This window comes from Streptomyces hebeiensis (assembly GCF_052983195.1).
Genome location: NZ_CM129812.1, coordinates 4,306,950 through 4,537,635 on the forward strand (window position 1 = coordinate 4,306,950; position 230,686 = coordinate 4,537,635).

General features: G+C 72.3%; 174 protein-coding genes, 10 pseudogenes and 1 riboswitch (1 of these 185 running past the window's edge). Of the genes and pseudogenes, 91 read left to right on the forward strand and 93 right to left on the reverse strand.

The window, feature by feature from the left end; genetic code table 11:
* The 8 genes from ACU6P3_RS18675 to ACU6P3_RS18710 all read left to right on the forward strand — a co-directional run.
* A protein-coding gene (locus tag ACU6P3_RS18675) for a lonely Cys domain-containing protein (RefSeq protein ID WP_447193295.1) crosses the window boundary here: on the forward strand, positions 1–22,598 show its 3' end. It extends 38,839 nt beyond the left edge of the window; the window shows 22,598 of its 61,437 coding nt (coding positions 38,840–61,437); the start codon falls outside the window, past its left edge; the stop codon is at positions 22,596–22,598.
* A gap of 18 nt (positions 22,599–22,616) precedes the next feature.
* On the forward strand, positions 22,617–23,399 hold the full coding sequence (locus ACU6P3_RS18680) for a type VII secretion system-associated protein (RefSeq protein ID WP_447193296.1): 783 nt from the start codon (positions 22,617–22,619) through the stop codon (positions 23,397–23,399).
* 63 nt (positions 23,400–23,462) lie between these two features.
* Positions 23,463–24,416, forward strand: coding sequence for a type VII secretion system-associated protein (locus ACU6P3_RS18685; protein ID WP_447193297.1), 954 nt, complete (start codon positions 23,463–23,465; stop codon positions 24,414–24,416).
* A 477-nt stretch (positions 24,417–24,893) separates the two neighbouring features.
* Positions 24,894–25,949 carry a type VII secretion system-associated protein gene (locus ACU6P3_RS18690; protein ID WP_447193298.1) on the forward strand — a complete coding sequence of 352 codons (1,056 nt, stop codon included), beginning with the start codon at positions 24,894–24,896 and terminating at the stop codon, positions 25,947–25,949.
* 113 nt (positions 25,950–26,062) lie between these two features.
* A complete protein-coding gene (locus ACU6P3_RS18695) occupies positions 26,063–30,472 on the forward strand; it encodes a hypothetical protein (protein ID WP_447193299.1) in 4,410 nt (1,469 codons plus the stop codon).
* Positions 30,473–30,508: 36 nt separating this feature from the next.
* Positions 30,509–32,101: an RICIN domain-containing protein gene (locus ACU6P3_RS18700; RefSeq protein ID WP_447193300.1), complete on the forward strand. Its 1,593-nt coding sequence runs from the start codon at positions 30,509–30,511 to the stop codon at positions 32,099–32,101.
* A 339-nt stretch (positions 32,102–32,440) separates the two neighbouring features.
* On the forward strand, positions 32,441–33,355 hold the full coding sequence (locus tag ACU6P3_RS18705) for an ABC transporter ATP-binding protein (protein ID WP_447197951.1): 915 nt from the start codon (positions 32,441–32,443) through the stop codon (positions 33,353–33,355).
* On the forward strand, positions 33,352–36,210 hold the full coding sequence (locus ACU6P3_RS18710; RefSeq protein WP_447193301.1) for an ABC transporter permease: 2,859 nt from the start codon (positions 33,352–33,354) through the stop codon (positions 36,208–36,210). Before ACU6P3_RS18705 ends, ACU6P3_RS18710 begins: the two co-directional genes overlap by 4 nt.
* A 104-nt stretch (positions 36,211–36,314) precedes the next feature.
* Here the strand turns inward: ACU6P3_RS18710 and ACU6P3_RS18715 are convergent, their stop codons facing one another.
* Complete coding sequence (locus ACU6P3_RS18715; protein ID WP_447193302.1) at positions 36,315–37,736, reverse strand: ATP-binding protein; 1,422 nt, start codon at positions 37,734–37,736, stop codon at positions 36,315–36,317.
* Positions 37,737–37,953: 217 nt separating this feature from the next.
* On the opposite strand from ACU6P3_RS18715, the gene ACU6P3_RS18720 reads away from it, so the two are divergent.
* From ACU6P3_RS18720 to ACU6P3_RS18735, 4 genes are all read left to right on the forward strand, one after another.
* The gene (locus ACU6P3_RS18720) at positions 37,954–39,165 is read left to right on the forward strand and encodes a helix-turn-helix domain-containing protein (protein ID WP_447193303.1); all 1,212 of its coding nucleotides are present in this window, start codon (positions 37,954–37,956) and stop codon (positions 39,163–39,165) included.
* Positions 39,166–39,277: 112 nt separating this feature from the next.
* Complete coding sequence (locus tag ACU6P3_RS18725) at positions 39,278–39,712, forward strand: DUF6415 family natural product biosynthesis protein (protein ID WP_447193304.1); 435 nt, start codon at positions 39,278–39,280, stop codon at positions 39,710–39,712.
* Positions 39,709–39,957 carry a hypothetical protein gene (locus ACU6P3_RS18730; RefSeq protein ID WP_447193305.1) on the forward strand — a complete coding sequence of 83 codons (249 nt, stop codon included), beginning with the start codon at positions 39,709–39,711 and terminating at the stop codon, positions 39,955–39,957. Before ACU6P3_RS18725 ends, ACU6P3_RS18730 begins: the two co-directional genes overlap by 4 nt.
* Before the next feature lie 30 nt (positions 39,958–39,987).
* Positions 39,988–40,152, forward strand: a complete 165-nt coding sequence (locus ACU6P3_RS18735; RefSeq protein WP_447193306.1) for a hypothetical protein — start codon at positions 39,988–39,990, stop codon at positions 40,150–40,152.
* A 15-nt stretch (positions 40,153–40,167) separates the two neighbouring features.
* On the opposite strand, the gene ACU6P3_RS18740 is transcribed toward ACU6P3_RS18735, so the two are convergent.
* From ACU6P3_RS18740 to ACU6P3_RS18755, 4 genes are all read right to left on the reverse strand, one after another.
* On the reverse strand, positions 40,168–40,536 hold the full coding sequence (locus ACU6P3_RS18740; protein ID WP_447197952.1) for a PIN domain-containing protein: 369 nt from the start codon (positions 40,534–40,536) through the stop codon (positions 40,168–40,170).
* An 8-nt stretch (positions 40,537–40,544) separates the two neighbouring features.
* The gene (locus tag ACU6P3_RS18745) at positions 40,545–40,802 is read right to left on the reverse strand and encodes a hypothetical protein (RefSeq protein ID WP_447193307.1); all 258 of its coding nucleotides are present in this window, start codon (positions 40,800–40,802) and stop codon (positions 40,545–40,547) included.
* A gap of 96 nt (positions 40,803–40,898) precedes the next feature.
* Complete coding sequence (locus ACU6P3_RS18750) at positions 40,899–41,543, reverse strand: response regulator transcription factor (protein ID WP_447193308.1); 645 nt, start codon at positions 41,541–41,543, stop codon at positions 40,899–40,901.
* The gene (locus ACU6P3_RS18755) at positions 41,531–42,859 is read right to left on the reverse strand and encodes a sensor histidine kinase (RefSeq protein WP_447197953.1); all 1,329 of its coding nucleotides are present in this window, start codon (positions 42,857–42,859) and stop codon (positions 41,531–41,533) included. The genes ACU6P3_RS18750 and ACU6P3_RS18755 overlap by 13 nt, the downstream gene beginning before the upstream one ends.
* Before the next feature lie 230 nt (positions 42,860–43,089).
* Here ACU6P3_RS18755 and ACU6P3_RS18760 point away from each other — a divergent pair, with 230 nt between their 5' ends.
* Together ACU6P3_RS18760 and ACU6P3_RS18765 are read left to right on the forward strand one after the other, a co-directional pair.
* A complete protein-coding gene (locus tag ACU6P3_RS18760; protein ID WP_447193309.1) occupies positions 43,090–43,260 on the forward strand; it encodes a hypothetical protein in 171 nt (56 codons plus the stop codon).
* A gap of 72 nt (positions 43,261–43,332) precedes the next feature.
* Positions 43,333–43,887, forward strand: coding sequence for a GNAT family N-acetyltransferase (locus ACU6P3_RS18765; protein ID WP_447193310.1), 555 nt, complete (start codon positions 43,333–43,335; stop codon positions 43,885–43,887).
* 220 nt (positions 43,888–44,107) lie between these two features.
* On the opposite strand, the gene ACU6P3_RS18770 is transcribed toward ACU6P3_RS18765, so the two are convergent.
* The gene (locus ACU6P3_RS18770; protein WP_447193311.1) at positions 44,108–45,106 is read right to left on the reverse strand and encodes a zinc-binding dehydrogenase; all 999 of its coding nucleotides are present in this window, start codon (positions 45,104–45,106) and stop codon (positions 44,108–44,110) included.
* Between the two features lie 262 nt (positions 45,107–45,368).
* Entirely contained in the window at positions 45,369–46,574 is a 1,206-nt protein-coding gene (locus ACU6P3_RS18775; protein WP_447197954.1) for an FAD-dependent oxidoreductase, read from the reverse strand.
* Between the two features lie 200 nt (positions 46,575–46,774).
* Between ACU6P3_RS18775 and ACU6P3_RS18780 the strand changes: the two genes are divergently transcribed.
* Entirely contained in the window at positions 46,775–47,530 is a 756-nt protein-coding gene (locus ACU6P3_RS18780; RefSeq protein ID WP_447197955.1) for a pentapeptide repeat-containing protein, read from the forward strand.
* A 267-nt stretch (positions 47,531–47,797) separates the two neighbouring features.
* On the opposite strand, the gene ACU6P3_RS18785 is transcribed toward ACU6P3_RS18780, so the two are convergent.
* Positions 47,798–48,295, reverse strand: coding sequence for a hypothetical protein (locus ACU6P3_RS18785; RefSeq protein ID WP_344272443.1), 498 nt, complete (start codon positions 48,293–48,295; stop codon positions 47,798–47,800).
* Between the two features lie 296 nt (positions 48,296–48,591).
* Between ACU6P3_RS18785 and ACU6P3_RS18790 the strand changes: the two genes are divergently transcribed.
* Positions 48,592–49,161 carry a hypothetical protein gene (locus ACU6P3_RS18790; protein ID WP_447193312.1) on the forward strand — a complete coding sequence of 190 codons (570 nt, stop codon included), beginning with the start codon at positions 48,592–48,594 and terminating at the stop codon, positions 49,159–49,161.
* Here the strand turns inward: ACU6P3_RS18790 and ACU6P3_RS18795 are convergent.
* The gene (locus tag ACU6P3_RS18795; protein WP_447193313.1) at positions 49,110–49,685 is read right to left on the reverse strand and encodes a TerD family protein; all 576 of its coding nucleotides are present in this window, start codon (positions 49,683–49,685) and stop codon (positions 49,110–49,112) included. The genes ACU6P3_RS18790 and ACU6P3_RS18795 overlap by 52 nt on opposite strands.
* Before the next feature lie 190 nt (positions 49,686–49,875).
* On the opposite strand from ACU6P3_RS18795, the gene arfB reads away from it, so the two are divergent.
* Entirely contained in the window at positions 49,876–50,307 is a 432-nt protein-coding gene (arfB, locus tag ACU6P3_RS18800; protein WP_344272434.1) for an alternative ribosome rescue aminoacyl-tRNA hydrolase ArfB, read from the forward strand.
* Between the two features lie 165 nt (positions 50,308–50,472).
* Here the strand turns inward: arfB and ACU6P3_RS18805 are convergent, their stop codons facing one another.
* Positions 50,473–51,123: a flavin reductase family protein gene (locus ACU6P3_RS18805; RefSeq protein ID WP_447193314.1), complete on the reverse strand. Its 651-nt coding sequence runs from the start codon at positions 51,121–51,123 to the stop codon at positions 50,473–50,475.
* 662 nt (positions 51,124–51,785) lie between these two features.
* Between ACU6P3_RS18805 and cdgB the strand changes: the two genes are divergently transcribed.
* Together cdgB and ACU6P3_RS18815 are read left to right on the forward strand one after the other, a co-directional pair.
* Positions 51,786–53,663, forward strand: coding sequence for a diguanylate cyclase CdgB (gene cdgB, locus ACU6P3_RS18810; protein ID WP_447193315.1), 1,878 nt, complete (start codon positions 51,786–51,788; stop codon positions 53,661–53,663).
* A 262-nt stretch (positions 53,664–53,925) separates the two neighbouring features.
* Positions 53,926–54,942 carry a carbohydrate-binding protein gene (locus ACU6P3_RS18815; RefSeq protein ID WP_447193316.1) on the forward strand — a complete coding sequence of 339 codons (1,017 nt, stop codon included), beginning with the start codon at positions 53,926–53,928 and terminating at the stop codon, positions 54,940–54,942.
* A gap of 224 nt (positions 54,943–55,166) precedes the next feature.
* On the opposite strand, the gene ACU6P3_RS18820 is transcribed toward ACU6P3_RS18815, so the two are convergent.
* From ACU6P3_RS18820 to ACU6P3_RS18830, 3 genes are all read right to left on the reverse strand, one after another.
* On the reverse strand, positions 55,167–56,219 hold the full coding sequence (locus ACU6P3_RS18820) for a 1-phosphofructokinase family hexose kinase (protein ID WP_447193317.1): 1,053 nt from the start codon (positions 56,217–56,219) through the stop codon (positions 55,167–55,169).
* Positions 56,220–56,432: 213 nt separating this feature from the next.
* Positions 56,433–57,593 (reverse strand): N-acetylglucosamine-6-phosphate deacetylase, encoded by a 1,161-nt coding sequence (gene nagA / locus ACU6P3_RS18825; protein ID WP_447193318.1) that lies wholly within the window; start codon positions 57,591–57,593, stop codon positions 56,433–56,435.
* Positions 57,593–58,669 carry an ROK family protein gene (locus ACU6P3_RS18830; RefSeq protein WP_447193319.1) on the reverse strand — a complete coding sequence of 359 codons (1,077 nt, stop codon included), beginning with the start codon at positions 58,667–58,669 and terminating at the stop codon, positions 57,593–57,595. The genes nagA and ACU6P3_RS18830 overlap by 1 nt, the downstream gene beginning before the upstream one ends.
* Before the next feature lie 401 nt (positions 58,670–59,070).
* Between ACU6P3_RS18830 and ACU6P3_RS18835 the strand changes: the two genes are divergently transcribed.
* The 3 genes from ACU6P3_RS18835 (at position 59,071) to otsB (ending at position 61,629) form a co-directional block, all read left to right on the forward strand.
* Positions 59,071–60,288, forward strand: a complete 1,218-nt coding sequence (locus tag ACU6P3_RS18835; RefSeq protein ID WP_447193320.1) for an ABC transporter substrate-binding protein — start codon at positions 59,071–59,073, stop codon at positions 60,286–60,288.
* Between the two features lie 58 nt (positions 60,289–60,346).
* Positions 60,347–60,607 carry a DUF3263 domain-containing protein gene (locus tag ACU6P3_RS18840; RefSeq protein WP_447193321.1) on the forward strand — a complete coding sequence of 87 codons (261 nt, stop codon included), beginning with the start codon at positions 60,347–60,349 and terminating at the stop codon, positions 60,605–60,607.
* 179 nt (positions 60,608–60,786) lie between these two features.
* Complete coding sequence (gene otsB / locus ACU6P3_RS18845) at positions 60,787–61,629, forward strand: trehalose-phosphatase (protein ID WP_447193322.1); 843 nt, start codon at positions 60,787–60,789, stop codon at positions 61,627–61,629.
* Between the two features lie 265 nt (positions 61,630–61,894).
* Here the strand turns inward: otsB and ACU6P3_RS18850 are convergent, their stop codons facing one another.
* Positions 61,895–63,334 carry an alpha,alpha-trehalose-phosphate synthase (UDP-forming) gene (locus tag ACU6P3_RS18850; protein WP_447193323.1) on the reverse strand — a complete coding sequence of 480 codons (1,440 nt, stop codon included), beginning with the start codon at positions 63,332–63,334 and terminating at the stop codon, positions 61,895–61,897.
* Positions 63,335–63,573: 239 nt separating this feature from the next.
* Positions 63,574–64,611: a glucosyl-3-phosphoglycerate synthase gene (locus ACU6P3_RS18855; RefSeq protein ID WP_447197956.1), complete on the reverse strand. Its 1,038-nt coding sequence runs from the start codon at positions 64,609–64,611 to the stop codon at positions 63,574–63,576.
* A gap of 136 nt (positions 64,612–64,747) precedes the next feature.
* A riboswitch (SAM riboswitch) is annotated at positions 64,748–64,877 on the forward strand.
* 17 nt (positions 64,878–64,894) lie between these two features.
* Here ACU6P3_RS18855 and thrC point away from each other — a divergent pair.
* The 4 genes from thrC to groL all read left to right on the forward strand — a co-directional run bounded on the left by thrC (position 64,895) and on the right by groL (position 69,376).
* Positions 64,895–66,226 (forward strand): threonine synthase, encoded by a 1,332-nt coding sequence (thrC, locus tag ACU6P3_RS18860; RefSeq protein WP_447193324.1) that lies wholly within the window; start codon positions 64,895–64,897, stop codon positions 66,224–66,226.
* Between the two features lie 211 nt (positions 66,227–66,437).
* Positions 66,438–66,713 (forward strand): ubiquitin-like small modifier protein 1, encoded by a 276-nt coding sequence (locus ACU6P3_RS18865; RefSeq protein WP_030750404.1) that lies wholly within the window; start codon positions 66,438–66,440, stop codon positions 66,711–66,713.
* Between the two features lie 392 nt (positions 66,714–67,105).
* Positions 67,106–67,309 (forward strand): cold-shock protein, encoded by a 204-nt coding sequence (locus ACU6P3_RS18870; protein WP_005315736.1) that lies wholly within the window; start codon positions 67,106–67,108, stop codon positions 67,307–67,309.
* A gap of 444 nt (positions 67,310–67,753) precedes the next feature.
* Positions 67,754–69,376 (forward strand): chaperonin GroEL, encoded by a 1,623-nt coding sequence (groL, locus tag ACU6P3_RS18875; protein ID WP_030750408.1) that lies wholly within the window; start codon positions 67,754–67,756, stop codon positions 69,374–69,376.
* Between the two features lie 172 nt (positions 69,377–69,548).
* Here groL and ACU6P3_RS18880 read toward each other — a convergent pair whose 3' ends face one another.
* Entirely contained in the window at positions 69,549–70,712 is a 1,164-nt protein-coding gene (locus tag ACU6P3_RS18880) for a hypothetical protein (RefSeq protein WP_447193325.1), read from the reverse strand.
* Positions 70,713–70,867: 155 nt separating this feature from the next.
* Positions 70,868–72,661, reverse strand: coding sequence for a lysyl oxidase family protein (locus ACU6P3_RS18885; RefSeq protein ID WP_447193326.1), 1,794 nt, complete (start codon positions 72,659–72,661; stop codon positions 70,868–70,870).
* A gap of 383 nt (positions 72,662–73,044) precedes the next feature.
* Here ACU6P3_RS18885 and ACU6P3_RS18890 point away from each other — a divergent pair, with 383 nt between their 5' ends.
* A complete protein-coding gene (locus ACU6P3_RS18890) occupies positions 73,045–73,647 on the forward strand; it encodes a Uma2 family endonuclease (protein ID WP_447193327.1) in 603 nt (200 codons plus the stop codon).
* 17 nt (positions 73,648–73,664) lie between these two features.
* On the opposite strand, the gene murQ is transcribed toward ACU6P3_RS18890, so the two are convergent.
* A complete protein-coding gene (murQ, locus tag ACU6P3_RS18895) occupies positions 73,665–74,639 on the reverse strand; it encodes an N-acetylmuramic acid 6-phosphate etherase (RefSeq protein WP_447193328.1) in 975 nt (324 codons plus the stop codon).
* Positions 74,640–74,933: 294 nt separating this feature from the next.
* Positions 74,934–75,857, reverse strand: a complete 924-nt coding sequence (locus ACU6P3_RS18900; RefSeq protein WP_352086355.1) for a MurR/RpiR family transcriptional regulator — start codon at positions 75,855–75,857, stop codon at positions 74,934–74,936.
* 56 nt (positions 75,858–75,913) lie between these two features.
* Between ACU6P3_RS18900 and ACU6P3_RS18905 the strand changes: the two genes are divergently transcribed.
* Positions 75,914–76,381, forward strand: coding sequence for a DUF8819 family protein (locus tag ACU6P3_RS18905; protein ID WP_447193329.1), 468 nt, complete (start codon positions 75,914–75,916; stop codon positions 76,379–76,381).
* Positions 76,378–76,647 carry a DUF4031 domain-containing protein gene (locus ACU6P3_RS18910; RefSeq protein WP_030750428.1) on the forward strand — a complete coding sequence of 90 codons (270 nt, stop codon included), beginning with the start codon at positions 76,378–76,380 and terminating at the stop codon, positions 76,645–76,647. The genes ACU6P3_RS18905 and ACU6P3_RS18910 overlap by 4 nt, the downstream gene beginning before the upstream one ends.
* A gap of 154 nt (positions 76,648–76,801) precedes the next feature.
* Here ACU6P3_RS18910 and ACU6P3_RS18915 read toward each other — a convergent pair whose 3' ends face one another.
* The 3 genes from ACU6P3_RS18915 to ACU6P3_RS18925 form a co-directional block, all read right to left on the reverse strand.
* Positions 76,802–78,070 (reverse strand): Cmx/CmrA family chloramphenicol efflux MFS transporter, encoded by a 1,269-nt coding sequence (locus ACU6P3_RS18915; RefSeq protein ID WP_447197957.1) that lies wholly within the window; start codon positions 78,068–78,070, stop codon positions 76,802–76,804.
* A gap of 403 nt (positions 78,071–78,473) precedes the next feature.
* Positions 78,474–79,193: an HD domain-containing protein gene (locus ACU6P3_RS18920; protein WP_447193330.1), complete on the reverse strand. Its 720-nt coding sequence runs from the start codon at positions 79,191–79,193 to the stop codon at positions 78,474–78,476.
* Positions 79,194–79,397: 204 nt separating this feature from the next.
* Complete coding sequence (locus ACU6P3_RS18925; RefSeq protein WP_447197958.1) at positions 79,398–81,776, reverse strand: heavy metal translocating P-type ATPase; 2,379 nt, start codon at positions 81,774–81,776, stop codon at positions 79,398–79,400.
* A gap of 235 nt (positions 81,777–82,011) precedes the next feature.
* Between ACU6P3_RS18925 and ACU6P3_RS18930 the strand changes: the two genes are divergently transcribed.
* Positions 82,012–82,776, forward strand: a complete 765-nt coding sequence (locus ACU6P3_RS18930; protein WP_447193331.1) for a copper homeostasis protein CutC — start codon at positions 82,012–82,014, stop codon at positions 82,774–82,776.
* A 200-nt stretch (positions 82,777–82,976) separates the two neighbouring features.
* Here ACU6P3_RS18930 and ACU6P3_RS18935 read toward each other — a convergent pair whose 3' ends face one another.
* Entirely contained in the window at positions 82,977–85,184 is a 2,208-nt protein-coding gene (locus ACU6P3_RS18935) for a HelD family protein (RefSeq protein ID WP_447193332.1), read from the reverse strand.
* Positions 85,185–85,645: 461 nt separating this feature from the next.
* Here ACU6P3_RS18935 and ACU6P3_RS18940 point away from each other — a divergent pair, with 461 nt between their 5' ends.
* On the forward strand, positions 85,646–85,843 hold the full coding sequence (locus tag ACU6P3_RS18940; protein ID WP_447193333.1) for a hypothetical protein: 198 nt from the start codon (positions 85,646–85,648) through the stop codon (positions 85,841–85,843).
* A gap of 39 nt (positions 85,844–85,882) precedes the next feature.
* Complete coding sequence (locus tag ACU6P3_RS18945; RefSeq protein ID WP_447193334.1) at positions 85,883–87,118, forward strand: glycosyltransferase 87 family protein; 1,236 nt, start codon at positions 85,883–85,885, stop codon at positions 87,116–87,118.
* Between the two features lie 34 nt (positions 87,119–87,152).
* Here the strand turns inward: ACU6P3_RS18945 and ACU6P3_RS18950 are convergent, their stop codons facing one another.
* The gene (locus ACU6P3_RS18950; RefSeq protein WP_447193335.1) at positions 87,153–88,886 is read right to left on the reverse strand and encodes a DNA repair helicase XPB; all 1,734 of its coding nucleotides are present in this window, start codon (positions 88,884–88,886) and stop codon (positions 87,153–87,155) included.
* A 107-nt stretch (positions 88,887–88,993) separates the two neighbouring features.
* On the opposite strand from ACU6P3_RS18950, the pseudogene ACU6P3_RS18955 reads away from it, so the two are divergent.
* The 3 genes and pseudogenes from ACU6P3_RS18955 to ACU6P3_RS18965 all read left to right on the forward strand — a co-directional run.
* A pseudogene (locus ACU6P3_RS18955) lies at positions 88,994–89,200 on the forward strand (recombinase family protein); the annotation flags it as partial.
* Between the two features lie 158 nt (positions 89,201–89,358).
* Positions 89,359–89,607: a recombinase family protein gene (locus ACU6P3_RS18960; RefSeq protein ID WP_447197959.1), complete on the forward strand. Its 249-nt coding sequence runs from the start codon at positions 89,359–89,361 to the stop codon at positions 89,605–89,607.
* The gene (locus ACU6P3_RS18965) at positions 89,582–90,277 is read left to right on the forward strand and encodes a recombinase zinc ribbon domain-containing protein (RefSeq protein ID WP_447197960.1); all 696 of its coding nucleotides are present in this window, start codon (positions 89,582–89,584) and stop codon (positions 90,275–90,277) included. Before ACU6P3_RS18960 ends, ACU6P3_RS18965 begins: the two co-directional genes overlap by 26 nt.
* Positions 90,278–90,555: 278 nt before the next feature.
* Here the strand turns inward: ACU6P3_RS18965 and ACU6P3_RS18970 are convergent, their stop codons facing one another.
* The 3 genes from ACU6P3_RS18970 to ACU6P3_RS18980 are packed head-to-tail and all read right to left on the reverse strand — an operon-like array spanning position 90,556 to position 92,112.
* The gene (locus ACU6P3_RS18970) at positions 90,556–90,978 is read right to left on the reverse strand and encodes an arsenate reductase ArsC (protein WP_447193336.1); all 423 of its coding nucleotides are present in this window, start codon (positions 90,976–90,978) and stop codon (positions 90,556–90,558) included.
* A 31-nt stretch (positions 90,979–91,009) separates the two neighbouring features.
* Positions 91,010–91,744 carry an aquaporin gene (locus tag ACU6P3_RS18975; protein ID WP_447193337.1) on the reverse strand — a complete coding sequence of 245 codons (735 nt, stop codon included), beginning with the start codon at positions 91,742–91,744 and terminating at the stop codon, positions 91,010–91,012.
* A complete protein-coding gene (locus ACU6P3_RS18980) occupies positions 91,741–92,112 on the reverse strand; it encodes an ArsR/SmtB family transcription factor (protein WP_447193338.1) in 372 nt (123 codons plus the stop codon). Before ACU6P3_RS18980 ends, ACU6P3_RS18975 begins: the two co-directional genes overlap by 4 nt.
* 105 nt (positions 92,113–92,217) lie before the next feature.
* Between ACU6P3_RS18980 and arsM the strand changes: the two are divergent.
* Positions 92,218–92,964, forward strand: a pseudogene (gene arsM / locus ACU6P3_RS18985) (arsenite methyltransferase); the annotation flags it as partial.
* Between the two features lie 448 nt (positions 92,965–93,412).
* Entirely contained in the window at positions 93,413–93,922 is a 510-nt protein-coding gene (locus ACU6P3_RS18990; protein WP_447193339.1) for a VanZ family protein, read from the forward strand.
* A 117-nt stretch (positions 93,923–94,039) separates the two neighbouring features.
* Here ACU6P3_RS18990 and ACU6P3_RS18995 read toward each other — a convergent pair whose 3' ends face one another.
* Positions 94,040–96,862, reverse strand: a complete 2,823-nt coding sequence (locus tag ACU6P3_RS18995; RefSeq protein ID WP_447193340.1) for a helicase-associated domain-containing protein — start codon at positions 96,860–96,862, stop codon at positions 94,040–94,042.
* Between the two features lie 307 nt (positions 96,863–97,169).
* Between ACU6P3_RS18995 and ACU6P3_RS19000 the strand changes: the two genes are divergently transcribed.
* Positions 97,170–98,318, forward strand: a complete 1,149-nt coding sequence (locus tag ACU6P3_RS19000; RefSeq protein ID WP_447193341.1) for a hypothetical protein — start codon at positions 97,170–97,172, stop codon at positions 98,316–98,318.
* Positions 98,319–98,578: 260 nt separating this feature from the next.
* Here the strand turns inward: ACU6P3_RS19000 and ACU6P3_RS19005 are convergent, their stop codons facing one another.
* The 4 genes from ACU6P3_RS19005 to ACU6P3_RS19020 all read right to left on the reverse strand — a co-directional run bounded on the left by ACU6P3_RS19005 (position 98,579) and on the right by ACU6P3_RS19020 (position 102,314).
* Positions 98,579–98,953, reverse strand: a complete 375-nt coding sequence (locus tag ACU6P3_RS19005) for a peptidase inhibitor family I36 protein (protein ID WP_447193342.1) — start codon at positions 98,951–98,953, stop codon at positions 98,579–98,581.
* A 111-nt stretch (positions 98,954–99,064) separates the two neighbouring features.
* Positions 99,065–99,916 carry an ABC transporter ATP-binding protein gene (locus ACU6P3_RS19010; protein WP_447193343.1) on the reverse strand — a complete coding sequence of 284 codons (852 nt, stop codon included), beginning with the start codon at positions 99,914–99,916 and terminating at the stop codon, positions 99,065–99,067.
* Positions 99,913–101,118 carry a FecCD family ABC transporter permease gene (locus tag ACU6P3_RS19015; protein ID WP_447197961.1) on the reverse strand — a complete coding sequence of 402 codons (1,206 nt, stop codon included), beginning with the start codon at positions 101,116–101,118 and terminating at the stop codon, positions 99,913–99,915. The genes ACU6P3_RS19010 and ACU6P3_RS19015 overlap by 4 nt, the downstream gene beginning before the upstream one ends.
* A 116-nt stretch (positions 101,119–101,234) precedes the next feature.
* On the reverse strand, positions 101,235–102,314 hold the full coding sequence (locus ACU6P3_RS19020) for a FecCD family ABC transporter permease (protein ID WP_447193344.1): 1,080 nt from the start codon (positions 102,312–102,314) through the stop codon (positions 101,235–101,237).
* A 209-nt stretch (positions 102,315–102,523) separates the two neighbouring features.
* Between ACU6P3_RS19020 and ACU6P3_RS19025 the strand changes: the two genes are divergently transcribed.
* The gene (locus ACU6P3_RS19025; protein ID WP_447193345.1) at positions 102,524–103,249 is read left to right on the forward strand and encodes an HAD family hydrolase; all 726 of its coding nucleotides are present in this window, start codon (positions 102,524–102,526) and stop codon (positions 103,247–103,249) included.
* Here ACU6P3_RS19025 and ACU6P3_RS19030 read toward each other — a convergent pair.
* Positions 103,234–103,563 (reverse strand): hypothetical protein, encoded by a 330-nt coding sequence (locus ACU6P3_RS19030; protein WP_447193346.1) that lies wholly within the window; start codon positions 103,561–103,563, stop codon positions 103,234–103,236. The genes ACU6P3_RS19025 and ACU6P3_RS19030 overlap by 16 nt on opposite strands.
* A 176-nt stretch (positions 103,564–103,739) precedes the next feature.
* Between ACU6P3_RS19030 and ACU6P3_RS19035 the strand changes: the two genes are divergently transcribed.
* Positions 103,740–104,123 (forward strand): cold-shock protein, encoded by a 384-nt coding sequence (locus ACU6P3_RS19035; protein WP_030750475.1) that lies wholly within the window; start codon positions 103,740–103,742, stop codon positions 104,121–104,123.
* Between the two features lie 145 nt (positions 104,124–104,268).
* Here ACU6P3_RS19035 and ACU6P3_RS19040 read toward each other — a convergent pair whose 3' ends face one another.
* The 4 genes from ACU6P3_RS19040 to ACU6P3_RS19055 form a co-directional block, all read right to left on the reverse strand.
* Positions 104,269–105,138, reverse strand: a complete 870-nt coding sequence (locus tag ACU6P3_RS19040) for a 1,4-dihydroxy-6-naphtoate synthase (protein ID WP_447193347.1) — start codon at positions 105,136–105,138, stop codon at positions 104,269–104,271.
* The gene (locus tag ACU6P3_RS19045) at positions 105,135–105,887 is read right to left on the reverse strand and encodes a futalosine hydrolase (protein WP_447193348.1); all 753 of its coding nucleotides are present in this window, start codon (positions 105,885–105,887) and stop codon (positions 105,135–105,137) included. Before ACU6P3_RS19045 ends, ACU6P3_RS19040 begins: the two co-directional genes overlap by 4 nt.
* Before the next feature lie 175 nt (positions 105,888–106,062).
* Positions 106,063–106,542, reverse strand: a complete 480-nt coding sequence (locus ACU6P3_RS19050; protein ID WP_030750483.1) for a hypothetical protein — start codon at positions 106,540–106,542, stop codon at positions 106,063–106,065.
* Between the two features lie 102 nt (positions 106,543–106,644).
* Positions 106,645–108,111, reverse strand: coding sequence for an MFS transporter (locus ACU6P3_RS19055; RefSeq protein ID WP_447193349.1), 1,467 nt, complete (start codon positions 108,109–108,111; stop codon positions 106,645–106,647).
* A gap of 484 nt (positions 108,112–108,595) precedes the next feature.
* Here ACU6P3_RS19055 and ACU6P3_RS19060 point away from each other — a divergent pair, with 484 nt between their 5' ends.
* The 3 genes from ACU6P3_RS19060 (at position 108,596) to ACU6P3_RS19070 (ending at position 112,204) form a co-directional block, all read left to right on the forward strand.
* A complete protein-coding gene (locus tag ACU6P3_RS19060; RefSeq protein ID WP_447193350.1) occupies positions 108,596–109,567 on the forward strand; it encodes a DUF3027 domain-containing protein in 972 nt (323 codons plus the stop codon).
* A 760-nt stretch (positions 109,568–110,327) separates the two neighbouring features.
* On the forward strand, positions 110,328–111,548 hold the full coding sequence (locus tag ACU6P3_RS19065) for a helix-turn-helix domain-containing protein (protein ID WP_447193351.1): 1,221 nt from the start codon (positions 110,328–110,330) through the stop codon (positions 111,546–111,548).
* 287 nt (positions 111,549–111,835) lie between these two features.
* Positions 111,836–112,204: an ATP-binding protein gene (locus tag ACU6P3_RS19070; RefSeq protein WP_447193352.1), complete on the forward strand. Its 369-nt coding sequence runs from the start codon at positions 111,836–111,838 to the stop codon at positions 112,202–112,204.
* Between the two features lie 404 nt (positions 112,205–112,608).
* Here the strand turns inward: ACU6P3_RS19070 and nshR are convergent, their stop codons facing one another.
* Positions 112,609–113,412, reverse strand: a complete 804-nt coding sequence (gene nshR / locus ACU6P3_RS19075; RefSeq protein ID WP_447193353.1) for an NshR/TsnR family 23S rRNA methyltransferase — start codon at positions 113,410–113,412, stop codon at positions 112,609–112,611.
* A 218-nt stretch (positions 113,413–113,630) separates the two neighbouring features.
* Here nshR and ACU6P3_RS19080 point away from each other — a divergent pair, with 218 nt between their 5' ends.
* Together ACU6P3_RS19080 and ACU6P3_RS19085 are read left to right on the forward strand one after the other, a co-directional pair.
* Positions 113,631–116,759, forward strand: a complete 3,129-nt coding sequence (locus ACU6P3_RS19080) for a sacsin N-terminal ATP-binding-like domain-containing protein (protein WP_447193354.1) — start codon at positions 113,631–113,633, stop codon at positions 116,757–116,759.
* A gap of 310 nt (positions 116,760–117,069) precedes the next feature.
* Positions 117,070–117,951 carry a DUF5707 domain-containing protein gene (locus tag ACU6P3_RS19085; RefSeq protein ID WP_447193355.1) on the forward strand — a complete coding sequence of 294 codons (882 nt, stop codon included), beginning with the start codon at positions 117,070–117,072 and terminating at the stop codon, positions 117,949–117,951.
* A gap of 634 nt (positions 117,952–118,585) precedes the next feature.
* Here ACU6P3_RS19085 and ACU6P3_RS19090 read toward each other — a convergent pair.
* Positions 118,586–118,831, reverse strand: a pseudogene (locus ACU6P3_RS19090) (RidA family protein); the annotation flags it as partial.
* A gap of 115 nt (positions 118,832–118,946) precedes the next feature.
* Between ACU6P3_RS19090 and ACU6P3_RS19095 the strand changes: the two are divergent.
* Complete coding sequence (locus tag ACU6P3_RS19095) at positions 118,947–119,330, forward strand: winged helix-turn-helix transcriptional regulator (RefSeq protein WP_344279442.1); 384 nt, start codon at positions 118,947–118,949, stop codon at positions 119,328–119,330.
* A 91-nt stretch (positions 119,331–119,421) separates the two neighbouring features.
* Here ACU6P3_RS19095 and ACU6P3_RS19100 read toward each other — a convergent pair whose 3' ends face one another.
* Complete coding sequence (locus ACU6P3_RS19100) at positions 119,422–122,043, reverse strand: HAD-IC family P-type ATPase (RefSeq protein WP_447193356.1); 2,622 nt, start codon at positions 122,041–122,043, stop codon at positions 119,422–119,424.
* A 173-nt stretch (positions 122,044–122,216) separates the two neighbouring features.
* Positions 122,217–122,552, reverse strand: coding sequence for a DUF2530 domain-containing protein (locus ACU6P3_RS19105; protein WP_447193357.1), 336 nt, complete (start codon positions 122,550–122,552; stop codon positions 122,217–122,219).
* 387 nt (positions 122,553–122,939) lie between these two features.
* Between ACU6P3_RS19105 and ACU6P3_RS19110 the strand changes: the two genes are divergently transcribed.
* The 3 genes from ACU6P3_RS19110 to ACU6P3_RS19120 all read left to right on the forward strand — a co-directional run bounded on the left by ACU6P3_RS19110 (position 122,940) and on the right by ACU6P3_RS19120 (position 126,738).
* The gene (locus ACU6P3_RS19110; RefSeq protein ID WP_344279433.1) at positions 122,940–124,394 is read left to right on the forward strand and encodes an NCS2 family permease; all 1,455 of its coding nucleotides are present in this window, start codon (positions 122,940–122,942) and stop codon (positions 124,392–124,394) included.
* Between the two features lie 299 nt (positions 124,395–124,693).
* Positions 124,694–125,140 (forward strand): MarR family winged helix-turn-helix transcriptional regulator, encoded by a 447-nt coding sequence (locus ACU6P3_RS19115; protein ID WP_030750521.1) that lies wholly within the window; start codon positions 124,694–124,696, stop codon positions 125,138–125,140.
* Between the two features lie 29 nt (positions 125,141–125,169).
* Positions 125,170–126,738 (forward strand): MFS transporter, encoded by a 1,569-nt coding sequence (locus tag ACU6P3_RS19120; RefSeq protein WP_447193358.1) that lies wholly within the window; start codon positions 125,170–125,172, stop codon positions 126,736–126,738.
* Positions 126,739–126,839: 101 nt separating this feature from the next.
* Here the strand turns inward: ACU6P3_RS19120 and ACU6P3_RS19125 are convergent, their stop codons facing one another.
* Positions 126,840–127,436 carry a Uma2 family endonuclease gene (locus ACU6P3_RS19125; RefSeq protein ID WP_447193359.1) on the reverse strand — a complete coding sequence of 199 codons (597 nt, stop codon included), beginning with the start codon at positions 127,434–127,436 and terminating at the stop codon, positions 126,840–126,842.
* A gap of 136 nt (positions 127,437–127,572) precedes the next feature.
* Between ACU6P3_RS19125 and thpR the strand changes: the two are divergent.
* Positions 127,573–128,145 (forward strand): annotated as a pseudogene (gene thpR / locus ACU6P3_RS19130) (RNA 2',3'-cyclic phosphodiesterase); the annotation flags it as partial.
* 354 nt (positions 128,146–128,499) lie between these two features.
* Here the strand turns inward: thpR and ACU6P3_RS19135 are convergent.
* Together ACU6P3_RS19135 and pip are read right to left on the reverse strand one after the other, a co-directional pair.
* Positions 128,500–129,498 (reverse strand): aldo/keto reductase, encoded by a 999-nt coding sequence (locus tag ACU6P3_RS19135; protein WP_447193360.1) that lies wholly within the window; start codon positions 129,496–129,498, stop codon positions 128,500–128,502.
* Between the two features lie 58 nt (positions 129,499–129,556).
* Positions 129,557–130,618, reverse strand: a complete 1,062-nt coding sequence (pip, locus tag ACU6P3_RS19140) for a prolyl aminopeptidase (RefSeq protein WP_447193361.1) — start codon at positions 130,616–130,618, stop codon at positions 129,557–129,559.
* A gap of 43 nt (positions 130,619–130,661) precedes the next feature.
* On the opposite strand from pip, the gene ACU6P3_RS19145 reads away from it, so the two are divergent.
* Both ACU6P3_RS19145 and ACU6P3_RS19150 read left to right on the forward strand, forming a co-directional pair.
* Positions 130,662–131,378 (forward strand): MarR family winged helix-turn-helix transcriptional regulator, encoded by a 717-nt coding sequence (locus ACU6P3_RS19145; RefSeq protein ID WP_447193362.1) that lies wholly within the window; start codon positions 130,662–130,664, stop codon positions 131,376–131,378.
* A 76-nt stretch (positions 131,379–131,454) separates the two neighbouring features.
* Complete coding sequence (locus ACU6P3_RS19150; protein ID WP_447193363.1) at positions 131,455–132,468, forward strand: WD40 repeat domain-containing protein; 1,014 nt, start codon at positions 131,455–131,457, stop codon at positions 132,466–132,468.
* A gap of 154 nt (positions 132,469–132,622) precedes the next feature.
* Here the strand turns inward: ACU6P3_RS19150 and serC are convergent, their stop codons facing one another.
* A complete protein-coding gene (gene serC / locus ACU6P3_RS19155) occupies positions 132,623–133,741 on the reverse strand; it encodes a phosphoserine transaminase (RefSeq protein ID WP_447193364.1) in 1,119 nt (372 codons plus the stop codon).
* A gap of 252 nt (positions 133,742–133,993) precedes the next feature.
* Here serC and ACU6P3_RS19160 point away from each other — a divergent pair, with 252 nt between their 5' ends.
* Positions 133,994–134,569, forward strand: a complete 576-nt coding sequence (locus ACU6P3_RS19160; RefSeq protein WP_447193365.1) for an IS607 family transposase — start codon at positions 133,994–133,996, stop codon at positions 134,567–134,569.
* On the forward strand, positions 134,566–136,020 hold the full coding sequence (tnpB, locus tag ACU6P3_RS19165) for an IS607 family element RNA-guided endonuclease TnpB (protein ID WP_447193366.1): 1,455 nt from the start codon (positions 134,566–134,568) through the stop codon (positions 136,018–136,020). The genes ACU6P3_RS19160 and tnpB overlap by 4 nt, the downstream gene beginning before the upstream one ends.
* A 69-nt stretch (positions 136,021–136,089) precedes the next feature.
* On the opposite strand, the gene ACU6P3_RS19170 is transcribed toward tnpB, so the two are convergent.
* The 5 genes from ACU6P3_RS19170 to ACU6P3_RS19190 all read right to left on the reverse strand — a co-directional run bounded on the left by ACU6P3_RS19170 (position 136,090) and on the right by ACU6P3_RS19190 (position 140,785).
* Positions 136,090–137,298: a cytochrome P450 gene (locus tag ACU6P3_RS19170; protein ID WP_447197962.1), complete on the reverse strand. Its 1,209-nt coding sequence runs from the start codon at positions 137,296–137,298 to the stop codon at positions 136,090–136,092.
* A 206-nt stretch (positions 137,299–137,504) separates the two neighbouring features.
* Positions 137,505–138,179: a GTP-binding protein gene (locus ACU6P3_RS19175; RefSeq protein ID WP_447193367.1), complete on the reverse strand. Its 675-nt coding sequence runs from the start codon at positions 138,177–138,179 to the stop codon at positions 137,505–137,507.
* Positions 138,160–138,516, reverse strand: a complete 357-nt coding sequence (locus ACU6P3_RS19180) for a DUF742 domain-containing protein (RefSeq protein ID WP_030750557.1) — start codon at positions 138,514–138,516, stop codon at positions 138,160–138,162. Before ACU6P3_RS19180 ends, ACU6P3_RS19175 begins: the two co-directional genes overlap by 20 nt.
* Entirely contained in the window at positions 138,513–139,031 is a 519-nt protein-coding gene (locus ACU6P3_RS19185) for a roadblock/LC7 domain-containing protein (RefSeq protein ID WP_447193368.1), read from the reverse strand. The genes ACU6P3_RS19180 and ACU6P3_RS19185 overlap by 4 nt, the downstream gene beginning before the upstream one ends.
* Positions 139,028–140,785 (reverse strand): sensor histidine kinase, encoded by a 1,758-nt coding sequence (locus ACU6P3_RS19190; RefSeq protein ID WP_447193369.1) that lies wholly within the window; start codon positions 140,783–140,785, stop codon positions 139,028–139,030. Before ACU6P3_RS19190 ends, ACU6P3_RS19185 begins: the two co-directional genes overlap by 4 nt.
* A 231-nt stretch (positions 140,786–141,016) precedes the next feature.
* Here ACU6P3_RS19190 and ACU6P3_RS19195 point away from each other — a divergent pair, with 231 nt between their 5' ends.
* Entirely contained in the window at positions 141,017–144,130 is a 3,114-nt protein-coding gene (locus tag ACU6P3_RS19195) for an FAD-binding and (Fe-S)-binding domain-containing protein (protein WP_447193370.1), read from the forward strand.
* 108 nt (positions 144,131–144,238) lie between these two features.
* On the opposite strand, the gene ACU6P3_RS19200 is transcribed toward ACU6P3_RS19195, so the two are convergent.
* Positions 144,239–144,910 carry a TetR/AcrR family transcriptional regulator gene (locus tag ACU6P3_RS19200; RefSeq protein WP_447193371.1) on the reverse strand — a complete coding sequence of 224 codons (672 nt, stop codon included), beginning with the start codon at positions 144,908–144,910 and terminating at the stop codon, positions 144,239–144,241.
* A gap of 80 nt (positions 144,911–144,990) precedes the next feature.
* Between ACU6P3_RS19200 and ACU6P3_RS19205 the strand changes: the two genes are divergently transcribed.
* Complete coding sequence (locus tag ACU6P3_RS19205; RefSeq protein WP_447193372.1) at positions 144,991–145,911, forward strand: alpha/beta fold hydrolase; 921 nt, start codon at positions 144,991–144,993, stop codon at positions 145,909–145,911.
* Positions 145,912–145,916: 5 nt separating this feature from the next.
* Here the strand turns inward: ACU6P3_RS19205 and ACU6P3_RS19210 are convergent, their stop codons facing one another.
* Together ACU6P3_RS19210 and ACU6P3_RS19215 are read right to left on the reverse strand one after the other, a co-directional pair.
* Entirely contained in the window at positions 145,917–146,867 is a 951-nt protein-coding gene (locus tag ACU6P3_RS19210; protein ID WP_447193373.1) for a hypothetical protein, read from the reverse strand.
* 196 nt (positions 146,868–147,063) lie between these two features.
* Positions 147,064–147,657: a DinB family protein gene (locus tag ACU6P3_RS19215; RefSeq protein WP_447193374.1), complete on the reverse strand. Its 594-nt coding sequence runs from the start codon at positions 147,655–147,657 to the stop codon at positions 147,064–147,066.
* 334 nt (positions 147,658–147,991) lie between these two features.
* On the opposite strand from ACU6P3_RS19215, the gene ACU6P3_RS19220 reads away from it, so the two are divergent.
* Entirely contained in the window at positions 147,992–148,594 is a 603-nt protein-coding gene (locus ACU6P3_RS19220; protein ID WP_447193375.1) for a hypothetical protein, read from the forward strand.
* The gene (locus ACU6P3_RS19225) at positions 148,578–149,156 is read left to right on the forward strand and encodes a signal peptidase I (RefSeq protein WP_447193376.1); all 579 of its coding nucleotides are present in this window, start codon (positions 148,578–148,580) and stop codon (positions 149,154–149,156) included. The genes ACU6P3_RS19220 and ACU6P3_RS19225 overlap by 17 nt, the downstream gene beginning before the upstream one ends.
* A gap of 63 nt (positions 149,157–149,219) precedes the next feature.
* Here the strand turns inward: ACU6P3_RS19225 and ACU6P3_RS19230 are convergent, their stop codons facing one another.
* From ACU6P3_RS19230 to ACU6P3_RS19250, 5 genes are all read right to left on the reverse strand, one after another.
* Complete coding sequence (locus ACU6P3_RS19230) at positions 149,220–150,872, reverse strand: alpha/beta hydrolase (protein WP_447193377.1); 1,653 nt, start codon at positions 150,870–150,872, stop codon at positions 149,220–149,222.
* 193 nt (positions 150,873–151,065) lie between these two features.
* Entirely contained in the window at positions 151,066–151,281 is a 216-nt protein-coding gene (locus ACU6P3_RS19235) for a hypothetical protein (RefSeq protein ID WP_447193378.1), read from the reverse strand.
* A complete protein-coding gene (locus ACU6P3_RS19240; RefSeq protein ID WP_447193379.1) occupies positions 151,278–151,484 on the reverse strand; it encodes a hypothetical protein in 207 nt (68 codons plus the stop codon). The genes ACU6P3_RS19235 and ACU6P3_RS19240 overlap by 4 nt, the downstream gene beginning before the upstream one ends.
* A 317-nt stretch (positions 151,485–151,801) precedes the next feature.
* Entirely contained in the window at positions 151,802–151,999 is a 198-nt protein-coding gene (locus ACU6P3_RS19245) for a DUF397 domain-containing protein (protein ID WP_447193380.1), read from the reverse strand.
* 11 nt (positions 152,000–152,010) lie between these two features.
* The gene (locus tag ACU6P3_RS19250; protein ID WP_447193381.1) at positions 152,011–152,865 is read right to left on the reverse strand and encodes a helix-turn-helix domain-containing protein; all 855 of its coding nucleotides are present in this window, start codon (positions 152,863–152,865) and stop codon (positions 152,011–152,013) included.
* Positions 152,866–153,209: 344 nt separating this feature from the next.
* On the opposite strand from ACU6P3_RS19250, the gene ACU6P3_RS19255 reads away from it, so the two are divergent.
* Positions 153,210–154,373 (forward strand): EamA family transporter, encoded by a 1,164-nt coding sequence (locus ACU6P3_RS19255; protein ID WP_447193382.1) that lies wholly within the window; start codon positions 153,210–153,212, stop codon positions 154,371–154,373.
* Positions 154,374–154,558: 185 nt separating this feature from the next.
* Here the strand turns inward: ACU6P3_RS19255 and ACU6P3_RS19260 are convergent, their stop codons facing one another.
* Complete coding sequence (locus ACU6P3_RS19260) at positions 154,559–155,671, reverse strand: citrate synthase 2 (RefSeq protein ID WP_447193383.1); 1,113 nt, start codon at positions 155,669–155,671, stop codon at positions 154,559–154,561.
* 346 nt (positions 155,672–156,017) lie between these two features.
* Between ACU6P3_RS19260 and pdxH the strand changes: the two genes are divergently transcribed.
* On the forward strand, positions 156,018–156,647 hold the full coding sequence (pdxH, locus tag ACU6P3_RS19265) for a pyridoxamine 5'-phosphate oxidase (protein ID WP_030750599.1): 630 nt from the start codon (positions 156,018–156,020) through the stop codon (positions 156,645–156,647).
* Positions 156,648–157,160: 513 nt separating this feature from the next.
* Entirely contained in the window at positions 157,161–158,747 is a 1,587-nt protein-coding gene (locus ACU6P3_RS19270) for a PAS domain-containing protein (RefSeq protein WP_447193384.1), read from the forward strand.
* A 154-nt stretch (positions 158,748–158,901) separates the two neighbouring features.
* Here the strand turns inward: ACU6P3_RS19270 and ACU6P3_RS19275 are convergent, their stop codons facing one another.
* The 3 genes from ACU6P3_RS19275 to ACU6P3_RS19285 form a co-directional block, all read right to left on the reverse strand.
* Entirely contained in the window at positions 158,902–160,449 is a 1,548-nt protein-coding gene (locus ACU6P3_RS19275) for a SulP family inorganic anion transporter (protein ID WP_447193385.1), read from the reverse strand.
* A gap of 79 nt (positions 160,450–160,528) precedes the next feature.
* Positions 160,529–161,113, reverse strand: a complete 585-nt coding sequence (locus ACU6P3_RS19280; RefSeq protein ID WP_344279348.1) for a carbonic anhydrase — start codon at positions 161,111–161,113, stop codon at positions 160,529–160,531.
* A gap of 738 nt (positions 161,114–161,851) precedes the next feature.
* The gene (locus tag ACU6P3_RS19285) at positions 161,852–162,607 is read right to left on the reverse strand and encodes an SIS domain-containing protein (protein ID WP_344279505.1); all 756 of its coding nucleotides are present in this window, start codon (positions 162,605–162,607) and stop codon (positions 161,852–161,854) included.
* A 405-nt stretch (positions 162,608–163,012) separates the two neighbouring features.
* On the opposite strand from ACU6P3_RS19285, the gene ACU6P3_RS19290 reads away from it, so the two are divergent.
* Positions 163,013–163,705 (forward strand): iron-dependent transcriptional repressor DtxR, encoded by a 693-nt coding sequence (locus tag ACU6P3_RS19290; protein ID WP_447193386.1) that lies wholly within the window; start codon positions 163,013–163,015, stop codon positions 163,703–163,705.
* Positions 163,706–164,470: 765 nt separating this feature from the next.
* Entirely contained in the window at positions 164,471–165,352 is an 882-nt protein-coding gene (locus ACU6P3_RS19295) for an alpha/beta fold hydrolase (RefSeq protein WP_447193387.1), read from the forward strand.
* Between the two features lie 121 nt (positions 165,353–165,473).
* Here the strand turns inward: ACU6P3_RS19295 and ACU6P3_RS19300 are convergent, their stop codons facing one another.
* From ACU6P3_RS19300 to ACU6P3_RS19310, 3 genes are all read right to left on the reverse strand, one after another.
* Complete coding sequence (locus tag ACU6P3_RS19300; protein WP_447193388.1) at positions 165,474–167,060, reverse strand: transporter; 1,587 nt, start codon at positions 167,058–167,060, stop codon at positions 165,474–165,476.
* A gap of 281 nt (positions 167,061–167,341) precedes the next feature.
* Entirely contained in the window at positions 167,342–168,160 is an 819-nt protein-coding gene (locus ACU6P3_RS19305; RefSeq protein ID WP_447197963.1) for an ABC transporter ATP-binding protein, read from the reverse strand.
* A gap of 233 nt (positions 168,161–168,393) precedes the next feature.
* Positions 168,394–169,125, reverse strand: coding sequence for a bifunctional DNA primase/polymerase (locus ACU6P3_RS19310; RefSeq protein ID WP_447193389.1), 732 nt, complete (start codon positions 169,123–169,125; stop codon positions 168,394–168,396).
* 344 nt (positions 169,126–169,469) lie between these two features.
* Between ACU6P3_RS19310 and ACU6P3_RS19315 the strand changes: the two genes are divergently transcribed.
* Both ACU6P3_RS19315 and ACU6P3_RS19320 read left to right on the forward strand, forming a co-directional pair.
* Positions 169,470–170,948, forward strand: a complete 1,479-nt coding sequence (locus ACU6P3_RS19315) for an NsdA family TPR-like regulatory protein (RefSeq protein ID WP_447193390.1) — start codon at positions 169,470–169,472, stop codon at positions 170,946–170,948.
* A gap of 323 nt (positions 170,949–171,271) precedes the next feature.
* Positions 171,272–173,071 (forward strand): hypothetical protein, encoded by a 1,800-nt coding sequence (locus ACU6P3_RS19320; protein ID WP_447193391.1) that lies wholly within the window; start codon positions 171,272–171,274, stop codon positions 173,069–173,071.
* Positions 173,072–173,119: 48 nt separating this feature from the next.
* On the opposite strand, the gene ACU6P3_RS19325 is transcribed toward ACU6P3_RS19320, so the two are convergent.
* Positions 173,120–174,382: an ABC transporter substrate-binding protein gene (locus ACU6P3_RS19325; protein ID WP_447197964.1), complete on the reverse strand. Its 1,263-nt coding sequence runs from the start codon at positions 174,380–174,382 to the stop codon at positions 173,120–173,122.
* A 174-nt stretch (positions 174,383–174,556) separates the two neighbouring features.
* Between ACU6P3_RS19325 and ACU6P3_RS19330 the strand changes: the two genes are divergently transcribed.
* A complete protein-coding gene (locus ACU6P3_RS19330; protein WP_030750638.1) occupies positions 174,557–175,003 on the forward strand; it encodes an SCO4402 family protein in 447 nt (148 codons plus the stop codon).
* Between the two features lie 126 nt (positions 175,004–175,129).
* Complete coding sequence (purU, locus tag ACU6P3_RS19335; protein ID WP_447193392.1) at positions 175,130–176,026, forward strand: formyltetrahydrofolate deformylase; 897 nt, start codon at positions 175,130–175,132, stop codon at positions 176,024–176,026.
* 167 nt (positions 176,027–176,193) lie between these two features.
* Here the strand turns inward: purU and ACU6P3_RS19340 are convergent, their stop codons facing one another.
* Positions 176,194–177,429 carry a zf-HC2 domain-containing protein gene (locus ACU6P3_RS19340; RefSeq protein ID WP_447193393.1) on the reverse strand — a complete coding sequence of 412 codons (1,236 nt, stop codon included), beginning with the start codon at positions 177,427–177,429 and terminating at the stop codon, positions 176,194–176,196.
* A complete protein-coding gene (locus tag ACU6P3_RS19345; protein WP_447193394.1) occupies positions 177,426–178,007 on the reverse strand; it encodes an RNA polymerase sigma factor in 582 nt (193 codons plus the stop codon). Before ACU6P3_RS19345 ends, ACU6P3_RS19340 begins: the two co-directional genes overlap by 4 nt.
* Positions 178,008–178,266: 259 nt before the next feature.
* Between ACU6P3_RS19345 and ACU6P3_RS19350 the strand changes: the two genes are divergently transcribed.
* The 3 genes from ACU6P3_RS19350 (at position 178,267) to ACU6P3_RS19360 (ending at position 180,295) form a co-directional block, all read left to right on the forward strand.
* Positions 178,267–178,641, forward strand: a complete 375-nt coding sequence (locus ACU6P3_RS19350; protein WP_030750646.1) for an STAS domain-containing protein — start codon at positions 178,267–178,269, stop codon at positions 178,639–178,641.
* Positions 178,642–178,681: 40 nt separating this feature from the next.
* On the forward strand, positions 178,682–179,194 hold the full coding sequence (locus ACU6P3_RS19355; protein WP_447193395.1) for an EF-hand domain-containing protein: 513 nt from the start codon (positions 178,682–178,684) through the stop codon (positions 179,192–179,194).
* A 618-nt stretch (positions 179,195–179,812) separates the two neighbouring features.
* Positions 179,813–180,295 (forward strand): ATP-binding protein, encoded by a 483-nt coding sequence (locus tag ACU6P3_RS19360; RefSeq protein WP_447193396.1) that lies wholly within the window; start codon positions 179,813–179,815, stop codon positions 180,293–180,295.
* Between the two features lie 245 nt (positions 180,296–180,540).
* Here ACU6P3_RS19360 and ACU6P3_RS19365 read toward each other — a convergent pair.
* Positions 180,541–180,906 (reverse strand): annotated as a pseudogene (locus ACU6P3_RS19365) (helix-turn-helix domain-containing protein); the annotation flags it as partial.
* A 340-nt stretch (positions 180,907–181,246) separates the two neighbouring features.
* On the opposite strand from ACU6P3_RS19365, the gene ACU6P3_RS19370 reads away from it, so the two are divergent.
* The 6 genes from ACU6P3_RS19370 (at position 181,247) to ACU6P3_RS19395 (ending at position 186,214) form a co-directional block, all read left to right on the forward strand.
* Entirely contained in the window at positions 181,247–181,771 is a 525-nt protein-coding gene (locus ACU6P3_RS19370) for a DUF6879 family protein (protein WP_447193397.1), read from the forward strand.
* 18 nt (positions 181,772–181,789) lie between these two features.
* Entirely contained in the window at positions 181,790–182,638 is an 849-nt protein-coding gene (locus tag ACU6P3_RS19375) for a helix-turn-helix domain-containing protein (protein WP_447193398.1), read from the forward strand.
* 596 nt (positions 182,639–183,234) lie between these two features.
* Positions 183,235–183,459, forward strand: coding sequence for a DUF397 domain-containing protein (locus ACU6P3_RS19380; protein ID WP_447193399.1), 225 nt, complete (start codon positions 183,235–183,237; stop codon positions 183,457–183,459).
* Between the two features lie 80 nt (positions 183,460–183,539).
* Positions 183,540–184,004, forward strand: coding sequence for a hypothetical protein (locus ACU6P3_RS19385; protein ID WP_447193400.1), 465 nt, complete (start codon positions 183,540–183,542; stop codon positions 184,002–184,004).
* A gap of 90 nt (positions 184,005–184,094) precedes the next feature.
* The gene (locus tag ACU6P3_RS19390) at positions 184,095–184,727 is read left to right on the forward strand and encodes a hypothetical protein (RefSeq protein ID WP_447193401.1); all 633 of its coding nucleotides are present in this window, start codon (positions 184,095–184,097) and stop codon (positions 184,725–184,727) included.
* A gap of 254 nt (positions 184,728–184,981) precedes the next feature.
* Positions 184,982–186,214: a sensor histidine kinase gene (locus ACU6P3_RS19395; protein ID WP_447193402.1), complete on the forward strand. Its 1,233-nt coding sequence runs from the start codon at positions 184,982–184,984 to the stop codon at positions 186,212–186,214.
* 77 nt (positions 186,215–186,291) lie between these two features.
* Here the strand turns inward: ACU6P3_RS19395 and ACU6P3_RS19400 are convergent, their stop codons facing one another.
* The 3 genes from ACU6P3_RS19400 to ACU6P3_RS19410 form a co-directional block, all read right to left on the reverse strand.
* Entirely contained in the window at positions 186,292–187,452 is a 1,161-nt protein-coding gene (locus ACU6P3_RS19400) for a flavin-containing monooxygenase (RefSeq protein ID WP_447193403.1), read from the reverse strand.
* Positions 187,453–187,527: 75 nt separating this feature from the next.
* Positions 187,528–188,232, reverse strand: a complete 705-nt coding sequence (locus ACU6P3_RS19405) for a pyridoxine/pyridoxamine 5'-phosphate oxidase (protein WP_447193404.1) — start codon at positions 188,230–188,232, stop codon at positions 187,528–187,530.
* Between the two features lie 183 nt (positions 188,233–188,415).
* The gene (locus tag ACU6P3_RS19410; RefSeq protein ID WP_078854686.1) at positions 188,416–189,063 is read right to left on the reverse strand and encodes a TetR/AcrR family transcriptional regulator; all 648 of its coding nucleotides are present in this window, start codon (positions 189,061–189,063) and stop codon (positions 188,416–188,418) included.
* A 438-nt stretch (positions 189,064–189,501) separates the two neighbouring features.
* Here ACU6P3_RS19410 and ACU6P3_RS19415 point away from each other — a divergent pair, with 438 nt between their 5' ends.
* The 3 genes and pseudogenes from ACU6P3_RS19415 (at position 189,502) to ACU6P3_RS19425 (ending at position 193,761) form a co-directional block, all read left to right on the forward strand.
* Entirely contained in the window at positions 189,502–190,365 is an 864-nt protein-coding gene (locus ACU6P3_RS19415) for a VOC family protein (protein ID WP_447193405.1), read from the forward strand.
* Between the two features lie 142 nt (positions 190,366–190,507).
* Positions 190,508–193,059, forward strand: a pseudogene (afsK, locus tag ACU6P3_RS19420) (protein serine/threonine kinase AfsK).
* A 147-nt stretch (positions 193,060–193,206) separates the two neighbouring features.
* Positions 193,207–193,761 carry a hypothetical protein gene (locus ACU6P3_RS19425; RefSeq protein WP_447193406.1) on the forward strand — a complete coding sequence of 185 codons (555 nt, stop codon included), beginning with the start codon at positions 193,207–193,209 and terminating at the stop codon, positions 193,759–193,761.
* A 156-nt stretch (positions 193,762–193,917) separates the two neighbouring features.
* Here ACU6P3_RS19425 and afsS read toward each other — a convergent pair whose 3' ends face one another.
* From afsS to ACU6P3_RS19440, 3 genes are all read right to left on the reverse strand, one after another.
* Positions 193,918–194,232 (reverse strand): regulatory protein AfsS, encoded by a 315-nt coding sequence (gene afsS, locus ACU6P3_RS19430; RefSeq protein ID WP_447193407.1) that lies wholly within the window; start codon positions 194,230–194,232, stop codon positions 193,918–193,920.
* Between the two features lie 208 nt (positions 194,233–194,440).
* Complete coding sequence (gene afsR, locus ACU6P3_RS19435) at positions 194,441–197,428, reverse strand: SARP-family global regulator AfsR (protein ID WP_447193408.1); 2,988 nt, start codon at positions 197,426–197,428, stop codon at positions 194,441–194,443.
* A 300-nt stretch (positions 197,429–197,728) separates the two neighbouring features.
* Positions 197,729–199,669, reverse strand: a complete 1,941-nt coding sequence (locus ACU6P3_RS19440) for a fibronectin type III domain-containing protein (RefSeq protein ID WP_447193409.1) — start codon at positions 199,667–199,669, stop codon at positions 197,729–197,731.
* Positions 199,670–199,841: 172 nt separating this feature from the next.
* Here ACU6P3_RS19440 and ACU6P3_RS19445 point away from each other — a divergent pair, with 172 nt between their 5' ends.
* Positions 199,842–200,333 (forward strand): DUF4158 domain-containing protein, encoded by a 492-nt coding sequence (locus ACU6P3_RS19445; RefSeq protein ID WP_447193410.1) that lies wholly within the window; start codon positions 199,842–199,844, stop codon positions 200,331–200,333.
* Entirely contained in the window at positions 200,333–201,022 is a 690-nt protein-coding gene (locus ACU6P3_RS19450) for a Tn3 family transposase (protein ID WP_447193411.1), read from the forward strand. The genes ACU6P3_RS19445 and ACU6P3_RS19450 overlap by 1 nt, the downstream gene beginning before the upstream one ends.
* A gap of 366 nt (positions 201,023–201,388) precedes the next feature.
* On the opposite strand, the pseudogene ACU6P3_RS19455 reads toward ACU6P3_RS19450, so the two are convergent.
* From ACU6P3_RS19455 to ACU6P3_RS19475, 5 genes and pseudogenes are all read right to left on the reverse strand, one after another.
* Positions 201,389–201,532: pseudogene (locus tag ACU6P3_RS19455) on the reverse strand (nuclear transport factor 2 family protein); the annotation flags it as partial.
* A gap of 30 nt (positions 201,533–201,562) precedes the next feature.
* Positions 201,563–202,432 carry an alpha/beta fold hydrolase gene (locus tag ACU6P3_RS19460; protein ID WP_447193412.1) on the reverse strand — a complete coding sequence of 290 codons (870 nt, stop codon included), beginning with the start codon at positions 202,430–202,432 and terminating at the stop codon, positions 201,563–201,565.
* A gap of 96 nt (positions 202,433–202,528) precedes the next feature.
* Positions 202,529–203,533, reverse strand: a complete 1,005-nt coding sequence (locus ACU6P3_RS19465) for an NADP-dependent oxidoreductase (protein ID WP_447193413.1) — start codon at positions 203,531–203,533, stop codon at positions 202,529–202,531.
* A 136-nt stretch (positions 203,534–203,669) separates the two neighbouring features.
* Entirely contained in the window at positions 203,670–204,725 is a 1,056-nt protein-coding gene (locus ACU6P3_RS19470; protein WP_447193414.1) for an aldo/keto reductase, read from the reverse strand.
* A gap of 57 nt (positions 204,726–204,782) precedes the next feature.
* Positions 204,783–205,475: an SDR family oxidoreductase gene (locus ACU6P3_RS19475; RefSeq protein WP_447193415.1), complete on the reverse strand. Its 693-nt coding sequence runs from the start codon at positions 205,473–205,475 to the stop codon at positions 204,783–204,785.
* Positions 205,476–205,590: 115 nt separating this feature from the next.
* On the opposite strand from ACU6P3_RS19475, the gene ACU6P3_RS19480 reads away from it, so the two are divergent.
* A complete protein-coding gene (locus tag ACU6P3_RS19480; RefSeq protein WP_447193416.1) occupies positions 205,591–206,151 on the forward strand; it encodes a TetR/AcrR family transcriptional regulator in 561 nt (186 codons plus the stop codon).
* A gap of 174 nt (positions 206,152–206,325) precedes the next feature.
* Here ACU6P3_RS19480 and ACU6P3_RS19485 read toward each other — a convergent pair whose 3' ends face one another.
* Positions 206,326–206,928, reverse strand: a complete 603-nt coding sequence (locus ACU6P3_RS19485; RefSeq protein WP_447193417.1) for a TetR/AcrR family transcriptional regulator — start codon at positions 206,926–206,928, stop codon at positions 206,326–206,328.
* Positions 206,929–207,109: 181 nt separating this feature from the next.
* On the opposite strand from ACU6P3_RS19485, the gene ACU6P3_RS19490 reads away from it, so the two are divergent.
* The 3 genes from ACU6P3_RS19490 (at position 207,110) to ACU6P3_RS19500 (ending at position 210,685) form a co-directional block, all read left to right on the forward strand.
* A complete protein-coding gene (locus tag ACU6P3_RS19490) occupies positions 207,110–208,189 on the forward strand; it encodes an alkene reductase (protein ID WP_447193418.1) in 1,080 nt (359 codons plus the stop codon).
* Between the two features lie 123 nt (positions 208,190–208,312).
* Positions 208,313–209,716: a dihydrolipoyl dehydrogenase gene (gene lpdA / locus ACU6P3_RS19495; RefSeq protein ID WP_447193419.1), complete on the forward strand. Its 1,404-nt coding sequence runs from the start codon at positions 208,313–208,315 to the stop codon at positions 209,714–209,716.
* A 57-nt stretch (positions 209,717–209,773) separates the two neighbouring features.
* A complete protein-coding gene (locus tag ACU6P3_RS19500; RefSeq protein WP_447193420.1) occupies positions 209,774–210,685 on the forward strand; it encodes an alpha/beta hydrolase in 912 nt (303 codons plus the stop codon).
* Positions 210,686–210,806: 121 nt separating this feature from the next.
* On the opposite strand, the pseudogene ACU6P3_RS19505 reads toward ACU6P3_RS19500, so the two are convergent.
* From ACU6P3_RS19505 to ACU6P3_RS19525, 5 genes and pseudogenes are all read right to left on the reverse strand, one after another.
* Positions 210,807–210,915: pseudogene (locus ACU6P3_RS19505) on the reverse strand (aromatic compound degradation protein PaaI); the annotation flags it as partial.
* Positions 210,916–211,104: 189 nt separating this feature from the next.
* Complete coding sequence (locus ACU6P3_RS19510; RefSeq protein WP_358702971.1) at positions 211,105–211,626, reverse strand: MarR family winged helix-turn-helix transcriptional regulator; 522 nt, start codon at positions 211,624–211,626, stop codon at positions 211,105–211,107.
* Positions 211,627–211,716: 90 nt separating this feature from the next.
* Complete coding sequence (locus tag ACU6P3_RS19515; protein WP_447193421.1) at positions 211,717–212,190, reverse strand: nuclear transport factor 2 family protein; 474 nt, start codon at positions 212,188–212,190, stop codon at positions 211,717–211,719.
* A 124-nt stretch (positions 212,191–212,314) separates the two neighbouring features.
* Positions 212,315–212,713: a tautomerase family protein gene (locus ACU6P3_RS19520; RefSeq protein WP_358702969.1), complete on the reverse strand. Its 399-nt coding sequence runs from the start codon at positions 212,711–212,713 to the stop codon at positions 212,315–212,317.
* 214 nt (positions 212,714–212,927) lie between these two features.
* A pseudogene (locus ACU6P3_RS19525) lies at positions 212,928–213,257 on the reverse strand (PaaI family thioesterase); the annotation flags it as partial.
* A gap of 169 nt (positions 213,258–213,426) precedes the next feature.
* Between ACU6P3_RS19525 and ACU6P3_RS19530 the strand changes: the two are divergent.
* On the forward strand, positions 213,427–214,419 hold the full coding sequence (locus ACU6P3_RS19530) for a recombinase family protein (RefSeq protein ID WP_447193422.1): 993 nt from the start codon (positions 213,427–213,429) through the stop codon (positions 214,417–214,419).
* Between the two features lie 247 nt (positions 214,420–214,666).
* On the opposite strand, the gene ACU6P3_RS19535 is transcribed toward ACU6P3_RS19530, so the two are convergent.
* The 3 genes from ACU6P3_RS19535 to ACU6P3_RS19545 all read right to left on the reverse strand — a co-directional run bounded on the left by ACU6P3_RS19535 (position 214,667) and on the right by ACU6P3_RS19545 (position 218,240).
* Entirely contained in the window at positions 214,667–215,185 is a 519-nt protein-coding gene (locus ACU6P3_RS19535) for a hypothetical protein (RefSeq protein WP_447193423.1), read from the reverse strand.
* A 185-nt stretch (positions 215,186–215,370) separates the two neighbouring features.
* Entirely contained in the window at positions 215,371–216,939 is a 1,569-nt protein-coding gene (locus tag ACU6P3_RS19540) for a CehA/McbA family metallohydrolase (RefSeq protein WP_447193424.1), read from the reverse strand.
* 83 nt (positions 216,940–217,022) lie between these two features.
* Positions 217,023–218,240 carry an RNA-guided endonuclease InsQ/TnpB family protein gene (locus ACU6P3_RS19545; protein WP_447193425.1) on the reverse strand — a complete coding sequence of 406 codons (1,218 nt, stop codon included), beginning with the start codon at positions 218,238–218,240 and terminating at the stop codon, positions 217,023–217,025.
* Positions 218,241–218,266: 26 nt separating this feature from the next.
* On the opposite strand from ACU6P3_RS19545, the gene tnpA reads away from it, so the two are divergent.
* Positions 218,267–218,683, forward strand: a complete 417-nt coding sequence (gene tnpA / locus ACU6P3_RS19550; protein WP_447193426.1) for an IS200/IS605 family transposase — start codon at positions 218,267–218,269, stop codon at positions 218,681–218,683.
* 217 nt (positions 218,684–218,900) lie between these two features.
* Here the strand turns inward: tnpA and ACU6P3_RS19555 are convergent, their stop codons facing one another.
* The gene (locus tag ACU6P3_RS19555; RefSeq protein WP_447193427.1) at positions 218,901–219,428 is read right to left on the reverse strand and encodes a GNAT family N-acetyltransferase; all 528 of its coding nucleotides are present in this window, start codon (positions 219,426–219,428) and stop codon (positions 218,901–218,903) included.
* 140 nt (positions 219,429–219,568) lie between these two features.
* On the opposite strand from ACU6P3_RS19555, the gene ACU6P3_RS19560 reads away from it, so the two are divergent.
* On the forward strand, positions 219,569–220,357 hold the full coding sequence (locus ACU6P3_RS19560) for a DUF6461 domain-containing protein (protein WP_447193428.1): 789 nt from the start codon (positions 219,569–219,571) through the stop codon (positions 220,355–220,357).
* 17 nt (positions 220,358–220,374) lie between these two features.
* Here ACU6P3_RS19560 and ACU6P3_RS19565 read toward each other — a convergent pair whose 3' ends face one another.
* Both ACU6P3_RS19565 and ACU6P3_RS19570 read right to left on the reverse strand, forming a co-directional pair.
* Positions 220,375–220,818: a DUF397 domain-containing protein gene (locus tag ACU6P3_RS19565; RefSeq protein WP_447193429.1), complete on the reverse strand. Its 444-nt coding sequence runs from the start codon at positions 220,816–220,818 to the stop codon at positions 220,375–220,377.
* Positions 220,819–220,942: 124 nt separating this feature from the next.
* Positions 220,943–221,035, reverse strand: a pseudogene (locus ACU6P3_RS19570) (transcriptional regulator); the annotation flags it as partial.
* Positions 221,036–221,536: 501 nt separating this feature from the next.
* Between ACU6P3_RS19570 and ACU6P3_RS19575 the strand changes: the two are divergent.
* From ACU6P3_RS19575 to ACU6P3_RS19585, 3 genes are all read left to right on the forward strand, one after another.
* Entirely contained in the window at positions 221,537–224,131 is a 2,595-nt protein-coding gene (locus tag ACU6P3_RS19575; RefSeq protein WP_447193430.1) for a bifunctional FO biosynthesis protein CofGH, read from the forward strand.
* Between the two features lie 172 nt (positions 224,132–224,303).
* On the forward strand, positions 224,304–227,165 hold the full coding sequence (locus tag ACU6P3_RS19580) for a tetratricopeptide repeat protein (RefSeq protein ID WP_447193431.1): 2,862 nt from the start codon (positions 224,304–224,306) through the stop codon (positions 227,163–227,165).
* A gap of 160 nt (positions 227,166–227,325) precedes the next feature.
* Positions 227,326–228,441 carry an ADP-ribosylglycohydrolase family protein gene (locus ACU6P3_RS19585; protein WP_447193432.1) on the forward strand — a complete coding sequence of 372 codons (1,116 nt, stop codon included), beginning with the start codon at positions 227,326–227,328 and terminating at the stop codon, positions 228,439–228,441.
* A 172-nt stretch (positions 228,442–228,613) separates the two neighbouring features.
* On the opposite strand, the gene ACU6P3_RS19590 is transcribed toward ACU6P3_RS19585, so the two are convergent.
* Positions 228,614–230,212 carry a sodium:solute symporter family protein gene (locus ACU6P3_RS19590; protein WP_447193433.1) on the reverse strand — a complete coding sequence of 533 codons (1,599 nt, stop codon included), beginning with the start codon at positions 230,210–230,212 and terminating at the stop codon, positions 228,614–228,616.
* Positions 230,213–230,686: the final 474 nt, after the last annotated feature.

The following is a 230,686-nucleotide window of genomic DNA, read 5'->3' on the forward strand; positions in this document are numbered from 1 at the left end:
TGATTGAGACCCGGCCCGGGCAGTCGCCGGTGATCGTGTCGGAGGGCGATGCGCCGTGGCCGGATGGCGCGTATGTCGTCTGGGCCGAGGGTGAGAACGGGCGGGTGCGTCTGCCGGACGGGCGGGTGCTGGGCGCGGAGGGGATCGCTGACGCGTTGGCGGCGGATCCCGAGTTGGCGAAGCTGCCGAGGGATGTGCCGGTGGTGCTGGTGCTGTCGGACGCGGGGGACCAGCAGCAGGCCATCTTGCGGGCGGTGGAGGAGCGGACGGGCCGGAAGGCGTGGGGTCCCAGTGGCCGGGCCCGTCTGGTGGCCGACTCGGACGCGGGCGGGCACCGTCCCGTGATCGTCGACCCTGATGCGAATCTGCCGTTCGGTGGCTGGGTGCCGTTCGAGACGCCGGCGAGGAGGGTGGCGTTCGAGGACCGTGTGTGGACGGCGCTGGACGGGACGACGTTCCGTGACAGTGACGTGTACAGCCGGCCGCTGGTGGATGAGGGCCATGAGCGGTTCGGCCGGATATCTGTGCAGGCCCGGGACAATCTGCGGGGGCGTGAGCGTCAGTTGAAGGCGTTCCGCACGATGCGGCGCCTTGTGCACAAGATCGCGGCCGGCAGTGGTCACCAGGCGGTGGGTTCCGAGGAGGTCACTCCGGATCCGGCGGTCTATGTTTTCGCGGCTCATGGGAAGCCGGGGCGGCTGCAGCTCGCGCTGCGTGACGGCCGGACGGTGTGGCTGGGCAAGCGGGATGCCGCGCGGTACATCGCGGGGCTGCCCGAGGTGCGTGAGCTGCCGCCGGGGCACCGGCCGCATCTGGAGGTGTGCTGGGGTGCGTCGGACGGCGACCCGTATCAGCAGCTCCTTTCGCACAACCCGTCGCCGCATATTGATGATCCGCTGGATGATGTTCCGCTCGGTCAGCATTTCTCGAACGAGATGCGGAGTGAGGCGACGTCGGTCACCAGGCCGACGGGTGTGGACAATCACGGCCGTGTGGTGATCGACGCGCCTGGCGAGGCGGGGCGTGTGGTCAACCACCGTCCTGAGCCGCTGGACCACGAGCTGGACCAGTTGGCGCGGGATGCGGGGTTGCATCAGGGTCCGGGTGCGGTGTCGGCGGAGACGCGGGCGACGATGCTGCGGCTGGTGCGGGCGCTGCGGTCGGTGTTCGGCAACGAGATCGAGGATCACCGTGGGCCGGGTGGCCGGTATGAGCGGGTGTTCAACGGCATCGTGGCGCTGGAGCGGATGCGGGCGAACGATACGGCGATCAGCGGGTTCACACCGCTCCGGCTGGACATGCTGGCGTTCTTCGTCCAGGAACACACGGGTCGGGCCCCCGACCTGGCCGGGTATGTGGCGCTGCTCGACTTCGCGGCGGCCCGGATCGCGGCCGATCCGAATGCGAAGCTGACGGAAGCGGTGCCGGCACCGGCTGTCCAGATCACCCTCAATCAACTGGCGGACAACGGTGAGCGGATAACCCGTTACGTGCAGTCGCTGCCCGCCCCCGCGCCGTTCACCCCCCGGCACATGGCGTCCACGCTCTGGGCCATGACCCGTACCGCCCAGACCTTCCGGTCGATGACGCCCGCGGAGCGGGAGGCGATGGGCCGCCAGGTGCTGCACCTTGGCGCGGCTGCCGCGTGGGACCGGTCGCAGCAGGAAGCCTTGTGGGTGCTGATGGCCAAGGCGACCGCGGAGGGCATGGATGCCTCCGACCGTGATCTGCTGGCGGCATATCACCTGAAGGAGAGCGGAGCCTTCGGTCCGGCGGCCCTCCTGCGGCACGGGCCGAACGTCCAGGGCGTGAACTGGTCCGGCATCGCCGCACCGGCCGGGATCAACTGGACCAACGTGCGGCAGATGACGCTCGGGCCCAACGGGACCGCGACGCAGCCGGTTCAGCCGGACTGGGTCGGCCCGGGCAAGCCGATGCCGATGCTGAACGTGGTGGAGGTCGACCGGGCCGGGAACATCGTGCTGCACCTGCCCGGCCGCGCCCCGCTCCCCGTCTCCGAGAACGAGTTCCTGGCCCTGCTCACACTGGATCCCGCGTACCGCGCGACGCCCATCGGTAATCCGGTGCTGTTCCTGACCACCGGCGACGGGGCACTGAGCCCGCAGGTGATCCAGCGGTTCTCCCAGAACACCGGACGCCCGGGCTTCGCCTACGGCGCACCCATGACGCTGACCAGTCCCAGCCCCTCGATCCCCCTCGGCATCCTCGCCCGCCTCGACCCGGCCACCCAGGCCCCGGCCCGCTGGACCGCGGCCACTCGGCAGTCCACCGTCCCCGGAACCTCCGACACCGATGACGGCCTGATCGTCTTCGACGCGGGGAATGCCTTCGGCGGCGGGACCGTGCGGGACGCGGAGATGTCCCTCTTCGCGCCGCCGGGGTCCGCCGCGCCGCCGGCGTCCGCCGCGTCGGCATGGGCGCTGGCCGCGTCGGCCTGGGGGCCGGCCGCGTCGGCGTCGGGGCCGGCGGCGTCGATCTGGGGGCCTCCCGCGCCGAAGCCCGCGGTGAACCTCCCCGCGCCTCCGGCGGTGTCCGGGCGTTTCACGGGACCGAACGATCCGCTGCTGTCGCCGCAGACGGTGATGGCGGGTTTCTTCGTGCGTTCGCAGGGCCGTAACTGGACGGGCAAGCCGGTGGATCGGGTGCTGCTCGGGAGGGCGCGGGTCGTCGAGATCCGGCCCGGTGCCGCGCCGAAGGACGTCTCGAACGATCCGGCGCCGTGGCCGGACGATGCGTATGTCGTGGCGGCCGAGGGTGAGAACGGGCGGGTGCGGCTGCCGGACGGCCGGGTGCTGGGCGCCGAGGGGGTCGCCGACGTGCTGGCGGCGGATCCGGAGCTGGCGAAGCTGCCGAAGGACGTCCCTGTCGTGCTGGCCATTCCGTTCGCGGGGCAGCAGTACCAGGAGATGCTGGAGGTCGTGGCCGACCGGCTGGGCCGGACGGTGTGGGGCCCGAGCGGCGAGGGGCGGGTGTTTCAGGGTTCTGGGACCACGTATGTTCTGGCGTTGATCGACCGTGACCCGGACGCCCCGGTCGGGGCGTGGATGTCGACTCCTCCGTCGGCCACGACCACGTCGTACACGGATCGTGAGTGGACGGCGCTGGACGGGACGAAGTTCCGCGACAGCGATGTGTACAGCCGGCCGTTGGTGGATGAGAACAGTGAGCGGTTCGGCCGGTTGGCTGTCCCGCTGCGGGACGGGTTGCGTCGGCGGGAGCAGCGTTTCCGGATCTTCCGTCAGATGCGTCGGCTGGTGTTCTGGACGCCCGCCGGCACCGGTTATCAGGATGCCGGATCGGAAGAGATCACTCCGGATCCTGCGGTGTATGTCTATGCCGCCCATGGCAAGCCCGGCCGGATGCAGCTTCCGCTCCGTGACGGCCGGACGGTGTGGCTGGACAAGCGGGACGCTGCCGCGTACATCGCCGGGTTGCGTGAGGTGCGGGACCTGCCGCCGGGGCACCGGGTGCATCTGGAGGTCTGCTGGAGTGATTCGGACGGCGATCCCCGGCAGGAGCAGCCTTCGGCCAGTCCGGCGCCGCATGTCGACGATCCGCTGGACGACGTTCCGCTCGACCAGCTGGTGTCGAACCTGAGCCGGCTGGAGACGGACGGGGCCACCAGGCAGACGGGTATGGACAGCAGCCGGCGCGCGGTTGTGGGTGCGGCGAACGGTGTGTTCGGGCGCCGGGTCCGGCGCCGTCCCGAGCCGCTGGATCACGAGCTGGACCGGCTGGCGCGGGACGCGGGGGTGCACCGTGGTCCGGGTGCGGTGTCGCCGGAGACGCGGAAGACGACGCTGCGGCTCGTGCGTGCACTCCGGTCGGCGTTCGGCAACGAGATCGAGGACGACCGTGGTGTGCCGGGTGGCCGGTACGAGCGGGTGCTGAGGGGGATCGGCGCGCTGGAGCGGATGCGGGCGAACGATCCGGCGATCAGCCAGTTCACTCCGTTCCGCCTGGACATGTTCAACTTCTTCGTCCAGGAGCACACCGGTCGGGCCCCGGACCTCGCCGGGTATATGGCGCTGCTCGACTTCGCGGCGGCCCGGGTCGCGGCCGACCCGGGTGCCCGGCTCACCGATGCGGTGCCGGCGCCGGCTCTGCAGGTCACCCTCAAGCAGCTGGCGGACAAGGGCGTGCACGTAATCGGTTACGTGCAGTCGCTGTCGTCTTCCGCCGCGTTCTCGGCGCGGCATGTGGCGTCGACCCTTTGGGCCATGTCCCGTGTCGCCCAGACCTTCGGGTCGATGACGACCGCGGAGCAGGAGGCGGTGGGCCGCAAGGTCCTGCATGTGAACGCTGCCGCGGTGTGGGACCAGTCGCAGGAGGTGGGCCTGTGGGTGTTGGCGTCCAAGGCGATCGCGGAGGGCCTGGACATCTCCGACCGTGATCTGCTGGCGGCGTATCACCTGAAGGAGAGTGGTGCTTTCGGTCCGGCGGCTCTGCTGCGCAAGGGGCCGGACGTCCAGGGCGTCAACTGGAGCGGGACTCCGGCATCTGCCGGGATCGACGGGGGCAACGTGCGTCAGATGACGTATGGCCCCCACGGGACGTCCATGCAGCTGGTTCAGCCGGACTGGGTGGGTTCGGGCAAGCCGCCGCCGGTGCTGAGCGTCGTGGAGGTCGACCAGGCCGGGAACATCGTGCTGCATCTGCCCGGCTATGCTCCCCTCCGGGTCTCGGAAGACGAGTTCCTGGCACTGATGGACCTGAATCCGGCCTTGCGCTCGGCCGGGTTGGGTACTCCGGTGCTGTTCCTGACCACCGGTCCCGGGGCGCTGAGCCCGCAGCTGGTGGAGCGGTACTCCCAGCGCACCGGACGCCCGGCCTTCGGCTACGGCGCCCCGATGATGCTCACCAGCGCCGACCCCTCCATTCCGCTCAGGATCCTCGCCCTCCCCGACCCGGCCACCATGACCCCGGGCCCGTGGACCGCCGCCACCCGGCAGCTCACCACCCCCCAGACCACCACCACTGACAACAATCTGATCGTCTTTGGCTCGACAGCCCCCACCGCGCTCGCACGGCCGGAGGGTTCCACGCGGTCGGTGCTGAGCCGTGATGAGCTGACGCGCCGGGTACACCTGGTGGCGGGCCGGGGGCCGGCGCGGGGGTTGTCGGTCGAGCGGTGCCTGGTACTGCTGCGGGGGTTGCGGGACGAGCTGTACGGGGGCGGCGTACGTCCGGCGGTGGCGCTGGACGATTGGGCGGTCGGCGATACCTCGGCGGCGTCGTCGCTGGTGATGGGTCCCGGTTGGCGCGGGGTGCGGTCGTGGCAGTCGGTCGCGGACGCGGTCACGGCGGCGGGTCCGGGCGCGGCGGCGTTCATCCTGGCGCAGCGTCAGGGCGAGGCGCCGGGACACGCCTGGGCGGCGTACAACCTCGGCGGGACCGACGGTGTGGTGTGGGTCGACGTCTCGGCCGGTGCCGAAGGCCGGGTATCCGAGGTTCCGCCGGAGGTGGCGGCGTCCGACGCACAGGCCGTGGTGATCGACTCCGCCGGGCAGGCGATCGACCCCGACGGGCGGGACGTCGTGGACGGCGCGTTGCCCGCGTTCGCGCAGTCGTCCTCCACGACACACGCGGTACTCGACGCACCGACCGGGGACGATTACGACGGCGTCGGCCTCGAGGCCGAGGAGCGCCGCGACCTCTTCCTCAGTGTTCCGGGCAATGTCAAACAAACGCTGGTACTGGGCCACGGCCCCGGGCTCAAGCTCGTCACGGACTCCTATTCCTTCTGGGAGACAGAAGACGGGCTGCTCCACGTCTGGCGACCGCAGGTGGCAGCGGGTGAGCGTCAGCCCGTCCGGAGGAAGTACGTCATCGGGGAGTTCGTCGTCGACCCGATGGCCGCGATCCCCGGCGAGCGGAAGCAGTCCCGCCGGGAAGTGATGGCTCAGCTCCGGCGGGCTCGGGCCGCGGCGAGGCTCGCGGACGAGCGGCGGCAGGCGATCCCGCTCCCCGAGCTGCTGGGGCCGCTCGGCTGGACGTTCACCGAGGTGGGCAAGGGCGCGAAGGTCAATCCGGCCCCCGAGGGCTTCGACTGGTCCGCCTACGTCCAGCTCACCGCGGGGTACGCCACCGACCGTCTCAGGGAGCTCCAGGACCTCGCTTTCGAGCGGTTCACCCGGCCGGACCTCGGGCAGCTGATGGCCGGGGGACGGTCCTTCGGGCAGACGGTCACCACGGTGTTCGTGAACCGTGCCCTCGGCCAGGGCTCTGTGGAGAACCACCTCGTGCAGTTCCTGGCGGCCATCCCGGACGTCGACGAGGTGTGGGGCTACGGGTGGCTCGGATACCAGAACGTCGCGGCCGCTCCGGCCAGCACCATCTTCGACAACTCCCTGCCCGAGGGCGCGGATCCGAGCCTCATCAAGAACTTCCTGCTCGTTGCCTCGCGGAACGCGCTGGACCGCGTTCTGCGGGCGCTGCGGCCGCGCACCCGGGAGTTCCTCAACGAGCGCCATGACGAGCTGACAGGGCGGCTCCTCCCGCATCTCTCCAATGTGATGGAGCTCTACCGGCGGTTGGTGAGGCCGGAGGGGCCCTTCGACGCCGGGTTCTTCGACGCCGTCGGCAACGACGTGCCGACACCGCGGGAGCACTGGACGGCCGTGCTCACCGGCCGCACCTCCGAGGGCGCCGTCATCAGCCAGCGCTACGCGGTCGGCATGGACGACGACGACTATCCGACCCTGGACACCGACGAGGGCCGGCTGGCGGTCGCGCTGGTCCTGATGGAGCTGCGGCACTTCGGGTACACGGGCCGGCACATGACGCCCGACGAGATCGAGCGCGCCGTCGAAGAGATCTCCAAGTTCAGCCGGAGCGCCTACGAACGCTCGGTGACGCTTCGCGCCCCGCTGCCCGAGGACGTCCTGCGCGAATCCATCCTGCGGATCGTGAACAACCCGGTGGTGCGTGCCGTCGCGGCCTTCCTCGCGGTGACCGTCGGTGAGGGCGTACCGCAGGTCGACGGTTCCACCAAGAAGCTGATGGCCGAATGGGACAGCAGGAATATCGCGCTCACGCTGGGCGAATACGCCCTGGGGAGCCGGCTGCCCGCCGACGACCCCGCCGTTCCGCGTCTGCGGGCGGCCATCGCGGAGGCGTTCGACCTGCTGCCCCAGGTTCCCCCAGGAGCGCAGGCGAGGGTCCGGGCCGTTTTCGAGGCGGCGCGGAATGCCCTCGGCATCCTGGCCGATCCCGCGCAGACGCCGCCGATCATGCCGTGGGCGGCGGAGATCGTGGCGCTGGACGGGTCGCGGGTTCTGCTGGACCGGGTGCAGGTGGCCAAGCACCGGGATGCGGACGGGAAGCCGGTGGGGGTGTCGTCGCGTCCGGTTCAGGACTGGCAGGACGCGTGGCGGCAGAGCTATGGCTTGTTGCCCGAGGTGTCCGGGTTCACGCATGTGCGGCGGGGGCCGGTGCCGTTGGAGAGCCCGGTGCAGGCGCTGCCGTTCGACGAGGCGCATCTGGTCGGTCTTCGTGGTGATGCGAGTGCCGCCGCGCTGGCTCTGTCGGACGGCACTGATGCGGTGTTCGACTACGCCCGGATCGTGGATTTCCTGTTCGCGGTGGACGGTCATCTGACGGCGGCGTCTCCGGAGACGGCCGCGGTGGTGACGGGTGCTGATCTGGCGGGTCCGCCGATCGGTGATCCGTTGGAGAATCCGTTGGCGGGGGAGGTGCTGGCTGACGGTCTGGACCGGTGGGTGTGGACGACGGGCAGTGGGCTGGAGCCGGTGCTGGTTCCTGGTGACGGTGATGTGCCGGCGCGGTGGCAGTTGGCGGAGGGGGACTGGTGGGCCGGTTTCCGTCCCAAGCCGTCGACCGCCGAGTTGGGCCGGCTGGCCGAGCGGGTGACGGGTGACCGGGGCCGTGGTCCGGATGTGCTGCGGTGGGTGCGGGCGGTCCGGCTGGTCTACGGTCCGATGCTGGAGAACGACACGGCGGCGTTCGAGGCGTTGTTGCAGGGTTTCTGGGCGTTGGAGCAGACCCGGATGGCCAATGGTGTCCGGTCCTCGCTGACCTGGAGCGACCTGCGGTTCGCGATCGGTTCGTACTTCGCCGCCAACGGCCAGCCGGAGCCTCCGCTGCCGGTGGCCCTGCAGTTCCTGCTGGTTTCTGCGGCGGGTTCGGTGGGTGTGGACCTGGAGCTGTCCCGGTTCTCGCTCCTCCCGAGCCATCAGAGCGTGCGGGCCTGGGACGGGCCTGCCACCGGGGATGCGTTCGGCAGCGGGACCGCGCTGGACGAGGAGATGACCGACTTCGCGCCGCCGCCGGGGACGTCCGCGCCCACGTCCGCGCCCGCGTCTGCGGCGAACCCCTCCGCGCCTCCGGCTGTGACGGGGAGGTTCCTGGGGCCGAATGATCCGATGCTGTCGCCGAACGGTCTGATCACGGGGCCGTCGGGGCGTTCGCAGGGCCGTAATTGGACGGGCAGGCCCGTGGTGGGCCGGGTCCTGCCCGGGAGGGTGCGGGTCATGGAGACCCGGCCGGGTGCCGCGCCGACGGAGGTGTCGAACGAGCCCGCGCCGTGGCCGGACACGGCGTATGTCGTGGCGGCCGAGGGCGAGAACGGGCGGGTGCGGCTGCCGGACGGCCGGGTGCTGGACGGTGAGGCGGTCGCCGACGCGCTGGCGGCCGACCCGGAGCTGGCGAAGCTGCCGAAGGACGTCCCCGTCGTGCTGGCCGTTCCGTTCGCGGGGGAGCAGTACCAGGCGATGCTGCGGGCGGTGGCCGACCGGCTGGGCCGGACGGTGTGGGGTCCGAGCGGTGAGGGGCGGCTGGTTCCCGACGGGTCCGGTGGGCATGTTCTGGTGTTGATGGACCGTGATCCGGACGCGGCGGTCGGTGCGTGGGTGCCGGTGCCTCCGTCGTCGGCGGCGACCGGGCCGTATGTGGACCGTGCGTGGACGGCGCTGGACGGGACGACGTTCCGTGACAGCGATGTGCTCACCCGTCCGCTGGTGGACGACGACCATGAGTGGCTCGGCCGGCTGGCTGTCGCGCAGGAGGACGGGCTGCGCCGGCGGGAGCGGCGTTTCCGGAAGTACCGTCAGATGAGCCGGCTCCTGCACAGGCTGCCGGCCGGTGACGAGCGCTATACGGCGAGTACCGAGGAGATCACTCCGGATCCGGCGGTGTACGTCTTCGCCGCCCATGGAGAGCCGGGCAGGATGCACCTTCCCCTCCGCGACGGCCGGACGGTGACGCTGGGCAAGGAGGACGCCGCGCGCTACATCGCGGGGCTGCCCGAGGTGCGGGAGCTGCCGCCGGGGTACCGGTTGAATCTGGAGGTCTGCTGGAGCGATTCGGACGGCGATCCGCGGCAGGTGCAGCCTGTGTACGCTCCGGCGCCGCATGTCGACGATCCGCTGGGCGATGTTCCGCTCGATCAGCTCGTGTTCAACTACAGTCGGCGGGAAGGGGAAGGCAGTACCCGGCACACCGGTCTGAACGACACCGAGCGTGTGGTCGTGGGCGCGGCGAACGGCGTGTTCGGGCGCCGGGTCCGGCGCCGTCCCGAGCCGCTGGATCACGAGCTGGACCAGCTGGCGCGGGACGCGGGGGTGCACCGTGGTCCGGGTGCGGTGTCCCCGGAGACGCGGGAGACCATGCTGCGGCTCGTGCGCGGGTTGCGGTCGGCGTTCGGTCTTCAGATCGAGGACGACCGCGGTGTGCCGGGGGGCCGGTACGAGCGGGTGCTGAAGGGCATCGGCGCGCTGGAGCGGATGCGGGCGAACGACACGTCGATCAGCCAGTTCACCCCGTTCCGCCTGGACATGTTCGACTTCTTCGTGCAGGAGTACACCGGTCGGGCCCCGGACCTGGCCGGGTATCTGTCCCTGCTCGACTTCGCGGCGGCTGAGGTGAAGGCCGATCCGGGTGCGAAGCTGACGGAGGGGTTGCCGACACCGGCTGTCAGGCTCACCGTCGCCCAGCTGGCCAGGACGGGTGAGCAGATGACCCGTTACACGCAGTCGCTGCCCGCCCCGGCGACGTTCACCCCCCGGCACGTGGCGTCCACCCTCTGGGCCACGGCCCGTGCCGCGCAGCTCTTCGGCTCACTGCAGCCCGCGGACCGGGAAGCGATGGGCCGCCAGGTCCTTCACCTCGACGCCACGGTCCGCTGGGACCGGTCGCAGCAACAAGCCTTGTGGGCGCTGACGGCCAAGGCGATCGCGGAGGGCCTGGACGTCACCGACCGGGATCTGCTGGCCGCGTATCACCTGAAGGAGAGCGGCGCTTTCGAACAGGCGGCGATGCTGACGCAGGGGTCGAACATCCAGGGCGTCAACTGGTCCGGGACGGCCGCACCGGCCGGGGTCGACTGGGCCAAGGTGCGGCAGATGGCGGTCGGGCCCAACGGGATGGCCATGCGTCCGGTCCAGCCGGACTGGATGGGCCCGGGCAAGCCGATGCCGTTGCTGAACGTGGTGGAGGTGGACAAGGCCGGGAACATCGTGCTGCACCTGCCCGGCCGTCCCCCCGTCCGCGTCTCCGAGGGCGAGTACCTGGCGTTGCTGGACATGTCTCCCGGGCTGCGCACGTCCCCCCTGGGCATACCGGTGCTGTTCCTGACCACCGGTGACGGGTCGCTGAGCCCGGAGCTGGTGCAGCGGTTCTCCCAGAACACCGGACGCCCGGGCTTCGGCTACGGCGCGCCGATGATGCTGACCGGCGCCGACCCCTCGGCCCCCCTCGGCATCCTCGCCCGCGTCGACCCGGCCACCAACACCCCGGGCCCGTGGATCACCGCCACCCGGCAGCTCACCACCGCCCGGACCACCGCCTCCGGGACCACCACCTTCGGGGCCACCACCCAGGACGACTCGATCGTCTTCGGCCCCACGGCTCCCACCACGCAGGCGACGGACCCGTTCGCGAACCCGAACGCCCTGGTGCGGGACGCCTCCGGCACGGTGCGCGGACGCGACCTGACGGGGGCCGTGACCGCCCTGGTGCGGATCGACCGGGTGCGGGTGGTCCTGGGCGGGCTGGGCGAGCCGGAGGTGGAGGAGCCGGACGAGTCCGCGCCGTGGGGCGGCGAGGCGTACGTGATCGGGGACCGGGCCTTCGACGGGCAGCAGCTGAGCGCCGAGGCGTTCGCGAAGAAGCTGGCCCACGACCCGGAGCTGGCGAAGCTGCCGCCGCACGTGCCGGTGGTGCTGGCGATTCCGTATGCGGGGTCGCAGAACATGGAGCTGATGCGCGCGGTCGCCATCCGGCTGGGCCGGCGGGTGTGGGCGCCCAGCGGTGACGGGCGGCTGCGGCACGACAACGACCTGGGCGCCCATGTGCCGACGATGGTGGTCCGGGACACCGAGGGCTGGCACGGCGACTGGGTGCCGTTCGACGCGCCCGCGGTGCCCGCGCCGTTCGAGGACCGCGAGTGGACCGCGCTCGACGGCAGGCGGTTCCGCGACAGCGATGTGGACACCCGGCCCCTGGTCTTCGACCGCCGCGAGCGGTTCGGCCGCATCTCGATGGACGACGACATGGCGACGCGGGAGGAGCGGCTGCGGACCTTCTTCCACAAGAAGCGGCTCATCCACTACGTGGCCACCGGCGAGGGCGACAAGCACGTCAGCTCCGAGACGCTCACCCCGGACCGCGCGGTCTACGCGTACTACGCCCATGGGACTCCGGGCGCGATGGCACTCGTCCTGCGCGACGGCAAAACGGTGTGGCTGTCCGCGGCCGACGGCGGGCGGTACATCGGCGGGCTGCGCGAGGTCAGGGAGCTGCCCCCCGGCCACCGGATCGGGCTGGAGGCGTGCTACGGCCTGTCGGCCGGTGACCCCGACCGCGATCAGTGGGAGGGCCGGCCGGTACCCCGCGTGGAGGACCCCCTGGACGACGAGGGGCTGTCGCTCGCGCAGCACACGGCCAACGCCGGCCGACTGGACGTCGACGCGAAGTCCACGATCGCCGGGGTGGACGACGACTTCTTCGTCGTGGAGGACACTCCGGGAGGTGTGGTCGGTCGCGTGGACCGCGCCCGTCCCGAGCCGCTGGATCACGAGCTGGACCAGCTGGCGCGGGACGCGGAGCTGCACCGCGTCCCGGGTGCCGTGCCGCCGGAGGTCCGCGCGGCCACGCTGCGGCTGGTGCGTGCGCTGCGGGAGGCGTTCGGCGTCGCCGTCGAGGACGACCGAGGTGTGCCGGGGGGCCGGTACGAGCGGGTGCTGAAGGGCATCGGCGCGCTGGAGACCCTGCGCGTCAACGACCCGGTCCTGCGGGCGGCCACGCCGTTCCGGATGGAGATGTGGACGTTCCTCGCGCGGCGGATCGGCGGGGACACCCCGGACCAGTCCGCCTACCTGGGGGTCCTGGACGCGGCCCGGGGCCAGGTGACCTCGCGGCCGGACGCCCGGCTCGGCGAGATGGTCCAGGACACCGCCCTGGGGTACGCCCTCGACGAGTTCTCGGGCGCCAACGGACTGACTCTCGTACAGGGCACGCTGGGCCTGCCCGATGTCACGCAGGCGGGCCCGAAGGACATCACACGGGCTTTCTGGGCCACGGTGGCCGCGGCCGACCTGGTCCTGTTCCGGATGTCGGACGCGGACCAGGAGAGCCTGGGCCGCGGCGTTCTCCACCTGGCGGCCACGGACCCGTGGGGCGATGACCAGATCATGGAGCTGACGCTCCTGGCGGCACGGGCCCACGTGAGCGGCCTGGACGTCACCGACCGGCACGCGCTGGCCGCCCACCACCTCAAGGAACTGGGCGCCTTCAAGGAGATCCTCACCGACGGTACGGAGGCGACCGGCTACAACTGGAGCGGCCGCCCGGCCCCGAACGGTGTGGACGTGGACCACTGGTACGCGCGGGTGCGGAAGGGCAACGGCACCCACACCTTCACCAACCCGGCGCGGTGGAAGCCCAAGAAGCAGCCCAGGAAGACCAGGGTGATCTGGACCGGGACCGACCAGGGCACCGTGGTGATCCACCTGCCCGGGCACCCTCCGATGCCCATCCCCGACGAGGAGCTCTGGGCCCTTCTGGACCTCGCCCCGCTGGTGACCGAGGTGAGCGTCGGTATTCCCGTCGTCTTCCCGATGTCCGAGTTCGCGGCCGACGGAGGGAAGCGGCCGCAGGCGTTCTCCGACCGCACCGGCCGGAACGCCTATGCCTACAGCGGACCGCTCGACGTGCTTGAGGACGACCCGTTCGACCCGTTGCGCATCACCGCCCTCCGCGAGAAGAAGCTGGGGCAGTGGAAGAAGACCGTCTGGCAGGCCCGGCCGGTTCTGCCGTCCTCCTCCGGGACGGTCACCACGGCCACGGCGGCCGGTCCAGGGGCCCTCGCCGGGAAGACCTCGCCCTGGCCGACACCGCTGACCCGGCACGACTCGGGCGTCGGGATGTTCCACTTCGCGCCCGGAACCCTTCCCGAGGCCGGCCCGGACGACAGCGGCCGCGACGGCACCGGTTCCGTCGAGCGGGACGAGCGCTCCGCCATCGCCTATCCGGCCCCCGTCCAGATCAACGCCACTCCCGTGTCCCCGGCAGGTCAGACGAACACCCCGCAGGCGGACACCGCGGACGCCACCGCGGACAGCGCGGAGACCACAGGCACGGCGGAGATCACGGGCACCGGGACCGCCTCCGACGACACTCCCGGCTGGGCGGTGCCGTCCTGGCGGCCCGCCGGATCGCCTGGCGCGGTGCGGTTCGCGAGCATGTACCGCGACCGTGAATGGCGGCGTCGCAGTGCGGACCTGGAGCTCGCGTTCGCCGAGCACACGGGCCGGACCGACGGGCTCACCGAAACCGTTCGCGACGCGGTGTCCCGTATGTACGACGAACTCGCCGCGCGCCACGGCGAGGACGCGGCCCGGCGCGCCTTCTTCGCCCCGGACGCGGTTCCGGCGGACCCGGCCGCGGAGCTGGAGCGGCTGCGTACGCTGCCCCCGGGACCGCTCGCCGTCGACGAGCTGATGACCGCGCTCACGTACGCCTCGTACGCGGGTCCGGGGCTGCCGCGCGAGGCGGCCGAGGCCCTGGCCCGTCCGGCCGGCCGCCGTGGGCGGTACACGCCGGGCAGCGCGTACCGCGACGTGCACGACAGCCGGGGACTGCGCCGGGTGGGCGGCGAGCACGGCCCCGCGTTCCGGCTGTTGCGCACCTACGCGGCGCTCGGCGCGTCGCCCGCCGAACTGCTCACGCTGCGCGACGCGCTCATCGCCTGGGCGATCCCGGCCGACCTGCAGTCGCTCCACGAGATCCTGCGCGCCTCCCACCGACTCGGCCTGGGAACCGACGCGGAACGCGACCTCGCGCTGCGCGACGGCGCCGGACTCCACACCTGGGTGGCGGACTCGGTCAGGACGTCCGGCACGCCCCGGACAGCCCCGGGCGACCCCTCCGCCGGGCGGTTCGTCCCGCCGCACCGGGCGCTGTACGCCGAGCGGATGACGTTCGGCCGGGACATCACCCGCAGCAAGCTCGATCTGCCCGATGGCCTCGTGACCCTGGTCGACGCCGCGCTCGCCGGAACCCTGCCGGCCGACACGGACCGCAGCCGGGCGCTCCACGCGTGGCTGGACCGCTACGGCGACGCGGGCAGGCAGGCCCTGGAGCGGCTGGACCCGGCCCACCTGACGGCCGTACACCTCTACAGCGGTCCCGACTACCGGCTGATGAAGGCGTTCCTCAACGGGGAGCGGTTCGGGGCGGGGCTCGGGCGTCGCCTGGTGCGCCTCAACGCCTGGGCGATGGTCCGGCGGATGGCCGAGGTCGGCGCCGCGGATCTCGTACCGATGACGCTCCGTAAGCAGCCCGGCTTCGCCGCGTTGTTCGACGCGATGTGGGACGTGGACGACCTCCAGGAATCGACCCCCGAGGTGGCCGGCCTGCGGCGCCGCCTGGACGCGATGGCCGACGCGGTCTACGAGGAGCTGGCGCTGCACGTCGACATGACGATCGAGGCGCTGGAGATCCTGCCCCCGGTGAACGAGGACGTCTGGTGGGGCGACCGCGGGATGCCCGGTGCGCTGGGCGAGCCGCCGGCGGACGGCCCGGTGTACGGCCGGGACCGGATCACGACGCCGTTCTTCCGGAGCACGGCGCTGGTGCGGGAAGAAGCCCTCGGCTTCATGCACCGGAGCAAGGGCGCTCCCAGCGACGCGCACCGCGGGCTGGTGCACGTGGCGCGCTCGACGGCGCGCGAGGTCAACCCGTTCGCGGCCCTGCCGCTGGAGACGGAGGCCCTGTATCCGCCGGGCGCCTCCTTCGACATCTCCACCCGGACGATCGTTCCGGCCGACGCCCGGACGACGCCGTACGAGTCCATCGACGTCCGGGAGGCGACGCCGCGTCATGAGGCGTCCGGCGCCGCCCGTCGGGCCCCCGGACTCGTCTCCCCGGACGGCCTGTTCGGCATCGGTCCGGCGACCGCCGGCGCCGAGGGCGGGGAGCGGCCCGAGCCGGTGCTGCGGCCGATCCACGGGAAGGACGGCGAGCTCATCGGCGTGGCGTCGTTCGACGACGCGGACTGGGCGGCGCGACAGGAGGGGTACGGCCGGCTGGACCGTGCGACGGGCTTCGTGTCGTGGGAGCGGGACGGCGCGGGCCGGCCGGTCGCGACGGAGCAGGCGCTGCCGGGCGGCGGCACGGCCGACGGCACGTTCTTCTTCGCGTCGCACGGTGGCGCCGAAGGGCTCGCGCTGGTCACCGAGGACGGTGGCGTGCGGCGGGACGACGGCTCGTACGCCGGGCGGCTGCTGCGGTCGGTGCGAGGGCGCGGCTTCCGCAGTGTCACGGTGCTCGCGTGCGGTCCCGGCGATGTGGCGGGCAGCGAGGCGGAGGCCCGGGCGCGGGCCAGGCGGATGGCGAACGGCGCGGGGCTGCCGGTCCATCTGCCGGTGGGGCGCTCGGCGGTGTCCGAGGTGTCGCCGCACCTGCTGGAGTATGCCGACGGGCGGGCCACCGGCTGGGTGACGGAGTATCCGGACAACTGGTCGGGCCCCCGGGTACCGGCCCGGGCTTCGCGCGCGGGAACCGGGCGGCGCACCGCGTTCGGCTATCCGTCCGCCGAGCAGTTCAACGTCAGGGGGACTGTGCGGGACGCCACCCCGGAGCAGCTCGAGGCCATCGACGCGGCCGAGGGAGCGCCCTGGTCGGTGTCCTCCTGGCGGCCGGCCGGGGCCCCGGACACGCCGCGCTTCACCGGCCTCTACCGGTCGCGTGTGTGGCGGCAGACCGCCGTCGACTGGGAGGACAACCTCGCCGAGGCGCTGAGCTACGCACCCGAACCCACCGAGGCCGTCGGACTGGTGGTGCGCGGGGTGTACGAGCAGCTCGCCGGGCGCAACGGGGAAGAGCGGGCGGTGCGCGCGTTCTTCGACCCGGACGCGATGCCGGAGGACCCGGCCGCCGCGTTGGCGGAGCTGCTCGACGCGCCCCCCGAGCCGGAGGCGCTGGACGGGCTGATGCGGGCCCTCCTCCGCGCCGCGTACGCCGGCCCGGGACTGCCCCGCCAGATCGAGGAGGCCCTCTCCGGCGACGAGCGGGTCGACGCGGACAGCGCCTACCGCGCCGTCTTCGACAGCCGGGGCTTCCGCCGGGTGGGCGGTGAGCGCGGCCCCGCGCTGCGCCTGCTGCGGATGGCCGCCGCGCTCGGCCTGCCGGCCACCTCGCTGCCGCAGTTCCGGGCCGCTCTGGTCACCTGGCTGGTTCCGTACGATCTGCAGTCGCTGCACGAGATCCTGCGCGCCTCCCACCTGATCGGGATGGGCGCCGCGGACGAGCGCGCCGCCGTCACCCGGGACGGTGCCTCGATGCACGCCTGGGCGGTGCGCCACTTCATCGAGAGCGGGCTGATCAGCCCCGAAACCGACCGGGACACGCTCGACGCCCTGCTCCCCCCGCACCAGGACCTCTACCAGCGGCGCATGACGTTCCCGTTCGAGCTCACCGGGACGATGGACGTGCCGGACGCCCTCGTCACGATGGCCGACGCGGTGCTGAGCGGCGAACTGCCGCCGGCCTCGTCCCGCAGGCTCCAGGTCATGGCCGAGTGGATGGAGAAGTACGGCGACCGGGGCGCCGACGCGCTCAGCCGGCTCACCCCGGCCCACATCACGGCCCTGTACCTCTACAGCTCGTACGACTACCGGCTGATGAAGGCGGTGCTCAACGGCGAACGGCTGGGCCAGGGCCTCAGCCGCCACCTGGTGCGCTTCCACGCCTGGCGTTACATCCTCGAGTCGGCGCGCGAGGAGGAGCTGGACATGCCGCCGCTCACCCTGGTCAGCCAGCCCGAGTTCATGGATCTGTACGAGGAACTGTCCGAACTGCCCGATCTCGACACTCCGAGCCCGGAGCTGGCCCGGCTGCGGCGCCGCGTGGACATGATGGCCGACCGGCTGCACGGCGAGCTGAAGCTGCACATCGACATGGCCATCGAGGCGCTGGAGATCCTGCCGCCCGTCGGGCGGACCGCCTGGTGGGGCGAGCGGGGGGCGCCCGGGCCCCTGGACGCGCCGGCCGAGAACGGGCCCATGTACGGCGCCGGGACGATCGACGTACCGTTCTTCCGCAGCACGTCGCTGAAGGTCGAGGAGGCGACCGAATTCGCCCTGGGAGACAAGGCCGTTCCCGCGCGTACGCACCGCAAGCTGATCGAGGTCAGGAACTCGACGGCGCGTGACGGCACGCCCTTCCTCAAGCACCTGTCGGAAGGCGAGGCGCTGTATCCGCCGGGCATGAGGTTCGACGTCGTCAGCCGGCGGCTCGTCGAAACCCACCGGCGGCCTCCGATGCTGAGCGAGGTGGCCGAAGAGGCGACCCCGCTGCCCGACGGCCTCCCCACGGCGTCCCAGGCCGACCCGCTGCCTTACGCCCCGGCCGCGTTCGAGGACTCGGTGGACGACCTGTTCGACCTCGGCCCCTCCGACTCCGACCTGTCCGATGCCGGTGCCTCGGACAGCGACGCGTACTCCGACGCCGACTCCGACGCACCCTCGGACGCCGATTCCCGCCTCGGTGACGACGACCGCATCGACGCACCGGCCCCCGCGTATCCGAGGTCCGACTACTGGAACACCCCGTGGGCGGGCCACGAGACCGCGCCTTCCGCGGAAGCGATCGCCGTCCAGGAGATCAGTGGGGACGGCCGGACGGTCGGCAAGGCGTCCTTCACCCGGCGCGACTGGGCGCTGCGCGAGCCCTTCTACGGCCACCTGCCCAAGGCCACGCACTACACCGAGTGGAGCCGCGGCCCCGCCGGGGAACGCGTGGCCGTGCGGCGTCCGCTGCCCGCCACGGGTGACTCCGGCACGTTCTTCTGGACGTCCCACGGCGCGGAGGGCGGCTACGCCGTCGCCGGTCAGAACGACATGCCCGTCGGCGCCGACAGTGAGATGGTGGGGCGCGTCCTCGGCCAGGACCTGGCCGCGGCGGGCTTCACCAGCATCACGGTCCTCGCGTGCGACACCGAGACCCGCCCCGCCACCGGTCCCCGCGCCGCCACCGAGGCCGGCACCGCGCCCCAGGGACAGGGCGACAGCCTGCGGCGCGCCGTCGAACGGGCCCAGGGAATCGCCGACTTCACCGGCCTGGACGTGTATCTCAACACCGGCCGGACGGCGGTCACGCCCGGTGAGGACGAGGAGGGCGATCCGACGGCCGAGATCCACCTCCTGGAGTCCGCCGACGGGGGCCCCACGGGCTGGCTGCGCGTTCCCCCGAGGTTCCGGGCCGGCGCGGACCGGAGCCTGGCCGAGCCCGCGCCCGCCCCCTCCCTCGTGGCGGCGGGACCGCCCGCGCGTACCGGCCCGCCCTGGTCGGTGCCCGGATGGCGGGTCGTCGGCTCGCCCGACGCCGTACGCTTCGCCCCGCTGTACCAGGAACGGGAGTGGCGACAGCTCAGCTTCCAGTTCGAGCAGACCCTGGCGCGGAAGCTGGCCGCCGACCCCGAGGCCGTCCAGGGCCTCATGAGGGCCGTCGCCCGGCTCCACCACGTACTGGCGCAGCGGCACGGCGCGTCCGCCGCGGACGGTGCCTTCTTCCAGGGGCCGGAGGCCGAGCGGTGGCTCGGACAGCCGGACGCGGTGCGCCGGTTCCTGGAATCCGGGCCGTCCGTGCTCGACCTGATGCAGGCGTTCGCCCGCGCGGCGTACGGCGGCCAGGGCCCCGTCACCCTGCGGCACACCCTGCCCGGCTGGCTCCGCTCGCCGCGCGCGCCCAGGCCGCCGGGTCCCCGGCAGGGGGCGTACCGGACCGCGCACGACATGCGTGGGTTCCGCTACGTCGGCGGGACGGTGGGCCCGGCGCTGTGGCTGTTGCAGGCGTACGGGGCGATCGGGGCGAGCGGGCCCGAGCTGATGGCCTTCCGCAAGGCGCTGCTGTCCTGGTCGATCCTGACGGACACCCATTCCCTGCACGAGGTGCTGCGCGTCTCGCACCTGGCGGGCCTGGGCACCGGGGCGGAGCGCGCCGCGGTCGCCCGCGACGGTGCGCGGCTGCACCAGTGGGCCGGGCGCGCCTTCGGCATCGGCCCGTCCCTGCCGCACCACCACGCCTACGACAGCACGACGCGCTTCGTCTCCAAGTACGACGTCGCCGTTCCCCAGGACATCGGCGCGGCGCTGAGGGCGGCACTGACCGGAGCCTCGCTGGACGACGAGGACCAGCAGGAACGGGTCGAGGCGGCCACCGCGTGGCTTCAGCGGTTCGGGGACCGGGGCCTGGCGGCCCTGCGCGCCCTGACGCCGGGCCATCTGACCGCGCTGTTCCTCTACACCGGCGATGATCACGCGCTCTTCAAGACCTATGTCACCGGTGGCCGCTTCGGCGAGGCCGTCGGCCGCTGGATGATCAGGCAGCAGGTGTGGCGGTACGCGCGGGAGGACGCCACGAACGACGACACGCTCCTGCCGGAGCTGTTGATCTCCGACCACGACCTCCTCGACGCGATCGAGGCGTTGCGGAACCTGGGCCCGGAGGCGACCGGCCCGGCCGTCGCCGAGGTGCGCCGCCGGGTGTACCGGGTCGCCGACGGGGTGTACGACGACCTGGCCGCGCACGTCGACATGGCGGCCGAGGCACTGGAGATCCTGCCGCCGCTGAACGGACAGGTGTGGTGGGGCGGCTGGCTGCCGGGACGTCTGGACGAGTTCCCGGGGAACTCGCCGCTCCTCACCGCGGACACGCTGTACATGCCGCGGTTCCGCAGCACCACCGAGGAGTCGGCGACGGCGATCGGCTACACGCGGGGCGACGCCAAGCAGATCGGCGACGCTCAGGACCGGCACCCGATGCGGGGGTACGTGGAGAACTCCACCGCCCGCGTGGTGACGCCGTTCTCGGCGTGGCTCGAAGAGGACGAGGTGCTCTACGCGCCGGGCATGGCCCTGAACGTCGTCGTCCGCGAGATCGAGACCGAGCCCAGTACCGGGCGGCCGTTCGCCGACTACGAGTTCCGGGAGGCGCCCGCCTACCCGCACCCGGCCTACCACAACGCCGAGGGCGAGCCGCAGCCGCGGATCGTGGAACTCACCGACGCCGACGCCGACGCGAACGACGACGCGAACGACGACGCGGACACGGATCCGACACCGGCGAACGACGAGAACACCGTCGTGGCCCCGGAGGTTCCCGCGCCCGTCGACGGCTACCGGCGCACCGGCCCGCACGCCGCCGAGCTCGACGGCACCGTCTTCGCCCTCCACGAGTCGCCGGGTGAGGGCGACCGGAGCGCCGACACCCTGCTGTTCGCCCTCCGGTACGTGGCGGCCGACGCCCTGGAGGAGGCGGGCATCGAGACGGCCGACGACTTCCGCGGCTGGCTGGACGGTTCCCTCACCGACGACGACGTGTCCGACGTGCCGGTGGAGCCGCTCGACGGGAGCCGGAACATTCCGCTGCGGCTCCTGGACAGGATCGGGGTACGGCTCGGGACCGCCCAGCGCGCGGAGGCGATGCTTCTCGGCGACCGGTTCCCGGCCTCGCGGGTCTCCCTGAGCCCGGCCCAGCATCTCCGGGTGCTGATCGCCGACTCCTCCTACGGGGCCGAGGGCGCGGACCTGCCGATGGGACCGCTCGTGGCGGCGGTGGTCCGCGGGCTCGGCGTGACGGTGGCCGTGGCCGACCCGGACGGCGAGGTGACGTTCCACGGTGACCGCCCGGAGAGCACACCGCCCGCCCTCCTGGTCCGGGACGGGGACCGCCACCTCGCCGGACTTCCGGACGGACCGGGCGACACCACCGCCGAGAGCGAGGCACGGCTGCGCCGGGTGGCGGACGCCCTGTCCTCCGCGCCGGTGTCCGTCCTGCGCACGGCGACGGCCCGGCAGGCGCCGGAGTGGGTCCGGGCCCGCATCCGCTACATGGAGGAGGCGGTGCGCTTCGAGGAGCGGCTGGGCCGGTACCTCGGCGGTCACGAAGAGGCCAACGCCCAGCTCGGCGTGATGGTGCGCGAGCTGTGGGAGCGGGCCGTGCGGGCGGGCCGCTGGTCGGAACTGGGCTCCGACGACCGCACCGTCGACGGCGCCGTGGGCACCGACCGGGACCGGCTCCTGGCGGTGGTGGAGTCGGGCAACCTGCGGGAACGCATGGCCATGCTGTGGATCGGCGCCCAGTCACCGGACCGGCGGGGCGGCCTGATCTCCGACCTGCTCGGCAGCCCCGACCCCATGCCCGAGGTGATCGCCGCCGAGTACGTGGCGTCGAGGCCGCCGTCGCAGGAGATGACGGCCTACGAGGAGCTGACCGGACGGCCGGACAGGACGCCCGGGGAGCAGGCGCGGATGGCCGAGGCCGAACACACGCTGCGGACACCGGTGCGCCCCGAGGACCTGTCGCCGCCGCTGAGCGAGGCCGAGCGGGCCCTGATGCCGGACGACGGCGTCCCGTGGATCCCGGGAACGAACCGCTTCGACATCGCCATGGACACCCGTCCGCAGTCCGAGGCCGAGATGAACGGCGGCCTGGTCCTGGCCGGCACCTCGGGCTCGTCCCACCGGCTGATGTCGCAGGCCGCGAAGATGCGCGACGCATGGGGCCTGGACGTCGACCTGGGCCTGGTGCGCCTCGCGCTGCTGGCCGAGATGCTGCAGGCGAGGCACCACTCCCTGGACGAGATCATGCGGGGCGCCCAGATGGTCTTCGACCGGCTGAGGCAGAGCGGTGAGGCGGTGCCGGCCGACCTCGACTACGTCAACAACTGGGGCCGTTACTGGAGTATCGCCCCGTTGACCGAGGCGGAGCTGCGGGAGCACGTGGCCGTCGACGGCAAGTTCCCCGACGAGCACGCGTCGGAGACGGCGGGCCGGCCGGCCGGCGGGGAGCGGGACGAACCGGCCGACCCGGCCGATCCGGCGGTGGCCGAGTGGTCGGCGGACCACCGGGACGTCCTGGAGGATGTCCTGGACGTGCTGACGGCCCTGGGCCCGCTGGATCCGCCGGGTCCCGACGGTCCGCCCGGCTCGGACGACGGTGTCCTGACCGCCGACCGGCTGGAGCGCCTGGTCGACGCCTGGTTCCGTGCGCGGGGCCTGGACCCGTCCGGTTCCCTGGCCGACAAACTCCGCCACATACTGAACGACCGTGCGTAACACCGCAGCGAGGAGATCATGAACGACAACACCGCCGCCGGGGCGCCCACCGCCGGGGCCGGGGCCGCCGACGACACCGCGCCGCCGGTTCCCGACGACATCAAGGAAGCCGCCCGGCTCGCTCCCGACCACTGGCTGGGCATGGTCGACCCCGCGTGGTCGGGGGAGGGCGAACCGCCCGACTGGGCGGTGGTGGGCCAGTGGAGGTCCGGCCTGGACGGCGATATCGAGGAGTGGCGCCCCAACGAGGAGTACCGCCCCTCGCCCCAGGCGCTCGGCTGGTCCGCGCCGACCGATCCGGTGGACGAGGCGGTCCAGCTCGCCGCCACCGGTTACGGCCCGGGTGAGGCGGTGCCGCGGACGCTGGCCGTGGCGGAGGTCGCCGTCCTGCTCGGCCCCGGCGGCGTCCCGTTGTCGGCCACCTCGCCCGACGGGGCCTGGGTGGTGCCCGTCTTCACGTCCCCCACGTACCTGCACGCGGCCGGGCGCTTCGGCTACGAACTGATGCCGGTTCCCGACGTGGTGGACCGGATACCGGCAGGCCATGTGCTCTACCTCAACCCCTCCGGACCGGTCGGCATGACCGTGGAGACCGACGCCCTGCGCCGGGCGGTCGAAGCGGCGGTCCAGGAAGCCGCGGAGACGCCGGACGGGGAGGAAACCGAAAGCCGGTCGGCCCCCGCGCCCTCCTCGACGGCCGGTGGCGCGGACGTACCGAAGCGCCCGGCCGGCGAGACCCCCGCCGGCGCCCGTGCCGGGGGAGGGGCCGGCCAGGAGCCGACCCCCGGCCTCGGCGACTGACCGCGGCGTACCGCACACTGCGTACCGCTGACCGCTGACCGCACACCGATGGAGTTGCCTCCCATGACGAGCCCTTCCGGTACTCCGGAGCAGGAGCCTGAGAACACCGCCGAGGCGGACACCGCGGACGAGCCCGTCGGCGCGGGCCCGGGCGGCCCGCCCCCGGCCGTCCCGGGCGGTCCCGTCCAGGGCGGTCCGTCCGCCGTGCTGAAGGGCCAACCGGGGTTCCGGGAGCCGCCCGAGGACTACATCAAGGCCGCCAAGGCGGCCCCCAACCACTGGCTGTCCGTGATCGACCGGCACTGGAACGGTGACGAGGGCGAGCCCACTCCCTCCTGGGCGAGCCTCGGGCGCTGGCGCAGCGACGAGAACGGGGAGATCGTCGAGTGGGAGGTGAACACCGACTACCGTCCCTCACCCGACGCGCACGGCTGGGCCCCGCCGGTCAGTCCCGTGGACGCCGCCGTGCAGCTGGTCGCCACCGGATACGCCTCGGAGGATCTGTTCGCCCTGATGCTCGCCGACGCCGAGGTGGCCGTGTGTCTCGACGAGAACGGCGGCCTGGCGGTGACGGACGCGGAGGACGGTACCGAGGCCGTGCCCGTCTTCTCGCCGTCACCGGAGCTGGAGGACGACAAACTGCCTCCGCACGAGGTGATGTTCGTACCCGATCTCCTGGACCGGTTGCCGGAAGGGAAGGAGGTGCTGTTCCTCAGCTCCTCCGCCCCGGTGGGACAGCTCGTCACGGCGAGCTCGCTGCGGGAGGCCAAGTCCGACCTTGAGCGGTACGAGGCGGAGGAGGCCGCCGACGTGTGGTCGACCCCTCCCGCACCGGCCGGCGGCTCGCCCGAGGGCATCGCGGATCTGCCGGACCTCGGGTCGGTCGAGGGATGGCCCGACTTCCCCACGGACGCGCAGTGGCCGACGGACGAGAGCGCGGAGGACGGGCCGGGCAGCGGCGACGGGCCGGCCGGGAAGCCGGAGCGGCCCGGGCCCGGAGCGGCGGAAGAGAACTGATACGCGGGTGGCCCCGGCGGAGACCGCCGGGGCCACCGGCGAACCGGAGCGGGGACGGCGAGCGCGGCCGTCGAACTCGAAACTGTGATCCTACGGTTGACCTTTGAACGGTATCCTCGGGCGGTACTCCAAGGTGGTCTCCGGCCCGTAACCGACGGCGTTCCCACGCGCGGTCGGCGATTCCGCTTTCTGCCCGCGCGGTGGAACGCGGAGGCGACGGGCGGCGTCTTCCTCGAAGCACGGCACCTCTCGTGGCGTACGAACGGGGCGTCAGGAGCGCGCTGCCGGACGCGGCCGGGAACAGAGTCGTCCTCGGACCGGACCACGATCCTGTCGTGTCACACGACGTTCACGTTCCACGCCCCGGCACGTCATGGAAGGGAACCCCGACTTAGAGGTCTGCGCCACCAGACTGTTAACTGATGAGGGTGAGTTCGAAAGGATGGACCGTGTCTTCTGTTTCTGGAGTGCCCGCCGGTGAGTGAGTACGACGACAGGGCCGTCCCGGAGAAACCTGTTCTGCCCGCACCAGAGCCCGAGCCCGAACCAGAGTCCTTCCCCGCTGCCGAAGACGCCGGGGTGATACCGGTGTTCGGGCAGATCGCCACTGAGTCCGCCGCCGTCGAGTCCGCCGCCACCGTCGGGCCGACGGCCGTGGCCGACGAGGACCGGACCGACGAGGACCGGACCGACGGAGCGGACGGCCCGGCCGCGTCCCTGCCCGAACCGCCCCCGGAAGTGGTCGAGGCCGCCCGCGGCCTGCCCGACCGGTGGCTGAGCGTTCCCGATCCCGCGTGGTCGGGCGAGGGCGAGCCGCCCGACTGGGCGATCCCCGGCCGGTGGCGTACGGACTCCTCGGGCACTGTCGTGGCGTGGGAGGACAACGAGGAGTACCGCCCCTCCCCGGACGCGCTCGGCTGGCCCAGGGCCACCGACCCGGTCGAGTCCGCGATCCAGCGCGCCGTGACCGGCTACGGACCCGCCGGGGAGGTCCTCCGTACGCTGGCCGCCGCGAAGGTCGCGGTGCTCGTCGGCCCCGACGGCGAGCCGGTGGCCGTGCGGTCGGCGCAGGGCGAGCCGGTGATCCCCGTCTTCACCAGCCCCGCGTACTACCGCGTCGTCGGGACGTTCGCCGCCCGGCTGGTGCCGGTGCCCGACGTGGTCGAGGGGCTGCCCGAGGGGCACTCCCTCTACGTCAACCCGACCGGACCGGCAGGGATGATCATGGAGACCGAGGCGCTGGCCGAGGAGATCGCGGCCCAGGAGCGCGGCGAGGCCCGCCCGGTGAGCGTGGACGGGACGGGAGAGCCGAGGACTCCGCGCATCCACGCGGTACGGGTGGCGGATCCGGCGGTCCGGGCGATGGACGACGAGGCGGACGACAAGGCGGCCGCGGACATCGCCACGGCTGACGCGGAGGACGGTGCGGGCCGGGCCGACGCGTCCGGCGTGCCCGACGCGTCGGACGTGCCCGACGCACCCGCCGCCACCGAGGCGGGCGAGGCTCCGGTCGGCGGGAGGCCGGAGGAGTGACACCCTGGGGTGGTCCTTTCGCGCGGCGCCGCGGCGACCGTTCCGCGGCTGTCGCGAAGCGCCTGCGGGACGACGGTGTGCCCTCGGCCGGTGGAGTACCGGCCGAGGAGGAGATGTTGGACGCGCCGGAAGGGCTCCTGGTCGAGGACCACGACGGCCTGCTGTTGCTCCGGACCCCCTCGGACGACACGCTCACCCCCGCCGACGTCGCCGACCTGGCGCGCAGCATGCGCAACGACGACGGGACCGTGACCGTCATCGCGGGCGCCGAGGGGATGGAGGCCGCCGCCTTCTGGCCGAGGCTGAGCGAACTGCTGGACTCCCTGAGCGAGTCGGGCACCGAGACGGTACGGCTGGTCATGGCCGGTGCCGGGCACGACATCAAGGACCGGCCCGCCACGGCGCGCCGGATCGCCGACGCCTGGGGGTTCGAGGTGAAGGCCCCGGACGGGCCGCCCCTCGTCGTACCGGGCGGCTCGCTCTTCGTCCCGCCCGCACCGGAGGCCGGCGGGAAGCCGTCGGCGGGCGGCTGGTGGCGGTTCGCTCCGGGCGTGAACCCGGAACCCCTGGGCCCGCGCAGCCCGGAGCCGTCCTGGCAGCCCGCGCTGCGCGGCGTGCCGTCGGGTACGGCCGGCGGGAGCGTGGTGGAACAGATCCCGGCCGGGCTGCTGGTACGCCCCGCCGAGGCCACTCCGGCCCAGCCCGGCGACCTCTACCACGCCGTGCCGGTCGACCCCCGGCGCCCGGCCGTGGTCATTGGCGTGCCCTACGGCGAGGACGTGTCGGCCGAGGAGGTCGCCGAGGTGCTCGAGGCCCTGCCGGAGGAGGTCAGGTCCGGCGTACGGCTCGCGCCCGGCGGGCGGCGTGACGTGCTGCCGCTGGCGCAGTCGGTGTCCGACCGGCTGGCCGCCGACGTGGAGGTGATGACCGGTCTGCCGCTCGTCGCGGCGGGCGGTCCGCTGGGGGCGTACACCGTGCGGTCGGTGCTGGCCGCACCGGACGGCACGCCGAAGTGGATGCCGTTCGTGGACGCCGTCGTGTGCCGGCCGCCGGACGGGGAAGGCCGTGCCCGGCCGCCCCGGCTGCTGCGCTGGACCCCGCCGCTGCCGGGCCCCGCGCGCCCGGAGGAGGGCGTGGTCGGCCTGACCGACCGCTGGCAGGTCACGGTCACCAGGGCGGGCCTGTGGCTCGGTCCTCGGAACGGCCCGAGGCTGTCCCCCACGGCACGTCAGGTCGACGCGGCCGGCCCGGTGATCGAGCTGGGCATGCCGGGCGAACTCATGGACGCGTCCCTGTGGCCGGTCCTGTCGAACCTGCTGGGAGCCCTGACACCGGCCCTGCGTGAGCGCGCGACGCTGCATGTGCACGGCGTGTCCCAGGACGGCGGGCGCGAACTGCGCCGACTGGCCGCCCAGTACCGCCTGCGCACCCTCCGCTACGCCGCTCCCGCCCCGGCACCGGCCCGCCCGAGGCCGACGGCTCAGACCCTGGCCCCGGCCCAGCCCCAGGTCCAGGTTCGGCCCGGCCAGGCCGCGACGGCCGCCACGGGCGGGGCGCCGCCCGCGCCCGCACCCGGGCCTGCGCACGCACCGGTGTCCACACCGGTGCCGCCGTCACCGTCGGCGGTGCCGGTGCCGACCGGGGGAACCCGGCCGGCGACGGCGCCCGTACGGGGGACCGGACAGCCGGAGCGGGCCGCCGCGGCGGAGGCCGGTTCGGCCGGGGCCGTGGCACCGGCGGGGCGCCCGGGGACGGGTACGGGCCCCGAACAGCCGGGACAGCCGGGACAGCCGGGCCTGCCGTCGCGACCGGGACAGCCGGATCAGCCAGGTCAGGCAGGTCAGGCACGCCGGCCGGGACCGTCGGGGAAGCCGGACCTGCCGTTGCGGCCGCTGCAGCCGGGCCGGACCGCCGGATCCGGGCCCGCCCGGCTGGCGGAAGGCGCCGGCCGGGCCGCCCGGGCCGAACGTGCCCGGCAGCTCAGGGAGGCCATGGCCGCGGCGGCGAGCGCGAACAGAACGACAGATGGACGCGCCGAACGTGCCCGGCAGTTGAGGGAGGCCATGGCCGCGGGCGCGACGGCGGGGACGGACGCGAGTGTGTCGGCGGGCGCCGGGGCGCCCGTACGGACCCCCGGCGCGGGCACGGGCACGGCCGGAGTCCCCGGAGGCGCTGGGGCACTTGGGGCGCCCGGAACGCCACGTACGCCAAGTACGCCAAGTACGCCTGGCAAGCCGGGGACGCCCCCGGACCTCGGCGCACAGCCCGAGTTGGACGACTGGTCCGACGACCGCGTACCGATCGGTTCGCTGGGACGCCCCAGGAGGCCGGGCGCGGCCGGGGGACCGGCGTCCGGCACCGCGGCCGGCCCCACCGTTCCGGCACCGGCGGAACAGCGGGAACCCGCCGAGCGCCACGGGGCGCCGGAGCGTGCCGAGGAGAAGGACGCCCGGACGCCGACTCCGGACGCCGAGCGGAGCGCGGCCCCCGTGCGGGCCGCGCGGCCGGGTGCGGGCGAAGACGCCGGGACCGAGCCCGGGGCCGGCACCGAGCCGGACCCGGCCGGGCCCGACGCCCCGGCAGGGACCGCCGACCCCCGCCGAGCGGACGGCCCGCGGCGGCCGGACGAACCGAGCCGGCCTGGGGCGGCGGGGTCCGGCCGTGCTGGGGATTCCGAGCGGGACAGTGATCCTTGTGCGGTCGGCGGTCCTGTGCCGGCGGATGGCCCCGTGGCGGCGGACGGTCCCGTGCGGGCCGACGGCGCGGAGACGGCCGACGGCGTCGGCACGGGCCACGGTCCGGTGCGGGTCGGCGGTCCGGAGCGCGTTGATGGTCCTGCCCGGGCCGATGTCCCCACGACGGACGACGGCTCCGATGCGGCCGGTGGCCCCGCGCAAGCCGATGACGCGGTGCGAACCGGTGCTTCCGCGCGCACGGGGGGCACCGAGGCGACCGACGAGCCGGGGCCGAACGGAGAGCCGTTCCGCGCCCCGGACCCCGGGGCGCACGAGAGGGCCGTAGAGGACGATCGGCCCGCTCCGTCCGGTCCGGCCGAGACACAAGGAAACGGGCGCGACGGTCAGGACGGGCGCGACGGACGAGACGGGCGCGATGCCCAGGCCGACCTCCCCGGGGCGTCCGGCCCTCGCGCCGCCGGTCCTCGTACCGCCGGCCCTGACGCCTCCGGCCCCGCCGAGGAGGAGAACCCGGCGTCGGCGGACGGCCCGGAGCCGCCCGCGACGCGAGGCCCTGCCGAAGAGCCCGCGAGCGATCCCCGGTCGAGCTGGACCGAGGCCCCGGGCCGGCCCGACGACGTACCCCCGCCGAAATCGGTGCGCGCGGAATCCGGCACGCCGGCCGATCCGGCGCCCGCCACGCCCCCCACGTCTCCGGGGGCCATGGCATCCCGCGACATGACGGCCGGGAGGCCGGCCGACGGCCCGGACGGTTCTTCCCCGGCCGGACCGACGCCCGCGCCGGACGAGCCGGGCCGCGGTCGCGGAACCGCACGCCCCGACGTGTCGGACGCGTCGGACGTGTCGACGGAACCGGGCGGTGCGAGGACGGTACGGGACGAAGCAGGTGAAGAGGGCGAGTCGGCGCAGATCCCCGACGCCTCGGAGACCCCCGGCACCCCGGGGACCCCTGACGCACCTGACGTACCTGATGCCCCGGGCACACCCGAGGTCCCGGACGCCGGCACCGACGCCCACACCGAGGCCGACGACGCCGATGTCGCCCAGGACCCCCTGCCCCCCGTCCCGTTGGACCCCGGACACCGCAGCAGCGAAGTGGAACGCACCGCCTTCCGCGCGCTCGCGGAGGGTATGTGGGACCGGCACGGCGCCGCCGTCGCCCGCTCCCTCGCCCGGATGCCCGCGCTGCGCGGCAAGGAACAGGAGGCGGCCCGCGCCGATCTGATCGCGTTGCGCATGTACCTGCACATCTCCGAGGGCCCGTTGAGCCATGGCGCGGTGACCCGCGCCCTGCGCGACTACGAGCCCGACATGCTGCCGTACGGCGCCTGCGTGGCCTCGGCGCTGAACCGGCTGCCGTCCTACCGGGGCGCTGTGCTGCGCGGCACGGGCAGTGACCCCACCGCCGACGGCTCCGGCGTCCCCGCCCTCCCCCGTCGCGGGACACTGCTGCGCGACGCGGCCCTGCTGAGCACCACGCCGCTCGATCCCACCCGTACGTCCATGATGCCGGGCGGGAGCTATGTCATCTGGTCGGCGACCGGCCGTCGCGTACGGCAGTTGTCCGACCACAGCCGTGGGCCCGAGGAGGTGGTGTTCGCCCCGGGGACCCTCTTCCGGGTGCTGGACGTCCGCCGCGACGGTCCGTCCGTACAGATTTTCCTGCGTGAACTGACCGGTCCCGCCGCGGCGGCCACGCCCGATCCCGAAACGGATCGGGCCGTACTCGCCCGGTTGGACGATGTCGTGCGCGGGCGCTCGGCGGCACCGGAGGGCACCGGCCACTGGCCGGAGCGCTGCGTCGGCGCCGTGGGCGCCGGGCCGTGACGCGACACCGAACCCAGACATGAGTAAGGAAGTTGCATGGCACGTGAGCATGATCCTTCCAACCGCATACCGCCGCGGTCCGGCACGTCCGCCGACGCAGGCGCCTCCGGGAAGTCCGGGAAGCCCGGAAGCTCGCCGGTGTCGGTCCGCAGGGCGGTGACGATGCGGGGAGCGGCCGGGGACCCGGGCGGTGCTCTGGCCCCCGGCGGCGCTCTGACGCCGGGCGGCGGACAGCGCGGCCGTACGAACGCGTCGCCCACCGCGGCCACCACGGACGCGCATGCCCGTACGGAGCGCAACGGACCGACGAGCGACGGGCCGAAGGGCGACGGGCCGGGGAACAAGGGGCCTGAGCGCGACGACCCGAAGAACAAGAGCCCGAAAGGCGACGACCCGGAGAACAAGGGTCCGGAGAACAAGGACGCCCGGAAGAAGTCCACGGAGCGTACGGACGCCGACGGGGCCACCGGCACCGCGAGAGGCATCGGCGCCCCGAAGTCGTCGGCCGCCGCCCCGGCCGGGGCCAAGGCGGCTGACAGGGCGGCGACCCAGGCGGCGGTCAAGGCGGCGGCCAAGGGCAATGCCGAATCGGCCGCGTCCGCGCCCGACTCCTCGGCGTCCTCCGCGTCCTCCGCGTCTGCTTCCTCCGCGTCCTCCTCGGCTCCGACCACCGTGCTGGCGACCGTCAGCACCGCCGGCGGCGCGGCGCCGGACGCCGCCGTGGCGGCGGCAGCGGCGGGCAGCGGTGGCGCGGGCACGGGTTCGCGCGCGGGCGACGAGCCGCCCGGGAGCCGCCCCAAGAAGCCGATGCTGGCGGCGGCGGCGATCGTCGGCGCGATACTGATCGCGGTCCCGTTCCTCGTGGCCGGGCAGGACGAGCGCGAGCCCGAACGGACCCGCACGCAGAACGCGGCCGGCACGGTCTTGGACGCCGAGCGCTCCGCCGTTCCGGACACCTACACGAGCGAGTCACCGGCTCCCTCCCCCAAGCCGAGCAAGGAGAAGGAGGAGAAGAAGGAGAAGCCGCCCGCGCCGGTGGTCCACAAGCAGCCGCCCGCGCCGTCGCCGAGCGCGTCCGAGAAGCCCGAAGCGGACAAGCCCAAGGACCAGCCCAAGCCCAAGGTCAAGGAGCTGACCGCGGCCGAGAAGCTGCGCCAGTGGGCCAACGGCCGCTCCGGCGTGCAGAACACCGTGATCAAGAACGCGGTGACCGGCCAGTGCATCGACATCGGGTACTACGACAAGGGCAAGATCAACGAGCCGGTCAACCAGTACCCGTGCAACGACACGACCGGCGACAACCAGCTGTGGAACCTGGACATCGTGGACAAGGACGGTGGCCCCCAGAACGCCCCCCTCTTCCTGATCCGCAACAGCAAGGACGGGCTGTGCCTGGACCTGGGCTACTACAAGGCGAGGTCGGCGGGCACGAAGGTCAGCGAGTTCCACTGCAACGCGACCGGTGACAACCAGCTCTGGTGGCTCGACCCCCGCGGGGACGGGACCAACTGGATCCGTAACGCCGTCAGCAACGACCTGTGCCTGCGCCCGACCGGCGGAGCCACGGCGGGCAACGACGCCCGGCTCGAAATCGCCGCGTGCGGTTTCGGCGACCGCTGGATCGTCTGAGGACGGACCCGCTCAGGCGGACCCGACGTCCCCGTTTCCGAGGTGTACTCAGCTACACCACGGAAACGGGGATGTTCTCTCTCCCGGCCCTCCCGGCCGCTCTCGTAGCGTTCTGCACGGCACGGCGGGGACAGCAGCGCGCCGTGCCATCCACCTCAACTGCGAGAGGGCACAAGCATGTTCTGGCGGCGTGGCGGTCACCCCCGTACGGAAGCCGAAGAGGCAGCGACGGCGACGGCCGGACGGGCGGGAGCCGGGCCCGCGTCCGGGACCGGTTACCCGGCCGGCGCACTCGTGCTCGAAGGGGTCCACCGGGAGTACGAGCGCGGGGTCCCCGCACTGCACCCCCTCGACCTCACCGTCCCGTCCGGGCGGTTCCTCGCCGTCATGGGCCCCTCGGGGTGCGGCAAGTCCACGCTGTTGCAGTGCGCGGCGGGACTCGACCGGCCGACGGGCGGGACCGTGCGCATCGGCGGTACGGACCTGTCCTCGCTCTCGGAGACCCGGCTGACCCGGCTGCGGCGCGAGCGCCTCGGGTTCGTGTTCCAGGCCCACAATCTCGTCCCGTCGCTGAGCGTCCTGGAGAACGTCGCGCTGCCGCTCATGCTGGGCCGCGCCCGGTCGATGTTCGCGGGCCCGCGACGCCTGGCACGCACGCTCGCCGCGTTGTCGGAGTCACCCGAGTACGTCCATTACACGGGCGATCCTCCGCCTTGCGATCGCACGCACCAGACGCCGCGGGCTGATCCGCGAACATCGACCGGGCGCGGCCCAAGCGGCACAACCGCGGGCGACGAACTCCGCGCCCGGGACGCCCTCGCCGCCGTGGGCCTCGCCGAGCGGGCCGACGCGTCACCGGCGGAGCTGTCCGGCGGCCAGAGCCAGCGCGTGGCGATCGCCCGCGCGCTCGTCACCCGTCCGGACATCGTCTTCGCCGACGAACCGACGGGAGCCCTCGACCCCGCCACCGCCCAGGAGGTGCTCGCGCTGCTGCGCCGGGCCGTCGACCGGGACGGTCACACGGTCGTCATGGTCACGCACGACCCGGTGGCCGCGGCCCGCGCGGACGAGATCCTCTTTCTGGGACAGGGGCGGGTCGTGGACTGTTTGGAGGGAGCGGACCCCGACCAGGTGCGCCGGTTCATGGGCGCACTGGGCCGTGACGCGGAGCGACGGCGGGCCGGACCGGTGAAGGCACCGGCGGACACGCGGACGCCGGTCCTCTCGACGGCGCACGAGGGAGCGGCGCGATGAGCGAGGACGCCGTCGACAACTCGGGCGCGGGCGCCGACACGGGCATACGCGCGGGCGCGGACATACGCACGGGCGCGGGCGCACGGGGAGCGGTGGGCGCCGTCTCCGGCTCCCGACCCGCCGACGGGCCCGGCGGTATCGGCCCCGGCGGTACAGGCCCCGGCACCATCGGCCCCGGTACCGTCGGCCCCGGTACCGTCGGCCCCGGTGTGAAGGTGACGCGGCTGCTGGCCGCCCGCTCGGCCCGTACGCACCGCAAGGCCTGGGCCGCCGTGTTCGCCGCGCTGGCACTCACCTCCCTCCTGCTCGGCTCGTTCGGGCTCGCCCTCGGTTCCGCCGCGCTCGGGCACGCGCGCGTCGAGCGGTACGCCGCTGCCGACCTCGTCGTCGCCGGGAACCAGAACACCGCGCACACCGCGAAGGAGCTGGGCGGAACCACGACCGTACGGGCCGGGCTCACCGAGCGGGTACGGATCCCGGACGCGGCCCTCGACGTCGTACGGAACGTCCCCGGGGTCGGGGCGGCCGTCGCCGACCGGGTCTTCCAGGTGGGCGTCGGCGGGGCGGCCGCGGTCGGACGGCCGTGGCCCGCCGCCCGGCTCGCGCCGTACGCGCTCCGGGACGGACGCGCGCCGCGCGGGGCGGACGAGGTCGTCGTGGAGCGCGGAGTCGCCCGGGTCGGCGAGCGCGTCGTCCTGCGGGTGGCGGGCGCGGACACGCCGTACACCGTCGTGGGCGTCACGGACGGGCCGGGCACGGCGACCGGCACGCCGGCGGGTACGGAGCCAGGTGCGGCGGCGGGCCCGTCTGACAGGGACGGTGCCACGGCCGGAGCGGCGGCCGGCACGGCGGCGAGCCCGGTGATCCACTTCTCCCAGGAGACCGCGCGCAGGCTGTCCGGGCACCGGGACTCGCTGGACGCCGTCGGCGTCGTCGCCGAGCCGGGCGTGTCCACCGACGCGCTGGCCGAGGACGTACGGCAGGCCCTGGCGAAGGCCGGCCTCCAGGACACCGGCCGGCGTGCCGACGGCGACCCGTCCGGCCTGCGGGTCCTGACCGGGGACGAGCGGGGCGCGGCCGAGTACCTGGGCGTCGCTCCCGCCCGTTCGACCCTGCTGGCCCTGTTCGCGTCCGTGGCCGGCACGGTCGTCCTCGTCTCGCTGCTCGTGGTCGCCTCGACCACCGTCCAGGCGCTGCGGCAACGCTCGTACGAGCTGGGGCTGTTGCGCGCGGTGGGCGCGACACCGGGGCAGGTGCGCGGCGCGGTGGGCCGGGAGGTGGGCCGGATCGCGACCGTCGCCGCGGGGTGCGGCGCGCTGGTGGCGGTGCCCGGGTACCTCGGTCTGCGTGCCCTGCCGGTCGTCCAGGACGCCCTGCCCGCCGGACTCGTCCTGCCCGCGCCGGCCTGGCTGTGGGCCGCCCCGCTGGTCACGGCGGGGATCACGGTGCTGATGGCGTGGCTCGCCGCGCTGATCGCCTGCGCCGGAACGGTGAAGGCGCGGCCCGCCGAGGCGCTGCGCGAGACGGGACCCGGCCAGGGGCGGCGGATCAGTGGACTGGTGCTGCTGGGACTGGGCGTGATGGCGGCGGGTACGGCCACGACCCAGGGCGGTCAGGCGGCGGGCGCCGCGGCCGGTGGGGCGGCCATCATGATGGTGATCGGGTGCGCGCTGCTCGGACCGTGGATCGCCGCGGGCGCGATGCGGGTGCTCGGGGTGCCGCTGCGGCGGCTCGGCGGCACCGGCGGACGGCTGGCCGCCGCCGGCTCCGCGGCCTCGGCGGTCCGTCTCGGGGCGGCCATCACGCCGATCGTGCTGGTCACGGCGTTCGTCTGCGTGCAGCTCGCGAGCGGTGCGACCGTCGCCCGCCAGGCGGACGAGCAGGCACGGGCGGCGCTGCGCGCCGGCCTGACGGTCGGTGCGGAGGGCGGGCTGCCGGGCGGCGCGCTGGACCGGATCCGGCGGACCGCGGGCGTGAGCGCGGCGACGGACGTCGTACGGAGCTCGGTGGTACTGGCGGGGAAGACCCTCGGCGCGCCCGAGCTGGAACCGCTGCCGGTGCTGGGCGTGACGGCGGAGGGCCTGGAGCGGACGCTGGATCCGGAGGTGACGGAGGGGAGCGTGGCGGACCTCGCCCCCGGCACGGTCGCGGTCGGCGCGGACCGGGCCCGGTCGCTCGGCGTACGGCCGGGGACGTCCGGCGACACCGTCACACTGCGGTTCGGGGACGGGCAGGAGGCGCGGCTGCGGGTGGTGGCGACGTACGAACGCTCCCTGGCCTTCGGCGATTTCCTCCTCTCCCGCGACGAACTGCTGCGGCACATGTCCGTCCCCGGCCCGGCCCGGGTCCTGGTCGCGCTCGCCCCGGACGCCGACCCCGCGCGGACGGGCGGGGAACTGGCGGCGGCGCTGCCGGGCGCCCGGGTGGACCTGTCGCCCGGACCCGTGCGGGTGACGACGGACGACGCGGAACTGGTCTCGCTGGTCACGGTGGCGGTAGTGGGCGCGATCGCCGGCCTCACGATGATCGCCGTCCTGAGCACCCTGTCGCTCATCGCGGTGGGCCGCCGCCCGGAGCTGCGCCTCCTCCGCCTGGCGGGCGCCGGCCGCCGCCCCCTGCGGTCCATGCTCACCCTGGAAGCGGCGGCCGTGGCGCTGACGGGCCTGGTGGTGGGAGGGACGGTGGCGTCGGTCCCGCTGCTCGCGTTCGCCCTGGCCCTGGCGGGCTCGCTGCCGTACCTGCCGCCGGTGGTGGGCGGCCTGGTCGTGGCGGTGGTGGCGGTGACGGCCGTGGCGGGCACGCTGCTCCCGCTCCGCCCGACGCTGAGGGGCACGTACCCCCTGGAGTGCCGCTGAGCCCCGGAGCGCCGCTGCTCCCGCCACCCGCTCACGCCGACGGCCCGTGCCCGGCGGGAGCGGGCGGTGGCGGGCCGGGTACGCGGCCGAGGTGTCCCGTGGTGTCAGGACCACGCTTCGAGGAGGTCGCCGGGCGCCAGGCCGAGGACACCTTCGGCGGTGCACCCGCCGCGGGCGACGGCCAGGAGCGGGGTGTTCTCATCCGCTCCGGGGAGCCGGGAGCGGTGACCGACGAGCCGGGCGAGGTCGCGGTGGTCGAACGGCTTGTTCTCCAGCCACTTGACGGAGCCGACGAACGTGACCTTCTTGGCGATGGGGGAGCGGTCGGCGCCGACGAGGTCGATCTCCGGGTCGTTGGTACGGGTCCAGTAGCCGCCGACGGCGTTGGTGCCCGCGGGGAGGCCGTTGTCGGCGAGACGCCAGAGGGCTTCGCGGACGACGGGTTCGACGGCCCGGCCACGCCAGGACGTCCAACTGGAACGGATGGCGTCGAGGACGCGGTCGCCCCGGCCTCGTTCGACGGACGGGATGCCGGGGCCGACGAAGGACAGCCAGAAGCGCAGGTACGGATCGTCGACGCGGTAGCGGGTCTCGCGGCTGGGCCGGGTGGACAGGGGCAGTTCGGCGGCGACCATGCGACGGCCGGTGAGGAACTCCAGGGAACGTTTGACGGAGCCGGGGTTTATGCCGCCCGCGGCCCGGCCGATGAGGGTGAACGTGCGCTCGCCGTGGCCGATGGCGCCGAGGACGGTCCGGGCCTGCGCCTCGGTGGGGAATTCGGCGGCGAGGGCGCGCTCGCCGCTGACGAGCAGAGCGGACGTCGGCGTGGACAGGGCCTGCCGCAGATAGTCCCAGAGGCCCCCGCCGTGCGGCCATTCCTCCAGGATCAGCGGGAGCCCGCCGGAGACGAGATAGGCGTCGAAGGCCTCGGCCGGGGGCAGGTCGAGCATCGTGGCGACGTCGTGCGGGCTCAGCGGGGGGACGACCATTTCGGTGCCGCGCTGGTAGAAGGGGCGCCCGTAGGTGTTGAGCTGTTCCATCATGGCGATGTCGGAGCCGACGAGGACGAGCAGGACGGGCAGCCTGGACAGGGTGCGGTCGAAGACCTTCTGCAGAGTGCCCTCGAAGCTGGGGTCCGCACGTACGAGGTAGGGCATCTCGTCGAGGACGACGACACTGGGCGCGTCGGTGGGCAGCACCGTGGCGAGCAGGCTCAGGGCCGTGTCCCAGGAGTGGGGGACGGGCAGATCCGAGAAGCGGTCGGCGCCGGGCAGGCCGGAGGCGGCGACCTCGGCGCGGAAGCCCGACAGGTCCTCCGCACGGGAGCCGCCGACAGCCGTGAAGAACACATGCGGCAGCCCGGCCCGCTCCAGGAACTCCTCCACCAGCCGGGACTTGCCCACGCGACGCCGCCCGCGGATCAGCACCGCCCGCCCGGGCCGCCCGCCACGTCCACCGGTCTTCACGGTGCGCAGCAGGTCGTCCAGCCGGTCCAGCTCGGTCCGGCGTCCGATGAATCCGTCCATGCCGCCACCATCCCTGTTGCTTTCGTGTAAGAAAGTTTCTTCAATGAAACTTTCTTTCATGAAAGCATCGTATCCGCGATGGCCGAGCGGGCGCGGGGGAGACGCGTCGCGCGGGGGGCCGGACCGGGTCCCGGGAGGGCGGCGGCGCTCGCCATGTACGCCCGGCGCACGGGTCGGGCGTACCGTTCTGGGTGTCACCGTCAGAACTGGAGCCACCGTGCCATCTTTCACTGACGACCACATCGGCGGAGTCGGCGCCCGTATCGCCGACTTGCGACAGATCCGCGGCTACTCCCTACGGCAGCTCGGGCAGCGTGCTCATATCTCGCACGGCATGCTCTCGATGATCGAGAAGGGCGACCGGAACGCGTCGGAGTCCGTGGTCGCTGCGATCGCCCGCGCGTTGGGCGTGGGGGTCTCCGTGCTCCGCGGCCAGCCGTATCGGGAACAGCTCCAACAAGACCGGATCGACCAGATGCTGGAGCCCATGGGCAGCGCGCTCGACAACTGGGACGTGCCACCGGACGACACGGCTCCGGCACCTCGGTCGCCGGCCGAGCTGCGTCAGGCCGCCATGGCAACCAGGAAGATGCGAGAACGGGCCGAACTCGGCCGCTTGGCCGCGACGTTGCCCGGCCTGCTCGAGGAACTGGCGCACGCCGTCCACGTCCATGACCGTCCGGGCCGGGACCGCGAGCAACTCAACTGGTGCCAGGCCGAGGCAGCGCGCGGAGTGTGGCGCGTGGCGTACCGGATCGGGGAGATGCACCTCGCACGGCTGGCGCTGTCCCGCATGGCCTCGGCCGCCGCGCAGTCCGGAGACCCGCGTCAGGTGGCCGTCGAGCGGTGGATGCGCGCGCAGACCTCGTTCGAGGGCGGCAGGCCCGGCCTGGACATAGGGCTCCGCCTCCTGCGTCAGGCGCTGCGGGATCTGGACGACGACGGAGATCTTCACACCAGGGCGGTGCGCGGTTCCCTGTACCTGAAGGGCTCGATCCTGGCGTCCCGGAAGAGCGACGCCGACGCGGCGAACGGATGGCTGAACGAGGCGCGGGAGCTGGCCGGGCGTACGGGCGAGACCACGTCCTACGAGCTGACGTTCGGCCCCACCAACGTGGCGCAGCACGCGGTGGCCGCCGCAGCCGACCGCGACGAGCACGGCGAGGCGCTGGAGTTGGCTCGGGAGGTTCACCTCCCCGAGGGGTACCCGCCCAGCCGCGCAGGCCACTACTTCATCGACCTGGCCCGCGCGCAGGTGTGGACGGCCCAGCACGACGCCGCGTTCGCCTCGCTGCTGAAGGCCAAAGAGCTGGCGCCACAGCAGACCCGTCACCATCCGCAGGTGCACGAGACGGCTGCCGCCCTGCGCCGCGCGCGGGCCAAAGTGCCGGACCCGTTGCGAGAGTTCTCCCTTTGGTGCGGCGTGTAGCGCTTAGGTGACTGTGTGTCAATTGCCTGGGTGTTCACACTTTGTGGACACCAGGGTCTTGTCGAGTGACCACCATGTGACGTGAGATAAAGCCCGTCACGTGGAGCCGACCATGAGCGCTGCACCCGCACCCGTCACCGCCGAGGCCGTCCGGGCCGCCATCGACCGCGCCGAACAACTCGGCCGTGCCGACGGGACGATAGAGCAGCTGCACGCGGTCGCCGGTGAGCTGCGCGGTCACATCCGGGTCCTGCTGCCGGTGGCCCAGGCGGAGGCGGACGGCCTGTGGAAGGGCGGCGTCGAGTGGTACACGCTCGCCTCGCGGCTCGGAGGTGTCAGGCGCGCGGTCGACACCGACCAGGAACCGAGCGGCCTGCTGGCCGCACACGTGCGGGTCCAACTGCTCAGCAGGGACTGCCGCTGGCTTCTTGACGAATTCGGCACGGCGCTCGTGGCCGGGGACACGGGCCGGGAGGCGGACCGGGGCGCGGGCCGAGGTGCGGACGGGAGCGGGCAACGGGGCGCGGACAGGGGCGCGGGCCGGTGATCTCCCTGCGGCTCGCCGTCCCGGGGCCGGCCCTCTTCCACCTCGGTCCCTGCTTCTTGTGCCGCCGCTCCGGGGCGGAGACCGTCCGTATCGGCACGATGGCCAGCCCCGGCGGCCCAGGGCACCGGGCGTACGAGACGCCGCTGTGCGCGTGCCGCGACTGCCTCGGGTACCTGCTGGCCATGCATCACGCCGCCCACGCGGATCCCGCCCGCCGCTGCCTGGCGCCCGGCCACCCCTGCTGATTCTTGTCGTTCCGATCCTCTGGAGCCGCCATGTCCTGCGCCCGCTGCGGCCGGCCGATCCTGCCCGGCCAGACGTACACGACCCACTCGGTCGAGACCGGCACCGGCGCCGCCCCGCCCGTTCACCTGCACAAGACCCCGTGCGGCCAGGAGCGGGGTACCGCCCCCGACCGCACATCCCGGCCGCGCCGCTGACGCGGCCGGGGCGGATCAGGGAGTGAGGTCCAGTACGCGCACGGGTTCGCCCGTCCAGCGCTTCGGGGCGGTGGTCGCGATGACCGCTCCGTCGGGACGGTCCGGGGTGGGCTGCGCCGCGTACTGGCTGTGGGCCGCCGCCCAGGTCTCCTGTCGTGCCAGGGCCAGGGCGGCGGACAGGTCCAGATCCAGGACGGTGATACCCGGCAGAGCCGCCAGGTGCTCGGCCGTTCCCGGCCGGGCGCGGTCGGCTTCCACCAGCGCGCACGCCGGGGCGTACAGGAACCAGCCGGATTCGGCGTGCGCCCGGTGGATGAGGCGTGAGGCGAGAACGTTGCCCTGTCCGGCCGCGGCCATCGCCGTATCGTCCAGGACGATGTGCATGCTGTCGCTCACCGGCCGGCTGCCTGTCCCAGACGCCGGTCCAGCTCGCGGTCCAGCTCCTGTCGTTCGGCTGCGGTCGGGGCATACCCGGTCCACGCCTCCAGTGCCGCCCGCGCCGCCTCGGCACGCTCCGCCCGCTCGGCCGGAGTGAGCAGATTCTCGGCGAGTCGGGCGAGATAGGCGCGCAGGGACAGGCCCTCGGCGGCCGCTATGGCGGCGAGCCGGTCCTTGGCCTCTTCGGGGATACGGACATTGGCATCAGCCATCATCGTGCTCCTTCCCGCGCTCACAGGGTACGTACCCGTACCCGTACCCGTACAATCGGCGGCCGGCGGCCGGCGGTCAGTAGTCGCCGCGTGGGCTCAGTCCTTCTTCAGGTAGGCCAGCACCGCCAGCACCCGGCGGTGTCCGCTGTCGCTCGGCGGCAGGCCCAGCTTCGCGAAGACGTTGCCGATGTGTTTGCTGACCGCGCGGTCCGAGACCACCAGGGTCTTCGCGATCGTCGCGTTGTCCCGGCCCTCCGCCATCAAGTGCAGTACCTCGCGCTCGCGCGGGGTCAGCGACTCCAGCGGGTCGTCACGGCGGCGGGTCAGGAGTTCCGTCACCACCTCCGGGTCCAGCGCCGTGCCGCCCGAGGCGACCCGGTCCAGCGCGTCCAGGAACTCGTCGACCCGCCCCACCCGGTCCTTCAGCAGGTAGCCGACGCCGCTCGCGCCGCCGCCCAGCAGCTCCGCCGCGTACGCCTCCTCCACGTACTGCGACAGCACGAGCACCGGCAGGGCCGGGATCTCGCGCCGGGCCGCGAGCGCCGCGCGCAGGCCCTCGTCGCGGAAGCCCGGTGGCATGCGCACGTCGAGCACCGCCACGTCCGGGCGGTGCTCGAGGAGGGTCGGCAGCACCTCGGGGCCGGTGGCCGCGACCGCCACGACCTCGTGCCCGGCGGAGGAGAGCAGCAGGACCATGCCCTCCCTCAGCAGGGCGTTGTCCTCGGCGATCACCACACGCACGGCAGCTCCACTTCGATCACGGTCGGGCCCCCGACGGGGCTGCTCATGTCCACGGTTCCGTCGAGCGCCGCGACCCGGCGCCGCATCCCCAGCAGCCCGGAGCCGCCGCGGCCCGAGTCGTCGGCGCCGCCGCGGCCCTCGTCGCGCACGGTGAGCCGCAGCCGGTCCGCCGCACGCTCCAGCCGCACCGAGGCGCGGTCCGCCCCGCTGTGCTTGGCGGCGTTGGTCAGAGCCTCGGCGACGACGAAGTACGCGGCGGCCTCGACCGCCGCGGGTGCGCGTGGAGCGCCCACGGGGACGGCGGCGGAGCCCGCGCCGCCGGCGGGGCCGGGGTCGCCGGGGGAGCCCGTGCCGTCGGCGGGGCCCGTGCCGTCGGCGGGGCCCGTGCCCTCGGCGGGGCCCGTGCCCTCGGCGGGGCCCGTGCCCTCGGCCGGCGCGGGCTCCCCGTCCAGCCCCACCACGTCCACCCGTACGTCGAGCCCGCTGCCCGCCGCCAGCGCCCGCACCGCGCCCACGAGACCCCGGTCGGTGAGGATCGGCGGGTGGATGCCGCGCACGACGTGCCGCAGCTCGGTCAGCGCCTCCTCGGCCTGGTCCTGCGCGTCGTCCAGGAGCTTGCGGGTCATGTCGGGGTCGTTCTCGTACGCCCGCTTCGCCAGCCCCACCCGCATCGACAGCGCGACCAGGCGCGCCTGCGCGCCGTCGTGCAGGTCGCGTTCGATACGCCGCAGCTCCGCGCCGTGCGCGGCGACCGCGCCCGCCCGGGTCACGGTCAACTCCTCGACACGCTCTGCCAGCTCGGCGGTACGCCGCGCCTCCGGCGACGGCATCAGCAGCGCCCGCGACCAGGCCGCGTCGAGATCGGCGAGGCGCTCGATCAGCGGCAGGACCACCGCCCGGCGGTGCAACGCCCCGCACCACACACCGTCGACGACCAGGCCGGCGAACCAGACGGGCAGCGCGAGGAACGGCAGCAGCATGCCGTAGACGCAGTGCAGGGCGTACCACCGCAGGTCCTGCCGCGTTCCCGGGTCCTTGACCGCCGTACGCACCCGCTCCGACAGCGTGCCGGTGAGCTGCGCGTACGCCTCGGGCAGCGGCTCGCCCGTCCAGGCGGCCACCTTGCGGCGCTTGTACCCGGTGAGCCGGTGGAGCAGCAGCGCGGTCTCGGGCACCATTCCGGCACCGATGACGAGCAGCGCCGTGCCGGCCGTGAACACCAGGAGGGCGAGGAAGAAGTACGAGACCACCGCCAGCCCGAAGGCCGTCAGGAGCTGCGCCGATGCCCGGGCCGCCCGGCCCACCGTCCTCTCCATCTCGTCCAAGTCGTCGGTCATGCGGTCAGATTAGGCGACCGGGGGACGGGGACACGGGCGGGCGTTCTCCCCGATCGGGGGTGGAGCGGGCTACACCTCCGGTTCGGGAGAGCGCTCCATGGAAACGGGAGTTCACGGAGCGGCATGCTGGTCACAGACGTTCGGCGGCGAGGCCTACGAGCCCCGAGGCCGTCCGAACCCCTTACGCCGCTTACGGAAGGAACCCACTCATGAAGTCTCTGCTCTGGCTGGTGCTCGCGACCGCCCTCGTCGCCAACGTCGCGACGAGCGTCTTCATGACCGGCGTCCCGCAGCTCGTGGCCAACCTGGTCTCCGGCCTCGTCACCATCGGCGCGGGGGTGGGCCTGTACCTGACGCGCGGCACGCGGGCGGCTTCCTGAACCGTACGTGTCCGCTCGAAAGCCCGTACACCTCTGCCCGTGCTTGCGCCGCGTTCTGGCACGCTGGACGGCATGATCCGCACCGCGACAGCCGCCGACGTCCCCGTGATCCACGCGATGATCCGCGAGCTGGCCACCTACGAGAAGGTCCCGGACGAGGCGCGGGCCACGGAGGAGCAGCTGCGCGAGGCCCTGTTCGGCGAGCGCCCCGCCGCGTTCGCGCACGTCGCCGTCTCGGACGCGCCGGACGCCTCGGACGCGCCGGACGCCTCGGACGCCTCGGACGCCTCGGACGGCCGGGACGACCCCACCGGTGCGCCCGGCGAGGTGGTGGGCTTCGCGCTGTGGTTCCTGAACTTCTCGACCTGGCGCGGGGTGCACGGCATCTACCTGGAGGACCTGTACGTACGCCCCGAGAAGCGGGGCGGCGGCCACGGGAAGGCGCTGCTCGCGGAGCTGGCGCGGATCTGTGTCGAGCGTGGCTACGAGCGGCTGGAGTGGTCGGTCCTGAACTGGAACGAGCCCTCGATCGGCTTCTACCGGTCCCTGGGCGCGCTGCCGCAGGACGAGTGGACGGTCTACCGCCTGACGGACTCCGCGCTGACCAGGCTCGGAGCCGGCCGATAGGGCGACAGGGCCCTGAGGGGGCCGAGGAGTCCGGGCGACTCGCGGGGCGGTTCGCCCCTGGGCCCGATCCCGTACCGGCCCCCCCCCCGTACCGGCCCGGACCCCCGTACCGGCCCGGCCCCCCCGTACCGGCCCGGACCCCCGTACCGGCGCGGATCCCGTACCAGCCCCGGACCCCCGTACCGGAGCCGTACGGGATCCGCGCCCATCCCGGCGCCGGTCACGGCTCCAGGACGACTTTGCCGACCGTGCCGCGCGTCTCCAGCGCGCGGTGTGCCTCGGCCGCACGGGCGAGCGGGAAGCGTTGCACGGCCGGGCGCAGCCGCCCCGCCGCCGCCTCGGCGAGGGACCGTTCCTCCAGTACGCGCACGTCACCGCCCGCCTTCTGGATCATCACCGGGCCGAGGACGGACGTGGAGGTGATGCCGCGCTCCGCCAGCTCCTCCTCGGTGAACGTCAGCGGCGACCCGTCGTGCGGTCCCTCGCCCGACCAGCCGAAGACGAGGTGCTTGCCGCCCTTGGCCAGGAGGCCGACGGCGGCGAGTCCGGTGGCGCCGCCGACGGAGTCGAAGAGGACGGTGGCCCGCCGGTCCCCGAGAAAGGCCGTGACGCGTGCGGCCCAGTCGGGTGCCGTGTAGTCGACGGCGAGATCGGCGCCGTTCGCGGCGGTCCTGGCGACCTTGGCGGGGCCGCCGGCGAGGCCGATGACAGTGGCGCCGGCGTTCTTCGCGTACTGGACGAGGAGGGTGCCGATGCCGCCCGCCGCGGCCGGCACCAGCGCGATGTCGTCGGGGCCGAGCTCGGCGAACTGGAGGATGCCCATGGTCGTACGACCCGTGCCGATCATGGCGACGGCCGCCGCCTCGTCCAGCCCCGGCGGGATCTCGTGCAGGCGGGCCGTGTCGGTCACGGCGAGTTCCGCGTAACCGCCCGGGACCATGCCGAGGTGGGCGACGACCCGCTTGCCGAGCCAGCCGGCGTCCACGCCCGCGCCGAGTGAGGTGACCGTTCCCGCCACCTCGCGGCCGGGGATCGTGGGCAGTTCGACGGGCGCGGGGTACGGGCCGGTCATGCCCTCGCGCAGGGCGGTGTCGAGGAGGTGGCACCCGGCGGCGGCGACGGTGATCAGGACCTGACCGGGGCCGGGCCCGGGGTCCTCGACGGTCTCGTAGGTCAGGTTCTCGGCGGGTCCGAAGGCGTGGAGTCGGATGGCGTGCACGGGCGGGTCTCCCTGGTGTCGTCCTGGTCGTTTTCCGGCATGGTTCGGGTGGTGTCCCGGTGGTGTCCGGTCTGACGGGAGCCAGCCAATGACCTCATGTGCGCTTGAGGTCAAGGGGGGCAAGGGGGCAAGTGGGCGAGGAGGTCAAGGGGGTCAATGGGGCCGAGGAGGTCGGGGGAGGGAGGCAGGGCGGGGCGGTCGGGTGAGGCGGGCGGGTCGAGCGGTCGAGCGTAAGGAGGAAGGGGGTCGGCGGCCTGGCCGGTCACGCGGCCGACGGCCCTTCCCGCGGCGTGGGCCTCGGTGCGGCCGGCCGGCGTCCCGTCCTCCCCGGTGCCCGGCGGAGCGCCAGCATGGCCGCCTCGATTCCGCTGTTGAACGCCACCTCCACCAGCACCCCCGGCGCCGCGACCTGGTCCCCCGCGAGGAACACCCCGCCGCCGCGGTCGATCCTGGGCCGGTCGCGCCAGGTGGTGCCGGGCAGGTCGACCGCGCCGGTGCGGTCCGTCGCGACGGCCTCGCGCCGCCGGACCACCCGCTCGCGCCAGCCGGGAAAGCCGAGGTCGAGCAGGTGTTCGGCCCGGGCGACGCCGTCCCCCTTGCTGTCGCCCGGGCCGACGGGGAACTGTCCCTGGAGCAGTTGCTCGCCGGCCGGCGCGAGGGACGGGTCCGTGGCGGTGAACCGTTCCAGCCAGCCCGGGGCCTCCAGGTCGGAGACGATGTACGGATCGCGGCCGGCGGTACGCAGCGCCAGGTCGAGCAGTACGGTCCGGCCGCCGGTCCAGCGCGGTGTCCCGTCGCCGAGGAGGCGGCGGGCGGCCGCCAGGGACGTCGCGACGATCACCGGTGTGTTCTCGGGCAGGGCGTCGACCCGGCTCCCCGTCTCCAGCCGTACGCCCAGGTTCCGGGCGTGCGCGGCCATCCGGCCGATCAGCTGCCCCCAGCCGCCGCGCGGGAAGTGCGCCTCGGGAGGCAGGGCCGTCAGCCGCCGCAATCGTTCCTGGACGAACGCGGCGGAGAGCGCGCCGGGGTCGTGGTGGAAGAGGGCGACGGCGGAGAAGTGCGCGGCGGCACGCGCGGCGGCGGGGCCGGCCACCGCCGTGGCCCAGGTCGCGAAATCGGTGTCCACGGGGGCACGGACGGGGTCGCGCAGGCCGAGCCCGACCATCCCGAGGGGCGGGATCCTGCGCAGCGCTCCGTCGCGGTGGAAGAACACGCGCGAGCCGGCGGCCATCGGAACCCTCGCCATCGGGCCCAGCAGACCGCGGTGGCGCAGCCAGGCCCAGTGCGGGCCGCGGTGGTAGAGGGCGTGCGGGCCCTCGTTGGTCAGGTAGGGCCCGTCGGCCGTGCGGGCCCGGCCGCCGAGGGTGTGGTGGGCCTCGTGGAGGGTGACCGCGGCGCTGGCCTCGGCCGCGGTGATCGCGGCGGTGAGCCCGGCGAAGCCACCTCCGACGACGGTGATGTGATCCATGGTCTTCATGTCCCCACCCGTGCCTTCATCGACGTCGTGTCCGTGCGTGCTGCGTGCTGCGTGCTGCGTGCCTGCTGCGAGCGTGTGCGTGTGCGTGTGCGTGGGCCTGCCTGTGCCGTGTTCGTGCCCGCGTCTCCTGACGTGACGAATGCAGGACAACTGGATGTGACATCGGGGCGTTGTCAGTGGTGTACGTCACCATGGGGGGCATGGCAGGCAGGACGATGAGGGACGGCGGAACGGGGTCCGGCGCGGCGGCGGGCGCGGCGGGCGCGGGACGGGCGAGGAGGAGGCCGGCGGCCGCCGCGGTGGCGAAGCGGGCGGAGGTGCGGCTGCCGCCGCTGAGTCCGTACGGCGGCGGGCTCGACCCGGACGGGGACTATGACGGGCTGGAGTTCACGAACCTCGATCTGAGAGGTGAGGAGGGCCCCGGCGCGCGGTTCATCGACTGCGCCCTGCGTGGGTGCGGTCTGGACGAGACGGTGCTGCGGCGGGCGCGCTTCGTCGACTGCGTCCTGAGCGGTGTGCGGGGCGTGGGGACGGACCTGTCGGAGGCGTCGCTGCGGGATGTGGAGATGGTGGACGCGCGTCTCGGCGGGACGCAGCTGCACGGCGCGGCGTTGGAGAGAGTGCTGGTCAAGGGCGGGAAGATCGATTACCTGAACCTGCGGAAATCGCGGCTGAAGGATGTGGTGTTCGAGGGCTGCGTCCTGTCGGAGGCGGATTTCGGTGGTGCGGAGCTCGTACGGGTGGAGTTCCGGGACTGCGTGCTCAGGAGGGCGGATCTGAGCGGGGTGCGGATGAAGGACGTCGACCTGCGGACGGTGGCCGAGCTGGACATCGCCCGTGGCCTGGACCGGCTCGCGGGCGCGGTGATCAGCTCGGCGCAACTGCTGCAACTGGCCCCGGCGTTCGCGGCGCAGATAGGAGTGAGGGTGGAGGACGCGTTGGACTGAGCCGCATGGCCGGGTGTGAACGGTGGCGCCACCCCGCGCGGGGCCGGTGCGGCCCAGGGGGCCCTTGGCGGCGCCCGGGCCTTGGTCCGGCCCGCCGCCCGGAGCGTCGGCCGCGGACGGACTGTCCCCGGGTCCCCGGTCCGGGCCCGGTCCGGGACCGTGGACGGGGCGACCGCAGGCTCCGGGGGCCCGGGGGCTCGGTGCCCGCGGCCTCGGACCGGCCTCGCGCCGCGACGGGGCGAGGGGCGAGGGGCGTCGGGCCGTCGGTCAGGCGCGGGGGAAGCGGGCTTGCAGGTCCCAGACCACCGGGTTGTCGGCCAGGTCCTCGTGCAGGTCGGTCAGATCGGCCGTCAGGTCGTGCAGGAAGTCCCGCGCCTCACGCCGCAGCAGCCGGTGGCTGAAGGTCAGCGGTGGCTCGTCGCGCGGCATCCAGTCGGCCGTGACGTCCACCCAGCCGAACCGCCGCTGGAAGAGCATGCGGTCCGAGGACTCCGTGAAGTCCAGCTCGGCGTACTGCGGACGGGACGCGCGGCTGCCGCGCGGATCGCGGTCCAGTTGCTCGACGATGTCGCACAGTGCCCACGCGAAGTCGAGTACCGGCACCCATCCCCAGGCTGTGGACACCTCGCGGTCCGTGTGCGTGTCCGCCAGATAGATGTCACCGCAGAAGAGGTCGTGGCGCAGCGTTCGGACGTCCACGCGGCGGTAGTCGGTCTGCGGGGGATCCGGGAAACGGGTGGACAAGGAGTAGCCGATGTCGAGCACTGCCCGATGGTGTCACAGGTGTCACAGCCGGTCGCCCGCCCGGTTCCGCCGCCCGCCCCCGACACGGACACGGGGACGAGCACGCGGTGGTCCTGCCGCGTCTCACCGGAGTCGGGCGGGTCAGGCGGAGCTCGTTCGCTCCTCGGCGAGCGGCTGCCCGGGGGAGGGGGCCAGTTGGCGGGTGAGCCAGGTGGTGACGAGGGCGAGGACGCCGGGGTCCACCGGGCCGGCCTGCGCGGCCCCCTGGGCGCCCTGGGCAACCGGGCTCTCGCCCGGGTCAGGACAACCCGTACGGAGTGGCCCGTATCGCCGGACTCCCGGTCAACGCCCGCTGGATGCGCGAGAACCTCGTCCACGACACCCGTGACGACCTCGTCGTCATCCACGCGCTGGACGAGATCCACCGGCTGGTGCCGGGCAGCACCGAGGTCCATCGCCTCCCCGACCTCACCCACGTGCCCGTCCTGGCCGTCACCGGGGCCAAGGACATCCAGGTCGACCCCGCCGGGGCGTACGGGCGCGGGCAGGCCCCGGGCGATCGAGCGGGCCTGCCGGCGGAGGGCTTCCTCGCCCGTGCGTGCGTAGCCGGCCAGCAGCACCGCCGCCCGCACCTCGTGGCGCGCGGCCAGCGGGTGGGGGTGGGGCCCAAGACCCGACAGGCCCTGCCGAAGCCGAGCCCGGAGCTGGGGCCGGAACCGAAGCCGGGGTCCGGCCGGGCCGGGGCCCCACCCGTCACGTCAGTCGCCTGCCGCCCGTTGTGCGCGGCGGCGACGGACCGGTGTCACAACCGGTCGACTGACCTGTGCGGTCACCGTCAGAGGTTCACACCGAAGTCCGTGGCGATGCCGACCAGGCCCGAGGCGTAACCCTGGCCGACCGCGCGGAACTTCCAGTCCGCTCCGTTGCGGTACAGCTCGCCGAAGACCATCGCGGTCTCCGTGGCGGCGTCCTCGCTCAGGTCGTAACGCGCGATCTCCGTGCCACCGGCCTGGTTGACGATGCGGATGTAGGCGTTGCGCACCTGGCCGAAGTTCTGGCTGCGGCTCTCGGCGTCGTAGATGGAGACCGGGAAGACGATCTTGTCGACATCGGCGGGCAGGCCCGCCAGGTTGACGTTGATGGCCTCGTCGTCGCCGTCGCCCTCGCCGGTGCGGTTGTCACCGGTGTGGACGATCGTCTGGTCCGGCGTGGACTTGTTGTTGAAGAAGACGAAGTGGCCGTCGGAGACGACCTTCCCCGCCGAGTTCACCGCGATCGCGGAGGCGTCGAGGTCGAAGTCGGTGCCGGTGGTGGTGCGGACGTCCCAGCCGAGGCCGACCGTGACGGCGGTCAGGCCCGGTGCCTCCTTGGTGAGCGATACGTTGCCGCCCTTGGACAGGCTTACAGCCATGGGGATGTCCCTTTCGTCGTGTGTCCGGGCTCCGGGTGGTCCGGAGCAGCCGTCACCCCACATAACGCGGTCGGCCGTCGGCGGGTTCCAGCTCCTTTACTTTCTTTGCCCTGAGAGAAACTCGCCCGCCTGATGGGGCCGCGCCCAAAAGGATGTGACGCGGACGGTCCCGACGCGCGACCATGAGGACATGTCCGGGCCCGCTCATGTCATCAGAGGTTCGGTCTCCCTGCCGGAGGCCGAGCTCATGTGGCGTTTCTCGCGGTCCTCGGGCCCCGGCGGCCAGCATGTCAACACCAGTGACTCGCAGGTGGAGTTGCGCTTCGACCTCGCCAAGTCCCAGGCGCTGCCCCCGGTCTGGAAGCAGCGGGCGCTGGAGCGTCTCGCGAACCGACTGGTGGACGGCGTGATCACCGTACGGGCATCGGAACACCGGTCCCAGTGGCGCAACCGCGAGACGGCGGCGGTACGGCTGGCCTCCCTCCTGGCGGAGGCCACGGCCCCGCCGCCGCGGCCGCGGCGCAAGACGAAGATCCCGCGGGGTATCAACGAGCGCAGGCTGCGCGAGAAGAAGCAGCGCGCCGAGACCAAACGCGGCCGCTCGGGCCGGGACTGGGCGTAACGCGCCCGGCCGCGCGCCGTCCCGGCGAAGCCGACCCGGCCGGGGCCCGTGGCCGACGACGCACGGCCCCGGGCCAGGGCCTGTCGGCGTCGGTCCGGAACCGCCCTCGGCCAAGGCCCGGCCCCGTCAGCCCGGCCGCCGGCCCTTCGGTGTCGCCCCGGAGCCCTAACCGCGGTCCAGTTGCCGGTAGCGGCCCTTGTAATACGTCAGCGGGCCGCCTTCCGCCGCCGGCAGCCATGCCGTCAGGACGCGGCCGATGACCAGGGTGTGGTCGCCCGCGACGACGCGCTGCTCCGTGCGGCACTCGAGGGCCGCCAGCGAACCCTCGACCAGCGGCGCTCCCGTCACTTCCCCCCGTCGGCAGGGCAGGTCCTGGAAGAGCAACCGGTCGCTGAGGCGGCCCTTCATCGCGAACCGCCCCGCGATGTGCCGCTGGTTCTCGGCGAGCAGTGAGGCCGCCCACAGCGGCTGCTCGAGGAGCAGGTCGTCCATGCGGGAGCCGTTGCGCACGCTGACCAGGACCAGGGGCGGGTCCAGGGAGACCGACATGAAGGCGGTCGCGGTCATGCCCGCGTCCTCGCCGCGCGGGCCGTCCGGGCTCAGGGGCGGTTCGTACGCCGTCACGAGCACCACCCCTGCGGCCAGCCTGGCCAGGGCGGCGCGGAACTCGTCGTCGCTCACCCCTTCAGCATGGGGGACGGCGTCGGCGCGGGGCGTGGCGCCCGCCGCGACGACGGGTGCGAGGAGGGGACCGGGGCCGCTTTCGCCGCCGGGTCCCGTCTCCAGGGCCCCGGCCGCCACGGCTTCGGACTTCATGGTGTCGGTGTTCGCGATGTCGGGCCTCGTGGTGTGGGGCGCCGCGGATGACGCGGAGCGGTTCGCGGCGTCTGGGGTCGTCTGGGGCACCTGTCGACGCTAACCGCGGTTCTCCCGCCACCGCATCGGGCCACAGGACCAGCCGGGTCCTAGGACCACCGCACCCGGCCCTTCCGGGAGCACCTAGTGCCCCTCCCGGCAACGTTCGCCCCGTCGCGGCGTCCGGCATGCGCGCTCGCCGCGTTGGCCACAAGCCCAGGTAGCTCCGCTACATGGACTTCTGGCCGCCTTGCGATCACACGCACCGGACGCCGCTCCTTGACGGGCAAACCTTGCCGGTCGCGGCACTAGGATGCACCCGCCGCGGACTCTGAAGCGGGTTTCCCGGTACGCGCTTCCTGGCTACACGCCTGGTATTTGCGTTTGAAAGCTGTCGGAATCGATCGGAGGCTGTCAAAGGCGCTCGATGGAACCGCTCCCATCAGGCGTTCCCGTGCTCACATCCCACTCTCGTACGATTGTGTGACTTGAGTCACAGGGTGGGGTAATTGTTGACCCTGTGTACCGAGCGCACAGCTCGCTGTGATTCAGTGGCGGGGAGTGCGACACGAGAGTCGATGAGAATCCTGGAGTTGCTGTCGAGGTCCCGGGGAGAGCGAGCGATGGAGACCGAGTCGGAGCCGTACGTCCGCCTTGCGACCTTGCGGCAGTTGCATGACGCCGTCGCCGAACTCTTCACCGCCCGTAGCCTGGCGGACACGCTCCAGACCGTCGCGGACGGCGTCACCAGAGGGCTCGGCTACGAACTCGCCTGCGTCAACATCGTCCAGGCCGACGGCGATCTGGTCGTCGCCGCCTTCGCCGGCAGTCCCGCCGCCGAGGCGTTGATCACCGGCCGGGTGGGCTCGCGCGAGTCCTGGGAGCGGCGGCTGAGCATGGGCCAGAGCTGGGGCGATCTGCGTTTCATACCCCATACCGAGGGCTGGGTGCTGCTGGAGGACGACGTCCCGCAGTGGTACACGGAGGGGCCCGAACCGCGCTTCGAGGACGAGTGGCACCCCCAGGACCGGCTCTACGCGCCGATGTACGCACCGGCACGCCGGGACGGCCGTCCGGCCCGTTCGGAGGGGCGGGAGGGCCGGCCGGACGGCCGCCGGGAGGGCCGGGAGGTCCGCTGGGACTGTCCCGAGGGCGCCGAGCGCTCCGCGGACGGCGGTGGTCGCTCCCCGGGCGGCGGCGGGCGCGAACTGCTCGGCGTGATCTCCGTCGACCGGCCGCGCGGCGGCCGGCGTCCCGGACCCTGGGGGCAGGAGGCGCTTCAGATGTATGCCTCCCAAGCGGCCATTGCGATCAGTAACGCTCGGCTTCGAGCAAACATGCAACGCGCCCTGGTCCGTCTCGAGCGCGAACAGCAGGCGCTGCGGGCCAGTGAGGAATCCTTCCGGCAGGCTTTCGAATACGCGCCGAGCGGCATGGCCGTCGCCGACATGGGCGGCGACCAGCACGGCCGGCTGCTGCGCACCAATGACGCGCTCTGCCGCCTGCTGGGCCGTCCCGCCGCCACGCTGCGCCGCTACTCGTTCTCCGAGCTGGTCCATCCCGAGGACATCAGGACACTGCTCCGCACCTCCGCCGAGGGCGGCCGGGCCGAGCTGCGGCTGGAGCGCCGGGACGGTTCGTACGTCTGGGTCTCGCTGCGCAACTCCGTCGTCGCCGACACCGCCGACGGACCCCGTTTCCTGCTCACCCATGTCGAAGACATAGAGGAGCGCAAGAGCCGCGAGATCCAGCTGGCCCACCGCGCCTCGCACGACTCGCTCACCGGCCTGCCCAACAGCGCCGAGCTGCGCGCTCGGCTCAGCGCCAGGCTCTGCTCCCGCCCGGACGCCGTACGGGAGGCCCGGGGGGCGCGGGGCACGCGGGACGCCGCGGTGCAGGCCGTGGACGCCGCGTACGGCGGTTACGAGGGATACGAGAACCACGAGGGGTACGAGGGACGCGCGGACTATGAGGGACGCGGGGGCTACGACGGCCGCGACGGTTACGAGGGCTACGAAGACTTCGGTCCGTTCTCCGGCGACCCCTTCGACCACCACGAGCACCTGGTCGCCCCGAACGACGACCCCGAGGCCGACGACGGCACGAAGGGCCTCGCTGTCCTTTTCTGCGACCTGGACGGCTTCAAATCGATCAATGACCGTTTCGGGCACAACACAGGCGATGAGGTTCTGATCGAGGTCGCTCGCAGGCTGACCGCCGGTGTTCGGGACGGCGATACCGTCGCGCGCCTCGGAGGTGACGAATTCGTCGTCCTCGCCGACGGTCTCGGTGCGGCGGACGCCGCCGATCTCGCCGTGCGCCTGCGGAACGCGATCATCCCGCCGATCCGGGTGGACGGCCGGGCGGTCCGCGTCGGGGCGAGCTTCGGCATCGGCTGGGCGAGTTGCGGGATGTCGGTGGAGGAGGTCCTGCAATCGGCTGACCAGCGGATGTACGTGGAGAAACGCTCGCGGAAACAGGTGCACCGGCGAGCCGGGTAGTCGCCTCCTCCGGGTAGCCTCACCCCTGGGGGTGGCCACGAGGCTGCCGGGTCGTCCGCGTCGTGTGTGCGCGGTGGGGCATCGGGAATCCAGGAAGACGCACGCCGGCATTCGGGACAGGGCTGGGACACAGCCGCGATCGGTTGTTCATCCGAGGGCCGCAGAATGGCTGCCACCCGTCAAGGCCCGTCCATGCGCTTACCCGTTCGAGGTAGGCTCGGCCGGTCGGCGACGCTGGCGATATGGTAAGGAGTGACCAGGGATGACGGCCGGGAACAACGGCGCGAGCACGCCCGAGGACGACGACCCGTTCGGCTATCTGTACGAGGACGGCCAAGCGGGCGCGGGCGCGGGCCAGCGACGCCAAGGCGGTTACGGCTACCCCGGTCCCACGTCACCAGGTGTGCCGAGGACCTCGTACAACCAGGTCAGGGCGGTCGGCGAGCGCCAGTACGGGCAGCAGCAGTACCAGGCTCCGCCGCAGCAGGCGCCGTACGGCCAGCAGCAGGCGTACGGCCAGGCGCCCTACGGGCAGCAGCCGAACCCGCACTACGCGGCGCCCGAGACGCAGCCCGGCGGGGTCCCCGGCGGTGGCATGCCCGCCGCCTCCCACGGCCATGGCGGTGGCCGTGGCGGCTCCCGGGGCGGTCCCAACACCAAGGTGCTGCTGATCTCCGCGATCGCGGTGGTGGCGGTGGTCGTGGTGGGCATCACCGCGGCACTGCTGTCGAACAGCGACGACCAGAAGGACGAGGCGACGGGCGGAGGTTCCGTCCCGTCCGCCTCGGCCGGGACGACCGGGGAGCCCAGCTCCGAGCCGTCCGACGACGGCGGCAAGGACGAGAAGCCCGCGAACGAACTCCCGAAGCAGGACGCGGCGACCCTGAAGCTGAACCCGCCGGCCGCCCTCGGCACGGACATCAAGGGTGCGAAGGGCACCGGCGGCGCCTATGTCGCCTTCAACGGGGTCGGCGGAGCCGCCAGTTGGCAGGTGGACGTGGACAAGGCGGGCGCGTACACGATGTTCATCACGTACAGCGTGCCGGGCAAGGACGCGGAGACGTCGCTGACGCTCAACGACCAGGAGCCTCGCAAGATAAACATGTCGAACTTCGCGAAGGCGTCGGAGGGCGACTGGGAGAAGGGCTGGACGCGCACCTACGTCTACGTCAACCTCCAGGAGGGCAAGAACGACCTCAAGATCTCCTGCGAGGACGGCAACCGGTGCGAGGCGCTCCTCGACCAGGTGTCGTTGAAGGAGGGCGAGGTCAAGGGCTGAGGGCCGTGCCCCCACGCCACCTCGCCCCGTCCGCCGCTCGACCCCGCCGGACACCTCCGGCCCCACCGGCGCCTCGTGCCGCCCCGCCCGTCGCCCCGTGTCGCCTCGCCGACCGGGGCGCGGTCGTTCCCGCTCGGCGCCGAAGGGCCGGCACCGGAGGGCCGGCACCGGAGGGACGGAGGGACGGAGGGGCGGCCCGGCGACGCGGAGGCCGCCGCCGGAGGTCAGGCAGGCAGGTGTTCCGTCACGGCGACGCGCGCGAGCAGGTCCTCGTACGCGCCGGCGTCGAACTCACCCGCCGTCGGGGCCAGTACCGTCGCGGCCGACAGGGCCACCGCCCGGGTCAGCCGGTCGGGCCAGGGGAGCCCTTCGACCAGCGCGGAGAGCAGGCCGGCCACGGCCGAGTCGCCGGCACCCGTCGGGTTGCCCCGGGCCGGGGCGGGCGGGGACGCCTGCCAGGTGCCCTCCGGGGTGGCCGCGAGGACCCCGTCCGGGCCGAGCGAGGCGACGACCGCGTGCGCGCCCCGGCGACGCGCGTCGCGGGCGGCGCGCAGGGGCTCCCGGGCCCCGGTGAGCTGGGCGAGCTCGTCGGCGTTGGGCTTGACCAGGTCGGGGCGGGCGCCGATGCCCCGGCGCAGCGGCTCGCCGCTGGTGTCGAGGAGGACGGTGACGCCCGCGGCGCGGGCCCGGCGGATCAGTTCCCCGTACGCGCCGACGTGGATCCCGGGCGGCAGGCTGCCGCACAGCGCCACCGCCTCGGCATCGCCGAGCAGACGGTCGTAGGAGGCGAGGAACGCGGCCCATTCGGCGGCCGAGATCGTCGGTCCGGGCTCGTTGAGCTGGGTGGTGTCGCCGGACGCCGCGTCGACGACGGCGATCGTACGGCGGGTGGACCCGGCGATCGGCACGAGCGCGTCGACCGGCGGCTTGAAGACCGCACCAGGGCCGGTGCCCGTTCCGTCTCCCGTACCCGTGCCCCCGCCGCTGCCCGTGCCCACGCCCCCGCCGGCGCCCCTGCCCGGCCCCGTGCCGGGTGCCGTGCCGCCGGTTCCCGTGCCGCCGTCGAGCAGTTCCCGTACGACATCGCCCGTCCGGCCGCCCGCGAAGCCGGTGACCACGGTCTCGTGTCCCAGCGCCGCCAGCACCCGCGCGACGTTCAGACCCTTGCCGCCGGGACGCTCGCTGACCTCGGTCACGTGGTGCGAGCCGTGCGGCACCAGCGTGGGCGTCCGGTAGGTGATGTCCAGGGCGGCGTTGAGCGTGACTGTCAAGATCATTACGTCACACCCCTGTGTGAAGCGTGGAGCGGCCCTCGTTCGGCCGGCTGTCGACGTAAAGATCATGTCAAAGGCGGGGCGGTTGGCCCAGACGTGGGGCCGACCGCCTTTGTCCTGCCCTGAGCGGGGCGTTCGTTCGCGCCGGTACGTCCTGCTTGTCCCCCGTCTTCGGGTCGGCCGAGCGGACCGAGCGGACCGAGCGGACCGGGCCGATCACCCGGTCGCCCCGATCGGACCGATCACCCAGTCGCCCTTGTGGAGCACGCCCTTGAGCGAGAAGTCCGCGTCCAGCACCACCGCGTCCGCGTCCTTGCCCGGCTCCAGCGAGCCGACCCGGTCGTACAGGCCCAGCAGTTTCGCGGGGTTCGCCGAGATCGCCCGGACGATGTCCTCGACCGGCAGCCGGTCCACCGTCGCGGCCCGCCGGAACGCGACGTCCTGGGTCAGCGTGGACCCGGCGATCGTGCCGTCCCCGGCCAGTCTGGCCACCCCGCCCCGGACCTCCACGGCGAGCGGCCCGAGCTGGTAGCGCCCGTCGCCGAAGCCGGCCGCGTCCATGGCGTCCGTGACGAACGCGACGCGGGCCGCGCCCGCGCGGTGGAAGGCCAGCTCCAGGGCCGCCGGGTGCAGATGCGTACCGTCGTTGATCAGCTCGACCGTGACCCGCTCGTCCTCCAGCAGGGCGGCGACCGGCCCCGGCGCCCGGTGTCCGAGCGGCGGCATCGCGTTGAACAGGTGCGTTGCGACGGTCGCGCCCGCGTCGACCGCCTCGACGGTCTGCTCGTACGTCGCGTCCGTATGTCCGACGGCGGCGATCACGCCGTGCTCCGCCAGGAGCCGTACGGACTCGATGCCGCCGGGCAGTTCGGGGGCGAGCGTGACCATCCGGGCCGTACCGCGCGCCGCGTCGAGCAGCTTGCGCACCTCGGCGGGGTCGGGGTGGCGCAGCAGGGCCTCGCTGTGCGCGCCCTTGCGGCAGGGGGAGATGAACGGTCCCTCGAAGTGGATGCCGGCCAGCTCGCCCTGCTCGACCAGTTCGGAGAGGAGGCCGGCGCGTTGCGCGAGGAAGCCGGTGTCGCCGGTGACCGTGGAGGCGACGAGCGTGGTGGTGCCGTGGGCGCGGTGCGTACGGATGCCGGTGAGGACCTCGTCCACCGGCCCCGAGGCGAACGAGCCGCCGCCCCCGCCGTGGTTGTGCAGGTCCACGAAGCCGGGGACGAGCCAGTGCCCGGTGAGGTCCAGCGTGGTGGCGTCGTCCGGGGCGGCGCCCACGATCCTGCCGCCCTCGACGATCACCCGCCCGCCGTCGACGATGCCGGTGGGCAGCACCACCCGGGCCCCGGCGAGAACGGTGCATGCGGCGCGAGCGGCCATCAGGGGTTTACCTCCGTGGGTGCCGGGGCGAGTCGGGCCGCCGGGGTGGAAGACGCCGGGGTGGACGCCGGGGTGGAAGGTGCCGGGGTGGCAGGGGGCGAGGCGGTCGACCGGGACGACGGGGCGGAGCTGGACATGTCGGCGCCGGCGGCGAACAGGTCCCAGGCCAGCAGCCCCGCGCCCAGACAGCCGGCCGTGTCCCCCAGGGCCGCCGGGACGATCCGGGGGACCCGCTGGAACGTGACCCGCCGCTCGATCGCCGCCCGCAGGGGCGTGAACAACGTTTCCCCGGCCTCGGCCAGTCCGCCACCGATGATCAGCGTGCGCGGGTCCAGCAGGGTGAGCGCGGTGACCAGACCCGCCGCGAGCGCGTCGACCGCGTCGTCCCAGACCCGTGCGGCCCTGGGGTCACCGGAGTCCACGGCCTCGGCGCAGTCCGCCGCGTCCGCTCCGGGATCGCCGCTCGCCGCAGCCCAGGCGCGGGTGACGGCCCCGGCGGAGGCCAGGGTCTCCAGGCAGCCGCGCTGGCCGCAGCGGCACTCGGGGCCGTCGGGCCGTACCACGACGTGCCCGATCTCCCCCGCGGAACCATGGGCTCCGGCCTCTATCGCACCACCGACGCCGATGGCCCCGGCGATGCCGGTGCCCAGCGCGACGAACAGGAACCGGTCGGTGCCCCGGCCCGCGCCGAGCCGCCCCTCGGCGAGGCCGCCGGCGCGCACGTCGTGGCCGAGCGCGGCCGGTACGCCGCCGAGCCGCGCGCGCAGCAGGTCGCGCAGGGGGACGTCGCGCCAGCCGAGGTTGGCGGCGTAGAGCGCGATGCCGCGCTCGGCGTCGACCAGGCCGGGAACCGCCACGCCGACAGCGGCGGCCCCTTCACCGTCCTCCCCGCCGAAGTGCTCCACGCCGTACGCGTGCAGCTCGGCGGCGAAACCGAGGACGGTCTCCAGGACGGCCTCGGGCCCGCGCTCCCGGCGGGTCGCCCGCCGCGCCCGACGCAGCAGCGCGCCGTCCGCGCCGACCAGGGCGGCTTTGATGCCGGTGCCGCCCACATCCAGGGCAATGACATGTCTCACGGTGACAGTCTGGCGCGTAGATCGTAAGAGGTCTAGTCCACTACCGCGACGAGCGGGCCGAAGGGGCGCGGCCGCGCGTCGGCGGGGCCGGGTTTCATGGGTCCGGGGGTTTCGATGCCCGGACGCGTCCCAGGCGCCCCTGTGTGTCGGGTTTTCCGTGACGTCCGAGGTGGGCACGTATGGCGGCGGGTGGGTCGACAGGGCTCGGAGTGCCCCCGGAGGCGAACCGGGCCCTCAAAGAAAGGGGGAGGCTGTTGCGAAAGCGAAATGATCGTCGCCTGGACCCCTCCCTTCCTGGCGGGGGAAAATCGCATGTCCTTGGGAAAAAAGGATCAAGAACGGGGGATTGGGGCGTGCGACAGCGCTGCGTGGGCGTGACGGCGGCAATTGCCGCTCTGGGCATGACAATTGCACTTTCCGGTTGCGGTAGCACAGGGACCCCTCGGAGCGTCACGCTCCGGCTCGTCGCCGCGGAGTACGGCACGAACTCGGACACCACGACACAGAAGTTCTGGTCGGCGCTGGCCCTGGCCTTCGAGTCCGAGCACCCCGACATCAAGGTCGACGTGCGGGTCCGGCCCTGGAAGACCATCGACAGCGACATCGCGGAGATGGTGGAGGAGGGCAAGGCGCCGGACCTGGCCCAGGGCAGTTCGTACGCCGACTACGCGAAAGGGGACAAGCTCTACACCGCGGACGAGGTCATGTCCGTACCGACGCAGGCGAACTTCCTCTCCCAGCTCTCGGAGGCCGGCCGGGTCAACCGGATCCAGTACGGCCTGCCCTTCGCGGCCTCCACCCGGCTGCTCTTCTACAACAAGAAGCTCTACCGGGACGCCGGTCTGAGCGCCCCGAAGACCTGGGACGACATCGAACGGGACGCGCGGGCGCTGGCCGAGCGCGGGGTGACGACGCCGCTGGCGCTGCCGCTGGGGACGGAGGAGGCGCAGAGCGAGACGCTGATGTGGCTGCTGAGCGGCGGGGGCGGCTACACGGAGACGGCGGACGGCTCGTACAACATCGACTCGCCCCAGAACGTCAGGACCTTCACCTGGCTGAAGGGGCTCGTCGGCGAGGGCCTGACGGGCCCGGTGCCGCCGTCGAAGCTGGACCGGGCGACGGCGTTCAGCGCGTTCAGCAACGGCCAGGTGGGCATGCTCAACGGCCATCCGGCGCTGCTGGAGGCGGCGCGGAAGCGGGGTATCGAGGTGGGCGCGGTGCCGCTGCCGGGCGTGCGCGGCAAGGCCAAGTCGTCCATGGGGTCGGCGGACTGGATGATGGCGTTCCGGCAGAACGGCCACGGGAAGCAGATCCGCGCCTTCCTGGACTACGTGTACGAGGACAAGAACGTGCTGGACTTCGTCGGGCGGTACGACCAGCTGCCGGTCACCTACAGCGCGAACGAGGCGATGGCGGGGAACCGGAAGTACGCGGACCTGGAGAAGTTCCGGTCGGGGCTGGACAGCTCGGAGCTGTTCCCGTACGGCAAGACGTCGTGGTCGAGCGTGAACGAGAGCATCAAGAAGAACATCGGCCGTGCGGTGGAGCCGGGCGGGAGGCCGGCGGACGTGCTGGGGCGGATAGCGAGGGACGCGTCGGCCGCCGAGGTGGCGGAGTAGCGTGACGGGGACACGAGCGGCGGGAGCGGCGGGAGCAGGGGAAGGGACGTCGGTGCCGGTGGGACCCGAAGAGGAATCCGGGGGCACGGGCGGCGCGGGGCTGTCCGAGCGGGATCTCGCGGTGCTCGCGGTCGAGCGGCGCGGATGGCCGGGGCCCGGGGCGAAGGAGCGCGCCATCCGGGAACAGCTCGGTATGTCCCCGACCCGGTACTACCAGCTGTTGAACGCGCTGCTGGACGATCCGCGCGCCTTGGAGCACGACGCGGTGACGGTGAACAGGCTGCGCAGGGTCCGCGCCGCCCGCCGCGCCCGCCGCTGAGCCCCGTCCCAGTGACCCGTACGCCATGTCACGTACCCCTGTCCCGCGAGGGCGTCTCACCAGTGGCGGCGCGAGGGCCGGCACCCGGCCGGCGCGAGGCCGGCACGCCGCGGGCCCAAGAGGATCCACCAGGGCAGTCAGTGCCCCACGCAACCGGTTCCACCGATAAAGTCGAACCTATGGGCAGCCATTCGAACCCCCTGCCGCGGCCGACGACCATCGCCGGCGCCGACGGCCTGGCCGCGCTGCTTGCCCGGCCGGGCAAGGCGGTCGTCGCGCTCGACTTCGACGGCACCCTCGCCGAGATCGTCCCCGACCCCGAGCAGGCCCGCGCCCACCCGCGCGCCACGGCCGCCCTCGCCGCTCTCGCGCCGCGCCTTCTGTCGGTAGCGGTGATCACGGGCCGGCCGGCCGAGGTGGCGGTCCGCTACGGCGGCTTCGCCGACGTCCCGGGCCTGGAACGACTCGTCGTCCTGGGCCACTACGGGGCCGAGCGCTGGGACGCGGTCACCGGCACCGTCCGGGCGCCCGCGACACACGAGGGGGTCGCGGCGGTCCGGGCCGAACTCCCCGGCTTCCTCGACGGCGTCGGCGCCTGGCACGGCACCTGGATCGAGGAGAAGGGCCGGGCGGTCGCCGTCCACACCCGCCGCGCCTCCGACCCCCAGGCCGCCTTCGACGCCCTGCGCGGCCCCCTGGCCGAACTCGCCGCCCGCCACGGCCTCATCGTCGAACCCGGCCGCATGGTCCTGGAACTGCGCCCGCCCGGGATCGACAAGGGGGTGGCGCTGACGGAGTACGCCCGCGAGGTGGGCGCGGAGACGGTGCTGTACGGGGGCGACGACCTGGGAGACCTCCCGGCGTACGCGGCGGTGGAGAAGCTGCGCCTGGAGGGCCACACCGGACTGCTGGTGTGCAGCGGCACGGACGTGCCCGAACTGGCGGCCCGCGCGGACCTGGTACTGCCGGGACCGGGAGCGCTCGCGGACTTCCTGGAGCACATCGGCCGACGTCTGGGCTGACTGGCGCGCCGTACAGTCCGGCTGTGGTGGACGTGCGGGTGGGGGAATTACGCAAGAGCCGCGAGCGGTTGCGGCAGCGCGGTGACGAGGCGGACAAGGCGGGGGACCCGGCCACTGCCGGTCTGATGCTCTTCGTACAGCGCCGAGTGCGGGCTGAAGGCGGAGATCCTGGACCGTGTGCTCAGGGCGCGGGACACCTCGATGCTGCCCGCGCCGGCCGCCCGTCTCCCGCTCCGCCCGCGGCGGCCCGGGCCCGTCCCGGCGGCTACTCCCCGCGCGGCGCCCGCAGCTGTTCCAGCTGGTCCAGGAACCATTTCTGGGGCGGCAGTGCCGTCGCCGCGCCCGACAGGCGCTTCGTGCGTTCCGCGCGCTCGTCGGGGCCCATGGTCAGCGCCTCGTGCAGGGCCGACGCCGTCGCCGTGATGTCGTACGGGTTCACCACCAGCGCGTCCTCGCCCAGCTCCTCGTACGCGCCCGCCTCCCGCGACAGCACCAGCGCGCAGCCGTGGTCCGAGACCACCGGGATCTCCTTGGCGACCAGGTTCATGCCGTCCCGGATCGGGTTGACCAGCGCGACGTCCGCCAGGCGGTAGGCGGCCAGCGAGCGGGCGAAGTCGTCCTTGACGTGGAGGATGACCGGGCGCCAGGTGTCCGTGCCGAAGTCGGAGTTGATCTGCTGGGCCACCCGGCTCACCTCCGCCGTGTAGTCGCGGTAGACGGCCAGGTCCTGCCGGGACGGGTAGGCGAAGGCGATGTGGACGACGCGTTCGTGCCACTCCGGGCGGTCGGTCAGCAGGCGGCGGTAGGCGTGCAGGCCGCGGACGATGTTCTTGGACAGCTCCGTGCGGTCCACGCGGACGATCGTCTTCCGGGGCGCGGTGTCCGCGTCGCCGCCGCCGATCTCCTTGCGCAGCGCCACCAGCCGCTCGTCCACGTCCGGGCGGTGCGCCCGCTCGCGCAGGAAGTCGGCGTCCGCGCCCAGTCCGTGCACTCCGATGCGCGTGTCGCCCGTGCCGCCCAGCAGCGACTCGCAACACGCGCGGAACGCCTCCGCCCAGCGGTGGGTCAGGAACGCCGCGCGGTCCGCGCCCAGGATGCCCCGCAGCAGCTGGCGCGCGACGTCGTCGGGGAGCATCCGGAAGTAGTCCACGGGCGCCCACGGCGTGTGCGAGAAGTGGCCGATCCGCAGATCGGGGCGCAGCGCGCGGAGCATGCCGGGAACCAGCGCCAGGTGGTAGTCCTGCACCAGGACCGCCGCGCCCTCGCCGGCCTCGTCGGCCAGGGCCTCGGCGAACGCGCGGTTGTACGTCTCGTACGCCGCCCATTGCGCCCGGAACTCCGGGCCGAACGACGGCTCCAGCGGCGTCTGGTACAGCAGGTGGTGGACGAACCACAGGGTGGAGTTGGCCACCCCGTTGTAGGCCCCGGCGAACACCTCGGGCGCGATGTCCAGCATGCGCACCCGCCGGCCGCCCGTCTCCGCCGGGTCGATCCGGCCGTCCGTGCGCCGCACGGCCTCCCGGTCGCCGTCGCCGAGCGCCGCGCACACCCACACCGCGTCCGTACCGGGCCCGATGGCCGACAGCCCGGACACCAGGCCGCCGCCCCCGCGCTTCGCGGTCAGCGTGCCGTCGTCACCGAACGTGTACGAGACGGGGCCGCGGTTGGAGGCGACGAGGACTTGGGCGGCGTGCTCGGAGACCATGTCGCGAAACCTAGCCCGTCGAGGAAACGCTCAAACGTACGGATGTGGTCCGGCACGGGTGAACCCGGGACCGTTCCGCCCGCCGGCCACGCCACCGGTCACGCGTCGGCGGGCTGAGCCGGCGGATCGGTGAGCCGTCCGGGCCGCCGCCCCCGGACCCGCCGCGCCGGTACCGCCGCCCGCGGCGTCGTCGCGCCCCGGTCCTGCCGGCCGTGACACCCCGGTCCCGCCGCTTTCGGTCACGCCGCCCGGCGCGCCGCGTACTCCGCGATCTCCCGCATCGGCGGCCTCTCCTCCGTGTCCACCGGGTGCGTACGCGGTACGAACCCGTCCCCGCCGCGCTCGAACTGCGTCAGCTCCGGCCGGACCAGGTGCCCGCGCGAGAGCCGTACCTGGGCCGTCCGGTAGATCGCCGCCGCCATCCGCCCGAGCGCCCGTTCGTCCTGGTGGCGGTGGAACCGCACCCCCACGTCCACCTGCGCCAGCGCGTCCAGCCCCACCGTGTGCAGGGCGTCGACGAGCAGGCCCAGCTCCACGCCGTACCCGACAGGGAAGGGCAGCCGCTCCAGCAGCGAGCGCCGCGCCGCGTACTCCCCGCCCAGCGGCTGGACGAAACCGGCCAGGCGTGGCCAGTGCAGGTTGAGCAGCGGGCGGGCCACCAGCTCGGTCACCCGGCCGCCCTGACCGCCGCCCCCGGCCCCCGCCGAGCCCGAGCCCGCCGCCATGCTCGTGTCCGCGCCCGCCGCCGTGCCCGTGCCCGCGTCCGCCGCCACACCCGTGCCCGCCGCGCCCAGCGGCCGGTCGTACATCGCCTTCACGAACTGCACCTCGGGGTCCGTCAGCAGCGGTCCCACGATCCCCGAGACGAAGTCGGCCGAGAACCGCCGCAGATCGGCGTCCACGAAGCACACGACATCACCGCTCGTCACCAGCAGTGACCGCCACAGCACCTCGCCCTTGCCGGGCAGGGCCGGCAGCCTGGGCAGGATCGCGTCCCGGTGCACCACCCGTGCCCCGGCCGCCGCCGCGGCCTCGGACGTACGGTCCGTGGAACCGGAATCGACCACCACCAGCTCGTCGACCAGCGGCGCCCTCTCCATCAGCTCGTGCCGTACGACGGAGACGATCCCGCCGACCGTCTCCTCCTCGTTCAGGGCGGGCAGCACGACGCTCACCGTCGTGCCCCGGGCGGCCTTCGCCGCCAGCAGCCGGTCGAGCGGACGCTCGGCCACGGACCAGGAACGCCTGGTCAGCCAGTGCTCCACCTCTTCCAGCACGGTCGGTACTCCCTGCGCGTCTGCCATGAAACGTGATCCATCTCGCGGTGCGGACGGCTATCTCAACCGTCCACCCCTTCGGTTACAGTCTTGAACACGTGAACAAACGCACCGGACCCAGGGTCCGGTGCCATAGCGCTCATCCAGAGGGACTGAGGGAACGGCCCGTCGAAGTCCCGGCAACCCTCCCGCCGACCATTCGAGGTCACGGTGGGGAAGGTGCCAATTCCGGCTCGTGGCGAAGTACGTCGCGAGGAAGATGAGGAGAAAGGGCCTCGCCTCCATGGCTGTGCAGACCGCCCCCACCGGCGACACCAACAGCGCCGCCGGCGCCCCCGCCACCACCGTTTCCACACCGGCGTCCGTCGATCTCGGGCCCGCCGCCGCGCTCTCGTGCCGCGAATGCGGCCAGCGGTTCCCCCTCGGTCCCATTTTCGCCTGCGCCGAGTGTTTCGGGCCGCTCGAAGTGGCGTACGACCTCCCCGGCGGCGACCCGGAAGAACTGAAGAAGCGCATCGCCGAGGGCCCGGACAACATCTGGCGCTACGCCCCGCTGCTGCCCGTCCCCGCCGACGTGGCCACGAAGCCGAGCATCAACCCCGGCTTCACCAAGCTCGTCAAGGCCGACAACCTCGCCCGTGAGCTGGGCGTCACCGGTTCCCTGCACATCAAGGACGACTCCGGCAACCCGACGCACTCCTTCAAGGACCGGGTCGTCGCCATCGCCGTCGAGGCTGCCCGCGCCTTCGGCTTCACCACGCTCTCCTGCTCCTCCACCGGGAACCTCGCCGGGGCCGTCGGCGCCGCCGCGGCCCGCGCGGGGTTCCGCTCCTGCGTCTTCATCCCGCACGACCTGGAGCAGGGCAAGGTGGTCATGGCCGCCGTCTACGGCGGTGAGCTGGTCGGCATCGAGGGCAACTACGACGATGTGAACCGGTTCTGCTCCGAGCTCATCGGCGACCCGCTGGGCGAGGGATGGGGCTTCGTCAACGTCAACCTCCGGCCGTACTACGGCGAGGGTTCCAAGACGCTGGCGTACGAGATCTGCGAGCAGCTCGGCTGGCGGCTGCCCGACCAGATCGTCGTCCCGATCGCCTCCGGCTCACAGCTCACGAAGATCGACAAGGGTCTCCAGGAGCTGATCAAGCTGGGTCTGGTCGAGGACAAGCCCTACAAGATCTTCGGTGCCCAGGCGAAGGGCTGCTCGCCGGTGTCCACCGCGTTCAAGGCCGGGCACGACGTCGTACGGCCGCAGAAGCCGGACACCATCGCCAAGTCCCTGGCCATCGGCAACCCGGCCGACGGTCCGTACGTGCTGGACATCGCCCGGCGTACCGGCGGCGCCGTCGAGGACGTGGACGACGAGCAGATCGTGGCCGCGATCAAGCTGCTGGCGCGGACCGAGGGCATCTTCGCGGAGACCGCGGGCGGCGTGACCGTCGGCGTGACCAAGAAGCTGATCGAGGCCGGTGTCCTCGACCCGGCGCTGACGACCGTGGTCCTCAACACGGGCGACGGGCTGAAGACGCTGGACGCCGTGGCGGAGACGACGGGGCCGACGGCGACGATCCGGCCGGACCTCGACGCGTTCCGCGCCGCCGGTCTGGCCGGCTGACCGCGACGGCCGTCGTCCGTCCACGGCCGTCGTCCGTCCACGGCCGTCGTCCGTCGGCGGCCGTGCTCGCCCGGGGCTGTTCGGCGGCCCTGCCCGTCCCGGCGGTCCGGCGGCGAGCCCGCCCCCCGGGTCGCTCGCGTCCGGCTCGCCTCCCGCCACCGCGTCCGGCTCGCCTCCCGCCGCCGCCCCTCCTCCTCACGAAAGGCTTCCCATGAGCGTCAACGTCCGTATCCCCACCATCCTCCGCACGTACACCGGCGGCCAGGCCGAGGTCTCCGCGCAGGGCGCGACCCTCGCCGATGTCATCCAGTCCCTGGAGAAGGACCACCCCGGCATCGCCGCGCGCGTCCTCGACGACCAGGGCAAGCTGCGCCGGTTCGTGAACGTGTACGTGAACGACGACGACGTCCGCTTCGAGCAGGGGCTCCAGACGGCCACGCCGGACGGCGCCGGCGTCTCGATCATCCCCGCGGTCGCCGGCGGCTGACGCCCCGTCTCCCGCCCGCGCGGGTTGCCGCACGTGCTCGGAGAATGCCCCTCTCCGCAAGAGAAGCGGAGGGGGGCATTCCCGATGGTTGAGCACGGTAGAGTGTGGGAACACCCCTCCGCCGGCCGGGTCGAACCCCCCTCGGACGCGATCGAGAACGCGACAACCTGAGGGGAAAACACGGGTGAACTTTGCGCGGGATGCGCGCTTTGCCCGGCCCGACTTGCCCCGGAACGCAGTGGATTCAGCACTATGCGTGTTCGGCCATCCCCAGATTTCTCGTCCGATTGACCTGTTGCAGAGGGCAGTTGGGCAGATACATTCAGCCGCGGTCGACGCGTTCCGGCGCGAAGTGTGGCCCCGTGCGAGGGCCGGTACTAGGGGAGTTGGGCATGGCTCAGGGCACCGTCAAGTGGTTCAACGCGGAGAAGGGATACGGCTTCATCGCGGTCGACGGTGGTGCGGATGTTTTCGTCCACTACAGCGCGATCCAGATGGATGGCTACCGCACCCTTGAAGAAGGTCAGCGAGTGGAGTTCGAGATCTCGCAGGGCCAGAAGGGTCCGCAGGCGGACATGGTCAAACTCGCCGTCTGATCCCGGCGCGATCGGCCACCGACGCACTCACTCCGAGGGGCCCGTATCCCAGAACTGGGATACGGGCCCCTCGCGTGCGTACGTGTGTGCGCGCGGAAGCGCGCACGTACGAGGCGGGGTGGGACGGGACGGGGTGGGGCGGCCCCCGCGCCCGGCGGGAACCGCCCTCGACACCCGCCCGGAGGGACGGGATCCGGGGGCGGGCGGTCGCCTTCGTGCTTGCACTCTCGGGGGTCGAGTGCTAATCATTGGTTAGCACTCTGCGAGTGAGAGTGACAACTTCAAAGGACCGGGCCGGTGAGGCCCGAGGGCCGGTGGGGCAATGAACCACCAGCTCTCCGGCCGTCCGTCGCGGGCGCCAGCGCGGTCCGGAGCAATCCTTCCCCAAGCTCTCAACTGCGTTCGAGCAGGGGAGACCCCATCCGTCCGGGAGGACCACTTCACATGGCCAAGATCATCGCGTTCGACGAGGAGGCACGGCGCGGTCTCGAGCGCGGGATGAACCAGCTCGCCGACGCCGTCAAGGTCACCCTTGGCCCCAAGGGCCGCAACGTCGTCCTTGAGAAGAAGTGGGGCGCCCCCACGATCACCAACGATGGTGTGTCCATCGCCAAGGAGATCGAGCTCGAAGACCCGTACGAGAAGATCGGCGCCGAGCTGGTCAAGGAAGTCGCCAAGAAGACGGACGACGTCGCCGGTGACGGTACGACCACCGCGACGGTCCTCGCCCAGGCGCTCGTCCGTGAGGGCCTGCGCAACGTGGCCGCCGGCGCCAACCCGATGGCCCTCAAGCGCGGCATCGAGAAGGCCGTCGAGGCCGTCTCCGGCGCCCTGCTCGAGCAGGCCAAGGACGTGGAGACCAAGGAGCAGATCGCTTCGACCGCCTCCATCTCCGCCGCCGACACCCAGATCGGCGAGCTGATCGCCGAGGCCATGGACAAGGTCGGCAAGGAAGGCGTCATCACGGTCGAGGAGTCCCAGACCTTCGGTCTGGAGCTGGAGCTCACCGAGGGCATGCGCTTCGACAAGGGCTACATCTCGGCGTACTTCGCCACCGACATGGAGCGTATGGAGGCGTCCCTGGACGACCCGTACATCCTGATCGTCAACTCCAAGGTCGGCAACGTGAAGGACCTCCTTCCGCTGCTGGAGAAGGTCATGCAGTCGGGCAAGCCGCTGCTGATCATCGCGGAGGACGTCGAGGGCGAGGCGCTGTCGACGCTGGTCGTCAACAAGATCCGCGGCACCTTCAAGTCCGTCGCCGTCAAGGCCCCGGGCTTCGGCGACCGCCGCAAGGCCATGCTGAACGACATCGCCATCCTCACCGGCGGCACGGTCATCTCCGAGGAGGTCGGCCTCAAGCTCGAGAACGCCGGCCTGGACCTGCTGGGCCGCGCCCGCAAGGTCGTCATCACCAAGGACGAGACCACCATCGTCGACGGTGCCGGTGACAGCGAGCAGGTCGCGGGCCGCGTCAACCAGATCCGCGCCGAGATCGAGAACAGCGACTCGGACTACGACCGCGAGAAGCTCCAGGAGCGCCTCGCGAAGCTGGCCGGCGGCGTGGCCGTCATCAAGGCCGGTGCCGCGACCGAGGTCGAGCTCAAGGAGCGCAAGCACCGCATCGAGGACGCGGTGCGCAACGCCAAGGCCGCCGTCGAGGAGGGCATCGTCGCCGGTGGTGGCGTGGCCCTGCTGCAGGCCGCCTCGGTCTTCGAGAAGCTGGAGCTGGAGGGCGACGAGGCCACCGGTGCCGCCGCCGTCAAGCTGGCCCTGGAGGCCCCGCTCAAGCAGATCGCCGTCAACGGTGGTCTCGAGGGCGGCGTCGTCGTGGAGAAGGTCCGCAACCTGACGGTCGGTCACGGCCTGAACGCCGCGACCGGCGAGTACGTCGACATGATCGCCGAGGGCATCATCGACCCCGCCAAGGTGACCCGTTCCGCGCTGCAGAACGCGGCCTCCATCGCCGCGCTGTTCCTCACCACCGAGGCCGTCATCGCCGACAAGCCGGAGAAGGCCGCCGCGGCCGCTCCGGGCGGCATGCCGGGCGGTGACATGGACTTCTGATCCGGAACCCGGCGGCAGGGGCGCGGCCCCGGCCGCCGGTCGGATCGACCGTCCTGAACCGAGGGCGGCACCCCTTCTCCCAGGGGTGCCGCCCTCGGCGTTCGTCGGGCGTCGGCCATGTGCCCGTCGGGTGTCCGCCAGGGCCCTGGCCGTGCGGCCCCGGGCCGTCGTGTCAGTCCGTGACGGTGGCCGTCCAGGTCAGGGGCCGGGCCTTCGGGTCGTCGCCGCTCAGCGTGAACGTCGCCGGGCGGTCGGTCCTGGCGAGGAGATGGACGGAGCACTGCGTGACCGTGGCCCCCGGCTTCACCATCTCGTCCGGCGTGGCGTCCGGGCACTCACCGACCCCCGGCCCGCCGATGTCGATCAGGACCAGCGGCCGCGACGGCTGCCCGGAGGCGCTGCGCAGCTCCAGGTCGTCCTGGAGGCCCGGGTACAGGTCGTACTCGCCGGTGTTGCGGTACTCGACGGTGACGTAGTAGGGAACGAGCTTCTTCTCGTCCTCGTCCAGGTCGAACCGGCTCAGGTCGGCGATGTCCCCGGCCCGCACGCTCTTGGGTGTGATCTTCACGGTGACCGGACGGTCGTCACTGTTCCGCCAGACGGAGTCGGCCGACGCCCCCGCGGCGAGCACCCCGCCCGCCGTGCCGCCCTTGCCGTCGCCCGCCTTCCAGACCAGGGGCGCGGCATCGTCGTCCGTGTACGAGACGGCCGTCGGCTCCTGGCCCTTCGGCAGCATGAAGACCTGGCAGGCCTCGGCCGTACGGCCCGCCGCCAGCGTGGCGGGGACGCCCTTGGCGCAACTCTCCGGCAACCCCGAACCGGTCGCCGGCGGGTTGGCCATCAGCATGAGCCGCTCACCGGGCCGGCCGTCCGCGCCGACCACCGCGAAGCCGCTCTCCGGATCGGGCCGGTCCAGCGCGCCCCGGCCGGTGTTGGTGACGGAGAAGGTCAGGTAGTAGGGGACCATCCCCTTCATGTCGTCGTCCAGCCGGACGTGGGCCAGGTCGGCGGCAGAACCGCGGGCGAGGCTCTTGGGCGCCAGCTCGATGGGCCGGGCCTTGTCGTCGCCGTCGGTCCAGGTGGCCGCCTGGGGGGAGGACGCGACGGCCACCGGCGTGGCGGGCGCGCCGGATCGCTTCCCCGCCTGCTCGCCGTCTCCGTCGCCGGAACTCGCGGACGTACCACCACCGCATCCGGTGGCGAGGACGGCGAGCGCGCCCACGCCGGCGGCGGCGAGTGCCCGGCTCGTACGCCTCGTACGCCTGGCAGCCGCCGTACGCGTCCTGCCGGTCCTGTGATTCTCGCCGTTCTGGCCGTTCTGCCTGTTCTCGCTCATGCGTCGTACGCGCATGTCGTGCCCCCGTTGAATCCGAATCAGTGGCCGTGACCGGCCCGGCCGTTCACCGGGCCGGCCCGACACACTAACCGGCGCTGATCACCGGGTCCCGGTCAGGGGACGTCGGTCAGGGAACGTCGGTCAGGGGACGTCGGTCAGGGGACGTCGATCAGGTCGTACGGAGCCGCCACCGCCTTGCGGGCGCCCGGCTTGCCACTGAGGGTGACCTTCCGCAGCGCCACGTTGTTGTCCACGCTCGTCTCGTGCAGCCGCTTCTCGGGGTTGGCGATGACCTGGATGTAGTACGTGCCGTTGGGCAGGTCGGTCACGTCGAACGACTGGCCGGGCAGGTACTGGGTGTAGGTGTCGCCGGAGCCCACGTCGAGCACCTCACGGACGGAGATCGAGCTCTTCACACCGCAGGCGGTGGACAGATCGGTGTTCTCCGGGTGCCAGTTGGCGTTCTTCACCGTGTAGTCGATCGCGTCCGTGTTGGCGAGGCAGAACGCCTCCTTGCCGCTGCGGACGATCTCCTTCTGGTCGGCGCTCAGCAGGCGGTAGCTGGCGAAGTCGGTGAAGTGCCAGTGCTCGTGGCCCGCGCGCGGGTCCCACTCCATCGTGCCGGAGGGGGAGTAGCCGACCTGCTTGCCGTCGGCGTCGTAGAAGTACTGGTAGGCGTCCATCAGGTCCTTGCCGGGACTGCGGAAGCCGTCCACGACGAGGGGCGCCGGGCCCGCGTTCCAGACGTTGGCGCTGAAGACCATGTAGTCCTTGCCCGGGGTGTCACCCTCCTCGCCGTCGGAGATCGCGATGTCGTACGCCGGGAGGGAGCGGAGGTCTGGCTTGGGAACGTCCGGCACGCGCGCCGGGCCGGTCGGGCGCTTGGGAGCGGCCTTGAGCGCGGGGGCGATGCGCGAGCCGTCCGTGTGGCCGGGGCCGTCGCCCAGGTGCAGTGACCTGGCGCTCCTGCCGTCGGCCAGCAGCGCGTTCGGCAGCGCGGGCGGGGCGGGGGCGTCGGCACCGCGGTCCGGGAGGTAGTGGTGGCCCGTGCCGTGGCCGCCGGTGCCGGTGCCGCCCTCGGCGCCCTTGGCGCCGGTCATGCCCGAGTGGTCCGTCATACCGGCGTGGTCCGCCATGGACGCGTGGTCGGCGGGCGCGGCGGCACCGGAGGAGCCGGTGCCCCGGAGACCCACGGCGCCCGCGCCTCCTTCGCCGCCCTCGCCGTCTTCGCCGATCTCGCGGACGGTGAGCTTGACGGTCTTCTGCTCGTCCTTCATCCCGAACAGGTCCCGGTAGTTCTTCTTCACCGAGACCGTTGCCGTGTACTCACCGGGCGCCAGGTCCACCGGCTTCGAGTAGTAGCCCAGGTTGGTGTTGCTCGCCCAGCCGTTCTCGACGCCCCACACCGATCCGAGCGTGAACGGGTTCGTCGGGCAGCTCTCGGGATACTTCGAGGTCGCCGGGGCGTCGGGGTGGATGCGGCCGGACGCGTTGTTCGGACAGAACGTCTCCGACACCTGCGTCACCGGCGCGCCGGACGCGTCGGCGATGGTCACCTGGAGGAAGTCCGTCAGCCCGGAGAAGTCCTTGACGGTGCCCTCGGGGAGGGCCCTGGTCGTCGTCTTCTTGCCGTTGCGGATGATCTGCTTGGCGACGACCGGCTCCTTGTACGAGGCCCGCTTCACCTCGAACTCCAGCGGCGCCCCCTCCACGGCGACATAAGTCCCGAGGTCCAGGTAGACGCCCTCTTCGCCCCTCCACCGGTCCAGCGTCACGGAGTCGGTGGCGGTGAGCAGGCTGAGCGTGGGCGTACCCGCCTTCGCCGCCGCGGCGGCGGGCGAGGAGACGGGAGCGGCGCCCGCCACGCCCGCGACGACGGCGAGCGCGGCGGTGGCGGCGAGTGCCGACCGGCGTATCCGGGGGGAGCCGCCGAGGTGCTGTCTGTTCATCAGGTCCTCGTCTGCGAGGGCCGGCGGGCCGGGTGAGGCGTGCCGGGGCGTGTGCCTTCTCCGGTCCGGACCGGCGGATCTATGAGTCACCTGTGAGAGCGGGGGACCGGAGACCGGGTTGTCTGTGGGGACGGAGGGACCTGATGGTTGTCCGGAAGTGCGCTGCGGTGCGGGCCTTCCGGCCAATCTGGTGGGGGTTGTGTTACGCGCGGGACGCGAGCTGTGGTAGAGACCGCGTGCGGGTGTCCCATATCGAACTGGCGATCGGTATTGACGGGCAGTGCGTTCCTCACTCGATCGTGGGACGCTGAGGGAAGCGGCTCTCTGCCGCGCATTCGTCGATCTACGCTCGCTCACCTCAGACCGCAGGAGAAGGGACCGTGATGACCGCCGCGATGGTCGAGAATCACCAGTCGCTCGAGCACCGCTCGTGGGACTACCTCCTTGAGACATGGCGTGGTCTGGACGTGCCCGAAGGATGGCGCGCCGAGATCGACGAGGGGCAGATTGTTTTGGTACCGCCGCCGCATGCGCACCACAACGCCATCGCTGCCAAGGTGCACCGTGGACTCTTGAAGTGTCTCCCGGACGACCTTGAGATCTACCAGACTCTCGGTATCCACATCGCGCCGCTGGACAGACTCTATGTACCGGACGTGGTGGTGGTGCCGAGCCGGCTGGTCGACGAGGCCGACCCGGACGGCAACGACCCGGTGGACGCCTCGGAGGCCCTGCTCGTCGCCGAGATCACGTCGAAGAGCAACGCGCGGGACGACCGGACCAAGAAATACCGTGCCTACGCTCGCGCCTTCGTTCCGGTCTACCTGCTGATCGACAGGTTCGACACGCGGGGTCCCACGGTGACGGTGTTCACCGAGCCCGGTGACGGCACGTACAAGCACTCCGAGTCGGTGCCGTTCGGAAAGCCGTTCACCCTTCCTGAGCCGTTCGGTACGACGATTCCCACCGAAGACTTTCCGGCCTGATCCCGGCACGGGAGGGCCTATGCCGGGGGACGGTCCGCGGCGGAGCGGAGGGCTTCGCGGAGATGGCCCTTCGAGTCGGTGAGGAGGGCGGCGGCGGTGGGGGCGTCCACTCCGCCGAGGATGGTGAGGATGGCGTTCTTCACCTCGCCCTCGGTGTCGGCGAGCGCGGCTTCGATCTCGGCCTCCGACGCCCCCGTGGCCAGGGCGACGATCCGCCGGGACCGGGCGCGCAGCTTGTGGTTGGAGGCCCGGACGTCGACCATCAGATTCCCGTAGGTCTTGCCGAGCCGGATCATCGTGATGGTCGAGATCATGTTGAGGACGAGCTTCTGCGCCGTCCCGGCCTTGAGGCGGGTGGAGCCCGTGATCAGCTCGGGGCCGACGACCACCTCGATGCCGTGGTCGGCCGCCGCCGCGAGCGCGCTGTCCGCGTTGCAGGACAGGCCGATCGTGAGCGCGCCGACCGCGCGGGCGTGCTCGACCGCGCCGACCGCGTAAGGGGTGCGGCCGGAGGCCGAGACGCCCACGACCGTGTCGTCCGCCGTCAGCTTGATCGCGTCCAGGTCCGCCGCCGCCAGCTCCTCGGAGTCCTCGGCGCCCTCGACCGAGGTCACGAGGGCGCCGTGGCCGCCCGCGATCAGGCCGACGACCTCGCTCGGGTCGGTGTTGAAGGTCGGCGGGCACTCACTGGCGTCCAGCACGCCCAGCCGCCCGGCCGTGCCGGCGCCCGCGTAGACCAGTCGGCCGCCCCGGGCGGCCCGCTCCGCCGTCGCGTCGATGGCGGCGGCGATCCGCGGCAGTTGGGCGGCCACGGCGGCGGGCACGGTGGCGTCCTCGCCGTTCATGATCCGGGCGATGTCCAGGGTGGGCAGCCGGTCGATCTCGGCGAGGTCGGCGCGGAACGCCTCGGTGGTGAGGGAGTCCAGTTCCGCGCGCAGTTCGCCGTACGAGGCGTGCTGGGCGGGTCGGCCGTGCGGGTGCTGGGAGGTCATGAGGGGGTCGCTCTCTCTGCCAGGGGGTGAGCGGGTGCGGGTGCGGGTGCGCGTCGCGCGGTGCGGGGCGGGTGTTGTGGTTGCGGGTGCGTGGGGGCTGGTGCGTACGAGGGCCGGCCGGGGGTGACTGGGCTCGACGGTGCGGTGCTCGGTGTCACGGGCATCGCGGGCGGGCTCAGCGCCGGGCACTCGGACGGTTCTTCCGCACCGGGCGGTTGTCGTGCGCCGGGCGGTTGCTTCGTTCCGGTGGGTTGCTTCGTTCCGGGCGGTCCTTACGGCCCGGGCGTCGTCGGATCAGCGGGTGTTGCGTGGACTGTGGCGGTGCGCGAGCGCCTCGTACGACGCGGAGAGCGCGGGCGCGGCCGTCTCGTACGTACGCTGCGCCACGCCTATGAACAGGCAGTCCACGACGAGGAGCTGACTCGTGCGGCTGGACATCGCGGCCGGGCGCAGCTCGCTCTCGCGGGCGGTCGACGTGGTCAGCACATGGTCCGCGTACTGCGACACGGGTGCGTCCGGCCGGCCCGTGATCGCGACCGTCGTCGCGCCCCGGTCGAAGGCGACCCTGAGCGGCTCGATCGCGTCGCCGGTCGAGCCCGAGTGCGTGATCGCTATCGCCACGTCGCCCGGGCGCAGCTGCACGGCATTGGTGACGGCGAGGTGCGGGTCGGTGTGGGCGTGCGCGATGAGGCCGATGCGCAGGAGCTTCTGGGCGAGGTCCAGGCCGACGAGGGAGGACGCTCCGACACCGTAGATGTCGATCCGGCGGGCGGCCGTAGCCGCGCTGACCACGGCTCCGAGCTGGACGGTGTCGAGCCCGGCCGCGGTGTCGGCGAGCGTCTGCTGTTCGTCGTACGCCAGCTTCGCCACGACGTCGGCTATGGGGTCGTCGACCGCTATGTCCGCCGTGACGGCCGGAGCGCGTCCGGACTCCTGCTGGGCGGCCAGCCCGGCGAGGGCGAGGCGCAGGTCGCGGTAGCCGGGATAGCCCAGGAGCCGGGCCGTGCGGACGACGGTGGCCTCGCTCGTGCCCGTCAGCTCGGCGAGGCCGGTGACCGTGAGCGCCGCGCAGCCGGCGGGGTCACCGGCCACGGCCTCGGCGACGAGCTGCATGGAGCGGGTCATCGTCGGTGCGAGCGTGCGCACCTTGGCGGCGAGGGCGGCGGGGGCCGGGGGAGCGTCCCCGCCGTTGAAAATTTCCTTCACGGATTGAGTCATGCGTGAAAGTTATTTCCGGGATTCGGTACCGGTCAACCCCTGTGGACAATTGATGTATGCACTCCGACAACCCCGAAGATTCCGGCCCCGGCCCCGGCCCGGACTCGTCCGGCGCGCCGGGCCCGTCGCGTCCCGTGGCCCCGCTGGAACAGGCGCTGCACGCCGCCCGCGCCCTTGTCCTGGCCGACCTGGAGGCGGGGGACGTCGCCCGCCCGGACATCGTGTCCCTGGTGGAGGAGTCGGTGGCGCACCGGCGTTGGTGGGTGGAGCAGTGGCCCGAGGGCGTGGCCTATGTGTCCGGGCTGGTCGCGCAGGACGTCCAGGACGCGCTGCTGGAGCGGTACGGGCGCTGGCCGGTCTGCCCGGTCTGCGCCGAAGGTGATCCGCACGCCCTGGACGTCGAGCCGGAGCTGGGGCCCGACCCGCGCTGGGTCTGCGGCAAGGCCGGGGTCGTGGTCGCGGCGGTGGGGGCGCTGGGGGTGGCCGCTGGACCGGGCGAACCGGGCGAACCGGGCGGGTCGTGACGCTCTACATCGACCCGCCGACCTGGCCCGGTCACGGCCTGATGTGGTCGCACCTGGTCAGCGATGTCTCGTTCGGTGAGCTGCACGCCTTCGCCGCGTCGATCGGCTGCCCGCCGCGCGCGTTCGAACGGGACCACTACGACGTGCCGTCGCACCGTTACGCGGACGCGGTACGGGCGGGTGCGGTGCGGGTCGGCTCGAAGGAACTGGTCCGACGGCTGACGGAGGCGGGGCTACGACGCCCGAAGGGACGGCCCGCGGCTTGAGGAGGCCCGACGGGACACGGCGTCCCGGCGGCTCGACGGTTGACGGTTGACGGCTGACGGTTGACGGCTGACGGTTGACGGCTGACGGTTTGACGGCCCGGCGGGACGGTGCCACGTGTGCGGTCCCACCAGGCCGAGCCGTCGGGCCGGACTCTCAGGCGCGGTCGGCCTGTGCGGCGGACGCCGAGCATGTGCCGAGCGAGTGTGAGGACGGGGACGCGTTGAGCGTTCCCGCCGTACCGGTAACCGCCGAGCCCGCCACCACCCGGCTGCGCGCGGCCGTACGGTGCAGACGCAGCGACAGCGCCGCCAGGACGATGGCCACCGCCGTCATCGCCGCGCCCGCCCAGGCCGTCGAGGCGAAGCCGAAGTCCGCGTCGATGACCACGCCGCCCAGCCAGGGGCCGCTGGTGTTGCCGAGGTTGAAGGAGGCGGTGGCCGTGGCGCCGGCGAGGGTCGGGGCCGCGGCGGCGATGTTGAACATGCGGGCGTTGAGGGCCGGTGCCGTGTAGAACGCCGAGACGCCCAGGAGGAAGGCCACGGCCACCACGACGACCGGGCTGCCGGCGGCCAGCGCCAGCACGCCCAGCAGGACGGTCGACGCGCTGACACCGCTGATCAGAACGCCGAACAGGTGCGCGTCGGCGTACCGGCCGCCGATCGCCGTACCGACCAGCGCGCCGATCCCGAAGAGCGCGAGCACCGTGGGCACCCAGCCGCCGTCCAGCCCGGCCACGTCCGTCAGGAGCGGGGCGAGGTAGGAGAAGGCGCAGAAGACCCCGCCCGCGGCCAGCGCGGTCACGGCGATGGCGAGCCAGACCTGGCGGTCGCGGTAGATGGTCAGCTCCCGGGCGAGCCGGGGCTTCTCGGCGGGCGGCGGGATGCGCGGGATGAGGGTGACCACGCCGGCCAGGGCGATCGCGGAGGCCGCCCCGACGGCCCAGAAGGCCGAGCGCCAGCCGAGGTGCTCGCCGAGGAACGCGCCGGCCGGGACGCCCAGCACGTTCGCGATGGAGAGGCCGCCGATCATCACGGCCATGGCACGGGCCCGGGCGTCCCGCGGGACCATCGCGATGGCGACGGACGCGCCGACGGCCCAGAACCCGGCGCAGGCGAAGGCGCTGATCACCCGGGACGCGAAGAGGATTCCGTACGAGGGGGCGAGCGCCCCCATCACCTGGCCGAGGCCGAAGACCGTGATCAGGGCGATGAGGGTGGTACGGCGGGGAAGGCGCAGTGTGGCGACGGCGAGCAGCGGTGCGCCGATCACCATGCCGATCGCGAAGGCGGATATGAGGAGGCCGGCGGTGGGGATGGACACGCCCATGTCCTCGGCGAGGGGCGGCAGCAGGCCGGAGAGCATGAATTCGCTGGTGCCGAGGGCGAAGACGGAGAGGCCGAGGATGTGGACGGCGATCGGCATGCGCGCCCGGGCGGGGCCGTTGGCGGCGCCCGTGGTGTTCACGGCGCCCGCAGCGTTCGCGGGGCGCTCGCTGCCGTCGGCGCGGGGGCTTTCGGGGCTTTGCCGTACGGCTTCGTCGGCCTTGGTCGCGGCGGTGGGTTCGACCGTCGAGGCGTCGGCGTCGGCGTCGACGGCGTCGTCGGCGTCGGCGTCGACGGTGGGGGACGGGGAAGGGGACGTGCGGTCGGCGGAGTCGGGCATGTCAGGTGCCAACGTCCTGGTCGGAGGGACAATTCCTGAGGACGGCGGGTGGCTCGGTCAGTGAGACGACGGGCGCGGGCGGCCCGGCCGGAGGCCGCCCGTGGGAGGCCGCCGGACGGGGGCCGCCCGTCGAACGGCCGCTCGCGTTCTCGTCGGGCAGGCGTCAGCCCTCCGGATCTCCCGGACCCGCCGGACGCGTGAGTTCCCGGAGCTCCGCCGCCAGGTTCGCTCGGGCGGGCGCCTCCCACTTCTCGGCGCCGTACGGGGTACGGAAGAGTCGTGGCAGCGCGAGAAGCTGCTCCAGCACGGCGGCCCGTCCCGCCCGGAAGGCGTCGTCCGGGACGAAGCCGTACTCCTCGCGCACCGCCGCCGCGTACGCCGCGTACGCGTCGGGTCCCGAGGCGAGGACCGCGAGGTCCGCGTCGCACAGGACGGCGCCGTTGCGGTCGCCGGGCTCGGCGGCGTGGCTGACGGTGAGCCGGACGAGCCGGGCGACCTCGCGCGTACCGTCCTCGCCCAGTCCGGCCTCGGCGAGCGCGCGTTCGGCCAGCTGGGCGGACCGCTCCTCGTTCTCGGAGCGGTCCGGGCGGTAGACGGCGTCGTGGAACCAGGCGGCGAGGCGGACCAGACCGGGGTCGTCGGCGTGGCCGGCGAGGGTGTCGACGTGGTCGAGGACGGCGGTGAGGTGGTCGGTGGTGTGGTAGCGCCGCTGGGGTTCGGCCCACCGGGCGAGGAGCCGGTCGGCGTAGGCCCCGGCGTCCGGCCGGTCGCCGGACACCGTACGGAGGGCGTCGAGCGTGCCGACGAACCGGGCGCGGAGATCGCCCCGGGTGGAGCCGGGGGCGGCGGACGTGGTGCGGGTGGGGCCGGAGGGGGCGGGCATGGGGACGACGATAGGTGACCGGCGTCGCGGTGCGCTCCGGGCTCACGCGCTCCTGGGCCGTTCCTGGGCCGTTCCCGGGCCGTTCCCGGGCCGTTTCCGGGCCGTTCCCGGGCCGGGCCGATGAGCCCCGCGACGCCGGGCGGGAGCGTCTCACGTGCCCGGCCCGGCGCGCGGGACTCGCGGTCCTCACGACGCCCACGAACCTCAGGACGCCCTGAAGCTCCGCAGCCGCAGCGAGTTGCTCACGACGAACACCGACGAGAACGCCATCGCCGCGCCCGCGATCATCGGGTTGAGCAGCCCGGCCGCCGCGAGGGGCAGCGCGGCCACGTTGTACCCGAAGGCCCAGAACAGATTGCCCTTGATCGTGCCGAGGGTGCGACGGGCGAGCCGGATGGCGTCCGCGGCGACGCGCAGGTCTCCCCGTACGAGGGTGAGATCGCCCGCCTCGATGGCCGCGTCCGTGCCCGTGCCCATGGCCAGGCCCAGGTCGGCCTGGGCGAGGGCGGCGGCGTCGTTGACCCCGTCGCCGACCATGGCGACGGAGCGTCCCTCCGCCTGGAGCTTCTTGATCACCTCGACCTTGTCCTCCGGCATGACCTCCGCGATCACCTGCTCGCGGTCGATGCCGACCTCGGCGGCGACCGTCTCGGCGACCGCCCTGTTGTCGCCCGTCAGCAGGAACGGGGTCAGACCGAGCGCCCGCAGCCGGCCCACGGCCTCCGCGCTGGTCTCCTTCACCGCGTCGGCGACCTCCAGGACCGCCCGTGCCTCGCCGTCCCAGGCGACCGCGATGGCGGTACGGCCCGCGGCCTCGGCCGCCGCCCGGGCCCGCTCCAGGTCCTCGGGCAGCCGGATCTCCCACTGGGCGAGGAGCGCGGGCCGGCCCACGAGGACGGCATGGCCCTCGACCACGCCCTGGACGCCGAGGCCGGGGACGTTGGCGAAATCCTCGGGGGCGGGGAGCGCACCGACACGCTCCGCCGCGCCGTCCGCGACGGCACGGGCGATGGGGTGCTCGGAGGCGTTCTCCAGGGCTCCGGCCAGCCGCAGGACGTCCCGCTCGTCCACACCGCCATCGGTGTCGCTCCGTGCCGTGTGCGTCGCGAGGAGCGTCATGCGGCCGGTGGTGACGGTGCCGGTCTTGTCGAGCACGATCGTGTCGGCCCGACGGGTGGACTCCAGTACCTCCGGCCCCTTGATGAGGATGCCGAGCTGCGCGCCACGTCCCGTACCGACCATGAGAGCGGTGGGCGTGGCCAGGCCGAGGGCGCACGGGCAGGCGATGATCAGCACCGCCACCGCGGCGGTGAACGCGGCGGTCAGGCCCGCCCCGCCGATCAGCCAGCCGGCCAGCGTGCCGAGGGCGAGGACGATCACGACGGGTACGAAGACGCCGGAGATCCGGTCGGCCAGCCGCTGTACCGCCGCCTTGCCGTTCTGGGCGTCCTCCACCATGCGCGCCATCCGGGCGAGCTGGGTGTCGGAACCGATACGGGTGGCCTCCACGACGAGCCGGCCGCCGGCGTTCAGGGTCGCCCCGGTGACGGCGTCGCCGGCCGAGACCTCCACCGGGACCGACTCGCCCGTGAGCATGGAGGCGTCCACGGCGGAGGAACCCTCGACGACGGTGCCGTCGGTGGCGATCTTCTCGCCGGGGCGTACGAGGAAGCGGTCGCCCACACGCAGCCGCGACGTGGGCACGGTCTCCTCGCGCCCGTCGCGCAGGACCGTGACCTCCTTCGCGCCCAGCTCCATCAGCGCCCGGAGGGCCGCGCCCGCCTTGCGCTTGGAGCGGGCCTCGTTGTAGCGGCCGACCAGGATGAAGGCGATGGCGCCCGCGGCGGCTTCGAGGTAGATGTTCCCGGCGCCGTCGGTACGGGCGACGGTCAGCTCGAAGGGGTGCGTCATGCCGTGCGTGCCCGCCGTACCGAAGAACAGCGCCCACAGCGACCAGAGGAACGCCGCCGAGGTGCCGAGGGAGATCAGCGTGTCCATCGTGGCGGCGCCGTGGCGCAGATTGGTCCAGGCGGCCCGGTGGAAGGGCCAGCCCGCGTACGTGACGACGGGGGCGGCGAGGGTCAGCGAGAGCCACTGCCAGTTGTCGAACTGGAGGGCGGGGACCATGGCCATCGCGATGACCGGGACGGAGAGCACGACCGCGGTGACGAGGCGCTGGCGGAGGGCGATGTCCTCGGGCGAGAGCGCCGGTGATTCACCCGGTCCGGAGGCGTCCTCGCGTACGGCCGGCTCGACCGACTCGACCGGCGCCGGCGCCGACGACGCGGACGCGGGGGGCGGTGCCGGCTCGGACCGGCGCTCCTGCGCGGTGTAGCCCGTCGCCTCGACCTTGGCGATCAGATCCGCCACGGTTACGGCCTCGGCGTGGTAGCTGACCTTGGCCTTCTCGGTGGCGTAGTTGACGGTGGCCTCGACCCCGTCCATGCGGTTGAGCTTCTTCTCGATACGGGCGGCGCACGAGGCGCAGGTCATGCCGCCGATGGCGAACTCGACCTCGGCGGTCCGGCCGGCGCTTGTGCCGTCCGCCGCGCCGACGGGCGTGCCGGACGCCGCGCCGGACATCGTGCCGGTGCTCCGGGTAGGGCTCATGGCTGACGACTCCTTGTCATCGACTCACGTTCCACTGTACCCCCTAGGGGTATTAGATGGGTCCTGTATACCCCCTAGGGGTATGAGTCGCAAGGGTGGCGCCCCGGTTCGCCGGGCGGTGGAGGTGTACCGGGGAGCGCGGGAGGGGTAAGGGTTGCTCGTAAAGTAGAGGTCTAGTCCAATTGGTCACACGCGTAGTGAGGTCGCATTGAGCCGGCACGCAGTCCTTGAGGTGATCGCTCTCGACGCGGAGGACGCCGTCGCCGCGGCGCGCGGCGGGGCCGACCGTCTGGAACTGGTCACCGACATGGCCGCGGACGGGCTGACCCCGTCCCGCGAGACGTTCGCACGGGTCCGGGCCGCCGTGGACGTTCCGCTGCGGGTGATGTTGCGGCTGTCGGACGGGTTCACGGTGAACGGCGCGGGTGCGGCGCGCCGTCCGGCGGGCGGCGGTGACGCGGTCGGGGTGGACGCGCTGGTGGCGGCGGCGCGGGCGCTGCGGGCCGAGGGGGCGGAGGAATTCGTGCTCGGCTTCCTGGACGCGGACGGTCTGGCGGACCTGGTGACGGTCGAACGGCTGCTCGCGGAGCTGGCGGGCTGCCGGTGGACGTTCCACCGGGCGATCGACCACGCGGCGGACCGGGCCGCGCTGCGCGGACAACTGGCGGACCTGCCGGGCCTGGACACCTACCTCTCGGCGGGCTCCCCGGCCGGCGTGGCCGAGGGCATCCCGACGCTCCGGGCGGAGGCGGCCGCGGCGGCGCGCGGCGAGCCGGGCTACGGACCGCGCCTGCTGGTCGGTGGCGGCCTCCGCCTGTCCCACGTACCGACGCTCCTGGCCGCCGGCCTCTCCGCCTTCCACATCGGCGGCGCGGCGCGGCGCGGCGGATGGGCCGGGCGGGTGTCCGTGGACGCGGTACGGGAGTGGCGCGCGGCGGTCGACGCCGAGCAGCCGGCCGAGGCCGCCCGGTGAGCCGTGACCCGTGTCCCGCCGAGGGCCGATGAGCGCTTGGCCGACGAGCGCTCAGACGGCGGGCCGCGTCTCCCGGCGTGCCCCGTCTTCCGGCGTGCGCGGCCGGCCGCGCCGGAACGCTGGTCCTCGGCGGTCACCCGGTCATAGGGCCCAACGCCCCGGGGCCGGTCCGCCGAGGGCCCCGGCTGTTGCGTCAACTGTTACGTCAACGCCTCCGGCAGCGGCGCCGCGTGCAGCACCGTCAGGCCCGACACCGCCCGCGTCAGGGCCACGTACAGGCGGCGCAGGCCCGTGCGTTCGTCCGGTTCGCCCGCGACCACGGCCGCCGGCTCGTCCAGGACCACGTAGTCGTACTCCAGGCCCTTCGCCAGCGACGCCGGCACCAGCGTCAGCCGCGCGTCCGCCGTCGTCTCCTCGCCCGGGGAGAGATACGGCATGCCCGCCGCCGTCAGCGCCTCGGCCAGCGCCGGGACCCGCGCGTCCGCCGCGATCAGCCCGGTCGACCCCTCCCGCGTGAGCGCCGCCACGCACGCCTCGACCACCGCCACCGTCAGCGCCGGCTCGCCGCCCTCGACCAGTCGTACCGACAGCGAGCCCGGGGACTCACGTACCGACTCCACCTCCGTCAGTCCCGGCGAGATCACCGGCAGCAGCCTCGACGCGTACGCGATGACCTCGCGCGGCACGCGGAAACCCGCCGTCAGCTCCTCCACCGCCGCCTCCGGCTTGCCCAGGTGGCGCAGCGCCTCCGCCCAACTGGCCGTCGCCCATGGCGTCGTCCCCTGCGCCAGGTCGCCCAGGACCGTCGCCGAACCCGTCGAACAGCGCCGGCCCACCGCCCGGTACTGCATCGGCGACAGGTCCTGCGCCTCGTCCAGCACCACGTGCCCCAACGAGTGCGTACGGGCCACCAGGTCCGCCGCCTCGTCGATCAGCACCGCGTCCGCCGCCGACCACTTCGCCGACCGCACGCTCCGCGGGGGCTTCACCCACAGGATCGTCCGCTGCTCCTCCGCCGTCAGTACGCCCTCGGCGTGCGCCGCCAGGAACTCCGCGTCGGACAGCAGCCGCAGCACCAGCTTCGCCGGATCCACCGGCGGCCAGATCGCCTTGACCGCCGCCTTCACCGCCGGGTGGCGCGCCACCGCGTCCTGCACCCGGTCGTCGGGCGCCTCGCCCGCCTCCTCCATCCGTACGAGCACGGCGTGCGCGATCCGCTGCGGCAGGGCCTCGCGCGCCGCGCCGTAGCGCATGCCCCGAGCGAGCAACTGCTCGACCATCTCGGCCAGTTCGTAGGCCGGTACCCGCCACCGCCGTGACCCGCGCACGACCACGACCGGCTCGGTCGGCGGCGTGACGTGCGACCGTACGGCCCGCGCGAGCACCTCGGCCATCCGCGCGTCCCCCTTGACGACCGCCGCCGGTGCCGGGTCCGTGCCCCGTACCTCCACCGACGCGACCAGGTCGGCCACCGTCGACTGCCTCACCTCCAACTCGCCCAGCGCGGGCAGGACCTGCTCGATGTAGTGCAGGAACGAGGCGTTCGGCCCGACGACGAGCGTGCCGGTACGGGCCAGCCGCTCGCGGTGCGCGTACAGCAGGTACGCCACCCTGTGCAGCCCGACCGCCGTCTTCCCGGTCCCGGGCCCGCCCTGGACGCACACCGTGCCGCCCAGGCCGCCCCGTACGATCTCGTCCTGCTCCGGCTGGATGGTGGCGACGATGTCCCGCATGGGGCCCACGCGCGGCCGTTCGATCTCCGCCTGGAGCAGCTTGCTCGTCCGCGCCGCCTCCCCGGGTTCGGAGAGGCGTTCGTCCTCGTACGCCGTGAGGTCACCGGCCGTGTAACCGAAGCGGCGGCGCAGGCCGACGTCCATCGGGTCCTTCTTCGACGCCCGGTAGAACGGCTGCGAGACCGGGGCGCGCCAGTCGATGACCATCGGATCACCGTCGGTGTCGTGGACGTGCCGCCGCCCGATGTACACGGTTGTGTCGGCCGTGGCAGCCGTGTCGGCCGCTCCGCTCGGCGTCGGACTCCCCGCTCCCGGGGCTCCGGACTTCTCCGCGCCTATGGCGTGCAGGTAATCGAGGCGGCCGAAGAAGAGCGGGGTGTGGGCGAGATCGGCCAGCGCCTTGACGCGCGCCTCGATCTGCGATTCGAGGACGGCCGCGTTGACCCAGTTCGCCGTCACGTCGCTGATGTCGAGAGCCTGCACGTCCTCGCGCATGGCGCGCAGCGCCGCGCGTGAGGCGGCGAGGTGGGCGCGTTCGAGGGCGAGGGGGACGGCGGGGTCGGCGGTGCCGGTGAGGCCGGTGGCGCCGGACGGGCCGGCGGTATCGGGGCGGCCGGCGGCATCACCGGCGGTATCAGAGGAACCATCGGTATAGGGGGCATCGGCGGGACCCACGGGGACGGCGGGCTCCGGCGCTTCGGGGGACCGCTGCTCGGGCGGCCATGTCCCGGGGGTACGGGGTGTGGTCGCGGAATCTGGGGCGTGCGCGGGCACGGTTTTCGCCTCCGGGCTGTACGCGGGCCGACGGGTCCGCGAGCCCGCCGGACGGGCGGTGCGACGGGAGCCGGTCGGCGTGGCTCGGCGTGTATCACGCCAGGACGGTCGGCCGTCCGGTTTCCGTCCGGACGACGGCACTCCTTGACCACGCGGACGCGCGGCGGAGGCGGGCAAGGTGGGTGATTGTAGCCATCGGGTGACAAGGCGGCGAATCCTTTTCCTCCTCCGGAACCACCCCTCCCTCGCAGGACCACTCCTCCCCGTAGGGGACCCGGTGGCTCTTGAGTCGTACGCCGCCTCTCAGCCGGTTCACACCACAGGGCGATGTGTCGGCAAGGTCCGGAAAGCATGCTGGAGACATGACTTCAGCGACCTTCACCTCGGCCCACGCCTCGTCCGACGCGTCCCTGTCCGGCGCCGACGGCAGGGGTTCGACCAGCCCCTCCGCGCGCCGCTCCGGCGGCCCGCTGCGCGCGGTCAGGGTCTTCCTGACCACCGCGTTCAGCGTCGCCGTCCTCGGGGAGTACGGCGAGGAGGCCGGTATCCGGCGCCGCTGAGACCGGCCCCCGGCCGAACGATCCACTAGGGTCACGGCCGTGACCGCGACCTGTCGGACCGTGTCCTTACGCTCACTCACCGCAGTGGGCGTCCTCGTCCTCTCCCTCACCGTGTTCGCCGCCCTGTGCGTCGTCCTGCGCATCCCGATGGCCGACACGCTCGTCTACCGGGCCGAGGGCGCGGCCGTCGTCGACGGCACCGCTCTCTACGGGTTCACGGTCACCGAATGGCATCTGCCCGCCACCTATCCGCCCTTCGCCGCCATCCTCTTCGTACCGACCACCTGGGTTCCCGTGGGAGCTCTCAAGGTGGTCTTCGTCGCCGGGAACGCCGCGCTGCTGGCGCTGCTCGTACGGCTCTCCTGGCGGTTCGCCGGGCTGCCCGCCGGGCCCGTGCCCCCGCTCGTCGCCGTGGCCCTCGGGCTCTGGCTGGAGCCCGTCTTCCAGACCGTGGTGTTCGGGCAGGTCAACCTCGCCCTCATCTGCCTGGTCCTGTGGGACCTCTCGCGGCCGGAACACGCGATCGGCAAGGGCTTCGCCCTCGGGGTCGCGGCGGGCATCAAGCTGACCCCGGCCGTCTTCCTCCTCTACCTGCTGCTGACCGGCCGCGTACGGTCCGGGCTCGTCGGACTCGCCTCGCTCACCGGCACGGTGCTGCTGGGAGCGCTCGTGCTCCCCGAGGCGAGCGTCGAGTTCTGGACCCGGCGCGTCTTCGAGACCAACCGGATCGGCGAGTCGTGGATCGTCGACAACCAGTCCCTCCGGGGGATGCTGTCCCGCGCCCTGCACACCACGGACCCGGGCCCGCTGTGGACGGTGACCGCCGCCCTCGTCGGGGCCGGCGGGCTGCTGCTCGCCCGCCGGGCCGTCGTACGGGCGGGCCTGGAGACCTGGGGCGTTCTGGTCACCGCGCTGACCGCGCTGCTCGTGTCGCCGATCAGCTGGTCCCACCACTGGGTGTGGTGCGTACCGCTGCTGGCCGTGCTGATCGCGGAGGGGTGGTGGCGCACGGCCGCGGCGGTGGGCGTGGTGTGGGCGGCGCGCACTTTCTGGGTCGTACCGCACACCGGCGACCTGGACCTGCGGTTCGCGTGGTGGCAGCAGCCGCTGGTGTCCCCGTACGCGCTGTTCGGCATGGGGCTGCTGGGCTTCGCGCTGTGGCGCGTCGGCCCGGGGGCCACCGCGGCGGGGCGCCGGCCGGTGGCCCCGCTCCCGGCCCCGCGCGGCGCCCCCGCCCCCGGCCGGACGACGGGGCGGGGCGGAACGCGGGGGTGAGCGGCGCGAGGGTGGCTCCCCGCCGGCCGCCCCGTCACCCCTCCAGCTCGTCGTCCAGGCGGCCCGCGCCGCCCGGGCCGTCGGTGCCGCCCGGGCCGTTCGCGCCATCCGGACCGGCGGTGCCCTGCGTGCCTCCCGCCAGCAGCTCGTGCGCGTCGAGGATCCGGTACGCGTACCCCTGCTCCGCCAGGAACCGCTGCCGGTGCGCCGCGAACTCCTGGTCGATCGTGTCCCGGGCCACGACCGAGTAGAACCGCGCCTCGTGCCCGTCCGCCTTGGGCCGCAGGACCCGGCCCAGGCGCTGGGCCTCCTCCTGGCGGGAGCCGAACGTACCCGAGACCTGGATCGCCACCGTCGCCTCCGGCAGGTCGATCGAGAAGTTCGCCACCTTCGACACGACGAGCACGGAGATCTCGCCCCGCCGGAACGCGTCGAAGAGCTTCTCGCGCTGCGCGTTGCTCGTCTCGCCCTTGATGACGGGGGCGTCGAGGTGTTCGCCGAGCTCGTCCAGCTGGTCGATGTACTGGCCGATGACCAGCGTCTGCTGCCCCTGGTGCTTGCGCACCAGCGTCTCCGTGACCTTCCGCTTGGTCTCCGTCGTCGCGCAGAAGCGGTACTTCTCCTCCGCCTCGGCCGTCGCGTACGCCAGGCGCTCCCCGTCCGTGAGGTTGACCCGTACCTCGACACAGTCCGCGGGGGCGATGTACCCCTGCGCCTCGATCTCCTTCCACGGCGCGTCGAAGCGCTTCGGGCCGATGAGCGAGAAGACGTCCGACTCGCGGCCGTCCTCCCGGACGAGCGTCGCGGTCAGACCGAGCCGGCGCCGGGCCTGGAGGTCGGCGGTGAACTTGAAGACGGGCGCGGGCAGCAGATGCACCTCGTCGTAGACGATCAGGCCCCAGTCGCGGGAGTCGAACAGCTCCAGGTGCGGGTAGACGCCCTTACGGCGGGTGGTCAGCACCTGGTACGTGGCGATGGTGACCGGGCGGATCTCTTTCCTCGTACCGCTGTACTCGCCGATCTCGTCCTCGGTGAGCGACGTGCGCCGCACCAGTTCGTGCTTCCACTGCCGGGCGGAGACCGTGTTGGTCACCAGGATCAGCGTCGTCGCCTTGGCCTCCGCCATCGCGCCCGCGCCCACCAGCGTCTTCCCCGCGCCACAGGGCAGTACGACCACGCCGGAACCGCCGTGCCAGAAGTTCTCCACGGCCTGCTTCTGGTACGGACGCAGCCCCCAGCCCGACTCGTCCAGGTCGATCGCGTGCGCCTCGCCGTCCACGTAACCCGCGTGGTCCTCGGCGGGCCAGCCCAGCTTGAGCAGCGTCTGCTTGATCTGCCCGCGCTCGGAGGGGTGCACGGCGACGGTGTCCGGGTCGATCCGCGCCCCGACCAGCGGCTGGACCTTCTTCGAGCGGAGGATCTCCTCCAGCACCGGGCGGTCGGTGGAGGTCAGCACCAGGCCGTGGGTGGGGTGTTTGAGGAGGGTGAGCCGCCCGTAGCGGGCCATCGTCTCCGCGACATCGACCAGCAGGGCGTGCGGCACCGGATAGCGGGAGTACTCCACCAGCGCGTCGACGACCTGCTCGGCGTCGTGCCCCGCGGCCCGGGCGTTCCACAGGCCGAGGGGAGTGAGCCGGTACGTGTGGATGTGCTCGGGCGCGCGCTCCAGCTCGGCGAACGGGGCGATGGCGCGTCGGCAGGCGTCCGCCTGCTCGTGGTCGACTTCGAGCAGCAACGTCTTGTCGCTCTGGACGATTAGGCAGGACACACATACCTCCGGAGATAAGGTCGTCTCTGACAGAAACAACGCCTGTCACAGCACGGGCTATGCCCCGTGCCCGACGCCGGAAGGGCGTCCCGGCCAGCGCGCCGGGGATGCGCGCCGCTATCTATGTTCGCCTATCGCGCGAAACCGACGAGACGACTTCGCCGGAACGCCAGCGCGCGGTCTGTGAGGCGTTGTGCGAGGCACGCGGCTGGGACGTCGTGGCCGCCGAGGAGGACATCGATGTCTCGGGCTTCTCGCGCGGGCTCGACCGGCCGGGACTGCAACGCATCCTGACCAGGCTCGCCGAGCTGGAGTCCGACACCATCGGCATGCGGGTGTCCAGCGCGCACGAGCACCTGCGCCGCGAGGGCCGCTACACCGCGGCGGTCGGGTCCCGTACGGGTACCTGGTCGTCCCCAACCCCAACGGGGCGGGCAAGGTCCTCGCGGTCAACGAGGGCGAGGCCAAGACGATCAAGCGGATCGTGGAGCGGGTCCTCACCAAGGACTCGCTCATGCAGATCATCAACGACCTCGACAAGGAGGGCGTCCCGTCGCCCGGCCACACCTCACGCCAGACCACGGGCAAGCGCAGCGACTCCAAGCAGTGGTACACGACGACGCTGCGGAGCATGCTGGGCAACCCCCAGTTGCTCGGCCAGGTCATCGGACACCTGGCAGGCGCTCCAGGACGAGTTGGAGCGCCGGGCCAACCCCGGTGAGAAGCGCCGGGAGGGTACGTCGCTGCTGCGCGGCATCATGCACTGCGGAGTCTGCGGCGAGCGCATGTACACCTTCAGCGGGCGCAACGGTCAGCTTCGGTATCGGTGCATCGGCCCGCTGAAGTACCGCCAGCGGGCGGCGAAGGGGGAGGAGAAGCCGGGCGTGAAGTGCTACGGGCCGACAGTGGCGGGGGTGACCACCGAGGAGCACGTCACCGAGCAGTTCCTCGCGAAGTACGGGCACCTTTCCGTGATGCGGATGGTCCAGGAGGTGGGCGAGGACTTCCGCCCGCAGATCAGGCAGGCCGAGGAAGCGTTGGCCGACCTGCAAAAGGATCGCTACGACCGGGGCCTGTTCAGAGGCGACGACGGAGCGATCCGGTACGCGGAGCAGTACGCCAAGCTGGAAGAGCGACTGGCGCCCCTGAAGGAGAGGCAGCGAACGGCGAAGCCGGGCGGTGTGAAGGCCGAGCCGACCGGTGAGACGCACGCCGAGCAGTGGAAGCGCTCGGACGTGGCCGGCCCGACGAATCCACGGAACTGCGATTCGTCCCGACGGAGGAGCTGGCGAGCTGCCCATGCAGCACACCCAGCGGCTACGGCTTCAGCACTTTCTAGTGCCGCGACCGGCAGGGTTTGCCCGTCAAGGAGCGGCGTCCGGTGCGTGTGATCGCAAGGCGGCCGGAAGTCCATGTAGCGGAGCTACCTGGGCTTGTGGCCAACGCGGCGAGCGCGCGTGCCGGGCGTCGCGACGGGGCAAACGTTGCCGGGAGGGGCACTAGAACACCGTGAGCAGCCGTACCTCGGCTGATGCGTACGCCCCGATGTCAGTAGCGCTGACGGAAACGGCGGCGCTCGCCGACCCTGGGCTTGCCCGCCGACGATCACACCAGGAGAGGGCGGAAGTCGCACCTTGCCGAGTGAGCCCCCGCGACCGCGGCCTGTCCGTCATGCCGTCGTTGGAATACCGAGTTCGGTGAGCAGACCGCGCACGCGCTGCTCGATCTCGTCCCGGATGGGCCGAACGGCGTCGACACCCTGCCCGGCGGGATCGTCCAGCTGCCAGTCCAGGTACCGCTTGCCGGGAAAGACCGGGCAGGCGTCCCCGCAGCCCATCGTGATCACCACGTCCGAGGACTGCACCGCCTCGGTGGTGAGGACCTTGGGTGTTGCAGCGGAGATGTCGATGCCGGCCTCAGCCATGGCGTTGACCACGGCGGGGTTGACCGCGTCGGCGGGGGCGGAGCCGGCCGAGCGGACCTCCACCTGGTCACCGCCCAGGTGGTTCAGGAAGGCGGCGCCCATCTGGGAGCGGCCTGCGTTGTGGACGCAGACGAACAGGATCGAGGGGCGCGGGGCGGAAGTGGTCATGGCAGGCGTCATTCCAGGAGGGCGAAGCGGGTCAGGAGGAGGCGAGTTCGGGTTCGCCGTGCGGGACGACGACTTCGTCCCCGGCGGAGGCGGGACGGCCGTACACCGCGATGACGACGCCCAGCCCGAGCACGGCTCCGGCCAGTTGGGCGGCGATGAAAGGGCTGACGGAGGCAGGGGCGATGCCGGCGAACGTGTCGGTGAAGGCCCGGCCGATGGTCACCGCTGGGTTCGCGAACGAGGTGGAGGAGGTGAACCAGTAGGCCGCGCCGATGTAGGAGGCCACGGCCGCCGGAGCGAGGGACGCGCGGCCGATGCGGTTGAGACCGAAGATCAGCAGGATCAGCCCCGCCGTGGCGACCATCTCACCGAGCCACAGGTGAGAGGCGGACCGGTCGTGCGTAGACCACTTGACCAGCGGTTGGGCGAACATCGCGTCGGCGAGTACCGCCCCGCCGATTGCTCCGGCAATCTGTACGAACACGTATGCGGACACGTCCCGCAGGGTGAGGCCGTCGGCCTTGTGGCGACCGGTGAACCACGCGGCGAGGGTGACGGCGGGGTTGAAGTGCGCTCCGGAGACGGGCCCGAGCAGGGCGATCAGCACGCCCAGGCCGAAGACGGTGGCGAGGGAGTTGGCGAGCAGTTGCACGCCCACGTCATGGGACAGTTCCGTGGCCTGGATGCCGGAGCCGACCACCACGGCTACCAGCAGCCCAGTTCCGACGCCTTCAGCGGCAAGCCGTCGGCCCAGGGGCGCGGTCACGCGGTAGCTCCGGCGGTCTGCGGCGCGGTCAGGAATGTGGCGAGCCTGTCCACAACGCCGGGCACCACCCAGTAGTACACCCAAGTCCCGCGCCGCTCGCAGTCGATGAGCCCGGCCTGCCGGAGCAGCTTGAGATGGTGGGAGATCGTCGGCTGAGACAGCTCGAAGGCCGGGGTCAGCTCACACACGCACACCTCACCGCCCTGTCCGCGCGAGGCGATCATCGACATCAGCCGCAGCCGGACCGGGTCGCCCAGAGCCTTGAACACCCTCGCCAGGTCGGCCGCCTGGTCCTCATGCAGCGGCGAGGACAGTCCCGCGCAGCAGTCGGCCTCCTGCCCGATCGCCTCAAGCTCTTGTTTCGACATGCCTCTATGTTGACGTTTTTCGATTCAAGGCGCAAGGTTGCATCAATGAACGTCAATACAGGCCGGTCCGGGGCACCGTCATGTCCCGTCACCTGGGAGTGAGCCATGAGTGAACAGTCCACTGACCTGCGCGAAACCGTCCGCCGGCGCTACGCGGCAGCGGCCGTGAAGGTGGCCGAGGGGGGCGCCCCGTGTTGCGGGCCGCAGCCGGTCGAGGTCGACGAGAACTTCGGGGCGACCCTGTACGCCGCCGCCGAGCGCGATGCGCTTCCCGTCGAGGCCGTTGCCGCATCACTCGGCTGCGGCAACCCGACCGCCGTCGCCGAACTACGTGAGGGCGAACGAGTCCTCGACCTGGGCTCCGGCGGCGGCATCGATGTCCTGCTCTCCGCCCGCCGCGTCGGCCTCACCGGCAAGGCGTACGGGGTGGACATGACTGACGAGATGGTGGCCCTGGCTCTGGCCAACGCCAAGCAGGCCGGCGCGACGAACGTCGAGTTCCTGAAGGGCACCATCGAGGCGATCCCGCTGCCCGCGAACACCATCGACGTGGTGATCTCGAACTGTGTGATCAACCTGTCCGTCGACAAGCCCGCCGTGTTCGCCGAGACCTTCCGCGTCCTCAAGCCCGGCGGCCGGATCGGCGTCTCCGACGTCGTCGCCGACGACACTCTCACGCCCGGACAGCGAGCCGAGCGCGGCGACTACGTTGGCTGCATCGCTGGCGCACTGTCCTTCTCTGAATACTGCCAGGGGCTGGAGGCCGCAGGCTTCACGGACGTCGAGATCACTCCCACCCACCCGGTTGCCGACGGCATGCACTCCGCCATCGTCCGCGCGGTCAAGCCTGCCAGTACGGCCGAGGCGATCGACTCTTCCGCAACTGCGGCCTGCTGCGGCGTAAGTGCCTGTTGCACCCCCGACGAGCAGGCCGCCGATCCGTCGACAACGGTCGCCTGGGCCAAGGCCGCGAGCGGCTGTGGCTGGGCGGGGTGCGGCGGCCGGGCGGCGTGCCGACCGGCGCCCGTGCGGATGCCGGGGGCGGGGCACCCGGAGCGCGTCGCGTACACGGGCGGGGGCGGGGCCCCGGAGGGTGCCGCGTATACGGGCGGGGGCGGGGCACCAGGCTCGTATGACGGCTGAGACGAAAAGGCCCGGGGCCGCGGCGCGGCGCGGGAGTCCGGTACGTACCTCTCCGGGCTCTCGTATCTCACTCACCTCTCGTATCTCACGCACTGCTCGTGCCTCGGGCGTCGCATGGAGCGGGGCCGGCAGAACGGCGCTGCGCATTCTCATCACGGTGGTCGCCTTCGCCGGACTGGTGGCCTTCGCGGCGGTGCTGGCCGAGTTGACGCTGACCCCGTCGCCCGCCTCCTCGGAGCTGGCGGGCTCCAATCTCCGGCCGGGGCATTCGCTGCGGCAGTACGCGGAGGACTACACCTTCCTCGCCGCGTGCAAGCAGATCGGCGGCAACCTGCTGATGGGAGCGCCGTTCGGACTGATCCTGCCGGTGCTGGTGCCTCGTCGGCTGCGGATGGTGCGGGTGGTGCTGCTGACGTTGCTGGTGATGGTGCTGGTCGAGATGGCGCAGGGAGCGCTGGTCGAGGGGCGTGCCTTCGACGTGGACGACGTGATCCTCAACACGAGCGGGGCGCTGCTGGCGTACCTGCTGCTGGGGCGGCGGATCGGGCGGCGGTTCCACGCGCTGGGGGAGCGGGGCGCGCGTTCGAGGGCCGAGCCGAAGGGGGCGACCGAGCCGAAGAAGCCGAAGGCGCCGAAGCGGGTGACTCGGGTGAAGCGCGCGAAGTAGGCGAAACGGGTCGCGCGGGCGCGGCGGCGGCGCCGCGTGAGTTCCGGGCGGCGCCGCGGCGGCTCGGCTCCCGGTCGGCGTGGCACCGGACGGCGCCGCCTTCGCCCCGGACAGCGCCTACGCCGGGTCGTCCGCCAGTTCCGCGACTCCTGTGATCCGGTGCAGCGGATACGTACGGATCTCGTCCGCCGTGTGGTCGTACGCCGTCACGAAGCCGCCCTCCACCCGTACCGGCGCGATGACGCGCTGGCTCGCCGCCCCGTCGGCGTTCACGTAGCCGATCCACACCGCCGAGCCGGTCAGCGCCGCGGCCTGGACCGTCGCGAGGGTCTCGGCGGAGGTGGTGCGGGGCAGGCGGCCGCCGTTCGCGCCCGAGCCGGTGTCCGTGCCCGTTCCCGTGACGTCGCCCGGGCCCGGCTCGGGCAGGCGCACGCCGCCCCCTGCCCGTCCCTGCCCCCGCCCCGTCGCCGGGGAAGCGGTGGCCGGCGCGGGGACGGCCTCGCCCGCCGTCGGTTTGCGGATCACCGTCGCCGCCCTGTCCCCCGCCCGGATCGCCCTGACCGCCGCCCCCAGCAGCGTCGCGTCCGGCACCGGCGGTCCGTCGGGGACCGGCGCGGGCGCGTTCCGCGGCGGCGTGCGGTAGGCATGCGCCCGCGTGATCATCACATCGCCCTCGGCCGACTCGGCGGCCGGCGCGAACCCCATCGTCCGCAGCCCGTCCAGCAACGCCGCCGGCTCGGCCTGCGCGGCCAGGACGGTCGGGGCGAGGCGGCGCAGCCGCAGGCCCTGCGAGCGCTTGTCGGCCAGGATCTCGTCGAGTACGGCCTCGTCGTCGCACCGTACGTACGCCGACGCGGCACCGACCCGCAGGTGCCCGTGCTTGCGGGCCACGTCGTCGATGAGGTAGGCGAGCGGCTGCGGGACGGGCGTACGGCTGTGCGCCTCGAGGAAATCGTGCAGGTCGGAGGCCGACTGCCCGGCATCGAGCGCGCGCCGTACGGAGGCCGGGGTGAACCGGTAGACCGTCGCGCCGCCCTTCGACTCGACCTCGGCCGCGACCGAGAGCAGTTCGGCGAGCGGCCGGAGCAGCGGGCCGGGGGCGACGGCCGTGAGGTCGGCCTGGAGCAGGACATGGTCGAGGGGGTCGGGGAGGTACGGCGCGAGGGCGCGGGCGGCGCGCCGTGCGGCGGCGGACAGTTCCACGGCCGACGTCCCGGCTTCGGCGGACGCGGCGGCCGCGGCGGCGGTGGCCGCGGGGACGGTGGAGTCGCCGGTGGCCGCGGGGACGGTGGAGGCGGCGGTCGCGGAGTCGGTGGTGTCGGTGGCGTTGGTGGCGCCGGTGGTCTCGGAGGTACCCGGTGGGGTCTCGGCGTTCCCGGCCCCCGCCGCGCCCGCCCCCAGCAGCGCGCGGGTGTGCGTCGCGGGCGCGCCCCGCCCCGTGAGGCCCAGCATCTCGGCCTCGTTCAGCGTCCAGGACGCGATCCGTGCCCGGAGGTCGTCCGACCGCCCGGAGGCCGACGCGCCGCGCAGCGGGCGCTCCCAGCGCAGCCGCGCCAGCAGCGACTCGGGGTCGGGTGCGGTGCCCTCCGGGAGCGTGACGAGCAGGTCGAGGACCCGCCGCCGTACCTCGGGCGCCTGACTCCGGTCCAGGCCGGGACCGAGCGCCGAGAGCGTACGGCCCTTGGAGTCCTGGCTGCCGACGAGGCCGGACGTGCGGGTGGCCGTCAGCCAGGCGGTGGCCAGGCACGCCCACCGCTCGGCGGCGGGGAGTTCGAGCCAGGCGTCGTAGGCGGGGGTCGGCGCGTACCGTTCGTCCGCCTCGCCGTCCGAGGCCACCAGGCCGGCTGCGAAGGCGAGTTCGACCCAGAACGCGGCCACGGGCTCGGTGACCTCCAGGGCGGTGGCGGTGCGCTTGAGGTCGCGTACGGACAGGCCGCCGGCGCGCAGGACACCCGGGCCGCCCTCGTTCCAGTCCTTGGCCAGCTCCTCGATGGTGGCGAGGGCGGTGTACGCCTGACCGGCCGCCGCGCTGTCCACAGCCTGTGGAGAATACGGCCGTACGTCGGAGCCCGCGCCGCCCGCGCCCCGGGGGCGTACGGCGGACGCCACGGGCTCCGGCGTCCGGTGGGCACGCCCGGCGCGCAGATGCAGCGCGGCCTCGCGGGGCAGGACGACGGTACGGGCGGTCGCCGGCAGCAGCAGCCCCCGGTCGCGCAGCCACCGCACCGGCGGCGCCGGGTTGGCCGTGACCTCCCCGTACGGCGGCCCCCACACCAGCCGGTCGAGCACCGCCAGCGCCTCCGTGGGCGCGGTGTCGAGCAGGGCCGCCATGCGCGTACGGTCCGTGAACAGCTCGGTCAGCGCGGCGACGGCGGAGACCGGGTCATGGGTGGACGGCAGCCCAGCGGCGGCCAGGATCTCCTGGAGGCGGCCGGGTGACATGCCCGAGGTGGCCTCGGCGACGGTCGGGCCGAGGCCGGTCGGCGAGGGGTGGGTGGCGGACGGGGCGAGCAGCTCGCGCGCGGTACGGACCAGCCGGAGCCGGTCGTCACCGCCCCAGAGGAGCGCCCGCTCGCGGAGGGTCCGTACGGCGGCCGGCAGCGCGGCCTCGACCTGCTCGTTGCCGTCGTCGCCGGTCAGGAGCGCGCGCAGCGTCCCGTACGGCGCGGGCTCGGGTGCCACGGCCAGCGCCTCCGCCGTCTGGAGCGTGAACCTGTCGAGCCGCTCCAGGGCCCGTACGACGGACGCGCGGGTCGCGGCGCGGGTGGCGAGCTGTGAGAGGTCGCCCGGTACGGGGTTCAGCAGATCGGGCCGGGCGCGCAGCAGGGCGGCGAGCGATTCGTCGCCCTGGGCGCGCAGGGCCTCCGCGAGCGTGCGCGGTGGCGTACCGCCGGTTGCTTCTGGCACGTGCGCCTCCTGCTGGGATGGGCGGGTCCGCATCCGTTCCACGTTAGCTCGTGAGTGCCGCCGCGCCGGTGCTCCTCGGCTTCGGGGTGCGCGGCGCGGCCGAACCGTACCGTCGGTACGGGTGGATGTGGGCGCCGGACGTGAGTGGCGGTGAGCGGTGGACGTGCCGGCGTGGACGCGCGGGGCCGACGTACGAGGTCGATGTGCGGGACCGTCGTACCGGACGGACGGACGTACGGGGTCGTCGTACGGGGTGGACGTGCGCGGACGACTCAGACAGCATCGCGTGCGGGTACCGGTTGCGGAGAGCGTGAGCGCGCGGAGGACTGCGGAGGACTGCGTGGGGATCGAGAGCGACCAGCTCGTCTACGACTACCTGAGCCGGGTCGGGGACGTGGCGCAACAGCGTCAGCTGCCGGCGGCGGAGCGGATGCGCCTGGTGTCGTCGTTGCGGAACGAGATCGACCGGCAGCGGGGCACGTCGGGCGGTGACAGTCCGGCGGCGGTGCGGCGGATCCTGGGACGGCTGGGGGAGCCGGAGGAGGTGGTGGGCGCGGCGTCCTCGGATCCGGGACGGGCCGAGTCCGAGCGTTCCCAGCGGTCCGAACCGGCGACGGTACCGACGCAGAGGACGCAGCGAACGCAGCGGGCCCAGCTGACGCAGTGGACGAAGAAGCTGAAGGGGCCGGAGCGGCCGGGGCGCCCCGCGCGGCCCGGGACGCCCGAGCCGCCGGGGCCGTCGGGGCCGTCGGCCGCTCCGGCGGGAGGCGCGGGCGCGGGCGTCGGCACGGGATCAGCCACCACGCCGCCCCACCTGGCGGGGATGGACGAACTGGGCCCGTCCGCCGGCGGCCAGCCCGACTGGTGGCGCATCGAACCGGGGCCGATGGGTGCGGTGCTCTCCCCGGACGCGGGGGCGCGCGGGGGATTCGTGGGCGGGGTCGAGATCCCGGAGATACTGAAACCACCGCCGGAGAAGCCGAAGGACGCCGAGGACGAGTCGGCGAAGGCCGAGGCGGCGGCGGAGGCGGCCCCGTCGGCCGGGACGGCCGAGGCGACCAAGGGGGCCTCCGGCCGGCGCTTCGGCCTGGGCGCTCTCCTCGGCGGCCTGCGCCGCAAGGACGCCGGTGGCAGGCCGAGGACCAGGTTCAACGCCCTGCTCCTGCTGGCGGCGGCGCTCCTGTGCGTGGGCGCGGTCCAGGGCTCCTTGCTGGCGCTGGCCTTCGGCTGGGCCCTCGCCTATGCCTCCCGCACCCTCTCCCAGGCCGAAGCCAAGTGGGCCGTCTTCGGCCTTCCGGGCGTTTCGGCGGTCGGCGGCCTGGTCTGGTTCTGGGGCCGGCTGGAAGGCCGTTGGGGAGACGCGATCCCGAACGGCGGGATGGCCGACGCCTGGTCGGACCTCTGGCCGGTCGTGGTCCGCACGGCGGCGGTGACGTCGGCGCTGTACCTGGTCTGGCGCGCGAGGGAAAGGAATGGCACGACGGGGTAGCCGGGGCCTGTCTCTCCCGCGCCTCCGTCTCTCCCGCGCCTCCGTCTCTTCCGCGCCCCTGTCTCTTTCGCGCCCCTGTCTCTTTCGCGCCCCTGTCTCTCTCGCGTCCCGGCTGCCGAGGAACGCGCTCTGTGACGCGAGAGATTCCTTCGGCCGCGCGGGCGGCGGGGCCGAAGTCACCCCGTCGGCCCGTGGCCCCACCGCGGCACCGTGGCCCGCAGGCTAGTGCCGCGACGGGGCAAACGTTGCCGGGAGGGGCACTAGTTCGGCTTGAACGAGCGGATCTGGTAGTTGCCCTGGAGGTTGCCGCCCGAGCCGTTCGGCGTGGAGCCCACGCGGTTCTTATAGTTGGTCTGCTTGTAGTACTGCACCCGGTGTCCCGTCTTGTTCCACACCGAGCGGACGTTCTGGCCCCGTTGGATGAACGAGCAGTTGTCGGCGGTGTTCGCCAGCTTCTCCTGGGACCACTGGCATCGGGTGCCGCCCCCGTTCCAGTCGCTGTAGATGCAGAAGTACTTGTCCGCGCAGTTGCCGTAGGCGGGGGCGGCGGGCGTGGCGGGCGCGGGCGACGTGGTCAGGCCGGCGAGCAGGACCGCTGCTCCGGCGGTGGCGACGAGGGTACCGATCTTGCGCATGGACGTTCCCCTTGGTCCTAGGTGCTCGATCCTTCCGTCGTCAGCATCACCCCGCACGGCCATGGCCCGGCAGGGCGCGAAACAGGGGCGCCCGAAGCACTCCATATAGGCTTATGTGCGTATCGGGTCTTCCGTGTCTTCCGTGTCTTCGGAGTTCTCGTCCTCGGCCGCCCGCCGGGGACCGTACGGCGCCCCCGGCACCACCAGCGGCGACCCCGTCACCGGATCCGGGACCACGATCGACTCCAGGCCGAAGACCTCCCGTACCAGCTCCGCCGTCACCACGTCCGCCGGAGGCCCTTCCGCCACCACACGGCCCGCCTTCATCGCCACCAGGTGATCCGCGTAGCGCGCCGCCTGGTTCAGGTCGTGCAGGACGATCACGACCGTACGGCCCTGCTCGTGGTTGAGCCGGCGGACCAGGTCCAGGACCTCCACCTGGTGCGCGATGTCCAGGAAGGTCGTCGGCTCGTCCAGGAGCAGCAGGTCCGTCTCCTGTGCCAGCGCCATCGCGATCCACACGCGCTGGCGCTGACCGCCCGACAGCTCGTCCACCGACCGGTCGGCGAGAGCGGTGACGTCGGTGCGGGCCATGGCGTCCCTGACGGCGCGCTCGTCCTCCTCCGACCACTGCTGCCACCACCGCTGGTGCGGCTGCCGGCCCCGCGAGACCAGGTCCGCGACCGTGATCGCCTCGGGGGCCACCGGCGACTGCGGCAGCAGGCCGATCGACCGAGCGATCCGCTTCGTCGGGATCTTCGCCAGCTCCGTACCGTCCAGCAGCACGGACCCGCTCCTGGGCCGCAGCAGCCGGCCCAGCGCGCGCAGCGTCGTCGACTTCCCGCACGCGTTCGGGCCGACTATCACCGTCACCCGCCCGTCCGGGACCGCCAGGTCCAGGTCGGACACGACCGTACGGTCCTCGTACGCCAGGGTCAGCCCCTGGGCCCTGAGCCTGCTCATCCCTTGCCTCCCACGCCCACACCCGCGCCCGTCGCCGCCACCGGCCCCGGGCCGGCGCCCGCGCCCGTGCCGACGCCGTCGCTCCTGCCCCTGCCCCTGCCCTTGGCCGAGCCCGTGCCCGCGTCGCCGGGGCGCCCGGTACGGCCGCGCACGATCAGCCAGATCAGATACGGCGCCCCCACCGCCGCCGTCAGCACTCCCACCGGCAGCTCCGTCGGTGCGAGCAGCTTGCGTGCCAACAGGTCCCCCAGCACCACGATCACCGCACCCAGCAGCGCCGAGCACAGCAGCGGGATCTGTGCCGTACGGGTCACGCGCCGCGCGATCTGCGGCGCCAGCAGTGCCACGAAGTCCACCGGGCCCGCCGCCCCGGTCGCCACCGACGCCAGGATCACACCGGCCAGCACCAGACCGAGCCGTACCCGCCCGAGGCGTACGCCCAGCGCGGTCGCCGTGTCGTCGTCCATCGAGACCGTGCGCTGCGCGTACCCCGCCCACAGCACCAAGGGCAGCAGAACAAGCAGGACGAGTCCCAGCGGGCCCGCCTCGTCCCAGCCACGGCCGTTGAGGGAACCGGTCATCCAGACCTGCGCCTGCTGCGCGACCAGGTAGTCGCCCTTGGTCAGGAACAGGGTGATGACGGAACGCAGCGCGATCGCGAAGCCGATGCCGATCAGCACGAAGCGCGTCGCGTGCAGGCCGCCGCGCCAGGCGAACGCGTACACCAGGGCCGCCGCCAGGAGGCCGCCCGCCACGGACACGTACGGCAGGACCGCGTAGGAGGTGACCCCGAACGTCATCGCCCCCACCGTCAGCGCGCCCGCGCCCTGGCTGATGCCGATGACGTCCGGGCTGGCCAGCGGGTTACGGGCGACGGTCTGGATCAGCGCGCCCGCCACACCGAAGGCGAGGCCGACCAGCAGCCCCACCACCATGCGCGGCAACCGGAGCGTGCCGACGACCAGTTCGTCCGGCGACGGCCGGCCGGTCAGCACCTTGAGCACCTCGGCCGGTGCCACGAAGCTCTCGCCCACGCTCAGGTACGCGACGCACACCACCGCCAGCAGCAGCGCGAACGCGCCCGCCACCACGGCGGCCCGACGGTGCAGCAGGAAGGTGGCCCGGCCGAGCCGTAGCCGCCCGTAACCGGCGGGGCGCAGGCGAGCACCGGCGCCGTCGCGCGTCGAGCCGTCCTGCGTCATGCGGTCCCGTACCGCGTCGTCGAGCGTCGCGTCGTCCCGTACCGCACCATGGCGTATCGCACCATCGCGTATCGCACCATCGCGTATCGCGCCGTCCCCCGTCACGCCGTCCCCCGTCACGCCGGTACCGCCTTCCTGCGTACGAGCGTCACCAGGAACGGCACCCCGATCAGCGCCGTCATCACCCCGGCCGGCACCTCGCCCGGCGGGAACACGATCCGGCCCACCACGTCCGACACGAGCAGCATGACCGGCCCGATCAGCGCCGCCATCGGCAGCAGCCAGCGGTGGTCGCTGCCGACGAGCGCCCGTGCCAGGTGCGGAACGGCCAGGCCTACGAAGGCGATCGGGCCGGCCGCCGCGACGCCCACCCCCGTCAGCACGGTCGCCCCGAGGCCGCCCAGGATCCGTACGGCCGCGACGTTCTGGCCCAGCCCCCTCGCCATGTCCTCGCCGAGCGCCAGCGCGTCCAGACCCCGTGCCACGGACACCACCAGCACCGTTCCCACCAGCAGGAACGGCCAGACCTGACCGGCCACTTCGGCGTTCCGGCCCGCGAGCGACCCGACCTGCCAGAACCGGTACTCGTCCATCGTCGCCGCGTCCGTCGTCAGCACGGCCGTCGTCACCGAGACCAGCAGCGCGTTGATCGCGGCGCCGCCCAGCGCGAGCGTGACGGGCGTGGCGCCGCCGCGTCCGCGCGAGGCGATCGCGTACACCGCCACCGACGCGATCCCCGCGCCCGCGAACGCGTACCAGACATAGCCCGTGAGCGTGTGCACCCCGGCGAACGCGATGGCCAGCACGACGCCCACCGACGCGCCCTGGCTGATGCCCAGGATGCCGGGGTCCGCGATGGGGTTGCGGGTGATGCCCTGCAGCGCCGTGCCCGCGAGGGCCAGCGCCGCGCCGACCATCAGCCCGATCAGCGTGCGCGGCAGGCGCAGTTCCCGGATGACCTCGGCGTCGTCGCCGCGCGCGCCGTGCAGCAGGGCGTCCAGAACGGCGGAGGGGGCGACGGCGCGCGCTCCGACGGCGAGACTCAGCAGGACCGCGAGCAGGACGGCCACGACGCCACCGGTCGTCCAGGCGACACGGCGCGCGACCAGGGCGCCGCGCGGTCCCTTCGTCGCGTTCGGGTTCGGGGCGGCCCGGTCGGAGGCCATGGGGGCGGACGTCGGGGCGTGGGCTGGCATCGGGACCAATCTCGTACGGCCGGCGAAAGGCCCGGTAACGCTCGGCCAGGCACGGTGGGGCTCGGGTCAGGCTTCAGGTCGGGCTCAGGTCGGAGACGGTGAGACATGGTGGGACACGGGTCAGGCACGGTAAGGCTTGGCTAAGTCTACGCACCGGTCGAATCCGGCCAGCGGCCTGGATGCGATGTCGTCCGGGCACAATGGCCACCATGTCTTCTCCGCCCCCCTCAAGCCCGGTCTACCCGGCGCCCCGGACATCCCAGGTGCCCCCGGAACCGCAGGTGCCCCTGGCGCCCCGGGCATCCCACGTGGCGAGCGGGTCCCGCCCCGCCCCCACGGTCGGCTTCGACCTCGACATGACCCTGATCGACTCACGGCCCGGCATCCACGCCGCCTACCGGGCACTCTCCGCCGAGACCGGGACGCACATCGACGCCGACCTCGCGGTGACCCGGCTCGGACCGCCGCTGGAGGTGGAGTTGGCGCACTGGTTCCCCGAGGAGCGCATCGCCGCCATGAGCGACCGCTACCGGGAGATCTATCCCACATTCGCCATCGCGCCGACCCTCGCCCTGCCGGGCGCACGGGAGGCGATAGCCGCCGTCCAGGCGCTCGGCGGCCGGGCGGTCGTCGTCACCGCCAAGCACGAGCCGAACGCCAAGCTCCACCTCAGCCACCTCGGCATCGAGCCGGACGCGGTCGTCGGATGGCTGTGGGCGGAGGCGAAGGGCGGCGCGCTGCGCGAGCACGGGGCGACGGTGTACGTGGGGGACCACACCGGCGACGTGCGCGGGGCGCGGACGGCCGGGGCGCTCTCGGTCGCGGTGCCGACGGGCCCGTGCGACGCGGCGGAACTGCGGGCGGCCGGAGCCGATGTGGTCCTGCCGGACCTGACGGCGTTCCCGGCCTGGCTCGACGGCTACGTCGCGGCCTGACCAGCGGCCCGGCTCGTGCCCTGTCCCGCGGCCCGTCCCGCCGCCTGACTCGCCTTCGCCCGCCTGCGCTGCGCCCCGACGGACCGCAGCACGCCCGCGCCCGCGACCAGGAAGCCCACCCCCATCAGCATGGAGACGAGGTACGCGACGGTCGGGAACGGCCGCGAGCCGAGGAACAGCGGCGCGACGGTGACCAGAGTGGCCACGGCACCGACGATGAACACGATCGCGCCGATCCGCACCAGCCCGTCACCCGGGCCCGGGTCGTCCTTCGTCGCGTCCGCCGTGGCGCTGGGATCAGGAGTATCAGTCACGCCACCAGGGTAGTTCCCTGCCGACAGCAGCGGACAGGAACCGGACGGCGACGTCTTGTCACCACGCCTTGGACCATTAGCCTTGGTGGTGGCGGGTCGGTCGACCCGCTGTAGTGCTATCCAGAGCCGTTTTTGTGCGCGCCAGCGCACCGACGAGTACGAGGGCGAGGACAGACGTGCCTACCGGCAAAGTCAAGTGGTTCAACGGTGAGAAGGGCTTCGGCTTCCTCTCCCGTGACGACGGCGGCGACGTCTTCGTGCACTCGTCGGTCCTCCCTGCCGGAGTCGACGCCCTCAAGCCAGGCCAGCGCGTGGAGTTCGGTGTCGTCGCGGGACAACGCGGTGACCAGGCGCTGTCGGTGACGCTCCTCGACCCGGCCCCGTCGGTCGCGGCGGCCCAGCGCCGCAAGCCCGACGAACTGGCCTCGATCGTCCAGGACCTGACGACGCTGCTGGAGAACGTCACGCCGATGCTGGAGCGCGGGCGCTATCCCGACAAGGCCCAGGGAGCGAAGATCGCCGGCCTGCTCAGGGCGGTGGCGGACCAGCTCGACGTGTAGGCCTGTTGTCCGGCCGGCCGCCGGCCGCAGGCCCGTGTTCGTTCCGTGTGTACGACTCCTACGTACGAGTCGTACACACGGCAGACACGGGAACGCCGACCCGGCGCGGCGCGACCCGACCGACCCGGCACGGCTCGGGCCCGGCTCAGACGAAACGCAACGCGTCCTGGCCGAGGGGCGGTACGAGCCCCTCGGCCGCCGCGCGCGTGAGCAGCCCCCGGACCGCCGCGTAACCGTCCTCGCCCAGGTCCGCGGTGAACTCGTTGACGTACAGCCCGATGTGCTGGTCGGCGACCGACGGGTCCATCTCCTGGGAGTGCTCCAGGACGTACGGCCGCGAGGCCTCCGGATCGTCCCAGGCCAGCCGGACCGACGTACGGATCGACTCGGCGAGCCGCCGGAGCGTCGCGTCGCCCAGCGAGCGCTTCGCGATGATCGCTCCCAGCGGGATCGGCAGGCCCGTCGTGGACTCCCAGTGCTCACCGAGGTCGGCGAGGCGGTGCAGGCCGTAGTTCTGGTACGTGAAGCGGGCCTCGTGGATGACCAGTCCGGCGTCCACCTTCCCGTCCCGTACCGCCGGCATGATCTCGTGGAAGGGCATGACGACGACCTCGCCCACCCCGCCCGGCACGACCTCCGCCGCCCACAGCCGGAACAGCAGATAGGCCGTGGAGCGCTCGCTCGGCACGGCGACGGTCCTGCCGGTGAGGGACGCGCCCGGCTCCTTCGTCAGGACGAGCGGGCCGCAGCCCCGGCCCAGCGCGCCGCCGCAGGGCAGCAGGGCGTACTCGTCGAGGACCCAGGGCAGCACGGCGTACGACACCTTCAGGATGTCCAACTCGCCGCGTTCCGCCATGCCGTTGGTGATGTCGATGTCCGCGAAGGTGACCTCGACGCCGGGGGCGCCGGGCACCCGGCCGTGCGTCCAGGCGTCGAAGACGAAGGTGTCGTTCGGGCAAGGAGAGTGCGCGATGCGCAGCGGTCCCGGTGAGGTCGGCGAGGTCGGCGAGGTCATGAAGGCTCCTCGAATACGGGGGTGAGCAGCGTGAACGCGTACCGCAGCGCGTCCAGCGCCCGGCCGATCTGCCAGGACGCGCGGTCCCGGGGGCCGATGGCGTTGGAGACCGCCCGGATCTCGGCGCACGGTACCAAATGGGCGGCGGCGGCCTCGGCCACGCCGAAGCCCTCCATCGCCTCGGCGGCGGCGCGCGGATGGCGCGCGCTCAGTTCGGTCGCGCGGGCTGCCGTGCCGGTCACCGTGGACACGGTGAGGACCGGCGCGTGGACCGCGTGCAGGTGCGGGTCGGCGAGCAGGAGCTTCGCCATCCGGGCCGTCAGCTCCGGGTGCGGACGGTGCACGCCCCGGCCGAAGCCCAGCTCCGCCACGGGCAGGAAACCGTCCGGGGTGTCGGCGCCCAGGTCCGCCGCGACGATCTCGTCCGACAGGACGACCGTCCCGAGCGCGGTGTGCTGTGTGAAGCCGCCGCCGATCCCGGTGGAGAGCACCAGGTGGTACGGCGGGTCGTACGGCGACGTCGCGAGCGCCGTGGCCGTGGCGGCCGCCGCCGCCGCCGGACCGGCCCCGCCGATCAGGACGTCCACGACCGGTATCTGCACGGACGACGGCCGGGGCGTGTACTGGGCGTGCGTGGTCACCTCGTAGCCGCCGGTCAGCTCCCGGACGCCGGCGAGCGAGTAGCGGCCGAGGCCCGCGACGACGGCGTTCGCCTCCGCCGCCACCGCCGTCACGACGAGCACGCGCATGGCGTGACCTCCAGGGTGCCCGAGGGCCGGGCGATCGCCGTCGGCGCCGGTACCGACACCGGGTTCGGAATCGGAATCGGTGCCTGACGGGTCGGCTCTGGTACCGGACGGGTCGGCTCCGGTGCCGGCGGTGGGGTCGGCTCCGGTCGCGTCAGGAGCTCCGTCCGGAGTTCCGTCAGGAGTCCTTCTTGAACTCGAAGTGCCAGATGCCCGTGAGCTTCTTGCCGCTGGTCTCCACGATGCTGACCTGGGTGGTGTTCGAGGTCTGGCCGGTCTGGCTGGTGAAGAAGGCGCTGGCGGGGATGGTGCGGTACGTCTTCTTGTACGGCTCCTGCTCGGCCTGCTGGCCGTTGATGAAGAGCGTCCAGCCGTTCTCCGCGAGCTCGGGGTCCACGCCGAAGCGGACCTTGTCGTCGATCGCGACGGTGATGGTCTTCTCCGCCTTCTTGTTCAGGCAGGGCTGGATCTCGTTCTCCTTGATCGCCTTGCCGTCGTTGTAGCAGGTGGCCTCGGTGTTGACCGAGTCGCTGTTGACCGTCACGGTCGCGAGCGGCGTCGGCTTTTCACAGGCGGTGAGGACGAGGAGTCCGGCGGACAGCGCGCCGAGAGCGGCACCGGCCCGGCGGCCCTTGGCGGAGAAGAACGCAGCGGTCATGAGCCGAAGGCTATCGGTCGTCCGTGCGCACGGAACGAGGGGGTACGGCGAGCCGTCGGTGGACGGGGGCCCGGCGGGGCCGCGCGAACCGGGCCGGCGCCTTCAGGCCACGCGGGCGTGCGGTGTGCCGCGGCGGGCCGCGCCGAGCAGTCCCCGTACCGACAGCAGGGCCGCGGTCGCGATGATGCCCGCGGCGACGGACATGCCCAGCACGGCGTTCAGCGGCAGCGCGATACCGATCGCGCCGCCCACCACCCAGGACATCTGGAGCAGCGTCTCGGAGCGGGCGAAGGCGGAGGTCCGCACCTCCTCGGGCACGTCCCGTTGGATCATCGCGTCCAGCGACAGCTTCGACAGCGCCTGCGACAGCCCCGCCACGGCGCACAGGACGGCCAGCATCACGCTCCCGAAGAACAGCGCCGCGAGGACCGCCGTACCGAGCGCGATACCGAGCATCGTGGCGATGATCAGCTCGGGGCCGCGCGCCTTGAGCCAGGCGCCGACGGCCGTACCGAGCGCGTTGCCGGCACCGGCCGCGACACCGACGATCCCGATGGAGACGACCGCGTTCTGACCGGCGAGCGGGTGCTCGCGGAGGAAGAACGCCAGGAAGAAGATCAGGAATCCGGAGAGGGCGCGGTGCGAGGTGTTCGCCTGGAGGCCGTGCAGCACGGACGGGCCGACGGTGCGCAGGCCGGGGCGCCGCTCGCCGCCGCGCCGCTCGCCACCGCGCCGCTCGCCGGTGCGCTCCTTGTCCCGCGCACGGCCGAAGCGTTTGCCCTGCCCCTCTCGTTCGTTCCGTTCCCGCTCCGGCTCTTTGCCCCACTCCCCGGGCGGGACGAGCCGTGCCTTGCGCTCGCCCTTCGCCGAGTCGACGACGTGGGGCATGGAGAACGCCAGGAACGCGCCGGCGACGAAGATCACACATGCCCCGTACAGCGGCCAGGGCGGCCCGAGCTGGTGCAGCAACGCGCCGACCGGGGCCGCCGCGCCGGTGGCGAGCAGCCCGGAGAGCGTGACGCGGGAGTTCGCCCGTACGAGCGAGAAGCGCGGCGGCAGCAGCCGCGGGACGACCGCGCTGCGGACCACGCCGTACGCCTTCGACGCGACCAGCACGCCGAGCGCGGCCGGGTAGAGCTCCAGTTCGCCGGTCGCCACCGCGCCCGACATCACGAGCGCGAGGAGGGCCCGGATCAGCATCGTCCCGGCCATGGCCGCACGGCGGCCGTGTGGGAGGCGGTCGAGGAGCGGGCCGACGACGGGGGCGAGAAGGGTGAACGGGGCCATCGTGACGGCGAGGTAGAGCGCCACCCGGCCGCGCGCCTCGTCCGTCGGCACGGAGAAGAAGACCGTGGAGGCGAGCGCGACCGTGATCATGACATCGCCCGCGCCGTTCACGGCGTGCAGCTCGATCAGCTTGCCGAGCCCGGTCTCACCCGCCCCGTGCGCGTGGGTGGCTCTGCGGATGCCTCTGCCGGCGGCCGCGAACGGAAAACGCAGGGCACGGCCGACGGCCCGCCCCGTCCTGCGGAGCGGGCCGCCCGAGCCGGACGACCTTACGGCTGCCACCTCGTCATAGTGCCCCAGTGACGGGTGGTGCGAACCGATCCCGGCCGTGACGCGGCCGTCGGGAATCGCGGGAGCCGGCGCCGAGCGGGGTTCCAGTCCGGGTCCGGTCCGGGTCCGGTCCGGGTCCGGTCCGGGTTTCGGCAGGGGCGGGGCCCGGTTCCGGCGGGGCGGGGCCAGGTTCCAGTGCGGGCGTGGTCCCGGTTCCGACAGGGTCACGGGCTTGTTGCGGTGGCGGCCGAAGTGCGGGAAAGACGGTACGCAGGTGGGCGGGGGACGAGAGACGGGGTAGCGTGCGTAGCGCGCCACCGGCGGTTGTACTCGGCCGCGCGCCTCTTCGTCATCCCGCAGAATGGATAACGGCAGGTGTGCCCGAGGCGTGATCGGGCGTGGACGTCGATGCGGCCCCTAGGTCCGCTCCGCCCACCGCTCGTGCATCGCGCATCGGCCGGCGCACCCGTGAGACGCGTAGAGAGAAGCGAGACCTGTGAGTGCTGCGACGACGCGAAGCCGTACCCCTGACCGCCTGTGCGCCGAGGCGGTAGACCTCGCCAGGTCGGCCGCCGAGGAGGCGGCCGCGCCAGGGGTCGTCGGGGAACACGTCTCGGTGATGGCGGAGGGCGACCGGGTCGTCACCCACTTGTTCGAGTGCAAGGAACCGGGCTACCGGGGCTGGCGCTGGGCGGTGACGGTCGCGCGCGCGTCCCGCGCGAAGATCGTCACCCTCGACGAGACGGTCCTGTTGCCGGGCCCGGACTCGCTGCGCGCGCCCGAGTGGGTGCCGTGGAGCGAGCGCCTGCGGCCGGGCGACATGGGGCCGGGGGACCTGCTCCCGACGGAGGCGGACGACCTCAGGCTGGAGCCGGGCTACACGGGCGCGGACGAGCCGCCGCCGAACGCGGCGCTGCCGGTGCTGGCGGAGACCGTTCCGGAGGCGGTACTGGAGCGGGAGCCGGAGCCGACGGCCGGAGCGGTGGCGGCCGGGGCGATCGAGGAGACGACCGGCGGCGCGGCCGGGGAGCCCCCCGCCGCCGCGCGCGGGGCGATCGCCTCCGTGGCCGAGGAACTCGGCATGCGGCGGGCGCGTGTGCTGTCGCGGTACGGCCTGCACGTGGCGGCGGACCGCTGGGACGAGTCGTTCGGCCCGAAGACCCCCATGGCACAGGCGGCCCCGGCGCCCTGCGTCTCCTGCGGCTTCCTGCTCCCGCTGGCGGGCTCGCTCAAGCAGGCGTTCGGCGTCTGCGCGAACGAGTTCTCCCCGGCGGACGGCCGGGTGGTCTCGCTCTCGTACGGCTGCGGCGGCCACTCGGAGGCCGCGGTCATGCCGAAGCCCCCGCGCCCCGCGCCGCCGGTGCTGGACTCGATGGCGGCGGACGAGTTCCCGCTGCGGCCGGCGGCGGACAGTGGATCGGTGTCGCCGGAGGCGGACGAGGAGTCGGAGGAACTGGGCCACTCGTAGTTTTTTGGGGCTCGGTTCGCCTCCGGGGCGCTTGCTGTATCCATCAGCGGCCTCCGGCCGCGGGCACTGTCGACGGTCGACCGTGCTCGGCTCCTCGTTCCTCGGAGCCTGCGCGCGCTCTCCGTTTCGACAGCGGCGCGCCCCTTCGGCTCACTCGCCGGCGGACGTGCCTGACCGGGACGTCACAGGCACCCCGGGCGGACGTGGCCACCCCGGACGTCACGGGTGGGTGGCGGGAGCCGGTCGTCCGGGGCCTGCGGCTCTACGGTGTCCGTGTCTTTCGGCAGGCGGGGCAGTCCTCCGGCCCGTCCGAGACCACCGGGTCGTGGCCCCCCGCCCCGGGCTGACCTCCACGGACTTGGTTCGCCGCCGCCCACTGGCGTGCTCGCTTCCACATCGACCGGGCCCCGGCCCACAGCGGCCTCGGCCAGGACCGCCCGGCCCTGGCCCGCGATCACGAGCCTCTTCTTCGCCGCGTCGTGGCAGGGCTTGCCGCGAAGGCGCTGCCATGCCTCTTGCCCGGATTCAAGCGCCTTCCGCAACGCACGACGCAAAAGGCCGACCGAGCGACCGAGCTCGCCGACCATGCTTCCCGTTCTTCGCGGAGGATTCCACGGACGTGCGCGGCTGGGACGCCACGGGCGCCCTGGGAGGGCCCGTACGAACTACGCGTCTCCGGCCGACGTGGCAAGGGGCTCCCGCGCTCCGGAGTACGGTGAAGTACCGGCCTCCTGGCGGAGGATGACGCGGAGGTCTGACCATGAGCGCGGCATTTGAATCGGGCATGGGTGACCGCGTCGCGGAGCTGAGACTGCGACGGGGCATGACGCGGGAGCGGTTGGCCGAGCGCGCCGGGCTCTCCGTCGACGTGGTGCGCAAGTTGGAACAGGGGCGGCGTAAGACGGCCCGGTTGTCCAGCATCAACGCCTTGGCCGCCGCACTGGACACCGAACCCAGTCATCTCGTCGGGCAGCCCAGTACCTTCGAGGCGGACGATGCGGCGAACGAGGGCTTGCCGTCCGTGCTCGCGCTGCGGCAAGCCGTGTCTCCGGTGACCGACCTGCTCGACGGCGAAACCGATCCCGAGGAACCCCCGAGCATCGAGGACCTGCGCGTCGCCCTCCAGTCGACCGAGACCGTCCGCCGTGAAGGCCGCATCGGCGAGATCGGAGTGTTGCTTCCTCCGTTGATCAGGGACGCGCGTGCGGCGGTCCACGTGTACACGGGCGCGGAAGGCGCGGCTGCCAACTCCGTGCTCGCGGTGGCCTACCAAGTGGCGGCAACGACACTGACCGCGCTGGGCAAGGAGGACGCGGCGTTCACGGCGATGGAGCGTTCACTCGCCGCGATCCGGCGGTGTGACGATCCGGACCTGGAGACGCTGGCCGCCTCGACCCTCGCGTGGGTGCTCACCAAGCAAGGGCGGTTGGCGGACGCCGAGCACGTGGCTCTTGCTCGGGCGGAACGGATCGAGCCGGGGTTCCGCTCGGAGCCCAAGGCGCTCGCGCTGTGGGGCGTGCTGCTGCTGCGGGCTGCGACGGCCGCTGTGCGGCAGGAGAAGCACGACACCGTGACGGAGCTGCTGAGACTGGCGAAGGGTGCTGCCGAAAGCATGGGGGAGGACCGTCTCGTCTACGCCACGCCGTTCGGCCCCACCAACGCGGGCGTCGCCCGGGTCAACTTCCTGGTGGAGATGGAGAAGAGCGACGAGGCCGTCCGCGCCGCACGCACCATCCCCGGACTGGGTTCGCTGCCGCCCACCTGGCGTGCCCGCTTCCACGTCGACCGGGCCCTGGCCTACAACGACCTCGGCAAGGACCGCCCGGCCGTGAACGCACTGCTGCTCGCGGAGGCGGACGCGCCCGAGTGGATGCGGTACCACTCCACGTCGCGTCGGCTGGTCGAGGAGCTACGAGGACGCGCGCCTCGTCGTGACACGGCGGTTCTGGGACTGGCCGACCGACTCGGTCTGATCGGGTAGGACGCGCCGTCCCAAGTGATCCGTGAACCGGGACCGAGTGGCACTGGCTCGGAGAGTTCGCGACTTCATAACGTGACGGTCATGTCGCAATCCGTATTCGTTGCCGCTAGGCGTCGCCATGGGCCCTGCCCGGACTCACGCGTATTCGGCACCCCACGACCCAGAAGGCGTCCGCCAGGCCCTCGGAGCGCCGCTCTGGCTACGAGGGGAGGCACACGGTGACCATGCTCCCGAAGCAGTACGAAAACCCTGGATGCCGGCCTCCGGAGGGGCCTCCGCCTCAGCTCATGCTGGTGAGCGCCCCGGAGTCCGTCCGGGCCGCTCGCGCCTACGCGCGTGAGTTCGTCGCGTACCGCTGGCCGGACCTGGGCACGGACCAGGCGGACACCGTCGAACTTGTCGTGTCGGAGCTGGTCACCAACGCCGTTCGGTACGGGACCGAGCCCGGTGACTCCGTACTCGTCGGGCTGAGCGGCACGGCCGCCCGCGTCCGTGTCGAGGTGCGGGCCCCCGTGCGGCGGCGGCCGTCGCTCAAACGCGTCTCGCGAGAACGGGAGCGGGGGCGTGGGCTGTTCATCGTCGACGCGCTGGCGGAGCGCTGGGGTGTGGTCGACCGGCCGTTCGGCAAGACCGTGTGGGCCGAGGTGGCGCGGTGACGGAGTGGCCTGCCGCACGTGTACGCGTCGTGGCACTCGGGCCGGGGCGCCATCGGGACGTCGTGCGGCGGGTCATCGACGTCGGCGGGGCGTTCGTGGGTGTCGCCGGTGTACGGATCCACCGGTCGTCATCGGCCCGCGCTGCCGGTCCTCGTCAGCGCGCTGTTCGCGCTTCCCTCGTTCGTGTCGACGCCCGTCGGCGGCCGACCGGTGGCCGGTTGCACGGTGTGCGACGGGAATACCGCTGTCCGGCGCGGCAGCCGGTTCCGCAGGTCTCCGCACCCCCCTCCGGGGCCGGGCCGCTGACCAGCCTGTCGGGGCGCCGTCGACCTGCCTGTGCGACCTGTCCGTACGACGGGCCCGTACGACCAACCCGTCGCACGGGTGACGGCCCCCGGCTCAGGTCACGAGGAGAGGTTCCGGTGGGCTCGGGCGTGCAGGGCGATGCCGGCCGACACGGAGACGTTGAGCGACTCGGCCATGGGGTTCATGGGGATCGACACCAGTTCGGTCGAGATGCCGGAGAACTCGTCCGAGGCGCCGGTCTTCTCGCTGCCGAACATGAGGACGAGCCGTTCGTCGATGCCGACGAGGTCGCCGATGGTGAGCGACCCGTCGATGTCGAAGGACACGAGCCGCATGTCGCCGCTCCCGAAGTGGCTGACCGCCTCGGCCCGCGACGCGAGGACGATCGGGAGGGAGAACACGTAGCCCCGGCTCGCCCTGACCAGGCGGCGGTCCGCGATGCTGACGAGATCGCTGTCCACGAGCACGATGCCCGCCGCCCCCAGAGCGAACGAGGTCCGCACGATGGCACCGATGTTGCCGACGATCTTCACGCCGTCGAGGAGAATGACGTCACCGGACCTGGCCGCCAGGTCCGCGAAACGGGACGGCTTCGGGACGCGGGCGATACCGAAGGCCTTGGGCTTCTTCTCCGTCCTGAAGATCTGGTTCGCGACGGAGGAGGCGATCAGACGGACCGGGAAACCGCGTTCCGCGCAGGCGGCGAGCAGTTCGCCCGGCAGGGGAGCCGTCTCCAGTCCGTAGACCTCGATGAACTCCACTCCTGCGCTGATGCTGTGCAGAAGAGGCTCGGCGTCCTCGATCAGTGCCGTCCGGACGACGGACCTCGAATGCTTCGTGACATCGATGATTCGCTGTACGGCGGGATCGGAGCGCTCGGTGATGACGTCAGGGCTGGCCACGCCGGAGATGCTACGCCCACCCCGTCCCCCACCGGACGGCGCGTCGCGGTACCTTCGGGCCGCACGTGCGGAGCGCGTACGAGCGGGGTGCGTACGAGCGGGGTGCGTACGAGCGGGGCACGTGCAAGAGCGGAGCGCGTACGCGACAGAGCGGGTACGCGCGGAGCAGGTTCCCGACAGGGCCGGTCACCACCGGGCGGACAGAGCGGAGTCACAGCGTGAGCGTCAGGACGACCGAAGGGGCCGACCCGTTCGGGACGGCTCGGCTGCGGCGAGGGGTGCTGGATGCGTGGGGGGCCGCGCCCGCGCGGTTCCGGGAGGACGCCAACGCCGAGGAGGACCTCGCGCTCGGCGGGTACCGGGACCGGCTCGTGGTCGAGCTCGCCCAGAACGCCGCCGACGCCGCCGCCCGCGCCAAGGTGCCCGGGCGGCTCCGGCTGACGCTCGGGCCCGGCGCGCCCGGCAGCCCCGCCGTGCTCGTGGCCGCCAACACCGGCGCGCCCCTCGACGCCGCCGGGGTCGAGTCCCTCAGCACGCTCCGCGCGTCGGCCAAGCGCGAGGGGGACGAGAGCGCCGTCGGCCGGTTCGGCGTCGGGTTCGCCGCCGTACTCGCCGTCAGTGACGAGCCCGCGGTCGTCGGCCGGCACGGCGGCGTCCGCTGGTCCCTCACCGAGGCCCGCGAAATGACCCGGCGGGCCGCCGGGGCCAGCCCCGGGCTCGACGACGAACTGCGCCGCCGCGACGGGCACGTACCCCTGCTGCGGCTGCCGCTGCCCGCCGAGGGCTCCGCGCCCGAGGGGTACGACACCGTCGTCATCCTGCCGCTGCGCGACGGCACGGCGACGGACCTGGTCGAGCGGCTGCTCGCGGGCATCGACGACGCCCTGCTGCTCACCCTCCCCGGCCTGGAAGAGGTCGTGGTCGAGACCGCGGACACGGTCCGCACCCTGCGCCGCACCGAGGACGGCCCGTACGTCCGTATCGAGGACAGCGCGGCGGACGCGCCCCGCCGCTGGCGGGTCGCCCGTCGCCACGGCACCACCGACCCCGCGCTCCTGAAGGACCGCCCCGTCGAGGAACGCCTCCGCCCCCACTGGGCCGTCACCTGGGCCGTCCCCGTGGACGCCGACGGCGCGCCCGCGCGCCCGCGCACCGCGCCCGTCGTCCACGCGCCCACCCCCACCGACGAGCCCCTCGGCGTGCCCGCCCTGCTGATCGCGTCGCTGCCGCTGGACACCACCCGGCGCCATCCCGCGCCCGGGCCGCTGACCGACTTCCTCCTCGGGCAGGCGGCCGAGGCGTACGCCGGACTCCTCGGCGGCTGGGAGCCCGTCTCCACCGCCACCATCGACCTGGTGCCGGGACCGCTCGGCAAGGGTGAGCTGGACGGCCGGCTGCGGGCGGCGGTGCTGGAGCGGCTGCCCCGGGTGGCGTTCCTCGCGCCCGCCGTGCCCACCGAGGAACTGACCGCGCTGCGCCCCTTCGAGGCCGAGGTGGTGGAGGGCGCGGGCGCCGACACCGTACGCGTCCTCGCGGAGGTGCTGCCCACGCTGCTGCCCGCCGGCTTCGAGCGCCGGGCCGAGCTGCGCACGCTCGGCGTCGGCCGGCTGCCGCTCGGCGAGGCGATCGAGCGGATCGCGGGCATCGAACGCCCGCCCGCCTGGTGGCGGCGGCTGTACGAGTCCCTCGCCGGCGTCGACCCCGACCGGCTGTCCGGGCTGCCGGTGCCGCTGGCCAGTGGCCGTACGACCATCGGACCGCGCCAGGTCCTGCTGCCCCTGCCGGACTCCGAGTCGTCCGCCGACCTCGCCCGGCTCGGCCTCAAGGTCGCCCACCCCGAGGCCGCGCACCCGCTGCTGGAGAAGCTGGGCGCCCTGCCCGCCACGCCCCGCGCCGTGCTGACCACTCCGCAGGTGCGGGCCGCGGTCGCCGCCTCGCTCGACGCGGACGAGAGGTGGGACGAGGGCGGCTACGGCGAGGACGCCTCCGCGCTCGACCCGGAGGAACTGGCCGAGACCGTTCTCGCGCTCGTACGGGACGCGGGCCTGGAGCCGGGCGACGAGCCGTGGCTGGGCGCGCTCGCGCTGACCGACGAGGACGGCGAGCGGGCCCCGGCCGGTGAACTCCTGCTGCCGGGCAGCGCGTTCGCCTCCGTCGTGCGCGAGGGTGAACTGGCGTACTGCGACGCCGAGCTGGCCGACCGCTGGGGCGAACAGCCGCTGGCCGCGTGCGGCGTCCTGGCGGACTTCACGCTCGTACGCGCCACCGATGTCGTCCTGGACCCCGACGAACTGGAGCCGCGCGACGGCGATTACGCCGAACCCGACGACGTCGGGCTGCTCGACGCGGTCGACGTCTGGTGCGAGGACGTGCTGGACCGGGTGGACGAGAGCCCCGTGCCGCCGGTCGCCACCGAGATCGTGGCCGTACGGGACCTGGACCTCGTGGACGACGACGCCTGGCCCCGCGCGCTGGCGCTGCTCGCGCGCCCGCCGCTGCGGGATGCGCTGACCCAGCCCGTGCGGATCCTGCTCCCCGACGGCACGACGCGGACCGTACGCCCGTACACCGCCTGGTGGCTGCGCGACCATCCGGTGCTCGACGGCCGGCGCCCGGCCGGACTGCGCGCCGAGGGCGGCGACCCGCTGCTGGCCGGGCTGTACGACTCCGTGGACGCGACCGGCTTCGACGACGCGCAGGTGCTGCGGGCGCTGGGCGTACGGACCTCGGTCGCGGCGCTGCTGGACGAGCCGGGCGGTGCGGCGGAGCTGCTGGGCCGGCTCGCCGACCCGGACCGGGCCGTGACCGAACGGCAGTTGCACGGGCTGTACACGGCGCTCGCCGATCTCGACCCCGAACAGGTCACCCTGCCCGACGAACTGCGCGCGGTGGTCGACGGCGAGGTACGGGTGGTGGACGCAGGCGAGGCGCTGATCGCGGACGCCCCGGACCTGCTGCCGCTGGCGGGCGGGCTGCCGCTGCTGCCCGTGTCGCCCTCGCGGGTGGCCGAGTTGGCGGAACTGCTCCAGGTGCGGCGGCTGAGCGAGGCGGTCCCCGCGGAGGTCACCTCGGACGGCGAGGAGCACACGGTCCCGGCCGCGGTCCACGCCCTGCTGGGCCCCGGCACGCCCGCCACGTACGTCGAGCACGAGGAACTGCTGGCGGGCGGTGTCGAGCTGGACTGGCGCCGCACCCCGGACGGCGTGCTGCACGCGGCGACGCTGGAGGGCGTGGCGGCGGGCCTGGCGTGGGCGGCGGGGCAGTGGCCCCGGCGCTTCGAGGTGGCGGCGCTGCTGGAGGACCCGTCGCGGACGGAGGAACTGGCGCGCAACCGCTGGTTCGACTGACGCGTGGTTCGACTGCTGTGTGGTTCCACTGCTGTGTGGTTCGACGGGTGGCCGGCCGCGGGTGGTTACCGGGTGACGGCGTCGCGCGGTGCCGTCCGGCCGCGGCCCCGTTCGGGTGATGTGCGGACGTGGCGTCGCTTCTGACGTCGCATCCGACGATCTTCGCAACATCTTCAGAAATGTGTACAACCATGCACGCGCCCCCCGGGTCTGGTCTGTCGAGTCAGCTGACTCGCAGACCAGACGGGTCCCGCCGCGCCCGCACACGCGGCTGCCGCACCGCGGGACCCCTTCTCCACTTGGGGAACACATGCGTATTCGCGCCACTGTCGCCGCTGTCTCCGGCGCCCTGGCCCTGTCCGCTCTCGTCGTGCCGGCCGCGCAGGCGGCCGACTCCCAGCGGGACCGCCCGGCCGACGCGCCGCGGTTCGGCTTCTCGGCCCAGGACCGGCCCGCCGCCCCGAAGGCGCGGGCGGAGGGGATCGCCGCTGCCAGGGCGAACACGGCCCCGACGATCAGCAAGGCCGTGGTGAACGGCGGCAAGCCCATCGTCATGGGCACCAAGGCCACCAAGAAGGTGACGATCTCGATCACCGCGTCCGACGACTCGGGCATCGCGGACGCCGCCACGATCCTGTGGATCGGCTCCAGCCTCGAGAACCCGGACGACAACACGTTCTGGTTCGACCAGAACGAGGACACCGCCACGTGCAAGGCGGCCAGTGCCACCACCTCCACCTGCACGCTGACCGTCACGGTCGACCCGGCCTGGCTGCTCAACAGCGACGCCACGTACTGGAAGGTCGGCGCCCTGGCCATCGCCAAGGACGGGGACTTCGTCCAGAAGGACGCGTACACCAAGATCCGCATGCAGCGGCTGTCCAAGCTGGACGTCAACGCCTCGCCGGAGCCGGTGAAGAAGAACGGCACCCTCACGGTCACCGGCAAGCTCTCCCGCGCCAACTGGGAGACGGGCACGTACAAGGGCTACGCGGGGCAGTCGGTGAAGCTCCAGTTCCGCAAGAAGAACAGCAACACGTACACCACCGTCAAGACGGTCAAGGGCTCCAGCACCGGCACCCTCAAGACGACCGTCAAGGCGTCGGTGGACGGCTACTGGCGCTGGAGCTTCGCCGGTACGGCCTCCACCCCGGCGGTCAACGCCACGGGTGACTTCGTCGACGTGAAGTGACCCGCCCGTCATGATTTTCGCGGTCCTGCGAGAGGGCCGCCGGCCTCCGGGCCCGGCATGACCTTCGCCCCCTGTCGAACGGATGACCTGGGGTGGTGTCACCGGGCCCGGAAGGTTCCCGGAGGCCGACAAGGCCGCACCCGCTGCGGCATCAGGCAGCGTGTGCCGCTCCGCCCGGAACCCGGAGCTCCGGCTCCGCCCGCAGCGCGGCGACGTCCGCCCCGCTCTCGGTCAGCACGCGCTCGATCTCCGCCGCGGTCTCCGCGTTCGTCCCGGTCTTGTCCAGCAGCGCGGCCAGCAGGTGGGTCGTGCCGACCGTGGGCGCGTTCTGAGCGGAGGCGGTGAACTGTGTGACGTGCAGGAGCCGGCGTTCGAAGTCGGCGGGGCCGCGGACCTCCGGGGGCTCCTCCGCCGCGACTCCGGTGGTGGGAAGCAGCACGCGGGCGACGGCATCCTGCCGTACACCGTGCCGGTGCAGGAGTTCCGCCCCCTGGTTCGCTCCCGTCAGCTTTTCGGGCAGCTCACGCCCCGCGACGGTCAACGACCGGTCCAGCGCCAGGATCCCCAGCAGCACATCGACGGGCTCCGTCTCCGGCGCCCCGCGCCGCACGGCCCCTCCGGGTTCTTCCGTCCGGGCGGGCAGCTTCATGTCGACGACGAGGCTGATCTCGATGACCTGGCCGGGGAAGGTCGGTTCGGTGACGCCGACGACCGTGCCGGCCGGGCGGTGGTCGCCGAAGTGGGCCAGGTTGCCCGTCGCCGTCGCCGCGGCGTTCCGCGGCAGGTTCACTCCGTACAGGGTCTGCGAGACGACCTGGTTCCGGGCGGCGCCGTAGTGGTCCAGGACCTGGTCCGTATTGGCGTGGGTCCGCTCCAGCCGGCCAACGGTGCTCGCCCTTCTGTGTCGCTCTCGTGCTCTCTTGTGGTTACTCGGAAACTGTAGGAGAGTGATGGTTGACCTGGAAGAACGCACTTTTCGGTGGCTGAGGAACCTTATGGTGACCAAACAACTGCTCAAGGGCCTGCCCGAGGACGCGGACCTGAGGCGCGCGGACTCCCTGGCGCGGGAGATCTTCTCGGACGTCGCCAACAAGTGGGCGTTCCTGATCATCGAGGCGCTCGGGGAGCGCACCCTGCGCTTCAGCGAGCTGCGGAACGAGGTCGAGGGCATCAGCCACAAGATGCTCACCCAGAACCTGCGCATGCTGGAGCACAACGGCCTGGTCGACCGGACGGTGCACCCCACCGTGCCGCCGCGGGTCGAGTACACCCTCACCGAGCCGGGCCGGGGCCTGCGCGCCACGGTCGACGCCATGTGCGGCTGGACCCACCAGTACCTCGGTCACATCGAGGAAGCACGCCGCCGCTCCGGCACCTGACGGCCGCTCCGGCACCTGACGGCCGCGCCGTCGGTCCGCCTCTCCGGCTGCCCGTCGGTCCGCCTCTCCGGCGGCTCGTCCGCCTGACCGCCTACGCCGGCGCCCTCCGCCCCACCCACCGCCAGACGTACTCCAGCCCCGCCGAGGCCACCACCGCGATCGCCACCGCCGCCCAGGGCATCGTCGTCCCGACCAGCTTGAGCGCGAAGAAGTGCTGGAGCGCCGGCACACCCAGCACCACCAGGAACGCCACGCCCATCGCGGCCACCAGCCCGACCCGCCACCAGGTGTACGGCCGGGCCACGATCGCCAGGACCCACATCGAGACCAGGAACAGGGTGAGCGTCGCCACGCTGGTCTCCGCGTCGAGCGCGTCAGGACCGCTGTAGTGGGAGCGCGCCAGCAGATAGGTGACGAAGGTCGCGGTGCCCGCGATGATCCCCGCGGGCACCGCGTAACGCATCACCCGGCGCACGAAATGCGGCTGCGCGCGTTCCTTGTTCGGGGCCAGCGCCAGGAAGAACGCGGGGATGCCGATCGTCAGCGTCGACAGCAGCGTCAGGTGCCGGGGCAGGAACGGGTACTCCACCTGGAAGCACGCCACCAGGATCGCCAGCAGGACCGAGTAGACGGTCTTCGTCAGGAACAGCGTCGCCACGCGCGTGATGTTGCCGATCACCCGGCGGCCCTCCGCCACCACCGAGGGCAGCGTCGCGAAGCTGTTGTTCAGCAGCACGATCTGCGCCACCGCCCGGGTCGCCTCCGAACCCGAGCCCATCGCCACCCCGATGTCCGCGTCCTTGAGCGCCAGGACGTCATTGACCCCGTCCCCGGTCATGGCGACCGTGTGCCCGCGTGACTGCAGTATGCCGACCATGTCGCGCTTCTGCCGCGGCGTGACCCGGCCGAAGACCGTGCCCGCCTCGATGGCCTCGCCCAGCTCCTCCCGCCCGGCGGGCAGGCGCCGGGCGTCGACCGTGCGCTCGGCGCCGGGGAGGCCGAGCTTGGCGGAGACAGCGCCCACCGAGACCGGGTTGTCGCCGGAGATGACCTTGGCGGCGACCTGTTGCCGGTCGAAGTACGCGAGGGTGTCGGAGGCGTCGGGGCGCAGCCGCTGCTCCAGGACGACCAGGGCCGTCGGCCGCGCACCCGCCGCCACCCCGGGCGCGGCCAGGTCCCTTGCCGCCACCCCGGCCGCCGCCGGGTCCCCGGCGGCGGCCGCGAGCAGCAGGACGCGCAGGCCCTGGGCGTTCAGCTCGTCCAGTTCCCGCAGGACCGGGTCGCCGTCCGGCAGCAGTACGTCCGGCGCGCCCAGCAGCCAGCGCGTGGGCGGCGCGCCCTCGGCCTCCTCGAAGGCCGCGCCGCTGTACTTCCGCGCGGAGGAGAAGGGCAGCGTGGCCGCCACCGGCCAGCGCGCGCGGTCGTCTCCGTACGCGTCGAGGACGGCCTGGAGGCTGGCGTTGGGACGCGGGTCCGACGCTCCGATCGCGCCGAGGACCCCGCGTACGTACGTCTCGTCCGCGCCGCCCAGCGGGCGCAGCTCCCGGACGTCCATGCCGGCCTCGGTGAGCGTGCCCGTCTTGTCGAGACAGACGACGTCGACGCGCGCGAGCCCTTCGATGGCGGGCAGCTCCTGCACGAGGCACTGCTTGCCGCCGAGCCGGATGACGCCGATGGCGAACGCCACGGACGTCAGCAGCACCAGCCCCTCGGGGACCATCGGGACGATGCCGCCGATGGTCCTGGCGATCGAGCTCTTGACGTCGGTCTGCTTGACGACGAGCTGGCTGACGATGAGCCCGAGCGCCGTCGGGACCATCATCCAGGTCACGTACTTGAGGATCGTGCTGATGCCGCCCCGCAGCTCGGAGCCCACCAGCGTGAAGCGCGACGCCTCCTCGGCGAGCTGCGCGGCGTACGCGTCGCGCCCGACCTTCGTGGCCCGGAACGAGCCGCTGCCCACGACCACGAAACTGCCCGACATCACCGGATCGCCCGGCCGCTTGACCACCGGGTCCGCCTCGCCGGTCAGCAGCGACTCGTCCACCTCGATGCCGTCGGCCTCCACCAGCTCGCCGTCGACCACCACCTTGTCGCCGGGGCCCAGCTCGATGAGGTCCCCCAGGACGATGCCGGAGGTGGGGACCGCGGTGGCGGCACCGTCCCGCCGCACGACCGGTCTCGCCTCGCCGATCACCGCGAGGGAGTCGAGCGTCTTCTTGGCGCGCAGCTCCTGGACGATGCCGATTCCGGTGTTCGCGATGATGACGAAGCCGAAGAGGGTGTCCTGGAAGGGCGCGACGAAGAACGTGATCACCCAGAGCACACCGATGATCGCGTTGAAGCGGGTGAAGACGTTGGCGCGGGCGATCTCACGGGCCGACCGGCTGCTGCGTACGGGAACGTCGTTGACCTCCCCGCGCGCGACCCGCTCGGCCACCTCTGCGGCGGTCAGCCCGGCGGTCAGCCCGGCGGGCCGGCCGGCGGGCGGCGGGAGTTCGACCGGGTGTACGGGGTCGAGCTCGGCGCCGGCGTCGATGAGGGGGCCGCGACGGGCCGGTCCGGACGGCCCGGGCGGGGGGACGGGGCCGGCGGGATCGGTGGCGTCGCCGGGGCCGGTGGCGCCGCCGGGTCCGCCGTGCGAGCCACGGCCGTGCGGCCCAGAACCGTACGGCTCCGGACCGTCACCGTCGGTCTTCGCCCGCTGCGTCATGGTTTCGACGGTACGGCCGGGGCCGGGGGTTCACCCGCCGAGCGGCCCGAAGATCAGACCTGGGTACGAGCGGATACGGGAAGGATCGTCCTGTGGCACTACGCGGTCGGGGCCGGCGGCGGCTCTATGCGGTCCCGGACGGCGGCGGCGCTGCGCGGGTCGGGGACGGCGGTTCAGCTCTTCGCCGGGTCGTCGTTGTTGGCGCCGTTGACGGACTCCTCGGCGTGGCGGCCCGCCTCCGCCTTCTCCGCCGCGGCCGTCGACGCACGCTTGATCGCCGCGTCCCGGCCCCGTACGTACCAGACGCCGATGAGCCCGAGCCCGCCACCGGCCAGGCAGGTCCAGATCCACCAGGCGTGACCGTGCTCGCTGTACCAGCCGTAGAACGGCAGCTGTACCAGGAAGAGGACGAACCAGATGATCGTGCCGCCCGTGACGGTGCCGACGACCGGACCTTCCAGAGGCTCGGGCGCCTCGTGCCGCGGGGGTGACATCAGTGAACCGGTCATGGCAGCAGTCTATGTGGGGGGCGATACGCGCCGGAGGACGGTGGGCGGGCCGGTCGCCGCATGGGTCTACGCGCGGAGATAGCGATCTTTGTCCTATGTGTTCATACTGAAACGGTTTCTTGCTGACCGGTTTTGTTCGTCTGAATATCCAATGGACATCGGATGGACCGGATGGACCCGGGACGGACTCGGATGGGCATCGAAGTCTGATCGAGTCTTGCAGTCGCCCGGCAGGTGACAGCACAGTCGTGACAGCGCGGTCATGACGGCGCGGTCATGACAGCCGGGTCACGACCGCGCGCGGTCACGCGTCGCGCAGTGCATCACAAGACGACACCCGCCCCCCGCCGGCATCCCCATGTCCCCGCATCACGACTGAGGTCCCGCATGCCACCCTCGGCCACCGCTCCGGTCGGTCCCGACGCCCCGCAGCCGACTCCCGGGCAGCCGTACGGCGCCCTGGACCGCTTCTTCAAGATCTCGGAGCGAGGCTCCACGTTCGCCCGTGAGGTGCGCGGCGGATTCGCCACCTTCTTTGCGATGGCGTACATCATCGTGCTGAACCCGATCATCCTCGGAAGCGCGAAGGACATGTACGGTCACCAGCTCGACAACGGTCAACTGGTCACCGCGACCGTGCTCACCGCCGCCTTCTCCACGCTGCTGATGGGTGTCATCGGCAATGTGCCGATCGCCCTGGCCGCCGGGCTCGGGGTGAACACGATCGTGGCCCTCCAGCTGGCTCCCCGGATGAGCTGGCCGGACGCCATGGGCATGGTCTTCCTGGCCGGGATCGTGGTGATGCTGCTGGTGGCGACCGGGCTGCGCGAGCGCGTGATGAGTGCCGTGCCGGGCGGGCTGCGCAAGGGCATCGCGATCGGTATCGGCCTCTTCATCATGCTGATCGGCCTCGTCGACTCCGGGTTCGTCTCCCGGATCCCCGATGTCGCGCAGACCACCGTGCCGCTCCAGCTCGGTCTGGGCGGTCATCTGAACGGCTGGCCGATCCTCGTGTTCGTCCTCGGCTCGTTGCTCACCCTCGCGCTGATCGTCCGCAAGGTGCCGGGCGCGATCCTGATCTCGATCGTCGCGATGACGATCGTGGCGATGGTCATCGACGCGGTCGCGAAGGTGCCGAGCTGGGGCCTGACCACACCGAAGTGGCCGGGCAACCCGGTCTCCGCCCCCGACTTCGGGCTGTTCCTCCACCTGAGCCCCTTCGGCGGGTTCGAGAAGGTCGGGGTCCTGACGGGGGTGCTCTTCGTCTTCACCGTGCTGCTGTCGTGCTTCTTCGACGCGATGGGCACGATCCTCGGCGTCGGCGACGAGGCCAAGCTGATGGACGAGCGGGGTAATTTGCCGGGGATCAACAGGGTCCTGTTCGTCGACGGCATAGCGGTCGCGGCGGGCGGCGCGGGGTCGGCCTCGGCCAACACCTGCTTCGTGGAGTCCACGGCCGGCGTCGGCGAGGGCGCCAGAACGGGCCTGGCGTCCGTGGTGACGGGCGCGCTGTTCTCGCTGGCGCTGTTCCTCACGCCGCTGGCGACGATGGTCCCGTCCCAGGCGGCCACCCCGGCGCTGCTCGCGGTCGGCTTCCTGATCCTGGCCGGTTCCGTACGGGAGATCGACTGGAGCGACTTCACCATCGCGGTCCCGGCGTTCCTGGCGATGGTCATGATGCCGTTCACGTACTCGATCACCAACGGCATCGGCATCGGCTTCATCAGCTTCAGCGTGCTGCGGCTGGCAGCCGGGCGCGGGCGCGAGGTTCCGCCCGCGATGTACGCGGTGTCCGCGGTCTTCGTCTTCTACTACGCGATGCCGGCCCTCGGCCTGACGTAGCGGCGCGGCGGGTCCGACGCGGCGGGTCCGACCGGCGTGGCGGGCCCGACCGACGCGGGGGAGCCGAGGCCGGGCGCGTGGGCGCCGGCCTCGGCTCCTTTTCTCTTTCCCATGGCCCCGAGGGGAGTCTCCTCACTCCTACGGGTGATTCGCGTGACGGGATTTCCGGTACGTCGCGGGGGAGCGCGAGCGGCGGGAGAAGGCGGGGGAAGCCGCTCCGGGAGCGGGCCGTCGGCCGCCGGGGAAGCGGGCCGCCCGCGACTGGTATTTAGGTTGGGTAATGAGTTATGCTAACGAACATGCCTGACCTGTCCCACGGTGAAGACGACGAGAACGACTCCGCCGTGAACGCACTCCGCTCCGCCGTCATGCGGCTGGGCCGGCGACTGAAGCACCAGCGCGTAGACGAGTCGCTGAGCCCCACCGAGATGTCGGTCCTGGGCACCCTGGCCCGCTGCGGCTCGGCCACTCCCGGCGAGCTGGCCCGCAGGGAGCACGTACAGCCGCCGTCGATGACCCGCATCGTGGCGCTGCTGGAGGCGAAGGGGCTCGTCAGGCTGGAGCCGCATCCCGACGACCGTCGGCAGAAGGTGGTCAGCCAGACCGAACGAGCCGAGGCGATGCTCGAGGAGAGCCGCCGCAAGCGCAACGCCTGGCTGGCGTCCCTTGCCGAGGGCCTGGACGATGACGAGTGGGCGAAGCTGCGCGCAGCCGCCCCCGTTCTGGAGAAGCTCGCCCACCTGTAGTCCGCGCGCTTAAAGGAGGCGAACCCACTTTGAGTACGGGATCCGGAGCAGACTCCGCCCCCGCACCGACATCCACCCACGACAGCACGACCGCGGAGAGCGACCCCGGGACAGCCGCCACAGCGGCGATACCCGAGGGCCCGGCCCCGACCCCCACTCCGGCGTCCCGCACGGCCGAAGAGACCGGCGTCACCAGTGGCGGCGGCACCGCGGTAACTCCCCGCAGGACCAAGCCCGAGACCAGGTCCGAGACCAGGTCCAAGAGCCCCAAGAGCCCCAAGAGCCCCAAGCGCCCCAAGAGCCCCAAGCGCCCGTCCACGACCGGTGGCGGGACCTTCTCGTCGCTGAGGATCCGTAACTACCGCCTGTTCGCGACGGGAGCCGTCGTCTCGAACATCGGCACCTGGATGTCCCGTGTCACCCAGGACTGGCTGGTCCTCAGCCTCACCGGCTCGGCGGCCGCCGTCGGTATCACGACGGCTCTCCAGTTCCTGCCGATGCTGCTCTTCGGCCTGTACGGCGGCGTCATAGCCGACCGCTACCCCAAGCGCCGCATCCTCCTGATCACCCAGGCCGCGCTCGGCCTGTGCGGCCTGGCCCTCGCCGTCCTGACCCTCTCCGGCAGCGTCCAGGTCTGGCACGTGTACCTGATCGCCTTCCTGCTGGGCATGGTGACGGTCGTCGACAACCCGGCCCGGCAGTCCTTCGTCTCCGAGATGGTCGGCCCCGACCAGCTGCGCAACGCGGTCAGCCTCAACTCGGCGAACTTCCAGTCCGCCCGGCTCATCGGCCCCGCCGTGGCCGGTGTGCTCATCACCTCGGTGGGCAGCGGCTGGGCGTTCATGCTGAACGGCCTGTCCTTCCTGGCCCCACTCGTCGGGCTGCTCCTGATGCGCACCCACGAGCTGCACGAGTCCGTGCGAATACGGCGGGGGAAGGGGCAGCTGCGGGAGGGTCTGCGTTATGTGCGCGGCAGGCCCGAGCTGATCTGGCCGATCGTTCTCATCGGCTTCATCGGCACCTTCGGCTTCAACTTCCCGATCTGGCTGACGGCCTTCGCCAACGAGGTCTTCCACGGCGATGCCGGAATGTACGCCTTCTTCAACATCCTCATGGCGGCCGGATCCCTCACCGGCGCCCTGCTGGCCGCGCGGCGCCGCTCCAGCCGGGTGCGCCTGCTCATCCTGGCGGCGATGGGCTTCGGACTCCTGGAGATCGCGGCGGCGTTCTCGCCGTCCCTCTGGCTGTTCTCGCTGCTGCTCCTGCCCATCGGAGTGCTCGCGCTGACCACCAACATCAGCGCGAACACCAGCGTGCAGATGGCCTCGGACCCGGAGATGCGGGGCCGGGTGATGAGCCTGTTCATGATGGTCTTCGTCGGCGGCACCCCCCTCGGCGGCCCGCTCCTCGGCTGGGTCAGCGACACCTACGGCGCCCGCGTCGCCTTTGCCACGGGCGGCGTGGTCTCCCTGGTCGCGGCGGCGGGGATCGGCCTGATCCTGACCCGGGTGGTGGGCGTCCGCGTACGGTTCGACCTGCGCGGAGGCCGCCCGCACATGCGTTTCGTACCGCGCGAGCAACTCGCGACGGCGGCGTGACGGCCATGAGCCGACCACGGGCGGCGACGTGACGTGACGGTGGCCCCGACCGGCGTGGGACGGTCGGGGCCACCGGAGCGTGACGCGCGGGGCAGCCGTCGTCAGTCGCGGGGAAACTCGCCGGTCCTGAGGGTCAGGCCGACAGAGGTGCCGGTGAGGTCGATGTCCGTGCCGAACGCCACGGTCAGTTCCGTGCTGTACTCGTCGCCCTTGGGCTCGGTATAGACATGGCACCGGCCGGTGTAGGGGTCGGCGATGACGTACACCGGGACACCGGCCGCGGCGTAGGTGGCCTTCTTCGGGCCGTAGTCGTTGGCGGCCGTGTCCTTCGAAATCACTTCGGCGACGAACTCCACATCGGTGAAGTGCCACCGGCCTCGGGAGTCTTGTGAGGCGTTGTCCGCAAGCTTGACGACATCGGGACAGAAGCCGTTCAGATGCCCCGGGAAGTCGAACCGAACGTCGGACTTCACTTTCACATCCATGCCGAAACGGTCTTCAACCGCTCGCACGATGCGGCGGATGATTTCCCAGTGGGTGTCCCGTTGTGGCGACATGTAGACAGCTCCCCCGACGATCTCGACCTTGTAACCCTCGGGGACGGGCATGTTCTCCAGCGATTCGAACATTTCGTCCAGAATCGGCTCATTGGTCTCGTCGGCCATGGCGATCCTGTCGGTCTCTAAGACGGCGGTCATCCTGGCGCTCCTCCCCGCCACCGCGGGGATGCGGTACAACGATACGCACGGCGTCCGGGTTACGCGGCGTGCACGCGACAGGACCGCCACCGGCTGTCCGGGGCGGATGTCCGAGGCGGCTGCGAGACTCGGAGGCATGAGACTCTTCGCCGCCGTCCTGCCGCCCGCCGCGGCCGTCGCGGAGCTGGACATGGCCGTCGCGCGGCTGAAGGGGCTGCCCGGGGCCGGAGAGCTGCGGTGGACCGGGCGGGAGGGGTGGCACTTCACGCTCGCCTTCATGGGCGAGGTCGAGGAGCGGCTGCTGCCCGAGCTGTCGGAGCGGCTGGGTCGGGCGGCGTCGCGTACGGAGCCGTTCTCCCTGCGTCTGCACGGCGGCGGGCACTTCGGCGACCGCGCCCTGTGGGCCGGTGCCGCCGGCGGGACCGACCGGCTCGGGCGGCTCGCGGACCGTGCCGACGCCGCCGCGCGCCGGACAGGGGTGCCGATGGGCGAGCACCGCCACTACCGTCCGCACCTCACCCTCGCCCGGGTCCGCCGGGCCCCCGCCACCGACCTGCGCCCGTACCTGGAGGCGCTGAGCGGGTTCGAGGGCTCGCCGTGGCAGGTGGCCGAGCTGGACCTCGTACGCAGCAACCTGCCCGTCAGCGGGGTGCGCGGGGACCGGCCGCGTTACGAGACGCTGCTGCGCTGTCCGCTCGGCCGGGCGGGTACGGAAGGTCACGCGGATCCCCGTACGGAGGCCCGGGCCGGATCCCGTGCGGACGGCCCGGGCCGGGGGCCGGACGGGGAACCCGGGCTCCGGGGCCGCCGCCCGGGACCGTTAGTCTCGAAGCGTGGATCCCAAAACCCGTAACCGGATCATGGCCGGTGTGCTCGTGCTGATGTTCGTGATCGTCGCCGTGGCGTCCGCGGTCGGCGGTTAGCGGTCGATCAGAGGCCGATGACGGTCGCCGGTCGGCCGCCGGTGGGTCGGCGATCGGCCGTTCACCGACCGCGGACCGGTGGCGGTGGCCGTTGACCGCTCGGCGACCCATCGAACCGGCCGCCCCGGCGCGTACGACCGCTACCAGGCGAAGGCCTCCGGCGCCGGGCCCGGGCCCGGGAAGATCTCGTCCAGCTCGGACAGGACCTCCGCCGACAGTTCCAGATCGACGGCGCGCAGGGCGGAGTCCAGCTGGTCCGCCGTACGCGGGCCGACGATCGGGCCCGTCACACCGGGCCGGGTCAGCAGCCAGGCCAGCGCAGCCTCGCCCGGGTCGACGCCGTGCTTGTCGAGCAGGTCCTCGTACGACTGGATCTGGGCCCGGAGGGACGGATTGGCCAGCGCGTCACCGGCCCGGCCGCCGCTCGTGCGCGGCGAGCCGGCGCCCTCGCGCTCCTTGCGGATCGCGCCGCCCAGCAGCCCGCCACCGAGCGGCGACCAGGGGATCACCCCGAGGCCGTACTCCTGCGCGGCCGGGATGACCTCCATCTCGGCGCGGCGCTCCACCAGGTTGTACAGGCACTGCTCGCTGACCAGGCCGTACGAGCCGAGGCGGCGTGCCGTCTCGTTGGTCTGGGCGATCTTCCAGCCGGGGAAGTTGGAGGAGCCCGCGTAGAGGATCTTGCCCTGCTGGATCAGGGTGTCGACGGCCTGCCAGATCTCCTCGACGGGGGTGGCGCGGTCGATGTGGTGGAACTGGTACAGGTCGATGTGGTCGGTCTGGAGCCGCTTGAGGCTGGCTTCGACCGCGCGGCGGATGTTGAGGGCCGAGAGCCTGTCGTGGTTCGGCCACGCCGTCTCGGTCGCCGCCATGTTGCCGTAGACCTTGGTGGCGAGGACGACCTTGTCACGGCGGTCGCCGCCCTGGGCGAACCAGGTGCCGAGGATCTCTTCCGTACGGCCCTTGTTCTCGCCCCACCCGTACACATTCGCGGTGTCGAAGACATTGATGCCCGCGTCGAGCGCGGCGTCCATGATGGTGTGACTGTCGGCCTCGTTGGTGAGCGGGCCGAAGTTCATCGTCCCGAGGACGAGTCGGCTGACCTTGAGTCCGGTGCGTCCGAGCTGCGTGTACTTCATGGTCCCTTAGCCAACGCGTTGGAGTGCGCTCGAAGCAAGCACGTGTGCGTCGTGGTGCTCAGCAAACCGGTCCTCCGATCGGCCGGTCCGCGAACGCGTCGAGCGCCGCGCGCACTTCGCGCCGTTCGGTGTCGCTGCCCTTGTGCCCCGCGTCCTCGATCACCACGAGGCGCGCCTCCGGCCAGGCGCGCGCCAGTTCCCAGGCGGTGCCGAGCGGGCCGCCCAGGTCGAACCTGCCGTGGATCAGGACGCCCGGTATCCCCGCCAGCCGCCCCGCGTCGCGCAGCAGCGCGCCCTCCTCCAGCCAGGCGCCGTGCGAGAAGTAGTGCGCGCAGATCCGCACCAGGGCCAGCCGGTCGGCCGGCAGCCGCTCGCTGAACGGGGTGGGCGAGCCGTCGGGCTCCTGGGACAGGACGGCGTCCTCCCAGGCGCACCAGTCCGCGGTGGCCCGTTCGCGTACCGCCGGGTCCGGGCTCTCCGTCAGGCGGGCGTACGCGGCCGGCAGGCCGCCGCCCGGCGCGCCGGGGGCGCTCGTGTCGTACGGGCTGCTCGCCACGGCGCCGCGGGCCGGCTCGGGGACGCCGGCGCGGAACCGTTCCCACTGCTCGGGGAAGAGGCGGCCCGCGCCGAGGTAGAGCCAGTCGATCTCCGAGCGCCGGGTGGTGGTGACACTCGAGATCACGATCTCCGAGACGCGCTCCGGGTGGGTCTCGGCGTACGCGAGGATCAGCGTCGAACCCCAGGAGCCGCCGAACAGCAGCCAGCGGTCGATCCCGAGGTGCGTGCGCAGCCGCTCCATGTCGCCGATGAGCCGGTCGGTGGTGTTGTGGCGCAGGTCGGTGGCCGGGTCGCTCGCGTGCGGGGTGCTGCGTCCGCAGTTGCGCTGGTCGAAGAGGACGACGCGGTAGCGCTCCGGGTCGAAGAAGCGGCGGGAGCGCGGGCCGCGGCCGGAACCGGGGCCGCCGTGGACGACGAGCGCGGGCTTGCCGTGCGGATTGCCGCAGACCTCCCAGTGGATGTGGTTGCCGTCACCGACGTCGAGCAGGCCCTGCTCGTACGGCTCGACGGGCGGGTACAGGACGGGCGGCGGGGGCGTCGACGGTGTCGGGTGCTCTGGCATACCGCTGACCCTACAGATGTAACAGCGCTGTTACATTGTATTTATGCACTCGCTGCCACCGGCGTCCGAGCCGGTTCCCGGGCCGGTTCCCGAGCAGGAGTCCGGGCCGGGCGCCGGACCGGGGCCCGAACTGCTCGGTACCCGGCTGCGTCATCTCCTCGACCGTCTCGAATCCGATGTCACGGCCGTGTACGGCGACTTGGGGCTCGACGGCTTCCGGCCGCGTTACACCCCGCTCGTCCGGGAACTGGCCGGGGCGGGGCGGCCCTGTTCGATCCAGGAGTTGGCACGGGCGACGGGCGTGACCCACTCGGCGGCCAGCCAGACCGTCGCCCGGATGGCCAAGGACGGGCTGGTGGTGCTCGAGGCCGGCGAGGACGCGCGCCATCGGATGGTCCGGCTCACGGAGAAGGCGGAAGGTCTGCTCCCGGCGCTGGACGCCGAATGGACGGCGACGGCCGCCGCGATGGCGGCCTTCGAGACGGAGCTGCCGTACTCGTTGAGCCGGCTGGTGGCCGAGGCGCTGGTGGCCCTGGACCGCCGGCCGATGCGGCAGCGGATCGCCGACCAGGGGGTGGCGGCCCTCGGCGGCTCCGTCGTGGTTCCTGGTGCGCGGCCGGTGACGGTCGCCGGGACGTCGTACGAGGGCGGTGAGCCGCCCTGCCTGCTGGCCTTGGTGTGCCCGGCGTGCGACGCGGTGGCCGACGAGCCGTCGCCCACGGTCTGTGTACGCTGCGGAGGGCGGTTTCCGGAGAGGTGAGCACGAGTACGGCCTGGAGGGCGGGCCTGACGACGGCGCGGCGGTGAGCGGTCCCGGCGGATGGCAGGCTGGGCGCATGCGTTCGCTTCCGTATCACCTCTCGGCCGGGCTCCTCGCCGTGACGCTGACCGCCTCGGTGCCGGTCCTCGCCACCACCGCCGTGGCCGACGACGGCAAGCCCGACCAGAGCTTCACGATCAAGGACTCGCGGATAACGGAGTCCAGCGGGCTGGCGGCCAGCCGTGAACATCCCGGCGTGTACTGGACACACAACGACAGCGACGACGGACCGTACATCTACGCCGTGGACTCCAGGACCGGGGAGACGGTCGCGACCGTCACGATGAGCGGCGTCGGCGAACCGCGTGACGTGGAGGCCATCTCCCTCGGGCCCGACGGGAATCTGTACGTCGGGGACATCGGCGACAACCTGAACGGCAGCTGGGACCACGTCTGGATCTACCGCTTTCCCGAGCCGGACCGGCTGGGCGATCTGACCGTGCGCGCCACGCAGTTCACGGTGCGGTACGCGGACGGGGCGCGCGACGCCGAGGCGATGATGGTCGATCCGAAGACCGGGCGGGTCTACATCGCGTCGAAGAACGAGGACGGCGGTGGACTGTACGAGGGGCCGGAGCGGCTGACGGCGTCCGGGGCGAACGTCTTCCGGCGCGTCGGCGAGGTGCCGTGGGTGACGGACGGCGCGTTCTCGCCGGACGGCACGGAGCTGGTGCTGCGCTCGTACTTCAGCGCCCGGGCGTACGACTGGAAGAACGGCCGGCTGGGCGCGGACCGCCGGGTGAAGGCGCCGATCCAGGGGCAGGCGGAGTCAATCACGTACACGGCGGACGGCAGTGCGCTGATGTTCGGCTCGGAAGGCGCCAACAGCGGGGTGGTGCGCGTGGATCTGGACAAGGGGAAGGGCGGGGGCGAAGGCACCGGCGGGGGTTCCTCGTCCGGGGCGTCGTCGGACGGTGACGGGGCGTCGGGCGACGGGGCCGGGCAGGGAAGCGCCACGGTCGGCGCGCTCGTCCTGGCCGGGGTGGCGGTCCTCTACTTCGGCGGCAAGCGGCTGCGGCGCAAGAGCTGACGGGCGCCTACGGGCGGCGCGCCTCGCCGGGACGGGGCCCGGTCCTCGGCGGGTGGCCGGGCCCGCTCCTCGGCAGGCCGGGGCCGGTCCTGGTCCGACCGAGGTCGGACCAGGACCGGTGCCGCGGGAGAGGCCGACGGGCGGCGGCCGACGGTCAGAGGCGCTCGATGACGTAGTCGACGCAGGCCGTCAGCGCTTCGACGTCCGACGGGTCGACGGCGGGGAACATCGCGACCCGGAGCTGGTTGCGGCCCAGCTTGCGGTACGGCTCGGTGTCGACGATTCCGTTGGCGCGCAGCGCCTTCGCGACGGCGGCCGCGTCGATCTCGTCCGCGAAGTCGATCGTTCCGATGACCTGCGAGCGCTTCGACGGGTCCACCACGAAGGGAGACGCGTACTTGGAAGCCTCTGCCCAGCCGTACAGCGCCTTGGAGGAGGTGGCGGTCCGCCGCACCGACCAGTCCAGGCCGCCCTGCGAGTTGATCCACTTCAGCTGCTCGTTGAGCAGGAAGAGCGTGGCCAGGGCGGGGGTGTTGTAGGTCTGGTTCTTGCGCGAGTTGTCGATCGCCGTCGGCAGCGAGAAGAACTCGGGCACGTGCCGACCGGAGCCGTGGACGCGCGCCGCGCGCTCCAGGGCGGCCGGCGAGAAGATCCCGATCCACAGGCCGCCGTCGGAGGCGAAGGACTTCTGCGGGGCGAAGTAGTAGACGTCCGTCTCGGCGATGTCGACCGGGAGGCCGCCCGCGCCGGAGGTGGCGTCGACCAGGACGAGCGCGCCCTCGTCGGCTCCCTCGACCCGCTTGATCGGCGCCGCGACACCGGTGGAGGTCTCGTTGTGGGTGAAGGCGTAGACGTCGACACCCGCCTCGGCGGCCGGGTCGGGGTGCGAGCCCGGGTCGGCGGAGATGACGGTCGGCTCGGCGAGCCACGGGGCGAGCTTCGCGGCCTTGGCGAACTTGGAGGAGAACTCACCGAAGGAGAGGTGCTGCGACTTGTTCTCGATCAGGCCGTGGGTCGCCACGTCCCAGAAGGCCGTGGAGCCGCCGTTGCCCAGGATCACCTCGTATCCCTCGGGCAGCGCGAAGAGGCTCCGTGCCCCCTCGCGCACCTCGCCGACCAGGTTCTTCACCGGAGCCTGGCGGTGCGAGGTGCCCAGGAGCGAGGTGCCGGTCGCGGCCAGCGCCTTCACCGCCTCGGTCCGCACCTTGGAGGGGCCTGCGCCGAAACGGCCGTCGGCGGGCTTGATGTCAGCGGGAATCTCGATATCGGCCACGGGCCGGAGCCTAGTGCCTCGCGGCTGTCGGCCGGTAGCTCGTCCGGTCGGTGAGACATCAGGTGAGAACGAGGGGCGAATGCCGCGCATCGGGCATTCGTGTGTCGTGTCCCTGTGCGCCGCGTACCTGTGCGGCCGGCGCCCCTGTGCCGGGCGGGACACACTCCTGCTACGCATGGGGGTGAAAGCTGCTACAGATTTTCTAGTCATTCATAGTCATTCCTAGTCGTGTGTCTTACGTATCTTGGTCTCGTGAAGCTTTCGGAGTGGGCCCGTCAGCAGGGCGTGAGCTACCAGACCGCCTGGCGGTGGGTGAAGGACGGGAAGATGCCCGTCTCCGTTCGCCAGGCGCCGTCCGGGACGTGGTTGGTCGACGAGGTCGCCGTCCAGTCGTCCGGGCGTGTGGTGGCGTACTGCCGTGTGTCGTCCGTTGACCAGAAAGCCGGTCTTGAGCGGCAGGCCGCCCGGGTCGTGTCTGGCGCGAACGGGCTGGGCCTGGCCGTCGCTGAGGTCGTCACCGAGGTGGGATCCGGGTTGAACGGGCGGCGCCGCAAGCTGCACCGGCTGCTGTCCGACCCGCAGTCGGCGGTGATCGTGGTCGAGCACCGCGACCGGTTGGCCCGGTTCGGCGTCGAGCACCTGGAAGCCGCGCTGTCGGCATCCGGGCGGCGCCTGGTCGTCCTCGACCCCACCGAGACGGCCGATGACCTGGTACGCGACATCACCGAGGTGCTCACCTCCATGTGCGCCCGCCTGTACGGGCGGCGGGCGGCGGAGAACCGGGCCGCCCGCGCGGTGGCCGTGGCGACCGGCGAGGCCGCCGAGTGAAGAAGTTCCAGCCGCGGCCCGGGTTCGTGGTGCAGGCGTATCGCTTCGCACTGGACCCGAACGCCACCCAGCAGCATGCTCTGCGCTCGCACTGCGGCGCGGCGCGTGCCGCCTACAACTGGGCCGTCGGCTGGGTGACCGCCTCCTGGTGGCAGCGCCGCGCGGAGGAGTCCTACGGCATCGGCGAGGCCGGGCTGACGCAGTGGCGGCCGTGGTCGCTGCCCGCGCTGCGGAAGGCATTCAACGAGGCCAAGCAAACCGATCCGGGGTTCGCCGCCTGGTGGGAGGAGAACTCCAAGGAGGCGTACTCCACAGGCCTGGCGAACGCGTCGGCCGCGTTCGACAACTACGCGAAGTCCAAGAACGGCAAGCGGCGCGGCAAGCGGATGGGTGCGCCGCGGTTCAAGTCGAAGCGCAAGGCGCGCCTTGCCTGCCGGTTCACCACCGGCGTGATCCGCGTGGACGCTGACGGCCGTCACGTCACCCTGCCCCGGCTGGGCACGATCCGCACCCACGAGCCCACGGTGAAGCTCCTCGCCCGCGTTCAGGCCGGGACGGCCCGGATCCTGTCCGCGACCGTGCGGCACGAGCACGGACGCTGGTTCGTCTCGTTCCAGGCCGAGGCCAGGCAAGACCTCGAACGCGTGGCGCGGGCGGACGTGGCGGTCGGCATCGACCTGGGGGTGAAGACCCTCGCGGTCATGGCCGACAGCACCGGCGAGATCCGCACCATCGCGAATCCCGGGCACTACGACCGTGCACGCAAGCAGCTGCGCCGCGCCTCCCGCGTCGTCTCCCGACGCCAGGGCCCCGACCGGCGGACCGGGCAGAAGCCGTCGAAGCGGTGGGAGAAGGCCAACGCCGCCCGCAACAAGGTGCATCACCGGGTGGCCAACCTCCGCGCGGACGCTCTGCACAAGCTCACCACCGCCGTGGCGGCCGAGTACGGCACGGTCGTGGTCGAAGACCTCAACGTCGCCGGGATGCTCCGCAACCGGCGTCTCGCGCGAAGGATCGCCGACGCCGGCTTCGGGGAGATCCGCCGCCAGCTCACCTACAAGACCCGCCAGCGCCACGCCACCCGCACCATCGCGGCGGACCGCTGGTACCCCTCCTCGAAGACCTGTTCCGGGTGCGGCGCGGTGAAAGCCAAACTGCCGCTGCACGTGAGGACCTACCAGTGCGACGCCTGCGGCCTGGTCATCGACCGGGACGACAACGCCGCACTCAACCTCGCTGCGCTCGCGGCAGCCGCAACAACTGGTACCGGAGTGGCCGGAGACCAGGACACCCAAGCGGTGTCGAAGCCTCGTGGAGCCGACCAGAAGACCCGCACCACCCGCCCCCGCCGCAAGGCGGAGGCGGGGCGGGCAGGTGGTGCAACCCTGCCGCACCAGCGGCAGACGGAAGCGAGAGACCGTACTCAAGCCGAAGCCCTCACGCTCTGGTGACGAGACGGACCTTCCGGGCGGAAACGTCCGGATTACTGAGACCTGACTACGGTCTCAGCAACGGGCAGGTCATCGCGAGTCTCCGTAGACCGGGGCGGGGGCGAAGGTCACGGGCAGCGATGTCAGTCCCCGCATGAAGGGCGACGGACGCCAGGTGAGGGCCGACTCCGGGACCGCGAGGTCGAGGTCGGGCAGCCGGTCCAGCAGTACTTCGATGGCGGTGCGGGCGATGACCTCGGCCGTCTCCTGGGCCGGGAAGGGGCAGCGGTGTTCGCCGTGGCCGAAGGAGAAGAAGGCGTTGTTGCCACCGGTGAGGGTGGAGCCGTCGGTACGGACCTGGGGGTCGAAGTTCGCCCCGGCGAAGCCGAGGACCAGCATGTCGCCGGCCTTGATGAGGCGGTCGCCGATCGAGGTGTCCCGGGTGGCCCAGCGTCCGGCGATGTTCTGGGACGGGGTGTCCTCCCAGAGCGCCTCGTTCATGGCCTCCGCGACGCTGTGCCGGCCACCCGCCAGGGACACCGCGAAGCGCTCGTCCGTGAGCATCAGCCGCAGCGAGTTGCCGATCCAGTCGGCGGTCGGCTGGTGGCCCGCGGTGACCAGCACCATCAGGTCCTCGGCGATCTCCTCGTCCGTGAAGCCGTGCGTGTTCTCCAGCAGCAGCGAGGCGACGTCGTCACCGGGGGCGGCCCTCTTCCCGGCGAGCAGCTCCCACATCGAGGTGGCGAGGTGCCGCTGGCCGGCCAGCGCCCGCGCGCCGCCGTCCATCATGTCGTTGAGCGCGGTGACCAGGCCCGGCCCCAGCTCGTCCGCGAAGCCGAAGACCTTCGCGAGGACACGGACCGGCAGGAGCGCCGCGTACCGGTGGACGATGTCGGCACGACCCTCGGTGCAGAAGCGGTCGACGAGCTCGTCCGCGTACAGCTCGGCGTACCGGCGCAGGGCGAACGGGTCGACCTCCTCCAGCGCGTCGCTGAGCATCGCGGACCGCACACGGTGCCGCTCGCCGACCGTGTACAGGATGGAGGGCTGCTTCCGGCCGATCGACGGCCGCAGGGGCCAGTCGGCGGGGATGCGGTCCCACTGGTTCCACAGGTCGGAGTCCCGGCTGAAGAGGACCGGGTCGGCCAGCAGCTGGTGCAGCTCGCGGTAGCCGATGACCAGCCAGGCCGGAACGCCGCCTTCGAGGACGATGGGGACTACGGGGCCGTGGTCGCGCCGCATCTCGCGGTACGCCCGTGTCGGGTCCGTCTGGAAGACGGGGTCGCCCAGGCGGACCACGGCGGGGCCCTGGTGGGCCGGGCAGCCGGGCGGCGGGCCCGCCGCCCCCGTCGCGCTCGCCGCTCCTGTTGTGTCGACCGCGTCCGCTGTGTCGACCGCGTCCGCTGTGCCGACCGGGTCTCCGGGCCCGGTGACGGGCCCGTCGAGGGCGTCCGTCGGCCCCGCGGCGGCGGGATCCGGTTCCGGGCCGGGGGCGGGGGACGTGCTCACGAGCCGGCCTCCACCGCGGTCTCCGGAGCGGCGGCCCCGGTCGCCTCCGCCAGCCTGCGCGCGGACAGGCCGTGGAGGTACTCGACCAGTGTGATCAGTACGTATTTGCTGGACGACCGGTCCCGGGCGTCGCACTCCACCAGCGGCACGTCGGGCGAGATGTCCAGCGCCTCGCGTATCTGCTCCTCGGTGTGGACCGGCCCGCCGAAGTCGTTGCAGGCCACGATGAAGGGTGTGCCGTGGTGTTCCAGGCGGTCGATGGCGTACCAGGAGTCGGCCAGGCGTCTGGTGTCGACCAGCACGACGGCACCGAGGGTGCCGGAGAAGAGCCGGTCCCAGAGGAACCAGAAGCGTTCCTGCCCGGGCGCGCCGAAGAGATAGAGCACCGACCGCGCGTCGAGTGAGATCCGGCCGAAGTCGAACGCGACCGTGGTCGAGGTCTTCCGGCGGAGCCCGTCGAGATCCGCGAGCTCGTCGATGCCCTCGCCCGCGCGGGTCATCGTCTCCTCGGTGTTCAGGGGACGGATTTCGCTGACGGACCGGACCATGGTGGTCTTGCCGACGCCGAAGCCGCCGACGATGACGATCTTCAAGCCGTTGTCGGCGGTACTGGCCAGTGACGGCCGGGCTGTGGACGGGACGGCGGCCCGCTCAGAGGTTGCGGAGTCCAACGAGCACCTGCTCCAGGATGTCGGGATCGGGCAGGCGGTCGGCCGCCCGCTCGGTACGGGGATGACGTGCGCTGATCCGGCCGGTGTCCAGCAGATCGGCAAGCATGATCCTTACGATGCTGCCGGGCAGACCGAGTTCGGCGGCGATCTCCACGACGGCCGTCGGGCTCCGGCACATCCGCAGGATCGCCGCGTGCTCCGACTGCATGCCCGGGGACGGATCGCTCTCCGCGACCACCAGCGTCACCAGGTCGAAGGTGTCCGTGTCGGACCGGCTGCGCCCCTGGGTGAGGGTGTACAGGCGGTCAGGGGAGTCGTCCCGGCCCGGCCGGCTCATAGCCGTACGCCGCCTTTTCCGCCGCGTCCGCTTCGCCCGCCCGGCCCGCTCCGCCCGTCGAGTCCGTCGCTCCCGGCGTGCCCGGCCGAGTCCCGACGCGGCGGTGCGACCAGGTGTTCGCCGAGCTGTTCGACCAGCTCGCTCATGTTGTGGCCGACCAGGCCGACGTCGGAGTCCTCGTCGGCGACGAGGGCCAGATGGGCGCCGTCACCGGCCTCCACGATCAGCAGCAGGCCACCGTAGAACTCGGTCATCGCGGACCGCACGCCGCCTTCACCGTTGCCGAACTCGACGGACGCGCCGTGCGCCAGGCTCTGGATGCCGGCCGCGATGGCGGCGAGCTGGTCGGCCTGGTCGACGGAGAGTTCGGGCGTGCGGCAGAGCTTCAGGCCGTCCCGGGAGAGGACCAGCGCGTGGCGCGCGCCGGGCGTGCGCTGGAGCAGACTCTCCAGCAGCCAGTTGAGCTTGTCGTCGACCGTGGCGGTGGTCGTGGTCGTGGTGCCGGTGCCGGTCATCGGGGTTCGCCTTCCGGGTGCGTGGGGTTGGCCGATTGGTCCGAGGTGCCTCGTACGGCCCTGCGGAAGCTGCTGAACCGCGCTCCCTGGGTGGCGGGGCTCACCGCGGGCGCCGGGGCGCGGTCGCCGTTTCCGCCGGCGCCCCCGGCCGAACCCCGGGGACGGGTGGCGGAGCCGTTCTCGCGGCGCAGCGCCGCGGCGAGAGTACGGCCCCTGCGGCGCTTGGGGAGGCCGCTCTCACCCAACTCGACCGATTCCGTGTCGCTGTCGGTACTGCCGGATCCACCAGAGCCACCAGGGGTGGCGGTGCCGCTGTCGGCTCGTGTGCCGCCGTCGGCTCCGGGACCGGTGTCCGTGGGCGTACCGGCATCGCTGCCCGTACGGGCGTCGGCGTCGGCGTCGGTGTGCGCTCGGGCCCCGGGGGCCGATTCCGTACGTGTGCCGGGGGCCGTGTCCGTACCGGTCGCCGTACCCGTCGTCCCCGTCCCCGTGCCCGTACCGAAGGCCGCGCCCAGGCCGCCGTCGAGGTCCGCGCTCGCCCGGGCGCGCTCGGGCACACGGGACGAGCCGCCGATGAGCCGGGAGCCGCGCCCGCCGCCGCGCCCGACGACGGGTCCGTACGGCCGCGCCGGCGTGGCGGCGCGCGAGACGGCCGACGCCGTGCCCGGTACGGAACCGGCGCCGGCGGCCCGCCCGACGGCGGACTCGGCCGGAGACGTGGGCAGGACGAGCGCCTTGCCCGGCGCGGCGCCGCGCAGCTGCGTGATCAGCTCCTGCGGGATCAGCATCAGCGCGCCCGTACCGCCCCGCGCGGACGGCCGGAATGAGACGGTCAGCCCGTGCTTGCGGGCCAGCCGGCCCACCACCGCGAGACCCAGCCGGGTGCCGGACAGCCCGCTGAGGTCCGTGCGGTCCGTCGTGACGGCCCGCTCCGCGCGGCGCAGCTGCACGTCGCTCATCACCAGGCCGCTGTCCTCGACGGTGATGACGATGCCCGCCGGGACCTCCTCCACGTACACATGCACCTCGGCGGTCGGCGGCGAGAAGTTGGCCGCGTTGTCGAGGAGTTCGGCGAGCGCGTGCATGACACCCTCGGCCGCGTGGCCGGCCACCGCGACCTCACTGGTGGAGTGGAGCCGCACGCGCTGGTAGCCGCCGATCCGGCCCATGGCGCCGCGCAGGATGGACTCCATGACGATGGGCTTCCCCCAGCGGCGGCCGGAGCGCGCGCCGGTCAGCACGGCGATGGAGTCGGCGAGGCGGCCCGCCTGGGCGGTCCGGTGGTCGAGGTGCAGCAGATCCTCGAGGACGTCCTCGGACGTGTGCCGGTGCTCCATCTCGCGCAGGTCGGCGAGCATGCTCGTGGCGAGCGCCTGCATCCGGCCGGCGGCGTTGGCGCAGGCCGCGACGGCGGTGGCCCGGCCGGCCTCGCTGCGCGCGGCCTCGTCGGCGGCACGGCGGGACTCCGCGACCGTACGGCGCAGGTTCTCGTCACCGCGCCGCACGTCGGCGGCGAGCTGATCGGCCCGGCGCGCGAGCGCGGCGTTGTGCTCACGCAGCCGTCTCGCCGTCTCGTGGGCGTGGGCGGCGGCCGTGACCGCGGCGGTCAGGGCCACGGCCGCGGCGCCGGCGCCCCAGGCCAGCGGTGTCCGGACCGAAGAGGGGGCGGCGGACACCGCCCACAGGCACAGGAGGCCGCCGGCGACGGCCGAGATCAGCAGAGCCGGCGCGGTTGACCGGAGTGAGGGGCGCAAGTCGGCTACCTCGTAAACGGGACGGAAACAGATATGGGGAACATATCGGCGGGAATCGACGGCGGGACGGGGCGCTGTTGAATAATGCTCAAACGGTCGCCACTATAAGAGAATTGGCGATCAGTTTGGGAGGCTTGCTGACGCATTTCTTCTGTGCTTCAGGCGCGTTGAACCGGGCGAATGTGCATCTATCGGTGCGGTGCAGGCGCGAAACAGGGGCATCCTGGACTCATGGCTGAGCAGCGAGATCAGCGAGACGGACGCGAGGCAACGCCAAAACCGGCCACGGACGCGGAGTCCCCGGGCAGGGCCGCCGGGCCCGCGAGCGCGGGCGCCGAGTCCGCCGGCCGGGACGCCGCCCCCTCTCAGGACACGCGTGCCACACCTCCCGCCACCCGTGCCACTCCCCAGGACACCCGTGCCGCACCTCCCGGCACGGCCGGCGGCCCTCCGCCCGCCACCGCCCGTACGACCACCGACCTCGCGCGCGAGCTGGCCGCGGCCGTGCGCGGCGACGTCGACTTCACGGCCGCGGCCCGCGCGCTGACCACGATGGACGCCTCCAACTACCGGCGGGTCCCGGTCGGCGTCGTCGCCCCGCGCGACGCCGAGGACGTCGCCGCCACCCTCCGCGTCTGCCGCGAGCGCGGGGTCCCCGTCGTGCCGCGCGGCGCCGGGACCTCCATCGCCGGGCAGGCCACCGGCCTCGGCGTCGTCCTCGACTTCACCCGCCACATGCGCGCCCTCGTCTCCGTCGACCCCGAGGCGCGCACGGCCGTCGTCCAGCCCGGCCTGATCCTGGACGACCTGCGCGCCGCCGTCCGCCCGCACGGGCTCACCTTCGGCCCCGACCCCTCCACCCACAGCCGGTGCACCCTCGGCGGAATGATCGGCAACAACTCGTGCGGCTCCCACTCGGTCGCCTGGGGCACCACCGCCGACAACGTCCACGGTCTCGCCGTCACCACCTACGGCGGCGACGCGCGCCGCCTCGGCCAGGACTGGGCCGGCGCCCCCGCCGGGGCGCGCGAACTGATCGTCGGCAACCTGGCCCCGCTGCGCACCGCGTTCCCGCCCGGCCTGCCGCGCCGGATCTCCGGCTACGCCCTGGACGCGCTGCTCCCCGAGGCCGGCGCCGACGTCGCCCGCGCCTTCTGCGGCAGCGAGGGCACGCTCGGCGTGCTGACCGAGGCGACCGTACGGCTCGTCGACTCCCCGCCCGCCCGCGCCCTCGCCGTCCTCGGCTACCCCGACGAGAGCGCCGCCGCCGAGGCCGCCGCCGGGCTCCTGCCGTACGGCCCGCTCACCGTCGAGGGCATGGCCGAGGACCTCGTACGGGCCGGGCGCGACCTGCCGCGCGGCGGCGCCTGGCTGTTCGTGGAGACCGGCGGCGCACACCCCGACGAGGCCCGCGCCGCCGCCGGCACGATCCTGCGCGCGGCCGACGCGCTCGACGCGCGGGTGGTGGACGACCCGGCCGGGCAGCGGGCGCTGTGGCGGGTCCGGGAGGACGCCTCCGGCACCGCGACCCGGATGCCGGACGGCTCGGAGGCATGGCCGGGCTGGGAGGACTGCGCGGTGCCGCCCGCCCGGCTCGGCGCGTACCTGCGCGACTTCCGCGGCCTGCTGCGCGCCCACGGGCTGCGCGGCACGCCCTACGGGCATTTCGGCGACGGCTGCGTCCACGTCCGTATCGACTTCGACCTGCTCGGCGAGGACGGCGTACGGCGCTTCCGGCGCTTCTCGGAGGAGATCGCGGACCTCGTCGTCGCGCACGGCGGCTCCCTCTCCGGGGAGCACGGCGACGGAATGGCGCGCGCCGAACTGCTGCCGAGGATGTACGGGGACGAACTGGTCGGCCTCTTCGGCCGGTTCAAGGACCTGTGGGACCCGCGCGGCGGCATGAACCCCGGCGTCCTCGCCCGCCCCGCCCCCCTGGACACGGACCTGCGCTTCGCCGTGCTGCCGCGCGAACGCGTCGACGTCGCCTTCGGCTACCCGCACGACGGCCCGGACGGCGGCGACTTCACGGCCGCCGTACGCCGCTGCGTGGGCGTCGCCAAGTGCCGGGTCGCCGGGCCGAGTACGGGCGAGGGCGTCATGTGCCCCTCCTTCCGCGCCACGGGCGAGGAACGGCACTCCACGCGCGGGCGCGCGCGGCTGCTGCACGAGATGCTCGCGGGCGAGGTCGTCACGGACGGCTGGCGCTCGGAAGAAGTCCGGGACGCCCTCGACCTGTGCCTGTCCTGCAAGGGCTGCCGAAGCGACTGCCCGGTGGGCGTCGACATGGCCACGTACAAGGCCGAGTTCCTGCACCACCACTACGCGGGCCGCCGCCGTCCCGCCGCGCACCACTCGATGGGGCGCCTGCCCGAGTGGCTGCGCCTGGCCGCGCCGTTCGCCCGTCCGCTGAACGCGGCGGCCCGCCTCGGCCCGGCGGCGGCCGTGGCCAAACGGCTCGGCGGCATCGCCCCGGAACGCGACATCCCGGAGCTGGCGCCCGAGACGTTCACGCGCTGGCTGCGGCGGCGGTCGAAGGCCCAGGGCACGCGGATCCATCCGGGGAGCCGGGTGGCGGTCCTGTGGCCGGACACCTTCACCGAGCACCTCTCCCCGTCCGTCGGCAAGGCGGCGGTGCGCGTACTGGAAGCCGCCGGCCTGGGCGTCCTGACCCCGCCGGGCAGGCGACGGGTCTGCTGCGGGCTGACGTACGTCTCGACCGGCCAGCTCGACCGGGCCCGTACGGTCATGCGCCGCACCCTGCGGCAGCTGGCCCCGCTCATGGACGACGAGCCCCGCCGCGACCCCCCTGTGGTGGTCCTGGAACCGAGCTGCGCCGCCACGCTGCGCACCGACCTTCCCGAACTGCTCCCCGACGACCCCCGCGGGGCCCGCCTCGCCGCATCCGTACGCACCTTCGCCGAGGTCCTCCAGGAGCGCGCTCCCGACTGGCGGCCCCCGCGCGTCGACCGCCCGGTGGCCGGCCAGACCCACTGCCACCAGCACGCGGTCCTCGGCGACGCGCCGGACCGCCGCCTGCGCGAACAGGCGGGTCTGACGGGCGAACTGAGCGGCGGATGCTGCGGCCTCGCCGGCAACTTCGGCTTCGAGCAGGGCCATTGGGACGTCTCCGTGGCCTGCGCGGAGGATCAGCTCCTGCCGTCCGTACGGGCGGCACGGGCAGCGACCCCGGACGCGGAACTCCTGGCGGACGGCTTCTCGTGCCGTACGCAACTGGCCCAGCTCGGCGGCCACCGGGCGCGGCACCTGGCGGAGGTGCTGGCGGAGGCGCTCGGGGAGGACGCGGGAGCGGGGGAGGAGGGGCTGGGAACTGCTGCCGAATAAGAGGTCGCGCGAACGACGCGCCGTTCGTCGCACCCGGCCCGTCCGGCGTGGCGATCCGCGACCGGCGCGAGAACCGGGGCCCGGTCGTGCGCCGGGGCTGTCGTGGAGTCAGCCCAGCACTCCGGTGAGAGCGCGGGCGAGCACGGTGGCGAACCGGTCGTGGGAGGTGCGTTCGGGCTGGGTGGCGGCGACCATCGCGGCAATGCGGGGGTGGGTGCCGGCGGCGGCCACGTGACGCAGGTAGGAGGACTGGCGCTGGGCACCGGGGTCCGATGCGGCCAGTTCATTCTGGACGAACAGCGCGGTCAGCGCGTTCAGCACGGCGAACGCCTCGAGTTTGTGGGCGGGCTCGGCCGGGTGGTCGGCGAGTACGTCGAGTAGGTGCTCGAGCAGGTCGATACCGTGCGGGCCGAGGCCAGGACGCGTGACGACCAGGATCGGCAGCCAGGGGTGGCGTCGCATGATCCGTCGGGCCTGGTGGGCGATCTCCAGGAGGTCCGCCTGCCAGTCGCCGCTCGGGGCGGACAGCCGGTATTCGCGGGCGGTGCTGTCGGTCATCAGGTCGAGCAGGTCGTCGCGGGTGGCCACGTAGCGGTAGAGCGAGGCGGCGCCGGTGCCCAGGGTCGCGGCGAGGCGGCGCATGGAGACGGCGTCCAAGCCCTCCCGGTCGGCCAGTTCCACCGCGGCGGCGGTGATTTCGCGGCGGCTGCGTTCGGCAGGGCGTCCGACCGGTGCCTGTTCCGGCCGCAGCCAGATCACCGGTTCTCGCTGTCCTGCCACTGTCACCTCCCGCGTTGCCGCCACTCTACCGTTCCGAGTACGCTGTTCGCGAACGATGTTCGCGATTGGAGGGGGCCGCAATGCCGCGCTTCGCCCACAACAACGAGATCCAGATCGCCTTCGAAGACCTCGGCGGGGCGGGCGGCGACCCGCTGCTGCTGGTGATGGGACTGGGATCCTCACGATTCTGGTGGCCGGACGGACTGGTGGACGAACTGGTCCGGCGCGGCTTCCACGTCGTGGCCTACGACCACCGCGACGCCGGCCAGTCCACACACCTGCCCGACCGGCATGAGGGCTCGCCGATCGCGGCCCTGCTGCGCCACGCGCCCCCGGCCTACAGCGCCGAGGACCTGACCGACGACGCCGTGGCCGTCCTCGACGCGCTCGGCTGGGAGCGCGCCCACCTTTTCGGCTACTCCATGGGCGGGCTCGTGGCGCAGCGCATCGCGATCCGCCATCCGCGACGCGTGCTCACCCTCGCCACGTCCTCGGCCGTGCCCAGCGACGTGAAGGGACTGCGTGTCCTGCGCCACCTGCGCCTGGCGTCCCTGGCCCGTTTCGCCAGGTTGCGTCACCCCGAGACCCCGCAGGGCAACCTGGCCCTGGCCCTGGCCGTCGCCCGCATCCTGGCCGCACCCGGCCGGCGCGTCGACGAGTGCGACGTGCGTGAGATCGTGGACAAAGAGGCCGCGCACCAGGTCGCCGGCTTCCGCGACCAGAGGGCGCAGAGCCGGCAGATCGGTGCGAAGTGGCACGGCGGCCCGCTCGCCAGGATCACGGCACCGACCCTGGTGCTGCACGGATCGCGAGATCCGCTGCTGCGCGTGTCCGCCGCGCGGGACATCGCCGCCGCTGTCCCCGGCGCCCGCCTGCGTGTGCTGCCGGACGTCGGACACTTCCTCGTCGGCGACATCTGGGCCACGTACGCCGACGAACTGCGTGCGCTTGCTGACCGCGTCGACGCTCGTCGCGATCTACGGCTGGATCAGGAACGGTAGGGCGGCTACGCGTTGCCGACGAGCGGCCATTGGAAACCGCGCAGCAACACATCGTTCGGGTGGATCCACAGCACGCTGTTGCCCTCCAGCTGGATGTCGAAGCGCACCTCCAGCTCCGCCCAGATACTGATCCCCGGGGACGGCGAGCTGATGACGAGGGAGGGCATCGGCTGGAATCCCGGTAGCGTGACCGCGCGCGTACCGCTTCCGCCCAGCCCGCTGGTCTCGAGGAATATGAGATTCTGCGCGTCGACGCGCTGGCCGAGTATGCGGCGGTTGTCGACCCCGGGCGGGGCGAACACGAACTGGAAAAGCGTCTGCCTCCTGATCATCCAGCACTTCGACCACCGGTCGCCGGAGAAGAGGTCAGGAGGGCCCACGGAGCCCAGGAGTCCGCCGAATATTTCCACGTGGGGGTCGGACCGCCAGCGTCCCGTGGTGGTCGGGGGAATCCTGTTGCTCTGGAGCTCGTACCGGATTCGCGCCCCGAAGTTACGGAAGCTCAGTGAGCCGCTGTTGTACGTCGCCCTGCCCGTGAAATGCAGGCCGTCGGCCAAGAACTTTCCGTTGAAGGGAGTAGTCTCGGACGCTTCGGCCCTCGCAAACCAGAAGCTCGGATCAGCGGCCCTGGGAGCGGGCGGTTCCAGGTCGAGCGGGCTCAGGTGCCGGTCCATGCCGACGTGCGTCTCGGCCACTTCTTCCAGCTTCCGCAACTGACGCGCCCTGTCCTCGACTTCCTTTGCCCGGTAATCGTCCAGGTCGATTCCGAGGGAGCGGGCGACGGACCGCTGCGTCTCCGCGATGTGCGCTCGTGCTTCTTCGTCGGGTCGCGCGTACTTCGCCAGATCCCGCTGCTGGTGCATCTCCTCCAGCTCTTCCCGCTGGGCGAGATCCAGTTCTTTGATTACCTCTTCAGGCATCGAGTGCTTCGGGTTGACGTAGGTGGCGCCATTCATGGCGACCTCCATCGGAAGGACTTATGTGATCTCCCCCCGCTGACCCCCGTGAAATCCCCCGAGCCGCCCAGGGCAACCGCTGTGCGGGCCCTGCCCTTTGCGTGCGGATTTCGCCACGCGAGGTGGCTTCATCACCAGCCTACGCGGTTCACCGGAACCTGCATCTCTGAAGCCCGTTGACGTAAGTAAGAGAGGTTCACCGCTCGATCGAGGGGGCACGAGAGGCCGACGGGTCCGTGGCGATGGCCACAGCGACGGTGGCGCGGATCAGGCGGAGCTGGCCGATCTCGGCGACGTTCTTCATCAGCTCGGCGTTCGCCCAGGCGAGCATGTCCGCCACGGTGAACTCCGGATCGTCCGGTACGGGGTACGAGGCCGGCGCGTCCAGGCCGGTGTCGGTGAGCCCGTCGAGCGCGTCCAGCCAGTCCGCCCGCAGCCCGCGCAGCCACGCGACGGCCGACTCACCGTCGCCCGGCCAGGTGACGTCGGTCCGCTCCCGGGGCGTACGCCCCCGCACATGGTCCGTCGCCACGCCCCACCACCAGCCGATGTGCCAGCTCAGCCAGCCGATCGTGGGAACGGGGACCGGATCGGGCTCGGTCTCCGACCAGTCCGGCACCCAGGTCCCGTCGGGAGCGGGCCGTACGGTCCAGGACGGGGTGGCCGGCTCCCAGAGGAAGTCGGCGGGCTCCAGCCGTCGCAGGTGGTAGTCGAAGAGCGACCAGGTCAGATCGAACTGTTTACGGAGCAGGGCGCGTCGAGAGGCGTTCACCGGCCGACCGTGGCACATGGGCGGATGGCCTGACGAACCGTTTTCCGTACGAACCGTTTTCCGCGGCCCGGCACCACGGAACACGGGGTGGGGACAGGGCGGGCCCCGCCAGGAGACCCCCTGGTCGGCCCACGGGGACCGTGTTACGTCGTTCGGCCGACAGCGGTCGCTGGTGGTCGGCAGCCGCGATGTCATGACAGTGCCACCCCCGCGCTCGAAGCGGTGTGCGGCGGGCTTCACAGGGAAACGCGCCTTCACCGGCCCCGGATCGCGACACGCAGCGGCCCTCGCCGCAGGCGAGACAGGAGAAGACAATATGCTGCGAAAAAGACGGAATTGAACGGAGTGGGCGATGGCGCGTCCCTGGCTGAACGTGCTGGTACGGGTGGCGCCCGTTCCGCTCGGGTTGCTGCTCAGCGGTGCTCTGGTCTGGGGTGCCACCAACGCCGACTGGAGCGGGACCAGCAGCAACAGCGGCAACACGTGGGTCGCCGGCTCGATGGGACTGGCCAACGACAGCAAGGTGCCCATGTTCCACATCGACGACATGCGACCCGGCGACGCGGGCTCCAACTGCACCACGGTCACGTCGAACGCCGACTTCCCCACCGCGCTCAAGCTGTACAGCAACTCACCGAACTGGCCCAGCAACTTCCAGTCGTTCATCAACCTCGAAATCGAGGTGGGCAGCGGCGGCACCTTCGGGAACTGTAAGGGCTTCACTCCGCACAGGACCGCGTTCGACGGCACCCTGGACCAGTTCATCGCCCTGCACACCGACTTCCGCACCGGCGTGGGCCCCTGGATCCTGCCCGGCAGGCCACCCAACTCGCTGAGCTTCCGCTTCTCGTGGAGGTTCAGCCCGAGCGCACCCAACAGCTCGCAAGGAGCGGCCACCAACGAGGCGTCCTTCACCTGGGAAGCGCGGGAACACACGAGTGACTCCCTCAAGTGACCTGGCCGCCGGCGCGCTCCGGCAGCCCATGGCCGAGGGTGTCCCGCATCCGGTCCGCGTGGTCACCTCGGTCGTCTCGCGTACCGTGCTCGGCACGATGGCCGGGCTGCTGGTGTGGACGCACGTGCCCGTGGTGGCGCTGGGCTGGACAGCGGGCGTGGTGCAGTCCGGCTCCATGCGTCCCGCCCTCACGCCGGGCGACGTCGTCCTCTACCAGCCACCATCGCGCGACCGCCCACCGGCCGTGGGCCACATCGTGCTGGTCCGGGACCCCAACCGGCCCGGCCGTCTGCTCACCCACCGGGTCCACCAGGTACGTCCCGACAACGCCCTGATCACCAAAGGTGACGCCAACCCCGCACCGGACTCGACCCCGGTTCGGCCCACGGCACTCCAAGGCGTAGCACGGTTCCGCGTGCCCTGGATCGGGCTGCCGGTCCAGCTCTGGCGCGCCGAGCGGCCTGTCCCCGCGCTGATCGCGCTGCTCGGACTCGCGATTCCGCTCGCGCTTGCCGCTCTGCCACTGCACAGCCGCGGCCGAGCAGCCCCGGCGGCTTCCTGAACGACGCGTGTGCCGCACGCCACCCTCGACGGGGGCATGCGGCAACGGGACGAGCGACCGGGCTCAGAAACGGTCCGGGGCACGCTCCGGGAGCGGGGACCCGGGGATCACGTCCCGCTTCCGGTCCTTCCGCGCCTCCGCGTTCGAGTCGGCCGTCGCCTCGCAGGTCACGTCCTTCGCCGGGAGCTTGCCGGTGAGCAGGTAGTCGTTGACCGTGCCGTCCGCGCACGCGTTGCCGCTCGGGTAGACGCCGTGGCCCTCGCCGCCGAGGACGGTGACCATCTTCGAGCCCTTCAGGTCGGCGTGCAGGGCCTGACCACTGGGAAGCGGGGTCTGCGAGTCCCACTCGTTCTGGACGACCAGGGAGCGGACCTTGTTGTTCACCTCGGTGGCCGGCTCCACGGACTTGTCCCAGAACGCGCAGGGCTTGATGCTGGACGCGAAGTCACCGAAGAGCGGGTAGCGGCCCTTGTCCTCGATGGCGTCCTGCCGGTAGGTCTCCGGATCGCGCGACCACGCGGCCGAGTTGTCGCCGCACACCACGGCCCAGAAGCTCGCCGTCCCGTTGTCGGACGGGATCTCGGCGGCATCGGCGGCGGCGCCTGCCGTCCCGGTCCCCTCGGATCCGGCGAACGCCGCGAGCCTCTTCGCGGAGGCGGGCTCCCCGGCCGCGGCCCTCTTCAGCTCCACGAACGCCTCGGTGGCGTACTCCGGGGTGAAGACCGCCCCGCGCATGCCGCTCCGGATGTCGTCCCCGGTGGTCGGCTGCCCCTCGAACTCGATGGGCTTCTCGTCGGCCTGTGCGACCAGGTCCCAGAACGTCCGGTCGACCTCCTTCGGGGTGTCACCGAGGCCGTACTTCTCCGAGCGCTCGGCGGCCCACTCGGTCCACCGGTCGAACGCGGGCTCGGCGCCCTCCGCCCACCACTGGATCATCCCTCGCCAGGCGCGCGCCGGATCGACCGCGCTGTCCAGCACGAACCGGTCGGCCCGGCCCGGGAAGAGCTGGGTGTAGACGGCGCCCAGGTAGGTGCCGTACGAGTAACCCACGTACGAGATCTTCTTCTCACCGAGGACCGCCCGGATCAGATCCAGGTCGCGCGCGGTGTTGCGCGTGGTGATGTGCGGGAGCGTGTCGCCCGCCTTCTCCTCACACTTGTTCGCGACCTCGCGTGCCCAGGCGACGTCCTTGTCGTACGTCTCCTCCTTGTACGGGCGCAGCCAGTTCTCCTCCTCCGGCTCCATGCCGCAGGAGACCGGGGTGCTCCGTCCCACACCGCGTGGGTCGAAGCCGATGAGGTCGTACTTCTGCTGTACGGACTCGGGGAGACTGTCCCGCATCACCAGCGGCATGTAGAGCCCCGGGCCCCCCGGACCGCCGGGGTTGGAGAACAGGACGCCCCGTCGCTTGTCGGGCGCGGTGCTCTTGAGCCGGGATATGGCCAGGTCGATCCGCTTGCCGCCGGGAACCCGGTAGTCCAGCGGGACCTTGATCGTGGCGCACTCGAACCCCGCCGGAATGTCGGCGTCGGTTGCGCACCGCTTCCACTGGGGCTTCTGCTTCACATACCGGTCCAGCGCGCTCTTGGCGGCGGACGAGGAGGTGGCCGTCGGTGCGGCGGCCGGAGCGGCGGCGGCCGTCGAGGTGGCGAGCACGGGAGCCAGCGTTGCCGTGACACTCACGGCCAACAGGGGCGCGAGACGTCGTCTGCGCACGATATCGATCCTTCCGGTCACATGTTCGGACAGGAAAGATCTCTCAGGAACCGGCCACGCGCGCGGATCCCTCGCCGGGCTGCACCTCCCCTCCACCCTGGGAGTGACACAACCACGGTGGGTGATACCCGAGTTGTAGGGGACGGCCGGACCTCGGCGACCGGTAGTGCGGGGTTCCCGGCGCGCGTCCGCCTCAGTGACGGGACGGGCGCGAGACGGTCACCAGCACGGGCTCGGCCCCGCCCCAGGCACGCAACGCGACGTACGCCTCGGCCCGCCGCACGGCCAGGCTGAAGACATCCTCGTCGAGGTCGAACTCCGCGCTCGCGCGATCGAGCCACGGATGGGGCGAGAAGACACCACGCAGCCCCCCGAGCAGGGTCGGTTCGTCGGAGCGTGCTGACGTCATGCGGACGTGCCGGAGGGGACGCGTCCCGCTTCGCCTTCCGCGTGCTCCGGGGCCGTCTCGTCCGGGAGGTGGGCGCTGAGCGGGAGCAGGAGGGTGCCGTTGGAGCCGTACGCGGCCATCAGCGTGGCCAGCCGCTGCCGGGCGGTGCTGCGTGTGCCGGGTGTGTCGCGTGCGTCCGCGCTTGAGTCCGTCTCGTTCGCCATGGCCCTGGTGCCCTTCGTGTCAGACGTGACAGGGACAGGGTTGTCCCCTGCCTGCGGCCGGCGTCGGAACGGCGACAGGGGACATCCTGTGGGACCCCTCCCCGTACAAGACAGTGGGACGGGGAGAGTTGTGGCCGCTCAGAGCGTGGATACGTCGGGGAATCCAGCCTTGAATGGCGACGTACCGCGACGATAGCGTCACGGTAAGAGGCTCGGCAAGTATGCACCGGTGCATACTGATGAACGAAAGAGCCCTCCGCCGGGTCGGCGGAGGGCTCTTGTCGGGCTCGTGTCGTACGTGGGGGCGTGGCGTGGCGTCAGTGCGCGAAGTGGTCGAACTCGCCCGCCTTGACGCCCGCGATGAACGCGGCGAACTTGGTCCGGGTCGTGGTGGTGACCACGTCGGGGTCGTCGCCCTCGCGTATGAGGATGCCGCCGTTGTGGTCGGCTATCTCGACGCACTGCGGCCCTTCGCCGGAGAAGGACGACTTCTGCCAAACGATCTCGGTGCTCATGCCTGTGTCCTTCACAGCTCTCGTGCGATGTGGTGGATGAAGCTGCGTGACTCGTCAGGCTCCATGGAAGCCTGCTCGGCGAAGTCGAGCAGCGTTCGGTTCTTTTCCAGCTCGGCGGCGGCGTCGAGGAAGAGGCCGCTCAAGGGTGTGTCGACGTAGACCGTGTCGAGTTGCGGAACTACACCGGCCGCGTACAGCACCGTGCGGGTGAGGTCGATGAAGTCCTCGTTGGTGAACGGGATGATGCGAAGCATGACCTCCGGCCGCCGCGACAACTCCATGAGGTGTTCGAGCTGTCGGCGCGCGATCCGGCGGCCACCGATGCGCATGCGCAGGGCCGCCTCATGTACGACGGCCACGATCTCGGGCGGCTCGTCGCGGTCGAAGATGCTCTTACGCCTCATGCGGTGTTCGACCCGGGCCTGCACTTCCGCCGGGGGAAGCTTCGGGAGCACGCTGTCGAACAACGCCCGTGCGTGGTCTTCTGTCTGCATGACGCCTGGGAACGTTACCGGCTGGAGGTAGCGCAGGTAGCGGGCGTGGTGTTCCAGTTCCGCGATGTCCAGGAAGCCCGGGCCGAGGATGCCGCGATACTCGTCCCACCAGTGCTGGCCGCGGTGTTCGCGCGCGATCGCGCACAAGGCGTCGATCAGCGCGGCGTCGTCGCACTCGTACAGGACCGCCAGCTTGCGGATCCGCTCTTCACTGACGCCCAGGCGCCCCGACTCGATGTGGCTGATCTTTGCCGAGTCGGTCGAGAGAAGGCCGGCCGCCTCGCGGGCAGGTTTGCCCGCCCGGACGCGCAGTTTGCGCAACTCCGCGCCGAGCCGCGCCTGTCGCGCGGTCGGATTGCTTCTCGCCGGCATGGTGACCTCCCCTGTCTCGGGCTCAGTGTCGCGTGCGAGGACGGTGCCGGTCCACCTGCGTCACTCGTTCGTGGGGCAATTTTGCTGCGGGGCAATTTTTCTAGCCTTTCGACTGCCCGCGGGAGCCTTTTGTGTCGCTCGTTGCGGAGAACGGCACTGGCCGGGCGAAAGAAGGGTGCTGCACATTTCACGGGCGCGAGCCCGGCTCGTAGCGTCGGTGGGGGAGTGAGTCGCCGGGTAGCACGTACCTCAGTCCAGTACATTGGACTGTCGGTGCATGGTGATGTACTTCGACGGGAGTGCTCGTCGGTGATCCGAGGGATCTGAGGGAACGGAGAGTGTCGGTGGAAGAGCAGCCGGGCGCCGCGACCGCCGCGGCGGCGGCGTCTGTTTCGGTGCCGGAGGCGGCCGGGGCGACGGCGCCGGGGGATACGGGTGGTGCGGCGAGTGCCGAAGCGGCGAGCGCACGGGGCGTGAACGCCGAAGGGGTGGGGGCCGAAGGGGCGGGCGCCAAGGCGGCCGGTCGCGGAGGCCGGTTCGGGCCGGTCGCGTTGGTCGTCGCGGGCGGGCTCTCCGTGCAGTTCGGCGCGGCCGTCGCCGTCCTGCTGATGCCGATGACCGGACCGATCGGAGTCGTCACGCTGCGCCTCACGCTCGCCGCGGTCGTCATGCTGGCGGTGTGCCGCCCGGCGCTGCGCGGGCACTCGCGCGCCGACTGGGGGACGGTGGTCGCCTTCGGCGCCGCCATGGCCGGTATGAACGGTCTCTTCTACCAGGCCGCCGACCGTATCCCGCTGGGCGCGGCCGTCACGCTGGAGGTGCTGGGACCGCTGGCGCTCTCGGTGATCGTCTCGCGCCGGGTGGTCAACCTGCTGTGGGCGGGGCTGGCGCTCGGGGGCATGGTGCTGTTGAGCGGGGGCGGCTTCGACCGGCTGGATCCGGTGGGCGCGGCGTTCGCGCTGTCGGCCGGGGCCATGTGGGCGACGTACATCCTCTTCAGCGCGCGTACGGGACGGCGCTTCCCGCAGGCCGACGGTCTGGCGCTGGCGATGGCCGTCGCCGCGCTGCTCATGCTTCCGCTGGGCGTCGTGGAATCGGGGTCGAAGCTCGTGGTGCCCTCGACGCTGGCGCTGGGCCTGGTCGTCGCGCTGCTGTCCTCCGTACTCCCGTACACGCTCGAACTGCTCGCGCTGCGGCGGCTGCCGGCCCCGACCTTCGCCGTGCTGATGAGCCTGGAACCGGCGATCGCGGCGACGGCGGGCTTCCTCGTGCTGCACCAGGCGCTGTCGGCGACGGACGCGCTGGCGATCGCGCTGGTGATCGTGGCGAGCATGGGGGCGGTGCGTACGCAGGTGGGCGGGAGTGCGGGTGTGAAGCGAGTACGGGCACGGGGTGAGCGGGGGCGCGGCGGGCCGAGTGCGGGCGTGGGCACGGGCGCGGGTTCGCGTGACGCCCGTACGTCGTCCGAGGCGGGCGGCAGCCGGACGGGCCGTTCCGCCTCGAACTGACCCGGTGCTGACCGGCACCGGTGCCCCGGTGCCCCGGACACCCGGGGCCCGTGTTCTCGCCGGTGTCCCGGTGCCCCGGCGAGAACGCGCCCCGCGTGGGCGCCCCGCACTCCTTGGGCGCGCCCGCCCGGGGCGGCTGCCGTGTCCGGGCCGGGCCGGCCCGGACACGGCCCGGACACCGCGTCTCAGCCCGCCGCCGTGTCGAACCCCTTGATCTCCCGGGGGTCCCGTGCCCCCGGTCCCACATAACGCGCCGACGGACGCACAAGACGTCCCGTCCGCTTCTGCTCCAGGATGTGCGCCGACCAGCCCGCCGTGCGGGCGCAGGTGAACATGGACGTGAACATGTGCGCGGGGACCTCCGCGAAGTCCAGCACGATCGCCGCCCAGAACTCGACGTTCGTCGCCAGCACCCGGTCCGGCCGACGCGCGTGCAGTTCCTCGAGCGCGGCCTTCTCCAGTGCCTCCGCCACCTCGAAGCGCGGCGCCGCCAGCTCGCGGGCCGTACGCCGCAGGACCCGTGCCCGAGGGTCCTCGGCCCGGTAGACACGATGGCCGAAACCCATCAGGCGTTCGCCCCTGTCCAGGGCCTGCTTCACATACGCCGTCGCGTCGCCCGTGCGCTCGATCTCCTCGATCATGCCGAGGACGCGCGAGGGCGCGCCGCCGTGCAGGGGGCCCGACATCGCGCCGACCGCGCCCGACAGCGCGGCCGCCACGTCCGCGCCGGTGGACGCGATGACCCGGGCCGTGAACGTCGACGCGTTCATGCCGTGCTCGGCGGCCGAGGTCCAGTACGCGTCGACGGCCTTCACGTGCCGGGGGTCGGGCTCGCCGCGCCAGCGGATCATGAAGCGCTCGACCACCGACTCGGCCTTGTCGATCTCCCGCTGCGGGACCATCGGCAGGCCCTGGCCGCGGGCCGACTGGGCGACGTACGAGAGCGCCATCACGGCGGCCCGCGCCAGGTCGTCGCGGGCCGTGCGCTCGTCGATGTCCAGGAGCGGTTTCAGGCCCCACGCGGGCGCCAGCATCGCCAGCGCGGCCTGCACGTCGACCCGGACGTCACCGGAGTGGACCGGCAGGGGGAAGGGCTCGGCCGGCGGCAGGCCGGGGTTGAACGCCCCGTCGACCAGCAGTCCCCACACCTGGCCGAAGGAGACCTGGCCGACCAGGTCCTCGATGTCGATGCCACGGTAGCGGAGCGCACCGCCTTCCCTGTCCGGTTCGGCGATCTCCGTCTCGAACGCGACGACTCCTTCGAGACCGGGTACGAAGGCGGGGGCGAAGTCGGACATCAGGCGGCTCCTCGTGATGCGGGCGACGGGCTTTATGCGGGCAGGGTGCCGTGGGCCCCCGGATTTTGGCCAGCCCGTACGGCGTGGTGAAGCGTGACAACGAGCACAGTTCCGGACACCTGCGACCCGTGACCGCCTGTGCCGGGACGTTCCCCGCGTGTCCGGACCTTCCCCGGCGCGGGCCCGGACGTATCCCCGCGCGGGCCCGGACGTACCCCCAGGAGGCCAGGAAGCTCCCACGGTGTGCCCAGGGTTTGGCCGCACCGCTCACTGGGGACGCGGGGCCCTACGGCAGGATGACCCCGTGCCTCATGACGTGCCTCACGAGAACCCGGATCCCGCTGCCATGCGCGAGCAGTACCGCACCACGCCGCTTCTGGAGACCGACCTCGCGCCCGCCCCCATGGACCAGTTCGGCCGGTGGTTCACGGACCTCGCGGCGGCGGCGCACGACCTGCACGAACCGAACGCGATGGTGCTGTCCACGGCCACCCCCGACGGCCGGCCCTCCTCGCGCACGGTCCTGCTGAAGCGGTACGACGACCGGGGCTTCGTCTTCTTCACGAACTACACCTCGCGCAAGGGCCGGGAGATCGATACGAACCCCCACGTCTCGCTGCTCTTCCCCTGGCACCCGCTCGCGCGCCAGGTCGTGGTCACGGGCACGGCGGCCCGTATCGGCCGCGACGAGACGGCCGCGTACTTCCGCACCCGCCCCCACGGCTCGCAGCTCGGCGCCTGGGCCAGCGATCAGTCCGCGCCGATCGCCTCCCGGGACGCCCTGCTGCGCCGTTACGAGGAGCTGCTGGACCGCTACCCGGAGGGCGAGCAGGTCCCCGCCCCGCCGCACTGGGGAGGCTTCCGGGTGACGCCCGAGACGGTGGAGTTCTGGCAGGGGCACGAGAACAGGCTGCACGACCGGCTGCGGTACGTCCGGAAGGGCAGCGGGTGGCGCGTGGAGCGGCTCTGCCCCTGAGACGCCCCGCGACCCCCGGTTCCCGGCCTCGAACCATCGGGACCCGGTCACCGAGGCCCGGAAAAAAGCGGAACCCCGCGGGCTCGGGTCCTCCGAGGAGGAGCCGGCCGGACGTACCGGCGAGCCCGCGGGGCGGTGACTGCTTGGGATTTCGGCCGGCGGCGCCGGCTCCGCACAGAGTGCGACGAACGGGCCGCTAGCCCGCAGCCACCTCACGCGTCCGGATTGCATACATCTGCCGAACCACCTCCCTTCTCGTGTGCACCACACACTAGGAACCGGTTCGCGGGGTCTCAAGGGATTTTCGGAGAAAATGACGTGCTGGTGCGGGCCGCTCGCCCGTGCCTGACAATCGAACGTGCAGGGTAGAGAGGGTGAGAGAGGTTTGAGAAGAGCGTAGAAAACTGTTCGCGGCGGCATTTTCGGGAACGGGGTGTGTGCTGAGTCACGTTCGAGTTGAATGAACGGACGTACGTCCGCACCACGCGGAGCCGCCCTTCAGGGGGTGCCAGGATGAGTGCTTCTCGCAGTGAGACCACCGATGCGGCAGGACCGGACGGCCCGGAGCCCGACCACGGGGCGGGGGCCGGACGGGAGGATGGTGTCGTGAGCGGTGGCGGCCCTGCCCCGGGCGCCGGTGGCGACCCGGAGCGGGACAAGGACGAGGCCGGGGCGGATCTGCTCGCGTCCCTGCTCGACGGGATGGACGCGGCGCTGTTCGCGCTCGACGCGGGTGGGGTGATCACGCACTGGAACCGCGAGGCGGAGCGCATATTGGGCTGGACCGCCGAGGAGGCGGTCGGACGGCACGGTTTCGCGGGGTGGGCCGTCAGGACCGCCGACGCGGACGCGGTGCAGGCCCGGCTGATGTCCGTCATGGGCACGCGCGGGCGCCAGGTGGACGAGTTCGCGCTGCTCCGCAAGGACGGCGGGCGGGTGCTGCTGCGCACCCAGACCGCCGCGGTGCGCGGGGCGGACGGCAAGCCCGCCGGGGTGTACTCGGCCTTCAGCGAGGTGCACGCCCAGATCGACCTGGAGCGGACCATCGCGCTCAGCGAGGCGCTGTTCGAGGAGGCGTCCTGGGGCGTCGTCCTGGTCGACGTGGATCTGCGGCCGACGGTGGTCAACGGCTACGCGGCGCGGGCCCTGGGCGCCGGGCGTACGTCCGTGCTGGGCCGGCCGCTCGGTGAGCTGATCAGCCACGGCGTGGAGGAGCTGGAGGCGGCGCTCCACCATGTACTCGCGGAGGGTGCGCCGAGGTCGCCCGCCGAGCTGTGGGTCACGCTCCGTACGAACGGCGGGGAGCAGCGCCGGTGCTGGCGCAGCGGCTTCCTGCGGCTGGCCTCCCCGCTGGCGGAGGAGCCCGTGCCGCTGGGGGTGGGATGGATGTTCCACGACGTGACGGACCTGCGGCGGTCGGTGCAGGACGCGGACCGGCTGCGGTTCCGTACCAGCCAGCTGCACCGCGCGGGCCGGGCGGCAGCCGAGTGCGAGGACCCCATGGAGGCGGCGACGGTCCAGCTGGACTTCGCGCTGGCGGGCTTCGCCGACCACGCTCTGATCGACCTGGTGGCCGGGGACGGGTCCGGTGATCCCGTACGGCTGGTCCGGGCGGCCGCTTCGCCCTCCGCCGGCGGCTCCGGGCCGGGCGCGCGGGTGGAGTCGGGGGACATACCGGTGCGGTACGGGCCCGGGCACCCGGCCCTCCAGGCGCTGGACCGTAACGGCGCGGTGCGCGCGAGCGCCCCGGCGGGCCCGTCGGGGCCCCCGCTGTCCGGCGGTGCCGCGGAGGAGAACACGGGACGCGGCCGATCGGGTCCGGCCGGGGCCGGACCGGCGAACGGGGGCGGCGGGCCCGGCGCGGGCGCGGCCCCCGGTGCCCTCCCGCCGTCCGCGTGGGCGGCGGCCCGCCAGTGGCCGCCGGACGCGGTGCACGCCCTGTGCACGGTGCTGCGCAGCCGGGGCCGGTCGCTGGGCGTGGTGACGTTCCTGCGGGGGACGAGCCGGCCGCCCTTCGAGCGTCAGGACGCGGTGTACGCGGAGGATGTGACGGGCCGTATGGCGGGTTCGCTGGACCTCTTCCGGACCTTGTCCGACTGAGAGCGCGCCGGCGGACGAGCGGTCGTACGGCCCACCGACACGTGCGGCCGTGCCGGCCGTACGGCCCACCGACGCGTACGGGCCGTGCCGGTCGTACGGGCCGCACAACCCGTATGACCGCCACGGCCCGTACGTCAGGCCGTGAGGCCGGCCGTCAGGAGGCTCCCGCCTTCGGCCTCGTCCCGGGCACCGACTCCTCGAGACGCGCCACGCCCGCGGTGGCCGGGGCGGTGGGCTCCGGGCCGCGCATGCGGACCGGTTCCGTCTCCGCGTCGTTGTGCCGCAGGGCCCAGTTCTCCAGGGAGATCCGGCACGCGTGGTCGAGGTGGCGGACCTCCGACAGGTCCAGCTCGATCGGCCGGTCCTTCGGCAGCTCCTCCAACTGCTCCATGATCCGGGGCAGTCGCAGGAACGTCACGTTGCCGCTGACGGACACCACCAGCCGGCCGCCCGTGAGTTCCCGCACGTCGACGTTGAGGTGGGAGATCTCCCACGCCGTCTTGACCACGGCGAGCAGCAGACCGAGGATCACGCCCTCGAAGAGGTTCGTGACCAGGATCGCGGTCGCCGTGATGGCGAGGATGACCGCCTCGCCCCGGTGCTCGCGCCACAGCGGGGCCAGGTCCTTGACCGGGATCAGCTTGCATCCCGCGTGGACCAGGACACCGGCGAGCGCCGCCAGCGGGATGATGCCGATCGCGGCCGGGAGCAGCGCGGCGAACAGCAGCAGCCATACGCCGTGCAGGACCCGGGAGAGCGAGGTCTTCGCCCCCGCCTGGACATTGGCGGAGCTGCGCACGATGACCGCGGTCATCGGCAGCGCGCCGAGCGCGCCGCAGACCGTGTTGCCCACGCCCTGCGCCATGAGCTCCTTGTTGTAGTCGGTGCGCGGGCCGTCGTGCATACGGTCCACGGCCGCGGCGCTGAACAGGCTCTCCGCCGAGGCGATCAGGGTGAACGCCAGGATCGTGCCGACCGCGGCCATGCCGCCCAGCGCGCCGAAGTCTTCGAGGCCCGGCGGGCTGATGGACTCCAGCAGACCCTTGACCTCGACCTTGGCGACCGACAGGTCGAACGCCACGGTCACACCGGTGGCCAGTGCCACCGCGGCCAGCGGACCGGGGACGACCCGGAACTTGGCGGGCAGCTTGGGCCACAGGACCAGGACGGCGACGGTCCCGGCCCCGATGAGGAACGCGGTCAGCGCCGTACCGCTGGTGACGATGTCGGCGGCCAGCCCCGGCAGTCCGGCCAGCTTGTCGAGGCCGCTGGAAGGCTGCGGGAGGTCGGCCATGGCGTACACCTGGCCCAGGACGAGGACGAGGCCGATACCGGCCAGCATGCCCTGGACGACGGAGACCGAGATGGCCCGGAACCAACGGCCCAGGCCGACCGCACCGAGCGCCAGCTGCATGAGTCCGGACACGAGGACGATGGCGCCGAGGGCACCGAGTCCGAACTCCTGGACGGCGCTGTACACCAGCACCGTCAGACCGGCCGCCGGGCCGCTGACCTGGAGGGAGCTGCCGGGCAGACAGCCCACGACGATACCGCCGACGATGCCGGTGACCAGGCCCAGTTCGGCCGGGACGCCGGAGGCCACTGCCACGCCTACGCACAGAGGCAGCGCCACGAGAAAGACGACGAGTGAGGCGAGTATGTCGCGCCTCAGGACGGTTTTGTCCTTCAATAGCGAGAACATGAGGGTTGGTGTTCCTAGCTGTGTGGTCCGCTCGGGGCGGACGGACGACAGGAAGTGCGCGCGTGGGAGGAGGTCGTCCTCACAGCGCTCTGAACTCCCCGCCCAGCTCTGGACGGTGCGTGCTGATCGCGCCCGTGTCGACTTCGTAGTACCAGGCGTGCAGGGACAGCGATCCGGCCGCCAGACGTTCCCGGACGGCGGGGTAGCCGCGCAGCGTGTCGAGCTGCGCCGCCGCGTGGTGCTGTACGCAGTGGGCGAGGTCCGTGGACTCCGGGAGGCCGGTGACGCAGTAGTCCAGCCAGTCGCGGACCGCGGGGACGCCCGAGAGGTCCTCGCCGCGGACGAGGGCGCCGACGGCGCCGCAGTGGGAGTGTCCGCAGACGACGATGTCACGGACGCCGAGCACGCGCAGCGCGTACTCGATGGTGGCGGTCTCGCCGCTGGGCCGGCTCTCGTCGTACCGGGGGACGATGTTGCCCGCCGTGCGGAGCTCGAAGAGCTCTCCCGGCCGGGCGCCGGTGATGAGGGACGGGATGACTCGGGAGTCCGAGCAGGTGATGAACAGGACTTCGGGGGACTGTCCTGCCGCCAGTTCGCGGAATTCCTCGGAACGCTCCGCCACCTGGACGGAGAACGAACGGGCGTTGTCGATCAGGGACTTCATGATGGCCTGCCTCCTGCACCCTCGGTTCCTGCCGGGGCGCGGTGTGGTCGGGTCAGTGGGGGAGTACTGCTGTGGGAAAGGTGCTGCTGACGCGTGCGACGAGGCGACGCGCGGTACGGGCTGACGTACGAGGACGAAGCGGGAGGGGGCGCCGGCCGGCGCCCCGGGTCCGGGGCGTACGGCGGCTCCGGGGGTGACCGGAGCGGGCCGTCCGGGGCGTCACACCTCGCCGGGTCTCGGCGATCGGTGTCGGGCCGCGGGCTCGGGCGGTTCACGGTCCGGTCGGAGTCTCACGGCGCGTCCCTTCCGTGCTGTCGTGCTCGTGCTGTCGCTCGCGTGCTGTGTCGAACCGTCGTGCGTCGTCGTGTTGCTGATGGCGGCCTCTCCGCACACGTCGCCGCCTTGCCTCATCGCGAAGGGGTGTTGTGGGCGGAGTGCGCCGCAGACTCCGATGATGCCTCACCGGAGCCTCTCCTACTTTGCCTCAACATTACCTTCTCGTGAAAGATCATAATCTCGCCAAGCATCCCTTTGATGACGCAAAGTCGCGGGTCGTGAGGGTGCGCGCGCGAGGGTTGTGCGGGGAGCAGTCGCGGCAGCCCATGGCCAATGCTTTACCTTCAAGGGTGAAGGCCGTTGCTCCGGATGCCTCGGTTGCTTTGGTTAAGGCGGCCGTCCTGGTTGTGTGTTCGAATTCGAGGGCGGCGGTGGCAGAGGCGGTACGCCGATGGCGTTACGTCAGTGGCCGTAGAAGATTCGGTCGCTGTTCTCGCTCATCACCCGGGCGTTCCAGAGCGTCCCGCCGTCGACGTTGCCCGAACGCAGGAGCGGGGGCTCGATGCCGCGCCCGGCGAGTTCGCCCGCGGCGGCGGCCATCATCGCCTGCATCAGGGCGCTGGTGACCACCGTGGAGGCGGGAGCGAACGGCGCGTCGATGCCGTCGGCCGTCAGTTCCGCGTCGCCGACGGCTATCCCGTTGTCCAGGACGATGTCGCAGTGGTCCTTGAGGAACGTCCCGGTGCGGTTGCGGGGGGTCGTCCGCGTCGCGTACGCCACGGACGTGACCCCGATGACCTTCAGGCCCTTCTCCCGCGCGTGCGACGCCATCTCGACGGGCAGTGCGTTGCGCCCGGAGAGGGAGACGACCACGAGGACGTCGCCCGCGGCGGCGGGACTCGTGTCGAGCACCGTGCTCGCCAGTCCCTCGACCCGCTCCAGCGCGGAGCCCAGGGTGGCCGGGCGCACGTCCACGCCCACCATGCCGGGGACGGCGAGCAGGTTCATCACGGCGAAGCCGCCGGCGCGGTACACCACGTCCTGCGCGGCGAGCGAGGAGTGTCCGGCGCCGAAGGCGAAGAGGCGGCCCCCGGCGGCCACGGTGTCGGCGATGGCCGAGCCGGCCTTCGCCACGGCCTCGGACTGGCCGTCCCGCGCGCGGCGCAGCAGGCCGATCGCGGCGTCGAAGAACTGCTCGGCCGGCTTGCTCTCGTTCAGCGGCTTGCTCTCGCTCATCGGGATCCTTCGGGAAGAGACGGGGCGCGCGGGAGTGCGCGGGGCGGACGGGAGCGCGCCCGGGCGACGCGCGGGGTGGTGTCCGGGCCCGCCCGGTCACCGACGGGTGCCGGCGAGTACCGCGGGTGACCGGCTCGGGACCGTCCCGTGTCGTGTCCCGCGTCCGCCGGTGTCCGCTCGTGCCCGCTCGCGCCCCCCGTTGCCGGGCTGTGCCGCGGATCACGTTGAGGTCTGGACCATTGCCCTGTCAATGCCATGCCAATGACCCGCCGGTGCCGCGCGGCCGGGGTGGCGGCAGGACGGGAACCGACTGCGGCACGGCACGGTTGTCGGTGCTATGCGTCAGAATTGAGTCAGGGCCAGCGCACGATTTATCGAGGGGCACGTATGTCCGGACTGATCGACACGACGGAGATGTACCTCCGCACCATCCTTGAGCTGGAAGAGGAAGGTGTGGTCCCGATGCGCGCCCGGATCGCGGAGCGGCTCGACCAGAGCGGCCCGACGGTCAGCCAGACCGTCGCCCGCATGGAGCGGGACGGCCTGGTGCAGGTCGCGGGCGACCGTCATCTGGAGCTGACGGAGGAAGGGCGCCGGCTCGCGACGCGCGTGATGCGCAAGCACCGGCTCGCCGAGTGCCTCCTGGTCGATGTGATCGGCCTGGAGTGGGAGCAGGTGCACGCCGAGGCGTGCCGCTGGGAGCACGTGATGAGCGAGGCGGTGGAGCGGCGGGTGCTGGAGTTGCTGCGCCATCCGACGGAGTCGCCGTACGGCAATCCGATCCCGGGCCTCGCCGAGCTGGGCGAGAAGGGCGAGGTCGACCCGTTCCTCGACGCGGGCATGGTGAGCCTGGCGGAGCTGGACCCGGGCAGTGAGGGCAAGACGGTGGTGGTGCGGCGGATCGGTGAGCCGATCCAGACCGACGCCCAGCTGATGTACACGCTGCGGCGCGCGGGCGTGCAGCCGGGCTCCGTGGTGAGTGTGACCGAGTCCGCCGGCGGCGTCCTGGTCGGAAGCAGCGGTGAGGCTGCTGAGCTGGCGTCCGAGGTGGCGTCGCACGTCTTCGTGGCCAAGCGCTGACAACCGGCCTCCGGCCCCGGAGGCAGGCGCTGACACCGGTCTCCGGGGCCGTTACGGCCGTCTGTCCCCGGGCCGTGTCATCGCCGTCGCCGGGCCGGCCCTTAGCCGTGTTGTTGCCTCCTGGCCGTGTCACGCGTGTCGGGCGCACGGTGGCCGAGGCGGAATCCGGTCCGAAGGGCAGCGGACGGGGCGGATCACATGGGAGGCTGTGGCAGGGGCATATGACCTGAAGGGGTGTCGGCTGGGCCCCTGAAACCGTGGCCGGGGAGGGAGCGGGGTATGCGCCGGGGGGTGAGCGCACGCCGACCGGTCCGTGGCCCGGGCCGTGTCTCGGGAGTCCCGCCCTTCGGGCGGACGGCGCCGCTTCCGGAACACGGCCTCGACACGGGCGCCCACGGCTGCCGCGTGAAGGAGTGTGCTCCCGGCTGCCGAGCCTGCGGGCCCTGCCGCCTCTCCCGCTCACGGCTGCCGCGCGCCTGCGGCTCCGGTGCCTCGAGGCACCGGAGCCCGCCCTCCCCCGCGCTGACCCGGAGCCCCGAGCTCTCAAGGCCATCCCCTTCGGGCCGTCATCCCCGAGCGGCCCGCCTCCCGCAGAAGATCTCCCCCGGGCGACGTCCGGCAATCCTTGACCGTGGTCACTCGAACGAGCGGTGTTGCCGCTCGTCTCCCCATGTTCGAATGTGAGTTCGATAGTCTGGCGGAGTTGGACGCCCCTGGGCCACAGCTGTATCCGACTCGACCACTCAGAAAGGGGTGCCGGGACAGATGGTGCAGCGCATCGATGTCACCGGAGCGGATGGCATACGCCTTGCCGCCTGGGAGTATGCCGACCCGCCCAAGCGGCGCGGGGACGCGGGACGGGACGAGGAGCCCGCCCGGACCTCCGGCGTCCTGCTCCTCCACGGGCTCATGGGCCGCGCCTCGCACTGGGCGTCCACGGCACGCTGGCTCGCCGCCCGGCACCGCGCGGTCGCGCTCGACCAGCGGGGGCACGGCAGGAGCGAGAAACCCCCGGAGGGCCCCTACACGCGCGAGGCGTACATGGCGGACGCCGAGGCCGCGATAGAGCAGCTCGGGCTGGCGCCCGTGACGTTGATCGGCCACGCCATGGGCGCGCTCACGGCCTGGCAGCTCGCCGCGAGACGGCCCGACCTGGTGCGCGCCCTGGTGATCTGCGACATGCGCGCCTCCGCGCTGGGCGCGGCGTCCCAGCGCGAGTGGGAGGACTGGTACCGCTCCTGGCCGGTGCCCTTCGCGACGCTCGCGGACGTCAGGAAGTGGTTCGGGGAGGACGACCCCTGGGTCGAGCGGCCCAGCCCGTCGCGCGGCGAGTTCTTCGCCGAGGTGATGACCGAGGGCGCGGACGGCTGGCGTCCGGTCTTCTCCCGGCGCCAGATGCTCATCACCAGGGAGACCTGGGTCTACGAGGCCCACTGGGAAGAGCTGGCGCATGTGGAGTGCCCCACGCTGGTGGTGCGTGGCCTGGACGGCGAACTGGGGCGCGCGGAGGCCACGGAGATGGTCAGGGTGCTGCCGCGCGGCCAGTACGCGGAGGTCACGGACGCGGGGCACCTGGTGCACTACGACCAGCCGGAGGCGTGGCGCGCGGTGATCGAACCGTTCCTGGACGGCGTGCCGGCCTCGTGAGGCGCGTTGGCCTGTGGGGCGCGGGGACCAGGGCCGGTCGTGGTGAGGGCGCGTCCAAGTCCCGGCCCCGCCCCTCCTCACCACGATCGGCCCCCTCCGGTACGGCCCCTCCGGTACGGTCTCAGCCCTTGCTGACCGCCGTCAGGATCTCCGGGAGACGCGCCGCCGCCTGCGGGGCCGCCAGGCGGAGGCCGACGGCCGCGACCAGGACCCCGTACGCCGTACCCAGCGGCAGCAGGATCCAGGTCGGGCCGTCAGCGCTCGCGACATGGAGCCAGATCGTCAGCGCGATCACCGGCGCGCACAGCAGGGCCGCGCCCAGCATGCCGCCGAAGATGGAGATCCAGGCGAGCCCGGCCTGGCCCGGAGCCACGTTCTTGTAGCCGCTGTCCTGCGGTATCGAATACGGGAAGCGGACCGAGGCCACCGCCCCCGTCGCCAGCATCGCGCCCAGCAGCGCGAAGGAGAGGCCGAGCGCTTCCGGCAGCGCGCGCCAGTTGTCCAGCAGGGCGGCGGTGGCGACCGTGACCAGCGCCGAGTACGGCAGCGTGATCAGCGACAGGGCCAGTGCCCGCGCCCGCAGTTCCAGGTAGGCGTCCCGCGGTGAGGAGATGGTCATCGCCACCATCCAGAAGGCGGAGGTGTCCTGACCGAACTGGTTGTACATCTGGATGCCCAGCATCCCCGCCGCGAAGCACGCGAAGTAGATCGTGCCCCTGCCCTGGAGGGCGTTGAACAGCGGCACGATCAACCCGATGGCCAGCGCGGTGATCCAGGCAGCCTTCGTCTTCGGATCGCGCCAGACGTAGCGCAGCGCGCGCCGCATCACCGTGCCCGTACGTCCCTCGGGCAACAGCCGTTCCAGGGCGGGAGTGCTTTCCTTACGGGCCGGTTCGCCGGCCGCGAGCGTCGAGCTGTCCGGCGCCGTCATCAGCCTCACCAGTGACCGCCGCCAGTAACGCAGCAGTACGGCCAAGGCGGCCACGGACAGCAGCAGTTGCCCGGCGGCACGCCCGTAGGCGCCCTCGCTCGCCGAGGCCACGGCGCCCGTCGCCGCGGCGGGCGGCAGCCACCGTACGACCGCCGCCACCGGGTCCAGGGCGGCGAGCCCGCCGGCCTCGCCGAGGCGCTGTGCGCCGAAGTTGACGACCTGGACGCCCACGGCGATCACCAGGCCGCTCAGCACCGCCAGATCGCGGCCCTTGCGCGAGGTCAGCAGCCGGATGTTGGCCGTCGCCACCACCCGCGCCAGCGTCACGCAGAGCAGCAGCGCCAGCGGTACGGCCACCACCGCGACGGCCGTGCCCGCCGCGCCGCGCGCCGTCGCCGCCGCCGAACCCACCAGCAGGCAGAGCGCGAACAGCGGACCGATCCCCACCAGCGACGCCGCCAGCAGCGCCCCCGTCAACGGGTGCGGGCGCAGCGGCAGCATCACCAGCCGGGTGGGGTCCAGCGTCTCGTCGCCGCCGGGGAAGAACAGCGGCATCACCGCCCAGCCGAGGGCGAGTACGGCCGTCAGCAGCACGGTCAGCGTGCCGACGTGCGCGGTCCCGCGCAGCAGCACCAGCCCGAGCAGCTGCGCGGCGGCGACGAGCAGGGCGAGGACGCCGGAGGCGATGTAGGCGGCGGTGCGGCCCGTGGACTGCCGCAGCCCGTTGCGCAGGAGGGAGAGCTTGAGCGGCACGAGAACGGAGGCGGCGGAAGCCATGGAGGCGCGGGGGGCGGTACGGGCGACGGTGCCGGTACCGACCGGGGAAGTGCCGGTACCGACCGGGGAAGTGCCGGTACCGACCGGGGAAGTGCCGGTTCGGTCCGGGGAGGTGCCGGTTCGGTCGGGGGAGGTGCCGGTACGGACGGAGGAGGCCGCACCGGCGAGGGGCGCCCCCGCGCCCGCCCCGGGTCCGGGGCCTCCCGTGGGCTGCCCCGAAGCGTCTGCCGCCCCCGGGACCCGGGCCGGTTCGTCGTCCCCGGACCGGTGTGCGGCGCGCGTCATCGCGCACCTCCCAGCCAGTCCAGCGACCCGCTTCTGTCCAGTCCCCGCGCGCCGACCAGTTCCAGGAACGCGTCCTGGAGCGACGGTGCGTCGGACCGTACCTCCGCGAGCGTGCCCTGCGCGCGGATGCGGCCCGCCACCATGACCGCGACCCAGTCGCACAGCGACTCCACCAGTTCCATCACGTGGCTGGAGAAGACGACCGTCGCGCCCGAGCCCGTGTAGCGCTCCAGCACACTCCGGATGGTCTGCGCCGAGACCGGATCGACGCCTTCGAACGGCTCGTCCAGGAAGAGTACTTCGGGGTTGTGCAGCAGCGCCGCCGCCAGCCCGATCTTCTTGCGCATACCGGTCGAGTAGTCGATGACGAGCTTGTGCTGGGCGCCCGCCAGGTCCAGTACGTCGAGGAGTTGGGTGGCCCGCTTGTCGACCTCGGCACCCGGCAGGCCCCGCAACCGTCCCGTATAGCCGAGGAGTTCGCGCCCCGAGAGCCGGTCGAAGAGACGCAGCCCCTCCGGCAGGACGCCGATGCGTGCCTTCACCTCGACGGGGTCGCGCCACACGTCGTGGCCCGCGACCGTCACGCGTCCCCCGTCGGGCCTGAGCAGCCCGGTCACCATGGACAGCGTCGTGGTCTTCCCCGCGCCGTTCGGGCCGACCAGGCCGATGAAGCGGCCCGCCGGCAGCGCGAGGTCGATGCCCGCGACGGCGATCTGTTCGCCGAAGCGCTTCCACAGCCCCTCCACGCGCACGGCGGGCGGCGCCGTCGGCGCACCACCCGCCCCGTCGTCGTCCCGTGCCCCGTCGTCCCGCATACGTGCCGGGGCGCCGGTTCCTTCCGGTGCCCGGTCCGGTGTGTGGTCCCGTGCCTGCTCCGGCATGAGCGCTGCCTTTCGGTGTCCTGTGAGAGTCCCGCGTGCCCGCCGTCCCGCGTGCCCGCCGGCCCGCGCTCGCCGTTCCCCCGGCCACCGCCGCGCCGGATGTCCGCGCTCGTCGCGAGCCCGCTCACGAACACGGTGGGCGGGCCACGGGCCGCCGTCGGTCCACCCTACGTACGACGGGGCGGGCGGGCCCGCTCCCGTGTCCGTTCCGCCGCGGCCTCCCGGCCGCACGCGTACGCCAGCGCGCCGATCAGGTCCTCCGTGTCCGGCAGCCAGCGGTTCGCCGTCGTCGGCCTGCGCGCCCACTGCACCGCCCCGCGGCCACCGATCCGGGTCGGCGGGGCCGCGACGTAGTCCCCCTCGCCCCGGGCGCGCAGGTCGAGCGAGTGCGGCGGCCAGCCCAGCCCCCGTACCAGGTCGTCCAGTTTCGGCCCGGCGCCCGGCAGCACGAAGAACAGCATCCTCCGGTGCGGTGTGCAGGTCACCGGGCCGGGCGTCACCTTCAGCCGGTCCATCCTGGCCAGTGCCAGACAGCCCGCGGACTCCGAGACCTCCAGCGCGTCGAACGCGCGCCCCGTCGGAAGCAGGACCGATGCCGTGGGCCGCGACGCCCAGAGCCTGCGCGCCCCCACCGCGCTCCCCGTCGCCTGTGCCGCCCAGTCCGCCCCCGCCGCGTGCGCCCCCGGCGCGGGGCAGTCGGCGCTGCCGCAGGAGCACCGCTCCGCACCGCCCAGGACCTCCAGCCAGGTGCCGGGGAACACGTCCCAGTGCCGCTCCCGCGCGTACCGCACCGCGCTGTCCAGCAGCTGGTCACCGCGTTGTTGGGGGATCCGCCCGGTCCGGTCCGCGGGCGGTCGGGCGATCCGTGCCTCACCCGTGACTCCGATGCTCTCTTCCACGGCATTCACAACTCCCCGTACCACCCCGGGTTACGGGCGCACGGCGACGCGCCGTGGCGCATCGACCCTGCATACGGGGCGCATGGAGGCATGGGCGGGGGCGCGCGGGAAGGGGTGTGGCGGAAGGGGGGTAGCCACCCCCGGGGGTCCGACAACATATGGGCAGCACGTGGGCAGCGCGCGGCCGAGGCAGGCCGCGGCTTCCGACTGATCGGTCCAGCCTCTTAGTTCAATCATCGAATATTTCCGTCATCGCCGAACATGTGCATGCAATATGCGCATTCTCCGCGTATTCGCCGGGCAGTGATCACTGAGTCGATCACCGCGGTCACAGGGGGTTCCAATTGGCAGCCAGGCCACTCGTCGCGCGTCAGCCGAACGAACGGCTCCAGGCGCTCATCCAGGAAGCCGGTTGCTCCAACGCCGGGCTCGCCCGACGGGTCAACATGGTGGGGGCGGAGCGCGGGCTGGACCTGCGCTACGACAAGACCTCGGTCGCGCGCTGGCTGCGCGGCCAGCAGCCGCGCGGCCGGGCGCCGGGCATCATCGCCGAGGCGTTGGGCAGGAAGTTGGGACGTACGGTCACGATCGACGAGATCGGCATGGCCAACGGCAAGAACCTGGCCTCGGGCGTGGGGCTGCAGTTCTCGCCGACCGTCCTGGGCGCGATCGAGCAGGTCTGTGAGCTGTGGCGCAGCGACGTGGGGCGCCGCGACTTCCTGTCCGGGTCGGCGGTGGCGTCCTCGGCGCTCGTCGAGCCCAGCAGGGACTGGCTGATCACCGGCGCGGACACGGCTGTGGCGCGCAACACGGGCGCCCGGGTGGGGGATTCGGACGTCGACGCCGTACGGGCCATGACGAGCGCGCTCATCGAGCTGGACCACCGGTTCGGCAGCGGCCACGTCCGCCCGGTCGTGGTGCACTACCTGAACAGCGTGGTCTCGGCGCTGCTGTCCGGCTCGTACCGCGAATCGGTCGGACGCCGGCTGTTCGGGGCGGTCTCCCGGCTGACCGAGCTGGCCGGCTACATGGCCGTCGACACGGGCCAGCCCGGCCTCGCCCAGCGCTACTACATCCAGGCGCTGCGGCTGGCCCAGGCGGCGGGCGACCGGGGGTACGGCGGGTATGTTCTGGCCGCGTCGATGAGCCATCTGGCCGCCCAGCTCGGCAACCCCCGGGAGATCGCGCAGCTCGCCCGGGCGGCCCAGGAGGGCGCGCGCGGACACGTGCCGCCGCGCGCGCAGGCCATGTTCCTCGCCGCCGAGGCGCGGGGACACGCGCTGATGGGCGATGCCCGTACCTGCGAGACGGCCATCGGCCGCGCGGTCACCGCGCTGGATCGCGCGGGAGAGGCGGCGGGGGAGGGGGCCGCCGGGGGCGCGGGAGGATCCGTCGGGGGTTCCGGCGGAGGGCCCGGCGCGGGGTCCGGGACGGGGGCCGGGACGGGGGCCGGGACGGACGATCCCGACTGGATCGCCCATTTCGGTCACGCCTACCTCGCGGACGAGCTGGCGCACTGCTACCGCGACCTGGGCCGCCCGGACGAGGCGGCCAAGCACGCCCAGGACTCGCTGGACGGCCATCCGGAGTCCCGGGCGCGGCGGCGGGCGATCGGGCTGGTCCTGCTGGCCACGGCGCAGGTGCAGCAGCGCGAGGTGGAGCAGGCGTGCCACACGGGCACCCGGGCGGTCGAACTGCTCGGGACATTGCGCTCCAGCCGGGGGGCGGAGTATCTGGAGGACCTCCAGCAGCGGCTGGAGCCGTACGGGAGCGAGCCGGCGGTACGGGAGTTCGGGGCGCGGCTGGAGATCCAGGCGGCGTGAAGGGCGGGGCGCCGGGGGCACCCGGCGCGCCGGGTGCCGAGCTGTCCGGGGCGCCGGATCCGGGGCGCCGGATCCGGCGGCCGGTCCGGGCCGTGGGCTTCGGGGGATGACCGGTGGGTGTGCGGGGGACGTGAGGAGACGGTGACGGCCGTGTGCGAATGAACGGTCAAGTTCCGGATGTCCCGGGCGATTTCATGCCAGGTGACGAGGTTCACCGGGACCGATTCGTTACCGGATCGACGTGCGTGGCAGAGCGCTCGATTCACCCGGTAGCGTGAGCCGACGATTCGGTTAGTCCACACGTTCCACACGTAGGAGTCCCGGTGACGCACAGCGGACAGAGGGATGAGCCGCAGCAACCGGCCGCTCGGATCACGTACGAAGGCATCGTGCTGCCGAGCGACGGCAGCGGGCCCTGGATCCCCGGCTCGACCGCGGACCAGGACCCGCCCGCGCGCTCGTCCGCGCCCGCGCCCGCTTCCGCGCCCCCGGCCGCGCCGATGCCCGATTCCGCGCCGCTGCCCGGACCGGTGGGCGGTGAGCAGTGGGGGCAGCCCTGGGACGCGCAGGACGGTCAGGGCGGGCAGGGCGGTTACGGCCAGACGGTGCCGCAGCCGTACGGCGGGCAGCAGCAGATACCGCCGCAGCCGCCCCAGCAACCGCAGCCGCAGGCGTACGGGGAACCTCAGCCGTACGGGCAGCCCCAGGCGTATGGGGAGCCCCAGCCGTACGGGGAGCCCCAGCCGTACGGGCAGCCCCAGGCGTACGGGCAGCCCCAGAGGCAGGGGCAGCCGTACGGATCTCCGCAGGGGGACCTGCCTCACGGTGGCGGTTCGTACGGTGCCCCGCTGCCTCCGCCGGCGCAGGGCCTGCCGCTGCCCGCGGAGACCCCGCCCGTGCCGGGCGTGGAGGACGCCACGCAGTACCTGCCGCCCGTGGCCGCCACCTCGGACTCGGACGCCACGCAGTTCATCGCACCGGTGCCGCAGGCGCCCGGCCCCGTCGGGCCCGGCGTGCTGCCGCCGGAGAGCGGTGCGGAGGCCACGCAGATAATGCGGCCGCCGCAGGTCCCCGAGGCGCCGGCGCCGATGCCGCCGCATCAGGGCGCTGATTCGGAAGCCACGCAGTTCCTCCCGCCGGTCGCCGCGCCCGAGCGGCCCGCCGCCGCACCGTACGACGTACGTCCAGGGGCGCCGGAGGACCGGCAGCCGCCCCCGGAGTTCGACAATCTCTTCCGAGCGGAGGGCGGCGGGGCGCAGGGGGCGGACATGACGCAGCCGCTGCCGCCGTACGGCGCGGGTGGTCCCGCCGCGCCGGGACCGGGCGCGGCCAGGGGCGCCTCCCCCTCCCGGGCGCAGCCTCAGCCGCGCGCCCAGCCCTCGCACGCCCAGCCTCCGCACGCGCAGCGGCACGCCCAGCCGCCGGGACCGGTCCCGACGCCCTCGCCGGCGCCGGAGAGACGGGCATCCCGCGGGCGTGGCGACGCCCGCCGCGGCTCCTCCAAGGTGCCGGTGGTCGCGGCCGTCGTCATCGGCTGCGCGGTGCTCGGCCTGGGCGCGGGCGCGCTGATGAACGGCGGGGACGGGAAGTCGGCGCAGAACGAGAAACAGACGCTGACGGCCGAGAGCTCACCCACCGCCCCCGCGACCACCGAACCCCCCGCCGACCCGGCGCAGCCGCAGGCCGAGGCGCTCGACAAGCTGCTCGCGGACAGCAACAACAGCCGGTCGACGGTGATCAACGCTGTCGAGTCCATCAAGTCCTGCGAGAACCTGGACAAGGCGGCGACCGACCTGCACGGGGCGGCGGAGCAGCGCCGTGACCTGGTGGCCCGTCTGAAGGACCTCAGTGTCGACAAGCTCCCCGACCACGCCGAACTGACGTCGTCGCTCAACGAGGCGTGGGAGGCGTCGGCTTCGGCGGACGACCACTACGCGCAGTGGGCCAAGCAGGCCAAGAGCAAGAAGGTCTGCAAGGGCGGGCACGCGAAGGCGACGAAGGAAGCGGCGAAGGGGAACAAGGCGAGCGGGGAGGCGACGGCGGCGAAGCAGAAGGCGTCGCAGCTGTGGAACGCGGTGGCGACGAAGTACGGGCTGACGCCGCGTAAGCCGACGCAGCTGTAGCGGTGGGGCGGGGCGGGGGCGGTGACAGGGCGAGGCGGGTCGCCGGCCTCACCCCAGCGTTCCGCTCACGTTCACAAAGCCCCGGCGCTGCGCCACCAGCCGTCCCTCGCGTACCACCTGGAACGTCACGTCCGCGTTCACGATCCGCGGGAAGCCCGGCACGCCCAGCATGTCCTCGTAGCGCCACCGCAGGCGCGGGGTGAGCCCGCCCGTGTCGACGCTCACGCCGTGGTCCAGCGCGTCCACGAGCTTGCCGGCCGTGATCTCGTCGCCGTCGATCGACTCGATGACCGCCCTCAGCGCCGTGTACGCGATCCAGGTGGTCTGCACCCCCGGGTCCGCCGGATCGATGGCGTCGTCGCCGAACGCGTACGTGTCGATCACCTTCCGCATCGGCTGCCACGCCGGGTCGCTCGCCACCGGGTACCAGCCCGTGAGGTACGCGCCCTCGAACGGGCCGTCCTTGCCGCCCGTGCGGTTGATCAGGCTCTGGCCCACGCTGCCGAGGACCGACGAGATGCGGATGTCCCGGGCGTCCTCGGGCAGCCGGCGGTAGGAGTCGAAGAACGTTTCCGTGCGTTCGCCGAGCACGGCCGTGACGCAGCCGCCGTCGCCCGCGCGCTCGCGCGCCCGCTCGGCGACGCGGGTGTAGTCCGTCGCGTCCTCCGCCGCCCGGAGGTCCGCGGCCGGGGCCCGGCGGCCCTTCGCCAGGCCGGAGTCGATCAGGTCCGGCAGGTCGTCGCCGCTGATGGTGTCGGGCCGTACGAGCGCGGTCCCGTCGCAGTCACGCGAGAGCTGGCGGCCGTTGCCGGCCATGAGCGCGGCCTGGCCGCCGTTGACGGGGTAGGAGAGGAAGCTGTTGAACTCCTCGTCGGTGATGCCGTATCCCCCCAGGAAGGGGACCGACGCCGCCTCCAGGGGCGCCATGAACTCGCGGCCGTGCTGGCTGTAGGACCCGACGACGGCGACCGCGTTCTCCTTGGCGGCCCGCCGCGCGCAGTCCGCCGCCGCCCCTCCGTCGTTGCGCTCGTTGCAGGTCAGGACGCGCAGTTCGTGGCCGTTGATGCCGCCGGACGCGTTGACCCAGCGCGCGTACGCCTTGGCCATGGCCGGCATGCCCGGCATGTTCGTGGCGTTGGTGCCGATCGGGGCCCAGGTCATGACGGTGACGGGATCCCCGCCGCCACCTGCCACGCCCGGGAGGATTCCGCAGCCCGTGACGAGCGTCGCTCCCGCCACTGCCGAACAGAGGACCCGTATCGCACGCCCCGCGACGGGACGGAGAAGGGAGAAGCGTCGCCAACCGGTCATAGTCATGCACGCTTCCGTCCGCCGGGTAACTGTGCGGCGAGACGATGTCGACGGTTGGTGACGTCGAGGTGAATTACGGGGGTCCGCCGGATCCCTCCCGGACGGTCCGTAGAGTTTTCGATCGTGCAGCAAGGTACCGAGAACTCTTCCCGCCGTGGCCGCCGCTCCTCCACCATGGGCGGCATGCCGCTGACAGACATGCCGTGGTGGCGCTGGCGCAGCAACGTGCGCTCGGCGCTGCACATGCTTTCCGATCCCGTCTTCCACCAGGACTACTGGCTGGCCGGCCTGGAGGGGTACGGCGACGTGACCGACGCCGTCTACCGGCTCGTCGAGGACACCTGGCTGGACAACTGGTCGGCCGAGAAGTACGTCGGCACGATATTCCGCGACGCGACGGAGGCCGCGCTGGTCGACACCGCCGTGCTGCGCGTGCTGCGGATCATGCACCAGGCCGGCGCGGACGCGCCCGTCTCCGCGTACCTGGAGCACCCGGGCTGGCCGGAGGCGGTGCAGGCGGCCCGGGAGGCGCACGTGCGGCTGGCGCTGAGCGACGGCGACGACCCGGACGTGCTGCCCGTGTCACTGGACGTGCTGCGGATCATGACCAGGACCGCCTGACCAGGACCGCCTGACCAGGACCGCCTGACCGGGGCGCGTGACCGGAACGCCGGACCAGGCGGACCAGGTGGACGGGGCGCGGGCGGGGCGCGGACGGGTTCGCCGGATGTGGGATCCTTTGAGGTCATGAGCACCGCCCCGCAGCCGGCCCCGTCGCCCGCTTCCGCCGCCGCCTCCGGTCAGTACGTCCTGACCCTGTCCTGCCCGGACAAGCAGGGCATCGTGCACGCCGTGTCGAGTTACCTCTTCATGACCGGTTGCAACATCGAGGACAGCCAGCAGTTCGGCGACCACGACACGGGCCTGTTCTTCATGCGGGTGCACTTCTCCGCGGACGCGCCGGCCACCGTGGAGAAGCTGCGCGCCAGCTTCACCGCCGTCGGCGACTCCTTCCAGATGGACTGGGCGATCCACCGCGCGGACGAGCGGATGCGGGTCCTGCTGATGGTCAGCAAGTTCGGTCACTGCCTGAACGACCTGCTGTTCCGGGCGAGCACCGGCGCGCTGCCGGTGGAGATCGCCGCCGTCGTCTCCAACCACACGGACTTCGCCGAACTCGTCGCCTCCTACGACATCCCCTTCCACCACATCCCGGTGACCAAGGACACCAAGGCGGCGGCCGAGGCGGAGCTGCTGGAACTGGTGCGCGCCGAGCGCGTGGAGCTGGTGGTCCTGGCCCGCTACATGCAGGTGATCTCCGACGATCTGTGCAAGGAGCTCAACGGCCGGATCATCAACATCCACCACTCGTTCCTGCCGAGCTTCAAGGGCGCGAAGCCGTACCACCAGGCGCACGCGCGGGGCGTCAAGCTGATCGGCGCGACCGCGCACTACGTGACGGCCGACCTGGACGAGGGCCCGATCATCGAGCAGGAGGTCGAGCGCGTCGGCCACCAGGTCACCCCGGAACAACTCGTCGCCGTCGGACGGGACGTGGAGTGCCAGGCGCTGGCGCGCGCCGTCAAGTGGCACGCGGAGCACCGGATCCTGCTCAACGGTCACCGCACGGTCGTCTTCGGCTGACCCGGCTCGACCGGCCGGAGGCGTCTTCGGCCGACTGGTCGGCAGGCGCGTACGGCAGACGTGCCGCACCCGGCGTTCGGTCCGCACCCGGTGTTCGGGCCGGACCCGGCGTTCGGGCCGGACCCGCACGCCCGCCCGGCGGCTGTCCGGTCACCTGTCGACCGCCGTCACAGCCGGCTCATCGCCGCCGCCGCGTACAGCACGTCCCGGATCGCCTCCCGGTCGCCGTCCTGCCCCGCCGCCGCTTCCTCCGGCGGGATGTGACCGGCCACCAACTGGCAGAACTCGACCCCGTCCAGCGCGACCTCGGCCACGGACCGTTCGCGGCAGCCCATGGCGGCCGGTGAGTCCAGGGCGACGAACCACTCGCCGCCGCCGGGGCCCTCGACGTCCAGCCGTAGGCTCCGGCCCGGTGAGCCGGCGGCGACCAGGTCGCGGGCCGGGCCGGCCAGGCCGCCTCGGCGGCGGGCGGCGAGCGCGGACGGGAGCAGCCGGACCGCCAGGTCGATCATGCGGTGCAGATGGGCGCCGCAGGGCGGGGCGTACGGGTAGTGCACGGCCTCCGCGATGTCCGAGCCGTGGATCCAGCACTCGAAGGCGCGGTCGAGCAGCGCGTCGCGCAGGGGCAGGGCGAAGTGGTCCCCGTACGACACCGACAGGTCCGCGACGCCCCGGCCCGCGAAGGACACCGTGCGGATGAGGGTGTGGCTCTGGTCGCGCCACGGTCCGTGCACGGCGCGGGTGGGCGGTTCCGTCGTGGCACCCCAGTAGATCTCCGTCCGCTCGGTGGGGTCGGCCGGGGCGTCGGCGCCCAGCGGGTCGTCCAGCCCGAGCGCGCCGACGACCAGGCCGTCGACGGTCATCAGATGGCCGATGACCCCGGCGACGGTCGTCCTGCGGCGGGCCGACCGCTCCTCCTGGAACCACTTCAGCCGCACGGGCGCGTGCCACTCCGCGTCGCCGAAGTCCCGCAACAGCGCGTCCAGCCGCGCGGCCTCGGCGTCGTACGGAGCGGCCCAGTCAGGGACGGGCACGCGCGCCGGCCGGCGGCCGAGGCAGCTCTCCAGCACCCGGGCGCGCAGCATCGGGTCGAGGTCCAGCGTCCGTTCGCTGTGCAGCAGCCCCACGGCGTCGCGCAGCCGGAGCGCCTCGTCCGCGCAGGCGCCGCACTCGGTGAGATGCGCCTCGACCAGGGCGGTCTCCTCGGCCGAACAGGCGGAGAGGGCCCAGGCACCCAGGAGCGACGCGAGCACTTTGTGCGTCAGAGGCGGTGTCGGTTGTGGTGCTGGTGTGGGCGGGGATACGGGCGTGGACGTCGCTTCCGCCTCGGCCGGGCGCGGGGAGTCCGGGGAACCGTCCGGTACGCGGCCTTCACGCGGGCCGCCGTCCAACGGGCCCGTCACAGCGGGTGTCCGTTCCCCGGCGGCCGGGCACCGTCCACTGCCCGGGTGTTGGCCGTGGACAGGAGCTGCAGGCCGAGCCGCAGGCGGCGGCGCGCCTCGTCCTCCGTGACGCCGAGGTCCTCGGCGGCCTGCCGGTAGTTCCTGCGCTGGACGTACGCCAACTCCAGCGCGTTCCAGAGCGGCGCGGGCATCGACCGCATGATGTAGTCGGCGCGGGCCGCCGCCGCGGCTTGCAGGATCTTCCCCTCCAGCTCCTCCTCCGTGCCCTCGCCCGTCGCCTCGTACGCCTTCGCCTCCGCCTGCCGCAGGTGCCGCACCGCGGTCCGCCGTGTGAGTTTGGCCACCCAGGCGCGCAGGGAGCCCTGTTTCGGGTCGTAGGTGTCCGGGTGCTCCCAGACGTGGCCGAAGACCTCGCGCGTGACCCGGTCCGCGGCCTCGTCGTCGTCCAGGACGCGCTGGGCGAGGCCGTGCACCAAGGACGCGAAGCGGTCGTACAGCTCACCGAGCGCCGCCGCCTCGCCCCGTGCCAGCCGCTGCTGCATCCTGCGGTCCCAGCGGGGAGGTGTGTCCTTCGCCATACGACCCCCAGCCCTGCCCTGCCCTGTCGAAGCCCGCCGTCACTTCGAATGTAGTGGGAGGCGCAGATCGCGCACGCCCCTTTACGGCAAAGTGCGCCCCTCCCGCGGCCGGGTGCGGTACGGGGCCCTCTGCCGTCGCGCGTGTCGCTCATTTAGTTTCGTGGGAGGGCAGTGGGGCAGGGGCGGATGAGGAAGGACGTCTTCCGGATCAGCCGCTTCCACAGCCTCTTCCGGATCACCCCGAGGAAAGGCCAGGCGCGTGACGCTCAAGGTGGACGAGTCCGAGCAGGGCTCGTGGACCGTGCTGCACATCACAGGCGAACTGGACCTGGTGACCACGCCCGAGGTACGGCAGCGGGTCCACGACGCCGTCGCCGCGGGCCGGCGTGAACTGGTGCTGGACCTCTCCCGGGTGTTCTTCTGCGACTCGAGCGGGGTCGGTGTACTGATCGCGTCCCGTCGGCTGCTGCACTCCTGCCGAGGCCGGCTCCGCCTGATCCTGCCCGCCAGCGGCTCCGAGGACGGCTCGCACGTCAACCGTGTCCTCGCGGCTCTCGGTGTCCGCCGTCTGTTCGAGGTGTATCCCGATGTCTCCACGGCCGTCGACGACCGGGCCCAGCCGCTCTCCGCGTAACGGAACACGGACCGGGGCCCCGTCGTCGTACGCTCCCGCCATGGACAGCGCAGAATACGAGGGCAAGATCGCCTCCCGCTTCGCCGCCTTCGACCAGGACGGCAGTGGCTACATCGACCGTGAGGACTTCAGCGGGGCGGCGGCGGCACTGCTCGCCGAGTTCGGCACGACGGCCCGCTCCGACAAGGGGCAGGCGCTCTACAGCGGGGCCGAGGCGTTCTGGCAGGGCATGGCCGGGATCGCGGACGTGGACGGGGACCAGCGGGTCAGCAGGCAGGAGTTCGTCACCGGCGCGGTCAAGCGGCTGCGCGACAACCCGCGGCGGTTCGCCGAGATCGCCCGTCCGTTCCTGCACGCGCTGATCGCGATCGTCGACGAGGACGGCGCGGGCGTCACCCCGAAGGCCGCCGAACGCGCGCTGCGGGTCCTCGGCGTGGCACCGGAGTCCGCCGCGGCGGCCGCCTCGTGGCTGGACGGTGACGGTGACGGCCGGATCCACGAGGAGGAGATCCTGGCGGGCTTCGCCGCGTATTACGTGACGCCCGAGCCCTGACCGGCCCCTGCCGGCTCTGACCGGCACCTTGGGGCCCTGGTCGGCCCCTGCCGGCCCTGGCGGGCACCGGCCACTTCCGCTTCCGGTATCCGTTTCGGGCTCCAGGTTCGGCTCCCGCTCCCGCTCCGGCTCTGGTTCGGTCTTCGCCGACGGGGCGTTGTCGCGCGAGGACGACCACGCCGAAGGCCCCGGCCTCGACGTCCTGTTGTGTCACTCTCCGTGGTGTCGAGGCCGGTGCCCGGCCGATACCGGGTTGTGTCCTTACGCGGGCCGTCACACCCCGGAGTCGTGCCCCGCCTCCGGTACGCTCCGTCGGGTGCGGATGGCTCGGATGCGCGACGGTCGCGGTGTTGCCGGTACGGCGGCGCCGGTGGTCCGGATGCGCGCCGTTCGCGCCGTACTGGGGCGCTCGACGCGTTCCTGTTCGACTCCCCGCAGCGTGCGTCGCACAGTATGCGCTACGCGTACTCCTTCGCGCTGGAATATGCCCGAAGCGCTTGTTGCGGTGACTGTACGTCAACCATGCTCTCTCGCAAGGGAGTCACGTTGCGTGACGCCTTGTCGAGGACCCTGTCGAGGCGCAAGGCGATGTGTCCGCCGGTTCGGATGGTGTGAGCGGTGCAGGTGCTTCAGGTTCAGCTGGAGGTCGGACCGGACCCCGCGGAGGTGGGACGGGCCCGTAGATGGGCCCGGTCCCGGCTGGCCGGTTCGGGGATTTCGGGGATGGAGAGTGACGAGCCGCTGGCCGAGACGCTGATCCTGCTGATTTCGGAGCTGGTCACCAACGCCGTGGTGCACACCGGCTGTCCGGCCGTCCTGCGGGTGCTCTTCGGCCCCGGCGCGGCCGAGGCGGGCACGGTACGGGTCGAGGTCGCCGACGCCAGCGCCAGCCCGCCGGAGCCGCGCCACGCGCGGAGCGAGGAAACGGGCGGCCGGGGCCTGGAGCTGGTGGACGGACTCGCGGACCGCTGGGGCTGGCAGCCGGAAGGGGTCGGAAAACGCATCTGGTGCGAGGTCGACACGAGCGCGCCGGGGGGCGCGGCGGAAGCATGTGGGCCGGCCGGCCATGAGCCGTCGTGCGCGGTGCCGCGTACCGCGTGACGCGGCCCGGGACGAGTGCGTGTTGACGGGTTCACTCGGTCTGATCAATCTGGGATGAGCGATGCGCCGCGAGGGGACGTCGAGGGCGGAGCGGCGGGCGGCGTGCGGCAGTGCGCGTGCGGACCACGGTCTTCGCCGTCCTCGGCGAGAGCGTGTCGCGGCCGGCGCCGGCGCCCGCCCCCGGATCCTGGATCCCGGGGGCCGGGTGGTGGCCCGGCGCCCACCGGTTCACCCGGTTCGCCGGCTCACCGTCGCATGCTCGTACGGCCGACGTCCGCGAGGTCCGCGTCCCCGCGGCCGGGGAACGAACCGTCCGCGCCCGCGGGGTCCGTGCGCGTGCCGTTCGTGCCCGTACGGTCCGAGGGCGAGCCCGTGCGGAAGGTCCTGCGGTAGACCGTCGGCGGGACGCCCAGCACCGACTGGAGGTGCTGGCGCAACGACTGCGCCGTGCCGAACCCCGCGTCCCGTGCCACCTGGTCCATCGACAGATCGGTCGACTCCAGCAGCTGCCGCGCCCGTTCGACCCGTTGACGTACCAGCCACTGCCCCGGGCTGAGCCCCGCCTCCTCCCGGAAGCGGCGCGTGAACGTCCGCACCGACATCGACTCACGCACCACCCTGGACGGTACTGCCCCGCCCTCTGTCGAACACTCCGGTTCCGGCCCCCTTGACCAGCGCTGTCCGGCAGAGTGGAGGTCGTGCAACCCGGCGCAACGTGCTCGACAGGGAGGGACACCATGGCCTTACGGTTCGTCGGTAAAGATCCCGAGTCCGGAGATCACGGCTCACCCGCTGTGTGGGTGGACCAGGAGTCGAAGGATCTTGTGATTCAAGGGTGGACGGCAGACGAGCAGACCACAGGGGAGAGCTCGCGGGATGTGCCGATCCCCGGGCACGAGTCGGTGATCAGGGTTCCGAAGCGGATGATCCCGCTTTTCAGGGAGGCGCTCCGTGTCGCAGAGTCTGACTGACTTCTCTGACCTCATCAGGTCGGTGCGGGAGTCAGCCGTGCACCTTGAGATGCGCGACGCGTACGGCGTCGAGAACGAAGTCGAAGGCTTCGCCGCATGGAAGCGAGGGCGGCGGCTCGACCCGGAGGACCGGGGTTCGTGGTGGCGCCCTTGGCTCGACCTCGTCCAAGAGGTCACGGCCAAGGGTGTGGTCATCCGACGTGCCCGCATCGTCTCGGAGCCGGTCAGCGATTACATCGCCTTCGAGCACTCGGGAACCTTCACGAACGTGGCGGCCGGAGAGCAGATCCGTTGGCTGCCCCGTCGCAGCGCCTCGGACCTTGCCCTGCCGGGCAACGACTTCTGGTTGTTCGACGGCCGCCTTGTCCAGTTCAACGTCTTCGACGGCGTCGGCCGGTGGGTCCACACTGACCAGACGGAAGAGCCTGCCGTAGTTGATCTGTGCGCGTCGGCGTTCGAAGCGGTGTGGGAGCGAGCCGTCCCACACGCGAAGTACGCCGTCTGATTCCTGACCGGTCAGCTTATGCCTTCCTCTCCGCTTTCCAGCGCCCAAGCGGCACGAGGCGCTGTGGCTGCCCGCTTGCAGGGCCTCATGCGAGACGCCGGCCTGACAGGGCATGAGCTGGCCGCTCGGTGTGGCTGGCACAAGTCGAAGTCATCCCGGATCGCACGGGGCAAGACGCCACCGTCGGACGCTGACATCCGTGCCTGGTGCGCTGCCTGCGGGGCCGACGATCACGCGGCCGATCTGATCGCTGCGTCCCGGAACGCAGAGACGATGTACGTCGAGTGGCGGCAGATCCACCGCGACGGGATGCGGCGCGTCCATGAGCAGACCGTCCCGCTGTACCAGCGGACCCGCTCCTTTCGCGTCTACGCCTCGAACGTCATGCCGGGGATGCTCCAGACACCCGGCTACGCTACTGGACTTCTACGGTCCATCACGGCCTTCCAGGGGACACCGGACGACGTGGCCGACGCCGTGCAGGCTCGAACCCAACGGTCCCGCGTGATCCGGGAGGGGAACCATCGGTTCGCCCTGGTGCTCGAAGAGACGGTTCTCTACTACCGGGTGAGCGACGATGCCGCGATGGCGGGCCAGCTTGAGCATGTGCTCTCGGTGATGGGGCAGCCGAACGTATCGCTCGGCATCATCCCGGCAAGGGCCCGCCGTACCGTCTGGCCGCTCGAAGCCTTCTACGCCTTCGACGATCGACAGGTGGCGGTGGAGACCCTCACCGCAGAGATCAACCTGACCACGCCCGGCGAGATCCGTACGTACCTCCGAGCCTTCTCCGACCTGTCCCGGTCCGCCGTGCGCGGAGCCGAAGCTCGCGCCCTGATCATGAAGGCTCTCGCCTCCCTCGGGTGAATCCGTGCAACCGCGTGCAACCGCGTGGCCCCCTCACAACCCGGCTCCCTACGGTCTGTTCATCGACCTCGGAGGCGACAGGGAGGGCGCGACGGTGACGAGGACAGAACCCACGCGGTGGCAGGAAGTACCGGTAGAGCTGCCCATCCGGGAGGAGCGCCCTGCGCCTCGTCCGGTACCCGGCTGCCCCGAGTGCACGCGGCTCGGCCAGCTCCGGAAGGCAGCGCGGATGGAGCGCGACAGCACCACGGTTGCTGACTGCAACATTCTGCTTCGGATGCACGGGACCGGCCACTGATGGACATGCGGACGTGGAGGGAAACCAGGTCTCAGGCAACGGACGCGACGGCGTCCGTACGCGCGGCACTGGCTGCACTCGGGGTTCCCGAGTCCGCGTGGAGCGGCGTCCGCCCCATAGTGACCCACAGCGGACAGTCATACGCCCAACTGGGGATGATCCGGGCTGATGCGATTGAGCAGATCTCAGAGGCGCTGCGGGCGCCCTCCGCTCCCTGAGCCCCACTCCAAGACTTCCGTCCACTACGGACGGAGGACGGCCCTCTCTGGGCCGTCGGCAGATCAGGAAGGACGCAACGATGACCGACCTGTACGGGCTCCCTATCGGGGGAGCCGAGTTCTCGAAGGCGTGCGGCGGCAATACCCACCCGGACGGCGAAGCGTGCGTGACCCTCGCGAAGATCGGGCCGGACGCGTGGGCCATGGGCGACAGCAAGCGTCCGGATGCCGAGCCGCTGCGCTTCACCACGGCCGAGCTGGACGCGGCGGGGATCGACCCCGCCCGCTTCGACCTCTCCGCCTGATCCACGGCACCACCTGAACTGACGGCCCTGCCCTCACGCCGAGGGACGGGGCCGTCGTCATCTTTCGGAACGGAGCAGCGGTGCACCACCATGGTTACGCATGGGCCGGGGAGAAAAAGACGTTCGACCGGGAGAGCGTCCGCAGACCGCCCGGACAAGCCCCGACCGCGAGCAGCGAGAAGGAGGTACTCGACCGGTACCGAGAAGCCGTGGCCGTGTTCCCGACGACCGACGTGCCCCCGATCCAGACGGCGCACTGGCTGATGAAACCGCCCTCGATGATCCGAGGGACATGGGAGGAGCCCACGGAGGCCGGCGAGTGGCTGGGCCTCCAACTCGCGGAGTTCGCGCCCCGCTTCGCCTCTGAGCAGGATCGGGAAGTGACCAGACTGGTTCTTCTGGTGAAGGGCGCGGTCGAGCGGCTGACGTGGGGCGGAGACGTGTCCCTCGGCCACTACCTGAGGGGAACTGTCTTCCACTCCCTCGCCCTTGTGACGTGCTCGCCGAACCGCGCTACTCCCGATCTGCTCTGTCCCGCCCGGTAGGCCCGCGCGTGACAGCGGCCCCTACGTGATGCCGGGGGCCTGTGTGCGCCTGTCCAGGAACGAATCTGCCGACGGGGGTACGGTCAACGGGTGAGCGGAGTCTGCCGGGAGACTGTCGAGCAACAGGCATACGTCACGCGCTTCCTGCTCGACTACACCGCGGTTCCCCTGGCCGGGGCCGCCTTCCTGCGCGGCGTCCTCCCGACGCCGGACGCGGTCCGGGTCGTGACCGGCGCCGCCGACGCGGTGGCCCCGCGAGAGCTGACCGTCTTCGAGATCCCGCTGTCGGACGAGGACGACGAGCCGGTCACCGCTCCGCTGGTGCTGGGCTGGACACGCACCCTGGTATCCGGCGCTCACCCCCGCACCGACGCGTTCGTCATGGGCATGCCCCTGGCCGCAGTGGACACCGCTGTCCTCGAAGCGGCCGGACCGACCCGTGACGACCAGGTGTTGCGCGTGCTGCGCACGCTGGCCTGGCCATTCGTCGAGACTCCGCCGAGCCCCGCCCTCTGCGGATTCCTCTTCACCGGACAGGCCAGCATGCGGCTCTACCTCGCCACCGAGAGGGCCGACGGCCTGATCGCGGCCGACGTGCGGCTCACCGGCGGGCTGACCGCGCTGCTGGCTGCCCTGCCCTCACTCATCGGCGAGGAGGAACGGTGGGTGACGGACATGTCCGATCGCCACTGCGTCCACGTGGCGGACCTCACCACCTGGTAGGGCCGGCCACGGCGCTTCCGACGCCGGTCCGGGCCCGCCACGGCGGGGCCGGGACGGAGCGAGGTCCGCCATGGAACGGGACCACATGACAGATGTCATGCGAACCCGTGACAGGCCGCACTGCCACCCGCCCCGTGTCGGCGGGAGGGTGGCCGGTGATGCGTGAAGAATTCCCCGCGCGGCGGCCGGCCCGACGGCCCTCGGGGTGCGGTGGTGGTTCCGCCGGGGCCCGCGCCATTGGGTACAACGGACTCGTGACGAGTGAGCTTTGGATCACGAACGTGAACTACTGGGTGGAACGACTCGGCGGTCCGGACGGGCCCGGCCGGTACCGCCGGTACGCACTCGGCACCCTGGTGTGCTTCGCCCTCGTCGAAGCCGGACTGTGGGCGCTCTGGCTGGCGCAGACGGATATCGACGCGCCCGCGCTGACATCCGTCGCCGTACTGTGCGTGGCTCATGTCGCGGCCCAGGTGCCGCTCATGCGCGCCGGCCTGCGCCACTACCTCGGCCTCGGCCCCCGGCCCGACCGGCTCGTCGCGCTGTACACGACCGTGACGGTGGCCATGGCGGTCCTGGGATGGGTGCTGCTGGGTACCGGCCGCATCGACGGCCCGACCCTGGCGCCCTACCTGGTCTGGCTGTTGATGTTCTACGCCGGCCCTCCCGGGCTGGCACTGCCGCGCCGCGCGGCAGCGACGCTGGTCGTGGTGGTCTCGCTCTGCGTCACGGGAGGCACCATGGTGGCGGGGCTCTCCGGGACGACACTGGCGCTCGTGATCGGCTCCGCCGTGTTCATGGCACCGTTCATGGCCATGGCGGTCCGGGCCACCGGCTGGGGCGTCCGGCTGATCGAGGAACTGGCCGCGGCACGGCAGACGCAGGCACGCCTCGCCGTGGCGGAGGAGCGGCTGCGCTTCGGCCGTGACCTGCACGACGTACTGGGCCGCAACCTCGCGGTCGTGGCGCTCAAGAGCGAGCTCGCGGTCCAACTGGCGCGGCGGGGACGGCCGGAGGCGGTGGACCAGATGATCGAGGTGCAGCGCATCGCGCAGGACTCGCAGCGCGAGATCCGGTCGGTGGTACGCGGCTACCGCACCGCCGACCTGCACACCGAACTCGTCGGGGCGCGATCCGTGCTGGAGGCGGCCGGCATCGCCTGCCGCATCGAGGACGGCCCGGCGGCCCGGCTCCCCGCCGACATCCAGGCCGCGCTCGGGTGGGTGGTGCGCGAGGCGACGACGAACGTGCTCCGCCACGCGCAGAGCGCCTCGCGCTGCGACGTCCGGCTGCGTACCGCCGGCCCGGGGGCGGTGCTGCTGGCGGTGGAGAACGACGGCGCGCCCGAGGCCCAAGGGGGTGCGGGCACCGGCCTGTCCGGGCTGAAGGAGCGCCTGTCCGAGCTGGGCGGCACACTGGCCACGGAACGGCGTCCCGGTGGAGTCTTCCACCTGACCGCGCGCGTCCCGTGGGAGGAGAGCGCGTGACCGGGGCCCGCCGGCGGACGGCGTGACCGGGACCCGTCGGCGGGAGGGCGTGACCGGGGCCCGTCGGCGGACGGCGGTCAGGCCGCCGGCGACTTCGCTATGCGCCTGCCTATGCGCCGCGCGTCGATCGCCATTTCGCGGAGCATGCCGCTGATCGGGTTCGTGAAGCCCGTGAAGTACAGGCCCGGCGCCCCCTTGGGGCTGCGGGCGCCGTGGACCACGGGCCGGCCGCGCGCGTCCAGGACGCCGAGGTCGCCCACCAGGCCCTCCAGCGCGCGTACGTACCCCGTCGCCGCGATGACGACGTCCGGGGAGACGCGGCTGCCGTCCGTGAGGACGACCTTGTCGTGCTCGAAGGACTCGACCGCCGCCACCGGTTCGACCAGCCCCTTGCGCACGGCGTCGAGCAGCCCCACGTCCTGCACCGGGATCGCGCCCTGGCGGGCCCGGGTGTACAGGCCCGTCCGCGGGCGCGGCAGGCCCTGGGCGGCGAGGTTCGGGAGGGAGATCCGGCACAGGACCGCCGCCGCCGGGTCGACCAGCCAGGCCGGCAGGCGGCGGATCAGGATGGCCGTCGACTGCGCCGGCCAGCCCGCCGTCGTGCGGCGCACGATGTGCGGCACGGTCCTGATGGCCAGGCGCACCCGTGCCGCGCCCCCCTCGACCAGGTCGACGGCGATCTCCGCGCCCGTGTTGCCGACGCCGACGACGAGCACGTCCTTGCCCGCGTACGGCCCGGCGTCGCGGTAGCCGCTCGCGTGCAGCAGTTCGCCGCCGTACGACGCGCGGCCGGGCCAGTCGGGCAGCCGCGGGGTGTGGTTGAAGCCGGTGGCCACGACCACCGCGCGGCACCGCAACCGCCGTCCGCCGGTGGCGTGCAGCAGCCAGCCGGGGCCGTCCGGAGCGCGTTCCACGCGGGTCACCTCCACACCCGTGACGACGTCAAGACCGTGGTGCAGCGCGTACTTCTCCAGGTAGCGCACCACGTCGGCGCGGGCCACCCAACGGCCGAAGGAGCGCGGCATCCTCAGCCCGGGCAGCGCGGACCCGCGGCGGGTGGTGTGCAGTCGCAGACGCGCGTAGTGGCGCCGCCAGGACGCCCCGACGGCGTCCGACTTCTCCAGGACGACGGTGCGTACGCCTCGTCGTCGCAGGACGGCGGCCACGGCGAGCCCGCCGGGGCCGGCCCCTATGACGTAGACGGGAAGGTCGTGCGCGGGAGAGGGATCGGCGGCCATGAGAGCCGAGCGTAATCGGCGCTTCACTTGTTGGGGCCCGGTCAAGAAGGAAAAAGGTTGCGAAAGGATCACGCCCTACGGCCACAGCAACTCCTTTGCCCAGCCGTCCCCTTCACGGCGGTAGCGCAGCCGGACGTGCTGCCTGCGCGCGTCGCCCTGGAAGAACTCGACCTCGTACGGCACGAGGACGTACGCCGTCCAGGACGCCGCCTCGGCCGTCGGCTCCCGCTCCGCCCGTTCCCAGGCCGCACGGCTCGCGCGGGCCAGTTCCTCCCGGGAGGCGAGCACCTCGCTCTGGCGGCCCACCAGGGCGGAGGCGAGCGCACCCGTGGAACGGGCGTGCAGATCGGCGCTGCTCTCGCGCGGGCCGCGGGGCACGGCCTCGCCCCTGATCCGTACGGCACGGCCCTGCGCCGCCCAGTAGAAGCCCAGCGCGGCCCGGGGTCGGGCGGCGAGGTGGCGGCCCTTGCGGCTGGTCGCGTGCGAGGCGAAGTGCCAGCCGTGTTCGTCCGCGTCGTGCAGCATCAGGATCCGTACGTCCGGCCCGCCCTCTTCGTCGGCGGTGGCCAGCGTCATCGTGTGCGGTTCGGGCTGGCCCGCCGCCACGGCTTCGGCGAACCACCGGTGGAACAGCGGCAGTGGGGCGGCGGGCGCCGCCGCCGCGTCGAAGGCGGGCAGTTCCGTGTCCCACACCGGCTGGGCGCGCAGGAGCGTGCGGAAGGTCTCCTGCTCGGGCTCGTTCTCGGTCCGGGGCCCGCTGCGGGGCTCGTGCTCGTTCATGGGGCCCATCCTGCGGTGCTCCGTACGGCCGTCGTCCTCGACGACGCGCGGGCCGGAGCGCGGGGGCCGAAACGGGAACGCCGGCGGTGAGTCAGCTCGCTGACCCACCGCCGGCATGACAGGACGGAGGAGAGGGCGCGCCCGTACCGCGCCCGCCGGCCGTTTCGCCGACTTGGTTCGTGGCTACTTGGCGGGCTTCCTGCCGGTGATGCCCAGGTGGACCAACAGGGCCAGATTCGGCTTCAGTTCGGCCTGTTTCACGCCCCAGCCCTGGAAGCCCTTCTGGTGCGAGGCGACCGAGGAGAGCATGACCACCAGCGCGCCGGCGATGGCCGCGGGGTTGACGTCCTTGTCGACCCTGCCCCGTGACTGGAGTTCCTTGACCGACTCCGTGAGCGAGTGCGTGACGGAGTTGAGGACCTTCATGCGGATCTTGTTGAACCGCTTGTCGCCCTCCGCCGCGCCGAGGTCGATCACGCGGAGAATCGCGTCGTGTTTACGCCAGAAGTCGAGGAACCCGTCGACCAGGTCCTCCGACGTCTGCCAGCCGGCCTTGCCCGCCCAGGAGCGGCCGGCGACCAGCCCGGTGAGTCCGGAACCCTCCTTGGCGGTCTCCTCGGCGATTTCGAGGACCGCGCCCTCGACATCCGGAAAGTACTGGTAGAAGGTCGCGGGTGAGGTGCCCGCCCGCCGGGCCACATCGATGACTTTGACGTCCCGGTACGGCGAGGAGCTGAGCATCTCGCCGAGACAGTCGAGCAGCTTCTGCCGCGTCGCCTGTCCGCGTCGACCAGCCACGCGGCCGTCGACGGTGCGCACTTGTCCTGTCATGACGTCAGCTTACCGAGGGGGGATTGGAGCGCGATTCGGCCGAGTGCAAATGGGGAATCGGCCATGATTCGGTCACGATCCGGCGCTCCGGGCGGCAGTCGGGCGCCCGTCGGCGGTAACCGGGCGGTCGGGGGGCGGCAAACGGGCGGCGGCCGGACGGCAGTGGTCCTGACGAGGGCCGTCGAGGGAATAGTGTTATCAACATCCTGTGGATAACTTCGGTGGATAACCCGGGGTGGCTGTGGCTTCACGCTGCGCGCGGCCCCGTCGGCCCCGTCGGCCCCCTCGGCTCCGGCGACCCCGGCGGACTCGGCGAGGCCGCCGGGCTGGGCGGCCGGGGCCCGCGCCCCGATGCGGCCCGGCTCCCCGCCCCGTAGTTTGGCTGTGAGGGGCGCCACGCGCGGCTACGAGGGGGCACCGCACAGGAAGGATCCGGCCATGGGTGCGTTCGCGGAAGGCACGCCGTGCTGGGTGGACGTGTCGCTCCCCGACCTCGAGGCGGGCAAGCGCTTCTACGGGGAACTCTTCGGCTGGACGTTCGGCCCGCCAGGGAGCGCGGAGCACGGGCGGTACACCGACGCGCTCAGCGGGGGCCTGCGCGTCGCCGGACTGATCGCCAAGCGGGACGGCCGGATGCCCACCGCCTGGGGGGTCCATTTCGCGACGCCCGACGTCGTCCGGACCGGCAGGAGGATCAGGGAGGCGGGCGGCCGGCTCATCACGGATCCGGTCGCCGTCGGGACCGCCGGGATCATGGCCCTGGCGGCGGACCCGGCGGGCGCGGTCTTCGGGCTCTGGCAGGCCCGCGACTTCGAGGGCTTCGAGAAGAAGGGCCTGCCGGGCTCGTTCCGCTGGACCGAGGTATACACGCGCGACAAGGATCGCGTCGATCCCTTCTACGAGTCCGTCTTCGGCTTCCGAGCGACGGATCTCCCGGGCCCCTCCGGCCCCTCCGGCTCCTCCGGCTCCGCCGGCTCCGGCGTCCCGCCCGGTCCTCCCGGTGCCTCCGTCGATTTCCGTACCTGGTCACCGGCCGGTACGGAACCGGGCCCCGACACCGCGATCGGCGGCCGGAGCGTGATCACGGACGCCTTCCCGGCGGAGATGCCGCCGCACTTCCTCAGCTACTTCGCCGTGGCGGACTGCGACGGGACCGTGGCGACGGCGGTACGCCTCGGCGGCCGGGTCACCGCGCCGCCCTTCGGTATCGAGCACGGAAGGACGGCGGTCCTCGTGGACAACCAGGGAGCGTCTTTCGCGGTCCTCACTGATACGGAACCGATTCCGAAGCCCCACGCGTGACATCCGGGCGGGGGCGTCGGAACACGCGGCGTCGGGCGTCCCGGAGGGCGGCCGGGGGCGGAACGTGTCCGAATCGGCATGAGACACCCCGATCCGCCCCCGGGTTCGCAACCGCCGCCTCCGGCAGGAAGAATCAGGGGGCATGGGGCCGTACCTTGTGGCCCGGCACGGGGAGGTGGCAAGGCAAGTGGAGCAGCTGACGCAGCACGATCCGAGGCGCATCGGCCCTTTCGAGGTGCTGGGGCGGCTCGGCGCCGGCGGCATGGGGCTGGTCTACCTCGCGCGCTCGGCGTCCGGGCGCCGCGTGGCGATCAAGACCGTACGCACCGAGCTCGCCGAGGACCAGCTGTTCCGGGTCCGCTTCACGCGTGAGGTGGAGGCGGCCCGGGCCGTCAGCGGCTTCTACACCGCCGCCGTCGTGGACGCCGACCCCCGGGCCGCCGTGCCCTGGCTGGCCACCGCGTACGTCCCCGCCCCCTCGCTCGAGGAAATAGTGAACGAGTGCGGTCCGATGCCGGCCCAGGCGGTGCGCTGGCTGGCGGCGGGCATCGCCGAGGCCCTCCAGTCGATCCACGGCGCGAACCTGGTCCACCGGGACATGAAGCCGTCGAACGTCCTGGTGGTCGAGGACGGGCCGCGCGTCATCGACTTCGGCATCGCCTCCGGCGTCTCCAACACCCGGCTGACCATGACCAACGTCGCGGTGGGCACGCCCGCGTACATGTCGCCCGAGCAGGCGCGGGACTCGCGCAGCGTGACGGGCGCGAGCGATGTCTTCTCCCTCGGTTCCACCCTCGTCTTCGCGGCCACCGGCCATGCCCCCTACCACGGCGCGAACCCGGTCGAGACGGTCTTCATGCTGCTGCGCGAGGGCCCGGACCTGGAGGGGCTGCCCGACGAGTTGAGACCCCTCATCGAATCCTGCATGCAGATGGACGCGTCACTGCGCCCGACGCCCGCCGATCTCCAGGCGCAGCTCGCGCCGCACCTCTTCGCGGCGGGCGGTGACGACGACAGCGGTACGGCGTCGGCCTGGCTGCCGGGCCGGGCCACGGCGATGATCGAGCAGCGGCGCGCGGGCGGCCGTGGCGCTCCCGGGCGGGCCGGGAGTCCGGCCGGCCGGGGCGAGCGCGTACGTCAGGAGGAGCCCGTGGGACCGCGCGGCGGGGCGCCCGCCGTGCCGCCGCCGCCCGCGCACCGGCCGCCCGTGCCCGCCCCGGCGCCGGCGCTCGCGCCGGCCGGGGAGCGCCCTCGGCCGTGGCCCCGTCGCCGTCCCCGGCCGGGCCGTCCGCCGATGCCGACGCGTCGCCCGGCGGGCCGGTCCGGCTCGCGGGCTCGGCCGTCGCGATCGGGCCGGGACCGCGCGCGGCCGACACCAGGGGCATGTTCCCCGGCGACGCGGGCCCGGCCACCGGCTGGATCCGCCCCCCGGCCGGGCTGGCCGGCGCGGACGCGGCCCTCGCGGTGCCGCCCCCGGGCGCCCCGTCCGCCGTGGCCCCGTCCCCGGTCGCGCCGCCCGTACCACCGCCCAACCGGCCGCCCGACGCGGCCGGCGCGCCCGCCCGCTGGCGGCCGTGGCGGTTCCGGATGTCCAACGACGTCTGGGGGACCCCGGTCGTGGACGGCGACCTGCTCTACGTCACCTCCTTCGAGGTGCACGCGCTGGACGTGGCCAGCGGGCGCCGCCAGTTCAAGACGCGGGACGTGGCCTGGGCGATGGCGGTGTCCGACGGCCGTATCCACGCCTCCGACGGGCCGACGCTCTACGCGCTCGACGGCACGGACGGCACGGAGCGCTGGCGGCTCCAGACCGACGCCTGGGTGTACTCGCTCAAGGTCGACCGGGGCACGGTCGTCACCGGTACGCGCGGCGGCGGGGTCCAGGCGTGGGAGGCGTCGAACGGCGAGCGGCTGTGGCACCTGTCCGGCGCCCAGACCGACTTCGAGACCCCCGAGGCCGGACCCGCGATCTTCGACGGCACGGTGTACGTCTGGCAGGACGCCCGGCTGCGGGCGCTGGACGCGCGCTCGGGCGCCGAGCTCTGGTCGTACCCCATCGGGGACGCCGCCGCCTGCGGGGGCGTACCGGTACGGATGAGACCGGCCCCCGACGGCCACCTCTACGTCTCGGCCGGGGCCCGCGTGCTGTCCGTCGACATCGCGAGCGGGCACGTGCGCTGGCACTTCGAGGCGCCCGCCGTCTTCCTCTCCCCGCCGGCCTTCGCGCCCGGCCCGGCCGTCGCGGGCGGCGGGATCTACCTGGCCGACTACCTCGGTACGGTCTACGCGCTGGACGCCACGACGGGCAAGGACCGCTGGCGCATCGCGACCGAGTCCCGGCAGTCCATCGAGCCGGTGCTGGTCGCCGACGGCAACGTGCACGTGGGCAGCGGCAGCGCGCTCTACACGCTGGACGCGGTCACCGGCACCCCCAAGTGGCGCTTCGCGGCGGGCGGCGAGGTCGTCGGCTCCCCGGTGGCCGCCGACGGCCGGCTGCACTTCGGCTCGGCCGACCACGTCCTCTACACGCTGGACGCGAGCGGCGGCCAGCTGCGCTGGAAGCTGGCGACGGGCGGCGAGATCACCGGATCGCCGGTGGCCAGGCGCGGGGTGGTGTACGCGTGCAGCAAGGACCGGTGCGTGTACGCGCTGGACGCGGAGAAGGGGACGGCGACGGGGCGGGCGGCTCGGTAGCCGGGCCGGAGCCGGGCCCCTGCCGCCGCGCTCCGCTGCCCTGGCGCGCCGTCGTACGCGTGTGCGGCGGCGCTGTTAGGGTGTCGCCGCTGGTTGACAGGTACAGATCCAGCCAGGGCTGGAGACACGGGGGAGGGCTCGGCCTTCATGATGCGTCGACGTCTGAAATTCGCGGCCGTACTGGTCGCGGTGGTGCTCGCGCTGACGGGGTTCTCGTCGGCGGCGCACGGCAAGAGCAAGGGCAGGGGCTCAGGAAGCAGCGGCAGCGGCGGCGGCAGCGGCGGGGGAGGCTGCTCCAGCTCCAAGAAGAGCAACGGTTCGTACTCGGGCTCGCACCGGGACCACGACGACGATGACGACGACCACGGCTCGTCGGGCGGCTCGTACACCGGCGAGCCCACGCCCGCCGCGACCTCCGAGGTCCAGGCGTGGATCGTCAGCTGCGTCAGCAAGGCGAAGGGCAAGCGCAAGGCGGTCACGTACGCGACGGTGACGGTCGAGGCCCCGGCGAGCGCGGGCCTGACGGACACGTACGACGTGGACGTGGAGTTCCGGGACGCGTCGGGCTCGCTCGTCGACACGGGCGACACGGAAGTGGCCCTGGCGGGCGGCGAGTCGAAGACGCTCAAGGTGCGGATGGACAGCCCGCGCCAGGTGTCCCGGGTACGGAAGTGCGAGGCGAGCGCGGAAGTCGAGGTCTGAGGCGGCGGCCGGGTCCGCGGCCGGCTACGGGTCCGGGCACGGCAAAGGGGTCGAGCGCGTCGCGCTCGACCCCTTCTTCTCGCATCCCCCGCGAGTCCGCACGACCGCGGCGGCTCCCCCTCCGCGCCGCCGCGGTCGCTTCCCCCTGAGGAAAAGTCAGGGCCTGGCCGGTGCCGGCATCTGGTTGTCCAGCGTGGTGATGGTCTCGTCGTCGTCCGCCGGCAGGATCGGCATCTGGTTGTCGAGCGTGGTGATGGTCTCGTCGTCGTCCGCGGGGAGGATCGGCATCTGGTTGTCCAGAGTGGTCACCGCGTCGTCCGCCGGCGGCGGCGTCGGCATCTGGTTGTCCCGCGTGGTCTCGTCCGCCGGCGGGGCCGGCATCTGGTTGTCCATGGTGATCAGGATCTCGTCCGCGGGCGGCGCGGGCATCTGATTATCCTGCGTCCTGATCGCTTCCTTGTTCTCGCTCATGTCTTCTCTCCCCCGTTGCTCGTGCGGTCGGGCTTGGGCATCCCCTGCCAGGCGGCTCCCCCGGAAGGCCGCCCGACAGGGAACAGGAGGCTCACCATGGCTCCGTGTCCTCCGACGACTCGTCTGACCCCCGTCGCGACGAATCGATGCCCTGAGCATGCCGGGTTGGCATAAACAATTGATGAACGCCCCGACGCGGTGCGGGCTCTCAGGCCGCGCTGACGGGGCTGAGCAGGCGCCGCACGCCGTCCGCCTCGGGGGAACCGCACTGCTCGAACAGCGTCAGCGCCTCCTGCCAGCAGACCCGAGCGCGGTCCGTCTGGCCGAGGCTCGACAGTGCCCTGCCCAGTACGGTCAGCACGGCGGCCCGGATGGGGTCACCGCCGATGCAGCCGTACGCGAGGGCCTGTTCGGCGTGCTGGGCCGCCCGGGCCGGCCGGCCCGCGGCCAGGTGCGCCTCGGCCATCCGGAACATGGACGCGCCTTCCCACAGACGCTGCCGGTTCTTGCCGAAGGTGGACAGCGCCTCGTCGAGCTGGCTCAGGGCCGCGTCGTAACGGCCGGCGCGGGTCAGCGCCAGCCCCAGGGCGTAGCGGGCGTTCGCGAGGCGCAGCGGGACCCCGATGCGCTCGTATATGCCGATGCAGTGCTCCGCCAGCTCGATCGCCTTCTCGGTCTGGTTGACGAGGAGTTGATGACGGGAGAGGTTGACCAGGGCGCTCGCTTCCCGCATCAGGTTCCCGTCGGTACGGGACGCCTCGACCGCCTGGAGGAGGAACGACTCACCTTCCTGGAACCGCCCCTGGATCAGTGCGATCATCCCGCGGTCGTTGTCGGCCCAGGGAATGGTCGTGCGGTCGTCTGCCGCTCGCGCGAGGAGGGTGGCCTGCCGGGCTTCCTCGTCCGCCTCGTCGTAACGTCCCGCGACCAGGTGGACGTTGGTGAGCATGGCCCTGGCGCGTCCCTCGGCGCGCTGGTCGCCCGCCCTGTGCGCGGCCTCGCGGGCGGTCAGCGCCACGCCCTCGTACTGCTTGGCGTCGGCGCCCGACTCGGCCAGGTCCTTGGCGGCCCACAGCAGGTCGGCGGCGCGCCGGGGCCGGCCCCCGAGGGCCGCCTGCCGTGCGCAGGCCAGCAGGCAGTCCGCCTCCGTGTAGAGCCAGTCCAGGGCCGTCTGCCGGTCGTTGAACGACAGGCCCTCGTGCGCCGTCGGCTCCAGGTCGTCGACCACGCGGTCCCCCGGCCGCTCCAGCGCGAACACCCGCGCCGCCGTCGACAGGTAGAAGTCCAGCAGCCGCGACAGCGCCGCCGCCCGTACCGACGACGCGTCCTCGTCGCGTTCCGCGCATACACGCGCGTAGAGCCGCACCAGGTCGTGGAAGCGGTACCGGCCCGGGGCGGCCGACTCCAGCAGGGACGTGTCGACCAGCGACTCCAGCAGTTCCTCCGTCACGCGCGGCGGCAGGTCGAGCATGGCCGCCGCCGCCGCGAGCGAGAGGTCCGGGCCGTCCGCGAGGCCCAGCAGGCGGAACGCGCGGGCCTGCGCGGGCTCCAGTGCGCCGTAGCCGAGTTCGAACGTCGACTTGACCGCCAGGTCGCCCGCCTGGAGTTCGTCCAGCCGGCGTCGCTCGTCCGCGAGTTTCTCCGCCAGGACCGAGACCGTCCACATGCGGCGGGCGCCGAGGCGGGAGGCGGCGATACGGATCGCCAGCGGCAGGAACCCGCACGCCGAGACCACGTCCAGCGCCGCCTTGCGCTCCGCCGCCACCCGTTCCTCGCCGACGATGCGGGTGAACAGCAGGAGCGCTTCCTCCGGCGACATCACGTCCAGGTCGACCAGGTGCGCGCCCGCCAGGTCCACCATCCTGACCCGGCTCGTCACCAGCGCCGCGCAGCCCTCGGTGCCCGGCAGCAGCGGCCGGACCTGGGCGGCGTCGCGGGCGTTGTCCAGGAGGACCAGGACGCGACGGCCGTCCAGCGCCGAGCGGTAGAGCGCCGAGCGGTCGTCCAGCGAGTCCGGGATCGCGCTGTCGGGCGTGCCGAGCGCGCGCAGGAACGATCCGAGGACGGTCTCCGGTTCGGCGGCCCGCCCGCCGGCGCCCTGGAGGTCCACGTACAGCTGTCCGTCCGGGAAGTGCGGTCGCGCCTCGTGCGCCACGTGGACCGCGAGCGTCGTCTTGCCGACCCCGCCGATGCCCGCGAGCGCGGACACCGCCATCACGGTCCCGCCGGCGCCCGCGAGCTGGGCGCCCAGGTCCCGGACGCAGGAGACGCGGCCGGTGAAGTCGGGCACGGTCGCCGGGAGCTGGGCGGGCCGGGGGACGGCCGCGGGCTGGTCGGCGTCCTCCGCGGGGCCGGCGAGTTCGGCGTCCGCCCGCAGGATGCGCTGCTGGAGCCGGGCCAGCTCGGGGCGCGGGTCGACGCCCAGTTCCTCGGTGAGCAGCCGGCGCGTGTCGGCGTACACGGCCAGCGCCTCCGCTTGCCGGCCGCTGCGGTACAGGGCCAGCATCAGCAGCTCGCGCAGCCGTTCGCGCAGGGGGTGGTCGGCGGTGAGCGCGGTCAGCTCGGAGATCGTCTCCATGTGGCTGCCCAGCTCCAGGTCCATCTCCAGCCGGGTCTCGATGAGCTGGAGGCGCCACTCCTCCAGACGCGTGCGCTGCGTCTCGGCGTACGGTCCGGGCACGTTGGCCAGCGACTCACCGTCCCACATGCCCAGCGCCTGATGGATCAGCGCGCGTGCCTGGGTGCGCTGATCCGCGGCGCGGGCCTTGTCGGCGTCGGTGGCCAGTTCCTGCGCGACCAGCAGATCCAGCGCTTCCGGACCGACGCGCAGGGCGTATCCACCGGACTCGCTGACCAGCCCGCCGGAGTCGGCCTCCGCCCCCGGCGCCCCGGCGCCGCTCTCCGGCCCGAGCACCTTGCGCAGCCGGGAGGCGTACGTCCGTACGGTGGCCAGCGCCTGCGAGGGCGGTTCGGCGCCCCAGAGCGCGTCGATGAGCTCGGCGGACGTCGCGGTACGCCCCTCGCGCAGTAACAGGGCGGCCAGCACGGCTCGTTGCTGCGGCGAACCGGGCGGCAACGCCTTGCCGCCACGCCACGCGCGTACCGGGCCGAGCACGCTGAAGCGGAGCTCACCGGTTTCACCCGGCCCGGCCGGAGCCCTCTGCTCCGGTACGCGCGGCCCGCCGTCTGGGTCCATAGCTCCCCCTGCCTCCGCTGCTGCCGGATTCGCCGTGGACAGTCTGCCTTGTCGGAGGTTGGCGCGTCAGCAGTGAGTGAGGGTCTGCACAAGGCTTCGACACGATGGAGAAGGCCCCGGGCCGCGACCGGCGGGACACGTCTGTCGATCCCGCCGGTCGCGGCACCGGGCTTGGGAGCGCCCGGCCGGCGCGGCGCGGGCCGGCCCAGGACGGCCCGGGGCGTGTCAGGTGGAGTCAGGCCGGGGCGGGTCAGGCCAGGTCATGTCGGGTGAGGCCAGGTCACGTCGGGTCAGGTCAGGTCAGGTACGGGGATACTCGACGTCCGGGAAGTCGATCTGTGCCTGCTTGAACTGCTGCTCGTACTCGGCCGGCCAGCCGAAGGCGGTGGTGGCCCGGGCCTTGAGGTTCACCCCGGCGGCTCCGCTCCAGAAGTGCACGAACTCGCCATAGTTCATGTCCCGGGCGTACGACCCGTTGTACTGCTGGTGGTTCTCCGACAGCACCTCGAAGTACTTCGCCAGCACGGCGCCCTTACCGTGGTCGCGCCAGATCGGATAGAACCAGTCCTTGAACCACGCCGTATTGGCGCGCGGGAAGTTGTCCCGGTTCGCCATCATCTTGTCCTGCCAGCGCTGGGCGTCGGCCGTCATGCCCGCGCCGAGGTAGGCGTCGTACTGGTAGATCTCGCACCACTTGCTGTCGCCCCAGAGGGGGAACGACGGCGAGCCTTCGACGCCGTTGGCGGAGAACTCGACCACGTGCCCGATCGCATGCGCGGTCATGTCCCGGGCCTGGCTGTCGTTCTCCTGCCAATCGCCGAGACCGAGGTCGATCACATTCCGGTTGTCGTGGTCCGCGTCGAAGACGGTGGCGGGGTGGCCGCCGCCGTACTTCCCCTTGTGGAAGATGGCGGCGAGCCGGGGGTTGCCGAAGCTCCCGTAGTTCTGCTTGGTGTACCGCCACAGTTTCCCGACGTAGTCGTTCAGCCAGGTCTGCGAGGTGTCCATGTCCTTGTCGAAGTACATGGCCACGTCGTTGTCGTCGTGCACGCGGTTGACCGACTGGTTGTGTTCCAGCCAGTGCTCCTGCCAGACGGCCGGCAGACCGGCGTCACCGGTCGTCGCGCTCGCGGTGTTCGTGTACGCGGAGCTTCCGGTGGCGTTCTCGGCCCGCACCCGGTAGTGATAGGCGGTCCTGCCGGTGAGACCGAGGTCGTGGAAGCGGGTGGTGCCGGCCGGGAGGACGCGTGACCAGCCCCAGGTGGCGCCGTCGGCGGATCGCTCCACCCGGTAGGCCGTCTCCCAGCGCGAGTTGTCGGTCCAGGTCAGCTCGGTCTGGTCACCGGAGACCGCCCGAACGGACAGACCGGTCGGCGCCTCGGGCGCCGGAGCGCTGCCGGGGGTGCCGGTGCCGAGAATCTGCCATTCGGAGAGCTGCGTGCTCGAGGCCCCGTCGTTGGCCGTGATGTTCAGCCGGAAGTACCGGTAGGGGGTGCTGTTCGTGAATGTGTACACCTTCTTCTGGAAGCGCGCGGAGAAGGTCTGGTCCGTCCGGGTGTCCAGCGTCTTCCAGGTGGTGCCGTCCGACGACCCCTGGAAGGACCAGGCGCGCGGATCGCGGTCGGTGGCGTCGTTGGCGGAGGTGAGGGTGTAGCCGATGACCGTCGACCGGGCCGCCGCCGTGTACTGGAGCCAGGTGGTCGGGTTGTGGGTGAGGTACTTGGTGAAGAGGGTGTTGTCCACCGCCTTCTCGCGGCCCTCGCCGCCGGTGACGTTGTACTGATCGGCGACCGTGCCCGCGAGGTCGGTGATGTCCATCGGCTCGTCGGACACCGCGGTGAGCGCCTTGGCGGTGTTGGAGTGGGCCGACAGGGCACTGCCCTTGCCGACCGCCCGTACTCGGTAGACGTACGTGGCCCCGGGGGTGAGGCCGGTGTCCGTGAAGGCGGTCGCGTCGGCAGCGGCGGTGGCCACCTCGCGGAACGTGGTGCCGTCGGCGGAACGCTCGATCCGGAATCCGGTCTCCGGGTAGCCGGTGTCGATGCTGGAGTTGTCGCTCCAGGACAGGTCGACCTCGCTCCCGCCGACCGCCGACGCGCTGAGGCCACTCGGCGCCTGCGGCACCCCGTCGCCCCCGGCCCACAGCTCCCATTCGGCGAACTGGAGCTGCCCGGCACCGTTGTTCTCGGTGACGTTCAGCCGGTAGTGGCTGTACGGGGGGTCCAGCCACCGTGAGCCCAAAAGCCGCCATCGGATGATCTTGGTGTTCTGATCTCCTGCTGTCCCTATACCACCGCCGAACTACTCGTGTTCGGGATTCCGGGATTCCGATCTTCTCAGGTCTGTGGGCTCGGGATGATCACGCGGGCGCGGCGTGAGGCGCCTTGGAGACCGGGCATCGAGTGGGGTAGGCATGACCTCGATCGAGAGGACCGCGTATCCGCGGTTCAAGCGGCTGATCACCGCGCGCGAGCTGCACGTGTTCTTCACTCCCAGCGAGGAGGAGCGGGTCTGGGCCGAGGAGGTCACGGACACCGACGAGCACCAGCTCGCCCTGCTGCTGGCGCTGAAGTCCTACCAGCGGATGGGTTGCTTCCCTAAGGCGCACGACGTGCCGGACCAGGTGGTGGAGTTCGTGCGCCGGGCGGCGGAACTGCCGGAGAACACGTTGCCGGTGTACGCGTCGGGCCGGACGGCCGAGCGGTACCGGTCGTGGGTGCGTGAGCGGTGCCAGGTGCGCTACGACGGCCCGGCGGCCCGCGCTCTGGCCGAGGAGACGATGCGGATCGAGGCGGCGTCCAAGAACAATCCGGCGGACCTGATCAACATCGCGCTGGAGAAGCTGGTCGAGGCCGGGCTGGAGATCCCGAGGTTCTCCACGCTGGACGCGATGGCGTCCACCTGATGCCCAGGATCCGCAACTGGAAGGACTGCCTGTTCTTCCGCCCGTCGCGCAGCGCCTCCTACGAGCACATCGACGCACTGTTCGGCGAGGCGGGCCGCAACGTGATCGACTGGGACCTGATCGAGACCCACTTCAAGGACCTGATGCGGGTCGCGGTCTCGGTCCGCGAGGGCACGATCTCCTCGACACTGCTGCTCAAGCGGCTGCGCTCCGGCTCCCACAAGAACGCCACCTACACCGCCTTCCGCGAGGTCGGGCGGGTGATCCGCACCGTCCAGCTGCTGCGGTATCTCTCGGACGCGCCGCTGCGCGGCCGGGTGACGGCCGCGACCAACAAGGTGGAGGCGTTCAACGGCTTCAGCGACTGGGTGCGGTTCGGGCAGCGCGGCACGGTCGCGCACAACGACCCGGTCGAGCAGGAGAAGGACGTGAAATTCACCTCGCTGCTCGCCAACCTGGTGATCTTCCACAACACCCTGGACATCGCCGACGTGGTGCGCCAGCTCCAAGCCGAGGGCTGGGAGATCGACCCGCTGGACCTGGCCGAGATCTCGCCGTACCTGACCGAGCACATCAACCGGTTCGGCGTGTACTCCACCCACGAGCTCGGGGTTCCCCCGGAGGACTACGACACCCGTCTCGACGTCGACTTCACCGCGCTGGAGGACGAGCGGGTCCCAGCCGCTTGAACCACTCACTCCTGACGGCGAAGCTCGAACAGGCGTCAGCGACACCGCCGGCCGCCTATCGCTCGCGTGAGCGCCAGCTCAGCCTCGCCCTGAGGGACGGGGGTGATACGCACAAAAGGGGCCGTTCGTAGGCGTTGAGCTACCAGCCCGTCAGTCACTAGTGCCCCTCCCGGCAACGTTTGCCCCGTCGCGACGCCCGGCACGCGCGCTCGCCGCGTTGGCCACAAGCCCAGGTAGCTCCGCTACATGGACTTCTGGCCGCCTTGCGATCACACGCACCGGACGCCGCTCCTTGACGGGCAAACCTTGCCGGTCGCGGCACTAGCGTGGGTGGCTTTGTCGGTTACCAGTGACTCCAGCGGAAGGTCAGTTCTGGGGGGTCATGGCGTCGCGGACTTTGGCGGTGTCCACGAATTGTTCGAAGCGGACGATGCGGCCGCCGCGGACGATGAAGTGGTGGGCGACGCGGACGTCGATGGTCTTGCCGGTGGCCTTGTTGGTGGCGGTGTAGCAGGGGCCTTGGGCCTGTCTGACTGCTGGCTACGGTTCCAGGAATGCGAGCGCCCGCGGAACGAATCTGTCGTGGTGCTGGAAGATCCCGCCGTGTCCGGCGTCGGGGTAGAGGGGCTCGAGTTCACCCCGGGGCAGCCGGGCCGCCAGGTCGATGGTGTTGACGCTCGGGACCATCCGGTCGCTCTCGCCGTTGGCCACCAGGACCGGCTGCTGGATGCGCGACAGGTCCTGCGGTGCCGTGCGGCCCCAGCGTTTGATGGCCTTCAGCTGGGCGAGGAACGACGGCACCGAGATCGTCTTGTCGCGGTCGTCCGTGCGCTCCTTCAGCCGCGCCAGGAATTCGCGCGCGGCCCGTTGTCCGCCCTCGGTCTGGGTGAAGAAGAGGTAGTGCTTCGGGTCCTTGCGCCGCAGCGTCGCCTTCAGCATGTCCTGGACGGTGAGGGACGTGACCTTGTCGATGCCGGGTCCGCCGGCGGGGCCCGTGCCCGCGAGGATGAGTTTGCGTACGAGGTCGGGTTCCTCTGCTGCGATGACCTGGGCGATGAAGCCGCCCATCGACAGGCCGAGCAGGTCGACCTGGTCGAACCCGAGGGCCCGGATGAACAGCACGGTGTCGCGGGCCATCGCCTCGATGGTGTCGGGTGTGGAGCCGCCGGACGCGCCGACGCCCCGGTTGTCGTAGGTGATCACGCGGCGTCGGGCGGCCAGTCCGTCGACGACCCGTGGATCCCAGTTGTCCAGGACCGCGGACAGGTGGTTGAGGAGGATCAGCGGTACGCCGTCGTCCGGGCCGAGCTGCCGGTAGGCGAAGCTGACGCCCTGCACGGACACGGAGCGGGTCGGCGCGTTCTTGTACGACGACGGGGTGGGTGTGGGGGAGCCGGACGATGCGCTCATGGCCGGGTCCTGGTGTGTGGTGGGGGACGGGGGTGTGGGGGTTGGGCTTCTCGTGGTGACGGGCTGCCTCGGCGTCCTGCTGGGCTGTGCCCGCGCTCACGTCAGGGAGACGACGACTTTCCCGGCCTTCGCGCGGCCCTTCTCGACGTACTCCATGGCCTGGAGGGTTTCGTCGAACGGGAAGACGCGGTCGACGACGGGACGGATCTTTCCGGCGTCGATGAGGGGGGTGAGTTCGCGCAGTTGGTCGCCGCTGGCCTTCATGAACAGGAACGAGTACGTCACGCCCAGGCGCTTGGCCTGGCGGCGGGTTTTAGCACTGAGGGCGGTCATGGCCAGGCGGAGGACCGGGTTCAGGCCGAGTTCACGGGCGAAGGCCGGGTCGGGCGGGCCCGCGACGCTGATGGCCGTGCCGCCGGGCTTGAGTACGCGCAGGGATTTGGCGAGGTTCTCGCCGCCGAGGCTGTCGAGGACGACGTCGTAGCCGTCGAGGACCTCTTCGAAGTCCTGGGTGCGGTAGTCGACGACGATGTCCGCGCCGAGGTCCTTGGCCAGGTCGACCTTGGCGGTGCTCACGGTGGTGGCCACATGCGCGCCCAGCGCCTTGGCCAGCTGGACGGCGATGGAGCCGAGGCCGCCTGCGCCCGCGTGGATGAGGACCTTCTGGCCCGGCTGTACGTGGGCCCGCTCGACCAGTGCCTGCCATGCGGTCAGCGCGACCAGGGGAAGGGAGGCGGCCTCGGCCATGGTGAGCATGGCCGGTTTGGGTGCCAGGTCGTCCTGGTGGACGGCGATGAGTTCGGCGAAGGTGCCGATGCGGTCCTTGTCGGGCCGGGCGTAGACCTCGTCGCCCACCGCGAAGCGGGTGACGGCCGGGCCGACCCGGACGACCGTCCCTGCGAGGTCGTTGCCCAGGACGAGCGGGAGACGGTAGGGCATGAACGCCTTGAAGTCGCCGTTGCGGATCCGGAGGTCCAGCGGGTTGACGCCTGCCGCGTGGATCTTGACCAGGACGTCGTCGGCACCCACCTGGGGGGCGGGTAGCTCGGCGGCGCGCATCCCGGCTTGGCCGCCGTACTTCTCGACCATGAAAGCCCTCATCGTCGTCTCCGTTCCGTGTCCCGTCCGTGAAAGGTCGGAGTCTCCGCTCGCCCCGGGCTTCTCCCAGTACGAGATAGTTTGTGTTGTTCTTCTGGCTGCGGCGCGGGCGCACCGCGCCCTCAGCCGCGTTCACCCATCAGGCCACCGGCACGACCGGGGCGATGACGCGGTCGGCGGCGCCTCCCTGGAGGCGGTCCAGGGAGGCGGTGATCCCCTCGTGGGGTGCGCCGAGCGGCACCGCGCTGACCTCGGTCAGGCGGGTGTAGTGCTCGTCGGTCAGCTGGACGTCGAGGGCGCCGAGGTAGCTGTCGAGCTGGGAGAGGCTGCGCGGGCCGATGATCGGGACGAGCGTGGCCACGGAACGGGCGGCGCGCTCGCGCACCCAGGCCACCGCTACCCGGGCGGGTGCCACGCCGGTCTCCTCGGCGACGGCCAGGACGGTGTCGACGACGGCGGTCTTCTGGCCGGTGCTCTCGGTGTGGATGACCGCGCCCAGGTCGCTCAGGCGCCCCTCGGTGGAGCGGCGGTACTTGCCGGTGAGCAGTCCGCCGCCGAGCGGGGACCACAGGGCTGCGCCGAGCCCGAGGCTCTCGGCCATGGGCAGGAGCTCACGGTCGGCGGTGCGTTCGACGAGGCTGTACTCGTGCTGGATGCCCACGATCGGGGCCTGGTTCCTTAGATCGGCGAGGGTTACCGCGCGCGAGACGCGCCAGGCGGGGAAGTTGGACAGCGCGGCGTGGTGGATCTTGCCGGCGCTCACCAGGTCGTCGAGTCCGCGCAGGAGTTCTTCCATGGGGGTGAGCTCGTCGGGGAAGTGCACCCACAGCAGGTCGATGTAGTCGGTGCCCAGGCGCTTCAGGCTGGCTTCCACCGAGGCGACCATGTTCTTGCGGCTGTTGCCGGTCCTGGATATGTCCGGCTGCGGGGCGGCGCCGAGGGTGAACTTCGTGGCCAGGACGAAGTGGTCGCGGTCGGCGGAGATCAGCTTTCCGGTCAGTTCCTCCGACTCGCCGAACTGGTAGCCGTCCGCGCTGTCGAGGAAGGTGCCGCCCGCCTCGGCGAACCGGTCGAAGATCCGGCGGGCCTCGTCGGGCTCGGCGCCTGCGCCCCAGCCAGTGCCGAAGTTCGCGGTGCCGAGCGCGTACTCGGACACGCGCAGTCCGGTCCGGTGTCCGAAGGTCGTGTAACGCATGGGATGTCCTTGTCCGAGAGGTGTGGAGGTGGTCGCGCCGGGGTGGAGGGGCGAGCGTCAGCCCGCGTTCGGCTGGGGTGCCGCGGACAGGCTCTGCTTGACGTACCGGCTGGCCTCGTCGGCGAGGATCTCGGGCAGGCCGGTCTCGATGCCGTTAAGGGCCTGGGCCGCGACGTCGGCGGCGGCGACCTTCTGATCGGCGGGCACGCCGGCGGCCATGTCGGTGTCCATGTAGCCGACGTGCAGCGCCGAGACGGTGATCCCGCGCGGTGCCAGCTCCTCACGGGTCGCGTCGCTCAGCGCCCAAGCGGCGGCCTTGGACGCGGCGTAGGAGCCGAGGCCGGCCGGGTGGAACCAGGACAGGACGGACAGGACGTTGAGCACGGCACCGCCGCCGTTGCCCTCGATCACGGGGGCGAAGGCGCGGGTCGCGGCGAGCGGGCCGAAGAAGTTGGTCTCCATCTCGCGACGTACCTCAGCCAGGTCGCCTCCGATCAGCGTCGCGCCGGTGGAGATGCCCGCGTTGTTGATCAGCAGGGTCGCGTCGGACGCCACGCGGGCGGCCTCCTGTATCGACGCCTCGTCCGTGACGTCCAGCCGCAGCGGGACGACACCCGGCACGTCGACCGTCTCGGGGCGCCGGGCCGCGCCGTACACCTTCGCGCCACGCTCCACGAGCTGGGCCGCAAGATGCCGCCCGAGCCCCCGGTTGGCGCCGGTGACGACCGCGACCGTGTCCTTCAGTTCCATGCTCACTCCTGGTCCTGGCGGGCGCCGTCGGCCACCCGCAGCAGATTAGATTATGTATCTAATCTAAACATGGGTCTACGATAGATGTCAGTCGACATCTAAACGGGAGGTGGCCATGGGCCGCGTATCGCAGGCGCAGGCGGAGGAAAATCGCAGGCGGGTGGTGGACACCGCATCCCGGCTGTTCCGGGAGCAGGGCACGCAGGTCAGCGTCGCCGACCTGATGAAGGCGGCCGGTCTGACCCACGGCGCCTTCTACAAGCAGTTCGCCTCCAAGGAGGCGCTCGTCGACGAGGCCACCGCCCACGCCTTCGGCGAGCTCGCCCAGCGCTACAGCGCCGGGCTGGAGCGGCATGACGGGCAGCGCGAGGCTGCCCAGCAGGCGCTGGTCGACGCCTACCTCTCCGTCGAGCACCGTGACGACCCGGCGGACGGCTGCCCGGTCGCAGCCCTCGCCACCGACATCGCGCGCGAGGGCGGGGGGCGAGAGGCCCGTCGCGTCTACGCCGAGGGAGTGGCCGACTTCGCCGATTTCCTCGCCACCGACGACCAGGACGGCATCGTCCGCCTCTGCACCCTGTTCGGAGCGCTGGTCCTGTCCCGGGCCACCAACGGCTCACCGCTCTCCGAAGAGATCCTCGACGCCGCGCACGCAGCCTTGACGCAAGCAGGCTGATCAAGGGCGTGGTGCGGGGGCGCGTCGACCGCGCTCGTGGGCGGCGAGGCGTCCGCGGCCAGCCGGAGGCGGCGGGAGAAGGCCGCCGACGCCTGGCGCACCGGCTTCACCTCGCACCGGACATCGGTCAGTTCCGGGCGGCATGTTCGTGAAGTGGAAGTTGCGCAGCCGATGTCAACGTGTCAGCAGGACTGCTATCTGCTCCCGGATGTCGCGCAGGATCTCGTCGACGCTCGCGGCGACGTTCACACTTGCTGCCATCGCGAGGAACATCACGGCGGACGCCACGCGCGCCGTTGTCGCCGCGTCCGCCTCGCTGACCCGGGCGTCCCGGCATAGCACGGCGGCCACGGCCTGCTCGGTCCGTCCGGTGATGGCGAGGGCCTCGCGGTGGTGGGGCTCGGCGGGGTCGCCGAAGACCATCTCGCGCAGGTAGACGCGCCCATTGTCGACCTGGGTCCGGTTGCATTCGACGACCGGCCGGACGATCGCCATCACGGCGTCCAGGGCGTCCGGGGTGTTCTCGGCGTCCGCCCTGCCTCGTTCGAGGGCTTCGGCGTAGAGGGAGTTCTGGACGAGCAGGAGGAGCTCGCCCTTGGTCTTGGCGTAGAGGAAGAGTGTGCCGGTGCCGATGTCGGCCTTGTCGGCGATCTGCTGGGTGGTGACCTCGTCGATGCCGTGTTCGGCGAACAACTCGTGGGCTGCGGCGGTGATGCGGTCGAGCTTGAGCTGCTTGTTGCGCTCGCGCCGACCTGCCGGCTGGGAAGCGCGTGGCATGCGGGGCACCTTTCGGGGAATTTATTCTGACTGTACTCAGTTATGAGTACAGTCGTTACTGATGAGAATCAGAGGCGGTTTCCATCGTCCCACGACGACGCCCCGCCCGGTCCCCCTTGATCCACAGCGGACTCCGGCGACCGATCCACGCTCGACATCGACATCAAGGACCACGCACCCCATGACCACGTCTTCTTCCCTCTGGCAGCCCTTCAAGCTCGGCCGTGTCGAGCTCCCGCACCGCCTCGCCATGGCGCCGCTGACCCGCAGCCGGGCGAACGCCGACGGCACGCCCGGCCCACTGGCAGCCGCCTACTACGGTCAGCGCGCATCCCTCGGGCTGATCATCACGGAGGGCACGCAGCCCTCGGCCGACGGACAGGGCTACCCGAACACGCCGGGCATCCACACTCCCGAGCAGATCGCGGGCTGGCGCGAGGTCGCCGACGCCGTGCACGCGGGCGGCGGGACACTGTTCATCCAGCTGATGCACGTCGGGCGCATGTCCCACCCGGACAACACCCCGCATCACCGCCAGCCGGTCGCCCCCTCCGCGCTCTCCGCCGACCAGGACATATTCACCGCGACCGGCCCGAAGAAGACCCCGGTCCCGCGTGAGCTGAGCATTCAGGACATCCAGGCCACCATCGCGGACTTCCGGCATGCCGCCGCCTCCGCAATAGCCGCCGGCGCGGACGGGGTGGAGATCCACGGAGCGAACGGCTACCTGCTGCACCAGTTCCTCTCCCCGAACGCCAACCATCGCACCGACACCTACGGCGGCTCGGTCGAGAACCGCTCCCGCGTCGTCGTCGAGGTCGCCCGGGCGGTGGCCGAGGAGATCGGCGCGGACCGGGTCGGCATCCGTCTGTCCCCCTCGATGCCGCTGGGCGGGATCGACGAGGGCGACACCGATGCCGTCCGCGCCCAGTACCGCCACCTGGTGGGCGAGCTGGCCCCGCTGAACCTCGCCTACCTGCACGTCCATCACGTCGGTGACGACGAACTGCTGCGCTCTTTCCGCCAGGTGTGGCCGACCGCCCTGCTCGTGGTCCGCTACGGCCGCACCCGCGAGCAGATAGCCGACGACATCGACGCGGGCCTGGCCGACATCGCCCCGCTGGGCCGCTTCGCGCTGGCCAACCCCGACATCGTCGAGCGTCTGCGCACCGGTGCCCCGCTCAACGAGATCGACCCGGCCACCCTGTACGGCGGCGGCGAGGCCGGATACACCGACTACCCGACCCTGGCCCACGCCTGACACCGGCGTGCACGAGCCGCCCGTCCACCGGACCGGGGCGGGTGGGCGGCTCGTCGGCCCGCCGTGCGACAGCCCGCCGCCGGCAAGGCGATGACCAGGGCGGAAACGAGAAGGAGAACCTCCGTGAGCAGCACTCACTTCGATGTCGTCGTCCTCGGCGCCGGGCCCGGCGGCTACGTCGCCGCGATCCGCGCTGCCCAGCTGGGCAAGAGTGTCGCTGTCATCGAGAAGCAGTACTGGGGAGGCGTCTGCCTGAACGTCGGCTGCATCCCCTCCAAGGCCCTGTTGCGCAACGCCGAACTCGCCCACACCTTCCACCACCAGGCCAAGCAGTTCGGCATCTCGGGCGACGTGAGCTTCGACTACGGCGCCGCCTACGACCGCAGCCGCCAGGTCGCCGACGGCCGGGTCAAAGGCGTGCACTTCCTCATGAAGAAGAACGCCATCACCGAGATCGACGGCCACGGCACCTTCACCGACCCCCGTACCCTGGAGGTGTCCCTCACCGCCAGCGGCACGCAGAGCGTCACTTTCGACGACGCCATCATCGCCACCGGCTCCACCGTGAAGCTGCTGCCCGGCGTCGAGCTCAGCGAGAACGTCGTCACCTACGAGACGCAGATCCTCTCGCGCGAGCTGCCCGCCTCCATCGTCATCGTCGGCGCCGGAGCGATCGGCATGGAGTTCGCCTACGTACTGCGCAACTACGGCGTCGAGGTCACGATCCTCGAATTCCTCGACCGCGCGCTGCCCAACGAGGACGCCGAGGTGTCCAAGGAGATCACCCGCCAGTACAAGAAGCTCGGCGTCACCCTCCTGACCTCCACCAAGGTCGAGACCGTCAAGGACGAGGGAACCTCCGTTACGGTCACCTACACCGCGGCCGACGGCAAGCGGTCGGAGATTCGTACCGACAAGGTCCTCATGTCCGTCGGCTTCGCGCCCCGCACCGCCGGATACGGCCTGGAGAACACCGGCGTCACCCTCACCGAACGCGGCGCCATCGCCATCGACGAGCACATGCGGACGTCAACGCCGCACCTGTACGCGATCGGCGACGTCACCGCCAAGCTCCAGCTCGCCCACGTCGCCGAGGCGCAGGGCGTCGTCGCCGCCGAGGCCCTCGCCGGGGCCGAGACGATGCCGCTGGGCGACTACCGGATGATGCCGCGCGCGACCTTCAGCCAGCCGCAGGTCGCCTCGTTCGGGCTCACCGAGCAGCAGGCCCGCGGCGAAGGGCACGAGGTGCTCGTCGCCAAGTTCCCTTTCACCGCCAACGGCAAGGCCCACGGTCTGGGTGAACCGGGCGGCTTCGTGAAGCTCGTAGCCGACGCCGCGCACGGCGAGCTCCTCGGTGGACACCTGGTCGGCGCGGACGTCGCGGAACTTCTCCCCGAGCTCACCCTCGCGCAGAAGTGGGACCTGACGGCCACCGAACTGGCCCGCAACGTCCACACCCATCCCACTCTCGGCGAAGCACTCCAGGAAGCGTTCCACGGCCTCACCGGCCACATGATCAACCTCTGACCCCGGGCGGCCGGCCGATCAGCCGGCCTCCACCCAATCCAAGCAAGGAGCACCACCATGGCAATCAGCCAGCAGCAGCACGAGTTCGCGGAGTTCCAGGCCCGCACGAGCGCGAAGTCGGGCGTACCCGGCCTCGACCTGGCCGTGGTCCGCGACATCATCGACTCCTACCAGCGCGCCTCGACCGAACCCGAGGGCGTCAGCTACGCCGAGGTCGACGCGGGCGGCGTCCCCGCCCTGTGGGCCATCCCCGCGGGCGCCGACCCCGACAAGGCGCTGCTCCACTTCCACTTCGGCGGATCCGTCACCGCCTCCATGTACTCCGACCGCAAGGCCGCCGGCCACATCGCCAAGGCCGCCGGCGTGCGCTCACTGATCGTGGACTTCCGCCTGGCCCCCGAGCACCCCTACCCTGCCCAGCTCGACGACGCCGAGACCGCCTACCGCTGGCTGCTCTCCCAGGGCTACGAGCCGAAGAACATCGGCAGCACCGGCCACTCCATCGGCGGCACCCTCGCAGTGATGCTCCCGCTGCGCCTGCTCGCGAAGGGTGAGGCGACCCCGGGCGCGATCGTCAGCGTCTCGCCGTGGACCGACCTCACCATGCAGCTCCCGGCGGTGGACGCGAACGAGAGCAACGACCGGATGCTCAGCAGGGCCACGCTCGAACTCTTCCGGTCAGCCTGGCTCCAGGACCCCGCCGTGGACTTCGCCGACCCGCAGATCAGCCTCGTGAACGCCGACCTGACCGGCCTGCCGCCCACCACCGTCCACTTCGGCGAGTACGAGACCCTCGCCGACGACGGCGCCGCGCTCGGCCGCCGCCTCGCCGACTTCAAGATCACCTCCGAGGTCCACCCGCTGCCCGAGGGCCAGCACTCCTTCATCCTCAGCGCCGGACGCGTACCCGAGACCGACCAGGCCATCCAGCAGATGGGCCAGTGGCTGCGCCGCCACCTCGGTGCCTGAACACAAGGGCGGCGACAAGGCCCGCGGGCGGGGCCCCTCGCCGCCCCGGACAGCCGTGATGCCGGTGACCCATTCGCAGGTCACCGGCATCACGGCCGTCTCAGCGCACCCACCCGCGGTGTTACTCGGACACCGGGAACAGCAGGCAGCTGCTGGTGGCGTGGGCCAGCGGGCGGCCGCTCGCGTCGACCAGTTGGGCCCAGGCAAGGGGCGGTCCGGCGGCCGGTGCTGAAGAACTCTTCCCCGAGCTCACCCTCGCGCAGGAGTGGGACCTGGCCGCCACCGGGCTGGCCCGCAACGTCCACACCCACCCCACGCACGCTCAGCGAAGCGCCCCAGGAAGCCTTCCGTGGCCTCACCGGCCACATGATCAACTTCTGTGAGCCGGTTCGAGGACGACCCTCACCAGCAGAAAGCGGTCAGTCGGCCCAGGGGGCAAGCCCGGTGTCGAGAACGCTGCGCAACGCGTTGCGCAGGTCGGCCGCGGCGTCGGAGCCGAATGCCGCCTCGAACCGGTCTTGTGCCGCTTGCCAGAGCGGCACCGCCTCCTCGAGTTTGGTCAGTCCCGCCGCGGTGATCCCCACCGTTCGTGAACGCCGGTCCCTCTCGGCGGTGCGCACCGTCACCAGCCCCTCACGCTCCAACGGCTTGAGGTTGGTCGCAAGCGTCGTACGGTCCATCGCGTTCGACTCCGCGAGGGCCGTGATCGGCATCTGGCCGTCGACAGCGAGCCGGTGCAGGATCGTGAACTGCGTGGCCCGCAGCCCGGCGGCAGCGAGGGTCTTGTCGTAGTAAGCCGACAGGTATCGCGCTGCCTGGCGGGTGGCGGTGCTGTTGCACCGGCCCTCCATCGAGGCCAGTGCTGCTGCGAAACTCCCTGTTGGGCGGGGCTCGTCGCATGCCGCACTGCGGCCGGAGCCGGGTGATAGTCGGGAAGTCATTTCGCAAGAATAAGGCGCAGATGCGCGTTTGCCGGAACTGAGCCGGCTGGCAGCTCCCAGTACGGCCGCGTGGTGCCGCAGGCGGTGCGCCTAGAGATTGACCGGCAGTTTCACCGGCTCGGTGTCGGCGTCCTTCGGGCGCAGATCCAGCGCGGGAAAACGCTGTGGTTCGAGGCCGGCGATCACGTCCCGGCCGCGGGCGCTGTCGGCATAGAGGCGGGCCCACACGATCTGCCCGTCCCTGTACTTGAAGTGGAAGAGGTGCTCATTGCGCATCCGGATCCCCTTCTTGGAGAGGCCGTCCGTCTTGACCGGGACGATGATGCTCTCGTCGGTGACGATGATCTCGTTGGCCTCGTAGGAGAACGACTCCCACTCCTTGCCGACCTCACGCCAGAAGGCCACGTACTGGTCAGGGCCGACGTACTTGCCGCCGTACGGCAGCGAGTCGGTCATCTCGAATTCGAAGTCCGGCGACAGCATCGCCACCAGTGGCCGCATGTCGTTCTTCTCGTAGCCCGTGTAGGCGAGTTCCACGGCCCGCACGATGTCATCCCTGCTCATTGGGATCTTCTTTCTTCTTGTCTCTTCTTGAACGAGATCAGTGCGGACCATGTCAGGGCGATCCCATCCGGTCAGCCGTCTGGGCATCCAGGCAGGTACAGGCCCAGGGGGCGTTCCCGCCGCGTCACCAGCGCGGGCCGTCGGCCAGCTGGAGTTCGCCCCGACCGAACGAGAAGTTCTCGTTCGGCACGGGCACGAGGGCGATGAAGACGTCATCGGGTGAGATGTCGAGCGCCGCCGAGGCGAGGGTGTTGATGGCGGAGGTCACCTTGCGCTTGTCCTCCAGGAGCCGGTGTGCTCCGAATAGGACCGTGATGATCACCGCGTCGGCAGTCCGGTCCATGTCCATGAATGTCGGGTCGATGAAGAGTTCGTCCTCATCGTGCTCACTGATCATGACGAAGCGGTCCCCTTCAGGAATGCCCAGCCCTTGGACGAGTGACTGGTTGAGCGCGTCCGCGAGTGCCCGCTTCTTCTCGCGCGAAAAGCGGTGCGCTGGGACGTGGGCATTGAAGACAGGCATGAAGCCTCCTTGATCCTGGACTCTCCGGCCGGTTCAGGGGTAGAACCCCGCCAGCGATAGGAGCATATGCTCCTATCGCTGGCGGGGGCAATGCCGGAGCAGAGCACGGGAGGCGGCGGCGTGGGCCTGGCGCCAGGCAGCCGGCGTCGGAGAATGTCGCGCCTTGTCCGTGACGCCCCGCCGGCGATCCCGAGTCGAGCGCGACCGCCGCCGGTTACGCGGGCCCCGGGAAGATCATGCAGCTGCTGGTGGCGTGGGCGAGCAGGCGGTCCGCCGCGTCGACCAACTGGGCCTGGGCGAGGGCCGTTCGGCGACCGCCGCTGATCACCGTGCCGACGGCGCGCACCCGGCCCGTGTCCACGGTGACCGGCCGCAGGAACTTCACCGTCAGATCGAGCGAGGTGTACGCCATCCCCTGCGGGAGCGTGGACTGGACGGCGCAGCCCGCCGCGGAGTCGAGCAGCGTGGCGAAGACGCCGCCGTGCATGCTGCCGATCGGGGCAGTGGGCCGGAAGTCGATCTGGCCTTCACCCGGGACAGGTGAAGGCCATGACCAGACACCGCGTGACTGTCAGAAACGAACCTTTCCCGGAGCAAGATCGAGAACGGTCGGCGGAAGCGGTCCGGATCACGGATTCACTGTCACAACTCGCTCTCACTCAAAAGTGGAACGAGGCACGTTCTAGGAATTGTTTGTGACAGCATTTGGGGTCATGACGGACCCTCAAACCGCACTCGCGTCCGAAGCGGACGACGTTGAGCGTCACCCCTGCCCGCGCTGTCACGCATCGTCAGGCTCACCCTGCCGCTCGCGTTCCGGCGCGGTCGCGGGGACTTATCACACCGGCCGCTTCACGAAGGTGCCCCGGCTCGCGAAACTCCTGCGGGTGCCGACCCCGGCCGACCGGGGTCCGGGGCAGCCATGGCGCCCCGGCACGCCGGCGCCCGCGCCCATCGACCCGGACACCCCGAGCGCGGACATCCGCATCGGCTACGCCCGCTGCTCGACCCTCACCCAGGAACTTCAGACCCAGCTGGACGCGCTCGCCGCCAAGAGCATCCCCCGGGACAAGATCTTCGCCGAGAAGATCAGCACCCGCGTCCGGGTCCGCCCGAAGTTCGAGGCCGCGCTCGCCGCAGCGAGGGAGATCAAGGCGCACGCCCCGCACTGCCGGGTGATCTTCACGGTGTACGAGATGAAGCGCCTCGGGCGGGACGCCGCCGAACTGACCGCGCTCGCCGACCACCTCGCCGCCCACGGCCTGGTCCTGGAGATGCTCGCCGGACCGCTCGCCGGGATCTACGACCCCAGCGGGCACGGCCGCCTCCTATTCGCGTTCTTCGCCGCGATGGCCGAGACCGAACGGGAGAACATCCGGGAGTCGACCCTGGAAGGACTCGACACCGCGGCCCGTAAGGGCAAGCACGGCGGCCGGCCCCCGGTCATCACCGAAGACATGCTCCACACCGTCCTGCGGCGCCGCGCGGGCGGCGAGAGCGTCGAGCAGATCCAGCCCGACCTGATCATCCCCACCGGCAAGCGAAAGGGACAGAACCCGAGCCTGTCCAGCATCTATCGGGCCTTGGCCGAGTACGAGAAGCGGCAGGCGTACCCGGAGGCCGTCGACGCGGCACACGCCGACTTCGCCGCCCTCCAGATCGTCGGGAGCATTCCGGGCCAGATGGCGGGGAGCATGAGCGCATGATCTACGGCATCACCGCACGAAAGGCGCTCGGGTGCTGGGCGCACGGCCCGGCCAGAAAGGCCCCTTCGGCCGCTGGCCCGCGCCCGACGAGGACGACAAACACGGAGACCGCCATCAAGGAGTTAGCCAGCGCGGACGGGAACGCTCACGCCTGATAGAACAGCCGAGCCCTTCTCGCTGAAGGCCTACCTCGTCAGGGCTTCAAGATCATCCGATGGCGGCTTTTGGGCTCACCTTGGCTGGATCCCTACGGGGTTCCGTTGCTGTTGGCGACGGCGAAACCGCGGGTCCTGCCGCGTCCGTCGAAGGCCTGGCCCGTCCGGGTGTCCAGGGTCGTCCAGGTGGTGCCGTCCGACGATCCCTGGAAAGTCCAGCTCTTGGGATCGCGGTCGGTGGCGTCGTCGGCCGAGGTGAGGGTGTAGCGGTCGACCACGGCGGGGTCGGCGGAGCGGTACTGGACCCACCCGGTGGTGCGCGGCGTGAAGTACTTGGTTGTGACATCGTTGTCTATGAGCTTGGAATAGCTCTCGTCCGCGCTGCCGCCCTCGTACTGGGCGGTGATCGTCCCGCCGTTGTCGGTGAGGTCGGCGCCCGGGGCGGCGTTCGCCGCGGGCGCCGCGCCGAGCAGACCGGCCGTGACGGCGACCGTGACGGCGGCCGAGAGGGCGGCTGAGAGGGACAGGGCGGCCCGGGGCCGGGTGGTCCGGCGCCGGGCGGGGGATGCCTGCCGGGCGGGTCTGTGCCGGGTGGTCGGAAGAGAATGCACGCGGGGGTCCTTCCAGGAAGCGAACATGTTCGACCCACGTCGAACGACCGTCGACATGGTGGCCCGACCACGATCGAATCGCAACGGAGACCCGGCGAGAACTCCTTTTTCCCGTCGCGCAGTTGGCGGTGCGCCCCGCCCGCACGCCGGGCCCCGTGAGGGGCCCCTTGCAGCCCCTTGCTTCCTCAGCCCCGTTCTCCCAGGAACACCGGATTGGTGAAGGCCGCGAGCGCGCCCGGCAGGCCGGGGGTCTTCGGCGCGTGGCGTACTTCCGCCCGGACGTACGTGGCGTACGCGGGCGTCGTGCGCCACTCGACCGCCCCCGAGCCGGACTCCGGGAGCGCGGCCGTGTGCAGGGTGCCCTGGTCGGTGACGAAGTGGACGGAGCAGCCGGGGGCCCCGGTCACCTCCAGGCGTACCGTCACCGGGCTGTCGTCGGCGGTGCGCAGGCGGTCGCCGATCCCCGCGTGCCGGCCCCGCCCGTCCGCCGCGCCGAAGGAGAGCGACACCTTCGACGACTCCGCGACATAGCTGTGGCCCGCCCGGATGCCCGCCAGGATCGCCTCGCGGCTGAGGTCGTCGGCGAGGACCACCGTCTGCGGGGTGCCGACGGGGTCGGGGTCGCGGTGGGCGTCGCTGCTGCCCATCGCCGGCGTCCAGGACCCGCCCGAACGAGCCGCGGCCACCAGGGTGCTGTCCCAGTCCGCGAGGGAGACCTCGTCGTCCGGCGTGTACGCGCCGTTCCACACCTCCACCGCGTCCGCCTCGCCGAAGCCGAACTTCCAGTTGCAGCCGATGCAGGTGGCGTGCGGGTGCGCGGGGACCACCAGGCCGCCCGCGCGGCGCACCTCGCGCGCGTAGTGGCCGAAGCGGTTGTCACGGGCCCGGTAACGCCAGTCGACGAACGTACCGCCGTCCATGCCCAGCGCGACCACGTGCCCGTTCCGGGTGGTGATCTCCTCACCCGTCAGGATGAGCAGGTCGTCGCCCCACAGGCCCGCCCACGCGCCGTGCGCGGAGTGCGTGTTGTGCTCGCTGGTGTTGATGAAGTCGAGCCCGGCGGCGCGGGCGAGCGCGGCGATCTCGGCGGGGGTGCGCCGACCGTCGGAGTGGACGGAGTGCAGGTGGCAGTCGCCCCGGTACCAGGCCCGGCCGCGGCCCTTGGCGCGCTCGGGCGGGTGGACGGGCGCCGGCGTCTCGCCCGGCGTGCCGAACGTGAGCGTGATCGTCACCTCGTACGCGAGGCCCTGCGGCGCCACGGTGTACGGCCCGAGCGCGACGGACCAGGTACCGGGGCGCACCGGGCCCGGGATGTAGCCGGGGGTCGCGGCGTCGGCGCGCACGAAGAACTCGGTGCGGGCGCCGCCGGACCAGCCCCGGAAGCCCCGCCCGCCCAGCCGCGTCCCGCGCTCGTCGAAGAGGCCGATGTCGAGCGCGTTGCCCTGCGTCCCGGCGGGGACGGCGGGCCGCTCGTAGGTGTACGCGACGTGGATCTCGCGGACCCCGCGGGGCACTTCCACAGGCAGGTACACGAAGTCGGGCGACCCGGGCGGCAGCGTGCCCCGCACGGTCCTGCTCTCGGTCCGCTCGGCCCCGGTACCGCCCCCGGTGCCGTCGTCGCTCCCGCCACCCCCGGTGGCCGCGCTCGCGAAGCTCACGGTACTCAACGTAACGGCGCCGGCGACTCCCGTCACCAGCAGCGCGCGTCTGCCGAGCCCGTCCGTCGAAGAGGCGCTGTCGTGGTCCTTGCACATACCGGCGGCTCCCAGGATGCCGAGGGGACACGGACGGTCCCACGAGTCGGGTTCTCGAACTCTGTTGACTTCCGCTCCCCGGGCTAATGCCCGGGGATTCCTGCCACGGTCGGCTGACCGTCTCGGTGGGTTCCTGCTTCACCGCGGTAGGCCGGTAGGAGTACCGGTCTTACCTGCGCTCGACAGGCTGACACCGCCAGTCCGGCGGCCTTGGCGACGTTGACCGCCGCGTTGATGTCCCGGTCGAGGACGGCCCCGCACGCCCCGCATTCCCACACGCGGATGTGCAGGGGTTTGGGGCCGTCCTTGACGCCGCACTGCGAGCAGACCTGGGAGGTCGGCTCGAAGCGTCCGATGCGGAGGAAGCCGCGGCCGGACTTCGCGGCCTTGTATTCCAGCATCGTCACGAACGCGGACCATCCCGCGTCGTGGACGGACTTGGCCAGGCGCGTACGGGCGAGCCCTTTCACCGCCAGGTCCTCAACGGCAATCGCTTGGTTGTCGCGAATGATCCTCGTTGAGAGCTGGTGGTGGAACTCGCGCCGTGCGTCGGCCACCCGCGCGTGGGCGCGGGCGACCTTGACGCGGGCCTTGTCCCTGTTCTTCGATCCCCTGGCCTTGCGGGACAGGCGGCGCTGTTCCCTCTTGAGTTTCTTCTCGGCCCGGCGCAGGAAGCGCGGGGCGTCGATCTTCGTGCCGTCGGAGAGGACCGCGAAGTGCCCCAGGCCCAGGTCGATGCCGACGGCGGACGCCACGTCGGGCAGCGTCCCGGGGGCGGTCTCCACGACGAAGGACGCGAAGTATCTCCCGGCAGCGTCTTTGATCACGGTGACCGTGGACGGCACGGAGGGGAGGCGGCGGGACCATGTGACCCGCACGTCGCCGATCTTCGGCAGGGACAGGTCCCCGCCGGGTGTGATCTTCCATCGGGCGTTCGCGGTGAACCGTACGGCCTGCCGGTTGTCCTTGCGGGATTTGAACCGGGGCGCTCCCAGGCGCGGGCGCTTGCCCTTGAGGCCGTCGAAGAAGTTCCGGTATGCGGCATCCAGGTCCCGGAGGGACTGCTGGAGGACGACGGCGGACACCTCGCCGAGCCATGCGCGCTCTTCGGTGCGCTTGGCCTGGGTGATCAGCAGTGTGGACAGGTCCCCGGTCTTCGGGAACGCCTCGCCCGCGGCGCGGGCGGTCTCACGGGCGCGAAGCGCGTCGTTGTAGACCACCCGAGCGCACCCGAACGCCCTGGCCAACGCGGAGCGCTGAGGACCGTTCGGATACAGGCGGAAGCTGTACCTCAACTGCATACCGATCACGCTACTACCGTTGGTTTATGGCTGAGTATCAGAATATTCGTACTGGCCGGCACTGTGCCTTCGTTCTTCACGCACACTTGGTTTTCGTGACGAAGTACCGGCACAACGTCTTCGAGGACGCTCACCTGACGCGCATGGAAGAGATCATGCGGGCCGTCTGCGCCGACTTCGAATGCGAGCTGGTCGAGTTCAACGGCGCGAACAGCCACGTCCACCTGCTCGTGAACTTCCCGCCGAAAGTCGCCCTGTCCAAGCTGGTCAACAGCCTCAAGGGCGTCAGTTCCCGCAGGCTCCGCCAGGAGTATCCGGAACTGGTCCGACACTACTGGCGGGCACAGCGGCTGTGGTCCGGCTCGTACTTCGCCGGGTCGGCCGACGGGCCTCCACTGTCGATCGTGAAACAGTACATCGAGCAGCAGAACCAGCCCGACTGAGCCGAGGCCGACAGTGCCGACCCGAGCACACAGCGCGAGTCAGAACACTCCTCAGAATCGCTTCACCACCAGGCCAAAGGCCGGTGCACCGCGATGAGACCCGGTAGCGGCCGGTGAACCGGACGGCAAGGGAAGGCGGGAGGGGAGTGGCGGAATCGGGGCGGAGGCGTGACGCCGGTCGAACACCTCCGGTGGGAGTGCCTTCGCGCGTTCGGGATCAGCTCAGGGGAAGTTCGGCAAGCATCACCGCGTACACCGGGGAGTCCGGGAAGGGCCGGTCCTCGCCGATCTTCCGGAAGCCCCAGGACTCGTATAGGGCCTGCACCCGGGGGTGCTCGACGTCGACGAGCAGGACGGCCATGTCGTCGTCCCGGCCGTCCAGGAGCGCGCGGGAGAGCAGCTTCGCCACGCCTTTCTTGCGCCACTTGGTGCTGACCGCCAGTTCCGAGTAGGAGAACGTCCGGGTCTTCTCCGGCGCCGGGTCGAGGTGCCCGCGCCACCACTCCCGCAGGGGAGTCGCGGGCGCTCCGTAGGCGAAGCCCACCGGCTCGGCATCGTCGTACGCGATCACGCAGGAGAAGCCAGGGTGGCCGCCCCAGTGGTCCACGAACCAGGGGAAGCGCTTCGTGAACTCGTCGTCCCCGTCAACGTCCTGGGCCTCGGCGTGCACATCGATGAGGACCTGGCGGATCCGTGGCAGGTCCGCACGGGCGAAGTGGCGGACGTCCAACTCGGCGGCGCTCACGGTCGGTCTCCGTTCGGATCCGATTGTCAGAGGGGCGTGGCAGAGTGCGGAGTCATGGACACCGACAGCGGCCGGTCCCGGAATATCCCCCCGCATGGATTCCCGGGCCCGTGTCCCACGGAAACCCGACGGGAGAACAGATGAGGGACTCCACGGCCGATCCATGGGCATGGGTCAGAAACAAAAACGCCGTGATGTGGTGTGTGACCTTCACCCAGGGCATCACGCCGGAGGACGTGCTCGCCCGCTACGGGGCCGACCCCCGGGACGCTCAGTTGCTCACCCGGCAGCAGGCCGGCCCTCTCTACGACTTCGAGGCGGACGGTCCGACGGGATCGGTGCTGCGGGCCGGGATGCTGGGCGACTGGTCCTTCTGCTTCGAGGACATCGGCATCATGGGGGCGATGGACGGCCCCCTGGCCGCACTGTCCCGGGGCACGGAGACCTTCAGCGTCCTGCGCGGCGGGGACGGCATGAACATCTTTGCTCACTGGCGTGACGGTCGGCGCACCGAGTGGTTCGAGCCGGGCTTTCGCTCCACCAGGCCACGTCCTCCGCATCCCTGGTGGGACGCGGTGCAGGAGCGGTACGACGCGAGGAGCGAGGAGTACCCCGGCCTCACACCCGTGATGGAGGCGATAGGCCGTCATATCGGAGACGTGCTGGAGACCGGCACGCTCGGCGGCCCGTTGCTCACCCTGCTGCTCGAGGACGGCAGCCGGACCCCCGACCCCCCTCAACCGCCACCCCCCGCGCGCAACCCGAGCGCGGAAGCCCGCCGGTCGCTGGGTCGGCCGCTGGGGGCTTTGATCACGCCGGTCGACCGCGACACGGAGCGCGCTCTCGCAGAGCGTGCCCGCGCCACGGTGCGCGTCGCCAATGTCGTCACTGTCCATCAGACATACAAGACCGACACGACCGAGGATTGAGGCAGCCGACGCCCCCTTCAGGACGTGACGGGGCGTGTGTCGCCGGCGAGTTCGGAGAAGTGGTCGAACTCGCCTGCCAGGATCCCCTGGACGAATGCTTCCCATTTCGCCTGGGTGCTGGTAACGACGGGGCCGGGGGCGCTGGTCTCGCGGAGACGCACAAGGTCCCCGGGCCCCGTCGCGACCTCGATCCAAGGGCCGGGTCCGGTCCCGTTGTCAGCGGCGGCACGGATCCCGTTCAGCGGGGCGGGCACGTCCGCCGGCGCGCAGCCATGGTGCGTGGACGCCTCCTTGACCGAGCGGAGGAACGCCGCCCAAGTGGCGGGGTCGGCCGAAAGTATGGCTCCGCTGGGATCGGCGCTTTCGGTGAGTATGACGGTGCGGTCGTCGGGTGCCGTGACGCTCAGGCATGCCTCGCCCTGCGCGCAGTACGACGACGTCTGCCAGCTTGGTTCGGTCACAGTGCTTCCTTTCGCAGACTGTCGGCGATGCGGTGGATGAAGTCTCGGGACTCCGTCTCCGCCAAGGCCACGGCATCGAGCCGTTCGAAGAGCAGGCGGTACTGGGTCAGCTGGGCTTCGGCAGCGAGACGCGATGTTCCACTTCCGGTGGGCTGAACGAAGGCACGGCCTGGCGGTAGATTTCGCGTGCGTGTTCCGCTGTCTGCAGCAGACCCGGGGAACCACGTCGGCTCCGGATCGGCGTGTGTGACGGCAGCCCTGAGATCCCGTCTCCGTTCGGTGACGCCTTTTCCCGGTCACACGACTCGGGGGAGGAACTGGCTGAGAGTGGAAGAGGGCTACAACTCGTTCAGATGTATGCCGATGCCTGGGGTGCGTACCATCTCGGCGGCGCGCGGTGGGGGCAGGGCGGGAAGCTGCTGTGGGTGGAGTGCGTACACAAGATGCCGGAGGCCTCGGGGGAAGGGTGAAGGCGTGCACGCGTGTCGCGCGGCGGTCCCATGGGGCTGCCGAAGGATCACCGCGCGACACTTGCGTCGTCCGTTGCGTTCAACGCGTTCGTGGCGGGCAGGATCGCGGCGGTACGCGGGGCCGGCCGCCAGGAGTCGGGCGTCGGGCGTCGGTAGTGCGGCGGCCGTCCGTCGGCAGTCGACGGCGCGGGGCGGCGGACCGGTGGCCGTCTTCCCGTCCACCGGGTGCGTGCTCATATGCTCGATTCATGACGAATCAGCAGGCTGGACAGCAGACCGGTCGACCGACTGCCAACGCCATGCGCCGCGCCCTCAAGCGTGCCAGGGACGGGGTCGCGCTCGACGTCGACGAGGCGGCCGTGCTGCTCCAGGCGCGCGGGGAGGACCTCACCGACCTCGCCGCGTCCGCCGCGCGCGTACGGGACGCCGGGCTGGCGGCCGCCGGGCGGGCCGGGGTCATCACGTACTCCCGCAAGGTGTTCATCCCGCTGACGCGGCTGTGCCGGGACAGGTGCCACTACTGCACCTTCGTCACCGTGCCCGGCAAGCTGCGCCGCGCCGGGCACGGCATGTTCCTCTCGCCGGACGAGGTGCTGGACATCGCGCGCGAGGGCGCGGAACTGGGCTGCAAGGAAGCGCTGTTCACGCTCGGCGACCGGCCCGAGGACCGGTGGCCCGAGGCGCGGGAGTGGCTGGCGGCCGAGGGGTACGACGACACCCTCGCCTACGTCCGCGCCATGGCGATCCGGGTGCTGGAGGAGACCGGGCTGCTGCCCCACCTCAACCCCGGGGTGCTGAGCTGGACCGACTTCCAGCGGCTCAAGCCGGTCGCGCCGAGCATGGGCATGATGCTGGAGACCACCGCGACCCGGCTGTGGTCCGAGCCCGGCGGCCCGCACCACGGCTCGCCGGACAAGGAACCCGCCGTACGGCTGCGGGTCCTTCAGGACGCGGGCCGGTCCAACGTCCCGTTCACCACCGGCGTACTGATCGGGATCGGGGAGACGTACGAGGAGCGCGCCGAGGCCCTCTTCGAGATCCGGCGCGTGCAGCGGGCGTACCACGGCGTGCAGGAAGTCATCGTCCAGAACTTCCGCGCCAAGCCGGACACCGCGATGCGCGGCATGCCCGACGCCGAACTGGAGGAGCTGGCCGCGGCGGTCGCCGTCACCCGGCATGTCCTCGGCCCGTCCGCGCGTATCCAGGCGCCGCCCAATCTCGTGGACGCGGAGTACGCGCTGCTGATCGGCGCAGGCATCGACGACTGGGGCGGGGTCTCGCCGCTCACCCCCGACCACGTCAACCCCGAGCGCCCCTGGCCGCATCTCGACGAACTGGCCGCCAGGACCGCCGAGTCCGGCTTCGAGCTGCGCGAACGCCTCACCATCTACCCCGAGTTCATCCAGCGCGGCGAGCCCTGGCTGGACCCCCGCCTGCTCCCGCACGTCACCGCGCTGGCCGACCCGGACACCGGCCTCGCCCGCCCGGACACCCGCCCGGCCGGGCTGCCCTGGCAGGAGCCCGACGAGGGCTTCACGGCCACCGGCCGCACGGATCTGCACCGTACGATCGACACCGAGGGCCGTACGGACGACCGGCGCGACGACTTCGACGTCGTGTACGGCGACTGGGAGGCGCTGCGGGAGGCGGCCGCGCCGGGCATGGTCCCCGAGCGCATCGACACGGACGTACGGACCGCCCTCTCCCGGGCCGCCGACGACCCCACCGCGCTCACCGACGCCGAAGCGCTCGCCCTGCTGCACGCGGACGGCCCGGCGCTGGACGCGCTCACCCGGATCGCCGACGACGTGCGGCGCGACACGGTCGGCGACGACGTCACGTACATCGTCACCCGCAACATCAACTTCACCAACGTCTGCTACACGGGCTGCCGCTTCTGCGCCTTCGCCCAGCGCCGTACGGACGCCGACGCGTACACCCTCTCCCTGGAGCAGGTCGCCGACCGCGCCCAGCAGGCGTGGGACGTGGGCGCCACGGAGGTCTGCATGCAGGGCGGCATCCACCCCGACCTGCCCGGCACCGCGTACTTCGACATCGCGCGCGCCGTGAAGGAACGCGTTCCGGGCATGCACGTCCACGCCTTCTCCCCGATGGAGGTCGTCAACGGCGCGTCCCGCACCGGCCTGTCGATCCGGGAGTGGCTGACCGCCGCCAAGGAGGCCGGACTCGACTCGATCCCCGGTACGGCGGCCGAGATCCTCGACGACGAGGTGCGCTGGATCCTCACCAAGGGCAAGCTGCCCACGGCGACCTGGATCGAGGTCGTCAGGACCGCCCACGAGCTGGGCATCCGCTCCAGCTCCACGATGATGTACGGCCATGTCGACCAGCCCCGCCACTGGCTGGGCCACCTCCGTACGCTGGCGGGGATCCAGCGGGAGACGGGCGGTTTCACCGAGTTCGTCACCCTCCCCTTCATCCACACCAACGCCCCCGTCTACCTCGCCGGCATCGCCCGCCCGGGCCCGACCGACCGCGACAACCGCGCGGTGACCGCGATGGCCCGTCTGCTGCTCCACCCGTACATCCCGAACATCCAGACCAGCTGGGTGAAGCTGGGCACGGAAGGGGCGGCGGAGATGCTCCGCTCGGGTGCGAACGACCTGGGCGGCACGCTGATGGAGGAGACCATCTCCCGGATGGCCGGGTCCGGCTACGGCTCGTACCGCTCGGTCAAGGACCTGATCGCCATCGCGGACGCGGCGGGCCGCCCGGCGCGGCCGAGGACGACGCTGTACGGGGAGGTCCCGGCGGAGCGGGTACGGACGGCGGCGGCCTCGGACGGACACCTGCCGGAGCTGCTGCCACTGCTGACGGACTGACCGGGGACGGACTGAACGGAGCCGGACTGACCGGAGCCGCTGCCGCCGCCGGCCGGGTGAACGCAGCGGTACCGGACCGTTGTCGGACCCGGATGCCAGACTTGGCCCGCACGACGGAAACGGGCTCCTCCGCGGGGGAGGGGGCCCGGCCGTCGGGAGGGGAGGGCCGGGGATGGCGGGGCAGGTGCGGCGGCCGTCGATGGCCGAGCTGATCGGGCGGCGGCGCAGGACGCGGTTCGTCGGGCGCCAGGACGAGCTGGGCTCGTTCCGGGCCAATTTCGACCTGGCGCCGGACGACGAGCGGCACCGCTTCCTGTTCTACGTCCACGGCAACGCCGGCGTGGGCAAGACGTCCCTCGTACGGGAGATGCGGCAGGCGGCGGGGGAGCGCGGCGCGCTGACGGCGTACGTGGACGAGACCGTGAGCAGTGTGCCCGAGGCGCTGGCGGTGGTGGCGGAGCAGTTCGGGCGTCAGGGGCGCCCGTTGAAGCAGCTCGACCGGCTGCTCGCGACGTACCGGCAGCGGCGGCACGAGGCGGAGTCGGCGGCCGTGCCCGTGCACCCGGCGGCGTCGGCGGCCCCGGCGGAGGGGGACGCCGGGGCCGGCCTGCCGTCCGCCCGGTCGGGCGGCGGATCCGCCGCGTCGCTCCCGCCACCGTCCGCCGGGAGCACGGCCATGGCCACGGCCGGCGTGATCGGGCTCGGGATGGTGCCGGTCGTCGGGCCGTTCGCCGGGGCGCTGGACCCCGTACAGCTGGCGCGCGGGACCGACCGGCTGCGGGCCGCGCTCAGCGCCCGGTTCCGCGACCAGGAGGACGTGCAACTGGTCCTGGCGCCGGACCGGATACTGACACCCGTGCTGGTCACCGAGTTGGCCGAGGCGGTGCGCGAGACCCCCTGGATCGCGCTGTTCTTCGACACGTACGAGCGCACCGCGCCGTTCCTGCACGCCTGGCTGAGCGATCTGATGACGACGGAGCGGTACGGGGCGCTGCCGGCCCAGGTCGTCGTCACCCTCTCCGGACAGCGGCCGTTCGACGGCGAGGGCTGGAGCGGCATCGAGGACTTCATGGCGGACATGCCGCTCGGGCCGTTCACGGAACGGGAGGCGCGGCAGCTGCTGGCGGCGAAGGACGTCACCGACGAGTCCGTGGTGGAGGAGGTCCTGCGGCTCTCCGGCGGGCTGCCCGTCCTCGTCTCCACGCTCGCCGAGAACCAGCCCGTGGACCGCGCCGACGTGGGCGACCCCAGCGCGACCGCCGTGGAGCGCTTCCTCAAATGGGAGCGGGACCCCGTCCGGCGCGCCACGGCGCTCGCCTGCGCGCTGCCGCGCCGCCTGGACGAGGACGTGTTCCGGGCGGTGGCCCCGCGGGAGGCGGCGGGGCTGTACGACTGGCTGCGGGCCCTGCCGTTCGCCACCCGCAAGGACGCCGGGGTCCGCTACCACGACGTGGTCCGGGCCCCGATGCTGCGCCTCCAGCGCACCCGCTCGCCGCGCGGCTGGAGCGAGCGGCACGGCGCGCTCGCCGAGTGCTTCGCCCGCTGGCGGGCGGAGACCGAGGCCGAGGCCGGGTTGCGTGCCGACGAAATGTGGGAGTCCGCCGCCTGGCGCGCGCTGCGCTTCGAGGAGACGTACCACGCGCTGTGCGCGAGTCCGCGCGCCGCGCTCGCGGGCGCCCTGCGGGACGTGGTCGAGGCATGCGGGCAGGGCCCGGCGGCGGGCCGCCGGGCCGCGCGGGTGGTGGCCGAGGCCGGCGAGGACACCGACGACCGCCTGCTGCGCGAGTGGGGGCAGCGTCTGGGGGCCGTGCTGAGCGATGACGAGGGCGGCGTGGTCGAGGGGTTGGGGCTGCTGCTGGACCGGGCGGGGCTGGACACCGAGGGCCGGGCGGCGGCGCACGAGGCGCGGGGCCGTGAGCTGCGCGGCGCCGGGGAGTTCGAGCGTGCGCTCGCCGAGTACGACCGGTCGCTGGCGCTGGCTCCCGGGCGGTACGGGGCCCACCTCGGGCGGGGCATCACCCGTCAGATGATCGGCGGTGACGTCTCGGCGGCACTGGACGACCTGCGCCGCGCCGACGAGCTGGCCCCCGACACCCCCTGGGTCCTGCGCGAGTACGGGGACGCCCTGCGGCGCGCCGGCCGGTCGGAGGAAGCCGCCGCCGTCCTGGACCGCGCGGTCGCGCTCGATCCGACGGAGGCGCGTTTCCTGGCGAGCAGGGCCTTCGTCCGGCAGGCGCTGGGGCGGACCGGGGAAGCCCTCGCCGACTTCGGCCGGGCCCTGGAGCTGGACGGGGAGTATCTGTGGGCGCTGGTCCGCAGATCCCGGCTGCTCCGGAGCCTGGGCGAATACGAGCGGTGCTTCGCCGACCTGGACCGCGCCGCGGGCGTCGAGTCGGACAACGCGTGGGTCGCCTCCGAGCGCGGTGACGCCTACCGGCTGACCGGACGGTACGAGGACGCGGAGCGGGAGCTGACCCGGGCCCTGGAACTCTCGCCCGGCTATACGTCGGTCCTCGCGAGCCGGGGAGCCGTACGGCACGAGCTGGGCCGGCGCGAGGAGGCGCTCGCCGACCTGGACGAGGCTCTCGCCGACGCTCCCGACTACGTCTGGGCGCTGGTGCACCGGGCATGGGTCCGCGAGGAACTGGGCGACAGTCCCGGGGCGTCCGCCGATCTCGACCGGGCCGTCGGCCTCCGGCCCGCCGACGTATGGGTCAGGAGCGAGCGGGCCCGGCACAGACGGCTCGCGGGCCGCTCCGAGGAATCGCTGGAGGACCTGACCGCGGTACTGGCCGAGGCGCCGGAACACGTCTGGGCCCTGGTCGAGCGGGCACGCTCCTACCGCGAGTTGGGCCGCTTCCCGGAGGCGCTGGCCGACGTGGACCGGGCGCTGGACCTCGACCCCCGGGACAGTGAGGCGCACGCGGTCCGGGCCGAAACGGTACGGGCCATGGGATCCGGCGCGCCGGCGACCACGGAGCCGTCGGAACCGCCGGATCTCATACCGTCCCCGCCGTCAGAAGCGGGCGGCTGAGGAACGCCAGGGACGCTCCGGGGACTCCCGGACACGCTACGACCGCACCCTCAACTGGCTGTTCCCGTTCGATTACAGTCCTCCGAAAGCCGCGACGTCCGCGAGGCCACCTGCCAGGCTCGGAGGCCACCTGCCAAGGCTCAGGGGGAGGGAGGAGCGCGTGAGCACACCGTCCAGGGCCGTCTGGGGCCGTACCGAGCAGCAGGACTTCCGCAGCCGGGTGCGGGGCTGTCTGCTCGGTGGTGCCATCGGAGACGCGCTCGGCGTCGGTGTCGGGGCGCTCACGCTCGCGGAGATCCGGTCCGCGCACGGTGCCGACGGCGTCGTGGACTACGTACCGGCGTACGGCCGCAGGGGCGCCGTCAGCGCGTCCACCCAGCTGACCCTGTTCACCGTGGACGGGCTGATCCGCGCACAGGTGCGCCGGGACACCGGTGCCTGGCATCCGCCCACCGACGTCTACCGCGCACATCGGCGCTGGGCCGCGACCCAGCGCGACTGGGGGCCGGACCTGCGGCGCAAGGACAACGGCTGGCTGGCGCAGGAGGAATGGCTGTACGCGCGCCGTGACCCGGTGATCTCCGTCCTCACCGGACTCGGCGATCCGCCCATGGGCACGCTCGACACCCCCAAGAACCCCATCGCGCGCGACTCGGGCGCGCTGGTGCGCTCCGCGCCGTTCGGGCTGCTCGTCGGCTGGGAGCCGCAGTTGGTCTTCCAGCTCGCCATCGAGTGCGCGGTCCAGACGCACGGCGCGCCGGGCGCGTACCTCGCGCCGGGGGCCTTCGCGGTGATCCTGCACGCCGTGGCCCGGGGCGAGAGCATCGAGACGGGGGTCGGGCGCGCCGCCGCCCTGCTCGGGCCCCGCCCCGGGCACGAGCCCGTGACCGACTGCCTCGAACTGGCGCTCGGCACCGTACGGCTCGGGGCCCCGGCACCCGAGCGCCTGGCCGCGCTGGGCGAGGGACGTACCGCGGAGTCCGCGCTCGCCGTCGCCGTTCACTGCGCGCTGGTCGCCGAGGACGTACGCCACGGGCTGCGCCTCGCCGTCAACCACGACGGCCCTTCCGCCGTCACCGCCACGCTGTGCGGTGCGCTGCTGGGCGCGATGCACGGCGAGACGGCGCTGCCGCCCGCCTGGCTGGCCGAGGTGGAGGGCCGTCCCACCCTGCTGGAGATCGCCGACGACTTCGCGATGGAGATGACCCAGGGCCCGGCCCTGCACAGCCGTGTGGTGAGCACGTCGGGCTGGCTGGCGCGGTACCCGCGGGACTGAGGAGGGTTACGCGTCGAGGCCACCGTACGGACGTGGGGCGGTGCGTGCGCGGCACCGCCCCGCATCCCCGCGCGGCGCACCGCATGCATACGGTGTCCGGGCGTCCGCGTGTCCGGGCGTACGGGGCCAGGGGGCCGGGCACCCGGACGTCCGGGTGCCCGGCCCTTCCCCGTCAGGAGCTCAGCGGTGAGTCCGTCGGACCCGTCGAGCCGGAGTGCGCCGCGCCCGCGGCCCGTGGCCCGTTCGCCCCGGCCCCGGTGCCGGCCCCGTCCCCGTCGTCGCCCTCGTCGTTGACGCGCGCCAGCACCGCGTCCCGCCCGGGGGTGTCCTCCGGCTTCAGGAACCCGATCACGATGTACAGCACCAGCGAGACGGCGAGCGGCACCGAGACCTGGTACTCGAGCGGGACCCCGCCCGACACGTTCCAGTTGATCGGGTAGTTGACCAGCCAGAAGGCGAGCAGCCCCATCGCCCAGCTCACCAGCGCCGCCGTCGGTCCCGACTTACGGAACGGTCGCAGCAGGCCGAGCATGAACGGGATCGCGATCGGCCCCATCAGCCCTGCCACCCACTTGATGACGACGGTGATGATGTCCTTGAACGTGGGCGAGTTGACCTGGGTGGCGATGGCCATCGACAGCGCCAGGAACGAGATCGTGGACAGCCGGGCCGCCAGCAGCCCCGTCCGCTCCGACCAGCTGCGCGCCGCCTTGCTGAGCGTGGGGGCGATGTCCCGCGTGAAGACGGCGGCGATGGCGTTGGCGTCGGAGGAGCACATGGCCATCGTGTGGGAGAAGAAGCCGACGATGACCAGGCCCAGCAGGCCGTGCGGCAGCAGCTGTTCGGTCATCAGGGCGTATGAGTCGGAGGCATCCGGCTTCTGGGCCTCGACGAGCAGCGGAGCGCACCACATCGGGAAGAACAGGACCAGCGGCCAGACGAGCCAGAGGATCGCCGACAGCCGGGCCGAACGGGTGGCTTCCCGGGCGCTCGCGGTGGCCATGTAGCGCTGCGCCTGGTTCCACATGCCGCCGTTGTACTCGAAGGTCTTGATGAAGAGGAAGGCGAGCAGGAACGTGACGGTGTACGGCCCGGCGGTCGGCGACGCGTGCCCCTCGGGCAGCTTGTCCCAGACCGTCCACAGCGCGCTGAAGCCGCCGAGCTTGCTCATGACGGCGACGAGCATCGCGAGGCCGGCGAAGAGCTGGATGATGAACTGCCCCAGTTCGGTCAGGGCGTCGGCCCACAGCCCGCCGACCGTGCAGTAGATACCGGTGATGACGCCGGTGATCAGGATGCCCTGATTGAGGGAGATGCCGGTGAAGACGGAGAGCAGGGTGGCGATGGCCGCCCACTTCGCCCCGACATCGACGATCTTCAGCAGCAGCCCGGACCAGGCGAGCGCCTGCTGGGTCTTCAGGTCGTAGCGGTTCTTGAGGTATTCGAGCGGCGACGCGACGTGTAACCGGGAACGCAGCCGGTTGAGCCGGGGCGCGAAGAGCTGCGCTCCGATGCCGATACCGATGGCGATGGGAAGTGACCACGTCACGAACGAGGTGACGCCGTAGAGGTACGCGATGCCCGCGTACCCGGTGAACATCACGGCGCTGTAGCCGGACATGTGGTGCGAGATCCCGGACAGCCACCAGGGCATTTTGCCGCCGGCGGTGAAGAAGTCGCTGACGTTGTCCACACGCTTGTGCGACCAGAGGCCGATCGCGATCATCACACCGAAGTAACCGACGAGCACGATCCAGTCGAGGCTGTTCATGTGCCCCCTCCAGGGGTCCGCCTTATGAACTAGAAGCACTTCGTCGGTACGGGCGTCCGGGCAGCGGTGCCCCGTGCGGGAGCAGCGGTTCCCCGTGCGGGAGCGGGGACAACGGGATTGAACAGCGTGGTGGAGGGCGGGTCAAGGGTCCCTCGGGGCATCGTTCAGCCGTCACAGGTATGAACGCAGGTCAGAGAAGCGAACGATTTTGCCGTCTCTTGACTGGTCGAAACGTTGTCGCGTGCGTGACACGCGCAACACGATGAGCGAGCACTTTGTCGGAACTCCGTCAGGCGCAGGGGATGCGGGTCCCGCGCGCGGAGACGCGAAGGGGGGTGAGGCGCGAGCGAAAGCGCGGGTCGCGGAGGCGCGGGTCACGCGCGGCGGGCGGATGTGCGCACACGGCCGAGCCCCCTCGGCCGGGACAGCGGGCCGGAGAGGGCTCTACGCGTGGTGCGGGTGCAGGGCGGTGGT

Bases quoted from the DNA above. Each gene is read 5' to 3' on its own strand.
- ACU6P3_RS18680 (WP_447193296.1), top strand. From the start codon at position 22,617: ATGAACGACAACACCGCCGCCGGGGCGCCCACCGCCGGGGCCGGGGCC.
- ACU6P3_RS18685 (WP_447193297.1), top strand. From the start codon at position 23,463: ATGACGAGCCCTTCCGGTACTCCGGAGCAGGAGCCTGAGAACACCGCC.
- ACU6P3_RS18695 (WP_447193299.1), top strand. From the start codon at position 26,063: ATGTTGGACGCGCCGGAAGGGCTCCTGGTCGAGGACCACGACGGCCTG.
- ACU6P3_RS18700 (WP_447193300.1), top strand. From the start codon at position 30,509: ATGGCACGTGAGCATGATCCTTCCAACCGCATACCGCCGCGGTCCGGC.
- ACU6P3_RS18710 (WP_447193301.1), top strand. From the start codon at position 33,352: ATGAGCGAGGACGCCGTCGACAACTCGGGCGCGGGCGCCGACACGGGC.
- ACU6P3_RS18715 (WP_447193302.1), bottom strand. From the start codon at position 37,736: ATGGACGGATTCATCGGACGCCGGACCGAGCTGGACCGGCTGGACGAC.
- ACU6P3_RS18725 (WP_447193304.1), top strand. From the start codon at position 39,278: ATGAGCGCTGCACCCGCACCCGTCACCGCCGAGGCCGTCCGGGCCGCC.
- ACU6P3_RS18735 (WP_447193306.1), top strand. From the start codon at position 39,988: ATGTCCTGCGCCCGCTGCGGCCGGCCGATCCTGCCCGGCCAGACGTAC.
- ACU6P3_RS18740 (WP_447197952.1), bottom strand. From the start codon at position 40,536: ATGCACATCGTCCTGGACGATACGGCGATGGCCGCGGCCGGACAGGGC.
- ACU6P3_RS18745 (WP_447193307.1), bottom strand. From the start codon at position 40,802: ATGGCTGATGCCAATGTCCGTATCCCCGAAGAGGCCAAGGACCGGCTC.
- ACU6P3_RS18755 (WP_447197953.1), bottom strand. From the start codon at position 42,859: ATGGAGAGGACGGTGGGCCGGGCGGCCCGGGCATCGGCGCAGCTCCTG.
- ACU6P3_RS18760 (WP_447193309.1), top strand. From the start codon at position 43,090: ATGAAGTCTCTGCTCTGGCTGGTGCTCGCGACCGCCCTCGTCGCCAAC.
- ACU6P3_RS18765 (WP_447193310.1), top strand. From the start codon at position 43,333: ATGATCCGCACCGCGACAGCCGCCGACGTCCCCGTGATCCACGCGATG.
- ACU6P3_RS18775 (WP_447197954.1), bottom strand. From the start codon at position 46,574: ATGGATCACATCACCGTCGTCGGAGGTGGCTTCGCCGGGCTCACCGCC.
- ACU6P3_RS18780 (WP_447197955.1), top strand. From the start codon at position 46,775: ATGGGGGGCATGGCAGGCAGGACGATGAGGGACGGCGGAACGGGGTCC.
- ACU6P3_RS18795 (WP_447193313.1), bottom strand. From the start codon at position 49,685: ATGGCTGTAAGCCTGTCCAAGGGCGGCAACGTATCGCTCACCAAGGAG.
- arfB (WP_344272434.1), top strand. From the start codon at position 49,876: ATGTCCGGGCCCGCTCATGTCATCAGAGGTTCGGTCTCCCTGCCGGAG.
- ACU6P3_RS18805 (WP_447193314.1), bottom strand. From the start codon at position 51,123: ATGAAGTCCGAAGCCGTGGCGGCCGGGGCCCTGGAGACGGGACCCGGC.
- cdgB (WP_447193315.1), top strand. From the start codon at position 51,786: ATGGAGACCGAGTCGGAGCCGTACGTCCGCCTTGCGACCTTGCGGCAG.
- ACU6P3_RS18815 (WP_447193316.1), top strand. From the start codon at position 53,926: ATGACGGCCGGGAACAACGGCGCGAGCACGCCCGAGGACGACGACCCG.
- ACU6P3_RS18820 (WP_447193317.1), bottom strand. From the start codon at position 56,219: ATGATCTTGACAGTCACGCTCAACGCCGCCCTGGACATCACCTACCGG.
- nagA (WP_447193318.1), bottom strand. From the start codon at position 57,593: ATGGCCGCTCGCGCCGCATGCACCGTTCTCGCCGGGGCCCGGGTGGTG.
- ACU6P3_RS18835 (WP_447193320.1), top strand. From the start codon at position 59,071: ATGACAATTGCACTTTCCGGTTGCGGTAGCACAGGGACCCCTCGGAGC.
- otsB (WP_447193322.1), top strand. From the start codon at position 60,787: ATGGGCAGCCATTCGAACCCCCTGCCGCGGCCGACGACCATCGCCGGC.
- ACU6P3_RS18850 (WP_447193323.1), bottom strand. From the start codon at position 63,334: ATGGTCTCCGAGCACGCCGCCCAAGTCCTCGTCGCCTCCAACCGCGGC.
- thrC (WP_447193324.1), top strand. From the start codon at position 64,895: ATGGCTGTGCAGACCGCCCCCACCGGCGACACCAACAGCGCCGCCGGC.
- ACU6P3_RS18865 (WP_030750404.1), top strand. From the start codon at position 66,438: ATGAGCGTCAACGTCCGTATCCCCACCATCCTCCGCACGTACACCGGC.
- ACU6P3_RS18870 (WP_005315736.1), top strand. From the start codon at position 67,106: ATGGCTCAGGGCACCGTCAAGTGGTTCAACGCGGAGAAGGGATACGGC.
- groL (WP_030750408.1), top strand. From the start codon at position 67,754: ATGGCCAAGATCATCGCGTTCGACGAGGAGGCACGGCGCGGTCTCGAG.
- ACU6P3_RS18880 (WP_447193325.1), bottom strand. From the start codon at position 70,712: ATGAGCGAGAACAGGCAGAACGGCCAGAACGGCGAGAATCACAGGACC.
- ACU6P3_RS18885 (WP_447193326.1), bottom strand. From the start codon at position 72,661: ATGAACAGACAGCACCTCGGCGGCTCCCCCCGGATACGCCGGTCGGCA.
- ACU6P3_RS18890 (WP_447193327.1), top strand. From the start codon at position 73,045: ATGACCGCCGCGATGGTCGAGAATCACCAGTCGCTCGAGCACCGCTCG.
- murQ (WP_447193328.1), bottom strand. From the start codon at position 74,639: ATGACCTCCCAGCACCCGCACGGCCGACCCGCCCAGCACGCCTCGTAC.
- ACU6P3_RS18900 (WP_352086355.1), bottom strand. From the start codon at position 75,857: ATGACTCAATCCGTGAAGGAAATTTTCAACGGCGGGGACGCTCCCCCG.
- ACU6P3_RS18905 (WP_447193329.1), top strand. From the start codon at position 75,914: ATGCACTCCGACAACCCCGAAGATTCCGGCCCCGGCCCCGGCCCGGAC.
- ACU6P3_RS18915 (WP_447197957.1), bottom strand. From the start codon at position 78,070: ATGCCGATCGCCGTCCACATCCTCGGCCTCTCCGTCTTCGCCCTCGGC.
- ACU6P3_RS18920 (WP_447193330.1), bottom strand. From the start codon at position 79,193: ATGCCCGCCCCCTCCGGCCCCACCCGCACCACGTCCGCCGCCCCCGGC.
- ACU6P3_RS18925 (WP_447197958.1), bottom strand. From the start codon at position 81,776: ATGTCCGGCGCGGCGTCCGGCACGCCCGTCGGCGCGGCGGACGGCACA.
- ACU6P3_RS18940 (WP_447193333.1), top strand. From the start codon at position 85,646: ATGACTTCAGCGACCTTCACCTCGGCCCACGCCTCGTCCGACGCGTCC.
- ACU6P3_RS18970 (WP_447193336.1), bottom strand. From the start codon at position 90,978: ATGACCACTTCCGCCCCGCGCCCCTCGATCCTGTTCGTCTGCGTCCAC.
- ACU6P3_RS18980 (WP_447193338.1), bottom strand. From the start codon at position 92,112: ATGTCGAAACAAGAGCTTGAGGCGATCGGGCAGGAGGCCGACTGCTGC.
- ACU6P3_RS18995 (WP_447193340.1), bottom strand. From the start codon at position 96,862: ATGCGGACCCGCCCATCCCAGCAGGAGGCGCACGTGCCAGAAGCAACC.
- ACU6P3_RS19005 (WP_447193342.1), bottom strand. From the start codon at position 98,953: ATGCGCAAGATCGGTACCCTCGTCGCCACCGCCGGAGCAGCGGTCCTG.
- ACU6P3_RS19010 (WP_447193343.1), bottom strand. From the start codon at position 99,916: ATGAGCAGGCTCAGGGCCCAGGGGCTGACCCTGGCGTACGAGGACCGT.
- ACU6P3_RS19015 (WP_447197961.1), bottom strand. From the start codon at position 101,118: ATGACGCAGGACGGCTCGACGCGCGACGGCGCCGGTGCTCGCCTGCGC.
- ACU6P3_RS19020 (WP_447193344.1), bottom strand. From the start codon at position 102,314: ATGCCAGCCCACGCCCCGACGTCCGCCCCCATGGCCTCCGACCGGGCC.
- ACU6P3_RS19025 (WP_447193345.1), top strand. From the start codon at position 102,524: ATGTCTTCTCCGCCCCCCTCAAGCCCGGTCTACCCGGCGCCCCGGACA.
- ACU6P3_RS19040 (WP_447193347.1), bottom strand. From the start codon at position 105,138: ATGACCTCGCCGACCTCGCCGACCTCACCGGGACCGCTGCGCATCGCG.
- ACU6P3_RS19045 (WP_447193348.1), bottom strand. From the start codon at position 105,887: ATGCGCGTGCTCGTCGTGACGGCGGTGGCGGCGGAGGCGAACGCCGTC.
- ACU6P3_RS19050 (WP_030750483.1), bottom strand. From the start codon at position 106,542: ATGACCGCTGCGTTCTTCTCCGCCAAGGGCCGCCGGGCCGGTGCCGCT.
- ACU6P3_RS19065 (WP_447193351.1), top strand. From the start codon at position 110,328: ATGAGCGCGGCATTTGAATCGGGCATGGGTGACCGCGTCGCGGAGCTG.
- ACU6P3_RS19070 (WP_447193352.1), top strand. From the start codon at position 111,836: ATGCTGGTGAGCGCCCCGGAGTCCGTCCGGGCCGCTCGCGCCTACGCG.
- ACU6P3_RS19085 (WP_447193355.1), top strand. From the start codon at position 117,070: ATGCGTATTCGCGCCACTGTCGCCGCTGTCTCCGGCGCCCTGGCCCTG.
- ACU6P3_RS19095 (WP_344279442.1), top strand. From the start codon at position 118,947: ATGGTGACCAAACAACTGCTCAAGGGCCTGCCCGAGGACGCGGACCTG.
- ACU6P3_RS19100 (WP_447193356.1), bottom strand. From the start codon at position 122,043: ATGACGCAGCGGGCGAAGACCGACGGTGACGGTCCGGAGCCGTACGGT.
- ACU6P3_RS19105 (WP_447193357.1), bottom strand. From the start codon at position 122,552: ATGACCGGTTCACTGATGTCACCCCCGCGGCACGAGGCGCCCGAGCCT.
- ACU6P3_RS19110 (WP_344279433.1), top strand. From the start codon at position 122,940: ATGCCACCCTCGGCCACCGCTCCGGTCGGTCCCGACGCCCCGCAGCCG.
- ACU6P3_RS19115 (WP_030750521.1), top strand. From the start codon at position 124,694: ATGCCTGACCTGTCCCACGGTGAAGACGACGAGAACGACTCCGCCGTG.
- ACU6P3_RS19125 (WP_447193359.1), bottom strand. From the start codon at position 127,436: ATGACCGCCGTCTTAGAGACCGACAGGATCGCCATGGCCGACGAGACC.
- ACU6P3_RS19135 (WP_447193360.1), bottom strand. From the start codon at position 129,498: ATGAAGTACACGCAGCTCGGACGCACCGGACTCAAGGTCAGCCGACTC.
- pip (WP_447193361.1), bottom strand. From the start codon at position 130,618: ATGCCAGAGCACCCGACACCGTCGACGCCCCCGCCGCCCGTCCTGTAC.
- ACU6P3_RS19145 (WP_447193362.1), top strand. From the start codon at position 130,662: ATGCACTCGCTGCCACCGGCGTCCGAGCCGGTTCCCGGGCCGGTTCCC.
- ACU6P3_RS19150 (WP_447193363.1), top strand. From the start codon at position 131,455: ATGCGTTCGCTTCCGTATCACCTCTCGGCCGGGCTCCTCGCCGTGACG.
- ACU6P3_RS19180 (WP_030750557.1), bottom strand. From the start codon at position 138,516: ATGAGCCGGCCGGGCCGGGACGACTCCCCTGACCGCCTGTACACCCTC.
- ACU6P3_RS19185 (WP_447193368.1), bottom strand. From the start codon at position 139,031: ATGACCGGCACCGGCACCACGACCACGACCACCGCCACGGTCGACGAC.
- ACU6P3_RS19195 (WP_447193370.1), top strand. From the start codon at position 141,017: ATGGCTGAGCAGCGAGATCAGCGAGACGGACGCGAGGCAACGCCAAAA.
- ACU6P3_RS19205 (WP_447193372.1), top strand. From the start codon at position 144,991: ATGCCGCGCTTCGCCCACAACAACGAGATCCAGATCGCCTTCGAAGAC.
- ACU6P3_RS19210 (WP_447193373.1), bottom strand. From the start codon at position 146,867: ATGAATGGCGCCACCTACGTCAACCCGAAGCACTCGATGCCTGAAGAG.
- ACU6P3_RS19215 (WP_447193374.1), bottom strand. From the start codon at position 147,657: ATGTGCCACGGTCGGCCGGTGAACGCCTCTCGACGCGCCCTGCTCCGT.
- ACU6P3_RS19220 (WP_447193375.1), top strand. From the start codon at position 147,992: ATGGCGCGTCCCTGGCTGAACGTGCTGGTACGGGTGGCGCCCGTTCCG.
- ACU6P3_RS19235 (WP_447193378.1), bottom strand. From the start codon at position 151,281: ATGACGTCAGCACGCTCCGACGAACCGACCCTGCTCGGGGGGCTGCGT.
- ACU6P3_RS19240 (WP_447193379.1), bottom strand. From the start codon at position 151,484: ATGGCGAACGAGACGGACTCAAGCGCGGACGCACGCGACACACCCGGC.
- ACU6P3_RS19245 (WP_447193380.1), bottom strand. From the start codon at position 151,999: ATGAGCACCGAGATCGTTTGGCAGAAGTCGTCCTTCTCCGGCGAAGGG.
- ACU6P3_RS19250 (WP_447193381.1), bottom strand. From the start codon at position 152,865: ATGCCGGCGAGAAGCAATCCGACCGCGCGACAGGCGCGGCTCGGCGCG.
- ACU6P3_RS19260 (WP_447193383.1), bottom strand. From the start codon at position 155,671: ATGTCCGACTTCGCCCCCGCCTTCGTACCCGGTCTCGAAGGAGTCGTC.
- pdxH (WP_030750599.1), top strand. From the start codon at position 156,018: ATGCGCGAGCAGTACCGCACCACGCCGCTTCTGGAGACCGACCTCGCG.
- ACU6P3_RS19270 (WP_447193384.1), top strand. From the start codon at position 157,161: ATGAGTGCTTCTCGCAGTGAGACCACCGATGCGGCAGGACCGGACGGC.
- ACU6P3_RS19275 (WP_447193385.1), bottom strand. From the start codon at position 160,449: ATGTTCTCGCTATTGAAGGACAAAACCGTCCTGAGGCGCGACATACTC.
- ACU6P3_RS19280 (WP_344279348.1), bottom strand. From the start codon at position 161,113: ATGAAGTCCCTGATCGACAACGCCCGTTCGTTCTCCGTCCAGGTGGCG.
- ACU6P3_RS19290 (WP_447193386.1), top strand. From the start codon at position 163,013: ATGTCCGGACTGATCGACACGACGGAGATGTACCTCCGCACCATCCTT.
- ACU6P3_RS19295 (WP_447193387.1), top strand. From the start codon at position 164,471: ATGGTGCAGCGCATCGATGTCACCGGAGCGGATGGCATACGCCTTGCC.
- ACU6P3_RS19300 (WP_447193388.1), bottom strand. From the start codon at position 167,060: ATGGCTTCCGCCGCCTCCGTTCTCGTGCCGCTCAAGCTCTCCCTCCTG.
- ACU6P3_RS19305 (WP_447197963.1), bottom strand. From the start codon at position 168,160: ATGCGGGACGACGGGGCACGGGACGACGACGGGGCGGGTGGTGCGCCG.
- ACU6P3_RS19325 (WP_447197964.1), bottom strand. From the start codon at position 174,382: ATGACCGGTTGGCGACGCTTCTCCCTTCTCCGTCCCGTCGCGGGGCGT.
- ACU6P3_RS19330 (WP_030750638.1), top strand. From the start codon at position 174,557: ATGGGCGGCATGCCGCTGACAGACATGCCGTGGTGGCGCTGGCGCAGC.
- purU (WP_447193392.1), top strand. From the start codon at position 175,130: ATGAGCACCGCCCCGCAGCCGGCCCCGTCGCCCGCTTCCGCCGCCGCC.
- ACU6P3_RS19345 (WP_447193394.1), bottom strand. From the start codon at position 178,007: ATGGCGAAGGACACACCTCCCCGCTGGGACCGCAGGATGCAGCAGCGG.
- ACU6P3_RS19355 (WP_447193395.1), top strand. From the start codon at position 178,682: ATGGACAGCGCAGAATACGAGGGCAAGATCGCCTCCCGCTTCGCCGCC.
- ACU6P3_RS19375 (WP_447193398.1), top strand. From the start codon at position 181,790: ATGCCTTCCTCTCCGCTTTCCAGCGCCCAAGCGGCACGAGGCGCTGTG.
- ACU6P3_RS19380 (WP_447193399.1), top strand. From the start codon at position 183,235: ATGACCGACCTGTACGGGCTCCCTATCGGGGGAGCCGAGTTCTCGAAG.
- ACU6P3_RS19400 (WP_447193403.1), bottom strand. From the start codon at position 187,452: ATGGCCGCCGATCCCTCTCCCGCGCACGACCTTCCCGTCTACGTCATA.
- ACU6P3_RS19405 (WP_447193404.1), bottom strand. From the start codon at position 188,232: ATGAACGAGCACGAGCCCCGCAGCGGGCCCCGGACCGAGAACGAGCCC.
- ACU6P3_RS19410 (WP_078854686.1), bottom strand. From the start codon at position 189,063: ATGACAGGACAAGTGCGCACCGTCGACGGCCGCGTGGCTGGTCGACGC.
- ACU6P3_RS19415 (WP_447193405.1), top strand. From the start codon at position 189,502: ATGGGTGCGTTCGCGGAAGGCACGCCGTGCTGGGTGGACGTGTCGCTC.
- ACU6P3_RS19425 (WP_447193406.1), top strand. From the start codon at position 193,207: ATGATGCGTCGACGTCTGAAATTCGCGGCCGTACTGGTCGCGGTGGTG.
- afsS (WP_447193407.1), bottom strand. From the start codon at position 194,232: ATGAGCGAGAACAAGGAAGCGATCAGGACGCAGGATAATCAGATGCCC.
- afsR (WP_447193408.1), bottom strand. From the start codon at position 197,428: ATGGACCCAGACGGCGGGCCGCGCGTACCGGAGCAGAGGGCTCCGGCC.
- ACU6P3_RS19445 (WP_447193410.1), top strand. From the start codon at position 199,842: ATGACCTCGATCGAGAGGACCGCGTATCCGCGGTTCAAGCGGCTGATC.
- ACU6P3_RS19450 (WP_447193411.1), top strand. From the start codon at position 200,333: ATGCCCAGGATCCGCAACTGGAAGGACTGCCTGTTCTTCCGCCCGTCG.
- ACU6P3_RS19460 (WP_447193412.1), bottom strand. From the start codon at position 202,432: ATGAGCGCATCGTCCGGCTCCCCCACACCCACCCCGTCGTCGTACAAG.
- ACU6P3_RS19465 (WP_447193413.1), bottom strand. From the start codon at position 203,533: ATGAGGGCTTTCATGGTCGAGAAGTACGGCGGCCAAGCCGGGATGCGC.
- ACU6P3_RS19470 (WP_447193414.1), bottom strand. From the start codon at position 204,725: ATGCGTTACACGACCTTCGGACACCGGACCGGACTGCGCGTGTCCGAG.
- ACU6P3_RS19475 (WP_447193415.1), bottom strand. From the start codon at position 205,475: ATGGAACTGAAGGACACGGTCGCGGTCGTCACCGGCGCCAACCGGGGG.
- ACU6P3_RS19480 (WP_447193416.1), top strand. From the start codon at position 205,591: ATGGGCCGCGTATCGCAGGCGCAGGCGGAGGAAAATCGCAGGCGGGTG.
- ACU6P3_RS19485 (WP_447193417.1), bottom strand. From the start codon at position 206,928: ATGCCACGCGCTTCCCAGCCGGCAGGTCGGCGCGAGCGCAACAAGCAG.
- ACU6P3_RS19490 (WP_447193418.1), top strand. From the start codon at position 207,110: ATGACCACGTCTTCTTCCCTCTGGCAGCCCTTCAAGCTCGGCCGTGTC.
- ACU6P3_RS19500 (WP_447193420.1), top strand. From the start codon at position 209,774: ATGGCAATCAGCCAGCAGCAGCACGAGTTCGCGGAGTTCCAGGCCCGC.
- ACU6P3_RS19510 (WP_358702971.1), bottom strand. From the start codon at position 211,626: ATGACTTCCCGACTATCACCCGGCTCCGGCCGCAGTGCGGCATGCGAC.
- ACU6P3_RS19515 (WP_447193421.1), bottom strand. From the start codon at position 212,190: ATGAGCAGGGATGACATCGTGCGGGCCGTGGAACTCGCCTACACGGGC.
- ACU6P3_RS19520 (WP_358702969.1), bottom strand. From the start codon at position 212,713: ATGCCTGTCTTCAATGCCCACGTCCCAGCGCACCGCTTTTCGCGCGAG.
- ACU6P3_RS19530 (WP_447193422.1), top strand. From the start codon at position 213,427: ATGACGGACCCTCAAACCGCACTCGCGTCCGAAGCGGACGACGTTGAG.
- ACU6P3_RS19540 (WP_447193424.1), bottom strand. From the start codon at position 216,939: ATGTGCAAGGACCACGACAGCGCCTCTTCGACGGACGGGCTCGGCAGA.
- ACU6P3_RS19545 (WP_447193425.1), bottom strand. From the start codon at position 218,240: ATGCAGTTGAGGTACAGCTTCCGCCTGTATCCGAACGGTCCTCAGCGC.
- tnpA (WP_447193426.1), top strand. From the start codon at position 218,267: ATGGCTGAGTATCAGAATATTCGTACTGGCCGGCACTGTGCCTTCGTT.
- ACU6P3_RS19560 (WP_447193428.1), top strand. From the start codon at position 219,569: ATGAGGGACTCCACGGCCGATCCATGGGCATGGGTCAGAAACAAAAAC.
- ACU6P3_RS19575 (WP_447193430.1), top strand. From the start codon at position 221,537: ATGACGAATCAGCAGGCTGGACAGCAGACCGGTCGACCGACTGCCAAC.
- ACU6P3_RS19580 (WP_447193431.1), top strand. From the start codon at position 224,304: ATGGCGGGGCAGGTGCGGCGGCCGTCGATGGCCGAGCTGATCGGGCGG.
- ACU6P3_RS19590 (WP_447193433.1), bottom strand. From the start codon at position 230,212: ATGAACAGCCTCGACTGGATCGTGCTCGTCGGTTACTTCGGTGTGATG.